Raw genomic sequence first — 185,325 nt, forward strand, 5'->3', positions numbered from 1 at the left:
CCGGGCCCTCCGGGCGCTTCCTTCGTTTCCGACTCTATCAGACTCTTTCGTGTCCGATTTCCCTGTCGGCGGGATTCGCTTTCCGGCCTTTCGGCTTTCCGGCGGTTCCGACTCTATCAGATCCTGTCGGGCCTGATTTCCGGTCTCCCGGGTCAAGTCGGTTTGTCTTCCCGGCTGTTGGGCCGTTCCGACGAGTGAGACTTTAGCGGAATCCCGGCCCCCGATGCCAATCGGCTGCGTCCTTATCGAACGCGGATTCCTCATTTCGCAAAAGTGCACGAAAAACGAAACGACGATGATCGTCGTTCGGATCAAGTGGTTGGTGCGGAATGGCTGTCCGGGGACCGACCGGAGTCGGCGCTCACGTCGGACAACTCGGAGAACACTACGTACGGGCCAAGTACGTGTCAACCCCGGCCCGGGGGCCGTACGAGTGGTCCTCGGCGGGGGCCCCGACGGCCCTCCGGGCGGGGGTGCGGGCAGCGGTCCGGGCAGGGGTTCGGACGGGGGTTCGGGCCGGGGCTCAGCCGTTGCCCGAGGCCAGTTCGCGACTGCGGTCGCGGGCAGCTTCCAGGGCGGCGATCAGGGCGGCCCGTACGCCGTGGTTCTCCAGTTCGCGGATCGCGCTGATCGTGGTGCCCGCCGGGGAGGTGACCGCCTCGCGCAGCTTGACGGGGTGTTCGCCGCTGTCGCGGAGCATCACGGCGGCGCCGATGGCGGCCTGCACGATGAGGTCGTGGGCCTGGGCGCGCGGCAGGCCGAGCAGGATGCCCGCGTCCGTCATCGCCTCGACCAGGTAGTAGAAGTACGCCGGGCCGGAGCCGGAGAGTGCCGTGGCGGCGTCCTGCTGGGACTCCGGGACGCGCAGGGTCTTGCCGACGCCGCCGAAGATCTCCTCCGTATGGGCGAGATGGGTCGGGGTCGCGTGGCTGCCCGCGCTGATGACGGACATGCCCTCGTCGACGAGGACGGGGGTGTTCGGCATGACGCGGACGACCGGGGTGTTCGGCGCGAGCCGTTCCTCGATGAACGCGGTGGGGATGCCGGCGGCGGCGCTGATGACCAGGCGGTCGGGGGCGACGTGCGGGGTGAGCTCGTCGAGGAGGCGGCCCATGTCCTGGGGCTTCACGGCGAGGATCAGGGTGTCGGCGCGCTTGGCGGCGTCCGCGTTGCTGACGGAGTCGACGCCGTAACGGGTGCGCAGCTCCTCGGCGCGTTCCGGGCGGCGGGCGGTGACCAGGAGGTTCGCGGGGTTCCAGCCGGCGCGGATCATCCCGCTCAGGAGGGCTTCACCGATCTTGCCGGTGCCGAGGACTGCGACGGTGTGGGTCATGCGGTCACCCTCCGGGTGGTGCGGGGTCGCTCCGTGGTGCGGGGTCTGGCTTCGTCATCCTCGCACCGTGCGGGCCGTGGGGGCGTGGGGTGTCCGAAGGGCGGTACGGGGTGGTTGCCGTGTTCCGTACGCGCTTCAGGAGGTGCGGCGGCGCAGGGTCGCGGCGCCCAGGGCCAGGACCAGCAGGGCGCAGGCGGCGACGATCAGGATGTCGCGGGCGAACGTGGTGGTCGGGTCGGGGTGGTGGACGATCTGGGTCATCGCGTCGACCGCGTACGACATGGGCAGGGCGTTCGAGACGGCGTGCAGGGCGGGCTGCATGGAGTCGCGCGGGGTGAGCAGGCCGCAGAGCAGCAGCTGGGGGAAGATCACGGCCGGCATGAATTGCACCGCCTGGTACTCGGAGGCCGCGAAGGCCGAGACGAAGAGGCCGAGGGCCGTGCCCAGGAGGGCGTCGAGCAGGGCCACCAGCAGGAGGAGCCACGGGGAGCCGAGGACGTCCAGGCCCAGGACCCAGAGGGAGACGCCGGTGGCCAGGGCCGACTGGACGACGGCGAGCAGGCCGAAGGCGAGGGCGTAGCCCGCGATGAGGTCGCCCTTGGCGAGCGGCATGGCGAGGAGGCGTTCGAGGGTGCCGGAGGTGCGTTCGCGCAGGGTGGCGATCGACGTCACCAGGAACATCGTGATCAGCGGGAAGATCCCGAGCAGGGACGCGCCGATGTCGTCGAAGGTGCGGGGCGAGGCGTCGAACACGTATCGCAGCAGCGTGACCATCGCGACGGGGACGAGGACCAGGAGCGCGATGGTGCGGGGGTCGTGGCGGAGCTGGCGGAGGACGCGGGCGGTGGTGGCGAGGGTGCGGGCGGGGGTGGGGGTGGTGCGGGCGGTGGTGGTGGGGGTGATCCGCCGGGTCGGGGTCGGGGTGGTCGTGGTCGTGGTCCGGGCCGTGGGGGTCGGGGTCGGGGTGGTCATCGTGCTGCCTCCTTCTCGGGGGGCGGGGTGCGGTCGTCGAGGTCCGCCTCGTCCACGAGGGCCAGGAAGGCCTCTTCCACGGTGGCCGTGCCGGTACGGGTGCGGAGGGCTTCGGGGGTGTCCTGGGCCAGGATCCGGCCGTCGCGCATCAGGAGCAGGCTGTGGCAGCGCTCGGCCTCGTCCATGACGTGCGAGGAGACCAGGATCGTGGTGCCCCGGTCGGCGGCGATGGCGTGGAAGAGGTTCCACAGGTCGCGGCGCAGGACGGGGTCGAGGCCGACGGTCGGTTCGTCGAGGACGAGCAGCTCAGGGGTGCCGAGCAGGGCGACCGCGAGGGACACGCGGCTGCGCTGGCCGCCGGAGAGGCGGCCCGCGAGGGTGTCGGCGTGGGTGGTGAGGGCGACGTCCGTGATGGCGCGGTCCACGGCGGTGGTGCGGGTTTTCCGGTGGGGGCGGCCGGGGTGGAGTACGGCGGCGAAGTACTCCAGGTTCTGACGTACCGTCAGGTCGTCGTATACGGAGGGTGATTGGGTGACGTACCCGATCAGGGGGCGCAGGGCCGGGGAGCCGGCGGGGCGGCCGAGGACGGTGAGTTCGCCGGTGACCTTGGCCTGGGTGCCGACAATGGACCGCATCAGGGTCGACTTTCCGCAGCCGGAGGGGCCGAGGAGGCCGGTGATGCGGGCTTGGGGGGCGGTGAAGTGGAGGTCTTTGAGGACGGGGTGGGGGCCTCGGGTGACGGTTAGGGATGTGGCGGTTAGGGCGGGGGGTGGGGGTGGGTCTGGGGTGGGGTTTGGAGTCGGGCTGGGGTCCGGGGTCGGGTCCGGGGTGTAATTCATCATGTGTTGAATATTGCGTGGGGTGGGGGTGGGCGTCAAGGTGGGTGGGAGGTGCGGGGGTGTTGGTTCTCCCCGCCCCGCCCCTTCCCGAAAGCCCTCGGCGGGCGGCCGGGGGCGGACTCATCTGCGGGCCGGTGGGGGCTGGTCGCGCAGTTCCCCGCGCCCCTGAAGGCACGGGGCCTGCGGCCCCTGTGCCCCTCAGAGGGGCGGTGCCGAGGGGCGCGGACAACGACGCGAACGGCGAGTAAAGGGGCAAAGGGGCAGATGACTGGCGGCGGCCGAAAGGCGGGGCCCTCCGCCCGAGGGACTGGAGGCGCCTGCCCAAGGGCGCGAGGAACCGCGCGCCCAGCCCAGCACAGCCCGCAGACGCCAACCGGTTACGCCCCACCCGGCCCATCAGCGGCACGGGGAACTCCGCGCCCAAGCGCCCACCGACCCACAGACAAACACCGGGCCCCAGGTGCACGGGGTCTGAGCGCCCAGCCCAGCTCGGCCCGCAGCCGGACACGGGTTAGGGGCGCGGGGAACTGCGCCACCAACCCACCACCACCCGCACACGGACACGGGCTGAGGGGCGCGGGGAACTGCGCGAGCAACCCTCCACTGCTCGCAGACGGACACCGACTCAGGGGCGCGGGCGATCCTCCGTCACCCGCACACGAACGCGGGTTAAGGGTGCGGGGAAGTGCGTGAGCGGGGCGTCGTAGGGGGCGGGTGGGCAGGTGGCGGCCGTGGGCTTGGGGAGGTGGCGATCAGGGCGCCACGTATGTCCGCGCACGGGCGAAGGTGCAGCGGGATCTGCCCGGCGTTGTCCACAGGTTGTGGATTGGTCGCTGCGGAACGGCCGGAGGGGGCTAGCCTCGCTTCGGCCGCTTCTTCCCCTTGCGGCGTTCGTGGCGCTTCAGGGCCTCCTCGTACTCCCTGCGGTGCAGGGTCTCGCCGGGGGCCTCGCGGAGGGCTCGGAAGGCGTACGCCACCAGGGAGCCGACGAAGCCGATCGCCTTCAGGCCCTGGAGGGAGCGTTCGCGTTCGGGGTCCGTGGGGCGGGCCGAGAAGCCCTCCCAGGTCTTGCGGAACGCCATCGCGCTGCACAGCGCGAACATCACCACGACCAGGACGGTCACGAAGGCGCCGGTGTCCGCGATCTGGAGGCCCTGGTAGGCGAAGCGCAGCACGAAGCACGCCGCCACCGCCGCCACCAGCGCGCCGACCGCCACGCCGGCGCGGCGCAGACCGTAGCCGCCGTCGTGGTCGACCCACGTCGTGCCGAAGAAGCGGATGGGCTCGGGCTCGGGGCCGCTCGCGCCCGTACCGCCGGCGTTCTGGTCGCTCATGGGGTCGATTATCCCTGCTGCCGGGGAACGGCTAGCCGCAGCGGACCGCCACGTACCCGTCGCTGCCCGTCCGTACGTACGCGTCGGACACGTACTGTCCATTGGCGATGTTGTCCCAGATGTTCGACGTGCCGTACGGGCCGGCGACCGTCGTACCGGGGCACTGGCAGTTGATCGGGACGCTCACCCCGGTGGGGAGCACCTTGACCACGGGGTAGCCCGTGCCGGGGCCGCTGCGGACGTTCAGCTGTACGCCCGGCGCCACCGGGTACCGCTTCGTCGTCGTCTCGCTCTGCACGCTCTCCACGCTCTGCACGCCCGCGAGCTCGTCCGTAGCCATGTCTGGCCTCCCCCGTCACCGTCACTCCGCGTACGCCACGCACGCGACCCGCAGGCTAGCAAGCCCCTCGGGTCTCGCACGCATCATCGACTAGGCTCCGAGCGTCGCGCTCGGGGACGAACACACGGGGGTGGGCGATGCCGCCGTTGCGCAGCACGGGGCCGGGTCCGGAAGCGGAACGTCCGGGGGTGCCGGAGTACGCCGGGCAGTATCGGCTGGAGTCGACGCTCGGCTCCGGCGGCATGGGTGTGGTCCGGCTGGCCGCGTCCGCCTCCGGCCTGCGTCTGGCCGTCAAGGTCGTCCACGCCGAGCATGCCAAGGACCCCGAGTTCAGGGCGCGGTTCCGGCAGGAGGTGTCGGCTGCGCGGCGGGTGAGCGGCGCGTTCACCGCGTCCGTCGTCGACGCCGATCCGACCGCCGCGCGGCCCTGGATGGCCACCCTCTACATCCCCGGGCCCACCCTCGCCGAGGAAGTGAAGCGGAACGGGCCGCTGGACGCCTCGCAGGTACGGCGGCTGGGGGCCGGGCTCGCCGAGGCGCTGCGGGACATCCACCGGGCCGGGGTCGTCCACCGCGACCTCAAGCCGAGCAACGTGCTGCTCGCCGCCGACGGGCCGAAGGTCATCGACTTCGGCATCTCGCGCCCGTACGACAGCGATCTGCGCACCGAGACCGGGAAGCTGATCGGTACGCCGCCGTTCATGGCGCCCGAGCAGTTCCAGGCGCCGCGCGAGGTGGGGCCCGCCGCCGACGTCTTCGCGATGGGCGCGGTGCTGGTGCACGCGGCGACGGGGAACGGGCCGTTCGACTCCGAGAGCCACTACATCGTGGCGTACCAGGTCGTCCACAACGAGCCCGATCTGAGCGGGGTTCCCGACGACCTCGTTCCGGTGCTGAGCGCTTGTCTCGCCAAGAAGCCCGAGGACCGGCCCACGCCGGACGAGCTGATGGCGGAGCTGCGCTCGGCGGCGTACGGGACCGAGGCCTTCATTCCGACCCAGCGTTTCAGCAACCCGGTGGAGAAGGTGCCGGGGCGGCCCTGGCCGGGCGGGGAGCAGGACGGCTCCGACGTGCCGACCCACCGGCGGGAGGCCGCGCCGCCCCCGGACGCTCCCCGGCGGGAGGCGCGTCGGCCGCTGCGGTGGGCCGCCGCCGCTGCCGCGCTGGTGGCGGTGGTCGCGGGCGCGGTGGTGGGCGTACGGATGGCCGGGGGCGGGGACGGCGGGGATGGCGGGGACGGGGGTGCTTCGCGGGGGGTGGAGGCGTCGGCGGGAGCGGGGCGGGCGTTCACGCCGTGGGTGGTGCCGCTCGCCGGACGCGGGAGCGGGAACCGTACGCCGGCCTGCTCCCTCGGCGGCGGGGCGCTGTACTGCGCCGCGCCCGGGGTCACCGCCGCCCGGCTCGATCCGGCGAGCGGGCGCGTCCTGTGGTCGGTGAGGGCCACGGGGGCGGCGGCGCGGGTGGCCGACGACGGGCAGCCCCGGATCTCCGGCGGGCTCGTCCTCGTGGCGCCGCCGGGCGCGGGCCGTATCGAGGCGCTCGACCCGGCGACGGGCGCCAGACGCTGGACCCGCCCGGTTCCGGCACACGGGGCCCTCGCCTTCGGGGACACGTCCGTCCTGTTCACCACCGGCGGCGGCGAGGTGCGCTGCCTCGACAGCGCGAGCGGCGAGGAGCGCTGGCGCGGGCGGCCCGCCGCCGCGAACGCGCAGTGGGTGGCGGCGCCCGGCGGCGGCGCGCTGTACGCCGTGTCGGTGGCCCCGGATGCGGCGACCTCGCTGGTCAGCGCTGTGGCGCCGGATACCGGGAAGGTGCTCTGGACCAAGCGGCTGCCGGGCTCGCTGGGGGCGGTGGGGGCGAGCGGGGGCGCGCTCACGCTGCTGGCGGTGGACGCGGACAGCTTCACTACGGCGGTGGTGCGCCTGGACACCGCGAGCGCGGCCCGGACCGTCCGCCGTGCCGCGCTGCCCGCTCCGGTCGACCAGGCGCAGGCGGCGGTCGACGGGGACACCGTGTACGTGTTCGGGGCGGGCGGGGCGTTGCTGGCGGTGGACACCCGGCGGGGTGCGCAGGTGTGGCGCCTGGAGACGGGGGCCGCGCGGGCGTCGCGGCCGGTGGTGGGGGGTGGCCGGGTGTATGTGACGGCTTCGGACGGGCGGTTGCTGGCGGTGGATGCGGGGCGGGGGGTGCTGGTGGGGCAGACCGGGCCGCGGATGGCGTCGGGGCGCGACACCTTTGCGGCGAGTCTGCCGGCGCCGGTGGTGGGGGTTGATTCGGGGGTGGGGGTTGGTGACGGTCCCGGTGCGGGGGTGCCTTCGGGCCGGGGTGCCGGTGCCGTGGTGTACGGGAGCGCGCCCGACGGGGTCGTGTTCGGGGTGCGGGCGGGGGCGCTGGGCGGGGGGTGAGGGGGGCCTGCCGGGCCGGGGTGCCGCTGTGCCCACCCGTGCCGCCCCTAGCGGCACGACTGCCCACAGCGGGGGGGTGTTGGGGCGTGGCGTTCGTCTGCGGGTCGTGGGTGGCTTAGCGCGCTGCCAGGGGTTCGTCTACCGGCCGGTGGTGGGCTGGTCGCGCAGTTCCCCGCGCCCCTTAGGGGGTTGGGCTCGGCGCGGAAGGCGCTTGCGGGCGGGCTGCAAAGTTCGTCTGCGGGTCGTGGGTGGCTCAGCGCGCAGCCAGGGGCTCGTCTACCGGCCGGTGGTGGGCTGCTCGCGCAGTTCCCCGCGCCCCTTAGGCGGTTGGGCTCGGCCCGGAAGGCGCCTGCGGGCGGGCTGCGGAGTTCGTCTGCGGGTCGTGGGTGGCTGAGCGCGCAGTTCCCCGCGCCCCCAGGTAGTTAGGGGCGCGGGGAACTGCGCGAGCAACCCAGCACGGTCCGCAGACGAAGGAAGCGGGGTGCAGGGGCCGCAGGCCCCGCGAAGGAGACCCGGGCGAAGCCCGCAGGGACCAGGGCGCAGCCCCGTACCGAAGCCCGGGCGCAGCCCGCCGGAAGAGGCCGGGGCAGCCCGCATGGAAGCCCGGAGCGCAGCCCCGCGGGGAATGGGGGCGCAGCCTCACGAGGGTGGGGGCGCAGCCCGCCGGAAGAGGCCGGAGGCAGCCCGTACGGGAGCCCGGGGCGTGGTCCCATGCGGGGGGGGGATGGGGCTCAGCCCCGCGCGGGGACGGGGTCAGGTCAGTTTGGAGACGTCTCGGACTGCTCCCCTGTCCGCGCTCGTCGCCATCGCCGCGTACGCCCGCAGCGCCGCCGACACCTTGCGCTCGCGCGACCTCGGCGCGTACACCCCGCCCAGCGCCGCCCGGCGTTCCGTCAGTTCGGCCTCGGGGACGAGGAGTTCGATCGTACGGCTGGGGATGTCGATGCGGATGCGGTCGCCGTCCTCGACCAGGGCGATCGTGCCGCCGGACGCCGCCTCGGGCGAGGCGTGGCCGATGGACAGGCCCGACGTGCCGCCGGAGAAACGGCCGTCGGTGACCAGCGCGCAGGACTTGCCCAGACCCCGGCCCTTGAGGAACGACGTCGGGTAGAGCATCTCCTGCATGCCCGGGCCGCCCTTGGGGCCCTCGTACCGGATGACGACGACGTCGCCCTCCTTGACCTCCTTACGGAGGATCTTGTCAACCGCCTCGTCCTGCGACTCGCAGACCACCGCCGGGCCCTCGAACGTCCAGATGGACTCGTCGACGCCGGCCGTCTTCACGACGCAGCCGTCCTCGGCCAGGTTGCCGCGCAGGACCGCGAGGCCGCCGTCCTTGGAGTACGCGTGGGCGGCGTCGCGGATGCAGCCGCCCGCCGCGTCGGTGTCGAGCGTTTCCCACCGCTTGGACTGGGAGAACGCGGTCGCCGAACGCTCGCAGCCGGGCGCCGCGTGCCACAGCTCGACGGCCTCCGGCGTCGCCGAGCCCCCGCGCACGTCCCACGCGTCCAGCCACTCCTTGATGGAGCGGGAGTGGACGGTGTGGACGTCCTCGTTCAGCAGGCCCGCGCGGTAGAGCTCGCCGAGGATGGCGGGGATGCCGCCGGCGCGGTGGACGTCCTCCATGTAGTACGTGGTCGTGGGCGCCAGGTTGGGCGCGACCTTGGCCAGGCACGGGACGCGGCGCGAGACGGCGTCGATGTCCTTGAGGTCGTACGTGAGGTCGGCCTCCTGCGCGGCGGCGAGCAGGTGCAGGATCGTGTTGGTGGAGCCGCCCATGGCGATGTCGAGGGCCATGGCGTTCTCGAACGCCGCGCGCGTGGCGATGGAGCGGGGCAGGACGGAGGCGTCGTCCTGCTCGTAGTACCGCTGGGTGATGTCGACGACCGTGCGGGCCGCGTTCTCGTACAGGGCGCGGCGGGCGGTGTGGGTGGCGAGGACGGAGCCGTTGCCGGGCAGGCTCAGGCCGATGGCCTCGGTGAGGCAGTTCATCGAGTTGGCGGTGAACATGCCGGAACAGCTGCCGCAGGTGGGGCAGGCGTTCTCCTCGATGCGCAGGACGTCCTCGTCGGAGATCTTCTCGTTGGCGGCGTCGACCATGGCGTCGATCAGGTCGAGCTTGCGGACGGTGCCGTCGACGAGGGTGGCCTGGCCGGCCTCCATGGGGCCGCCGGAGACGAAGACGGTGGGGATGTTGAGGCGCATGGCGGCCATCAGCATGCCGGGGGTGATCTTGTCGCAGTTGGAGATGCAGATGAGGGCGTCCGCGCAGTGCGCCTCGACCATGTACTCCACGCTGTCCGCGATCAGGTCGCGGGAGGGCAGGCTGTAGAGCATGCCGCCGTGACCCATCGCGATGCCGTCGTCGACCGCGATGGTGTTGAACTCGCGGGGGACGGCGCCCGCGGCCAGGATCGCGTCGGAGACGATGCGGCCGACGGGGGCGAGGTGGGTGTGCCCGGGCACGAACTCGGTGAAGCTGTTCGCCACGGCGATGATCGGCTTGCCGATGTCCGCGCCGGCTACGCCCGAGGCGCGCATCAGGGCGCGGGCGCCGGCCATGTTGCGGCCGTGGGTGACGGTGCGGGACCTCAGCTCGGGCATTGCGGTCGCTCCTCAGCATCCAGATAGCCGGATCGGGCTGCTTCGAGCGTACGCCTCGACTCCAGGATCCGGACAGCTCGTCCGGATGGCGGGACACCAGTTCGCCATACGGTCAGGTGCGGGCTCTTCGTCCCCCGCACCCCCAGCGGGCCCGCGCCCCTGCACCCCCTGCCCCCGTCCCCCTCACCCCGGATCCGTCAAATACCTCTGCAACGTCGGCGCCACCATCCGTACGATCTCCTCCGGGTCCGTCGACGCCAGTGGCTCCACCTTGATCACATAGCGCAGGACGGCGATCCCCACCATGTGCGAGGCCGCCAGTTCCGCGCGGAACCGGGGGGCGGGGACCTTCAGCTCGGCCGCGACGCGCTCCAGGACGCGGCGCAGGACGAGCGTGCGCAGGACCTTGGCCGCCGCCTCGTGGGTGAGGGCCGAGCGGAAGACCGCCAGGAGCTGCGCGCGCGTGGCGGGGTTCTCCCAGACCTCGATGAAGTAGCGGGCCATGCGCTCGCCGACGCCGTCGAGGGAGCCGTCGCCGACCACCGCGGGGGCCGGCTGGACCGGCTCCAGGGTCATCTCCACCGCCGCCTCGAACACCTCGTCCTTGGTGCCGAAGTAGTGGTGGACCAGCGCCGCGTCCACCCCGGCCGCCTTGGCGATGCCGCGGACCGAGGTCTTGTCGTAGCCGCGCTCGGCGAACTCGGCGCGGGCCGCCTCCAGGATGCGCTGGCGCGCGCCGGGGCCGCTGTCGGCCTGCGCGCGCGGGGGGCGGCCCCGGCGGCGCGGGGCGGGGGCGGACGCGGATCCGGTCACCGGCGCACCTTGGACGCCAGGTGCAGCCGGGTGAAGGCGAGCGCCTCCGCGAGGTCGGCCTCGCGTTCGGCCGCGGACATGGCCCGGCGGGTGTTGACCTCGATGACGACGTGGCCGCCGAAGCCGGTGCGGGCGAGCCCTTCGAGGAGCTCGGCGCACGGCTGGTTGCCCCGGCCCGGGACGAGGTGCTCGTCCTTGGCCGAGCCCTTGCCGTCGGCGAGGTGGACGTGGGCGAGCCGGTCGCCCATGCGGTCGACGAGCGCCATCGCGTCCGTGCGGGCGGTCGCGGCGTGCGAGAGATCGACCGTGAAGTGCCGGTAGTCGTCTTTGGTGACGTCCCAGTCGGGTGCGTAGGCGAGCATCTCGCGGTCGCGGTAGCGCCACGGGTACATGTTCTCGACGGCGAACCGTACGTCCGTCTCGTCGGCCATCCGCCAGATGCCGGTGACGAAGTCGCGGGCGTACTGGCGCTGCCAGCGGAACGGCGGGTGCACCACCACGGTGGAGGCGCCCAGCTTCTCGGCCGCGGCTCTCGCCCGCTGGAGCTTCACCCACGGGTCGGTCGACCAGACCCGCTGGGTGATCAGCAGACAGGGGGCGTGAACGGCCAGGATCGGCACCTGGTGGTAGTCCGAGAGCCGTCGCAGGGCCTCGATGTCCTGGCTGACCGGGTCGGTCCAGACCATGACCTCGACACCGTCGTACCCCAGGCGTGCGGCGATCTCGAAGGCCGTCGCCGTCGACTCCGGATAGACCGAAGCCGTCGACAGGGCGACCTTCGCATCCGGGATGCGCACTACTGGTTCTGCCACGGAGACAGCCTACGGGCACCCACCACAGGGGCCGCGAGGGGACCGTCCACCTGGCCGGAACCCGACGCCCGCGCCGCCCCCGGCGCCCCGGCCGCCCCGCCCGTCATCCCACCGGCAGCTGGTCGAGGTGGCGCAGGATCACGCCCTCGCGCAGCGCCCACGGACAGATCTCCAGCTCCTCCACGCCGAACAGGTCCATCGCCCCCTCGGCCACCAGCGCCCCCGCGAGCAGCTGGCGCGCCCGGCCCTCGGAGACGCCCGGCAGCGTGGCCCGCTGCTCGGTGGTCATCGCGGCGAGCTTGGGCACCCACTCCTCCAGCGCCTTGTGGCTCAGGGTGCGCTGGACGTACACGCCCTCGGTGGAGCGGGCGGCGCCGGCGATCCTGGCGAGCTGCTTGAAGGTCTTGGAGGTGGCGACCACGTGGTCGGGGGAGCCGGTGCGGGCGAACTCGCCGACCGTGCGGGCGATCTGCGCGCGCACGTGGCGGCGCAGGGCCCGGACGTCGGAGGGGTCGGGCGGGTCGCCGGGGAGCCAGGCCGCGGTGAGCCGGCCGGCGCCCAGCGGCAGCGACACGGCCGCGACCGGCTCCTCGTCGATCCCGTACGCGACTTCCAGGGAGCCGCCGCCGATGTCCAGGAGCAGCAGTTTCCCGGCCGACCAGCCGTACCAGCGGCGGGCCGCGAGGAAGGTGAGGCGGGCCTCCTCCTCGCCGGACAGGACGCCGAGGTCGACCCCGGTCTCCTCCTTGACCCGGCCGATCACCAGGTCGGCGTTGCTCGCCTCGCGCACCGCGGAGGTGGCGAACGGGAGCATCTCCTCGACGCCCTTGTCCTCGGCCGCGATCAGCGCGGTGCTGACCGTGGCCACCAGCCGGTCGACGCCCTCCGGTCCGATCGCACCGTCCTCGTCGAGGAGTTCGGCGAGCCTCAGCTCGGCCTTGTGCGAGTACGCGGGCAGCGGCGCGGCACCGGCGTGCGCGTCCACCACCAGCAGGTGAACCGTGTTCGACCCCACATCGAGGACTCCGAGTCTCATGAGCTGAACGCTACTGCGGTCGCGGACATACGCTTGTCCCGTGCCAAAGACGAAAAAGGCGAAGCCGGGCAAAGCCAAGCCCCCCAGGACTCCCGGACAGCGGGCGGACGAGCAGGGGGTCGACTTCCCGCGCGCGTGGGTGGAGTTCCCCGACCCCGCCGACGACGAACAGGTCTTCCGCTGCGACCTGACGTGGCTGACCTCGCGGTGGACGTGTGTGTTCGGCAGCGGCTGCCAGGGCATCCAGGCGGGCCGTGCCGACGACGGCTGCTGCACGCTCGGCGCGCACTTCTCGGACGAGGACGACGAGAAGCGCGTGGCGGCGCACGTGGCGCGGCTCACGCCGGAGCTGTGGCAGTTCCACGACGAGGGAACGCAGAGCGGCTGGGTCCAGCTCGATGACGACGGTGAGCGGCAGACCCGCAGGTGGGAAGGTTCCTGCATCTTCCAGAACCGGCCCGGGTTCGCGGGCGGCGCGGGCTGTTCGCTGCACATCCTGGCGCTGCGCGAGGGCAAGGAGCCGCTGGAGACCAAGCCGGACGTCTGCTGGCAGCTGCCGGTGCGGCGCACCTACGACTGGATCGACCGGCCGGACGAGACGCGGGTGCTCCAGATCTCCATCGGTGAGTACGACCGGCGCGGCTGGGGCCCTGGCGGCCACGACCTGCACTGGTGGTGCACCTCGGCGACCTCGGCGCACGGCGCGGGCGAGCCGGTCTACGTGACCTACCGGCCGGAGCTGACGGAGCTGATGGGCAAGGAGGCGTACGACGTGCTCGTGGGCCTGTGCGAGGCGCGGCTCGCCTCCGCGCTGCCGCTGGTGGCACCGCACCCGGCGGACCCGCCCCGCTGACGGCCGCGTGCCCGGCCCCGGCCCCGGCCTCATGAGGGCTGCGGCGGGGGCGCCGTGCCGCTGGGGCTGTCCGGCGGTGTGGTGGGCGCCGTCGGGGTCGGTGACGGCGGGGTCGGGGTGGGCGCGGGGCTGGTCGGCGTCGGGGAGTCGGGCGGCGTCGTCGGCGGCGTCGGGTCCGGCTCGGACGGGGTGTCCTGGTCGGGGTCGGGCGAGGCGGGCGGGATGGCCCGGGTGCCCGGCCCCACCCCGGTGATCCGGACGACCGCGCCCGAGGGCCGCACGCCGACCTGGGCCGACCAGTGGCCGCGCGGTTCGCGCGCGTGGTCGACCGACACGTACACCGTGACGCTGCCGCCCGCCTCCAGCGTCCCGCTCGTGCCGCTGAAGACGAGCCAGGGCGCGTTCGTCCACAGCGACCAGCTCACGGGGGCGTCGTCGCTCGCGGTGAGCGTGAGGACCGTGACACTCCCCTGCGAGCGGGCCGAGACGGTGAGCTCGCCCGGGCCGGTGGGACTGGGGGAGCCGGGGCTGACGACCTCCACGGAGACGTCGGCGGGGGGACGGCCGCCGGGGCTGACGCGGGGGTCGGGGTCGGTGCGGGCGTTGCCCGCGTTCTCGTAGCGCTCGTACGGCAGCCCGTCCAGGCCGCCGGAGCTGTCGGCCTCGCTGGCGGTGATCTTGGCGCCGTCGGGGGACTCGCCGGTCGCGGGGGCGCCCCGGTAGGCGGCCCAGAGCGCGAAGGCGGGCGCGGCCACGACCGTGGCCACCACCGTGGTCGTCACGGCACGCGCGCGCAGCCGGTCCCGGCGGGCCGCCCGGTCCTTGGGGTCCATCGGGAAGCCGGACCGGTCGAAGCGGGGGGCGCCGCCGCGGGTCCTGGGGACGTGGAGCATCGCCGTGTACGCCGCCGCGCGCGGCGCCTCGGCCAGCGGCAGCGCGGCCGGGGTGACCGAGGAGCCCGGCCAGGGTCCGGCGGCGCCCGCGCGCTCGGCGGCGCGGCGGCAGCGCGGACAGTCGTCGACGTGCCGGACCAGCTCGCGGCGCAGGGCCGCCGAGAGCAGCACCTGGTGGTCGCCGGTGAGGCGGGCGACCGTCGGGCAGCCGCCGGTCTCGACGACGGCGAGCGCGGCCCGGGTCCGCTCGACCTCGCAGGCACCGGCCGCGAGCAGTTCGCGGGCGGCCGGGTAGCTCATGCCGAGGACCGAGGCGACCTCGCGGGGGCCCAGCTGGTGGCGGACGGCGAGCTCCAGGGCCTCGCGCTGCTCGGGAGTGGTGCCGGCGGCCTCGGGCCAGGCGAGCAGCGCCAGTTCGCGGCGCCGGCGCTCGGCCTCCTCGGGCGCCACGGAGGCGGCCGAGGCCGGCTCGGCGGGCTGTGGGCGGCCGGTGTGGGCGCCCTTGCGGGCCCGTTTGCGCTCGGCGAGCTTGCGCAGACAGGACCAGCGCGCCAGCGCGTACAGCCACGCCTTGCGCTCGGCCTCGGTGTCGGGGCAGCGCGCGTGCTGCCGCTCGGAGACGGCGAGGACGTCACCGAGGACGTGGACGGCCTCGTCGTGGTCGCAGAGCACGGACAGGCAGTACGTGAACAGGCCGTCGAGATACGCCTCGTAGCGCGCGGGCGGGCGCTGGGTCAACGTCCGGGGCGAGCGGCGCTGCGCCCGGTGTGCGCCGGTGGTGTGCGTGGGGTGATCCAGACCGCTGCTCTTCACCCGGCGAAGGTAGGCGCAGGATCCCGCGTCCTTCGTGCCGCTTGAGCACATTTACTCCTTACGGGTGAAGGTATCCCTCAAAAGGGGACAGGAACCGTGTCCTCCATCGCGGAGGCTTGCCTTCCCCGGTGCGGAACGTTGCCTTCCCCCTTGTGGGGGAACGGCGTACGGCCTTGTGGGGTACCGGCCGGGGAACGGCCTCCGGCGGTGGACACGGGCCGCGCGGGGGCCGCCGCCCGGCGGGAGTGTCAGTGGGCGCCGCTACGGTGACGTCATGGCTACCCGTACGAAATCCGCCAAGGACCGGCCGTCCTACCGCTGCACCGAATGCGGCTGGACGACCGCCAAGTGGCTCGGCCGCTGCCCCGAGTGCCAGGCCTGGGGGACGGTCGAGGAGTACGGCGCGCCCGCCGTGCGGACCACGGCGGCGGGCCGGGTCTCCACCGCCGCGCTGCCGATCGGCCAGGTGGACGCCCGCCAGGCCACCGCCCGCTCGACCGGTGTCGCCGAGCTGGACCGCGTCCTGGGCGGCGGGCTCGTGCCGGGCGCGGTGGTGCTGCTGGCCGGGGAGCCGGGCGTCGGCAAGTCCACGCTGCTGCTCGACGTCGCCGCCAAGGCGGCCCGCGAGGAGCACCCCACGCTCTATGTGACGGGCGAGGAGTCCGCGAGCCAGGTCCGGCTGCGGGCCGACCGGATCAACGCCCTCAACGACCATCTGTACCTGGCGGCCGAGACGGACCTCTCCGCGGTCCTGGGCCATCTGGACGCGGTCAAGCCGTCCCTGCTCGTCCTCGACTCCGTGCAGACCGTGGCCTCTCCGGAGATCGACGGGGCGCCCGGCGGCATGGCGCAGGTGCGCGAGGTGGCGGGCGCGCTGATCCGGGCCTCCAAGGAGCGCGGGATGGCGACGCTGCTGGTCGGCCATGTGACCAAGGACGGGGCGATCGCGGGCCCCCGTCTGCTCGAACACCTCGTGGACGTGGTCCTCTCCTTCGAGGGCGACCGGCACGCGCGTCTGCGCCTGGTGCGCGGCGTGAAGAACCGGTACGGGGCGACGGACGAGGTGGGCTGCTTCGAGCTGCACGACGAGGGCATCACGGGCCTGACCGACCCCTCGGGCCTCTTCCTCACCCGCCGGGACGAGCCCGTGCCGGGCACGTGCCTGACCGTGACCCTGGAGGGCCGCAGGCCCCTGGTGGCCGAGGTCCAGGCGCTCACGGTGGACTCCCAGATCCCCTCCCCCCGGCGCACCACGTCCGGTCTGGAGACCTCCCGGGTCTCGATGATGCTGGCGGTCCTGGAGCAGCGCGGGCGGATCACGGCGCTGGGCAAGCGCGACATCTACAGCGCCACGGTCGGCGGCGTGAAGCTCTCCGAGCCCGCGGCGGACCTGGCGATCGCCCTCGCGCTGGCGTCGGCCGCGAGCGACACCCCGCTGCCGAAGAACCTGGTGGCGATCGGAGAGGTGGGGCTCGCGGGCGAGGTCAGAAGGGTCACGGGCGTCCAGCGCCGGCTGGCCGAGGCCCACCGCCTGGGCTTCACGCACGCGCTGGTGCCGTCCGACCCGGGGAAGGTCCCGGCCGGTATGAAGGTCACGGAAGTCGCCGACATGGGGGACGCCCTGCGGGTGCTGCCGCGCGGGCGTCGGGCCGAGGCCCCGCGGGCGGAGGAGGAGCGCCGGTAGACTTTGCCGTCGAACGTCTGCGACCGGAGGAGTGCAGTGGCAGCCAACGACCGGGCAGCGGGATCCGGAAAGTCCGGCACAGGCTCCGGCAACGAAGCGCTGATGCGTGCCGCGCTGAGCGCGGTCGCGCCCGGCACCGCACTCCGTGACGGCCTGGAGCGCATCCTGCGGGGCAACACGGGCGGCCTGATCGTGCTCGGCCTCGACAAGACCGTCGACTCGATGTGCACGGGCGGCTTCGTCCTGGACGTGGAGTTCGCCGCGACGCGGCTGCGCGAGCTGTGCAAGCTCGACGGCGCGCTCGTCCTCGACAAGGACATCACCAAGATCCACCGCGCCGGGGTCCAGCTGGTCCCCGACGCCGACATCCCCACCGAGGAGACGGGCACCCGCCACCGCACGGCGGACCGGGTCTCCAAGCAGTGCAACTTCCCGGTGGTCTCGGTCTCCCAGTCCATGCGCCTGATCGCGCTGTACGTGAACGGGGAGCGCCGGGTCCTGGAGGAGTCGGCGGCGATCCTGTCGCGGGCGAACCAGGCGCTGGCCACGCTGGAGCGCTACAAGCTGCGCCTGGACGAGGTGGCCGGCACGCTCTCCGCCCTGGAGATCGAGGACCTGGTGACGGTCCGGGACGTCACGGCGGTCGCCCAGCGCCTGGAGATGGTCCGCCGGATCGCCACGGAAATCGCCGAGTACGTGGTGGAGTTGGGCACCGACGGCCGGCTGCTCTCGCTCCAGCTGGACGAGCTGATCGCGGGCGTCGAGCCCGAGCGGGAGCTGGTGGTCCGGGACTACGTGCCCGAGCCGACGGCGAAGCGCTCGCGGACGGTGGCCGAGGCACTCACGGAACTGAACGACCTCACCCATGCGGAGCTGCTCGAACTGCCCATAGTAGCGAGGGCGTTGGGGTACAGCGGCTCGCCCGAGACGCTGGACTCCGCGGTCTCGCCCCGCGGGTACCGCCTCCTGGCCAAGGTGCCCCGGCTGCCCGGGGCGATCATCGAGCGCCTGGTGGAGCACTTCGGCGGGCTCCAGAAGCTGCTGGCGGCCTCGGTGGACGATCTCCAGACCGTCGACGGGGTCGGGGAGGCGCGGGCGCGGAGTGTGCGCGAAGGGCTTTCGCGGCTCGCGGAGTCGTCGATTCTGGAGCGGTACGTGTAGGTGCGTGTGGGTGGGGTGCACCTGGCGGGTGGGGTGCGGTGGTGCCCGGGGGCGCCTGTGGGCTGCGGCCTGTTGGTGCCCGGGGGGTGTTTTCCCCCACCCCGCCCCTTCCCGAAAGCCCTCTGGCGGGCGGCCGGGGCTTCGGCCGGGGGCCGGGACCTTCCCCGCGGGCCGGTGGGGGTTGCTCGCGCAGTTCCCCGCGCCCCTTCTGGGCCGGGACGTCGACTGCGGACCGTGGGTGGCTGAGCGCGCGGTTCCCCGCGCCCCTTCCAAGCCCGGACGCCGACTCCGGACCGTGGGGGTTGCTCGCGCGGTTCCCCGCGCCCCTTCCAAGCCCGGACGCCGTCTGCGGACCGTGGGTGGCTGAGCGCGCGGTTCCCCGCGCCCCTGGGCGCTCGGGGGCGCGGGGAACTGCGCGAGCAAGCCTCCACGGCCCGCAGACAAAGAAGGGCGCAGGGGCGCCGGCCCTCCGCGCCTGTTCTCAGTCCTTCGCCAGGGAGAACGGGGCCCGGGCCACCGGGAGGCCCGTCGCCTGGACCTCGAACAGGTACGTGCCGGGGGCGGGCGCGCCCGGCGCCGGCGTCGCGCACCGCGCCGCGCTGCGCGACCGGTCCCACGCCACCACCCGCGTCACCGTCGCCTTGCCCGGCACCTGGAACAGCTCGCTCGCCGCTCCGTTCACGCAGTCGTCCGACGCCCACACCTTGTCGTCGCCGGAGTCCGTCACCACCAGGACCGCCCCCTTGGGGCCGAGGTCCGCCTTGCAGGTGGAGTCGGCCATGTTCTCGACGGAGATGACGACCTGCGGCTTCTCCCCGGGCGCGTAGGTGTTCTTCAGGCTGTGGACCGTCAGCTTCAGCTGGCCCGGCGCGCAGACCGGCAGCGAGGACCCGGCGGGCACCTGGCGTGCCGTACCGCCGCCACCACCGCCGCCGCCCGAGGAGCCGCCGCCCACGGCGCCCGCGCCGCCCCCCGAGCCCGAACTCCCGCCGTCCACGCCCCCGTTGCCGCCGCCCCCGTCGGCCGACGAACCCGCCGTACCGCCGGAGGAAGCACCGGAGGAGGAACCACCGGAGGAGCCCGAGGACGAGGCGCCCGGGGTCTCGTCACGGCCGCCCGGCGCCGTACTGATCGCCGGGCCCGAGCTGCCGGGCCCCGGCGTGATCGAGGGGGCCGGGTGGGCGCCCTTGTCGTTGCCGCCGCCCTTGCCGCCGCCCCCGCCACCAGAACTGACGGCCCATAGGATCACCACCGCGAGCAGCGCGAGCAGGGACAGCGCGACTGCCCTCCGTCGCCAGTAGATGGAGGAGGGAAGCGGCCCGACCGGATTGCGCAGAGATCCCACGAGCGAAACTCTACGAGAGTTCCGCCCCAACTCCCGCCCCACCCGCCGCTCGGCGCCCGCAACTTTTCCGGATCATCATCCCGGAAGGCGATGTTCCATACTGTCCGTCACCATGGATAGCGATCTCTACCGCGACATCACCGACTTCGCCCACGACACGCCCTCGTGGATGCAGCACTTCGTCGAGCTCTGGACGGAGGTGGGACTGGTCCTGTTCGGCGTGCTCTTCGTCGCCTGCTGGTGGCGGGCGCGCCGGGCGGACCCGACGGCGATGGCGCTGGCGCTGCTCGCCCCGCTGGCGACCGCCGTCGCGTACATCTCCAGCGAGGTGATCAAGACACTGGTGGTCGAGGAGCGCCCCTGCCGCGCGGTCAAGGGCGCCGCCACTTCCCTCATCACCTGCCCGGTCAACGGCGACTGGTCCTTCCCGTCCAACCACGCCACCATCGCGGGCGGCGCGGCCGTCGCCCTCGCGCTGGCCTGGCCGCGCATCTGGGCGCTGACGGTGCCGATGGCGCTGGCGATGGCCTTCTCGCGGGTGTACGTCGGCGTGCACTACCCGCACGACGTGGCGGTCGGCCTGCTGCTCGGCACGGCCGTCGCGGTCGTCTTCGCCAAGGCCGGTACGCGCCCGGTGCGCTCCCTCGTCGAGTCGATGCGGGCGAGCGGCAACGGCGCCGCCCTGTGGCTGTCCGGACCGGGCGCGCCGCTGCACGCCCGCCGCTGAGCGGCCCGCCGTACCCGCCGCACCCCCGTTCCGTGCCAGGATCGGGGGTGCCATGACGACGATGCCGACGACCGACCCCGACACGGTCTCCCCCGACGCTCTCCACACCCCCGTTCTCGGGTGGTTCGACCAACACGCGCGCGACCTGCCCTGGCGCCGTCCCGAGGCCGGTGCCTGGGGGGTGATGGTCAGCGAGTTCATGCTCCAGCAGACGCCCGTGAGCCGGGTCCTGCCGGTGTACGAGCAGTGGCTGGCCCGCTGGCCGCGCCCCGCCGACCTGGCCGCCGACGCCCCGGGCGAGGCCGTCCGCGCCTGGGGCCGCCTGGGCTACCCGCGCCGCGCGCTGCGCCTGCACGGCGCCGCGGTGGCGATAACGGAACGGCACGGCGGTGACGTGCCGCGCGACCACGGGCAGCTGCTGGCGCTGCCCGGCATCGGCGAGTACACGGCCGCCGCGGTCGCCTCCTTCGCGTACGGGCAGCGCCACCCGGTCCTGGACACCAACGTCCGCCGGGTCTTCGCGCGTGCCGTCACGGGCGTGCAGTACCCGCCGACCGCCACCACCGCCGCCGAGCGGCGCCTGGCCCGCGCGCTGCTGCCCGACGACGAGGCGCGCGCGGCCCGCTGGGCGGCCGCCTCGATGGAGCTGGGCGCGCTGGTGTGCACGGCCCGCAACGAGGACTGCGGGCGCTGCCCGATCGCCGCGAGCTGCGCCTGGCGCCTGGCCGGCAAGCCCGCGCACGACGGCCCGCCGCGCCGCGGCCAGACGTACGCCGGGACCGACCGCCAGGTGCGCGGCAAGCTGCTGGCCGTGCTGCGCGAGGCGATGGATCCGGTACCGCAGGCGGCGCTGGACGCGGTGTGGCACGAACCGGTGCAGCGGGCCCGCGCGCTGGACGGGCTGGTCGCGGACGGGCTCGTGGAGCCGCTCGCGGACGGCGTGTACCGGCTGCCGCTGACCTGACCTGAACTGAACTGTCCGGGCCCGCGCCACGGGTTTGTGTAACGAGCCTGGGAACGGGTTCGTGTAACGGGCTTCTGTAACGGTCCCCGTCACGGGCTTCGCGACACACGCCGGCCCCGTTCCCGACGGAGTGTCACGACAGCGGAACTCCAGGTCAGGCAGGGCCTGTTGACCGGCGAGGACCCGGCGCGGGATCGCTCTCCGTCACCGCGGGAACACGCGCCTACCCCGCGAAAACACCGGCCAAACCTTCGTTGTTACACAACCGATGGCTCACCGTGCGCCCCCCGACGGCTGCTCCGCACAGGCCCGTGACAACGGCTCCGTAGGTTCAGTCGGGTAAGCGGGACCAGCAGGGAAAGTCACGGGGACGGAGGCGGTTGGGTATGGCGCACGGCGAGGTGCTCGAGTTCGAAGAGTACGTACGCACCCGGCAGGAGGCCCTGCTGCGCAGCGCCCGGCGGCTCGTTCCGGACCCGGTCGACGCGCAGGACCTGCTCCAGACCGCCCTGGCCCGCACCTACGGCCGCTGGGACGGCATCGCCGACAAGGCGCTCGCCGACGCGTACCTGCGCCGCGTGATGATCAATACGCGGACCGAGTGGTGGCGCGCCCGCAAGCTGGAGGAGGTGCCCACCGAGCAGCTGCCGGACGCGCGCATCGAGGACGGCTCCGAGCAGCGCGCCGACCGCGCCCTCCTCATGGACGTACTCAAAGTCCTGGCGCCCAAGCAGCGCAGTGTCGTGGTGCTGCGACACTGGGAGCAGATGAGCACGGAGGAGACCGCCGCGGCCCTCGGAATGTCGGCGGGTACCGTCAAGAGCACGCTGCACCGGGCGCTGGCCCGGCTCCGGCAGGAGCTGGAGAGCCGCGAGCTTGACTTCCACGCTCTGGGCAACGCTGATGGACGTGTCGGCCGGGTGGGCCGGCAGGCCGACCGCCGGGTCGGTCGCAACGGACGCGACGAAAAGGGGCGGGAGCGGTGCGCGGCCTAGGCACAGGCAGAGGGGGCGTACTGGCGGCGGGAACCACGGCGATGGCCGGGCTCGCCGCCTTCGGCCTGCTCACGGCGGGCTGCTCCACGGGGGGCACGGGCACGCGCGACGAGGGCGAGGCGCGCACCGACAAGGTCAGCCACGCCACCCCGACGCCGAAGGCCACGCCCGAGGCGCCCTTCAAGAAGGTCAACGCCGTACGGCTGCTCAAGGCCGACCCCAAGGTCAGCGAGCGCGTGAAGGCCGATCTGAAGCCCTGCGTGAAGGACGAGTACCCGATCGACGTCTCCTACGGGCACGTCACGGGCGCCGTCGGGCAGGACGTCGTCGTCAACGTGATGACCTGCGGGGACGCGGTGGGGCTCGGCTCCTATGTGTACCGCGAGGAGGGGTCCTCGTACGCCAATGTCTTCACCTCGGAGGAGGCGCCCGTCTACGCCGAGATCGACCGGGGCGATCTGGTGGTGACCCGGCAGATGTACGCCAAGGGCGACAAGCCGGCCTTCGCCTCCAGTGAGATCGTGACGACGTACCGCTGGGCGGGCACGAAGTTCGCCAAGCACGACCAGGTGGAGAACGACTTCAGCAAGGCCGTCGGCAACGACGAGGGGACCGAGGCGCCGGTGCCGGCCTCGCCCTGAGCCGGGCGGTCCGGTGTGGTTGGGTTGATCCGTTGGGGTTGGCCATCCGTATCCGTCCGTATCCGTCGGGGGTCGACCGTTCGTATCCGTTGGGTTTGACCGTTCGCGCCCCGAGGCACCCGCACCGGCGCAAGCGCAAGTCGAGGAACTGAGAGCAGCACGATGGCCGAGACCCATGTCCTGTTCGTCGAGGACGACGACGTCATCCGTGAAGCCACCCAGCTCGCGCTGGAGCGCGACGGCTTCACCGTGACCGCCATGCCCGACGGGCTCTCCGGCCTGGAGGCCTTCCGCGCCGACCAGCCCGACATCGCGCTGCTGGACGTGATGCTGCCGGGGCTGGACGGGGTGAGCCTGTGCCGCCGCATCCGCGACGAGTCGACCGTTCCGGTGATCATGCTGTCCGCGCGCGCGGACTCCATCGACGTGGTGCTCGGCCTGGAGGCCGGCGCCGACGACTACGTGACCAAGCCGTTCGACGGGGCCGTGCTCGTCGCCCGCATCCGTGCCGTCCTGCGGCGCTTCGGGCACGCGGGCGGCTCCGGCGCGGGCGCGGCCGAGACGGACGGGGCCGTCGACGGCGGGGTCCTCGCCTTCGGCGACCTGGAGGTCGACACCGAGGGCATGGAGGTCCGCAAGGGCGGTGAGACCGTCGCCCTGACCCCGACCGAGATGCGGCTGCTCCTGGAGTTCTCCTCGGCGCCCGGTACCGTGCTCTCCCGCGACAAGCTCCTGGAGCGGGTGTGGGACTACGGGTGGGGCGGGGACACCCGGGTCGTGGACGTCCATGTGCAGCGGCTGCGCACGAAGATCGGTCAGGACCGGATCGAGACCGTGCGTGGCTTCGGCTACAAACTGAAGGCGTGAGGGGCAGAAGGCGTGAGGGGCGAGTGAGGCGGCCCGCTCTGCGGACCGGTGTCCGCTGGAAGATCAGTATCGCCATCACCGCCGTCGGGGCGCTGACCGTGATGGCGCTCAGCCTCGTCGTGCACAACGCGGCGCGGGTCTCGATGCTCGACAACGCGCGCGACCTCCAGCTCGACCGGGTGCTGTTCGCGCAGCGCATCTACGAGACGAGCAAGCAGACCCGGTTCGGCGCCAAGCTCAACGACCCGGCGCTGCCCGCCGACCTCAAGGCCAAGACGGACCGGGGGCGCAAGGCCACGTCCGTGCAGGAGCCGAAGAGCGGGGTGCCGGACATCTGGGCGGCCGTGCCGGTCGGCAACGGTGACGTCCTGTCGCTGCACAGCACGTTCACCGACCGCAGCTCCAACGTCATCTCCGACCTCGACCGGGCGCTGGTCATCGGGTCGGTCGCGGTGGTGTTCGGGGGGTGTGCGCTCGGCATCCTGATCGGCGGGCAGATCTCGCGGCGGCTGCGGAAGGCCGCGGCGGCGGCGACGAAGGTGGCCGAGGGGCATACGGACGTACGCGTACGGGACGCCATCGGCGGGGTCGTCCGGGACGAGACCGATGAGCTGGCGCGGGCGGTGGACGCGCTCACCGACGCCCTCCAGGAGCGGCTGGAGGCGGAGCGGCGGGTCACCGCGGACATCGCGCACGAGCTGCGTACGCCGGTGACGGGGCTGCTGACGGCCGCCGAGCTGCTGCCGCCCGGGCGGCCGACCGAGCTCGTACGCAACCGGGCCCAGGCGATGCGGACGCTCGTGGAGGACGTGCTGGAGGTGGCGCGGCTGGACAGCGCGTCGGAGCGGGCGGAGCTCCAGGAGATCGCGCTGGGCGAGTTCGTGAGCCGGCGGGTCGCGCTGCTGGACCCCGATGTGACGGTCCGGGTGGTGCACGAGTCGTGGGTGAACACCGATCCCCGGCGGCTGGAGCGGATCCTGGGGAACCTGCTGGGGAACGCGGCGAAGCACGGGCGGGGGCCGGTGGAGGTCTCTGTGGAGGGCCGGGTGGTACGGGTCCGCGACCACGGGCCCGGGTTCCCGGAGGCCCTGCTGCGGGAGGGCCCGAGCCGCTTCCGTACGGGCAGCAGCGACCGGGCGGGGCACGGGCACGGCCTGGGCCTGACGATCGCGGCGGGCCAGGCGCGGGTACTGGGGGCACGCCTGACGTTCCGGAACGCGGCGCCGGAGGGGGCGGGGGCCGGGTCCGGGGTGGGCGGAGGGGCGATCGCGGTGCTGTGGCTGCCGGAGCATGCTCCGACGGGGACGGGGAGTTTTCCGGTGTTGCCGCCGCAGGGGTAGTGCCGGGTGGTTCCGCCCGCCCCCGCGCGGGGGCGGCTACGCGGATACGCCCCCGCGCGACCCGAAGGCCCCCGGAGCAGCACACGCTCCGGGGGCCTTCGGTACGTCAGGGGCGCGGGTCAGACCCGCTCGCGTACGGTCGGCGCCGCCGCCGCACCCGCCTCGGCCGAAGCCGGCCCGTCGGCCTCGGCCGGCGCCTGCGCGGGCTTGGCAGCCGCGTCCGGCCCCGCCCCCCGCAACGGCACCTCCTTCACGAACAGCGAAGCCACCACCGCCCCGAGCGCCACGACCGCGCCGAGGACGAACGCCCCGTGCGTCCCGGAGGACACCGCGTGCTGGTACGCCTCCCGCAGCGACGCCGGCAGCTTCGCCAGGCTCGCCGCGTCGAGCTGGGCGGACTGCTGGGTGACCCCGGCCCCGCCGCGCGCCGACATCTCGTCCTGCACCCGGCTGTTGAAGAGCGCGCCCATGATGGCCACGCCGAAGGAGGACCCGAGCGTACGGGCCAGCGTGCTCGTCGAGGAGCCGACGCCGATGTCCTTCATCTCGACGCTGTTCTGCGCCACCAGCATGGTGATCTGGAGCAGGCATCCCATGCCCGCGCCGAGCACCGCCATGTAGAGGCCGGAGGTGAGGCGGGTGGTGCCGGTGTCCATGGTGGACAGGAGGTAGAGGCCCGTCACCATCAGGATGCTGCCGACGATCGGGAACGCCTTGTAGCGGCCCGTCGACGTGGTGACGCGGCCCGCGAAGAGCGAGACGACCGTCATCGACAGGAGCATCGGGAGCAGCAGCAGACCCGAGTTGGTCGCGGACGCGCCCTGCACCGACTGCTGGTAGAGCGGGAGGAAGAGGACCGCGCCGAACATCACGAAGCCGGTGATGAAGGCGATCGTCGCCATCAGCGAGAAGTTGCGGCTGCGGAAGATGTGCAACGGCACGATCGGCTCGGCCGCCTTCGTCTCGACGAAGAAGAAGCCGACCAGGGACGCCACGCCGAGCGCGATCAGCTCCATGATCCGGGCCGAGCCCCAGGCGTACTCCGTCCCGCCCCAGGTGGTGACCAGCACGATCGCGGTGATGCCGACGGTCAGCAGGACCGTACCGAGGTAGTCGATCTTCGGCTTGGACTTCTTCTTGGGGAGGTGGAGGACGGCAGTCACCATCGCGAGGGCGACCGCGCCGAGCGGCAGGTTGATGTAGAAGGACCAGCGCCAGCCGAGGTGGTCGGTGATGGAGCCGCCGACCAGCGGGCCGCCGATCATGGCGATGCCCATGACCCCGGCCATCATGCCCTGGTACTTGCCCCGCTCCCGCGGCGGTATCAGCTCACCGATGATCGCCATGACCCCGACGATCAGCCCGCCGGCGCCGAGGCCCTGGATCGCCCGGAAGCCGATCAGCTGGCCCATCCCCTGGGCCATGCCGCTGAGCGCGGAGCCGACGAGGAAGACGACTATGGAGCTGAGGAAGGCGCCCTTGCGCCCGTACATGTCGCCGAGCTTGCCCCAGATGGGCGTCGAGGCCGCGGTGGCGAGGGTGTAGGCGGTGACCACCCAGGACAGATGCGCCATTCCGCCCAGGTCACCGACGATGGTGGGCATCGCGGTGCCGACGATCATGTTGTCGAGCATCGCGAGGAGCATCGCGATCATCAGGGCCAGCAGGACCACGCGGACGCTGCGCTGCTTGGGTCCCGTCCCTGGAGCCGCGGCCCCGGCGGCCTCCGGCTGAATCTGTTGTGCCATGTCTCCCACTCCCTGCCCCACACTTACTTGCCGCCCGGCTAGTTACTACACTGGGGAAAGTAGACCCCCTACTAGCCGGGCGTCAAGTAAGTTTTCAGGAGAGCTCGATGGCCAGAGGCAACACCCGCCAGCGCATCCAGGATGTGGCCCTGGAGCTCTTCGGCGAGCAGGGGTACGAGAAGACCTCGCTGCGTGAGATCGCGGAGCGGCTGGACGTCACCAAGGCGGCTCTCTACTACCACTTCAAAACCAAGGAAGACATCCTGGGGAGCCTCTTTCAGGATCTCACCAGGCCGATGGACGAGCTGCTGGAATGGGGCCGGACGCAGCCGCAGACCTTGGAATCGAAGATCGAGATTCTCCGGCGCTACAGCGACGCCCTGACCGGCGCCGCCCCGCTCTTCCGCTTCATGCAGGAGAACCAGGCCACCGTCCGCGAGCTCTCCATCGGGGAGAACTTCAAGGACCGCGTCCTGGCGATGGTCGAGCTGCTCAAGGACCCGGGCGCCCCGCTCCCCGACCAGATCCGCTGCTTCACCGCGCTCTTCTCCATGCACGTGGGCATGCACGCCCTCAAGGACATCGAAGGCGACCCCGAGGAGAAGCGCAAGGCCGTCCTCGAAGTCGCCATCGATCTGGTGACGCAGGCCCACGGCGGGGGCGGGTCCGTCAGACCTTGACGCCCGCCGTGCGCAGGAAGGCGACCGGGTTCACGGCCGAGCCGTAGTTCGGCGTCGTACGGATCTCGAAGTGCAGGTGCGGGCCGCTGGTGTTGCCGGTGTTGCCGGAGAGCGCGATCCGCTGGTCGGTGGAGATCGTCTGCCCGATACGGACGTCGATCCGCGACAGGTGCGCGTACTGCGAGTACGTGTGGTCGGCGTGCCGGACCACGACGGCGTTGCCGTACGCCGGGCCGTCGCCGCCGCCGTTGGGGCCCGCCTTGACCACGGTGCCCGCGTGCACGGCCTTGACCGGGGTGCCCACCGGCACGGCGAAGTCCTGGCCGGAGTGCTTGTGCGCCCACATCGAGCCGCCGGTGCCGAAGGTGGCGCTGAGCTTGTACGCGTCCACCGGGTCCACCCACGCTGCGGCCTTCTTCGCCGCCGCCCGCTCGGCCCGCGTGGCCGCCTTGGCCAGCGCGTCGGCCTGCGCGGCGACGGACGCGGCGGCGCCGGTCCTCGCCGGGGCCCCCGCCCTGTCGGCGGCGACGGCCGTCCCGGCGCCCAGCAGGGCCGTCACTCCCAGGCCCGCGCCCACGGCGGCGGCGCACAGGCGCAGGGCGGTCGGGCGAGGGGTGCGGGAAGCGGGGCGCTGGGACATGCGGGGACATCCTCCGGATGGACGACTGGGGGCAGGAACAGGCCCGGCACACGAGCGGCGCGCCGGGCTGCATCCCTTGGTAACCCGAACCCCCGTTCCAGCTCAAAACGCCCATCTACTAACGAATGCCGTATGGATCAGCGCGGGAATGCGGCCGGGGCATGGGGCATCGCCTGCTATCGGCCGTAGTAGCGCCCCGGGGGCCTGTGCGGCTTGTCACCGGGGAGCGCCTGTCGGCGGGACGTAAGTCCTTCCCTTTCGGGACCAAGGTCCCGTGTGCGCGGCTACGCTGGCGCGTCGTGGAACCCGGACTGCTCACCGCCAAGGTCGCCTCCGCCGCCGTCGCCCCGCTGATCCGCCGTCTGTTCACCGCCGAGCCGGCCGGGGCCGCGCTCGCCGACCGCCCGGTCCGGATCTCCTCGTACGTCTCCTTCCGGGGCGAACAGCGCACGCTCGGCCAGGCGGAACTGCGCACCCTCGCCGCCAAGCTGGTCAGGGCCGCCCTGCGGACCGGTGAGCGGCCCGTCGCGGCCGACGAGGAGCGGGCGGTGGCCGACGCGCTCGCCCGGACCCTGTACGCGCTCGGCGAGCTCACCCTCAGCGACGCCGAGGCCGTCGCCCTGGGCCACCGGGAGCTCGCGCGGGAGCTGCGCCGCGCGGGCGACCACCCCGAGCGCCACCTCTCCGCCGACGCCACCCACTTCTACGAGCGCCTGCTCGACACCAGCTGCCTGCACATCCTGAACTTCTTCACCCAGCGCTCCACCTTCGTCCCCGCCACCCTCGTCGAGCAGACCCGGCGGCAGAGCGAGCTCATCGCGCGCGTGGACGAGCTGATCGCCCGCACCCCGCGCGCGGACGCGCACGACGCCGGCTTCGAGGAGCGCTACCTCGCCCATCTGGCCAGGAAGCACGGCCGGCTGACCATCTACGGCATCGACCTCGCCAACTCGCCCCGCACCTGGCCGCTGGACACCGCGTACCTGCGGCTGGAGGCGGTCGGCCGGGCCGCCGGGCCGTGGCGTACGTTCGAGGGGCACCCGCCGGTGCCGGGCGCCGGGGAGGACTTCGCCCCCAGGCCCGCCGACCGCGTCCTCGCCGACCACGAGCGCGTCCTGCTGCGCGGCGAGGCGGGCTCCGGCAAGACCACCCTCGTCCAGTGGCTCGCCCTGTCCGCCGCGCGCGACGACCTCGACCACGCCACCGCGTACCTGTACGACCGCGTCCCCTACGTCCTGCCGCTGCGCACCCTCACCCGCCACGGCGCGCGGCTCCCCGCGCCCCGGGACTTCCTGGCCGCCGTCGGCTCGCCGCTGGCGGGTGAGCAGCCGCCCGGCTGGGAGGCCAGGGTCCTGGGGGACGGGCGCGGTCTGCTCCTGGTCGACGGGATCGACGAGATCCCGGACGCCGAGCGGGCCGCCACGCGCGCGTGGCTGAGCGAGCTGATCGAGACCTATCCCGGCAACCGCTGGCTGGTCACCTCGCGCCCCTCGGCGGTCGGCGAGGACTGGCTCGGCGAGGAGGGCTTCACCGAGCTCACGCTCTGCCCGATGAGCCCGGCGGACGTGGCCGCGTTCGTGCGGCGCTGGCACGCGGCGGCCCGGACCGGGGCCGACGACGAGGGCGAACTCGCCGCGTACGAGAGCCAGCTCCTCCAGGCCGTACGCACCAAGCCGGACCTGGCGCGTCTGGCCACCAACCCGCTGATGTGCGGCCTGATCTGCGCCCTCCACCGCGACCGGCGCGGCTTCCTGCCGTACGGCCGCAAGGACCTCTACGACGCGGCGCTCTCCATGCTGCTCATCCGCCGCGACCGCGAGCGCGACATGCGGATGCCCGAGCGCCGCCAGGAACCGCAGGTCCAACTGCTCCAGCAGCTCGCGTACTGGCTGATCCGCAACGGCCGCACCGAGATGGACCGCGCCCGCGCCGAGACGGTCATCGCCGATCTGCTCCCCTCCGTACCGGAGCTGGCCGAACTCGGCGACGCGCGGGCCGTCTTCGAGCACTTCCTGCACCGCTCCGGCCTGCTGCGCGAACCCGCCCCCGGCACCGTCGACTTCATCCACCGCACCTTCCAGGACTACCTGGGCGCCCGGGCCGCCGTGGAGGCCGGCGACCTGGGGCTGCTCGTCGCCCACTCCGCCGACGACCAGTGGCAGGACGTCATCCGCATGGCCGTCGCCCACGCGCGCCCGCGCGAGCGCGTGGAGCTGTTCGAGGAGCTGCTGGCGTACGGCGACACGCACCCCCACCCGGCCGCGCGCACCCGGGTGCATCTGCTCGCGGCGACCTGCCTGGAGCACGCGGCCGAGCTCGCCGCCGGGGTGCGGGCCGAGGTCGAGGCGCGTACGGCCGCGCTCATCCCGCCGCGCGACCTGGTGGCCGCACGGGCGCTCGCCTCGGCCGGACCGATGATCCTCGACCTGCTGCCCGGCCCCGAGGGGCTGGACAAGTACACGGCCGAGCTGGTGGTCGTCGCCGCCTCGCACGTGGAGTCGGAGCGCGCGATCCCGTTCCTGGCCCGCTTCGGCCGCCACCCCGCGCGACGGGTGAGGGCCCAGCTCGTCTGGTCCTGGGGGCGGTTCGACACACGGCAGTACGCCGACGAGGTCATCGCCGGGATCGACCCCGAGGACCTGCTCTTCACGGTCACCTCCGACGAGCAGTTGAACGCCCTGCGCACCCTCGGCACCCGCCCGCAGCTGGAGACGCGCGGCGACGTCTCCGCCGGGGCGCTGCGCGCGTACGCGGCCGAGGCCTCGCTCACACGGGTGCGGCTGAACCACAACCCGTCCCTCGCGGACCTGTCGTTCCTGGCGGGTCCGCACCCGCTCACGGACCTGAGCGTGGCCGAGTGCCCTCGGCTGACCGACCTTTCGGACCTGCGCGGCCGGCCGCTCACGGAGCTGTCGCTGAGCGGGACGGGCAACGCCGACCTGAGCCCGCTCGCCTCGCTGCGCCACCTCCGCTCGCTGGGTCTGTCGGGCGACCGCGTGAGCTGGTCACCGGCCGTGCTGCCGACGGCGGCCCCATTGGAGTCCCTGGAGGTCAGCGCGGTGGCCGCGGAGAGCCTGCGGGGCCTGGCCGACGCCGCACCCCAGCTGAGCGAGCTCTACCTCGGGCCGTGGAGCAGCCCGGAGGACGCCGAGGAGTGGGCGGAGGTGGCCCGTGTCCCGCGCTTGCGCAGCCTCCAGGTGACGGGCACGTCCCTGTCGGCCGCGCCCGCGGGGCTCGCCGTGCCGTCCGTGTTCCAGCTCTATCTGAGCGACCCCGTGCCGCCCACCGCGCTCACCGGGCTCGCGCGGCTCTTTCCGCGCCTGCACGTCCTGAACCTGTGGGCGTACCAGCAGGAGTACGACGTGAGCCTGCTCGACGCCCCGCCGACCCTGCTCCAGGTCCGGGTCCGCTCCGGCCAGCGGGTGAGGGGAGCGGACCGGCTGCCCAGGGGCGTGGACGTGGCCGCCGGCGAGGTGGTGGTGGTGCGGTGAGGACCGCACCCGCCAAGGTGGCCGCGCCCGCGGAAAAGGGGCTGCCCCGGCCCGTACGGACGACATCGCGTCCGTACAGCCGGGGCAGCCCCTCGGGACGAGCCCCTGGAGGCTACGCCTCCTTGCTCAGGTTCGGACCGGCGCCGCCGGCCGCCTGCTCGATCGGGGGGACGTCGGGCAGTGCCGACTTCTCCTCGCCGCGGAAGGTGAAGCTCTTCGCCTCGCCCTCGCCCTCGGTGTCGACGACCACGATGTGACCGGGGCGCAGCTCACCGAAGAGGATCTTCTCGGAGAGGATGTCCTCGATCTCGCGCTGGATCGTCCGGCGCAGCGGCCGGGCGCCCATGATCGGGTCGTAGCCCTTCTTCGCCAGGAGCGACTTCGCGTCCGCGCTGAGCTCGATGCCCATGTCGCGGTCCTTCAGACGCTCGTCCACCTTGGCGACCATGAGGTCGACGATCTGGATGATGTCTTCCTCGGTGAGCTGGTGGAAGACCACCGTGTCGTCGACACGGTTGAGGAACTCGGGGCGGAAGTGCTGCTTCAGCTCCTCGTTGACCTTGGCCTTCATCCGCTCGTAGCCGGTCTTCACATCGCCCTGGGCGGCGAAGCCCAGGTTGAAGCCCTTGGAGATGTCCCGGGTGCCGAGGTTCGTGGTCATGATGATGACCGTGTTCTTGAAGTCGACGACCCGGCCCTGGGAGTCGGTCAGACGACCGTCTTCCAGGATCTGGAGCAGGGAATTGAAGATGTCCGGGTGGGCCTTTTCGACCTCGTCGAAGAGGACGACGGAGAAGGGCTTGCGGCGGACCTTCTCGGTCAGCTGGCCGCCCTCTTCGTAACCCACGTATCCGGGCGGGGAGCCGAAGAGACGCGAGACCGTGTGCTTCTCGCTGAACTCCGACATGTCGAGGGAGATCAGCGCGTCCTCGTCGCCGAAGAGGAATTCGGCGAGCGTCTTGGAGAGCTCGGTCTTACCGACACCGGACGGACCGGCGAAGATGAACGAGCCACCGGGGCGCTTGGGGTCCTTCAGACCCGCACGGGTGCGCCGGATCGCCTGGGAGAGCGCCTTGATGGCGTCCTTCTGGCCGATGACGCGCTTGTGCAGCTCGTCCTCCATGCGCAGCAGACGGGAGGACTCCTCCTCCGTCAGCTTGAAGACGGGAATGCCGGTCGCGGTCGCGAGGACCTCGGCGATGAGCTCGCCGTCGACCTCGGCGACGACGTCCATGTCGCCGGCCTTCCACTCCTTCTCGCGCTTGGCCTTCGCGGCGAGCAGCTGCTTCTCCTTGTCGCGGAGAGAGGCCGCCTTCTCGAAGTCCTGGGAGTCGATGGCCGACTCCTTGTCGCGGCGCACGCCCGCGATCTTCTCGTCGAACTCGCGGAGGTCCGGCGGCGCGGTCATCCGGCGGATGCGCATCCGGGAGCCGGCCTCGTCGATCAGGTCGATCGCCTTGTCCGGCAGGAAGCGGTCCGAGATGTACCGGTCGGCCAGGGTGGCGGCCTGGACCAGCGCCTCGTCCGTGATGGACACGCGGTGGTGCGCCTCGTACCGGTCGCGCAGACCCTTGAGGATCTCGATGGTGTGCGGCAGCGACGGCTCGGCGACCTGGATGGGCTGGAAGCGGCGCTCCAGGGCGGCGTCCTTCTCCAGGTGCTTGCGGTACTCGTCGAGCGTGGTGGCACCGATGGTCTGGAGCTCACCGCGGGCCAGCATCGGCTTCAGGATCGACGCGGCGTCGATGGCACCCTCGGCGGCGCCCGCACCCACGAGGGTGTGGAGCTCGTCGATGAACAGGATGATGTCGCCGCGGGTGCGGATCTCCTTGAGGACCTTCTTCAGGCGCTCCTCGAAGTCACCGCGGTAGCGCGAGCCGGCGACCAGCGCGCCCAGGTCCAGGGTGTAGAGGTGCTTGTCCTTGAGGGTCTCGGGCACCTCGCCCTTGACGATGGCCTGCGCCAGGCCCTCGACGACGGCGGTCTTGCCGACGCCGGGCTCGCCGATGAGCACCGGGTTGTTCTTGGTACGGCGGGACAGCACCTGCATGACCCGCTCGATCTCCTTCTCGCGCCCGATGACCGGGTCGAGCTTGGACTCACGAGCGGCCTGGGTGAGGTTCCGGCCGAACTGGTCGAGGACGAGGGAGGTCGAAGGCGTGCCCTCGGCCGGGCCGCCCGCGGTGGCGGCTTCCTTGCCCTGGTAGCCGGAGAGCAGCTGGATGACCTGCTGCCGCACCCGGTTGAGATCGGCGCCCAGCTTCACGAGGACCTGGGCGGCGACGCCCTCGCCCTCGCGGATCAGGCCGAGCAGGATGTGCTCGGTGCCGATGTAGTTGTGGCCGAGCTGGAGGGCCTCGCGGAGCGACAGCTCCAGGACCTTCTTGGCACGCGGGGTGAAGGGGATGTGACCGGACGGGGCCTGCTGGCCCTGACCGATGATCTCCTCCACCTGCTGACGGACCGCCTCAAGAGAAATCCCGAGGCTCTCCAGGGCCTTAGCGGCGACACCCTCACCCTCGTGGATCAGGCCCAGGAGAATGTGCTCGGTGCCGATGTAGTTGTGGTTGAGCATCCGGGCTTCTTCCTGAGCCAGGACGACAACCCGCCGCGCGCGGTCGGTGAACCTCTCGAACATCGTTAATCGCTCCTCAGAGCGGTCGGGCAGTAAGGGGTCGGTCCCCTCCCTGTCCTTCCGCATGCTAGTCCCGTGGGACGGGACAGCTCATTCCAACTGCCGACATCCGACCCGATCACCCCCGCCCAGGCGGGGAAAGTTGCTGCCGAACAGCCGACAACTGCTCCAACTCGATGGTGCGAGACGATGTTCCCGCAGGCCAAGCAGATACCCATGTCTCCACTACGCCGATGGCGAACGCGAGACGGCCCTGCGGGCTCCACGCCCCTCCCCACTAGGAATGTCTTACCCGTAGGGACTGACAGTCCATGCGGCGCGCCCCGGTTCCCTCAGCTACGGGCGAACACACTTGCGCCGCCGCATGCCTCCGCGCGCCCCCGTACCGCCTACGGAACGCATTCGTCCGGAAACCGTGCGTAACCCTGGGCCGTTTCAGGAGTTCTCCGGTCATGGCCCTCACCGTGCCCTCCCCCGAGCTCTCGGCCCCGACCGGGCAGGTGCCCCCGCCGCGCGCCCCCCTGGGGCTCCCGGCCGCCCAGTGGTACGAGCGCGAGCTCGGCTGGGCCGTCGTGGCGGGACCGCCGGTGCGGCTCCTGACGGGGCTGCGCTTCGACGTGCTGGACGTCCCGGCGGCCGCGGGTGCCGCCCTGCTGGCGCGGTTCGCACGGACCGGCCCGGTCGCCCTGGCGGGGCGCCGGATGCGGTTCCTGGTGGCCGCGGGCAGCGCCGAGGAACTGCCGGGGCTGCTCGACTGGCTGGAGTGGGGCGGAGTCGGCCTCGACCTGTCGGCCGTCGGCGCCGGCGGCCGGATCACCGCTCCCCCACCGCCCGGCCGGAGCGTGCCGGCCGCCCGGGACGGCTCGCGGGAGACCGCCGTGTGGCTGCGGCCTCCCGAGCCGGGGTGCGAGGTCGAAGCGACCCTTCCGGCGTTCGCCGGACTCGCCGGACCGAGGGGCGGCGGGGGCGGTGCGGACACCCCCGACCTCGTCCGGCTGGTGGACGCGGCGGCGACGGCATGCCACCGGGCCCGCCTGTTCCCCGCGCACTCCGTGACCGGCTCCGCACCCGCCCCGTACCGGGCCGAGGCGAAGTGGCCGGGTGACGCGGGAACATCGGGTGACGCGGGAACTCAGCCGTTCGCCTTCTCGTAGGCCTCGCGAATGTCGGCCGGGACGCGTCCGCGGTCGTTCACGTTGTAGCCCTGCTCCTTGGCCCACTTGCGGATCTGGGCGGTGTCCTGACCCGCGGGAGCGGCACCGCGGGCCTTGCCCCGGCCGCCGGCGGCACGGCCACCGGTGCGCCGTCCGCTCTTGGTGTACGGGTCGAGCAGACCCCGGAGCTTGTCCGCGTTGGCGGTGGTGAGGTCGATCTCGTAGGTCTTGCCGTCGAGAGCGAACGTCACGGTCTCGTCCGCCTCGCCGCCGTCGAGGTCATCGACAAGAAGGACCTGAACCTTCTGTGCCACCGGATTTCCTTTCATCGAAAATGCAGTACGCGGAAAGGAAACCGCTTTTGCCTGGAAAACACAAACCCCCGGCAGAGGTTCAGGGGGCTTGCACAGCGGGAAACGTGCGCGATTCGGACATAGGGTTCTCCCGGCTTCCACCGGGTTCCCGCGATCACAGGTGCAGAAGCATCCGGCTGTTGCCCAAGGTGTTCGGCTTCACTCGTTCGAGACCGAGGAACTCGGCGACACCCTCGTCATACGAGCGCAACAGCTCGCTGTAGACATCTGTGTCGACCGGAGTCTCCCCGATCTCGGTGAAGCCGTGCTTCGCGAAGAACTCCACTTCGAAGGTGAGGCAGAAAACCCGGCGGACCCCGAGCCAGCGGGCGGTCTGGAGCAGCTTGTCGAGTACCAGATGCCCGACTCCGCCGCCCTTGAACTCGCGGTCGACCGCGAGAGTGCGCACTTCGGCCAGGTCTTCCCACATCACGTGCAGCGCGCCGCAGCCGACCACCCGGGCATCCGAGTCGCGTTCCGCGACCCAGAACTCCTGGATGTCCTCGTAAAGCGTCACGGTCGCTTTGTCGAGCAGGATGCCCGCGCCCACGTACGCGTCGAGAAGGCGGCGGACGGCCGCGACATCGCTGGTCCTGGCCCGGCGGACGGTCACGGCATTTGCGGGGGCATAAGACATGACCGGACGCTATCGCCCCGCGCCGCCCGCGGCCCCATCGGGTTCCGCGGCTCGCGGACCCTCTCGCGGACCCTGTTCCGGGCGGTCTTCCCGGCGGTCTTGGCGGCGGCCTTCCCGCGGGCCTTCGCGGCCGTCTTCCGGTGCCTCTTCGCTTCCGCCTTCCGGGTGCTCTTCCCGGGGCGCGGGCGGTTCGGCGGGAACGGCGGGATCGGCAGGATCGGCGGGATCCGAGTACTCCTCGGGCGGTCCGACCATCCGAACAGCATCACGCAGAGACTCGCGCTGCTCGGGGGACATCATGCCGAAGAAGGCGACCAGTGCGGCGGCGGGGTTGTCGCTCTGCGACCACGCTTCGTTCATCAGTGCGGCCGCGTAGGCGGCCCGGGTGGAGACCGCGGTATATCGATAGGCACGGCCGTCGACTTCGCGGCGCACCCAGCCCTTCTGATGGAGATTGTCCATTACGGTCATCACGGTCGTGTACGCGATGGACCGTTCCTGCTGAAGGTCTTCCAGGACTTCCCGGACGGTCACCGGACGGTTCCACTGCCAGACGCGCGTCATGACGGCGTCTTCCAGCTCTCCCAATTGGCGAGGCACATCTGCACCATAGTGGGAGATGTCACGAATGGCTGGTTATTTACGGTGGTGAACAGCAAAAAGGGCGCGCGCCCCCGATAGGGGGTCGCGCGCCCTTGACGTGTGAAGCGCGCCGTAGGTCGCGGGGCAGGGTGCCGCCTGGGGCGCCGTCAGACCTGGCCGGTGGTCGGGCGCTGGCGGGCTGCCTCGGCGCGGGCGATCGCGGCGTCCACGGCCGCGTCCTCCTTGCCCTTGTTGGGGCCGCCCTGGCTCTTGACGATCGTCACGATGAGCCCGATGAAGAAGACGGCCATCACCACGGGGGGAACGAGCGCGGAAACGTAGTCCATGGCGTCCAGGGTAGCTACCCGGCGGCGCGTGCGGCGGGCGGGGGCAGCGGCTTGCGGCGTGGCGGGAACACCTCACCGGGCGTGGGGATGGGCCGGTCCGGGCGCGGCGCCTTGGGCTGCGGCCGTGCGGGCTCCGACGCGGGGGCCGGCCGCGACTTCGGGTCCGGCCCGGCGGCGCGGCCGCCCGGCAGGGCGAGGAGCCGAGTGCGGGGTCCGGGGGTGACGGCGGCGAGCCGCGCCCGTACGGAGTGCTCGGCGAGCCGTCGGCACCGTTCGAGCAGCGCCGCCGCCACCGGCAGGGAGCGCAGCGCGCGCAGGGCGGCGAGGTCGTCCGGCGTGGGGTCGTAGCCGGCCGCCAGGGCGTCCTGGAGCAGCTCCAGATAGCCGGGGGCGGAGCCGGGCAGGGCGGTGCGGTAGCGGGCGAGGTCGGCCAGCAGAAAGGCGCGCAACCGGTTCGCCTCGCGTACGGCCTCGTCCACGGAGCCGGCCAGCCGCAGGCAGTCCAGGACGTCCGCGTCCGCTAGGGGGGCAGGGTGGAGGGCGACGGCGAGGGCGCGTCGGAGCACACGCAGCTCGTCTGCGCTGAACGCCATTCCGCCGCGGGATCCGTAAGGCGTGGGCATGAACCGACAATACTTCGGAAAGGGACAAAATCTGTTTAATGGGGGTTTGTGGGCGAGTTGCCTTTTCCCCACCCCACCCCTTCCCGAAAGCCCTCGGGCGGGCGGCCGGGGGTTCCCTGCGGGTGGGGCGGGGGCCGGGCTGCGCAGTTCCCCGCGCCCCTCGAAGGCGGGAACTTCGCCCGCGGGCCGGTGGCCGACTGGTCGCGCAGGTCCCCGCGCCCCTTCAGGGCCCGGACTCCGGCTGCCGGCCGGTGGCCGGTTGCTCGCGCAGGTCCCCGCGCCCCTTCAGGGCCCGGACTCCGGCTGCCGGCCGGTGGCCGGTTGCTCGCGCAGTTCCCCGCGCCCCTTCAGGGCCCGGACTCCGGCTGCCGGCCGGTGGCCGGTTGCTCGCGCAGTTCCCCGCGCCGCTTCAGGGCCCGGACTTCGGCTGCCGGCCGGTGGCCGGTTGCTCGCGCAGTTCCCCGCGCCCCTTTGTGCGCCCCTGCGGGGCGATCGGGTGGGTGGGCGCGTCCGCGCGGTGGAGTCGCGTCCTGTTACAGCCCCCACGGCCCTGAAAACCCGTGGCCGCGCTGGCTGTTCCGGGTTCGGCCGGACCCCTCAGGGGCGCGGGGAACTGCGCGACCAGCCCACCACCGGTCCGCGGACGGAAGACCGGGGCCCGGGGCGCTGGGGCGCAGCCCCGCGGTGTTCAGGGGCGCGGGGAACTGCGCGAGCAAGCCAGCACGGTCCGCGGTCGGAGTCCCGGCCGGCCTTCCGGGGGCCCGGGGCGCAGCCCCGGCCAGCCGGGGTGCAGGGGCGGTAGCCCCGCCAGGGGGGCCGGGGGCCGGAGCCCCGGGGGAAATGCTTGTCCTTCGCCCCCACCCGCCCCCGGAGGGTTTAGGGGAACGGGCGGGGTGGGGGATGGTCACATGCGGGAGATGTTGCGTTCGTACACCAGGCGTAGCCCGATCAGCGTCAGCCACGGCTCGTGTTCGTCGATCACGTGCGCCTCCCCCAGCACCATCGGCGCCAGCCCACCCGTCGCGATCACCGTGACGTCGGACGGGTCGCCCCCGGGACCCACCAGCTCGCGGGCCATCCGGGTCACGACCCCGTCGACCTGCCCGGCGAACCCGTACACGATCCCCGCCTGCATCGCCTCGACCGTGTTCTTGCCGATCACCGCACGCGGCCGGGCCAGTTCGATCTTGCGGAGCTGCGCGCCCTTGACGCCGAGCGCCTCCACGGAGATCTCGATGCCGGGGGCGATCACCCCGCCCGCGTACTCCCCGCGCGCGCTGACCGCGTCGAACGTCGTCGCCGTGCCGAAGTCGACGACGATCGCCGGGCCCCCGTACAGCTCGACCGCCGCGACCGCGTTGATGATGCGGTCCGCGCCGACCTCCTTGGGGTTGTCCATGAGGATCGGCACCCCGGTCTTGATGCCGGGCTCGACCAGGACCGCCGGGACGTCGCCGTAGTAGCGGCGGGTGACCTCACGCAGCTCGTGCAGCACCGACGGCACCGTCGAGCAGATCGCGATGCCCTCGATGTTGTCCCCGAGCTCCGCCCCCAGCAGCGGGTGCATGCCCATGAGGCCGTTGAGCAGGACCGCCATCTCGTCGGCGGTGCGCCGGGGATCGGTGGAGATGCGCCAGTGCTCGACGACCTCCTCGCCGTCGAACAGGCCGAGGACCGTGTGCGTGTTGCCTACGTCGATCGTCAGCAGCATCGGTTACTCCGCCTCGCGCAGATCGAGGCCGATGTCGAGGATCGGGGCGGAGTGGGTGAGCGCGCCGACCGCCAGGTAGTCGACGCCCGTCGCCGCGTACGCCGCCGCGTTCTCCAGGGTGAGGCGGCCGGAGGACTCCAGGAACGCGCGCCCGGCGACGAGTTCGACGGCGCGGGCGGTCTCCTCGGGGGTGAAGTTGTCCAGCAGGATCAGGTCCGCGCCCGCCTGAAGGACCTCCCCGACCTGGTCGAGCGTGTCGACCTCGACCTCGATCGGCACCTCCGGGAACATCTCCCGTACGGCCTTGAACGCCTGGGCGACGCCGCCCGCGGCCACCACGTGGTTGTCCTTGACCAGCGCCGCGTCGGACAGCGACATCCGGTGGTTGACGCCGCCGCCGCAGCGCACCGCGTACTTCTCCAGGGCGCGCAGCCCCGGCGTCGTCTTGCGGGTGTCGCGCACCTTCGCGCGCGTGCCGTCCAGGGCGTCCGCCCACGCGCGCGTGGCGGTGGCGATGCCGGACAGGCGGCACAGGATGTTCAGCGCGCTGCGCTCGCCGGTGAGCAGGTCGCGGGTGCACGTGGTGACGCTGAGCAGCTTCTGGCCCGCCTCGACCCGGTCGCCGTCCGCGACGTGCCGCTCGACCTCGAACTCCTCGGTGCACACGATCGACAGGATCGCCTCGGCGACCCGCAGACCGGCGACCGTACCGGCCTCGCGCGCGGTGAAGTCGCCGGTGGCGACGGCGTCCTCGGGGACGGTCGCCGCGGTCGTCACGTCCACGCCGCCGTCCAGGTCCTCCTCGATGGCGACGTGCGCGATGTCCTCGACCTGGACGGGGTCCAGGCCCGACTCGGCCAGCAGCGCGGCCAGCGTGGGGTCCAGGCCGCACTCGTACACGTCCTCGTCGCCGCAGCCGCAGTCGTCGCCGCAGCCGCCTCCGCTCGCGGGGACGCCGATCTGGATCAGCGGTACGTCCACCGGCTCGGGACGGTGTTCGTCGGGGGTGCTCACGGTTACGGCTCCCTGGGGGCGTCGAGGACGGTCGGGGGGAAGTCTGCGGAATCGGTACGGAGGACGTCGAGCGTACGGTCCGGGGTCACCCGGACGACGAGGTGGCGGCGCCAGTCCGCGTCGTCCCGGTCGGGCCGGTCCTCGCGCCAGTGGCAGCCGCGGGTCTCCTCGCGGGCGGCGGCCGCCGCGACCAGGACGCGCGCGACGAGCAGCAGGTTGGTGGTCTCCCACGCGTCCACGCCCGGCTCGGCGGCCTTGCGCGCGTCCGGCCCGTCGGCGTCGGACCGGATGGCCTCCAGGCGGGCGGCGGCCTCGGCGAGGCTGTCGGCGGAGCGCAGCACGCCCGCGCCGCGGGTCATGATCCGCTGGATCTGGATGCGGGCCTCGGGGGCGAGCAGCGGGCAGACGGGCGCGTCCTCGCCGGCTCCGGCGCCCCGGGCGGCGCTGTCCACGCGCGCGGGGCCGCCCGCGGCGATGTCGGCCGCGATGCGCTCGGCGAACACCAGGCCTTCGAGGAGGGAGTTGGAGGCGAGCCGGTTGGCGCCGTGGACGCCGGTGCAGGCGACCTCGCCGCACGCGTAGAGCCCCGGGACCGTGGTGCGGCCGTGCAGGTCGGTGCGGACGCCGCCGGAGGCGTAGTGGGCGGCCGGGGCGACCGGGATCGGCTCGGTGACCGGGTCGATGCCGTGGGCGCGGCAGGCGGCGAGGATGGTGGGGAAGCGCTGCTCCCACATCCGGGCGCCGAAGTGCCGCGCGTCCAGGTACATGTGCTCGGTGCCGTGGGCCTGCATCTGGCGGGTGATCGCCTTGGCGACGATGTCGCGCGGGGCGAGCTCGGCCAGTTCGTGCTGCCCCAGCATGAAGCGGGTGCCGGTGGCGTCGACGAGGTGGGCGCCCTCGCCCCGTACCGCCTCGGAGACGAGCGGCTGCTGGCCCTCGGAGTCGGCGCCGAGGAAGAGCACGGTGGGGTGGAACTGGACGAACTCCAGGTCGGAGATCTCGGCGCCGGCGCGCAGCGCCAGGGCGACCCCGTCGCCGGTGGAGACCGCCGGGTTGGTGGTGGCGGAGAAGACCTGGCCCATGCCGCCGGTGGCGAGCACCACGGCGGGGGCGTGGACGGCCCCCACGCCGTCGTGCTGGCCCTCGCCCATGACGTGCAGGGTGATGCCCGCGGTGCGGCCGTCCTCGTCGCGCAGGAGGTCCAGGACGAGCGCGTTCTCGATGGTGCGCACCGCGCGCTCGCGGACGGCCTCGACCAGCGCGCGCGAGATCTCCGCGCCCGTGGCGTCGCCGCCCGCGTGGGCGATGCGGCGGCGGTGGTGGCCGCCCTCGCGGGTCAGCGAGATGGCGCCGGAGTCGTCGGTGTCGAAGTGGGCGCCGGTGGCGATCAGCCGGCGCACCGCGTCCGGGCCCTCGGTGACCAGGGTGCGCACCGCGGCCTCGTCGCACAGGCCCGCGCCCGCCACCAGCGTGTCGTCCAGGTGCTGTTCGGGGGTGTCGCCCTCGCCGAGGGCCGCGGCGATGCCGCCCTGCGCCCAGCGCGTCGAGCCGTCGTCCAGCCGGGCCTTGGTCACCACCACGGTGGCGAGCCCGGCGGCGGTGCAGCGCAGGGCCGCGGTGAGGCCCGCCACGCCGGAGCCGACGACCACGACGTCCGCGTCGATGGCCCAGCCCGGCGCGGGCGCGTCCAGCCGTATGCCGGTCCGGGCCGGGTCGGCGGTGGTCCTGGTCATACGGGGGCTCCGAAGTTCAGCGGGATGTTGTCGATCAGGCGGGTGGTGCCGACGCGCGCGGCGACCGCGAGGACGGCCTCACCGGCGAAGCCGTCGCCGGCCTCGTCGAACGTCGACGGGTCGACCAGCGCCAGGTAGTCCAGGGCCAGCGGCGGATCGGCCTTGGCGGCGTCGTCCAGGACGCCCTGGGCGGCGGCGCGCACGACCGCCGGGGACGGACCCGCCGCCTCCACCGCGTACGCGTCGGCGGCCGCGCGGGCCTCGCCGATCCGGGACAGCGCCAGGGAGCGCCCGGAGGAGGCGTGGGTGGCGGCGGCGCGCGCGTGGAGCGCGTGCTCGGCCGTCAGCCGGTCGCGGGCCGCGAACAGCGCGCGCGAGAGGGCGAGCGCGGTGGTGCGCTCCCTCGGCGAGAGGTAGCGGTTGCGGCTGGAGAGGGCGAGCCCGTCCGCCTCGCGCACGGTGGGCACCCCGGCGATCTCCACGGGGAAGTTCAGGTCCCGGGCCATGCGGCGGATGAGCGCCAGCTGCTGGGCGTCCTTCTGTCCGAACAGCGCGAGGTCGGGGGCGGTGAGGTGGAGCAGCTTGGCGACGACGGTGAGCATGCCGTCGAAGTGGCCCGGGCGGGAGGCGCCTTCGAGGCGCTCGCCCATGGGGCCCGCGGTGACGCGCACCTGCGGCTCGCCGCCGGGATAGACCTCGTCCACGGAGGGCGCGAACACGGCGTCGGCGCCCGCCCGGTCGGCCACCTCGATGTCGGCGTCCAGGGTGCGCGGGTAGCGGTCGAGGTCCTCGCCCGCGCCGAACTGGAGCGGGTTGACGAAGACGGTGACGACGACCTGGCCGCCGGGGCCGACGCTCTCGCGCGCGGTGCGCACGAGCGTGGCGTGCCCCTCGTGCAGGGCGCCCATGGTCATGACGACGGCGCGGCGGCCGGTGCGCTCCAGGGCGGCCAGCTCCGCGGCGGTGCGGACCAGAAGGGTCATCGGTTCTCTCCGTCCGCGAGGACGCCCAGCAGGTCCTCGGCGAGCTCGGGCTTCAGCAGGCCGTGGGCGAGCGCCCGGTCGGCGGTCGTACGGGCCATGGCGAGGTATCCGGCGACGGCGCCGGGGGCGTGCTTGCGCAGCTCGGCGACGTGCGCCGCGACCGTGCCCGCGTCGCCGCGCGCGACGGGGCCGGTCAGGGCCGCGTCGCCGGAGCGCAGCGCGTTGTCGAGCGCGGCGCCCAGGAGCGGGCCGAGCATCCGGTCGGGGGCGGTGACCCCGGCCAGGCCCAGCAGCTCCATGGACTGGGCCACCAGGGTGACCAGGTGGTTGGCGCCGAGGGCGAGGGCCGCGTGGTAGAGCGGGCGGTTCTGCTCCTCGATCCACTCGGGCTCGCCGCCCATCTCGATGACCAGCGCCTCCGCGGCGAGGCGCAGCTCCTCGGGCGCGGTGACGCCGAAGGAGCAGCCGGCCAGGCGCTGGACGTCGACGCCGGTCCCGGTGAACGTCATCGCGGGGTGCAGGGCCAGCGGGAGCGCCCCCGCGCGCGTGGCGGGTGCCAGGACGGCCGTCCCGTACCGCCCGGAGGTGTGCACGAGGAGCTGGCCGGGGCGGACGGCGCCGGTCTCGGCGAGGCCCTCCACCAGGCCCGGCAGGGCGTCGTCGGGGACGGTGAGCAGCACCAGGTCGGCGGCGGCCAGCACCTCGGCGGGCGGCACCAGCGGCACGTCGGGGAGCAGGGCGGCGGCGCGGCGCACCGAGGCGTCGGACACGCCGGAGACGGCCACCGGGCGGTGCCCGGCGAGCTTCAGCGACGCGGCGAGTGCGGGTCCGACCCGGCCGGCACCGACGACGCCGACGGTGAGGCGGGCTGGGCGGGTCTCTGGTTGTGCGTTCACGCGGTGCGGGCCTTCCGTTCCAGTCCGCGAGGGGTACCGGACGATTTCCCCGTCATGCTACGCCCAGGTTTCGACCAACCCCCGTGACTGTCCACAGGCTGTGGGTGATGATCGGACCATGGAAGATCAGCACGGCGGGGAAGAGCGGCACGGCCGGATCGGGGACGGCCCCGGCGGGAACGGCCCGGAGGCCGCCCGCGCGGGCGACGGCGCGGAGCAGGACGCGCGCCCGCGCAGGATCGCCGCCTGGCGCGCCTCGGAGCGGACCCTGTGCCGGATGCCGGGCGAGTTCAGCATGGGCGAGCGGCTGACGGCCCTCGCCGCCGACGCGCGCGCGGTGTACGACACCGACGAGATGCCGGACTTCTACGGCGACGGCCCGGTGGCCGAGCTGGAGCGGCGCACCGCCGGACTGCTCGGCTTCCCTGCGGCGGCCTTCTTCCCGACCGGCACCATGGCCCAGCAGGCCGCGTTGCGCGCCTGGGCGGGCCGCACCGGCAACGCGACCGTGGCGCTGCACCCCCTGGCCCACCCCGAGGTGCACGAACGGCGCGCCTTCGGCACGGTCAGCGGGCTGCGCACGGTCCACCCCACGACCGCGCCCCGGCTGCCCACGGCCGAGGAGGTCCGGGACTTCGAGGAGCCGTTCGGCACGCTGATGCTGGAACTGCCGCTGCGGGACGCCGGGTTCGTCCTGCCCACCTGGCAGGAGCTGACCGACGTGGTCGAGGCGGCCCGGGAGCGCGATGCGGTGGTGCACTTCGACGGCGCGCGGCTGTGGGAGTGCGCCGTGCACTTCGACCGTCCGCTGGAGGAGATCGCCGGGCTCGCGGACAGCGTCTACGTGTCGTACTACAAGACGCTGGAGGGCCTGTCCGGGGCCGCGCTCGTCGGACCGGAACCGCTCGTCGACGAGGCCCGCGCCTGGCGCCACCGGTACGGGGGCCGGCTCTTCCAGCAGTATCCGGCGGCCCTGTCGGCGCTGGTCGGCCTCGACCGGGTGCTGCCGGAACTCCCCTCGTACGTCGCCCACGCGCGCGTGGTGGCCGAGGGGCTGGCGGACGGCTTCGCCAAGGCGGGCGTGCCGTGGTTCCGGATCAACCCCGGGGTGCCGCACACCCACCAGTTCCAGGTGTGGCTCCCGTACGAGGCGGACGCCCTGGACGAGGCCGGGCTCGGCCAGTCCGAACAGACGGGCGTGACGCTCTTCCGCCGCTGGTTCCCGGCGCCCGCCGGGCCGCCCGGTGTCGCCTACACCGAACTGACGGTGACGAAGCCGGGCCTCGCGTGGTCGGTGGAGGACATACGGGACGCGGCGGCCGAGTTCGTACGGAGGCTGGCTCCCGGGGCGGCCTAGGCACCCGGGGCCCGCTCTCAGCGGCAGGCGGGGGTGCGGGGGCGGGGCGAGGGCAGGAGGCGGCCGAGAGCGGCGCGCAGGCGGCCGTGGGCGAGGCGGCCGGAGAGGACCGCCTCGAAGCGCCGGTAGTCCCGCAGTTCGCGCAGGGTGCGTACGTCGTGCGTGCCCGGCGGCGGGGGCGGGGCCTGGTCGAGGCGGGCGGCGCGGTAGGTGTCGAGCATGTGCTGCTGAATGGCGTCCATGCATCCAGGCTGCGCCGCTCGCGGCCGTCCGTCGCGCCGATTGACCAGGGGCGTCAATTGACGGGGGGTCGGTGCGGGCGGGGTGGGGGGCTGGGCCGGGGTGCGGGTTGTGCTTCGGCTGCGGTCGTCTGTGGCTGGTCGCGCAGTTCCCCGCGGCCCCTGACTGGGTTGCCGCACCACGCACCCCCCGGCCCCGGGGTCACCCCACGCGCAGCAGGAGCTTCCCCGTGGACGTGCGGCTTTCCATCAGGCGGTGGGCCTGTGCCGCCTCGGACAGGGGGAACTCCGCCGTCACCGGGAGGCGCACCCGTCCGTCCGCCGCCAGGGCGAACGCGCGCGTGGCCAGATCGCGCAGGGCCTGCGGGGCGCCGGACGCCAGGCCCAGGATCGAGAAGCCGGCGACCGAGCGGGCGCCCGGGTAGAGCTCGGGCTGCCCGACCCGCCAGGGCTCCTCGCCGCCCGCGTTCCCGTACGAGACCAGGCGCCCGAACAGGGCCAGCGCCTCCAGGCCCCGGCGCAGCGTCTCGCCGCCGACCGGGTCGAGGACCAGGTCCACGCCCCGGCCGCCGGTCGCCCGGCGCACGTCCTCGGCGAAGGAGCCGGTGAGGAACACGTCGTCGTAGCCGTGCTCGCGCGCGTACGCGGCCTTGGCCTCGCTGGAGACCACGCCGTAGACGGCGCCCGCGCCCGCGAGGCGGGCGATCTGGCCGACCGCCGTGCCGACGCCGCCCGCCGCGCCCTGGACCAGGACGCTCTCGCCGGCCCGCAGCCGCCCCACCTCGTGGACCAGCGCGTGCGCGGTCGGCAGGACGGTGGGGAGCGTGGCGGCGGCGCGCAGCCCGACGCCCTCGGGCACGGGGAAGACGGTGGCGGCGGGGACGACGGCGACCTCCGCGTAGCCGCCGCCCCCGGACATCGCCGCGACCTCCTGCCCGACCGCGAACCCCTCGACGCCCTCGCCCAGCTCCCGTACGCGCCCGGAGACCTCCAGTCCCGGCACGAACGGCAGGGACGTGACCCGGTACCCCTCCGAACGGGCCTTCACCTCGGCGAAGTTGACCCCGGCCCAGACGACGTCGACGGCGACCTCACCGGGGCCGGGCCGGGGCGCCTCCGTCTCCACCGGCCGCAGCACTTCCGGACCACCCAGCTCGCTGACCTGAATCGCACGCATGACGCGGGTCCCCCTCGGCACCTAAAGTGTTCAATGAAAGTCGAACACTCAGGAGTGTACGACGATCGTCGAACACTGGGCAAGGGCGGACCGCCGACTCCGCCCCGGGAGGAAGGACACCGATGACCCATCGCGCGGCACCCGAACACACCCACCCCGACAAGGTCCCGCTGATCACGGCCCTGGACGCGCTCGGCGACCCGGTCCGCCTCCAGCTCGTGCGCGAGCTGGCCGGGTCGAAGGAGTGGACGCGCAGTTGCGGCTCCTTCGACGTGCCGGTGCGCAAGGCGGCGCTGAGCCACCACTTCTCGGTGCTGCGCGCGGCCGGGCTGGTCGAGCAGCGCGACGACGGGCCCAAGCGGGTCAACCGGCTGCGCCGCGAGGAGTTCGACCAGCGCTTCCCCGGACTGCTCGAACTGGTCCTGCACGTCGACTGAGGGCGGGCGGGCCAGCCGGCGGTTCAGAGCCCGCCGGCCCGCACCAGCCCCGACTCGTACGCGAGGACGACCACCTGGACCCGGTCCCGCAGCCCCAGCTTCGTCAGGATCCGGCCGACATGGGTCTTCACGGTGGCCTCCGAGAGGACCAGACGCGCCGCGATCTCGCCATTCGAGAGGCCCTGCGCGACCAGCAGCATGACCTCCCGCTCGCGCTCGGTCAGCTTGTCCATGGCGCCGCCGGGGCCCTTCTCCTTGCCGGTCGAGGGCAGCATCGGGGCGAACCGGTCGAGCAGCCGCCGGGTGGTGGAGGGCGCCACGACCGCGTCGCCGCTGTGCACCGAGCGGATGGCGCCGAGCAGTTCGGCCGGCGGCACATCCTTCAGCATGAAGCCGCTGGCGCCCGCCTTGAGACCGGAGAACGCGTACTCGTCCAGGTCGAAGGTGGTCAGGATCAGCACCTTGGGGGGCGTCTCGGCCGCGCAGATCCGGCGCGTCGCCTCCACCCCGTCCAGGCGTGGCATGCGCACGTCCATCAGCACCACGTCCACGGCGGTCGCGCGGAGGATCTCGATCGCCTCCGCGCCGTCGCCCGCCTCCGCGACGACCTCCATGTCCGGCTGGGCGGCGAGCACCATCCGGAAGCCGGTGCGCAGCAGCACCTGGTCGTCGACGAGCATGACTCGGATCGTCATCGGGTCCCTCTCCATCACGGCGTACGGGTCTTGGGCGTACGGGGTGTCGCGTACGGATCCTGCGTACCGGTCCTGCGTACCGGCTCTTCGGCGTACGGCACCCCTCGGGCGTACGCGGTACTACGTGGCGGGCTTCAGCGGCAGCAGGGCGCTGATGCGGAAGCCGCCGCCCGGCCGCGGTCCCGCGTCCAGGGTGCCTCCCACCATGCCGACGCGCTCGCGCATGCCGATCAGACCGTGCCCCTGGCCGTCGGCGCCGCCGTCCTCGTACATCTCGTGCGCCGCGCCGCGGCCGTCGTCCTCGACCAGCAGGCCGAGCCCGTCGTCGAAGTAGACCAGCCGGACGCTGGCGCCCGCCTCCGGGCCGCCGTGCTTGCGCGTGTTGGTGAGCGCCTCCTGCACGATCCGGTACGCCGTGAGCTCGACGCCGCTGGGCAGGGGGCGCGGGGTGCCCTCGATCTTGAAGTCCACGGTGAGCCCGGCGGTACGCACCTGCTCGACGAGCTCCTCGATCTGCTCGACGTCGGGCTGCGGCACGTACTCCCCCGCCTCCCGGTGCTCGCCGGTGCGCAGCACGCCGAGCAGGCGGCGCATCTCGGCGAGCGCCTGGCGGCCGGTCATCGAGATGGTCTCCAGGGCGATCTTCGCCTGGTCGGGCGCACTGTCCATGACATACGCGGCGCCGTCCGCCTGGACGACCATCACCGAGACGTTGTGGGCGACCACGTCGTGCAGCTCGCGGGCGATCCGGGCGCGCTCGGCGGCGACCGCGACCTTGGCCTGCGCCTCGCGCTCCTTCTCCAGGCGGGCGGCGCGCTCCTCCAGCTGGGCGAAGTACGCCCGGCGGGTGCGCATCGAGTCGCCCAGGACCCAGGCGAGGAGGAAGGGGACCGTCATCACGACGGCGAAGAACACGGTCTGGGCCGGGCTCGCCCCGCCGTCCGCGCCGTTGTCGCTGTAGTCGGGCCAGCGGACCATCGCGATCACGGCCGCGAGCAGCGAGCCCGCCAGGGCCAGCCGCGAGGCCCAGCGCTCGCCGATGGCGGCGGCGGTGTAGATGGAGACCAGCATGGCGAAGTCCGACACGTTCGGACCGACGTCCAGGGCCAGCTGGGCCACGCCCAGCACGGCCGCCAGCACCACCGTCTTCTCGGGCGCGCGCCGGCGCAGCGCCACGGCGGCGCTCAGGCCGACGGCGATGAGCAGGGCCGCCGAGGTCGAGCCGTGGCCGACCCCGCTGGAGACGAACGACATGCCGGAGATCCCGAGGAGGAAGACGGCCCAGAGGGTGTCCACCGCGGTCGGGTGCCTGCGGATGAAGTCGTAGAGGCGCTGCACGTAACCCAGCGTAGGGATGCCGGATCGGTGCAAGGGTCAACCGGAGGGTCGATCCGGGTCGCCGGGGCGTACTCCCCAAGGTGGAGGGCGCCTAGCCTTCTGCTGTGAATCATGAGGCGGGCGACGGCGGTGGCGGTGGCGGGCGGGACGGCGGAACGCCGGACGACCGGTCGGGCTGGACCGGCTGGTCCGGCTGGCGGGCGGCGACCGAGCGGGCCCTGTACGGCCCCGGCGGCTTCTATCTGCGCCCCGAGGGCCCCGCGGGTCACTTCCGTACCTCCGTTCACGCCTCACCGCTCTTCGCGGGGGCCGTGGCGCGCCTCCTGGAGGAGGTGGCCGGGGAGCTCGGGGGCGGTGAGGTGGCGTTCGTCGACATGGCGGCAGGGCGCGGGGAGCTCGTCACGGGCGTACTGGCGGCGCTGCCCGCCGGATTCCCCCTACGGGCGTACGCCGTGGAGCGAGCGGCGCGTCCGCCGGGGCTCGACGGGCGGATCACCTGGCTCGCGGAGCCGCCGTCCGGCGTCCGGGGCCTGCTGTTCGCCAACGAGTGGCTGGACAACGTGCCGGTGGACGTGGCCGAGGTCGACGCCGACGGCGTCGCGCGCGAGGTCCTGGTCCGCCCCGACGGCACCGAACGCCTCGGCGCGCCCGTCTCCGGCGCGGACGCGCGCTGGCTGGAGCGGTGGTGGCCGCTGCGGGAGCCCGGGGAGCGGGCGGAGGTGGGGCGCCCCCGGGACGAGGCGTGGGCGGCGGCGGTGTCGTCGCTGGCGGAGGGGCTGGCGGTGGCGGTGGACTACGGCCATGTGGCGTCCGCGCGGCCGCGGTACGGCTCCCTGACGGGGTTCCGGGGCGGCCGGGAGGTCGTCCCCGTGCCCGACGGCACGTGCGACATCACGTCCCATGTGGCGGTGGACGCCTGCGCGGGTCCCCGGGCGGACCTCGTCCCCCAGCGCGAGGCGCTCACGGCGCTCGGCGTCTCGGGCGCGCGCCCGCCCCTGTCCCTGGCGACGACGGATCCCGCGTCCTACGTACGGGCGCTGGCTCGGGCGGGGGAGGGGGCGGAGCTGGTGGGGAGGGGTGGGCTGGGGGACTTCTGGTGGGTGCGGGAGTGGGTGGGCGGCTCTTCGCGCAGTTCCCCGCGCCCCTGATTGGCCACTTTCGTCCCCGGACCGTGGGTGGCCGGTCGCGCAGTTCCCCGCGCCCCTCATCTGCCCGGGCCTCGTCTGCGGACCGTGGGCGGCTGGTCGCGCAGTTCCCCGCGCCCCTTTAGGGCCCGGATTTCGTCTGCGGGCCGGTGGGGGCTGGTCGCGCAGTTCCCCGCGCCCCTTGGGGGGTCGGCCGCAGCCGGGGAATTTGGAGCGGCCCCTAGTTCTTCAGGGGCGCGGGGAACTGCGCGAGCAACCCAAGACGACCCGCACACGAAGTCCCGGCCCGATAAGGGGCGCGGGGAACTGCGCGAGAAGCCCCACCGGCCCGCGGGTGACTGTCCGGCCCCCCGCCCGAGGGGTTTCGGGGAGGGGTGGGGTGGGGGGATTCCGCCCCGGGCGGGGATACTGTCGCCCATGACGGAGACCACGGTCGGCATCGGCGGCGCGGCGGAGAGCACCGACATGGTGCTCAACATCGGCCCCCAGCACCCCTCCACCCACGGCGTGCTCCGCCTCCGCCTCGTCCTCGACGGCGAACGCATCCAGCACGCCGAACCGGTCGTCGGCTATATGCACCGCGGCGCCGAGAAGCTCTTCGAGGCGCGCGACTACCGGCAGATCGTCATGCTCGCCAACCGCCACGACTGGCTCTCCGCGTTCTCCAACGAGCTCGGCGTCGTCATGGCCGTGGAGCGCATGCTCGGCATGGAGGTCCCGGAGCGCGCGGTCTGGACCCGCACCCTCCTCGCCGAGCTGAACCGCGCGCTCAACCACCTGATGTTCCTCGGCTCGTACCCCCTCGAACTGGGCGGTATCACCCCGATCTTCCACGCCTTCCGCGAGCGCGAGGAGCTCCAGCACGTGATGGAGGAGGTCTCCGGCGGGCGCATGCACTACATGTTCAACCGCGTCGGCGGCCTCAAGGAGGACCTCCCGCTCGGCTGGCTGGGCCGCGCCCGGGACGCCGTCGCCGCCGCGACCTCGCGGATGGACGTGTACGACCGGCTCGTCCTCGGCAACGAGATCTTCCGGGGCCGCACCCGCGGCGTCGGCGTGCTGTCCCAGGAGGCCGTGCACGCGTACGGCGTCAGCGGCCCCATCGCCCGCGGCTCCGGCGTCGACTTCGACCTGCGCCGCGACGAGCCGTACCTCGCGTACGGCGAACTCCAGGACACCCTGCGGGTCGTCACCCGTACCGAGGGCGACTGCCTGGCCCGCTTCGAGGTGCTGCTCGACCAGACCCACAACGCCCTGGAGCTGGCCGCCGCCTGTCTCGACCGGCTCGCCGAGCTGCCGCCCGGCCCGATCAACCAGCGCCTGCCGAAGGTCCTGAAGGCCCCCGAGGGCCACACCTACGCCTGGACCGAGAACCCGCTGGGCATCAACGGGTACTACCTCGTCAGCAAGGGCGAGAAGACCCCGTACCGGCTCAAGCTCCGCTCGGCCTCGTACAACAACATCCAGGCCCTCACCGAACTCCTCCCGGGCACCCTGGTCGCCGACATGGTCGCCATCCTCGGCTCGCTCTTCTTCGTCGTCGGCGACATCGACAAGTAGGCGCGCGGGAACGGGGGAACGGCGGAACGGGTAAGGGGCCCGGCGCTTCGGCGCCGGGCCCCTTATCTTCAGTCCGTCTGCCCCGCCCCTACGAGATCGCCGTCCGCAGCCCCACCACGTCCAGCTGCTCCGTCTCGTCGTGCGCGGTCAGGTCGATGACCTTGCCCACCACCCGCTCGGGGCCGGTGTGCGGCCGCTCGGCCAGGACCTCCTCGCCGACCACGTCGGCCAGGTCCTCCTCGGCGGCCGCCTCTATCGCGGCCTCCACGGCCTCCTTCTCCGCGGCCGTGCCGAAGAAGTCGAAGCTGCCCTCGGGCCGTACGGCGGGACGGGCGGCGTAGGGAACCACCGTCGCCGCGACCGGCTTCGGCGCGGCGGGCAGCGCGGTCAGGGCGGCGGCGGACGACGGGCGGACGTGCTCGCCCTTCCCCCCGGCCGCCGCGTGCTTCCCCTGCGGCTCCTGGGCCTCCCGCGGCTCGCGCGAGCCCTGTGCCTCCTGGTCCGCGGGCTGCCGGGCGGGCGGAAGCGCCGCCGCCCGCGCCTCCTGGGCGCGGCGCGCGTACGGCAGGTTCTCCAGCGCCTTGGAGGCCGCCGCGTAGGCCGCGGGCGTGGGCGTACTGGCCGCGGCGGGCAGCGCCTTGGGGGCGCCGGCCTCCAGGGCGAGCTTGCGGCGGCCCTCCAGGGCGCTGGCCCGCTCGGTCTCCGCCGTGGCGTACCGCCGCAGCAGGGCCGCGTGTTCGCCGCGCAGCCCGGCCAGCTCCATGCGCTTGGCGCGGAGCTTGGCGTCCAGCCGGCCGCGCAGCTCGCGCGACTCCTCCAGCTCCGCCTCCAGTTCGGCGATCCGCTCCTCGGTGCGCCACTGGTCGGCGGCGCGCGAGCGGGTCAGCTCGGCGACCCGGCGTCCGGCGGCCCGGTCCCAGCCGCGCATCAGCACGGAGCCGGTGACGGCGGCCACCGCGGCGGCCGCGGCCAGGACGCGCAGGGCCAGGGGCTGATCGAACAGCCAGGCGCCACCGGCGCAGAAGACCGCGGCGCCGGCGACGGCCGACGGAGGGAGGAGCCTGTGCAGCGGAGGGGAATGGCGGTGGCGTCCACGTGGCATGGCCTGAAATTTACCGTGCGTAGACGCCCAATGGAGCCCCAGCCCGCCAATCTTCCGAATCTTCTCCCAACCGTCTTCTCCGGGCCCCGGCTTTCGTTACTTCCGGATCAGTCCCTTCGACCGGAGATAGTCCTTGGCGACATCGGCCGGCTTGGCCCGCTCGGCGTCCACCTTGCGGTTCAGATCGACGAGATCACCGGTCGTCAGCGCCTTGGTGAGCTTCGCGAGCGCGTCGGCTATCTCCTGGCCTCCCGCGTCCTTGGCATTGACCACGGGAAGGACGTTGTCCGCGTTCTGGAGCTTCTTGTCGTCTTCGAGGAGCACCAGGCCGTACTGGTCCAGGGTGGCGTCGGTCGTGGTGGTGAGCACCAGTTGGTCGACGCCGTCCTTGACGGCCTGCTTGGACTGCGGGGTGCCGACGCCCTTGGGGTCGACGCCGCTGACGTCGATGCCGTACTTCGCCTTCAGGCCCGGGGCGCAGAAGGGGCGCACGGGGCACTCGGCACCCGCCGCGATCTTGACCTTGACCTTCGACTTTCCCAGATCGGAAAGCGTCTTGAGGTTGTTCTTGGCGGCGAATTCCTTGGTCACCGCGAACGCGTTCTGGTCGACCGCCGCGCCCGCCGGGAGCACCTTCAGACCGCGCGGGGTGGCGAGCTTGGTGAGCTCGGTGACCGTCGCCGCCGCGTCGCTGGAGGCGAGCGGCTTGTCCTTCGCCTTCGCGCCGTTCACCTTGGCGTTGAGGAATTCGGTAAGCGTAGCCGCGTATTCCGGAACGACGTCGATCTCGCCGTTCTCCAGAGCGGGTTCGTACAGCTCGCGGTTCTTCACCGTGGTGATCGAGGTGCCGTATCCGGCGTCGCGCAGGACCTGGGCGTAGAGCTCGGCGAGGACGGCGGACTCGGTGAAGCCGGCGGCGCCGACGGTGAGCGAGCCCTTCTTGCCGCCCCCGCCGCTACTCGCCCCTCCGCCGCTTCCCTTGTCCTTGTCCTTCTCCAGGCTGTCGCCGCCGCACGCGGCCAGCGAGCCGGCCAGCGCCAGCGTGCCCAGCACCGCACCGGCCGTGCGCAGGATCTTGCTCATGAACGTTCACCATCCGAGAGTTCGTAGGTCCGACGTGTTCCGGGTCCGGCGGGGGCCGGGGTCTCAGGGGAGCCGCGGTCTCAGGGAGCCGTGCTCCGCCCGCGCGTCGCGCGCAGCGGGCTGAACAGCCGGTCGGCCAGCACCAGCACGCCCTCGACCAGCAACGCGAGCAGCGCGGCGAGGATCGCCCCCGCGACCACCTGCGGTGTGTTGTACGTGGCGAACCCGGCCGTGATGATCCGGCCGAGGCCACCGAGGCCCACCATGGAGGCGATCGTCGCCGTGGCCACCACCTGCACCGCGGCCGACCGCACCCCGATCATGATCAGCGGGTACGCGAGGGGCAGCTCGACGCGGGCGAAGAGCTGGCCGCCCGACATCCCCATCCCGCGCGCGGCCTCCACCACCGACCGGTCCACCTCGCGCATGCCCACGTACGCGTTGGTCAGCAGCGGAGGCACCGCGAAGAGCACCAGCGCGATGATGGTCGGCGCGTACCCCTCCTTGCGGAGCGGGGTGAGCATCAGCAGGCCGAGCACCGCGAACACCGGTATCGCGCGGCCCACGTTGGAGATGTTGACCGCGAGCGCCCCGCCCCGCCCGATGTGCCCGAGCCACAGCGCGAGCGGCAGCGCGATCGCGCACGCCAGCAGCAGCGAGACCCCGCTCACATAGGCGTGCTCGGCCAGGCGGTGCCAGGCTCCGTCCTCGCCGGACCAGTTGGACCCCGTCGTCAGCCAGGTCCAGGCGTCGGCCATGACCCCCATCAGCGCGCCCCCGCCCTCGTCCGTATCCGCGTCCAGGGTGTGAGCAGGCGCTGGAGGCCGAGCAGCAGCACGTCCGCCACGAGCGCGAGCAGCACGCACAGCACCGACGCGGTGAGCACCTGCGCCTTGAACGTGGACTGCACGCCGTCGCCTATGAGGTTGCCGAGGCCGCCCTTGCCGACCACCGAGCCGACCGTGGTCAGCGCCACCGTCGACACCGTGGCGATGCGCACGCCGGCCAGCAGCGCGGGCAGCGCGAGCGGCAGCTCCACCTCGAACAGCAGCCGCGCCCTGCCGTATCCCATCCCCCGGGCCGCCTCGCGCACGTCGGACGGGACGGCTTCGAGGCCGGCCAGGATGTTCCGTACGAGGATCGTCAGCGAGTAGAGCACCAGGCCGGTGACGACCAGGGAGGCGGAGAGCCCGAACACCGGGAGCAGCAGCGAGAACATCGCCAGCGACGGGACCGTGTAGAGCACGGTCGTCAGGGTCAGGACCGCTCCGGCCACCGATCTGCGGCCGCGCGCGAGCAGCGCCAGCGGAAAGGCGATCAGCAGCCCGATCAGCACCGAGGCCACCGTGATCCAGATGTGCTGGACCGTGGCGTCGGTCAGCTCCTGGCTGCGGGAGCGCACGTACTCCCAGCAGATCCAGTCGTTGCGCACCAGGCAGTTCTGCGCGCCCACCGTCCCCCACCTCCCCCGCCGGATCCCCTGAGACCCCGACCGAACGTCTGTCTGGCGACCCTAACCCCCGCCACTGACAATCACCGAGAGCCGGTGGGCGGATCCGCGTATCGCACACAGGGCGGCAACATGGGATTCACACAGCCACGCTCACCACCGGCCACAATGGGGAACCATGATCCGATTCGAGCACGTCACCAAGCGGTACGCCGACGGCACCACCGCCGTCGACGACCTCTCCTTCGAGGTGGCCGAGGGGGAACTGGTCACGCTCGTCGGGCCGTCCGGGTGCGGCAAGACCACCACGATGAAGATGGTGAACCGGCTGATCGAGCCCACCGAGGGCCGGATACTCCTGGACGGCGAGGACATATCCACCGTCGATCCGGTCCGGCTGCGGCGCCGTATCGGCTATGTCATCCAGCAGGTCGGGCTCTTCCCGCACAAGACGGTCCTGGAGAACACCGCGACCGTCCCGCATCTGCTCGGCGTCAAGCGCGCCAAGGCCCGTGAGCGCGCGGCCGAACTGCTCGACCTGGTCGGCCTCGACCCCCGCGTCCACGGGGCGCGCTACCCCGAGCAGCTCTCCGGCGGGCAGCGCCAACGGGTCGGGGTGGCGCGGGCGTTGGCGGCCGACCCGCCGGTGCTGCTGATGGACGAGCCGTTCGGCGCGGTCGACCCGGTGGTGCGCGAGCGGTTGCAGAACGAGTTCCTCAAGCTCCAGTCGCAGGTCCGCAAGACGGTCCTCTTCGTCACCCACGACATCGAGGAGGCGGTCCGCCTCGGCGACCGCATCGCGGTGTACGGGCAGGGGCGCATCGAGCAGCTGGACGCCCCGGCGGCGGTGCTCGGCACCCCAGCGACGCCCTATGTCGCGGACTTCGTCGGCGCCGACCGGGGCCTGAAGCGGCTCTCGGTGACGCCCATCGAGGAGGGCGACCTGGAGCAGCCGCCGGTGGTCCGCCTCGACGACCCGCTCCCGCGCGACCTCGGCGCCCCCTGGGCGGTGGTCCTGGACGCCTCCGGCGACCTGCACGGCTGGATCTCCGCGGAGAGCGCCACGCGCGCGAAGAGCGGCACCGTACGCGAGCACGCCCGCCGGATGGAGGCCTGGCTGCCGCTGGGCGCCTCGCTCAAGCAGGCGTTCGCGACGATGCTCCAGCACGACGCGGGGTGGATCGCGGTCATCGACCACGAGGGGACGGGCCGCTTCCTGGGGGTGCTCACCCCGGCCCGGCTGCACGAGGCGCTGCGCCGCTCGATCGACGCGGACGCCCAGGCCGTCCCCCGGACGGAAGTGGAAGTGGAGTCGATCAGTTCGCGCTGAGGCGGCCGCTGATCCACTCCAGGACCGGCGGGATCTCCCGCCGCCAGGTGTTGAAGTTGTGCCCGCCGCTGTCGAGCGTGATCGACGAGACGCGCGCGGGCGCCTTCACCTTCTTGATGAACTTCAGCGTCGGCTTGAGGTTGTCCTCGCCCGACTTGGAGCTGGTCACCAGGAACGAGGACTTGGCCGGCGGCACGTGGTCGAGGGCCCACAGCAGGTTGGAACGATTCTTCGCGGCCTTGTCGCCGTGGAAGAGGTCACCGGTGGTCGGGTCGCTGGCGGCCTTGTAGTACGCGGAGAGGCCCGCGCTGGCGCCGAAGGTCTCCGGGTGGTGGATGCCGATCTTCAGGGCGCAGTAGCCGCCGGTCGAGTTCCCGATGAAGCCCCAGTTCCGCGGGCTGGTGCCGACCCGGTAGGTCTCGGAGACGGCCTTGGGGAGGTCCTTGGCGAAGAAGGTCTCGGTCTGCGGGCCGCCGGGGACGTCCACGCACTCGGTGTCACGCGGCGGCGCCACCGTCGGACGCATCATCACGAGGATCATGGGCTGCGCCTTCTTCTGCTTGACCTGCGCCCATGCCGTCTTCGGGTATCTCAGTCCCTTGATCAGGTTCTCCGCGGTGCCCGGGTAGCCGGTGAGCACCACGGCCGCCGGGAACTTCTGCTTCTCGTACTTCTTCTGGAAGTACTCCGGAGGCAGATAGACGTAGGCGGGGCTGGCTATTTTGGAGCGTTCGCCCTGGACGACCACCTTCTGGATCTCCCCGCCCGCGGCGGGGTTGCCGGCGCCGGGGGTGTCGGGCTTCTGCTTCCCGGTGACCTTGATGTCCTTGGTCCCGGCCGAGTGGTCGACGACCACGCCCATGCCGTTCTCCTGGCCGAACAGGTCCGCCCACGAGCCGTAGAAGAGGAAGGAGTTGTTGGCCGCGAGGCCCACCGAGGCGAAGAGCATCAGCTGAGTGCCGAGGAGCAGGCCGATCCGGCCCAGGACGGCTCGCCAGCCGCGGCCGGCCAGCTTCGGCCAGAGCCAGACGGTGAGCGCGAACAGCACCACCGCCAGAACGACGGCGAGCGCCAGAACCTTGTTGCTCGTGAGACCCATGAGTCGTCGAAACTTTCTGACTGAGATTTTCCTGGGACCGAGGGAACCCGCCCCCGGGATGTGCCGTCCTAGAGGGCGCAAATTGTCCGGAACACAGTGGCGAACTTGTCACGGTGCGGACAACAGAATCTCTCGCGGAGTCACGGGAAGCGATGTCTGTCAGGATAGATGGGGACAAAAAGGGTTCGGTTCCGGCCGGCGCGCGCAAAGTCCTCCGCGGACCGCGCCCCGATTCGGTTCCTTCACTGGTCGGCAAGGCCGCGGCCTTCGTCGGACTGCTCAACATCGCCGCCGGTATCTTCCCGCGCTTCCGCGCCAGCCGCATGCACGCCGTCACCGAGGTGCTGCCGGGCACGACGGGCCCCTTCGCGGCGGCCCTCGCCCTCAGCACCGGCGTCCTGCTGCTGCTCCTGGCGCACGGCCTGAAGCGGCGCAAGCGGCGGGCGTGGCGGGCCGCGGTCGCCCTGCTGCCGATCGGCGCGGTGGCCCAGTTCCTCTACCGGCACTCGGTCGTCGGCGTACTGATCTCGATCGCGCTGCTGGTGCTGCTGGTGCGGCACCGCGACGAGTTCACCGCGCTGCCCGACCCGCGCAGCCGCTGGAAGGCGCTGGCCAACTTCATCCTGCTCGGCTCCGGCTCGCTGGGCCTCGGCCTGGTGATCGTCTCGGTCCACCCGGGCCGGGTCGTCGGCAGCCCCTCGATCGCCGACCGCATCCAGCACGTGATGTACGGCCTGTTCGGCTTCGAGGGCCCCGTCGAGTACGCGGGCGACACCAGCTGGACCGTCGCCTACTCGCTGGGCGCGCTCGGCCTGCTGACCGCGATCACCACCATCTACCTGGCCTTCCGGCCTGAGCACCCGGCCGCCCGGCTCACCGAGGACGACGAGCGGCAGCTGCGCGACCTGCTCGCCAAGCACGGCGCCCGCGACTCGCTCGGCCACTTCGCGCTGCGGCGCGACAAGGCGGTCGTCTTCTCCCCCAGCGGCAAGGCGGCGGTCACCTACCGCGTCGTCTCCGGGGTGATGCTCGCCTCCGGCGACCCGATCGGCGACGTCGAGGCCTGGCCCGGCGCCATCGAGCGGTTCATGGACGAGGCCAAGGCCCACTCCTGGACCCCGGCCGTGGTCGGCTGCTCCGAGACGGGCGGCGAGGTGTGGACCCGCGAGACCGGGCTCGACGCGCTGGAACTGGGCGACGAGGCGGTGGTGGACGCCGCGGATTTCTCCCTGTCCGGGCGCGCCATGCGGAACGTACGCCAGATGGTCAAGCGCATCGAGCGCAATGGCTACGAAACCCGCGTACGGCGCGTCCGTGATCTCTCCGTAGGTGAGCTGGAACGGGTCCGGCGGGCCGCCGAGGACTGGCGCGGCACCGACACCGAGCGCGGCTTCTCGATGGCGCTGGGACGGATCGGCGACCCCGACGACGGCGACTGCGTGATCGCCACCGCCCACAAGGCCGACGACGGACCGGGCGAGCCGGGGCCGTACGGCGACCTGAAGGCCATGATTCACTTCGTCCCCTGGGGTTCCGACGGAATGTCGCTGGAGCTCATGCGCCGCGACCGCTCCGCCGACCCCGGTATGAACGAGCTGCTGATCGTCGCCGCGCTCCAGGCCGCTCCGAAGATCGGCATCGAGCACGTCTCGCTCAACTTCGCGATGTTCCGCTCGGCCCTCGCGCGCGGCGAGAAGATCGGCGCCGGGCCCGTCCTGCGGCTCTGGCGCGGACTGCTGGTCTTCCTCTCCCGCTGGTTCCAGATTGAATCGCTGTACAAGTTCAACGCAAAGTTCCAGCCACGCTGGGAGCCGCGCTTCATGGTCTACCGGGCCCACAGCGACCTGCCGCGCATCGGCTTCGCGGTGATGCAGGCCGAGGGCTTCGTGAACATGGGCCTGCCCCGCCCCTTCGCCCGCTTCAGCCGCGCCCGCCAGCGCCCTTGCGCGCACCTGGCGAACAGGGACGCGGAACGGACGGTACGGGCGGCTCTGTAGCCCCCGAGGGGCGCGGGCAGGAGAACGGGAAGAGGGGCCCGGGGACATGTCCCCGGGCCCCTCTTCGTCTTACGCGGAGGCGGTCTCCGGCTCGTCGGCCTTCTCCGGCTCGTCGGCCTTCTCCGTCACGGCGTCCGCCTCCGGCGCCTGCGGCGCCTTCGGCTTGCGGTCGGAGTGCAGCCCGACCAGCGCGACCAGGACCACCAGCAGGAACGCGGCCCCGGCGAGCGCGAAGCTCAGCGTGAACTGGCTCTCCTGCGGCAGCGGCGGAACCCCGGCCGGCAGGTGCTCGATCGTCTTGGAGGCGAGCAGCGACGTGATCACCGCACTGGCGATCGCGCTGCCGACCGACCGGGAGATCGAGTTGATGCCGTTGGCGATACCCGTCTGGTGGTGCGGGACGCTCGCCACGATCAGCGCGGGCATCGCCGCGTAACCGAAGCTGATCGCCACACCGATCACCATGCCGGCCATGATCACCGAGGCGCTGGAGTCGTGCGCGCCGGTCAGCCAGGCGAAACCGAGGACACCGAACGCGGCACCGGCCGTCAGCGTGAAGCGGGCACCGATGCGCCGCACCAGCATGCCGCCGGCCTGGGCGGCGACCAGGGACATGATCGTCGTGGGCAGCAGGTACTCGACCGAGGCGCGCAGCACCGAGGCGGTGAACCCGTAGCCCGTGACCTTCTCCGGCATCTGCACCAGGTACGAGACGCCGATGAACTGCGAGAACATCGCGAAGCCGAGCAGCAGGCCGGCCAGGTTGGTGAAGAGCACCGGGCGGTGGGCGAACATCTTCATGTCCACCATCGGCGCCTTGACCTTGCGCTCGACCAGGACCCAGACCGCGGCCATCACGACGGAGGCGACGAAGAGGCCCAGGGTGCGCACGGAGGTCCAGCCCCACTCGTGGCCCTGCGAGATCGGCAGGAGCAGCAGGACGAGCACCGCGGCGAGGGTCGCCGCGCCGATCCAGTCGGTGCGCCCGCCGGGCTTGTGGCGCGAGGCCGGGACGCCCGCGACGACGGCGACCAGGGCGACGACGGCGAGCACGGCGGCCAGCCAGAAGACGCGGTGGTAGTCGGGGTTGTCGCCCTGGGTCAGCAGGCCGGCGCCGACGAGGGCGAGGCCGCTGCCGAACGCCAGGGTGCCGCTGACCAGCGCCATCGCGCCGTGCAGCTTCTCCGGGCGGATCTCCTCGCGCAGCACCGAGAGGGCCAGCGGGAAGATCGCGGTGGCGGCGCCCTGCATGACGCGGCCGACGATCAGCCAGAGCAGCGAGCTGGTGGTGGCCGCGAGGACCGAGCCCGCGACCATCAGCACCAGGACGCCTATGAGCGTGGGCTTCTTGCCGTGCATGTCGCCGAAGCGGCCGAGCAGCGGGGTGAAGACGGCGGCGGAGAGCAGGGTCGCGGTGGTGACCCAGCTGACGTTGGCGGTGGAGGTGCCGAGGTCGTTCTGGATGATGCCGAGGATCGGCACGACCAGGGTCTGCATCATCGAGACGACCATGGCGGCCAGCCCGAGGACCAGGACGAGCGCGGGGCCGCCGGTGGGGCGCGTGGGCGCCGCGTGATGTGTGGGAGTCACGGTTTCTTCCGTAGGAGTCCGGAGGGAGGGATGTGCTGGAGGCCGCCGACGCTTCCGCGGACGCCTTCCGGCACCGCTTCGAAGCTTGACTACCTCAAGTGCTTGATTACCCCAAGCAACTAGAGTGACGGTAAACCTCAAAGGTTGAGATCGTCAAGTTTCTCGCGGTAAGGTGGCGTCATGTCTGGAACCAGCCGCCCGGCCGCCGTGACCGACGCCGTCACGAACGACGCGCTCATGGACGCCCTCTGGGACTCCCTGGCGGACTACTACGGCGACTTCACCACCGCCGCCGCCGAGGCCGGCCTCACCGCCAGCCAGGCCAAGGCCCTCACCGTGCTGCGCCGCGGCCCCGCCGCCATGCGCTCCCTCGCCACCACGCTCCACTGCGACGCCTCCAACGTCACCGGCATCGTGGACCGGCTGGAAACCCGCGGCCTGGTCCGCCGCGAACCCAGCCCCACCGACCGCCGGGTCAAGAACGTCCTCCTCACCGAGGAGGGCCTGCGGGCCGTCGAGACCGTCCGCGCCGGGATGCACGGCACCCACAGCGCCCTGGACGCCCTCGCCACCGCCGACCGCGACGCCCTGCACGCACTGCTGCGCCGCCTGTTCACCAGCCCCGCCGCCCGCCCCGGCCCGCGCCCCCGGACCGTCGGCTGACCTCTGGTCCGCGGACCACGGGCTGACGCCTACGCTGGACGTATGAGTACGTTGCGCCGACGGGGCACGGTGACCGGGCTGCCCGAGTGGGACCGCTGTGCGGTGATGGGCGTGGTCAACGTCACGCCCGACTCCTTCTCCGACGGCGGCCGCTGGTTCGACACCGCGGCCGCGGTCAAGCACGGCCTCGACCTCGTCGCCGAGGGCGCCGACCTGGTGGACGTCGGCGGCGAGTCGACCCGCCCCGGCGCCACCCGCGTCGACGAGGACGAGGAGCTGCGCCGGGTCGTCCCCGTGGTGCGCGGCCTCGCCGCCGAGGGCGTCACCGTCTCCGTCGACACCATGCGCGCCAGCGTCGCCGAACAGGCCGTCGCGGCGGGCGCGTTGCTCGTCAACGACGTCAGCGGCGGCCTCGCCGACCCGAACATGATCCCCGTGGTGGCCGCCACGGAGGCCCCCTTCGTCGTCATGCACTGGCGCGGTTTCAGCCAGGACATGAACAGCCGCGCGGTGTACGGGGACGTGGTCGCCGAAGTGCTCGCCGAGCTCCACGCGCGCGTGGAGGCGGTCGTCGCCGGCGGCATCGCGCCCGAGCGGATCGTCATCGACCCCGGTCTCGGCTTCGCCAAGCAGGCCGAGCACGACCTGGCGCTCGTCGCCCACCTGGCCGAGCTGCGGGCGCTGGGCCGCCCCCTGCTCGTCGCCGCCTCCCGCAAGCGCTTCCTGGGCCACGTCCTGGCCGGCGACGGATCCGGCCCGCCCCCCGCCCGCGAACGGGACGCCGCCACCGCCGCCGTCTCCGCCATCGCCGCCCACGAGGGCGCCTGGGCGGTCCGGGTCCACGAGGTCCGCGCCACGGCCGACGCCGTACGCGTCGCGCGCGCGGTCGAAGGGGCCTCGGGCGCGACGACCGGGGCGACGGGGATGACGGGGACGACCGGGCTGACCGGGACAGCAGGGCCCACGTCGACGACAGGGCCTACCGGAACGACCGGGACGACCGGGGCGACCGCGTGACGGCCCGCACCGACGTCGAGGCGGTCGAGCAGGCCAACACCGCCTTCTACGAGACGCTGGAGCGCGGCGACTTCGACGAACTCTCCGACCTGTGGCTCAGCGCCACCGACGCCGGGGACACCTCCATCTCCTGCGTCCACCCCGGCTGGCCGGTCCTGTCCGGACGCGGCGAGGTGCTCCGCTCGTACGCGCTGATCATGGCGAACACGGAGTACATCCAGTTCTTCCTCACCGATGTGAAGGTCGTCGTCCTCGCCGACACCGCCCTGGTCACCTGCACCGAGAACATCCTCAGCGGCGGACCCGCCCAGGAGAGCGGCGAGCTCGGGCCGCTGGTGGGCCAGCTCGTGGTCGCCACCAATGTGTTCCGCCGCACATCCGAGGGCTGGAAGCTCTGGTCCCACCACGGCTCGCCCGTCCTGACCGAAACGGACGAGGACGAGGGGCCCGAGGGCTGAAGCCCCGGATTCCGACGGCTGAACAGCCCGCTCCCGAGGGTTGAAACAGGAGGGCATGGGTAGGGGCGGGTACCAGTCCCGACGCCGTCTGTCCATAGCCCCCGTGGGCGAGCACTGTCAGTGCCCGCAGGTAGATTCGATGGTGGGTACGGAGCCGCCCGCACGCGGCGGGTGCCCGACCGACCAACGACAGCAGGAGTGATTCGCGTGGATCGTGTCGCGCTGCGCGGCCTCAAGGCCCGCGGGCACCATGGCGTCTTCCCCCGGGAGCGCGAAGAGGGCCAGACCTTCATCGTGGACCTGGTGCTCGGCCTCGACACCCGCCCCGCGGCGGCCGACGACGACCTGGCGAAGACCGTGCACTACGGCGTGGTGGCCGAGGAAGTCGTGGACGTCGTCCAGGGCGAGCCGGTCGACCTGATCGAGACGCTGGCCGAGCGCATCGCCCAGCAGTGTCTGAAGCATGCGGGGGTCCAGCAGGTGGAGGTGTGCGTCCACAAGCCCGACGCGCCGATCACCGTCCCCTTCGACGACGTGACCATCACCATCACCCGGAGCCGAGTATGACTGTGTCCTCCCACAAGAGCTCGCAGAGCGACCCGACCGTCCAGCCGGTGCCCACGTCCGTGGTCGAGCAGGTGGACGCGGCCGACGTCACCCTGTCCAACCCGCAACGAGCCGTGATCTCGCTCGGCTCCAACCTCGGCAACCGCCTGGAGACGCTCCAGGGCGCGATCGACGCGCTGGAGGACACGCCCGGCCTGCGCGTCAAGGCCGTCTCCCCGGTGTACGAGACGGAGCCGTGGGGCGTCGCCCCCGGCTCCCAGCCCTCGTACTTCAACGCGGTGGTCGTGGTGAAGACGACCCTGCCGCCCTCGTCCCTGCTGGAGCGCGGCCAGGCCATCGAGGAGGCCTTCGACCGGGTCCGCGAGGAGCGCTGGGGCCCGCGCACGATCGACGTCGACATCGTTGCCTACGCCGATCTCGTCCTGGACGACCCGGTCCTGACGCTCCCCCACCCGCGCGCCCACGAGCGGGCGTTCGTCCTCGCCCCCTGGCAGGACGTGGACCCCGAGGCCCAGGTCCCCGGCCGCGGCCCGGTCGCCACCCTGCTCGCCACGATCGGCCGCGAAGGTGTGCTGCCGCGCGCCGACCTGGAACTCCGCCTGCCCGAGTAATCGTTAGGCTGCTGACGGCGAGCAAGACCGGCGACATGAAGGGCACTCTTCGGTGAAACAACTGAGGCTGGGCGTACTGGCGGGACTCTTCGCCGTCGCCGGAGTGCTCTCCTGGGCAGGCGCCCGGCTGTGGGACTCCCTGGGCACCCTGCCGAGCGTCCCGCTGGCCGCGCCCATCGTCCTGGCCGTGATCGCGGTGATCCTCCTGGCCACCGCCCTCTCCATCCGCTCCCGCCTGCGCGGCCAGCGCGAACGGCGCCCCGGCGCGAAGGGCGTCGAGCCCCTGATGGCGGCCCGCGCGGTGGTCTTCGGCCAGTCCAGCGCCCTGGTGGCCGCCCTGGTCTCGGGGATGTACGGCGGGACGGGCGTCTTCCTCCTCGGCTCCCTGGACATCCCGGCCCGCCGCGACCAGGCGATCTACGCGGCCTTCTCGGTGGCGGCGGGCATCGCGGTGGTCGCGGCGGCCTTCTTCCTGGAACGGGTGTGCAAGCTGCCGGACGACGAGGACGAGGGAGAGGTCCCGGCGGCTTAGCCGGGCCTCCTGGGGCGCCCGGCGGCTTGGCCGGGCCTGCTGGGGTGCGGGCAAGCGCCCGACCGGCCTCCGCCGGCCCGAGCCGCGTGCCCCGTCAGCGGGCCATGATGAGGCTCATCGCCTCCGCGCGCGTGGCGGGGTCACGCAGCTGCCCGCGCACCGCGGACGTGATCGTCTTGGCGCCCGGCTTCCGTACCCCGCGCATGGTCATGCACATGTGCTCGCACTCCACGACGACGATGACGCCGCGCGGCTCCAGGATCTCCATCAGCGAGTCCGCGATCTGCGTGGTCAGCCGCTCCTGCACCTGCGGGCGCCGCGCGTACACGTCGACGAGACGGGCCAGCTTCGACAGCCCCGTGATCTTCCCGTCCGCCGACGGGATGTACCCGACGTGGGCCACGCCCACGAAGGGCACCAGATGATGTTCGCAGCTGCTCATGACCTCGATGTCCTTCACCAGGACCATCTCGTCGTGGCCGAGGTCGAACGTCGTGGTCAGCACGTCCTGCGGCTGCTGCCACAGACCCGCGAATATTTCCCGGTAAGCCCGGGCCACCCGCCCCGGCGTCTCCCGCAGGCCCTCGCGGTCCGGGTCCTCGCCGACCGCGATGAGGAGCTCGCGCACGGCGTTCTCGGCCCGCTTCTCGTCGAACTCGCCGATACGGCCCTGGCCGTCCAGCGTCACCGGGTCGGTCATCTGTGCCTCGTTCCTCGTGTCTCTGCACGGACGTACGAATGCGCCGCGCCCCCACAGGCTAAAACCTGGGGGGCGCGGCGTGCATTCCGGGTCCGGCGGGAGCCGAGGGTCAGCTCTCGGGGCGGTCCTCCGGGGCCGGGAGCTGCTCGGTCGGGACCGCGTCGGTCGGGGCCGAGCCGTTGGCGGTGGTGGCGCCGTTGGTCAGGGCCAGCTCCCTCGGCGACAGGACCGGCGGGCGCGTCGACGGCGTACGCCGCGAGGAGCCCGTCCAGGCCGGGCGCGCGGGGCGCCGGACGATGGGGGCGAAGATCTCGGCGATCTCCTCCTTGCCCAGCGTCTCCTTCTCAAGAAGCCGCAGGACCAGGTTGTCGAGGACGTCGCGGTTCTCGACGAGGATCTCCCACGCCTCGTTGTGCGCGGTCTCGATGAGCTTCTTGACCTCTTCGTCGACCAGCGCCGCGACCTCTTCCGAGTAGTCGCGCTGGTGCGCCATCTCACGGCCCAGGAACGGCTCCGTGTTGTCGCCGCCGAACTTGATCGCGCCGAGCCGCTCGGTCATGCCGTACTGCGTGACCATCGCGCGTGCGGTGGCCGTGGCCTTCTCGATGTCGTTCGCCGCGCCCGTGGTCGGGTCGTGGAAGACGAGCTCCTCGGCCGCGCGCCCGCCCAGCATGTAGGCGAGCTGGTCGAGCATCTCGTTGCGCGTGGTCGAGTACTTGTCCTCGTCCGGCAGGACCATCGTGTAGCCGAGGGCACGGCCGCGCGACAGGATCGTGATCTTGTGGACCGGGTCCGAGTTCGGGGAGGCCGCCGCGACCAGGGCGTGTCCGCCCTCGTGGTACGCGGTGATCTTCTTCTCCTTGTCGGACATGATCCGGGTCCGCTTCTGCGGGCCCGCCACGACGCGGTCGATCGCCTCGTCCAGCATGTGGTTGTCGATCAGCTTCTGGTTGCTGCGCGCCGTGAGGAGCGCCGCTTCGTTCAGCACGTTCGACAGGTCGGCGCCGGTGAAGCCGGGGGTGCGCCGGGCGACGGCCGCGAGGTCGACGTCCGGGGCGACCGGCTTGCCCTTCTGGTGGACCTTGAGGATCTCCAGACGGCCCTGCATGTCCGGGCGGTCGACCGCGATCTGGCGGTCGAAGCGGCCGGGGCGCAGGAGGGCCGGGTCGAGGATGTCGGGCCGGTTGGTGGCGGCGATCAGGATGACACCGCCCTTCACGTCGAAGCCGTCCATCTCGACGAGCAGCTGGTTGAGCGTCTGCTCGCGCTCGTCGTGGCCGCCGCCGAGGCCCGCGCCGCGGTGCCGGCCGACGGCGTCGATCTCGTCGACGAAGACGATCGCCGGGGCGTTCGCCTTGGCCTGCTCGAAGAGGTCGCGCACCCGGGAGGCGCCGACGCCGACGAACATCTCGACGAAGTCGGAGCCGGAGATCGAGTAGAAGGGGACGCCGGCCTCGCCCGCGACGGCGCGCGCGAGGAGGGTCTTGCCGGTGCCGGGCGGGCCGTACAGCAGCACGCCCTTGGGGATCTTGGCGCCGACGGCCTGGAACTTCGCCGGCTCCTGGAGGAACTCCTTGATCTCGTGGAGCTCCTCGACGGCCTCATCGGCCCCGGCGACGTCCGAGAACGTCGTCTTCGGGGTGTCCTTGGTGATGAGCTTCGCCTTGGACTTCCCGAAGTTCATGACCCGGGAGCCGCCGCCCTGCATCTGGTTCATCAGGAACAGGAAGACGACGACGATGAGGACGAAGGGGAGCAGCGAGAGCAGGATCCCCACGATCGGGTTCTGCTTCGAGGGGGAGACCGTGTAGCCCTTGGTCAGGTCTCCGCTGTCGAACTTGCCCTGGAGCTTGTTGGCCAGGCTGGTGCCCTGGGCGTCGCCGATGTAGCTCGCCTGGATCTTGTTGGCGCCCTTGACCTTCTGGCCGTCCTTGAGGTCGACCTTGATGACCGACTCGTCGCCGGTCGTGATCTTGGCTTCGTCTACCTGGTTCTTGTCGATCGCCTGGACGACCTCGGAGGTGTCCACCGTCTTGTAGCCGCCCGACGAGCCGACGACCTGCATCAACACGACCACGGCGAGGACGGCCAGCACGATCCACATGACCGGCCCACGGAAGTATCGCTTCACGTCCATCCATACGGAGCGAGAACGCCCCGTCCCTCCTGCCCGTAGGTAAATGCTGCTGTGAGTAAAGACTGTTCTTCGGACGGTACCCCAGCATTGTCACCCGAGACCGCAAGGGACGGCTGACAAACCCGCCTTCCCAAGCTCCAACGCGGGAGGGGGGCTCCGAGTTCCCGTCCGGGTACCCGGTTCAGCCGCCGTAGACGTGCGGGGCCAGCGTCCCGACAAAGGGGAGATTGCGGTACTTCTCGGCGTAGTCAAGGCCATATCCGACGACGAACTCATTCGGAATGTCGAATCCGATCCACTTCACGTCGATCGCGACCTTTGCGGCATCCGGCTTACGGAGCAGCGTGCAGACCTCCAGGGAGGCGGGCTCGCGGGATCCGAGGTTGGAGAGCAGCCAGGACAGCGTGAGGCCGGAGTCGATGATGTCCTCGACGATCAGGACGTGCTTGCCCTTGATGTCGGTGTCGAGGTCCTTGAGGATGCGGACGACGCCGGAGGACTGGGTGCCCGCTCCGTAGGAGGAGACGGCCATCCAGTCCATGGTCACCGGGGTGGACAGCGCGCGGGCCAGGTCCGCCATGACCATGACGGCACCCTTGAGGACGCCGACGATCAGGAGGTCCTTGCCCGCGTACTCCGCGTCGATCTTCGCGGCCAGCTCGACCAGCTTGGCGTCGATCTCTTCCTTGGTGATGAGCACCGACTGGAGGTCGGTGCCCATGTCCTTCTCGTTCACCCGGGCCGCTTTCTTGGTTCGTTGTACGTAACTGAGCTCAGCTCTGCCGGATGACCAGTCTGCCACCCTGCCGCCGTGCCTCGACGCGCCCGGGGAGGTTGATGGCCCGCTGGCCGCGCCAGCCCGTGATCAGGCGGTCGACCTCCTCGACATGGCGGGCGAAGAGCGAGCCGGCGGGGGAACCGGCGCGGATGAGGGCCTTGCGCAGCACCCGGCGGCGGACCGCGGCGGGCAGCGCGTAGAGCTTTCCGCACAGCAGCTCGCCGGCCTCGTCCCGGACCGAGGGGTCGGCCTCGGCGGCCCAGGCGTCCAGGGCGTCGGCGTCGTCGCGGGAGAGCTCGGCGGTACGCGCCAGGGCTTCCACGACGCCTTTGCCGAGCGCCTTCTCCAGGGCGGGCAGGCCTTCGTGGCGCAGCCGCGAGCGGGTGTAGGCGGGGTCGGCGTTGTGCGGGTCGTCCCAGACGGGCAGCGACTGGACCAGACAGGCCTTGCGGGCGGTGTGCCGGTCGAGCTGGAGGAAGGGGCGGCGGTAGCGGCCGTGGGCGCCGGAGACGGCGGCCATGCCGGACAGGGAGCGGGTGCCCGAGCCGCGGGCGAGGCCGAGCAGGACCGTCTCCGCCTGGTCGTCGCGGGTGTGGCCGAGCAGGACCGCGGCGGCGCCGTGGCGCTCGGCGGCGGCGTCCAGGGCGGCGTAGCGGGCGTCGCGGGCGGCGGCCTCGGGGCCGCCCTCGCGGCCCACCTTCACGGTGATGGCCTCGACCGGGTCGAGCCCCAGCGCGGTGAGCCGGGCGGCGACCTCGGCGGCGCGCTGGTCGGAGCCGGGCTGGAGGCCGTGGTCGACGGTGACGGCGCCGGCGCGGACGGAGAGCTTGCGGGATTCGAAGGCGAGGGCGGAGGCGAGCGCCATGGAGTCGGCGCCTCCGGAGCAGGCGACGAGGACCAGGGGTCCGTCGGCGCCGCCCTCGCGCGCGGTGGCGCGCGGGAGGTCGAGGGGGGTGTCGGGGGGCGGCGTGCGGCCGTCGTGGAGGACGAGCGCGTCGCGCAGGACGTCGTGGAGTACGCGGCGGACCGCCAGGCGTATCGCCGCGACCGCAGGATGGGGACCCATGTCCGGTGCCCTTCGGTGAAGTTGGGGGGTGCCTCGGGACGAGGGGAAAGATCGGTCACACAGAGTGCGTAGATGGTGACAGAACCGAGCCGATACCCGAGCATTGCACGCCTACCCATGCCCTACGGTCCCTCGGATGGGTGATCCTGCGCATTTCCGGGGGACAGCCGGGGCCTTCGGGTACGTGGGTGCGGTCGGCGCTCGCCCGCTCAGCCGTCCGTCCTGCTGTGCACCCGCGCGACCCAGTCCGCCGGTTTGGCGATCTCCGCCTTGGTCGGGAGCGTGTTGGGGGAGGTCCAGACCCGGTTGAAACCGTCCATACCGACCTGGTCGACGACGGCCCGGACGAACCGTTCGCCGTCGCGGTACTGGCGCAGCTTGGCGTCGAGGCCGAGGAGCTTGCGCAGGGCCTGGTCGAGGCGGGAGGCGCCCTTGGCGCGGCGCTGCTGGAACTTCTCGCGGATCTCCGCCACCGAGGGCACGACCTGCGGTCCCACGCCGTCCATCACGAAGTCGGCGTGGCCCTCCAGGAGTGACATCACGGCGGTGAGCCGGCCGAGGATCTCCCGCTGGGCGGGCGTCTGCACCAGCTCGACCAGGGAGCGCCCGCTTTCGCCCTCCTCGCCCTCGGGGCGGCTTCCGGCGAGCGACTGGGCGGCCTCGCGCAGCCGCTCCAGGACGGTCATCGGGTCGACGTCGGTCTCCCCGAGAAATGACTGGATTTCGCCCTCCAGGTGGTCGCGCAGCCAGGGCACGCCGGTGAACTGGGTGCGGTGCGTCTCCTCGTGCAGGCACACCCAGAGCCGGAAGTCGTGCGGGTCGACGTCGAGCTCGCGCTCCACGTGGACGATGTTGGGCGCGACCAGGAGCAGCCGTCCGCCGCCGTTCTCCCCGGCCGGGAGCTCGCGGGTGGCGGGCGCGAACGTCTCGTACTGCCCGAGCACGCGCGAGGACAGGAAGCTCAGCAGCATGCCCAGCTCGACGCCGGTGACCTTGCCGCCGACCGCGCCGAAGACGGCGCTGCCCGGGCCGCTCCCCCGGCGCTCCTGCATCTTGTCGAGCAGGGGCTTCAGAAGTTCCCGGAATCCGGCCACGTTGGCCTTGACCCAGCCCGCGCGGTCGACCACGAGGACGGGGGTGTCGGCGGGCCGCACACCCTCCGGGATCATCCGGGTGAACGCCCGTACGTGTTCCTCCGAGGCCTTCGCGTGCCCGCGGAGCTCCGCGACGACGGCCCGTGCCTCGTCGCGGCTCACTTCGGGCCCCGGCCTCACCAGGCGGGTCGCGGTCGCCACCGCGAGGTTCCAGTCGACCATCCCAGAGGAAGCGGCACCACCGATGCTCGTCATGCGTCAACCGTACGTTGTCCTCCCGCGCGGGGGAGGAGGGCCGACGCCGGGTGATTACGGGGCGGGGACCGGGGAGCCGGCCCGGCAGCCGCACCGGGCGAGCCGCTCGGCGAGGCGGTCGAGCGCGTGCTGGGCGGCGTCGGGGCCGGGGGTGCCGGAGGCGAGGAAGGCGAAGGTGAGCAGATGGCCGTCGGCGTCCACGACCGTGCCCGCGAGCGCGTTGACGCCCGAGAGGGTGCCGGTCTTGGCGCGGACGAGTCCGGTCCCGGCGGAGGCGGTCCCGTAGCGGGCGCGCAGGGTGCCGGTGAACCCGGCGACCGGCAGACCGGTGAGGACCGGCCGCAGCTCCGGGTGGGCGGGGTCGGCCGCGCGCGCGAGGAGCAGGGTCAGGAGCTGGGCGCTGACGCGGTTCTCGCGGCTGAGGCCGCTGCCGTCGGCGAACCGGGCTCCGGCGGCCTGCGGAAGGCCGAGCGCGGCGATCCGGTCGGCGACCGCTTTGGCGGCCCCGTCGAAGTCGGCGGGCCGTCCGGCGGCGACGGCGGTCTGGCGGGCGAGCGCCTCGGCGAGGTCGTTGTCGCTGTTGGTGAGCATCCGCTCGACCAGGTCGGACAGCGGCGCGGAGAGGGTGCGGGCGAGCTCTCCGGCGCCCTGCGGGGCCCGTCCCGGCCGGGGCGGGCCGGCGGTGATGCCGCGCTCGCGCAGGAGCGAGGCGAACGTACGGGCGGTGTCACCGGCCGGGTCCCAGCTGCGCGGCGCGGGGCCGCTGTCGCTTCCGTCCACGCGTGCCTCGTCGGTCATCAGGGCGACGACGGGCGCGATGTTCTCGTTCGGGCCGATGGGGTGGCGCTCGGGGCCGCTGTAGCGGGAGAGGTCGTAGGTGAGGGAGGCGGTGGTGGCTCCCCGGGCGCGCAGGGCGCGGGCGGTGGCGTCGGCGAGGGCGCGCAGGCCGTCCTTGCCGAGCGTGGGGTCGCCGCCGCCGACCAGGGTGAGCTCGGTGCCGGTGGCGGGGGCGACGACGGTGGTGGGGATGCGGTGGCCGGGGCCGAGCGCCGACAGGGCGGCGGTGGCAGTGGCGATCTTGACGGTGGAGGCGGGCGTCATGGCGGTGTCCGCGCGCTGCCCGTAGAGCTGTCTGCCGGTGACCGTGTCGTACACCGCCGCGGAGGGCTGCGGGCCGAGGCCGGGTGAGGCGAGGAGGGGGCCGAGGACCTGGTCGAGCGTGCTGTCCGCCGGCGCGTCCGCGGGGGCGCTCAGCGCGGCGAGCACGCCCCTGGCGCTGGGCGCGGGCGCCGGTGAGGGGGGCGCGCCCAGGTGATGTGCGCCACCTGTTGACCGGTGAGCCGCTGCGCGGTCGCGCTCGGCCGTACGCTGACCCGAGTCCCAGGGACCGGCCGTGGCCACCGCTCCGGCCGCCACTGCCATGCCTACCGCAGCCGCACCCGCGATGAGCTGCCATGTCTTGGGTCCCGGCACCGAGGACCAGCCCCTTTCGCGATCACACACCTGCGTGAGGGACACTTAATCACCAGAACTGCGTCTTGCCGCGAACATGGCACACCGGGTCAGCACCGGCGGCCCCATCCGGCTGAGTGTCCCGGGCCCGACCCGGGGGACGCGGGAACCGACCAATGCATGTGCTGATCATGGAGGAGAGCCACCCGTGGAGTTCGACGTCACCATCGAGATCCCGAAGGGTTCGCGGAACAAGTACGAGGTGGACCACGAGACCGGCAGGATCCGCCTGGACCGTCGCCTCTTCACCTCGACCAGCTACCCGGCGGACTACGGCTTCGTGGAGAACACCCTCGGCGAGGACGGTGACCCGCTGGACGCGCTGGTCATCCTGGACGAGCCGACCTTCCCGGGCTGCCTGATCCGCTGCCGTGCCATCGGCATGTTCCGCATGACCGACGAGGCGGGCGGCGACGACAAGCTGCTCTGCGTGCCGGCGTCCGACCCGCGTGTCGAGCACCTGCGCGACATCCACCACGTGTCGGAGTTCGACCGCCTGGAGATCCAGCACTTCTTCGAGGTCTACAAGGACCTGGAGCCCGGCAAGTCCGTCGAGGGCGCCAACTGGGTCGGCCGCGCCGAGGCCGAGGAAGAGATCAAGGCCTCCTACAAGCGCCTCGAGGCGCAGGGCGGCGCGCACTGACGCACCTGTGAACCGGTACGACGACGGGCGGTGCACCTTCCGGGGTGCGCCGCCCGTTGTCGTACGACTTGATGATCGCCCACATACTGGGCACACGCTTGCGTACGCAAGGGACCGGAGGGAGGCAAGGGGTGCCTGAGCAGCAGGAGCCGGAGGAGCGCAAGCCCTCTGACGAGGCGCGGAGCGCCTTCGCGGCTCCCGACGGGGTGGCGCAGCCCGGCCCTCCGGAGGAGGACGCGCCGACCTCCGAGTTCGCGCTGCCCGCCGGGGTCCCGGAGCCGGAGCCGGCGGCCGAACAGGCCCCCGCGTCGGCCTTCGCGCCGCCCAGCACCTACTCGGCCCGCGAGGCGCCGTCCGCCGTCGTCACCACGGCGGGACTGCCGCTGGTGCGCCTGTCCAAGGACGCGCCCTGGCAGGACCGGATGCGCACCATGCTGCGTATGCCGGTGGGTGAGCGGCCGGTGCCGGAGACGGCCCTGAAGACCGACGACGCCGGGCCCGCCGTGCCGCGCGTGCTCGACCTGACGCTGCGTATCGGCGAGCTGCTGCTCGCGGGCGGCGAGGGCGCCGAGGACGTCGAGGCGGCGATGTTCGCCATCTGCCGCAGCTACGGCCTGGACCGCTGCGAGCCGACGGTGACCTTCACCCTGCTCGCCGTCACCCACCAGCCGTCCCTGGTGGACGACCCGGTCACGGCGAACCGGACGGTACGCCGCCGGGGCACCGACTACACGCGCCTGGCGGCCGTCCACCGGCTCGTCACGGACATGACCAGCTCCGACCACGACGTCACCCTGGAAGAGGCCTACCGCCGCCTCGCGGAGATCCGCCGCAACCGGCACCCGTACCCCGGCTGGGTCCTCACCCTCGCCGCGGGCGTCCTCGCCGGGGCGGCCTCGGTGCTGGTCGGCGGCGGCGTGACGGTGTTCCTGGTGGCGGCGGCCGGCGCGATCCTGGGCGACCGGCTCGCCTGGCTCTGCGCGGCGCGCGGACTGCCGGAGTTCTACCAGTTCGTGGTGGCGGCGATGCCGCCCGCGGCGATGGGGGTGGCGCTCAGCCTGCTCGGCTGGGATCTGCGGCCCTCCGCGGTCATCACGGGTGGACTGTTCGCCCTGATCCCCGGACGGGCGCTGGTGGCCGCCGTGCAGGACGGCCTGACCGGCTTCTACATCACCGCCTCCGCCCGCCTGCTGGAGGTCACGTACTTCTTCGTGGCGATCGTGATCGGTGTGCTCACCGTGCTGTACGGGGGGCTCCAGGTCGACGCCAAGCTGAACCCGGAGGGCGCCCTGAGCCCCATCGAGCGGCCCGTCGTCCAGACGCTCGCCTCGATGGCGCTCTGCCTGACCTTCGCCGTGCTGCTCCAGCAGGAACGGTCCACCGTGTGGATCGCCACGCTGAACGGCGGAGTCGCGTGGGTGATCTACGCGTCGATCGCGGTCACCGCCCACGGATCGCCCATCATGGCGACGGCGGTGGCGGCGGGGCTCGTCGGCCTCTTCGGGCAGTTGGTCGCGCGCTACCGCAACACCTCGGCGCTGCCGTACGTGACGGCGGCGATCGGGCCGCTGCTGCCGGGCAGCGCCACGTACTTCGGCGTGCTGGCGATCGCCCAGAACCACCGGGACCAGGGACTCGCCAACATCCTCAAGGCGGCGGCGCTGGCGATGGCGATCGCGATCGGGGTGAACCTCGGGAGCGAGATGTCGCGGATGTTCCTCAAGGCGCCGGGGGCGGCCCGCAAGGCGGCGAAGCGGACGCGCGGATTCTGACGGGGGCGGGGCTTCTCACGGGCGGGGGGCTTCTGACGGGCGGGGGGTCTGACGGGCGCGGGGCTCTGACGGGCGCAGTGTGCCGCCGTTCGTTCGCCGTTCGCCCTCGTGGGCCGCTGTAGTCGGCCGTGGGCGGCCCACGCAGTCCCCGCGCCCCCGAAGGACGCCCCCCGTACGCGGGGTTCAGCGCTTCGCGTGCCGCCTGCGCTGGGGCGGGCGGGGCGAGCCGATGTCGGCGGGGCCCCGGTCCCCCGCTCCCGCCTTCTTCGCCTTGGAACGCGCCCGCAGGAACTCGATCGCGATCGGGACCACCGAGACCAGGACGATCGCGACCAGCATCAGCTCGATGTTCTTGTGCACGAACTCGACGTTGCCCAGCGCCGCGCCCAGCAGCGTCACGCCCGCGCCCCACAGCGCGCCGCCGATCACGTTGTACGTGATGAAGGAGCGGTAGTTCATCCGGCTGACGCCCGCGATGATCGGCGTGAAGGTCCGGACGATCGGCACGAACCGGGCCAGCACCAGCGACTTCGGGCCGTACTTCTCGAAGAAGTCGTGGGCCTTCTCCACGTTCTCCTGCTTGAAGAGCTTGGAGTCCGGCCGGTTGAAGAGCGAGGGGCCGACCTTGCGGCCGAAGAGGTAGCCCACCTGGTCGCCCACCACGGCCGCGGCCACCACCAGCAGGCACACCAGCCACAGCGGGGTGTCGATCTTGCCGCTGGTGACCAGCAGACCGGTGGTGAACAGGAGCGAGTCGCCCGGCAGGAAGAAGCCGATGAGCAGGCCGGACTCGGCGAAGACGATCACCAGCAGACCGGCCAGGCCGAACGACGACAGCAGCTGGTCGGGGTCCAGCCAGCTCGGACCGAGTGCGAGGGTGGTCACGGGTTCCGGCGCTCCTGGGTGAGGGTGGGGGCGGGGGGCGCGTAAGCGCGTGTTGACGGGCCAAAGCTATCAACGCCTCCGCCGGGCTCCAGGTTCCACCGGCCTCCTGGGGATGCGCTGTGCCCGGGCGGGTACGAAGCTGGGTCCCAGGATCCTCCAGGAAGGCGGCGCGATGAGCATCGAGGATTTCGGCGGCGGGCAGGGCCCGCAGTCCGACGTACTGGTCGTGACCACCAACGACGTGCCCGGCTACCAGGTCCAGCAGGTCATCGGTGAGGTCTTCGGTCTGACCGTGCGCTCGCGGCACCTCGGCAGCCAGATCGGCGCCGGCCTGAAGTCCATGATCGGCGGCGAGCTGAAGGGGCTGACCAAGACGCTCGTGCAGACCCGCAACCAGGCGATGGAACGGCTGGTCGAGCAGGCACGCGCGCGAGGGGCGAACGCCGTCCTCATGATGCGCTTCGACGTCACCGAGGCCGCCGACGTGGGGACGGAGGTCTGCGCGTACGGAACGGCGGTCGTGATCACGAAGCTCTGAGACGGGGGACCCCGACCATGGCACTGCACCCGGGTGGCGGCGAGAAGGCGCGGGAACACGAGGAGGACCACGGGCGGCTCGCCCTCAACCCGTTCTACGGGGAGGCCGACCCCGTCGGCTCCATGACCTCCGCGCCGCCCCGGCACCGGCTGCCGGACCGGCCGCTGGCCCCCTCCACGGCGTACCAGCTCGTCCACGACGAACTGATGCTGGACGGCAACTCCCGCCTCAACCTGGCCACGTTCGTCACCACCTGGATGGAGCCACAGGCGGCGGTGCTGATGGCGGAGTGCCGGGACAAGAACATGATCGACAAGGACGAGTACCCGCGCACCGCCGAGCTGGAGCGGCGCTGTGTGGCGATGCTCGCGGACCTGTGGCACGCGCCCGACCCGGCCGGGGCCGTGGGCTGCTCGACGACGGGGTCGAGCGAGGCCTGCATGCTCGCCGGGATGGCGCTCAAGCGGCGCTGGGCGAAGCGGAACGCGGACCGCTACCCCGGGCGGGACGCGGTGCCGAACCTGGTGATGGGCGTGAACGTCCAGGTCTGCTGGGAGAAGTTCTGCGCCTTCTGGGAGGTCGAGGCGCGCCAGGTCCCGATGGAGGGCGACCGCTTCCACCTCGACCCGCAGGCGGCGGCCGAGCTGTGCGACGAGAACACGATCGGCGTGGTGGGCATCCTCGGCTCGACCTTCGACGGATCGTACGAGCCGATCGCGGAACTCTGCGCGGCCCTCGACGCGTTGCAGGAGCGTACGGGTCTTGATGTGCCGGTCCACGTGGACGGCGCGTCGGGGGCGATGGTGGCGCCCTTCCTCGACGAGGACCTGGTGTGGGACTTCCGGCTGCCCAGGGTCTCCTCGATCAACACCTCCGGGCACAAGTACGGCCTGGTGTACCCGGGTGTGGGCTGGGCCCTGTGGCGCTCGGCGGAGGAGCTCCCGGAGGAGCTGGTCTTCCGGGTGAACTACCTGGGCGGCGACATGCCCACCTTCGCGCTGAACTTCTCCCGGCCGGGGGCGCAGGTGGTGGCGCAGTACTACACGTTCCTGCGGCTGGGCCGGGAAGGGTTCCGGGCGGTGCAGCGGACCACCCGGGACGTGGCGCGCTCGCTCGCCGACCGCATCGAGGCGCTGGGCGACTTCCGGCTGCTCACGCGCGGGACCGAGCTGCCGGTGTTCGCGTTCACCACGGCGCCGGAGGTGAAGCGGTTCGACGTGTTCGACGTGTCGCGGCGGCTGCGGGAGCGGGGCTGGCTGGTCCCGGCGTACACGTTCCCGCCGCACCGCGAAGACCTGTCGGTTCTGCGGGTGGTGTGCCGCAACGGGTTCTCGTCCGATCTGGCGGGGATGCTGGTGGAGGACCTGGGGCGGCTGCTGCCGGAGCTGCGGCGGCAGAGCGCTCCGCTGGGGCGGGAGGAGGCGGAGGCCACGGCCTTCCACCATTGAGGTGGGGTGGGGGAGGTGTGGGGCGCATTCGCGGGGTGCGGTGTCACGGGGTGCCGTGTCACGGGGTGCGGTGCGTGTTCGACTGCGGATCGTGCGTGGTTGCTCGCGCAGTTCCCCGCGCCCCTCAAGGCATCTCGCGCGCGGGCACCCGCAGCCGTAGCCCCCGGGGGCGCGGGGAGCTGCGCGGCCCGCCCACGCCGGCCCGCGGACAGACGCGCTCACGTCCCGGCGTACGGGTTGTCCTCGCCGTCCGCCAGGACCCCCACGAACGGCTCTCCCTCGCCCCTGAACGTGTACGCGCCCGACTCGATCCTGGCGATCAGGCCGCCCGTCCACGCCGCCTCCGCGTCCGCGGAGTGGACCCACATGTTCATGATCTCGCCGATGTGGCCGAGGGACTCGGGCCCCTCCTCGGGGGTGTAGTGCTCGGTCACCCGGCTCCGCCAGGCCGCCAGCCGCTCCAGCCGGTCGCGCAGCAGCGCCATCACCTCCGCGCGCGGCAGGTCGACCATGAAGCCGATGGCCGCCGAGAGCAGGTCCATCTTCTGGTCGTACGAGGTCAGCGCGGCCCGCAGCAGCTTCAGGTACTCCTCGCGGCCCGCCTCCGTCAGCTCGTACTCGGTACGCGGCGGACCGCCCGCCGTGCTCGGCGCGATCTCGTGGGCGAGCAGCACGCCCTCCTTCGCCATCTGTTTGAGGGCGTGGTAGATCGAGCCGGGCTTGGCGTTGGACCACTCGTGGGCGCCCCAGTACTCCAGGTCGTTGCGGACCTGGTAGCCGTGCGCCCGGCCGTGCCGGCGGATCGCGCCGAGGACGAGGAGTCGGATCGCTGACATGCGCGTCAGCCTATGACCTCGGCCGTTCGCGGGAGCAACCAGCTCCGTGCGCGCGAGGGGATCAGAACGGGAACAGGCTCCTCCCGTGCTGCACGGAGATCCACTTCTGGGTGGTGAACGCCTCGATCGTGGAGTCGCCGTTCAGCCGCCCGAGCCCGGAGTACTTCTCGCCGCCGAACGACACCAACGGCTCGTCCTGGATGGTCGAGTCGTTGACGTGGATCATCCCGGTGACGATCCGCTTGGCGAACCGCACGCCCCGCTCCACGTTGCCGGTGTGGACGGCGCCGCTCAGGCCGTACGGGCTGTCGTTGGCCATCCGTACCGCCTCCTCCTCGCCGTCGAAGGAGAGCAGCAGCACCACCGGGCCGAAGATCTCCTGCCGCAGCAGCGGGGAGTCCTCGGGCAGCCCGGTCAGCACGGTCGGCTCGACGAGGCTGCCGCGCGTACGTCCCCGTACGAGCGCGGTGGCGCCCTCGGCGAGGGCCTGGTCGACGAGCGCGGTGAGCGCGTCCGCCTGGAAGCTGTTGATGACCGGGCCGATGTCGGTCGCCGGGTCGGCCGGGTCGCCGGTCTTGAGGGCCGCGACCCGGGCGCAGAACTTCTCGGTGAACTTCTGCTCGATGCTCCGGTCCACCAGGACGCGGTTGGCGGCCATGCAGACCTGGCCCTGGTAGACGAAGCGGCTGAAGACCGCCGCCTCGACCGCGTAGTCGATGTCCGCGTCGTCCAGGACCACCAGCGCGCTGTTGCCGCTCAGTTCCAGGATGGCCCGTTTGAAGTGGCTGCCCGCGACGGCGGCCACATGGCGGCCGGTGCGGTCGGAGCCCGCGAAGGAGATCACCTTGGGCACCGGGTGCTCTATCAACGCGTCGCCTATCTCGGCGATATCGGTGACCAGCACGTTCAGCAGTCCGGCCGGCAGGCCCGCGTCCTCGAAGATCTTGGCGATGAGGCCGCCGCCGACCACCGGCGCGTTCTGGTTCGGCTTGATGACGACGGCGTTGCCGAGCGCCAGGGCGGGCGCGACCGACTTCAGCGTCACCAGGAAGGGGAAGTTGAAGGGGCTGATGACCCCGACCACGCCGACCGGCAGCCGGTAGACGCGGTTCTCCTTGCCGTCGACGGGCGACGGCAGGATCCGGCCCTCCGGTCGTATCGCCAGCTGTATCGCCTCGCGCAGGAACTCCTTGGCGAGGTGGACCTCGTACCCGGCCTTGAGGCGGGTGCCGCCCAGCTCGGTGACGATCGCCTCGATGATCTCCGGCTCGCGCTCCTCGGTGATCCGCAGCGCGCGCTCGAAGACCAGTCTTCGGCTGTAGGGGTTGGTCTCGCCCCAGCCGACCTGGGCGCGCTCGGCCGCGCGATAGGCCTCGTCGACCTCGTCCACCGTGGCGACCGTGATGGCGGCGAGCTTCTCCCCGTTGTACGGATCGAAGTCGATGATGTCCCACGACCCGCTGCCGGTACGCCACTCGCCGTCGATGTACTGGTGGGCCAGGTCGGTGAAGAAGGACATGCCATCCCTTACTGCTGCCACTGCGCCGCCACCGTGTCCGTCGTCGCGTCCACTGTGTCCCCCGCTTCCGCTGCACAACCCTGATGTGACGTCATCGTACTGACGTATCAGATGAGTTGGAGCAGTCCACGGAGAAGATCGCGGCTCTCCTCCGGTCCCGGACTGTCCTTCTGGAGCCGTTCCATCGCCCGCTCGTACTGGGCGACCTCCTCCGGCTTGTCCAGATAGAGCGAGCTGGTGAGCTGCTCCAGATAGACGATGTCGGAGAGGTCGGACTCGGGGAAGCGCAGCAGGGTGAACGCCCCGCTCTCGCCCGCGTGGCCGCCGAAGCTGAACGGCATCACCTGGAGCGTCACGTTCGGCTGCTCGGACACCTCGATGAGGTGCTTCAACTGGCCGCGCATCACATCCCGTTCGCCGTACGGGCGGCGCAGCGCCGCCTCGTCGAGGACGGCGTGGAACTTCGGGGCGCGCTCGGAGACCAGCGCCTTCTGGCGCTCCAGGCGCAGCGCCACCCGGCGGTCGATCTCGGCGCTGGAGCCGTTGGGCATCCCGCGCCGGACGACGGCGTTGGCGTACGCCTCGGTCTGCAACAGGCCGTGGACGAACTGCACTTCGTAGATCCGGATGAGCGAGGCCGCGCCCTCCAGGCCGATGTACGTCTGGAACCAGCCGGGCAGCACGTCGCCGTAACTGTGCCACCAGCCCGCGATGTTGGCCTCTTTCGCGAGCCCCAGGAGCGACGCGCGCTCGGCGTCGTCGGTGACCCCGTAGAGCGTCAGCAGGTCTTCGACATCCCTGGCCTTGAAGCTCACCCGCCCCAACTCCATACGACTGATCTTCGACTCGGACGCCCTGATCGAATACCCGGCGGCCTCACGGGTGATGCCCCGGGACTCGCGCAGGCGCCTGAGCTGTGATCCCAGCAGAATGCGCCGGACCACCGACCCGCTCGACTCTCCTGCGGTCACTTCGCTGTCCCTCCCCAACCGACGGTGCACGGCAGTCTGCCACCAAAACGCTTCACCCCGTACTCATTCGATTACGGAAATGGTCAAGCTCCGAAATCGGCCGCGGGAAGAAATGAGCAACAATCACCACGGGTTCGGACAGGCCTGGCACGTGCACGTGCATCTGCCCTTGCATCAGGAGCAGGCATTCGGAACCATGGTCCCCGCGCACCTGCGTGCTCGTCTTGTGTCCTGCTGTGCCTAGCGTTCTGTTCTGCTGTACGCCACGTTCGCCTGTACCGCCACGGCCGCGAATCCCGGGAGTGCCTCGCATGGGGACGAATGGATCGACCATGCTGGAGCCGTTGGAGCCTTTAAGGCAGGCCCTCCCGCCCATCGACCCCTCCGCGGTGGCCAGTTCCGCCTCCTGTGCGCTGCCCGCCCGCTTCGAGGCCGTCCGCGGGGCACGCCAGTTCACCAAGAAGACGCTCGGCCAGTGGGACCTGGCGGAGCGCTTCGACGAGGTGGCCCTGGTCGTCTCCGAGCTCGTCACCAACGCCCTGCGGCACGCGCTGCCCGCCGACACCGGCCGGGAGCCGGACGCTCCGCCGGTGCGGCTGCACCTGATGCGCTGGACCAGCCGGCTGGTGTGCGCGGTGCGCGACCCCAGCATGGACTGTCCGTCCTCGCCCGGCTCCGACGACTGCGACGCCGAGTCGGGGCGCGGCCTGTTCCTGGTGGACTCCTTCAGCGACTCCTGGGGCTGGCACCCGCTCACGGGCACGCTGAGCGGCAAGGTGGTCTGGGCGCTGTTCCGCCTCCAGCCGGCCGACTGAGCCCGGACAGGCGCGTCTTTCCGCACCCGTACGGCATGAGGGCCCCCGCGCGGGGGCCCGTTCGCGTTTGCGGGGTCTTCGCGTTTCCGGAGTCGCCGATCAGTCCGTGATCAGGTGGTCGAACTCGCCGTCCTTGACGCCCAGGAGCATGGCCTCGATCTCCGCGCGCGTGTAGACCAGCGCGGGGCCGTCCGGGAACGTCGAGTTGCGGACGGCGACCCTTCCGCCGGGCAGTCGCGCGAACTCCACGCACGTTCCCTGGGAGTTGCTGTGGCGGCTCTTCTGCCAGACGACACCCTGAAGCTCCGTTGCCGCCATGCCGTTGTACGCGTGGTGCAAGGTCGCTCCCGGGGGGATGTGCAGACGTACATCTGTGAAAGGTCAACTGCCCCGGATCATAGCCGTGTTCATGTGCGCCTGCATGAGCATATGCACGTGCACGGGCGGTACTCGGGTCGTTACAGGCAATTCCACCGGGTTGGACTACTCGTCCACTGGGTATAGACGCGTCCCACGCCCGGAAGGTTCACGCGCTGGTAGCTTGTCGCGTCCGGAAATCGTCGAGGCAAGGGGAAGACAACAGTGCGCAGGCATGTACGTGACGGGGCGGGCGCCGTGGCCCTCGCCGCCTGTCTCGCCCTGGCCGGGTGCTCCGGTTCGGACGGCGGCGACAAGGCCGGCAAGAGCCCGGACGGGGGCGGGAAGAGCGCGAGCCCCACCGCGACCGGCGGCGCCGGAAACGGCAGCAACGGTGGCGGCACAGTGGCAGCCAAGGACATCGCCGGAGCCTGGGCGGCCGTCCTCCAGGGCAAGCCGACCGCTCTGGTGATCAGTGGCACGAACGTGGCGCTGGGCGGCGAGCACACGTGCAGCGGCACGGTCAGCGACAACGGCATGGCGATGATCGAGCTCAAGTGCGCCGACGGCAACACCGACCGCGCCGCCGGCATGCCCTCGCTGAGCAAGGACGGCAAGACCCTCACGGTGAAGTGGGAGGGCGGCGCGACCGACACCTTCACCAAGTCCGAGCTGGACGGAAAGCTCCCCACCGGCATCCCGACGGCGGGCCTGCCGACCCCCTGACCCGGACGCCTCCCCTCACGGACTCCCCCGGCGGGACGACGGCTGCCCGGTGTCCTTGACGGCCATCGGCGGGGCGGGCGGGGCCAGCGCGTCCGACAGCTCCGCCAGGCGGTCGAGCAGCAGCCCGGCGCCCTTGCGCACCACCCGGTCGGACCGGTCGGGCCCCGCCTCCCGGTCCCACGCGGCCAGCGCCTCCTGCACCTCGTCCCACCGCGGCACCCGCCGCTCCCGCACCGCCCGCGCGCCCCGCTCGGTGGCGCGGCGCAGCGCCCCCGCGAACGCCCCGGCGGCCGGGACCGGGCGCGCGCCCCGCTCGGGTACGTGCGCCTCCATCAGCATCGCGATCCGGCCGAGCTGCTCGACCGCCCGCCCGGCCTCCTCGGCCGCCGACCTGGACAGTCCCCGGTGGCGCACCGGTTCGTGGGTGGCCCGCTCCAGCGCCTCCTGCCAGGCGAGCCGGGCCGCCCGGGTGTCGAGCAGCGTCCGGCGCACCGCGTCGGCGGGGGCAGCGGGGTCGGCGTACCGGTCGGTGACGGCCGCCGCGTACCGTCCGCAGGCCGCCAGCCAGTCGGCGAGCCGGGTACGCAGCCGGGGCGTCTCCCAGGCCGGGTAGAGCGCGTACGCGGCCATCGCGAGGACCCCGCCGAGCAACGTGAGCAGCACTCGGTCGGGGACGGTCTGGGTCCACTGCGAACCCCCGGTGCCGAGCAGGAAGACCACATACGCGGAGACGCACGCGCTGGCCGCCGCGTAGCCCGTACGCATCAGCAGGTACATCAGGAACGCGCAGAGCACCGCCAGCGTGACGGACAGGCCCGGGCCCGGGTGGGTGAGCTGGACGAGACCGGTGGCGAGGGCGACGCCGACGAGGGTGCCGCCGAAGCGGGCGACCGCGCGGGAGTACGTCTGGGAGAAGTCCGGGCGCATCACCATGACGGCGGCCATGGGCGCCCAGTAGCCGTGGCCCAGCGGCAGTACCTTGCCGAGGAGGTAGCCGGTGGCGGCGACCGCGCAGACACGGGCGGCGTGCCGGAAGACCGGGGAGTCGCGGCGGCCCAGCTCCTTGCGCATGGTGGCCAGGGCGAGCGGGACGAGCCGGGGCAGGGTGGGCCGCATCAGCGGTTCGGCCCCCTCGCCTCCGGTGCCCTCGGCCGTCTCCATGACGTCGCCGAGGAGCGCGGTCAGCCGGGTGGCGGCGCGCCGGGCGGGGCCGGTGAGGATGGCGCCGGTGTCGGGCGTGCGCAGCGCGGCCTCGGCGGGCGGGGGGACGCGCACGGCCTCGCCGTGCCGGATGGCCCGGGCGGCCGCGTCGAGCACGGAGGCGGCGGCGCCGAGCAGTTCGCGCACCCGGTCACGCTCGGGGCCCTCCTGCGGGACGCCGAGCGCGGGGTCGGCGAGGGAGGCGAGGACCGGGCGGATGCGCTCGGCCACGCCCCGGGACCCGCGCAGCTCCGCCGGGCGGCGGCGAGCCTCGCGGGGGGTGACGGCTGCGGCGAGCCGGGCCGTCATCAGGGGCTGCGGATCGAACGGGGCACGCGGGTCGTGCCGCAGCCGCCGCGCGTAGTCGGCCACGGCGGCGAGGGCGTCGGCGAGCGCGTCGCGCTGGGCGCCCCAGCGGCGGATCGGGACGAGCACGACGAGGGCCGCCTGGACGACCCCGCCCGCCGCGATCATCGCCGCGTGCCCGGCGGCGACCGCGATCGACGTGGGCAGGGTGACGGTGACCAGCATGATCGCCACGTTCGACGAGGCGATGATCCCGGCGGTGGGGCCGACCGCCCAGGCGAGACCGGCCGTGAACGTCCACAGGGCGAGCAGGGCCAGGAAGAACGGGGAGTGGGCGCCGACGAGGTAGCCCAGGAAGGTGGAGACGGCGAGGCTCGCGCCGGAGGCGAGCGCCAGCACCGGGCGGGGACGCCAGCTGCGCTGGAAGGTGGCGATGGCCGCCTGGAACGCGCCGAACGCCGAACTCACGGCGGCCGTGGGGCCGAGCGCGACCAGGCTGACACCGACGACGAGGGCGACGCCGGCCGCGCCGCGCAGCGCCACGGCGGGTTCGAGCCGCCGCCGCTCGACGCTCAGCCCCGACCGCCCGGCCTCCTTCAACGCGGCGACCCAGCCCATACCCCGAGCGTATCGGGGGGGGGTGGGGTGGGGGCGGGTGGGGCTGGCTGGTGGTGGGCGCTTGGGGGGAGCCGCCGGGGGCTGGCCCCGATGGGGAGCCGCCTTGGGGTGGGCTCGCCCGGAGGCGCCCGGTCGGGGGACCGGGCGCGCCCGGTGCGCAGGGGCCGGCCGTCTCGAAAGGGCGCTCAGGACCGGGGCAGTCCCGGGCGGTCCGCTCCTCGTCGGGCCCGGTCCGCCGCCGCCCTGCCGTCCCGCCACCCCGCCTCGTCCGTGACCCCCCGCACCCGCGTCCGTACCGTCCGGGGGAACATCTCCTCCGCCCGCCCCGCGACCGCCACTGCCCGCGTCGCCAGCACCGGCAGCAGGTCGGCGGAGGCCGTGGACTCCACCTGGCGGGCCGTCGCCGACAGCAGGTCACCCAGGCGGTTCGCGTACGCCAGCAGGAACGACTGGCGGAATGTCTTCGTCCGCTTGCGTCCGCCCGCCCGCTGCGCCGCCTCCGCCCGCGTCATCGCCACCGTCCCCTGCACCAGCAGCGAGGTGTAGAGCAGCTCCACCGCCTCCAGATCGGCCTCGAACCCCACGACCGTGGAGAAGCCGAACTCCCCGTTCCACACCGCCTGGCAGTGGTTGGCCGAGGCCACCGCGTCGAGCAGGATCGCCTTGGCCGTCTCGTACGGCGCGTCCACCCCGATCCGGCATGCCCCCGGCGCGTCCCCCCGGCGGCCCTCCGACAGGACCGCCTCGTCGATGCTGTGCAGCGCCATCAGCTCCTGCGCCTTGGCGCTCAGCGCCTCCGCCTCCTCCGGGAACTCCGTCGCCTCCGCCTTGGCCAGCAGCCCCCGGATCCGCGTCAGCGTCTTCGGCTCCCCGTGCGCCGGCGGCACGTACACGGACGCCCCCGGCACCGGCCCCACCGGCTCGATCGCGGGCAGCCGCAGCAGCAGCCGGTACAGCTCAAGCACCGTCGTCGCGCGCGTGAAGCGGTCCGGCTGCCGTTCCCCGCCCCCACGGCCGTCCTCCGCCAGCGCCTCCAGGGCCTCCATCTGCGCGCCCCACCGCGCCGGCAGCCGCTCGTACCGCTTCAGCTGTACGGAGATCAGCTCCACCGCCACCCGTACGTGCGGCTCCGCCAGCTCGCGCCGGACCATCCGTACGACATCCGCGGGCTGCCACCCCCGCTCCCACGCCCGCCCCACCAGCTCCCGCCCGCGCAGCGCGAGCTCGGCGTCGGCGGCCGGGTCGGCGGCGAGCAGGGACGCGCCCGTGTCCAGATCCGCGTCGCCCTCCGCGTACAACGCGGCGGCCAGCGCCCGCTCCACCGTGTGCCCCACCGCCATCGAAGTGCCTCCTTACGCGCGCGTGCCCGACCGCACAGATCGTCGCAGCTGCCGAACACATCCACGAACCGGTCCCCGGCCCGCCGCCGTGCCGCCGCGCCCCGAACGCCGATGTCAGTGGCCGGTGCCACACTCGCACTCGTGAACGACAAGTGGGCGCTGGACCCCACCGAGGACGGCGGCGCACGGCTCGTCGCCCTCGGGCACGACGGTCTGCCCGAGGGCCCCGTGGCGCACGAGCCCGACCTGGCCGAGGCCGTCCGGTCCCGCCCGGGCGTGGGCCGCTGGATCTGGCGCTCGACCCCCGACATCTACCCGCGCCTGCTCGCCGCCGGCGTCCGCGTAGACCGGTGCTACGACATCGAGGCCGCCGAACTGCTCCTCCTCGGCCACGAGGGCCGCCTCGGCGAACCCCGCTCCGCGGCCGCCGCCTGGGCCCGGCTGCACCACCTGCCCGTCCCCGCGGACCCACCCGCCCGTGCCGCCGAGCCGAGCCGCCAGTCCTCCCTGTTCGAGCCCCCAAGCGGCACCTCCCTTCCCCTCGAAGCCCTGGTCGAGGTGTACGCGGACCAGCAGCGGCGGCACGAGAAGGCCGAGCACCCCGGCCGGATGCGGCTGCTCACCGCCTCCGAGTCGGCCGGGACGCTGGTGGCCGCCGAGATGCACCGGGCGGGCGTGCCCTGGCGCGCCGACGTCCACCGCGCCCTGCTCCACGACCTGCTCGGCGAGCGGTACGCGGGCGGCGGCGAGCCCCGCCGCCTCGCCGAGCTCGCGGACGAGGTGTCGGCCGCCTTCGGCCGCCGGGTCCGGCCCGACCTGCCCGCCGACGTCATCAAGGCGTTCGCCGAGGCCGGCATCCGGCTCACCTCCACGCGCCGCTGGGCCCTGGAGGAGATCGACCATCCGGCCGTGGCCCCCCTGATCGCGTACAAGAAGCTGTACCGGATCTGGACCGCCCACGGCTGGAGCTGGCTGCACGACTGGGTGCGCGACGGCCGCTTCCGCCCCGAGTACACCCCGGGCGGCACCGTCAGTGGCCGCTGGACCACGAACGGCGGGGGTGCCCTCCAGATCCCGAAGGTCATCCGTCAGGCGGTCGTGGCCGACGAGGGGTGGCGCCTGGTCGTCGCCGACGCCGACCAGATGGAACCCCGCGTGCTCGCCGCGATCTCCCGCGACCCCGGGCTGATGGAGGTGGCCGGGCACGACGGCGACCTCTATACCGCCCTGTCCGACCGCGCCTTCTCCGGCGACCGCAACCACGCCAAGCTGGCACTGCTCGGCGCGATCTACGGTCAGACGTCCGGCGACGGCCTCAAGAACCTCGCCGCCCTGCGCCGCCGCTTCCCCCGGGCCGTGGCCTATGTGGACGACGCGGCGAAGGCGGGCGAGGAGGGACGTCTCGTACGGACCTGGCTCGGCCGCACCAGCCCGCCCGCCGCCGGAGCCGGCGACGACGGCGAGGCAGGACTGCCCCAGGAAGGCGGCGGCGACCTCCCCTCCCCCGACGGGGAGTTCACCCCCGGCTACGCGTCCACCAACGCCCGCGCCCGGGGCCGCTTCACCCGCAACTTCGTCGTCCAGGGCAGCGCCGCCGACTGGGCCCTGCTGCTCCTCGCCTCACTGCGCCAGCAGCTCACCACCGCCGGGATGCGGGCCGAGCTGGTCTTCTTCCAGCACGACGAGGTCATCGTGCACTGCCCGGAGGCCGAGGCCCCCCAGGTGGTCGAGGCGATCCGCACAGCCGGCGCGCTGGCCGGCCGGATCGCCTTCGGGGAGACCCCGGTGAGGTTCCCCTTCACGACGGCGGTTGTGGAGCGGTACTCGGAGGCGAAGTGAGGCGCGTGATGCCTGGTGCCTGATCCCGGGGCCTGGGGCCCGGTGACTGGGGCCCGGTGACTGGGGCCCGGTGACTGGGGCCCGGTGACTGGGGACAGGTGCCCGGTTCCCAGCGCCCGGTTCCCGGCGCTTGGTGCCCGGCGCCTGGGACCTGATGCCCGTGCCCGGTGCCCGGCACCAAGCCTGACGCAGCCCGTCTCAGCGCAGCGTGTCCCACTTCGGGTCCAGGGCTATCGCCTTCAGTTGGGACATCGTCAGCGCGGGCGTGGCGCGCGTCGCCATGTCGTGCTGGTTGCCCGTGTTGAACGCGCTGATCACCACGCGCAGGTCGTTCTTGCGGATCGTGTCGACCGTCCACCACACCACGCCCGCGCCCCCCTTCTCACCCGGGCGCTGCTCCTCGCCGACGCGAGTGCCGTCGGGGAGCGTCGACACCGATCCCTGAAGCGGCACGTCCCCCATGCCGGGCTGGACGTTGATGCCGACCAGGCTTCTGCCCTTGCCGTCGTCCACGACCGCGAACGCGTACCCACCCTGGTTGCCCTGGTCGACGACCTTGAGGGTCTTCGGCAGGGAGGCGATCAGTTCGCGCTGCATCGCGGCCCCGCTCGGCTCGCCCGGCGGCACCGGTTCCCGTCGCGGCACCTTCGCTCCCGCCATGGTCGTCTTCCACACCTCGGCTGTGACGACCGCCTTCATCTGTCCCCCGGTCAGCGGCGGGTCGACTCGGCTGGTCGCCGCACCCTTCTCAGCGGGCGCGTTGTACTCGCTCGCGTCTATCAGCACGCCCTTCGGGGTGACCAGGGTGGCCCGCCAATTCTTCGTCTCCTCCCGGTGGTCCGGGTACTCGTACCCCTGGAAGAACATGAACCGTGAACCGTCGGGAAGCACTTCGGCCGTGCAGTGGTCGTAGTCCGTGATCGCCTTCGACGGGCAGGTCACGTACTGGGCGGCGCTCTGGCCCGCCGGATCAACAGTGCTCAGCGCGATGCTGATCGACCCCTTGCCCCTGCCGTCGTCGAAGACGACCGAGGCGCTCGGCATCGGGCTCTTGCCGGCCGCGCCACCCGAACCCCGGCCCTGCTCGTCACTCGTCTCCCCGTGCGGGAGCAGGCCGATGAGGTTCTTGACCATCTGCTCCGCGCTGACAGAGACCCCATCCGGGAGCGTCGACTTGGGCGGCGCCGCAACCGACGCCGCCGCGCCACGACCGGAGCCACCGGAGCCGCCGCTGTCACCGGAGGATCCGCCGACCAGTCCGGTCGCCCAGGCGCCGCCGAGGCCCACCGCGGCCAGGGCCACCACACTGCCGGTCACCGTGGCGACCCGGCGCCGGGCCACCCTGCGGCGACCGCTGATCAGGGCGCCGTCGAGCAGCGCACGGCTGTCCTGCGGGACGAAGCCGTCGCCGGTGCTGCGCATCGCCTCACCGAGCTGGTCTTCAAAAGGCATGGTGGAACCCCACTCCTCGCTTCGTGGTCAGTGGCTCGTGGCTTGTGGATCGTGCTCCGCGATTCGCGATTCGCGATTGGCAGTCCGCGATTGGCGGTTCGCGCATCTGGATGCGTGCGTATCTCTTGGTGCCTGGGCCCTTTGGCGCCTGGGCCTCTTGGTGCCTGAGTCCCTTGGTTTCTTGGTGCCTGCGTAGTTGTGGGTGCGTGCTGTCAGAGCGCGGCGAGTTCCGCCAGGCTGCTGCCCAGGTGTTCACGCAGCTTGGCCAGCGCGCGCACCGAGCGGGTGCGGACCGCAGCCGAGCTGACCCGCATCGCCTCCGCCGTTTCCTCCACGCTGCGGTCCTCCCAGTACCTCAGGACCACCACCGCGCGGTCCTTGGGGCCCAGCTGGGCGAGCGCGTCGAGCAGGGCGAGCCGCAGGGCCGGATCGCCGTCCGTGGTCACGGCCCGGTCCGGCAGTTCTCCGAGGGGCCGTTCGTCGGCCGACCGCCTCCGCCGGTGGGTCAGGAAGGTGCGCACGAGGATCGTCTGCGCGTACCCCGCGGGGTTGTCGATCCGGGACATTCGGCCCCACAGCGCATATATCCGCCCGAGCGTCTCCTGCACCAGGTCCTCGGCGAGATGGGTATCTCCGCTGGTCAGCAGGCACGCGGCACGAAAAAGGTGGCTCGTGCGGCCGGACGCGAACTCAAGGAACTCATCCGTGCGTGCTTGGCGCGCCTGGCGCCCTTGTCTCGGCTGCTTCTGCAGCCCCGGCCTTCTCATGCTCTCCCCCGACCCTTTGCCCTCCCCTACACCTCATTGACGCGCCAGGGGCCCGGGAATGTTTCACCCGGCTTCCGTGCCGGTGGGAGCTGAGGGGACCGCAGGCGTTCCGAATTCTCGGTCCGCCTTCTCGGTCCGCCTTCTCAGACCTCCCCGAACTCTCCCATTCCTTCCGTCTCTTCCGTCTCTTCCGTTTCTTCCGTCTCCGCGTCGAGCAGCGCCGAGACGTACTCCTCCAGTCGCCCGGCCAGTAGCTCGGGCGTCAGATCCGTACGCCCCAGTTCCCGCCAGGGGCCCGCGACCTTCTCCGCGTCCGGCGCATAGGCGAGCGCGTCCAGGAGCTGCCAGTACAGCAAGCCGTCACCCAGCCGTCCGCCCTCGGCGGTGTACCTCGCCACGAACTTCCGCGCGGCCTTAACCCCGTGCAGCAGCGCCAGCGCCGTGGAGCAGTGCGCCACATCGAGCGCGGCCGGGCCCCACGACGTCTCCACCCAGTCCACGACCCCACTGACCCGCAGCTCCTCGCCGGCGCCGCTGAACAGCACGTTCCCCGGATGGAAGTCCCGGTGCAGGAAGCAGCCCTCGTACGGGGGCGGCGGCTGCCGGATGACGTCGGTCGCCCGGCGCCAGAGGTCGGGCCGCGCAGTGTTCTCGGGGACACGCACACGGTCGGCGGAGGTCCACGGCTCGTACTCCCTGGGCCGCAGTCCCTCCGACACCCGGATGCGGTGAATACGCAGCAACTGCCGTGCGAGCAAGGCAATCTGCTCCTCCAGACCCTCCCCGTCGAGCCGGACAGTGCCCTCCAAGCGGGTCATCAGCAACGAGGGGTGGTCGCAGTGCTCCCCCCGTGGGTCGGCCGCCACGAGTACGGGCGCGGGCACGTCCGTCCCCGCCAGCAGCCCGAGCACCGTGGCCTCGCGCACGAGGAGGCCTGCCGCGTGCCGCCGGTAGAAGGGCTTGGCGAAGGACCGCAGGACCAGCTCCCTCCAAACGCCGTCACCGCCCTCCGCACGGACGCCGGCGGCAAAGTCCTTACGTATACGGCCGTCGGCCTCCGCCTCCGCCCCCGTCCCCGTCCCCGTCCAAGTCCCCTCCGTACGCACCACTCGCATCTGCGACGTCCAGCCACCCCGCAGCGCCTCCGCTTCCCGTACGCGTTCGCCCTCGGGGAGGGACTTGTCCACCCAGCGGCGAGTCAGCTCCCAGCCGTCCGCGCCCAGGTCGTCCAGGACCGCGTCAACGAAGCGTCCGCGTTCGGCCGGGTGCTCCCGGAACCAGGCCCCGAGGCGATGGTGCGCGCCCTCGAACACGAGGCGGGTGACGCGGGACTCGTTTCCGGCGGCCAGCGCCTCGGTCACGGCCTCGGTGACGTCATACGGAATGATCTCGTCCACTTCGGGCACGGCCAGGACCACCCGGGTGCGCAGCGCCCGGAGGACGTCCAGGGCGCGTGAGCCGCGCCAGCTGTCGGGCGTACGGAGGATCTCCGTGAAGCGTGAGACGGGCGCGTCCGGCGGCGTACCCGGCGCTCCCGGCTCGGCCCCGAACGGTTCGGACCAGGCCGCGTCCGCGTACACGGCGGGCGCGCACAGGCCGATTCCCGCGACCCGGGAGCCGTAGTGCGCGGCCAGGTCGGCGACGGTCTGGCCGCTCATGCTGAAGCCGGTCAGAACGAGGCTCTGCCCGGGCGGGACGAACGCGTCGATCGCCGCCCGCGCCTGACGGAAGCGGCGCTCCAGGCTCAGTTCGGCGAGTTCACCGCTGGAGGCGCCGTGGCCGGAGAAGTCGAGGGCGAGGACGCGGTGGCCACGGACGCGGAAGTCCTCACCCAGCTCCGCGAGCCGCGCCTTGTCGCCGGTGCCGGCACCGTGCAGTAGGACGACCGTGACGGAAGGGATCACTCCGTCCGGCTCCGCCACCGCGCAGCTGATCCGCTCGCCGTCGAACTCCCCGACCAGATCGGCCACTTCCGTCAGGCCCGGCACAGCCTTCAGACCAGTCACGTCCGTCAGACCAGTCACGTCCGCCAGGGCCGTCCCATCCGCCGACTCGGTCCGGTCCGTCGATCCCGTCAGGTCCGTCATGCGCGTCGCTCCCCCGCTTCCCCGCCGATCTCCGTGGCCCCCAGCCTAAAGTCAGGGTCCGACACTGCCCGGTTCCAAGATCACGGTGCGGGTGGCAGCGCCCGGCACAGCGCGTCCAGCGCCGCCTGATAGCCGTGGTCGGGCGGGGTCGCGTAGCCGACCACCAGGCCGTCCTGGGCGGGCATCGTGGCGTCCGGGTGGCGGTAGCCGGCGAGCCCGTCGAGGGCGATCCCCTGTCGGGCGGCGGCCTTCAGGGCAGCCCTTTCGGTGCCCGGCGGGAGCCGCAGGACGGCGTGCAGCCCGGCCGCGATCCCGGCGGCCGTGATGTGCGGGGCGTGCTCGTCGAGGGCGGCGAGGAGCTGGTCGCGGCGGGCCCGGTAGCGCTGCCGCATCCGCCGCACATGCCGGTCGTACGCACCGCTGTCGATCAGGTCCGCGAGGGTCAGCTGGTCCGGGACGCTCGCCCACGCCTCCCGCAGGCCCTTCGCCGCGAGCACCGGCGCGACGAGCGGCTCGGGCAGCACCATCCAGCCCAGCCGCACCGCCGGGGACAGGCTCTTGCTGACCGAGCCGAGGTAGACGACCCGCTCGGGATCGAGTCCCTGCACCGCTCCGACGGGCTCGCGGTCGTAGCGGAACTCGCCGTCGTAGTCGTCCTCCAGGAGCACCCTGCCCCGCGCGCGTGCCCAGTCCACGGCGGCGGCCCGGCGCTCGGGGTGCAGCGGTCCGCCGGTCGGGAACTGGTGGGCGGGGGTGAGCAGCGCGGCCCGTACGCCCTTGCGCTCCGGGTGCCCGGTCAGATCCGCCACGCGCGCGCCCTGCTCGTCGAGCCCGATCGGCACGGTCCGTACGCCCGCCCCCGCCAGCAGGGAACGGTGGAAGGCGAGCCCGTACGACTCCACGGCGAGCGGGCCGCGCAGGACCCCGCCGCCGAAGAGGAGCCGCAGGGCGTGGGAGAAGCCCGAGCAGACCACGATGCGGTCGGCGGTGGTGCGCACTCCCCGTACGCGCGCGAGGTAGGCGGCGAGCGCCCGGCGCAGCTCGATACGGCCCTGCGGATCGCCCGGCCCGAAGGCGTCGTGGGGGGCGGCGTTGAGCGCGCGGCGGGCGGAGGACAGCCACGCGCCGCGCGGAAAAGATCTGGCGTCCGGCTGCCCCTGCATCAGGTTGTGGGCCGGGGCGGCGGCCCGGGGCGGCGTCTTCACGGCCGCGCGATCGGACCGTACGGGCTCGGCGCGGGGCGCGACGCGGGTCCCCGAGCCCTGGCGCGCGGTCAGCCAGCCCTCGGCGACGAGCTCGGCGTACGCCTGGGCGACGGTGTTGCGCGCGAGCCCGAGATCCGCGGCGAGCGAGCGGTACGGCGGCAGCCGCGTCCCCGGCGTGAGGCGTCCCTCCTGGACGGCCGAGCGCAACGCGCGCGTGAGGGCCGCCCGCCGACTGCCGGATCCGGCCAGTTCCACATGGAGGTCAGCGCCGATCCGCTCCGCGGAATTGACCCATGAGTCCGCCATGAAACACCCGTTCCGTACGTGGTCGCCGACGGCTCAGCCTAGGCGGAGCGTCCGTCTCCGTAGTCCACGTCCGGCTCCACACTTGAACGGCAAGACGCACAACACCGAGCATGAACATGCCCTGCTCCAGCGGGACTTGAGCGCGGGTCGAGGTCGCTCTGTACTGGCCAACTGCCCCACCCATGGCGTGGGATCCGTGGCAGGATGCCGATCCCTCGGACGCGGGGGATCACGGGGGGAGAGGTCCGCGGGGGATCGAAGGACCCCGGATGATCCCGGAGCGACCGCAGGATCAGGAGATCGATGAGGATCACAGGGGAGAGCAAGGCATGATCACACGCAGGTCGTTCATCGGGATGGCGGGCGCCGGGGCAGCGGCCCTGTCGCTGTCGGGCTTCACCACCGCCACCGCCACGACCGCCGGCCAGTGGGACCGGCTGCGCACGCATCTGACGGGCACGCTGGTGCTGCCGTCCGACGCCTCGTACACGGCGGCCAAGACCGTCGAGTACGGCCAGTACAGCCTCACCAATCCGCAGGCCATCGTGTACGCGGCGAACGCCGACGACGTGACGACCAGCCTGATCTTCGCCCAGTACCACGACATCCCGGTGACGGCCCGAAGCGGCGGCCACAGCGGTGGCGGCTACTCCACCACCACCGGCCTGGTCATCGACGTCTCCCGGCTGAACGCGGTGAACGCCGGCTCCGGCACGGCGACCATCGGCGGCGGTACGCAGCTGGTCGACGTCGTCAACGGGCTCGGCGCGAGCGGCCTGGCCATACCCGGCGGCATGTTCCCGACCGTGTCGGTCGGCGGCTTCCTCCAGGGCGGCGGCGTCGGCCTCCTCACCCGCAACTCCGGGCTCGGCGCCGACAAGGTGACCGCGGCCAAGGTCGTCCTCGCCAACGGCCGCCAGGTCACCGCGTCCCCGAGCTCCAACCCGGACCTGTACTGGGCGATCCGCGGTGGCGGTGGCGGCAACTTCGGCATCGTGACCCAGTACACGGTCACTCCGGCCGCCGTCCCGAACCTGAACGTGGCCGAGCTGCTGTTCAGCTACGACCACGCGGTCGGCGCGATGCACGGCCTCACACAGTGGCTGGAGACCGCGCCCACGACGTTCGGCAGCCGCTCCAACATCGACCTGTTCGACTCGGCGGCGGGCAACGCCCCTCTGGTGACGCTCCTGGTCACGTCGATCGGCACGCGCGCGGAGTTCGACACCGAGATCGCCCGGCTGATCGCGCTGACCGGCGCGGCCCCGATCCAGCAGAACGTCTACACGGACACCTACAAGTCCGCGATGATGAAGATCTTCGGCTGCGGCTCATACTCGCAGCAGCAGTGCCACAACAACACCTGGGACCCGGCGAACGGCAAGCTCGCCCCGTTCGGCCACGTCCTGGGCCGCGGCCGGCTGCTGAGCAGATCCCCCTCGGAGACCGAGTGGGCGCGGCTGGTCGGTGTCTTCGACACCGAGCGCACGGCGGGCCACTTCCACAAGTTCGAGATCATGGCGCTGGGCGGCGCCGCCAACAAGGTCTCGCGCAGCTCGACGGCGTACGTGCACCGCGACAGCACCCTGCTGATGTCGTACTACACGTTCGCCTTCGGCATCCTGTCGGGCGACCAGCTCGCCTCCGGCCAGCGCTTCGTCGACAACGGCTTCACCGCGGTCGACCCGATCTCGCGGGGCGAGTCCTACCAGAACTTCATCGACCCGGCGCTGACGGACTGGCGCAACGCGTACTACGGCGCGAACTACGACCGGCTGTCGTACATCAAGTCCAAGTACGACCCGTACGGGGTGTTCTCGTTCGCGCAGGGCATCGACTGACGGCCGACGTCTGACTGATCATCAAGTACCTGCACCAAAACGTCACCCGAACGAGTGAGGCCAGGTCGGAACGGTTCCGGCCTGGCCTTTCGTTACCCATCCACGACATGCGCTTTGCGATGCCTTGACCTGAGGCTCTTACGGTCGAGGGGTTGCACGCGCAGACGCAGGGGCGGGTGCGGATCGACGGGGGAAGGTGCCGGGTGGGCGACGACGGCAAGGTTCTGGACATCAAGACGGCTGATCTGAAGCTGTCGGCGCCGGTGTTCCACGAGCAGGCGAAGAATCTGAGTACGGCGCTGACGAATCTGGTGAAGGCGCTGGACGGTTTCGGCAAGCCCTGGGGCGATGACGAGCAGGGCAAGGCGTTCGGGGACGCCTACGAGCCGCAGCAGAAGGCGATCGAGCGCGGGGCCGGGATCTTGGTGCTCGGACTGACGAGCATCCACGAGGCGATGATCGACATGTCGGACGGGCATGTGGACAACGACGAGCTGATCGCCGGGATGTTCGCCAAGGTGAAGCCGCAGGAGCCGCAGGGGCCGCATCAGGACGGTGCGAAGTGAGCATCGAGGACGAGGCGAAGAAGGTCCTGCTCAAGCTGGGGATGTGGTGGCCGGACGCGAACTCGGGCACGCTGCGGCACGCGGCGCAGGCGTGGCGGACCTTCGCGGACGCGGTGGACGACGTGCGTACGCCCGTCAACAACACGGCGTCCTCGCTCATCCACAACAACAAGGGTGAGGCGATCGAGACCTTCACCACGTTCTGGGAGCGGTACGCCAAGGGCAAGGACGCGGGCTGGCTCAGCGATCTGTCGAAGTCCTCGCGGAAGATGGCGGAGGGGCTGGAGAAGTTCGCGGACGCGGTGGACGACGCGATCACCAAGCTGTGGACGCAGATCGGTATCGACGCGGCGGTGATCGCGGGCGGTATCGCGCTGGCGTTCTTCACCGCGGGCCTGGCGTCCGGGGCGGCGGTCGCGGCAGCCGATGTGATCATCGAGATGGGTGCCACGCTGGGTGTCGCGGTGTCCGCCACGGTCGCGGAGATCGCGGCGGGGACGCTGGTGGCGGCGGCGTTCGGCGGCGTCGAGTCGGTCACCGTGGACCTGGCCGTGGCCCAGCCGCTGAAGATCGCCACCGGTCTGCAGAGCGGCTTCAGCCTGGACGAGATCAACCAGGCCGCCAAGGACGGCATGATCTTCGGCGGGGCGCTGGGGGCCGGCAGCGGGGTGCTGAAGGCGGGCGTGGAGGGTGCGTTCACCAACCCCACCCCGTTCCTGCTGCGCCCGCCCTCGCTCCGCCCCGACCTGGTGGAGCTGGGCCCGGCGGCCCGTAACTGCGAGCGCACCCGGTGCGTGGGCGAGCCGATCGACGTGGCGACCGGCGCGATGCTGATGTCGCAGACCGACCTGAGCCTGCCCGCCTCCTTCCCGTTCGTCTTCGAGCGCACCCATCTGTCGTCCTACCGGGGCGGGGTGTGCTTCGGCCCCACCTGGATCTCCACCCTCGACGAATGCGTCCAGATCGACAGTGAGGGCGTCGTCTTCGCGGGCGCGGACGGCATGCGCCTGGTCTACCCGGTGCCCGTCCCGGGCGAGCCGGTGCTGCCGGTGAAGGGCCCGCGCTGGCCACTGGAGTGGGACGGCAAGCCGGACGGCGTCATGACGGTCACCGACCCGGCCACCGGAGTCGTCCGCTCCTTCAGCACCCCGCTGAACTCCGCGACCCCCGGCATCTTCCACCTGCCCATCGACGCCTGGCAGGACCGCGGCGGCGCCCGGATCGACATCGAGCGCAATGCCGGCGGCGTCCCCGAGGGCATCCGCCACTCCGGCGGCTACTACCTCGCCGTCGACTCCCACGGCCCCCGCATCACCGCCCTGCGCCTGCTGGAGCAGGCCCCCGACCGCTACACCGGCCAGCTCCCGCCGGACGCGGGCACCGTGGTGATGCGCTACGCCTACGACGACGCGGGCAATCTCAGCGAGGTCATCAACTCCAGCGGCGAGCCCCTGACGTTCGCCTACGACGACCAGGGCCGGATGACCCGCTGGACCGACCGCAACGGCACGTGGTTCTCCTACGTGTACGACGAGCGCGGCCGGGTCGTGCGCACCGAGGGCGTCGACGGCATCCTCTCCGGCACCCTCACCTACGACGACACTGCCCGCACCACCACCTACACCGACTCCCTCGGACACACCTCCAGCCACCGCTACAACACCGAGGGCCTGGTCATCGAGGAGACGAACGCCCTCGGCCACACCACCCGCACCCAGTGGGACGAGCGCGGCGACAACCCCCTCACCAGCACCGACCCCCTCGGCCGCACCACCCGGTACAGCTATGACGACCACGGCAACCTCACCGAACTCACCCTGCCCGACGGCTCGGTGGCCCGCGCCGCCTACAACCGGCTGGGCCAGGCCGTCGAAGTCGTCGAACCGGGCGGAGCCACCTGGCACCACACCTACGACGAACACGGCAACCTCCTCACCACCACCGACCCGCTCGGCGCGCGGACCAGCCATGTGTACAACGAGCTGGGTCACCTGACCTCGGTCACCGACCCCCTCGGCGGCGTGCGCAGGGTCACCCCGAACGCGGCGGGCATCCCCGTCGCGGTCACCGATGAACTCGGCCACACCACGACCATCCGCCGCGACGCCTTCGGCCGCCCGGTCGAGGTCACCGACCCCCTGGGCCACACCACGCGCACCACCTGGACCCCCGAGGGCAAACCGGCCCGCCGCGAACACCCCGACGGCACCACGGAGTCCTGGACCTGGGACGCCGAGGGCAACCCGCTCACCCACACCGACCAGGCCGGCCACACCACCCACCACACGGCAGGTCACTTCGACGTCCCGGCCACCCGCACCACTCCGGACGGCACCACCTACACCTTCACCCACGACACCGAGCGCAGGCTCACGGGCGTCACCAACGCCCAGGGCCTGACCTGGAGCTACACCTACGACGAGACCGGCCGCCCGACCGCCGAGACCGACTTCAACGGCCGCACCCTCACCTACAGCTACAACGCGGCGGGCGAGCTGGTCTCGCGCACCAACGGTGCGGGCGAGGCCCTGCACTTCACCCGGGACCCGCTCGGCCGCATCACCGAACAGCGCTCCGGCGCGGACGCTGTGACGACGTACGCCTATGACGCGGCAGGCCATCTGGTCCGCGCGGTCAACGCCGACGCGGAGCTCGTCCTCGCGCGCGACGCTCTCGGCCGGGTGACAGCCGAGACGGTGAACGGGCGTACCACGACGTACGAGTACGACGCGTGCGAGCGGCTCGTCGGCCGGACCACCCCGTCCGGCCTGGTCTCGCGCTGGTCGTACAGCCCGACCGGCCGCCCGGTCGAACTGTCCTCGGACGCGGGCACGCTGACCTTCGCGTACGACGCGGCGGGCCGCGAGACCTCGCGCCGCTTCGGCGACGGGGTCACCCTCCACCAGGACTGGGACGCCGGTGGCCGACTGGCCTCCCAGTCCCTCACCTCCCTGTCCTCCGCCGGCCGCTCCGACCAGGCGAACCGCCTCCTCCAGCACCGCACCTACGCCTACCGTGCGGACGGCTTCCTGACCGAGATCCGCGATCTGTCCTCGGGGACGAGGAAGTTCCTCACCAACCCGGTCGGCCGCGTCATGGAGGTCCGGGCGCACGGCTGGACCGAGACGTACGCGTATGACAGCTCCGGCAATCTGACCCGGGCCGCCGCGCCCGCCACCGGAGCGACGAGCACCACCGAGCCCGACGGGACGGCCGACGCGCGCGAGTTCGAGGGGACCCTGATCCGCCGGTCGGGGAACACCAGGTACCAGCACGACGCCCAGGGGCGGCTGGTCCGGCGCACACGCAAGCTCCTCAACGGCAAGCGCCAGAGCTGGACCTACAGCTGGAGCGCCGAGGACCGCCTCACCGAAGCGGTGACCCCCGAGGGCGAGCGCTGGCAGTACGCGTACGACCCGATGGGCCGCCGAATAGCCAAGTACCGGCTGCTCGACGACGGTACCGAGGCCGAGCGCACCGGCTTCACCTGGGACGACACCCGCCTCGCCGAGCAGACCGCCCCCGACGGCCGGGTCACCGCCTGGGACTACGCCCCGGGCACGCACACCCCGCTGACCCAGACCGGCCACCGCCCCCTCGTCCGTACCGGCGGCGTCTCCCTCCTGTCGTCGCTGGCCGAGGACACCACCGCCGACCGCACGGTCCGCTTCCACGCGGTCATCACCGACACGGCGGGCACTCCGACGGAACTGGTCGGTGCCGACGGCGAGCTGGCGTGGCAGCACCACCACGTGTTGTGGGGTGCCCGCCATGCCACGACGCCGGCCGAGGGTTCGGCCGACTGCCCCCTGCGCTTCCCCGGCCAGTACGCCGACCCCGAAACCGGCCTGCACTACAACTACTTCCGCTACTACGACCCGGAGACCGCCCGCTATCTGTCGGCGGACCCCCTCGGCCTCGACCCGGCGCCCAACCACCACGGGTACGTCGACACGCCGCTGTCGATGATCGACCCGCTGGGGCTGAAGACGTGTGACGAGCCGGTGCCGACGCAGAAGCCGCGGACCGGAGTGAAGGGGCTCATCAAGGAAGCCCAGCTGCCGACCTCCGGGCGCATCCGGTTCGTACCGTCGCAGGACGTCAACGTGAACTCGGGCCTGCCGCGGGGAACGCGGAAGGGCTACATCGACCGCTTCGGTAATGAATGGATCAAGGGACCGTCGCGCACGGCGGGCCAGCCGTTCGAGTGGGACGTGCAGCTGAGCAAGAAGGGCAAGGCCCAGCTCGGCTGGCTGAGCCGGGACGGCAGCCATCTGAACGTATCCCTCGACGGGGAGATCACACACAAATGAGACAGTGGACGGCGCAGGCGCCCGGACAGCAGGAACGGGCGCCCAGACAGCAGGAAACGGAATGACCGCCATGGAGCAGACCGCAGAAGACGCGTTCCACTTCTACGCCGAAGTGCGCATCACCGACTCCCCGCGCCGCCCGGAACTGGCGGGCCGCCTCGGCGCGATCCTCGGCATCACCGAGCCGAAGGACCCCGAGGTCCCGCCCGCCTACGCGGTCATGGTGGACGACTACGACTACACGGTGCAGTTCGAACGCCATGAACTGACCCCGACGGGACGGGACCGCAAGCACGAGGACTACTACTGACCCGGATCACCGAGTCGCGGCCAAGGGAACCTCGGCCCCGCCGGTGCCCGCGGGCTCGGGGCTCGCGGGCCGGGCGCTCGCGGGCTCGGCGCTCGCCACCACGCGGTGGCGGAGGCTCGGGAACATGTTGGTCGGGTGCGAGAGACCCCAGACCGTGCCCGCGACGATGAACTCCTTGATGAGGGCGCCGGCCCGGCCGGTGACGACGAAGGACGTCATCCGGTCCTCGTGGGTCACACGCTGGAAGATCGCGTCGCGGCGGCCGAGGCTGATGCACTGGGCGACATAGCCGACCGGAGCGTCGGGCACCTTGCGTCCCGTCAGCCGCGCGGCGAGGGCGTCGGCGGCCAGCCACGCCATCGGGTTCGCCGTGGCGCAGGCCATCCGCAGCGGCTGGCCGCCCGCGCCGATCGCGTGAGCGGCGTCACCGACGGCGTACACATCGGGGTGCGAGACCGAGCGCAGAGTGGAGTCGACGACGATACGCCCGGTCTCCGACACCTCCAGGGTGCTGGCCGCCGCTATCGGGTGGACGGTGAACCCGGCGGTCCACACCGTCACCTGCGCCGCGATCTCGCCGCCCGCGCCGGTGACCGCACGGTCCGCCTCGACGCGGGTGATGTCGGTCCGCTCGTGGACCGTGATGCCGAACCGGTCCAGCGCGGTGCGCAGATGGCGTTGGGCCTTGTCGCTGAGCCAGTCGCCGACGCCACCGCGCGCGGCGAGGGACACCTTGAGCTCCGGGTGCGCCTCGGCGATCTCGGTGGCCGCTTCGATGCTGGTCAGGCCGCCGCCGACGACCAGTACGTTCGCGCCGGGCGCCAACTCGCCCAGCCGCGCGCGCAGCCGCAGCGCGGCCTGCTTCCCGGCGAGGTGGTGGGCGTACTCGGTGACACCGGGGACGCCGTGGTCGGCGACGGTGCTGCCGAGGGCGTAGACGAGGGTGTCGTAGGCGAGGGTGTCATGGCCGCGCGCCTCGTGGGTGAGGGCGTCGTGGGGCAGCGTGCTGTGGGGGGCGAGGGTCCCCCGGCCGCCCTCCCCTTCGAGGTGGACGGTCTTGCGGTCGGCGTCGACGGAGGTGACGAACGCCGTGCGGACCCGTACCCCCGTGCCCGCGAAGAGCTCTCGCAGCGGGCGGCTCGGCAGGTCCTGTCCGCTCGCCAGCTGGTGCATCCGCACCCGCTCGACGAAGTCCGGGTCACCGTTGACCAGGGTGATCTCGACGTCGTCACGGTGGAGTCGCTTGGCGAGACGACCGGCGGTGACGACTCCGGCGTACCCGGCCCCGAGGACGACAATGCGGTGCTTCATGGCTGGCTCCTGTCCGGCCCGGCCGGCCTGTCGGCCCGGCCCCTCTGGCTGCGTGCACCTCCTGAACCGGACAGCCCGACGATCCCTGACAGATGACAGCTGTGACCTGCGTCACCACACCTTCACGACCGGCACATGGGCGCCCTCGGCCACCCACTGACGCGTGATGCGCTCCAGCTTCTCGGGGTTGACCTGGATGTGGAGTGCCTCGATACGGCCCGTGGCGGTGTCGAGGCACAGGACACCGGCGATCTTCCCGCCGACCTCGATGAGCACGGCAGGACCGCCGTTGACGACGGCGGAATGGAGGGCGACGGCGCCACCGACCTGCGCCCGCTTGGCCTCGGTCGGCCGGAAGAGCCCCCGCAGATACCGCGCGACGCCGAGCGCCCCGACGACCGGGCTGCGGCGGGCGCTGACCCGGCCGCCACCGTCGGCGACGCTGACCGCGTCATCGACGAGCAGCCGGATCAGCGGCTCGGTGTCACCGCTGAGGGCCGCCTCCAGGAACTCCTCGACGATCTTCCGCGCGGCGGCCGCGTCGACCTTGACCCGGGACCGGTCGGCGCTGACGTGCTGCTTGGCCCGCCGGTAGATCTGCTGGCAGTTGGCCTCGGTGAGATCGAGGATCTCCGCGATCTCCCGGTGCGAGTACGCGAAGGCCTCCCGCAGGACGTACACGACGCGCTCGTTGGGCGACAGCCGCTCCATGAGGGTCAGCACCGCGAGGGAGACCGACTCGCGCTGCTCGGCGGTGTCGGCCGGGCCGAGCATCCGGTCACCGGCCAGGACCGGTTCCGGAAGCCACTCCCCCACATAGGTCTCGCGCCTGGCCCGGGCCGAAGTGAGCTGGTTGAGGCAGAGGTTGGTGAGCACCTTGGTCAGCCACGCCTCGGGCACCTCGATCCGCGCCCGGTCGGCCGCGTGCCAGCGCAGGAACGTGTCCTGCACCGCGTCCTCGGCGTCACCGGCCGACCCGAGAAGCCGATAGGCGATGGCCTCCAACCGGCCCCGGAACCCCTCGAACTGAGCAGCCTCGTGCGTACTGAGCGGCGTGGACGACATCCGCCCATGATCGCCCAACCACACGGACGGGCGCCAGGAACTTGAGCCGGGCGGATACGCCACCGCGGGGCTTCTGGCGTGGCGCCTGTCCACGAGATGACGGGACACCGCCGACCGGCGACCAGGCGACGATCACCCCGCCGGGCCTGGCCGGAGCGTCGCAGTGCGCACACCGCGCCCATCAACGCGCGCGGGGCGTGGACCATGCTCCGGACATGAAAAAACCCCAGGTCACGGCGAGTGAGTCCTGGGGTTGATCCGAGCCGCCTTCGGGATTCGAACCCGAGACCTACGCATTACGAGTGCGTTGCTCTGGCCAACTGAGCTAAGGCGGCGCGCCGTGCGCACCATGGTGCGATCAGCAACGCGGCCAAGTCTACACAGTTCCACGGGGTGCTCCTGACCACCCCTGTTCGAGGGACTCGCGCAGCTCAGGTGCACTTCTTGTCGGCGGGCGGGGGCGTGCCCTCCAGGAGGTAGGTGTTGATCGCGGTGTCGACGCAGTCGCTGCCGCGGCCGTACGCCGTGTGGCCGTCGCCCTCGTAGGTGAGGAGCCTGCCGGAGGACAGCTGGGAGGCGAGGGACCGCGCCCACTTGTAGGGGGTGGCCGGGTCGCGGGTGGTGCCGACCACCACGATCGGCGCCGCGCCCTTCGCCTCCATGCGGTGCGGGGTGCCGGTGGCCTTGACCGGCCAGTACGCGCAGTTCAGGATCGCCCAGGCGAAGCCCTCGCCGAAGACCGGGGACGCCTTCTCGAAGGACGGGAGCGCGGCGGCCACCGCGTCGGGGCCGGAGAAGGCGGGGGGCAGGTCGAGACAGTTCACGGCCGCGTTGGCGTACATGAGGTTCGCGTACTTCCCCTCCGTGTCCCGCTCGTAGTACGAGTCCGCCAGGGCCAGCAGGCCGCCGCCGTCGCCGTTCATCGCGCGCGTGAGGCTGGAGCGCAGCTCGGGCCAGGTCGTCTCGTCGTACATCGCGGCGATCACGCCGGTCGTGGCGAGCGACTCGCCGAGCTTGCGGGACTCGCCGGTCTCGACCGGTTTGGCGTCGAGCTCCGCGAAGAACTTCTTCAGGCGCGCCGACGCGTCCGCCACCGAGGCCGTGCCCACCGGGCAGTCCTTGCGCGGGACGCAGTCCGCGGCGAACGACTGGAACGCCGTCTCGAAGCCCGCCGTCTGGTCGCGGTTCATCTCCAGCGCCGGCAGGGACGGGTCGATCGCCCCGTCGAGGACCAGGCGGCCGGTGCGGTCCGGGAACAGCTCGGCGTAGGTCGCGCCCAGGAACGTGCCGTAGGAGGCGCCCACGTAGTGCAGCTTCTCGTCGCCCAGGAGCTGCCGCAGGATGTCCATGTCGCGGGCCGCCTCGACGGTGGAGACATGCGGCAGGATCTTGCCCGAGCGCTTCTCGCAGCCCTGCGCGAAGTTCTTGAACGAGGTCGCCAGCGCGGTCTTCTCGGCGGCGTCGTCCGGGGTCTGGTCGACCTGGGTGTACGCGTCCATCTCGCGGCTGGTCAGGCATTCGACGGGTTCGCTGCGGGCCACGCCGCGCGGGTCGACGGCCACCATGTCGTACCGCGCCCGGACCGGGGCGGGGTAGCCGACGCCCGCGTACTGCTGGAGGTAGCCCACGGCCGTGCCGCCGGGGCCGCCCGGGTTGACCAGGAGCGAGCCGATCCGCTTGCCCGGGCCCGTGGCCTTCTTGCGGGCGACCGCGAGTTTGACGGCGGTGCCCGTCGGCTGGGCGTAGTCGAGCGGCGCCTTCATGGTGGAGCACTCGAAGCCCGGTACGCCGCACGCCCGCCACTGGAGCTTCTGCTGGTAGTACGCGCGCAGCCCGGCCGACGTCTGGGCGCCCGCCGCCGAGGTGGTGGAGGCCGTCGCGGTGGTGGACGAGCCGCCCGACGAGCATCCGGAGACGAGGAGCCCCGCGGTCGCGACGGCGAGGGCGGAGGAACGGAGCAGACGCCTGGAGTCCATCCCCGGAGCGTAACCGGGGAGTGACGGCATGTGCCCTGTCGGCGGCCGCACGACGGCTCGTACGAGTGAGCCGGTCAACCGGCGCGACCGCGTGTCGGGCCGGCGCGCGGCGCCCTTCCCGCGCGGCGCCGACGGCAGCGCGCGCCCGGGGGCCTCATCCCGCGCGCAGCGCCAGCGTCATCGCCTCCACCGCGAGCAGCGGTGCCACGTTGCGGTCCAGTGCCTCGCGGCAGGCGAGGACCGCCTCTATCCGGCGCAGGGTGCCCTCGGGCGTGGAGCCGCGCGCGACGCGGTCCACCCCGTCGCGCACCTCCTCGTTCGCCAGCGCGATGCGGGAGCCGAGCTGGAGCGCCAGGACGTCGCGGTAGAAGCCGGTGAGCTCGGTGAGCGCGAGGTCCAGGCTGTCCCGCTGCGTACGCGTCTTGCGGCGCTTCTGGCGGTCCTCCAGCTCCTTCATCGCCCCGGCGGTGCCCCGCGGCATACGGCCTCCGGCCTGGCCGCCGAGCGCCGCCTTGAGGTCGTCGGTCTCCTTGACGTCCACCTCCTCCGCGAGCTGCTTGGCGTCCTCGGCGGCGGTGTCGACCAGTTCCTGGGCGGCCTTGAGGCAGCCGCCCACGTCCTCGACCCTCAGCGGCACCTTCAGCACGGCGGCCCGGCGGGCCCGCGCGCGCTCGTCGGTGGCCAGACGGCGGGCCCGGCCGATGTGGCCCTGGGTGGCGCGGGCGGCGGCGAGGGCGGTCTCCGGCGGGATGCCGTCCCGGCGGATCAGCACCTCGGCGACGGCCTCCACCGGCGGCGTCCGCAGCGTCAGATGGCGGCAGCGGGAGCGGATCGTGGGCAGCACGTCCTCCAGCGAGGGAGCGCAGAGCATCCACACCGTGCGCGGAGCGGGCTCCTCCACGGCCTTCAGGAGCACGTTGCCCGCGCCCTCGGTCAGCCGGTCGGCGTCCTCCATGACGATGACCTGCCAGCGGCCGACGGCGGGCGAGAGCTGGGCGCGCCGGACGAGGTCGCGGGTCTCCTTGACGCCGATGGAGAGCAGGTCGGTGCGGATGATCTGCACGTCCGCGTGCGTGCCGATCAGCGCGGTGTGGCAGCCGTCGCAGAACCCGCAGCCGGGCTGTCCGCCCAGCGCCCGGTCGGGGCTGACGCACTGGAGCGCGGCGGCGAACGCCCGCGCGGCCGTGGAGCGGCCCGATCCCGGTGGGCCGGTGAACAGCCACGCGTGCGTCATCTTCGACGCGTCCGGGACGGGCTCACCGGCCGAGACCGCCGTCACCAGCGCGTCGGCGTCGCGCGCTGCGGCGGCCAGCTGCTCCTGCACCCGGTCCTGGCCGACCAGGTCGTCCCACACCGTCATGGGTCACCGCCTCCGCGCTCTGTTCCGCCCCGTACGTCCCCGCTACGACCCCATTGTGAGGGAGGGGTCGGACAATCCCGTCCGGGGCGGCCTTCCCGCAGGTCAGCGGCGGCGGCCCCGGCGGTCGTCATCGTCGTCGGGGTGCGGCCCGAGCAGCTCGTCGGCGAGCGTGGGCAGGTCGTCCAGCGGGGTCTCCTCGGCCCAGTCAGAACGCCGCTTGGGCCGCCTGCCCCCCTTCGACTGCGTCCCGGCCCCGGGCCCGGGCGCGGCTCCGGCCTGCGCCGACGCCCCGGGCTCCGTGCCGAGCCGCTCGGGGTCGACCTGCGGCAGCTCCCGCGTCCGCTCGTTCGGCCGCTCGGCCCGCTCCCGCTCGTCGCGGAAGATCCCCGGCGGGAACCGGTCGCCGTCCGCGGCCCCGGCCCCTTCCCGTACGGGCGGCAGCACGGCCGTCTCGTCCGCGTCCCGTACGGGCGGCAGCACCGTCGTCTCGTCGGCATCGGCCGGGACCTGCGGCAGGACCGTGGTCTCGGCGGCGTCCGGTGCGGGGGTGCCCGCGCCCGGGACGCGGACTTCCTGGGTGACCTCGTTGGGGCTCACCCCGGGGTCCGTCCCACGGGCCGCCGCCGGGTCCACGACGGGCGTCGGGACCGTCACCTCGGTGGCCGACTCGGCCGCGGGCCTGCGCTTCGCGCGCGTGGCCGCGGTGTCGTCCCCGCTCTTCGCCGTACCCGCGCCCGCGCCCGCACCCGCACGCGTGCCCGCGGGATTCGAAGCCGTGGCGGACGTGGCCGAAGTGGCAGACGTGGCGGCCGAAGCCGTCGCCGCCGCGGCGGTCGCCGCGGTCGCGGCCTCCGCGAGCCGTCGGGCCTCCTCCGCCCGCCGCAGCGCCTCCTCGGCCTTGCGCTGCTTCTCCAGGCGGCGCTCCTCGGCCTCGGCGCGCAGCCGGGCCTCCTCCTCGGCCTGCCTGCGCAGCCGTTCCTGCTCGGCCGCGGCGGCCTTGGCCTCCGCCTCGCGCCGGACGCGCTCCTCCTCGGCGAGCCGCCTGGCCTCCTCGGCCCGCAGCCGCGCCTCCTCGGCCTGGCGCTCCTCCTCGCGGCGGCGCGCCTCCTCCAGCTCGCGCCGCTTGCGCTCCTCCTCCTCGGCGCGCAGCTTGGCGAGCTGCGCCTGGCGCTCGCGCTCCAGGCGCTCCTCCTCGGCCTTGCGCGCGGCCTCTTCCTCGGCCTTGCGCCTGGCCTCCTCCTCGGCCGCCCGGCGCGCCTCCTCCTGGGCCTTCACCTCGGCCTCGGAGAGCGGCAGCATCTGGTCGAGCCGGTGGCGTACGACGGTGGTGACCGCCTCGGGCTCCTGGGCCGCGTCCACCACCAGGTAGCGGGACGGGTCGGCCGCCGCGAGGGTGAGGAACCCGGCACGTACGCGCGCGTGGAACTCGGGCGGCTCCGACTCCAGCCGGTCGGGCGCCTCGGTGAACCGCTCGCGCGCGGTCTCCGGCGCCACGTCGAGGAGCACGGTCAGGTGGGGTACGAGACCGCCGGTGGCCCAGCGGTTGATCCGGGCGACCTCGGTCGGCGACAGGTCGCGCCCGGCGCCCTGGTAGGCGACCGAGGAGTCGATGTAGCGGTCCGAGATGACGATCGCGCCGCGCTCCAGGGCGGGGCGGACCAGCGAGTCGACGTGCTCGGCGCGGTCCGCCGCGTACAGCAGGGCCTCCGCGCGGTTGGACAGGCCGGCGCTGGAGACGTCGAGCAGGATCGAGCGCAGCCGCTTGCCGACCGGGGTGGCGCCCGGCTCGCGGGTCACCACGACCTCGTGGCCCTTGGCCCTTATCCACTCGGCCAGCGCCTGCGCCTGGGTGGACTTGCCGGCGCCGTCACCGCCTTCGAGGGCGATGAAGAAACCGGTGGCGGCCGGTGCCTGCACCGGGTCGGCGCCGCGTACCGCGTCCCGCAGGTCGTGCCGCAGCGGCACGCCCTGCCGGTCGTCGGTCTTGGCCAGGACGACCGCGGCGACCGGCAGCAGCAGCGCGCCGGTCAGCATCAGCGTGAATCCGGCGCCGCCGTGCGCGAAGACGAACCCGTCGCCCGCGAGGCGGTGCGGGCCGATGGCGGCGGCGACCAGCGGGGCGAGGATGGCGCCGAGCCCGATCGCGACCCGGACGACCGCCTGGAGGTGGTCGGTGGTGCGGGGCCGGCGGTACTCCTCGGTCTCCTGGTCGACCAGCGTGTGGCCGCTGTGGGCGGCGACACCGGCCGCGACACCGGCGGCCAGCGCGATGAACAGCACGGTCGCGGTGTCCGGCACCAGGCCCATCGCGAGCAGCGCGACACCGGTGACGGCGATCGCGAGGGCCAGCAGCCGCCGCCGCGACAGCACGGGCAGCACCTTGGGCGCGACGCGGACACCGACGCCCGTGCCGCCGACCAGCGCGAGGACCAGCAGGGCGTACGAGGCCGGGCCGCCGTCGAGGTCGGCGGCGTGCAGTACGGCGACGGCCGCCGCCGCGGCGATCGCGCCCGCGACCGCGCCGCAGGCCAGGACGAGCAGCGGCACCGCGCCCGTGCGCCCCTTGTCGGGGCCGGCGCCGGTCGAGGGCCTGCGCAGCCCCTCCAGCGGCGAGCGGGCGCGCGGAGTCGGAGAGTCCGGGAGGGTGAGCATCGCCAGGACGGAGACGGACGCGGCGAAGAGGCCGGCCGCAAGATAGGAGCCGAGGGCCGCCTGGTGGAGCGAGAACCAGTCGACGCCCTTGCCGAAGGCCTTGCTGACCAGCGCGGCCACCAGCAGTGCGGCCGCGGCCACGGGCATGGACGCGAACGTCGTGCGCAGCGACAGGCGCCGCAGGGCGTCCAGATGGTCCGGCAGCGGGCGCACGGCGGCGCCCTCCAGCGGCGGCGCGGGCAGCAGCGCGGGCGCCGCGCTCTCCTTGCAGACCGTCCAGAACCGCTCGGCGACCCCGGCCACGAAGGCGGTGCCGAGCAGGAAGGAGAGCGCGTGGTCGGGGGTCCAGTCGATCCACAGCGGCGCGACGATCAGCAGCGCGGCCCGAACGCCGTCCGCGCCGATCATCGTCCAGCGCCGGTCCAGGGGGCCGCTGGGCGCGGTCAGCGCGGAGACGGGCCCGAGCAGCACCGCCCCGAAGAGGAACGTCGCGAAGGCGCGGGCGCCGAGCACCGCGGCCACGGCGAAGGCCGCGCCCCGGTAGCCCCCGCCGAGGGCGTCCTCCATGACCGCGGCCTGAAGTGCCAGCAGCAGGAGGACGAGGACGGACAGAGCGTCACCGGTCGCGCCCACGAACTGGGCGCTCCACAACCGCCGCAACGGCGGGATGCGCAACAGGGAACGTACGGCCCGCTCGCGTGAGTCGGCGGCAAGGGCGTCGGAGACGGGGCTCACGACCGTGGGGGTCGTCCCTGCGCCTTCGGAGCTCTGGGGATGCTCGGCTCGCGTCATCCGCCCAGCCTATCCGGAGCGCCCAGGTCCCCGAGGGGCCGCCCGAACATACGGGCGGGTTCCTCTCATGGGCGCGCGGCCGGGAGCGATGCCCCCGGCCGCGCACTCCGCGTCGTTCCGCGTCCGTTCCGCGTCTGTCCGGCGCCCGGGGCGCCGTCGCGGTGCCTACTCGGCCGCGGCCGTCTTCTTCGCGGCCGTCTTCTTGGCCGGGGCCTTCTTCGCCGTGGCCGCCGTCTTCTTGGCGGCCGTCTTCTTCGCCGCGGTCTTCTTGGCGGGCGCCTTCTTGGCCGCGGCCTTCTTCGCCGTCTTCTTGGCGGGCGCCTTGGCACGCTTCTCGGCGAGCAGCTCGTACCCGCGCTCCGGCGTGATGTCCTCCACGCTGTCCCCGGTCCGCAGGGTCGCGTTGGTCTCGCCGTCCGTGACGTACGGACCGAAGCGGCCGTCCTTCACGACGACCGGCTTCTCGCTGACCGGGTCGGTGCCGAGCTCCTTGAGCGGCGGCTTGGCGGCCGCGCGTCCCCGCGCCTTGGGCTGCGCGTAGATCGCCAGCGCCTCTTCCAGAGTGATGGAGAAGAGCTGGTCCTCCGTCTCCAGCGAACGCGAGTCGGTGCCCTTCTTCAGATACGGGCCGTACCGCCCGTTCTGCGCGGTGATCTCGACGCCCTCGGCGTCGGTGCCCACCACCCGCGGCAGCGACATCAGCTTCAGCGCGTCCTGGAGCGTGACCGTGTCCAGGGCCATCGACTTGAAGAGCGAGGCCGTCCGCGGCTTGACCGCGTTCTTGCCCGTCTTCGGCGTGCCCTCGGGAAGGATCTCGGTGACATACGGCCCGTACCGGCCGTCCTTCGCCACGATCTGGTTGCCGCTCACCGGGTCGGTGCCCAGCTCGAAGTCGCCGCTCGGCTTGGCGAGCAGCTCCTCCGCCAGCTCCACGGTCAGCTCGTCGGGTGCCAGGTCCTCCGGCACGTCGGCGCGCTGGTGGCCCTCGGCGTCCTTCTCCCCGCGCTCGATGTACGGCCCGTAGCGGCCGACCCGCAGCACGATCCCGCTGCCCACGGGGAAGGAGGAGATCTCGCGCGCGTCGATCGCGCCGAGGTCCGTGACCAGCTCCTTCAGACCGCCGAGGTGGTCGCCGTCGCCGTTTCCGGCGTCGGAGGCGGTGCCCGCGCCGGCCTCGCCCTCACCGAAGTAGAAGCGCTTGAGCCACGGCACCGACTTGGCCTCGCCGCGCGCGATGCGGTCGAGGTCGTCCTCCATGCGCGCGGTGAAGTCGTAGTCGACGAGCCGGCCGAAGTGCTTCTCCAGCAGGTTGACCACGGCGAAGCTCAGGAAGGACGGGACGAGCGCCGTGCCCTTCTTGAAGACGTAGCCGCGGTCGAGGATCGTGCCGATGATCGACGCGTACGTCGACGGACGGCCGATCTCGCGCTCTTCCAGCTCCTTGACCAGCGAGGCCTCGGTGTAGCGGGCCGGCGGCTTGGTCGCGTGGCCGTCCGCGGTGATCTCCTCGGCCGACAGCGCGTCACCCTCGGAGACCTGCGGCAGACGCCGCTCGCGGTCGTCCAGCTCCGCGTTCGGGTCGTCGGCGCCCTCGACGTAGGCCTTCATGAAGCCGTGGAAGGTGATCGTCTTGCCGGACGCGGTGAACTCCGCGTCCCGCCCGTCGCTCGCCCGGCCCGCGATCCTCACGGTGACCGAGTTGCCGACCGCGTCCTTCATCTGGGACGCGACGGTCCGCTTCCAGATCAGCTCGTAGAGCCGGAACTGGTCACCGGTCAGGCCCGTCTCGGCCGGAGTGCGGAAACGGTCCCCCGAGGGGCGGATCGCCTCGTGCGCCTCCTGCGCGTTCTTGACCTTGCCGGCGTACGTACGCGGCTTCTCCGGGAGGTAGTCCGCGCCGTACAACTGCGTGACCTGCGCACGGGCCGCCGACACCGCGGTGTCGGAGAGCGTGGTGGAGTCCGTACGCATATACGTGATGAAGCCGTTCTCGTACAGCTTCTGGGCGACCTGCATGGTGGCCTTGGCGCCGAAGCCGAGCTTGCGGGAGGCCTCCTGCTGGAGCGTCGTCGTACGGAACGGGGCGTACGGCGAGCGGCGGTACGGCTTGGACTCCACCGAGCGCACGGCGAAGGACGAGTCGGCGAGGGCGGCGGCCAGGGCCCGGGCGTTCGCCTCGTCGAGGTGCAGGACGTCGCTCTTGAGTTGTCCGTCGGGACCGAAGTCGCGGCCCTGCGCCACACGGCGGCCGTCGACCGCCGCGAGGCGTGCCACCAGCGAGGACGGGTCGGAGGCGTCGCCCGCCCGGCCGGTGGAGAACGTCCCGGTCAGGTCCCAGTACTCAGCGGAACGAAAAGCGATGCGCTCGCGTTCCCGCTCCACCACGAGCCGGGTGGCCACCGACTGGACGCGGCCCGCCGAGAGCCTCGGCATGACCTTCTTCCACAGCACCGGCGAGACCTCGTAGCCGTAGAGGCGGTCGAGGATGCGGCGGGTCTCCTGGGCGTCGACCATGCGCTGGTTGAGCTCGCGCGGGTTGGCGACGGCGTCCCGGATGGCGTCCTTGGTGATCTCGTGGAAGACCATCCGGTGGACGGGGACCTTGGGCTTCAGGACTTCCTGGAGGTGCCACGCGATGGCCTCGCCCTCGCGGTCCTCATCGGTGGCGAGGAAGAGTTCGTCGGACTCGGCAAGGAGCTCCTTGAGCTTCTTGACCTGCGCCTTCTTGTCGGCGTTGACGACATAGATGGGCTGGAAGTCGTGTTCGACGTCCACGCCCAGGCGGCGTACCTCGCCGGTGTACTTGTCGGGCACCTCGGCGGCGCCGTTCGGCAGGTCGCGGATGTGCCCGACGCTCGCCTCGACGACATAACCGGGGCCCAGGTAGCCCTTGATCGTCTTCGCCTTGGCAGGAGACTCGACGATGACGAGTCGGCGGCCGCCCTTTGCGGTCTCGCTGGTCGGGGACAACTTCGCTCTTCTCTCCGGTCGGCACTCGGGTGGCACGTACGAGCTGTACGGTCGCTGCGGAGTGTGACGGTACAACCCGCCCCCGTGTCAAACAGCAAAAGCCCGCAGCGGCCACTCGAACGGTAACCCGACTTACGGCGAGTGTGCCGCCTGGACCGTCCCGATGCGTTCCGAAAAGCGTTTCGTCCCAGCACAGGGCCGGGAACGTGTGCGGTCGGCCCGGCGCGGCGCCTGGGGCCCCCGGGGCTCACAGGCGTGTGAAGGACCACACCCCGGCCGCCAGGAAAAGCGCGCCGGCGAGGGCGGCCAGCGCCGCCGAGGCCACCAGGCCAGCGCCGTCCGCCACCGGCGCCCGGTGGCGCACCCGGACCCCCGTCCACAGCAGCAGCGCGCCCCCGAACAGCACGAAGACCGTTCCCGCGAACACGGCCGGACCGGCCTCCGCCCCACCCATCCCGTTCATGGCGCGGATCCTGGCACCCCCGTGAGGAGTCCCGGCGAACTCCGGGTGAACGGCCGCACCCCAGTCGCCCGGCCTGCGACGGGCGGACGCGGTGGTGCGGAAGGGACGGCAGTGGCCGCAGTGGGCGGGTGGGGCAGGTGGGGCGGTGCGCTACGGCGGGGCTCGGTGGGGTTGGCCGAATTCATCCCCTTCTCGCCCCTGCCCGCACCCGGCGCCTCCCATCGGGCCGCCCCCGCCGCATGCGGGAGCGCCCCTACCTCAGCTGTCGTACGCGGCCCTTCGCCCCCGGACGGCCCGGCGGGCGGCCCGGGGCGCGCGCGTCACTCGCCGACCGGCTCCAGGAAGCCCTGGCCGACCAGCATCCGGATCGACTCCGGGGTGCGGTCGCGCAGCTGGACCGGGTCCTCCCCGATCAGCTGGGCGATGGCGTCCAGGATGCGGCCCGCGTCCAACTGGCCGTCGCAGACGCCCGCGAAGCCCGCGCCGACGGTGTCCACCGTGGTGGCTCGGCGCATGCCCCGGTTCTGCCGGAGCACCACGTGCTCGGGGTCCTCGGCGCCCGGCAGCCCGACCTGCTCCTGCACCACCTCGTCGGCGAGGCGGAAACGGTCGGCGAGCAGCGCCGCGTCGTCGTGGGTGCGCAGGTACTCCTGCCGGTCGAAGTGGGCCCGGATGGTCTCGCCGAGCGGCTGCTCGACGGGGTGCGGCCACTCCTCGACGGTGATGGACGGCTCCTGCGAGCCGGACTTGTGCAGCGTGATCCAGCCGAAGCCGATCGCCCTGGTCCCGCTCGCCTCGAACTCGTCGAGCCACGCCCCGTACCGCTCGGCGTAGGCCTCGGGGCCGGCGCGGTGGTCCCCGGCGTCGCGCAGCCACAGCTCCGCGTACTGCGTGACGTCCTGGACCTCGCGCTGCACGATCCAGGCGTCGCAGCCGCGCGGCACCCACGACCGCAGCCGCTCCTGCCACTCCTCGCCGTCCACGTGCTGCCAGTTGGCGAGGAACTGCGCGTAACCCCCCTCGTTCAGCCGGGCGCCCGCCTGCTGGACGAGCGTGCGGCACAGGTCGTCGCCGCCCATGCCGCCGTCCCGGTACGTCAGCCGGGCGCCCGGCGAGATGACGAACGGCGGGTTGGACACGATCAGGTCGAACGTCTCGTCGCCCACCGGGTCGTAGAGCGAGCCCTCCCGCAGGTCGGCCGCGGGAGCGCCGGACAGGGCGAGGGTGAGCCGGGTGAAGGCCAGCGCGCGCGGATTGAGGTCGGTGGCGGTGACACGGGTCGCGTGCTGTGCGGCGTGCAGCGCCTGGATGCCGGAGCCGGTGCCGAGGTCGAGGGCGGAGGAGACCGGTGTGCGGACGGTGAGCCCGGCGAGCGTGGTGGACGCGCCGCCGACCCCGAGGACCATCGCGGCGTCCCCCCGGCCGCTCGCGCCGCCCGCGCCGCCGACGGCGCAGCCGAGGTCGGAGACGATGAACCAGTCCTGTCCCTCCGGGCCGCCGTACGGACGCACGTCAACGGCGGCACGCACTTCGTCACCCGTCCGGGTGAGCCAGCCGTCCTCCAGCGCCTCGTCACCCGGCAGGGCCGCTCCGACGCGCTCGTACGCCACGGGCTGCTGGAGCAGGAACAGCCGTACGAGCGTGTCGAGCGGCGTGTCGCCGCGCGTCGCGCGCAGGGCGGGCACCGTCTCGCTGCGGGCCAGCGCGGCGTAGGCGGGGGCGCCGAGCAGGTCGAGCAGGCCGTCGGCGGTGAAGTCGGCGGCGAGCAGGGCCTCGCGGAGCCGGGCCGCGCGGTCGGGCACGGGCAGGCCGGCGGGCGGGTTGGCGGGAACGCTGGTCGTACTCACCCCGCCATTGTGGCGGCTCCCACTGACAAACACCCACGGCCCGGCACCCACACGGGGTCCGGGCCGTACGAAGGGCGTCTGCGGCGTGCTGGAGCGCCGCCCGCGCGAGTGCTACTCGGCGCTCGCCGAGGACGACGGCTTGGCCGAGTCGGACGGCTTGGCCGACTCCGACGGCGTGGCGGACCCCGAGGGCTTCGCCGACTCCGAGGGCTTCGCCGACTGCGATGCCGAGCCCGAGGGGGCCGCCTGCTTGGAGGCGTCACCGCCGGCGGCGGGCGTGGCGGAGGAGGGCGCGGAGGCGGTCTGCTTCTGGCAGCCGGGCTGCTTCTGCATCGCCGTGCCGAGCTCGCCGGACTCCAGCTTCTTGAGGGCGTCGTCGCTGCTCTTGCTGATGGTGTTCAGCTGGTCGGCCACGCCCTTGAGCCCGTCGGCGAACTTCGCCTGATCCCCGGTGTCGAGCGCGTCGACCTTCTTCTTGAGATCGGCGTAGGAGGCGGAGGACGCCGTCAGCTCCTTGGCGGCCTCCTTCTGGGTCTTGTCGCCGTCCGTGACGGGCGGGACACCGGCCTTGTCGAGGCTGTCGGCCAGCGACTTGTACGCGTCGGAGATCTGCTGGAAGGCAGCCGAGTCCGTCTTCTGGACGTCGGCCGGCTTGCTCTCGTCGGCCGTCTGCTTCTCGATGGAGGCGTTGGCGTCAGTGATCTTCTTGATCTGCGGCTGGGCCTGGTCGCAGAAGGTCTTGGCCCAGTCGTTCACCTTCTTGTCCGAGTCGTCGCTGCTGCAACCCGACAGTGCGAGCACCAGTACCGCGCCGCCGGACAGTGCGGCCGCAAGCTTCTTGTTCACCGGATCGGTCCCTTCCAAGGCTCTCGGCCCCGGAACATACACGCCAAGTGGGCGACAACCGCGTGTCGTACGTCTGATCTGCTCGCTTTTGCAGCCATTTGCACCAAGGGAGACAAGGCTCACGACGCAAAAGCGACGGGCGGACGGTGCGTCAATCCGCACCGCCCGCCCGCCCTTGCCGTGCTCCCGCTAGGAAACGACCGCCGGGTCAGGTGACTTGGCGGTCATCTCGTGATTTCCCTCGTCCCCCACCGCCACTCCGCGGCGCTTGGAGACGTACACCGCACCGACGATGACGGCGGTGGCGAGCACCGCCACGACGGTGCGCACGGCCGGGCTGGCATCCGCTCCGTAGCTGAACTTGACGATCGCGGGCGCGATGAGCAGCGCCACCAGGTTCATCACCTTCAGCAGGGGGTTGATGGCCGGGCCCGCGGTGTCCTTGAACGGGTCGCCCACGGTGTCGCCGATGACGGTGGCGGCGTGGGCCTCACTGCCCTTGCCTCCGTAGTTGCCGTCCTCGACCAGCTTCTTGGCGTTGTCCCACGCGCCACCGGAGTTGGCGAGGAAGACGGCCATCAGCGTGCCGGTGCCGATCGCGCCAGCGAGGTAGGAGCCGAGCGCGCCGACGCCGAACGTGAAGCCGACCGCGATGGGCGCGAGCACCGCGAGCAGGCCGGGGGTGGCCAGCTCCCGGAGCGCGTCCTTCGTACAGATGTCGACGACCCGTCCGTACTCCGGCGTCTCGCTGTAGTCCATGATCCCCGGGTGCTCGCGGAACTGCCGGCGCACCTCGAAGACCACCGCGCCCGCCGACCGGGACACCGCGTTGATCGCGAGACCCGAGAACAGGAAGACGACGGCCGCGCCCAGCATCAGGCCCACCAGGTTGTTGGGCTGGGAGATGTCCATGCTCAGCGTCATCTCGCTGGACTTGGCGCCCACGTCGTTCACCGCGGTGGCGATGGCGTCGCGGTACGAGCCGTAGAGCGCCGCCGCCGCGAGGACCGCCGTGGCGATGGCGATGCCCTTGGTGATGGCCTTGGTGGTGTTGCCGACGGCGTCCAGGTCGGTGAGGACCTGCGCGCCGGCGCCCTCGACGTCACCGGACATCTCGGCGATGCCCTGCGCGTTGTCGGAGACCGGGCCGAAGGTGTCCATGGCGACGATCACGCCGACCGTGGTGAGCAGCCCGGTACCGGCCAGCGCCACCGCGAACAGGGCGAGCATGATCGAGGTGCCGCCCAGGAGGAAGGCTCCGTAGACGCTCAGACCGATCAGGAGGGCCGTGTAGACGGCGGACTCCAGGCCGATGGAGATACCGGCCAGGACGACCGTCGCGGGGCCCGTGAGCGACGACTTGCCGATGTCGCGGACAGGGCGCCGGGTGGTCTCGGTGAAGTACCCGGTCAGCTGCTGGATGACGGCCGCGAGCACGATGCCGATCGCCACCGCGACCAGCGCCAGGACCCGCGGGTCGCCGTCGTGCGCCTTGATGGCGGCGTCGGTGACCCCGTCCAACTCGGCGTACGTGGACGGCAGGTAGATGTAGACCGCCGCCGCCACCAGGGTGAGGGAGATCGCCGCGGAGATGAAGAAGCCGCGGTTGATGGCGGACATCCCGCTGCGGTCGGCGCGCCGCGGGGCGACCGCGAAGATGCCGATCATCGCGGTGACCACGCCGATCGCCGGGACGATCAACGGGAAGGCGAGCCCGGAGTCGCCGAAGGCCGCCTTGCCGAGGATCAGCGCGGCGACCAGGGTCACGGCGTACGACTCGAAGAGGTCCGCGGCCATGCCGGCGCAGTCGCCGACGTTGTCGCCCACGTTGTCGGCGATGGTGGCGGCGTTCCTCGGGTCATCCTCCGGAATGCCTTGCTCCACCTTGCCGACGAGGTCGGCACCGACGTCCGCCGCCTTGGTGAAGATGCCGCCACCGACACGCATGAACATGGCGATCAGCGCGGCACCGAGGCCGAAGCCCTCCAGCACCTTGGGGGCGTCCGCGGCGTAGACCAGGACGACGCAGGAGGCACCCAGCAGGCCGAGGCCCACCGTGAACATGCCGACCACGCCGCCCGTGCGGAAAGCGATCTTCATGGCTTTGTGCGAGACGGCCGTGAGATCTTTTTCGGGTTCGCCTTCCGCGGGGGTCGCCTCACGGGCGGCGGCCGCCACGCGCACATTCGCGCGTACGGCCAGTCGCATACCGACGTATCCGGTCGTCGCCGAGAAGAGCGCGCCGATCAGGAAGAAGGCGGACCGGCCCGCCCGCTGCGACCAGTTGTCGGCCGGCAGCAGGAAGAGCAGGAAGAACACCACGACGGCGAAGACGCCGAGGGTGCGCAGCTGCCGGGCCAGATAGGCATTCGCGCCTTCCTGGACGGCCGCCGCGATCTTCTTCATCGACTCGCTGCCCTCACCGGCCGCCAGCACCTGGCGGACCAGCAGTTGGGCCACGACCAGGGCCGCGAGGGCCACGGCCGCGATAACGATCACGATCAACCGGTTGTCGTCGGTCAGAACCGCGGCCGCGAGTGAAGTGGGGTGATCGAGTTCTTGTGGGTTGAAGAGCCCCGCCATTCGTCCTCCTTGACGTTCAGAGCCCAAGATGTGGACGGATTGTAGGGAGCGGAACACGATCAAAACAGGGCGCGGCCAGCGCAATTGACCTTTCGTCGCTCATCAGCAAATGATCGCGCCACGAAAAGGGCCCCGAAAGCAGTAATGGGGCAAAAGCATTGACGGCTGATCAACGATCTAGAGAATAATCCCTAAAAACGAAAAAGGCCCTGCTCAGCAGGGCCTGTTCGGCAGGGGTGCGGGGACTGGTCAGGGCTCGGCGGTCGCCCCGGTGATCGGCCAGGTCATGCGGATGACACCGCCGTACTCGTCCGAAGTGACCTCCACGTCGTCGACGAGGCCGCTGATGACCGCGAGGCCCATCCCGTCCTCCCCGCCGTCGTCGGGCTCCGGCTCGGCGGCGGCCCCGCGCCCGTTCGGCGCGGCGCCCCCGGAACCCGGGCCGGGCACCTCGTCACCGACCTCGATGGAGAACGACTTCTCCTCCTCGGTCAGCGCGACGCGCACCGGCGCCGTCAACCCGTACGCGCGGTGCAGCCCCACGGCACGGCTGCACGCCTCGCCGACGGCGAGCCTGACCTCGTCGAGGACCGCCTCGTCCACCCCTGCTCGGCGCGCCACGGCGGCCGCCACCAGGCGGGCCGTCCGGACGTGTTCGGGCTGGGCGCTGAAGCGGAGTTCAACGGTGGCCATGCGATCCCCCTCGGACGTACGGGCGTGCTTCTCAGGGGCCCCGGGCCTGGAAGGGCCCGGGGCCCCTGTTCTTCCTCCGGAGCCGTCAGTCAGTGGCGTTGACGGCTTCGTCGACCGAGCCGTGGATCGGGAACACCTTGGTGAGCCCGGTGATCCGGAAGATCTTCAGAATGCGCTCCTGGTTGCAGACGAGCCGCAGGGAGCCCTCATGGGCACGGACACGCTTGAGTCCGCCCACGAGCACGCCGAGGCCGGTGGAGTCGAGGAAGTCCACGCCCTCCATGTCGACAACCAGGTGGTAGCTGCCGTCGTTCACCAACTCGACCAACTGCTCGCGCAGCTTGGGCGCGGTATACACATCAATCTCGCCACCGACCTCGACGACCGTACGGTCGCCACCAGGGCCGGACACATTGCGAGTCGACAGGGACAGGTCCACGGATCCTCCAGCACCTTGCTATCGAGCGGCCGCTCCCTGAGTCTCCCCGGCGGAGCCAGAGAACGGATCGCCAGCCGCGATGGCATTCAATCACTTACCAGCAGCCATGCACGACGCCTTGGGACCATTGTCCGTCAAGCCAGTGACACACTCGGTGCCGATGGCCAGGAATCTCCGCCCCAGAACACCCGCCCAGGGCACGGGTGAACGACCCGACCCCGGCATGGTCCTGCACCGGCTCGCCTCGGGGGCGGACCGGGCTGCGCGCATCACTCATACGGAGCACTTGCCCCCACGTGAGGGCCGCCATGCAGTCTGGCCGCACCGCATCCGCCCGGAAGTGATCAACGCCATTCGGCGGGCCGGCGTGGAGCACCCCTGGGCCCACCAGGCGGCCGCCGCCGAGCACGCCCTGGACGGCGAGTCCGTGGTGATCGCCACCGGCACCGCCTCCGGGAAGTCCCTGGCCTACCTCGCCCCGGTCCTCAGCACGCTCCTGGACGGCTCCGAGGCCCCGAACGGACGCGGCGCCACCGCCCTGTACCTGGCCCCCACCAAGGCCCTCGCGGCCGACCAGCGGCGCTCGGTGAAGGCCCTCGCCCAGCCCCTGGGCAACGCGATCCGGCCCGCCGTCTACGACGGCGACACGCCGGTCGAAGAACGCGAATGGGTGCGTCAGTACGCCAACTACGTCCTCACCAACCCGGACATGCTGCACCGGGGCATACTCCCCGCCCACCCCAGGTGGTCCTCCTTCCTGCGCGCGCTGCGCTACGTCGTCATCGACGAGTGCCACACCTACCGGGGCGTCTTCGGCTCCCACGTCGCCCAGGTCCTGCGGCGCCTGCGCCGGCTCTGCGCCCGCTACGGCGCCGACCCCGTCTTCCTCCTCGCCTCCGCCACCGCCGCGCAGCCGTCCGTGGCCGCCCGCCGGCTGACCGGCCTGCCCGTCGTCGAGGTCGCCGACGACGCCTCCCCGCGCGGCGAGGTGGTCTTCGCCCTGTGGGAGCCGCCGCTCACCGACCTCCTCGGCGAGAAGGGCGCGCCCGTGCGCCGCACCGCCACCGCCGAGACCGCCGACCTCCTCACCGACCTCGCCGTCCAGGGAGTGCGCACGGTCGCCTTCGTCCGCTCCCGGCGCGGCGCCGAGCTCGTCGCCGTCATCGCCCAGGAACGGCTGTACGAGGTGGACCGCACCCTCGCCCGCCGCGTCGCCGCCTACCGGGGCGGCTACCTGCCCGAGGAGCGGCGGGCCCTGGAGCAGGCCCTGCACTCCGGCGAGCTGCTCGGCCTCGCCGCCACCTCCGCCCTGGAGCTGGGCATCGACGTGGCGGGCCTGGACGCCGTGATCATCTCCGGCTACCCCGGCACCCGGGCCTCGCTGTGGCAGCAGGCGGGGCGCGCCGGGCGTTCGGGCGAGGGCGCGCTGGCGATCCTGGTCGCCCGGGACGACCCGCTGGACACCTACCTCGTCCACCACCCCGAGGCGCTGTTCCAGCAGCCCGTCGAGTCGACCGTGCTCGATCCGGACAACCCCTACGTCCTCGCCCCGCACCTGTGCGCGGCCGCCGCCGAGCTGCCGCTCACCGAGTCCGACCTGGAACTCTTCGGACCGGCGAGCCCCGGCCTGATGCCGCAGCTGGAGGCCGCGAAACTGCTCCGGCGCCGCGCGTCGGGCTGGCACTGGACCCGCCGCGAGCGGGCCGCCGACCTCGCCGACATCCGGGGCGAGGGGGGCCGCCCGGTCCAGATCGTCGAGGCGTCGACGGGGCGGCTGCTCGGCACGGTCGACGCGTCCGCCGCCCACACCGCCGTCCACGACGGCGCCGTCCACCTCCACCAGGGCCGTACGTACCTGGTGGAGCGGCTGGACCTGGACGACCCCGCCGGCCCGGTCGCCCTCGTCGAGGAGGCCAGTCCGCCCTATTCGACCGTCGCCCGTGACACCACCTCCATCTCCGTGCTCGAAACCGACACCGCCGTTCCCTGGGGAGCCGGCCGCCTCTGCTACGGCTCCGTCGAGGTCACCAACCAGGTCGTCTCCTTCCTGCGCCGCAAACTCATCACCGGCGAGGTGCTCGGCGAGACCAAGCTGGACCTGCCGCCCCGCACCCTGCGCACCCGGGCCGTGTGGTGGACGGTCACCGAGGACCAGCTCGACTCCGCCCGGATCAACCCGGAGATCCTCGGGGGCGCCCTGCACGCCGCCGAGCACGCCTCGATCGGCATGCTGCCGCTCTTCGCCACCTGCGACCGCTGGGACATCGGCGGCGTCTCGGTCCCCCTGCACCCGGACACCCTGCTGCCGACGGTCTTCGTGTACGACGGCCAGCCGGGCGGCGCCGGGTTCGCGGAACGCGCCTTCCACACCGCGCGCGCGTGGCTGACGGCGACCCGCGAGGCCATCGCCTCCTGCGAGTGCGAGGCGGGCTGCCCGTCCTGCGTGCAGTCCCCCAAGTGCGGCAACGGCAACGAGCCGCTCCACAAGCGCGGCGCCGTCCGACTCCTCACGGAGCTGCTGCGGGGGGCGCCGGAGGGGCTGGAGATGCCAGAGGGACCGGAGGGGGCGGCGGGGGCGGCGGCGCCGGTATCGGCGGGGTCTGCGGCCCCCGGGGAACCGGGGCCTCCTGGCCCGCACCCCGAGGCAGGAAGCGATACGCGGGAGGCGCCGCCGGCCCCGCCCGGGACCTGACCGCCGGGGCGTACGGGTCAGGGGTGCGAGCCGTGGGCTCCTGACCCGCACCCCGAAGCAGGAAGCGGTACGCGGGAGGCGCCGCCGGCCCCGCCCGGGACCTGACCGCCGGGGCGTACGCGTCCCGGGGAGCCGGGACCTCCTGGCCCGCACCCCGAGGCAGGAAGCGGTACGCGGGAGGCGCCGCCGGCCCCGCCCGGGACCTGACCGCCGGGGCGTACGGGCCGAACTTCGCCCGTACGGTCACGTCGGCGATCTCCCCCGTCACCGTGCACCGCACCACCTCGCCGCCCTGCGCTCGGGCGACGCGGACCGCCCCGGCGCAGGCCTCGGCCGTCCCCCACAGCGCCCGGTCGGCCGCCGCCAGTGCGGCCAGGTCCGCCGCACCGCCCGCCCGGTGCCGGGCCGCCACGGCCTGCCCCAGGGCGAGCACGGCCGCGAACACCACGCAGAGCGCGGAGGCGGCCACCGCGACCCAGACGGACACCGAGCCCCGGTCCCCCGCACGGGCCGCACGAGCCGCACGGGAGCCCCCGGGAGCACCCCGCGCGCTCGGCCTCATCGCTCCTCCCCGATCAGGGGCTGCCCGACCGTGTCCTCCGCCAGCGCCACCGCGTCCCCGTTCAGCGTCAGGGCGAGCGCGTGGGGGCCCCGGGTCGGGGCTTCCACCCGTACCCGCCACAGGTCGCCGTCCCGCCGCAGCGCGACCTTCGCCCCGGGCGGGGCCGCCGAGCGGGCGGCGGCCAGCACCGCCGGCTCGGCCTCGGACCGCGCCGCCGCCCGAGCCCCGGCCCGGGCCGCGTCCAGGCACTGGATCTGCCCGGCGGCCGCCATCAGCCCCCACAGCAGCGCCAGGGCGAACGCGGCCAGCGCCGGGATCACCACCGCCGCCTCGGCCGTCACGAAGCCCCGGTCGGCCCGGAGCCCGTGCCCGTGCCCGACGGGCGGAGGGGCTTTCCCGAGCCGATGGCCGTCCGGCCCGGGAGCGCCGTCCTCAGAACTGCACATCGAGCGCCCTCCCCACCAACGACTGGAGCGCCGAGGAGACGGCCTCGCTCGTCACCACCTTGTAGAGCACCGCCGCGAAGCCGCACGCGGCGATGGTTCCCACCGCGTACTCGCTGGTCGTCATCCCGGAGTCCCCGCGCATCCGCCGCGCGACACACCGCATCCATGCCCTCATCCCAACCCCCATGCCGGTTCTGCTGGTCGTGTCTGTGGTCTCTTGCTTGATCTGTCTTGTGGTCTCTTGCCTGATCTGTTCTGTGACCTCTTGCTTGATCTGTCTTGATCGATCTCTCGGGGACGCGCTCCGCCCCCGTCCCCGCCCCCGCGCGTTCAGCGTTGGAGCAGTCCGCCCGCCAGCCCGATCACCACCGGCGCCACTCCGGCCGCCAGGAACGCGGGCAGGAAGCAGAGCCCCAGGGGCCCGGTGATCAGTACGCCCGCCCGCCGGACCCGGGCGGCCGTCGTCCTGGCCCGCTCGGCGCGGCAGCGCTCGGCCACCCGGCCGACCGGGCCGGCCGCCGGGGCCCCCGAGGAGGCGGCCCGCTCCAGGCACCGGGCCAGCCCGGCCGCGCCCGGTATCTCCCCCAACCTCCCCCACGCCTCGGCGGGCTCGCCCCCCAGTCGCAGCTCGGCGGCGATCTGCGCCAGCCGCCGCCCGACCGGGCCGTCCAGCGACTCGCCGACGGCCCCGGCCGCCTCGCGCGGGCCCGCCCCGGCCGACAGACAGGCGGCCAGCAGATCGGCCGCGAGCGGCAGCTCCGGGTCCACGGTTTTTTCGGCGTCGGAGCGCGCCCGCCGCGGTTCACGGCGGCGGACCCAGCGCCCGGCCCCGTACGCCGCCGCCAGCCCCACCCCGGCCCCCGGCACCCCGCCGATCAGTACGTAGGCGGCGGCCAGCACCCCCAAGGGGACGGCCCAAGCACCGGCCCGGCTCCGGGCAGGCGCCCCGAGCAGCGCGCCCCCGCCCAGCCACCGGACAGCCGATGACCGGAGGGTCGAGAGCCAAGTGGCCGAAGACCGGGTGGCCGACGGCTGCCCGGCCGACGACCGCCCGGCGGACGGCCACGTACCCGCCACGGCGAGGCCCGCGCCCCGCCGCCGTACCGCCCGCTCCCGGGCGCGCCGCGCCACCTCCAGCCCTGTCCACAGGACGAGGGCCGCGAGCGCCACCGTCACCCCCAGGCTGTGGAAAACCTCCGGGCGCACCCCCTCGCCCGCGTCCCCGGAGCCCAGGCCCAGTCCCGGCCCCGCCCCCAGGCCCGGCGCCGCCCCCGCACCACGCTTCAGCCCGAACTCCCCGTTCACCGCCGTTCCCCCGCCCGGGTGATCCGCGCCGTCCAGTACAGCCCGGCCGCCTCCAGCACCCCGGCCAGGGCCAGACAGCCGAAGCCTGCCGGGGTGTGGAGCAGAACCCGCAAGGGGTGCGCGCCCATCGCCGTGCCGAGCAGGAGGCCGAGGACGGGCAGCAGGGCCAGCAGCGCGGCCGTCGTGCGCGGCCCGGTCAGCTGGGCCCTCAGCTCCTCCCTCTGGTCCCGCTCGGCCCGCAGCGCCGCCTCCAGGCGCTCAAGGCCCGCCGCGAGGCCCGCGCCCCCGTCGACCGCCACCTGCCAGCACGCGGCCACTCCCGCGAGCCCCTCGGCGCCCGACTCTCGGGACGCCTCCCGCAGGGCTCCTGGCACGTCGCCGCCGAACCGTGCCGCCGCCAGCACCAGGGGTTCGGCGGCGCCGAGGGCCTCGGTGTCCCGGGTGGCCAGCGTCAGCGCCTGGCCGGGCTGGCGTCCGGCCCGCAGCTCCCCGGCGACCGCGCCGCACCAGGAGACGACCTCGTCGCCCCGGCGCCAGGTCGCCCGTTCGCGCTCCCGGGCCCGCAGCCGCCGCCCCACCAGCGGCACCGCCACCGCCCCCGCCGCCAGCGGCAGCGCCGAGTCCGCGAGGACCGCCACGACCACCGCCGCCGGCACGCACAGCCACTCCGGACGCGCCCTGGCCCGCAACCGCTCCCAGAGCCGCCCCCACGGCGGCTCGTCCGGTTCCACCGCCCCTCCCGCGACGATCAGCCGGGCCCTGCGCAGCGCCTGCTCCCGCCCCACCGAGAGCCAGGCTGCCGCGAAGGCGCACACGGCCGCCGCCGAGACCGGGGTGAGGCCGGGCGGTCCCGTCGCCGTCCAGGCGGTCACCACGCGCCTCCGAGCAGTACCCGCAGCCGCTCCCAGCCGCGCTCCTGGATGAAGCCGCCCACGCCCCAGCGCAGCGCCGGGACGGCCACCACCAGCCCCGCCGCGTCCCGTTCGAGGACCCGGACCTCGGCGACCCGGCGCCGCCCGGTCCTGTCCCGGACGAGATGGAGGACCACCGAGAGCGCCGCCGCGAGCTGGCTGTGCAGGGCCGCCCGGTCGAGTCCGGCAGCCGTGCCGAGCGCCTCCAGCCGGGCGGGGACGTCCGCGGCCGTGTTCGCGTGCACCGTGCCGCAGCCGCCCTCGTGGCCGGTGTTGAGCGCCGCCAGGAGGTCGGTGACCTCGGCGCCGCGCACCTCGCCCACGACCAGCCGGTCCGGCCGCATCCGCAGGGCCTGGCGGACCAGGTCCCGCAGGGTCACCCGGCCCGCGCCCTCCTGGTTGGCCGGACGTGACTCCAGCCGGACCACATGGGGGTGGGCGGGCCGCAACTCGGCCGAGTCCTCGGCCAGGACGATGCGCTCGCGCTCTCCCACGAGGCCGAGGAGCGTCGACAGGAGGGTCGTCTTGCCGGAGCCCGTGCCGCCGCTCACCAGGAACGAGACCCGGGCCGCGACGAGGGCCCGCAGCACCCCCTCCCCGCCCGGTGGCACCGTCCCCGCCGCGACCAGCTCGTCCAGGGAGAACGCCCTCGGCCGCACCACCCGCAGCGACAGGCAGTCCGCCCCGACCGCGACCGGCGCCAGCACCGCGTGCATCCGGGTGCCGTCGGGCAGGCGGGCGTCCACCCAGGGCCGGGCGTCGTCGAGGCGCCGCCCGGCGACCGCGGCAAGCCGCTGGGCCAGTCGGCGCACCGCGGCCGTGTCGCTGAAGCGGACCCCGGTGAGCTCGAGACCGGCGCCCCGGTCCACCCAGACCCGGTCCGGGGCCGACACCAGGACGTCGGTCACCTCGGGGTCGGCGAGCAACGGCTCCAGCGGACCCGTCCCGACCAGCTCGGAGCGCAACTCCTCGGCGCCGCCGAGCACTTCCGCGTCGCCCAGAAGGCGGCCCTGGGCCCGCAGCGCCGCCGCGACCCGGGCTGGGGTCGGCTCGGCCCCGCTCTCGGCGAGCTGTCGGCGCACCGCGTCGAGCAGCGGTCTCGGCGCGGCTGCGGCCTGACCCGGCGCCCCCGGAGACACTCCCGGTGGCGTCCCGCCGCCTCCGCCCGCCATCACGCGGCCCGTACGCGCGCGTCGCGTGCTCATGCGACCGCACCTCCCGTCAGGGCCTGCTCCCAGAAGGCGGTGCAGAAGCGGGAGAGCGGGCCGCGCACCTCGCTGCCCGGCGGCGCGCCCTTCTCCTGGGCCTCCAGCAGGCCGTACTCCACGGGGAGTTCACCGGCCAGGGGCAGCCCCAGGGCGGCCGCCACCCACTGCTCGTCGAGGCCCGCCGCGTACGGTCCGCGCACCACCGCCCGCAGGTCCCGCAGCACCATGCCGACCGAGGAGGCGACCCGGTTGGCCGCGGCCACCGCCCGCAGTTCGGCGGGGACGACGAGCAGCCCCAGGTCGAGCTGGGCCAGGGCCTCCGCCACCGCGTCGTCCACCCGCCTGGGCAGGTCGACGACCACCACGCCGCCGCGTCGGCGCGCGGCCGCGAGGACCGCCCGCATCGCCTCCGCGGGGATCGCCACCGCGTCGCCCCGGTCCCAGCTGAGGACGCGCAGCGCGTGCAGATGCGGCAGCGACTCCTCCAGGGCCCCTCCGGCGACCCGGCCGCGCGAAGCGGCGAAATCCGGCCACCGTCTGCCCTCGGCCTGTTCGCCCCCGAGCAGCACGTCGAGGCCGCCTCCCAAGGGGTCGCCGTCGATGAGCATGGTGCGCCTGCCGGCCCGGGCCGCGGTCACCGCCAGGGCGCACGCGAGCGTCGACGCACCGGCTCCGCCCCGCCCGCCGATGACTCCGACGGTGAGCGCCTGACGGCCCACGCCCTCCGCCGCGTCCGCGATCCGGTCGACGAGCCACTGCTCGGCGTCGGGCAGCCGCAGCACGTGGTCGGCGCCGATCTCCACCGCCCGCTGCCACACGCCGGGGTCGTCCTGGTCCCTGCCGACGAGCAGGACTCCGCGCCTTCGGGCGGCGCCGCGCACCCGGGCCGCCGCGTCGTCCCCGACGAGGACCAGCGGTGCGCTCTCCCAGCCGGACCGCCGCTCGGGCACCGAGTGATGGACTTCCGGTTCGGCTCCCGCGGCGGCGCACAGCCGCAGCAGATCATCGAGCAGTGCCTCGTCCTCGGTCACGATCAGCGGTCCCGGGCGCCGCCCCTGAACACCCGGTGACCGGTCGGACACGAAGGGTCCGTCCATGATCTCCGCCCCCTCTCCCTGCGATTCCCGTGTCCGCGGATCTCGCGAACTGGAATCACGGTGGAGCGGTTCCGGAAATCAAGTGGATCTTGGTCGAAAACTGTGGACAACTCGCCCGTTGTGAATATTCCGTTCACCTATACCGGTGACTTCCGGAGCGCACCGGAACCATCACGCACGGTGACGAGTCTGGACAGGTGTGAGGGAGGAGCCGACGCGGCCCGAGGGAGGGGAAGGATCGTGTGCGAGGTCCGAAAATGCATCCGGACATGCGACGACCCCCGCCGGGGGGGAGAGCGGGGGTCGTCTCTCCGGCCGACTCGGGGGGGGAGGAGCCGGACCGGGTTAGCACGGTCGCGAACGATCCGTGACTTCCATGGTGTACCCGAGAGCCTTCTCAGGCAAACCCACACGCCCCAGCGTACGCCGAATGGTGGGCGCCTATGCTCGCCTTCGTGGAAAACCACTCCTTGCCGCGGACCGCCGCCTTCTTCGACTTGGACAAGACAGTCATTGCCAAGTCGTCGACCCTCACGTTCAGCAAGTCCTTCTATCAAGGGGGACTCATCAACCGCCGGGCCGTGCTGCGTACGGCTTACGCCCAGTTCGTGTTCCTCGCCGGCGGCGCCGACCACGACCAGATGGAGCGGATGCGCCAGTACCTGTCGGCGCTCTGCAAGGGCTGGAACGTCCAGCAGGTGAAGGAGATCGTCGCCGAGACGCTCCACGATCTGATCGACCCGATCATCTACGACGAGGCGGCCTCCCTCATCGAGGAGCACCACACCGCCGGCCGTGACGTCGTGATCGTCTCGACCTCCGGCGCCGAGGTGGTCGAGCCGATCGGCGAACTGCTCGGGGCGGACCGCGTGGTGGCCACCCGGATGGTCGTGGGCCCCGACGGCTGCTTCACGGGCGACGTCGAGTACTACGCCTACGGCCCCACCAAGGCCGAGGCCGTCAAGGAGCTCGCCGCCTCCGAGGGCTACGACCTGTCCCGCTGCTACGCGTACAGCGACTCGGCGACCGACGTCCCCATGCTGGAGTCGGTCGGCCACCCCTTCGCGGTCAACCCGGATCGGGCACTCCGGCGCGAAGCGGCCATCCGAGATTGGCCGGTTCTCGTCTTCAACCGGCCGGTCCGGCTCAAGCAGCGGCTCCCCGGCCTCTCCATGCCGCCGCGCCCCGCCCTGGTCGCGGCGGCGGCGGTGGGCGCCGCCGCGGCCACCGCCGGGCTCGTCTGGTACGCGAGCCGCAGGCGCGCGGCCACGGCGGGCTGACCGAACACAACCGCGCCTGTGGAGCCGTAACCGGCACCGGCCGTTCTGCCCTGTTTGAACCTAAAAGTAAAGAAGTGCAGCCAGGGGTTCCGCTTCACCCCGGCCTGGAGTACAAATAAGGCAACGGCCCGCGAGACCTGGGACATCCGAGAGGATCACCTTCTACGCAACACGGCCCCACGGACCGAGCATGGACCATCGAGCACCCACGCGACGTCGACCCGTCGATTACGGGCCAGCCGCACCAGGTGACGGGCAGAAGTTCCCGACCTGATGGGCAACCTTCGAGGACGCTTGGTAACCCGGTGGACATGCCAGCGGCGGTACCGATCCGGTACCGCCGCAACCCTTTCCGCGAGTCTTTTCCGGCGCTGTTCCCCGCGCCGGGTGCCGGCTACGCCGCTCCGCGCTGAAGCGCCTCGCAGACCGCCGTCGACTCCCGTACACCGAGCTCGACCGAGCGCCCGCAGTGGGTGATCCAGGCGGCCACACCTTCCGGGGTCCCCGACGCGTAGCCGTCCAGCGCCGCCGCGTACGCCGCGCGCCCCTGCTCCGCGTGGCCCACCTCCGCCGGGCAGATCGCCTTCGGGTCGAGGCCGCTGCCGATCAGCACGATGCGCTCGGCGGCCCGCGCCACCAGCCCGTTGTACGAGCCGAACGGACGCAGGGCGAGCAGCTCACCGTGCACCACGGCCGCCGTGACCAGCGCCGGGGCCGAGGAGCCCGCGATGATCAGCTGGGAGAGGCCCTCCAGGCGGCCCGCCACCTCGTCCGCGTCCGGCAGCGGCAGCTCGATCAGCGGCTCGTCCACCGGCTCACCGTGCTGGCGGGGGCGGCCGACCGTGTCGGCGGAGTCGGCGGCGGCGACCAGGTGCAGCCGGGCGAGCACCCGCAGCGGCGACTGCCGCCAGATGGAGAGCAGTGGCCCGGCCTCGGCGGTCAGCCGCAGAGCGGCGCCGACCGCGCGCGCCTCGCTCTCCGAGCCGAAGTCGCTGCGCCGCCGCACCTCCTCCAGCGCCCAGTCCGCGCCGGAGAGCGCGGCGCTGCCACGCGCCCCCCGCAGCGCCGCCTCGGAGGTGATCTCGTTGCTGCGCCGGCGCATGACCCGGTGCCCGTAGACCCGGTCGACGGCTTTGCGCACGGAGTCCACGGCGTCCGGGACACCCGGCAGCGTGCCCAGGGCGACCAGCGGATCGGGGGCCGACGAGGCGTTCGTACTCATAAGTAGCGAGGCTACGCGTCCCGCGCCCACACCCCACCTTCGAGTGGTCTTCTTCACTCGCCTCCCCTACATAACGCTGTCGTACGATTACCGTTGGTGAACATGAAGATCGCTTTCGTGGGCAAGGGCGGCAGCGGCAAGACCACGCTGTCCTCGCTCTTCATCCGCCACCTCACCGCCAACGAGGCCGCCGTGCTGGCGGTCGACGCCGACATCAACCAGCACCTGGGGGCCGCGCTCGGGCTCGACGAGCCGGAGGCCGCCGCGCTGCCCGCGATGGGCGCGCACCTGCCGCTCATCAAGGACTACCTGCGCGGCACCAACCCCCGGATCGCCTCCGCCGAGACGATGATCAAGACGACTCCGCCGGGGCGCGGTTCCCGGCTGCTGCGGCTGCGCGAGTCGAATCCGGTCTACGAGGCGTGCGCGCGGCGGGTGGTGCTCGACGACGGGGACATCCGGCTGATGGCGACCGGCCCGTTCACCGAGTCCGATCTGGGGGTGGCCTGCTACCACTCGAAGGTCGGCGCGGTGGAGCTGTGCCTGAACCACCTGGTGGACGGGCCGGACGAGTACGTGGTCGTCGACATGACGGCCGGGTCGGACTCATTCGCCTCCGGGATGTTCACCCGCTTCGACATGACTTTCCTGGTGGCCGAGCCGACCCGCAAGGGCGTCTCGGTCTACCGCCAGTACAAGGAGTACGCGCGCGACTTCGGGGTCGCCCTGAAGGTCGTCGGCAACAAGGTGCAGGGCCAGGACGACCTGGACTTCCTGCGGGCCGAGGTCGGTGAGGACCTGCTGGTCACGGTCGGGCACTCCGACTGGGTGCGCGCGATGGAGAAGGGGCGCCCGCCGCGCTTCGAGCTCCTGGAGGCCGACAACCGGCTCGCCCTCCAGGCGTTGCAGAACGCGGCGGAGGACTCGTACGAGGCGCGCGACTGGGAGCGGTACACCCGCCAGATGGTCCACTTCCATCTGAAGAACGCCGAGAGCTGGGGCAACGCGAAGACGGGTGCCGACCTGGCGGCCCAGGTCGACCCCGACTTCGTCCTGCGGGAGGAGTTCGCCGTTCCGCAGCCGAGCTGACGAAAGCCCGGCGGCTCGCGGCGGGGTCAGCTCGCGGCGGCCTGCTTCAGTCCGGGCTGCGGGAGCGGCTTGGCGGACTGGACCGGCAGAGCGGGCTGGGCGGGCTGGGCGGCCAGGAAGGCCGTCCAGCCGCCCTTCGGGGCCTCTCCGACCTTCAGCTGACGGAACTTGTCGAGTGTCGACGGGTCCTGGGCGTCCAGCCAGTCGGCCAGCTGACGGAACGACACGCAGTGCACCTCGCGCTTGACGCAGACCGTCTTGATCGTATCCTCGATGGCCCGCATATAGGCGCCGCCGTTCCAGGACTCGAAGTGGTTTCCGATGATCAGCGGCGCGCGGTTGCCGTTGTACGAGCGGTCGAAGGCCTGGAGCAGGCCGTCGCGCATCTGGTTGCCCCAGTACTCGTGCTGGTCGGCCTCGCCGGTCACCGCGCCCGACTGGTTCATGTAGAAGTTGTAGTCCATGGACAGCGTCTGGAAGGCGCGGCCCGGGACCGGCACCAGCTGCATCGACAGGTCCCAGACGCCGTTGTCGTTCTTCTTCGGCCACACCTGGTCGTTGACGCCGCTGGTGTCATAGCGCCAGCCGAGCTGGCCGGCCGCCTGCACGAAGTTCTTGCGGCCCTCCAGGCAGGGGGTGCGGCCGCCGATGAGCTCCTTGTCGTAGTCGAACGGAAGTGGCGCCTCCGTCTTGAGTCCGGAGTTGGATTTCCAGTTCTTCACGAACGACTTGGCCTGTGCGATCTCGCTCTTCCACTCGTCCACCGACCAGGTGCCGACGCCGCCGTCGTTCCCGCAGAAGTGGCCGTTGAAGTGGGTGCCGATCTCGTTGCCGTCCTGCCACGCGGCGCGCAGCTGGGTGACCGTGTCCTTGATGCCCTTGACGTCGTTGAACCCGATGTCACTGCTGCCCGCCGAGTGCTTGGGCGCGGTGTACCGCTCGCGCTTGTCCTCCGGGAGCATGTACACGCCGCTGAGGAAGTACGTCATCGTCGCGTTGTACTTCTTGCCGACCTCGCGGAAGTGGGAGAACAGCCGCTGGCTGTCCTCGCCCGCGCCGTCCCAGGAGAACACCACGAACTGCGGCGGCTGCTGACCCGGCGCCAGCTTGCGCGGCTTCATCAGATGGGGCTGGGCCCCGGTGAACGCGGTGGAGCCGTCCCCGATCAGCCGGACGACGTTCTTGGGGGCGGCGGCGCCCGCTCCGGGTCCCGGCGCGGCCGCCTTGGTCCCGTTGCCCACCGAGCATCCCGCCGCGCCCGCGATCAGCGCCGCGACGACGGCGCCGGTGGCGATCCTCTTCGTGGCGGCCATCATCCGCCCACCCTCTTCCTCGCAGATCAGTAGATCCGAAGATCTCTCGTACTGAAGGTCATCAAATCGCCGCAAAAGTGACACGCAGGATGAAGGAAGGAGGCGCGACAGGCCGCACGAAAAGCTGCTTATTCACCGTTGAGAGTGAATCGCTGGACCATTTGACCGAAATGTCAAGCGCTGGCCTTTACTCTGCATTACGATTCGTTTACCGAGAGTTGAGAATCCCGCCGCTGTACGCCGTGACCCACGGCCGCGACCCCCCATCCGCGACCGCGCCGCCCCGGAGGAGACGGGAACATGTCTGCCTGCGTCCCCACCCGCACCCAGCCCCTCACTCACCCCGACAGCCACCCGCACCCGCCCGCCCCGCCCCCCGGAAGAGGAAGCCGCCGCTTCCGGATCGCCGGAGCCGATCTGGCCGCGTCCATCACCGTCTTCCTGCTGGCCGTCCCGATGTCGCTCGGCCTCGCCGTCGCCATCGACGCCCCGCTGGGAGCCAGCCTCGTCGCGGCCGGAGTCGGCGGCATCGTCGCCGGGCTGCTCGGCGGCACACCGCTCCTTGTCAGCGGCCCCTCCGCCGGACTCACGGTGGTGTCGGCCGAGTTGATCCAGAGCTACGGCTGGCGCACCACCTGCGCCATCACCGTCCTCGCGGGTCTGCTCCAGATCGCGCTCGGCTCCCTGAAGGCCGCGCGCTCCGCGCTCGCCATGAGCCCCGCCATCGTGCACGGCACCCTCGCCGGCATCGGCGCCGCCATCGCGCTCGCCCAGCTCCACATCGTCCTGGGCGGCTCCCCGCAGAGCTCGGCCGTCGACAACGCGCGGGCGCTGCCCGACCAGTTGGCCAGGGTCGGCCCCGCCGCGCCCCTCATCGGCGCGCTCACCATCGCCGTGCTCCTGACCTGGCCCCGCCTGCCCGGGCGGACGGGGAAGGTGCTGCGCCGCGTCCCCGCCGCGCTCGCCTGCGTGGTGATCGCCACCGGGGTGGCCGCCGTGGCCGCGCCGGACATCGCCCGGGTCGACCTGCCCTCCTGGGACGCGCACGTCCTGCCCGAGCTGCCGCACGGGCCGGCGGGCGGGCTGGTCGCCGCCGTGCTCACGGTGACCCTGGTCGCCAGCCTGGAGTCGCTGCTCTCCGCCGTCGCCGTGGACAAGCTGGCCGCCGAACGGCCGGGCGGCGCCCCACCCCACCGGGCCGACCTCGACCGGGAGCTGCGCGGCCAGGGCATCGCCAACGCCGTCTCCGGGCTGCTCGGCGGAATGCCGGTCTCCGGAGGCGCGGTGCGCGGCAGCGCCAACGTGCGGGCCGGAGCCACCGGCCGCGCCTCCACCGTGCTGCACGGAGTGTGGGTGCTGCTCGCGGCCGGGCTGCTGGTGACCCTCCTGGAGTGGATCCCCCTGGCGGCGCTGGCCGCGCTGGTGATGATGGTCGGCATCCAGATGGTGTCGTACGCCCATATCCGCAAGGTCCACCGGCACCGCGAGTTCCTGGTGTACGTGGCGACGGTGGGCGGGGTGCTGCTGTTCGGGGTGCTCCAGGGCGTCATCATCGGGATCGCCGTGGCCGTCGCGGTCGCGCTGCGCCGAGTGGCGCGCACCCGGATCACCGTGCACCACCAGGACGGCGCCTCGTATCTGGTGCGGGCGCGCGGGCAGTTGACGTTCCTGGCCGTACCGCGCCTGACCAGGGCGCTCGGCCAGGTGCCCCAAGGGGCGAGCGCGGTCGTGGAGTTGGACGGCTCGTTCATGGACCACGCGGCGTACGAGGCGCTCCAGGGCTGGCAGGCCACGCACACCGCGCGCGGTGGCGAGGTGCGGATCACCGGCCGGTCCGGCGGGCGCGTCTCCGAGCCCGCCTCCGGGGCGCAGAGCTGCTGCCGGCCGTGGACGCCCTGGCGCAACCACCACTGCCACGACAAGGCACCGGCGCCCCGGCGCCACGGGCATCAACTGGCCAGCGGGCTCAGCTCGTTCCAGCGCAACACCGCGCCGCTGGTGCGGGACGAGCTGGCGCGCCTCGCCCGCGAGGGGCAGCAGCCGTCCCAGCTCTTCCTCACCTGCGCGGACTCCCGGCTGGTCACCAGCATGATCACGTCGAGCGGCCCGGGCGACCTGTTCACCGTGCGCAACGTCGGCAATCTGGTGCCGCCGCCCGGGGCGGAGTGCGGCGACGACTCGGTGGCGGCGGCGATCGAGTACGCGGTGGAGGTGCTGCGCGTCGAGTCCATCACGGTCTGCGGCCACTCCGGCTGCGGCGCGATGCAGGCGCTCCTGGCCGCCGGGCCGGACGCCCCGCAGACGCCGTTGCGGCGCTGGCTGCGGCACGGGATGCCCAGCCTGGAGCGGATGGCGAGCCGCAAGCACGCCTGGGCGCGGATCGCCGGGCGGCTGCCCGCCGACGCCGTCGAGCAGCTCTGCCTCACCAACGTGGTGCAGCAGCTGGACCATCTGCGGCGCCACGAGTCGGTAGCACGTCGGCTGGCCGAGGGCACGCTGACCCTGCACGGCATGTACTTCCATGTCGGCGAGGCCCAGGCGTACTTGCTGGCGTCCGACGACTGCGAGGAGGTGTTCGAGGGCGTGGCGCCCACCCCCCTCGAAGCGGCGTTGGGCTGACGCGCCCCGCTCGAAGCGGCGCTGGGCTGACGCGCCCCGGCGGTACGCGTCGCGCCACTGCCTGAACCCAGGGCGGACCTGGTCCGTGAGACCGTCTGATGACACGCCGACGCCCCGGAAGCCCTACAGGTCTAAACCAACTTTCGGGAGACTCTTGTCACCCGGCGATTGGCCTGATGAGCTAGGGCCCGGGACACATAGGCACATAGGACGCCCTGGGAAAGGGAGATGTCGTGAGCAACGAAAGCCTGGCCAACCTCTTGAAGGAGGAGCGCCGGTTCGCTCCTCCTGCCGCGCTGGCCGCTGACGCCAACGTGACGGCAGAGGCGTACGAGCAGGCCGAGGCGGACAGGCTGGGCTTCTGGGCCGAGCAGGCCCGGCGCCTCACCTGGGCCACCGAGCCGACCGAGACGCTCGACTGGTCGAACCCCCCGTTCGCCAAGTGGTTCGCCGACGGCCGGCTCAACGTCGCGTACAACTGCGTCGACCGCCACGTCGAGGCCGGCAACGGCGACCGGGTCGCCATCCACTTCGAGGGCGAGCCCGGCGACAGCCGCGCGATCACCTACGCCGAGTTGAAGGACGAGGTCGCGCGCGCCGCCAACGCCCTGACGGAGCTGGGTGTCCGGGCCGGCGACCGGGTCGCGGTGTACATGCCGATGATTCCCGAGGCGGCCGTCGCGATGCTCGCCTGCGCGCGGATCGGCGCGGCGCACTCGGTGGTCTTCGGCGGCTTCTCGGCCGACGCGGTCGCCTCCCGTATCCAGGACGCCGACGCGAAGCTGGTCATCACGGCGGACGGCGGGTACCGGCGCGGCAAGCCGTCCGCGCTGAAGCCCGCGATCGACGACGCCGTGGCGAAGTGCCCGCAGGTCGAGCACGTCCTGGTGGTGCGGCGCACGGGGCAGGAGACCGCCTTCACCGAGGGCCGGGACGTCTGGTGGGACGACATCGTCGGGCGCCAGTCGGCCGAGCACACCCCGCAGGCGTTCGACGCCGAGCACCCGCTGTTCATCCTGTACACGTCCGGCACCACGGGGAAGCCGAAGGGCATCCTGCACACCTCGGGCGGCTATCTGACGCAGGCGGCGTACACGCACCACGCGGTCTTCGACCTCAAGCCCGAGACCGATGTGTACTGGTGCACCGCCGACATCGGCTGGGTGACCGGCCACTCGTACATCGTCTACGGGCCGCTGGCCAACGGGGCGACGCAGGTCATGTACGAGGGCACGCCGGACACCCCGCACCAGGGGCGGTTCTGGGAGATCGTCCAGAAGTACGGGGTGACGATCCTCTACACGGCGCCCACCGCGATCCGGACGTTCATGAAGTGGGGCGACGACATCCCCGCGAAGTTCGACCTGTCGTCGCTGCGGGTGCTGGGGTCGGTGGGCGAGCCCATCAACCCGGAGGCGTGGATCTGGTACCGCAAGCACATCGGCGCGGACACCTGCCCGATCGTGGACACCTGGTGGCAGACCGAGACCGGCGCGATGATGATCTCGCCGCTGCCGGGCGTGACCGAGACCAAGCCGGGGTCCGCGCAGCGGGCGCTGCCGGGCATCTCGGCGACCGTCGTGGACGACGAGGCGCGCGAGGTGCCGGACGGGGGCGGCGGGTACCTCGTCCTCACCGAGCCGTGGCCGTCGATGCTGCGCACGATCTGGGGTGACGACCAGCGGTTCATCGACACGTACTGGTCGCGGTTCGAGGGGAAGTACTTCGCCGGGGACGGGGCGAAGAAGGACGAGGACGGGGACATCTGGCTGCTCGGCCGGGTCGACGACGTGATGCTCGTGTCCGGGCACAACATCTCCACGACCGAGGTCGAGTCGGCGCTCGTCTCGCATCCCTCGGTCGCCGAGGCGGCTGTCGTCGGCGCGGCCGACGAGACGACCGGGCAGGCGATCGTGGCGTTCGTGATCCTGCGGGGGTCGGCTGCGCAGACCGAGGGGCTCGTGGAGGAGCTTCGGGCGCATGTGGGGGCCACGCTGGGGCCGATCGCCAAGCCGAAGCGGATTCTGCCGGTGGCGGAGCTGCCGAAGACGCGGTCGGGGAAGATCATGCGGCGGTTGCTGCGGGATGTGGCGGAGAACCGGGAGCTGGGGGATGTCACGACGCTGACGGATTCCTCGGTGATGGATCTGATTCAGACGCAGTTGCCGGGGGCGTCGAGCGAGGACTGAGGACTGAGGACTGAGGTGGCGTCGGGGGGGTTTCCCCCCACCCCGCCCCTTCCCTAAACCCTCCGGGGGTGGGGTGGGGGCGGGTTTGCCGTGGGCTGCGCCCTCCGAACCCCCTGTTCGTCTGCGGGTCGGTGGGGGCTGGTCGCGCAGTTCCCCGCGCCCCTTGAAAGCCGGCGGGCGGCCTGGTCCCTCGGGGGCGGGCCGGTGGGTAGGCGGGTTTGCCGGGGGCTGCGCCCCCCGGGCCCCCTGTTCGTCTGCGGGTCGGTGGGGGCTGGTCGCGCAGTTCCCCGCGCCCCTTAAAAGCCGGCGGGCGGCCTGGCCCCTCGGGTGCGGGCCCCCAGAACCCCGTCCCCCTTAGGGGCGCGGGGAACTGCGCGAGCAACCGACCACCGGCCCGCAGACGAGGTCCGGCCCGTTAAGGGGCGCGGGGAACTGCGCGAGCAGCCCACCACCGGCCCGCAGACGAACCCCAAGCCTGAAAGGGGCGCGGGGAACTGCGCGAGCAACCCGCCACCCGCCCGCAGACGAAACCCCGGCCCATCCGGGGTGCCCCTGATCTGGCGACGCCCGTTTCGTCGGGTTCGTTCTGGCGTGCCCGGGTAAAGGCTTAGGTAAAGTAAGGACCCAGGTGCGCCGGGAAGTCTGGTCGGCAACGTGGTTTGCCATGCCCGCCGAGCTCAGCCGAACCGAGTTCAGCCGTACCGGACCGGAGGTCACCCCCCGTGGTCGCGCCCGACACCCTCAAGGACAGCCGCCGAAAGTTCCTCGGGCGGCTCTCGCTGCCCGAGCGGAACTACGTCGCCGAGGCGCTGCGCGCCGAGACCGTCGGCGGAGTGCTGCTCCTCGTCGCCGCGATCGCCGCGTTGATCTGGGCCAATGTGTGGGGCGGCAGCTACGCCGACGTCCAGGGCTTCCATGTCGGCGTCGGCTCCCTCGGGCTCGACCTCTCCCTCCAGCACTGGGCCGCCGACGGCCTCCTCGCCGTCTTCTTCTTCGTCGCCGGCATCGAGCTCAAGCGCGAACTCGTCGCCGGTGAGCTGCGCGACCCCAAGGCCGCCGCGCTGCCCGTGATCGCCGCGCTCTGCGGAATGGCGGTGCCCGCACTCGTCTACGCGCTGGTCAACGCCGTGGGCGGCGGGGCGATGGACGGCTGGGCCGTGCCCACCGCCACCGACATCGCCTTCGCGCTCGCCGTGCTCGCGGTCATCGGCACCTCGCTGCCGAGCGCCCTGCGCGCGTTCCTGCTCACGCTCGCCGTCGTCGACGACCTCTTCGCGATCCTCATCATCACCGTCTTCTTCACCACGGAGATCGACTTCGTGGCGCTCGGCGGCGCGTTCGCGGGTCTCGCCCTGTTCTGGGTGCTGCTGCGCACGGGCGTGCGCGGCTGGTACGTGTACGTACCGCTGGCGCTGGTCGTCTGGGGCCTGATGTACAACAGCGGCGTCCACTCCACCATCGCGGGCGTCGCCATGGGCCTGATGCTGCGCTGCACCCGCCGCGAGGGCGAGGAGCACTCCCCCGGCGAGCACATCGAGCACCTGGTGCGCCCCCTCTCCGCCGGGCTCGCCGTGCCGCTCTTCGCCCTGATGTCGGCCGGGGTCGGGGTCAGCGGCGGGGCGCTCGCGGACGTCTTCACCCGGCCCGAGACGCTCGGCGTGGTGCTCGGTCTGGTGGTCGGCAAGGCGGTGGGCATCTTCGGCGGGACGTGGTGCGCCGCGCGGTTCACCAGGGCGGAGCTCAACGAGGACCTCGCCTGGGCGGACGTCTTCGCGGTGGCGGCACTCGCCGGGATCGGCTTCACCGTCTCGCTGCTCATCGGCGAGCTGGCCTTCGACGGCGAGGGCGCGCTCGCGGACGAGATCAAGGCGGCCGTCCTGACCGGCTCGCTGATCGCGGCCGTCTTCGCCACCGTCCTGCTGAAGCTGCGCGTACGCCGCTACCGCGCGCTCGTCGACGAGGAGGAGCGCGACGAGGACCACGACGGCATCCCGGATGTGTACGAACAGCACAATCCGGCCTACCACCTGCGGATGGCCGTCCTCTACGAGGCGAAGGCCGCCGAGCACCGCCGCCTCGCGCAAGTGGCGGGGGCGGGGAGCGACGAGGCCGACCGTCCGGCATGATCTGACATCTGGGCCGGAGAAGGACATCTGGGCCGGGAGATGACGGGACCGGAGAGAGAAGAGGGAGTCAGCGAATGAGCGACCCCAGCAACACCGCCGTCGGCGGCGCCGACCGCAGCCTCGGCCAGCTGGTCGCCTCGGCGACGGCCGAGATGTCCGCGCTGGTGCACGACGAGATCGCGCTCGCCAAGGCGGAGCTGCGCCAGGACGTCAAGCGCGGGGCGATCGGTGGCCTCGCCATCAGTACGGCGGGCGTGTTCGCCCTGTTCTCGCTGCCGGTGCTGAGCTTCGCGGCGGCGTACGGGATCCACAACCTGGGCCTCGGCCTCGCCTGGTCGTTCCTGATCGTGGGCGGGGCGTTCCTGCTGCTCGCGGGCCTGCTCGCGCTGCTGTCGGTGTCCAAGTTCAAGAAGGTCAAGCCGCCGGAGAAGTCCATCGCCTCGGCCAAGCAGACCGCCGCCGTGCTCGGGGGCGTCAAGCCGCATCCCCGCCCGGTCACGGAGCAGACCCCGGCTGTGGCACGCTCGTCTGCATGACCGCACCTGATACCGGTACCGGCGCCACGGGCAGCCCCGGCGGCACGGGCAGCCCTGTCCGCATCGATGGTCCCTGGACACACAGGGACGTAGCGGCCAATGGTGCGCGCTTCCACATCGCGGAGCTGGGTGACGGTCCGCTGGTGTTGCTCCTCCACGGCTTCCCGCAGTTCTGGTGGACGTGGCGGCACCAGCTGACCGCCCTCGCCGACGCCGGTTTCCGGGCGGTCGCGATGGACCTGCGGGGCGTCGGCGGCAGCGACCGCACCCCGCGGGGCTACGACCCGGCCAACCTCGCGCTGGACATCACCGGGGTCGTCCGGTCGCTGGGCGAGCCCGACGCGGCGCTGGTCGGCCACGACCTGGGCGGCTATCTGGCGTGGACGGCGGCCGTGATGCGGCCCAAGCTGGTGCGCCGCCTGGTGGTGTCCTCGATGCCGCACCCCCGGCGCTGGCGCTCCGCGATGCTCTCCGACTTCGCGCAGTCGCGGGCCGGTTCGTACATCTGGGGCTTCCAGCGGCCGTGGCTGCCGGAGCGTCGGCTCGTCGCGGACGACGCGGAGCTGGTGGGGCGGCTGGTGCGGGAGTGGTCGGGTCCGCTGGCGCCCGAGGACGAGGCCGTGGAGACGTACCGGAAGGCGATGACCATCCCCTCGACCGCGCACTGCTCGATCGAGCCGTACCGCTGGATGGTGCGCTCACTGGCCCGGCCCGACGGCATCCAGTTCAACCGCCGGATGAAGCGGCCGGTACGGGTACCGACGCTGCATCTGCACGGTTCGCTCGACCCGGTGATGCGCACCCGCAGCGCGGCGGGCTCCGGCGAGTACGTCGAAGCCCCCTACCGCTGGCGGCTGTTCGACGGCCTGGGCCACTTCCCCCACGAGGAGGACCCGGCCGCGTTCTCGTCCGAGCTGGTGAACTGGCTGAAGGATCCCGAGCCCGACCGCTAGCGCCGCCGGTCCGTCGCCCCGGCCGGCGGGGCTGCGGCGGGCTGCGGCGGGGCTGTCCGGGGAGCGGACGGGAACGTTTGTCTGACGAACAGCCAAATGCCCGGCGCATAGGCCAATTGGCCGCCCAAGTCGCGGTTACCGACCTTGGGCCCCGGGCAGACGTCGGGGTATGGGCTGGACGCACGACTACGGTGACGCAGCACGCAACCGCCGCTCGGCCACCGCGCCGATTTCGCACGAGAGGGGTGGCCCGCAGGCTCAGGGCCATGATCCCCAACTCGGTATTCCGCGTATCCTCCGTCGCCGGGCCCGCTGGGTCTCGGCCCGGCTGCGCCATTCGCGCACGTAGGACGCGCCCCGGACGCCCGGCGTCCGTACGGGATCACCGGCGCAGATACGCGAGCCCCGGGTGCGCGTCCCGGTAGCCGTCCAGGAGGCGGTGGGCCACCTGGACGGAGTCGACCAGCGGGTGCAGGGCGAAGGCCTTCACCGCCGCCCGCGCCGACCCGCCCTCGGCGGCCTCCAGGACACACCGCTCGACCGCCTTCACCGCGCTGACCAGGCCCGCCTCATGGCCCGTCAGCTGGGTGACGGGCAGCGCGCGCGGGCCCGACGCGTCGACGCGGCACGGGATCTCCACGACCGCCTCGGCGTCGAGGGCGTGCAGCGAGGAGCCGTTGGGGACGTTCAGGATCAGCGTCGCCGGTTCGTCGCGCGCGATCGCCCGCATCAGCGCCAGCGCGACGTTCTCGTACCCGCCTGACTCCAGGTCGTCCGGCGCACGCTCGCCCGCGCCCGAGACCTCCCGGTTCTCGGACATGTACGTGGCCTCGCGCTCGGCGCGGGTGCGGTCCCAGGCGTCCCACGCCCGCTCGCGGCCGTCCCGGGACTCGGCAAGGCCCGCGTAGAAGCGCTCCTGCTGGCCGAGGAGGAAGGCACCCCGGGTGAGCTCCGCCTGCCGGTACGCGGCGACGGCCTCGCGGTTGAAGTAGTAGTAGTGCAGGTACTCGTTGGGCACCGAGCCCAGCGAGCGCAGCCAGTCGGCGCCGAAGAGCCGGCCCTCCTCGAACGAGGTCAGCAGCGCGTCGTCCGCGAACAGCCGCGGCAGCACGTCCTGTTCGCCCTCGTAGAGGCCGTGCAGCCAGCCCAAATGGTTCAGGCCCGCGTAGTCCAGCCGCACGGCGTCCGGGTCGGCGCCGACCGTACGGGCCACGCGGCGGGCCAGGCCGACCGGTGAGTCGCAGATCCCGATGACCCGGTCGCCCAGGTGGCGGGCCATGGCCTCGGTGACGAGGCCGGCCGGGTTGGTGAAGTTGATGACCCAGGCGTCCGGCGCGAGCGCCTTGATCCGGCGGGCGAGGGCGTCCGCCACGGGCACGGTCCGCAGGCCGTACGCGATCCCGCCCGCGCCGACCGTCTCCTGGCCCAGGACGCCCTCGGCGAGCGCGATCCGCTCGTCCGCCGCCCGGCCCGCGAGGCCGCCGACGCGGATCGCGGAGAAGACGAAGTCGGCGCCGCGCAGCGCCTCGTCCAGATCGGTCACCGCCCGGACGGCCGGGGCGTCCGCGGCGCCGCGCGCCTGGTCCGCGAGGACCCGGGCGATGGCGGCGAGCCGGGCCGCGTCCACGTCGTACAGCGTGACCTCGGTGATCCGGCCGGGGGCGTGGTCGCGCAGCAGGGCACCGTACACGAGCGGCACGCGGAAACCGCCGCCGCCGAGGATCGTCAGTCGCATTCCGGCCTCTTCGGGGAGTCGGGGTCAGCGGGGAGTCGGGGCCGGCGGGACGCCGGGGTCAGGGGGCGGCGGCGGCAGGGGAACGCCGGGGTCAGGGGGGCGGCGCGGCGGCCGTCACAGGGCGCACTGCTGGCTGTCCACCTGCTGGTTGGCGGTGCGGCCCAGCTGGATGTCCTCGCGGATCTCGTTCGCCGTCAGCGCGTACCCGGTGTTGGGGTCATCGAGGGACTTGGCGAAGACCACTCCGTAGACCTTGCCGTCGGGGGTGAGGAGGGGGCCGCCGGAGTTGCCGGGGCGGACCGTGGTGAACAGCGAGTAGACCTCGCGGGTGACCGTGCCGCGGTGGTAGATGTCCGGGCCGGGCGGGGTGATCCGGCCGCGCACGCGGGCGGCGCGCACGTCGTACGGCTGGTCCTCGGGGAAGCCCGCGACGATCGCGCCGCTGCCGCTGTGCGCCTGCTGCGCGGCGAAGCGCAGCACCGGGGCCTTCAGGTCCGGCACGTCCAGGACCGCGATGTCGCGGCGCCAGTCGTAGACGACGACCCTCGCGTCGTACGTCCGCCCCTGACCGCCTATCTGGATCTTGGGGTCGGACACGCCGCCCACCACATGGGCGTTGGTCATCACCCGGCGCTCGGCGAAGACGAAACCGGTGCCCTCCAGGCGCTTGCCGCAGCTCGGCGCGGTGCCGGTGACCTTGACGATCGAGCGCTTGGCGGAGGCCGCGACCGGGCTGGAGGCCAGCGCCTGGTCCGGGGGCGGGACCTTGGTGATCGACTCGTTGGTGAACGGGGCGAAGACCTGCGGCAGCCCGTTCTGCGCGAGCATCGAGGAGAAGTCCGAGAACCAGGTGTACGCCTGCTGGGGCATCGCCTTGTCGACGCCGCGCAGGATGCGGGAGTCGTTGACCGCCCGGCCCAGCGCGTTCCCCCGGCCGGAGGAGTCCTGGGGGTCGGCGAGCGGGGCGAGCGCGGTGCCGATCAGCCAGGCGACCAGGAGCATCGCGACGACGTTGACCAGCGCGCCGCCGGTGGCGTCCAGGGCGCGCGCGGGCGACCAGGTGATGTGCTGGCGCAGCTTGTTGCCCAGGTGGGTGGTGAAGGCCTGGCCCACGGAGGCGCAGACGATCACGACGACGACCGCCACGATGGCGGCGGTGGTCGACACGTCCCGCTTGTCCGTCAGCTGGTCCCAGATGACCGGCAGCAGATACACGGCGATGAGACCACCGCCGAGGAAGCCGATCACCGACAGGATGCCGACGACGAAGCCCTGGCGGTAGCCGACGATCGCGAACCACACGGCGGCGACCAGCAACAGGATGTCCAGCACGTTCACGGGGTCAGCCTGTCACGCGTGCCAGTCGAGCGGGACCCGGCGGGTGCGATCCCAGGGGCGCTCCCAGCCCGCGAAGTGCAGCAGCCGGTCGATCACCCCGGCCGTGAAGCCCCACACGAGGGCGGATTCGACCAGAAAGGCCGGTCCTGCGTGGCCCCGGGGGTGGACCGCGGTGGCCCGGTTCGCCGGGTCCGTGAGATCCGCCACGGGGACGGTGAAGACCCGGGCGGTCTCCGCCGCGTCCACCGCGCGCACCTCGGTGCGCTCGCGCCACCAGCCCAGGACCGGAGTCACCACGAAACCGCTCACCGGGATGTAGAGCCGGGGCAGCACGCCGAAGATCTGCACCCCGTCGGGGTCCAGGCCGGTCTCCTCCTCGGCCTCGCGCAGGGCGGCGCGCAGCGGCCCGGTGGTCCGGGGGTCGCCGTCCTCGGGGTCCAGGGCGCCGCCCGGGAAGGAGGGCTGGCCGCCGTGCGAGCGCAGCTGGCTGGCGCGCTCCATGAGCAGCAGCTCGGGTCCGGCCGGGCCTTCCCCGAAGAGGACCAGCACGGCGGACTGGCGTCCCGCGCCGTCCTCCGGCGGCAGGAACCGGCTGAGCTGGAGCGGCTCGATGCGGTCGGCGGCGCTCGCGACCGGGCCGAGCCACTCGGGCAGCCCGTCACGGCTCACGGCGGGCCCGTGGGGGCCGCCGCCCCCGGAGGCGGCCGGGCCGCCCTGGCCGCTTCCGTACGCCCTGCTGGGGGCGCTGGGGCCGCCGGTTCTGCTGGGGCCACTGGTTCTGTTGGGGCCGCTGGGGCCACTGGTCCTGCTGGTGTCACTCGCGTGCGTCATGGGCACCCCCGTCGTCCACCGGTCACAACGTCCGGGCCGGTCGCGTTCGTTCCGGCATCCCTCGGCTCATGGGCGCCGCGTCATCCGGCCCCCAGCGGCGGGGCCGGGCGCCCCGGGTAGTCCGGGGGCGGGGAGAGCCGCTGGCCGGGGAAGCCGCCCTTCTCGTACTTCAGGAGCTTCCTGGCCTTCTCCGGGTCCGTCTCGCCCTCCCCGTACGCCGGGCAGAGCGGGGCGATGGGGCAGGCGCCGCAGGCGGGCTTGCGCGCGTGGCAGATGCGGCGGCCGTGGAAGATGACGCGGTGCGAGAGCATCGTCCACTCGCTCTTGGGGAAGATCCCCGCGACGGCGGCCTCGACCTTGACCGGGTCCTCCTCGTCGGTCCACTTCCAGCGCCGGACCAGCCGCCCGAAGTGCGTGTCGACGGTGAGACCGGGGACACCGAAGGCGTTGCCCAGCACCACGTTGGCCGTCTTGCGGCCGACTCCCGGGAGCTTCACCAGGTCTTCCAGGCGCCCGGGCACCTCACCCCCGAACTCGTCGCGCAGGGCGACCGCGAGACCCATGATCGACTTGGTCTTGGCGCGGAAGAACCCGGTCGGCCGGATCAGCTCCTCGACCGCCTCGGGATCGGCCGCAGCCAGCTCCTCCGGGGTCGGATACGCGGCGAACAGCGCGGGCGTGGTCTGGTTGACCCGCAGGTCGGTCGTCTGGGCCGACAGGACCGTGGCGACCAGCAGCTCGAAGGGGTTGCGGAAGTCGAGCTCCGGGTGGGCGTACGGATACACCTCCGCCAGCTCCCGGTTGATCCGGCGGGCTCGGCGGACCATGGAGACGCGGGACTCGGGCGGGGCGGGCTTCTTGGCGGGCGCCGCGGTGGCGGCCTTCTTGGGGGCGGTCTTCTTGGGGGCGGTCTTCTTCGCCGCCGGAGCCTCGTCAGGGGCCGAGGCCGTGGCCGCCTGTCCCGGAGCCGCCTTCTGGGCCGCGGCCTTCGTGGCGGCCTTCTTGGAGGCGGGCTTCTTGGCCGCGGCCTTCTTGGTGGCCGCGGCCGCCGACGCGCCCGGGAGCGGCTCGGATGGCGACGCGGCCCGATTGGCCGATTTTGATACTTTCGCGGCTTTTTTCGGTTTACTCGTAGGCTGTTCGCCCACAGCGGAATCCTTGCCTGCCGACACTCTTGTGGCCCCCCTGGCCTGCGCTCTCACCGGCGAATTGGACACCCGGCCAGCCTAAAGGCACGCACTGACATGTGCCCCGGTCACGGCCGATCACCACCCCAATCGGCCCCCTGCCGCACAGTCCGGCGTTCGGGTGCGTCATCCTTGTGATTACCCGTGTGATTGATCGCACTGTTTACACCGTCCGGCAAAATGGGCAACACGGTCCCCTGTACCGGTCGACAAGGAGAGAACTCGTGGACGACGTTCTGCGGCGCGCCCCGCTCTTCGCGGCGCTCGATGACGAGCAGGCCGCGGAGCTCCGCGCCTCGATGAGTGAGGTGACGCTCGCCCGTGGCGACGCCCTCTTCCACGAGGGCGACCCCGGCGACCGCCTCTACGTGGTCACCGAGGGCAAGGTCAAGCTCCACCGCACTTCCCCCGACGGCCGCGAGAACATGCTGGCGGTCCTCGGCCCCGGCGAGCTCATCGGCGAGCTGTCGCTCTTCGACCCGGGCCCGCGCACCGCCACCGCGACCGCGCTCACCGAGGTCAAGCTGCTGGGCCTGGGCCACGGCGACCTCCAGCCCTGGCTGAACGCCCGGCCCGAGGTGGCCACGGCCCTGCTGCGCGCGGTCGCCCGCCGCCTGCGCAAGACCAACGACCAGATGTCCGACCTGGTCTTCTCCGACGTTCCGGGCCGCGTCGCCCGCGCGCTCCTGGACCTGTCGCGCCGCTTCGGCGTGCAGTCGGAGGAGGGCATCCACGTCGTGCACGACCTGACGCAGGAGGAGCTGGCCCAGCTGGTCGGCGCCTCCCGCGAGACGGTCAACAAGGCCCTGGCGGACTTCGCGCAGCGCGGCTGGCTGCGGCTCGAGGCCCGTGCGGTGATCCTGCTGGACGTGGAGCGGCTCGCGAAGCGGTCGCGCTGACGCGCACGCGTGCAGGTGTACGTCTACGTGTACGGGCCCGTCTCCCCTCGGGGAGGCGGGCCCGTCCCGTAGGCGGAGGAACCGGCTGACGGACCGGCTGACGGACTGACTGCCGGACCGGTTGCCGGACCGGTCGCCGGACCGGCTAGATGAGGCCGTGCTCGCTCAGGTACTCCAGTTGGGCGCGCACGGAGAGTTCCGCCGCCGGCCACAGGGACGGGTCGACGTCCGCGTAGACGCGGGCGACCACCTCCTCCGCCGTGGTGTGGCCGTCCTCCACCGCCGTCTCCACCTGGGCGAGCCGGTGGGCGCGGTGGGCGAGGTAGTACTCGACGGCGCCCTGCGCGTCGTCGAGGACGGGGCCGTGGCCGGGCAGGACGGTGTGGACGCCGTCGTCGACCGCCAGCGAGCGCAGCCGCCGCAGGGAGTCGAGGTAGTCCCCGAGGCGGCCGTCGGGGTGCGCCACGAGGGTCGTGCCGCGCCCGAGGACCGTGTCCCCCGTCAGCACGGCCGAGTCGGCGGGGAGATGGAAGCAGAGGGAGTCGGCGGTGTGGCCGGGGGTGGGCACCACCCACATCTCCAGTCCGCCGGTGGTGATCACGTCACCGGTCGCCAGGCCCTCGTCACCGAGGCGCAGCGCCGGGTCCAGGGCGCGTACGTGCGTACGGGTCAGTTCGGCGAAGCGGGACGCGCCTTCGGCGTGGTCGGGGTGGCCGTGGGTGAGCAGGGTCAGGGCGACGCGTTTGCCCATCCGCTCGGCGGTGGCGACCACGTTCCGCAGATGGCCCTCGTCGAGGGGGCCCGGGTCGACGACGACCGCGAGGTCGGAGTCGGGCTCGGCGACGATCCAGGTGTTGGTGCCGTCGAGGGTCATCGCGGAGGGGTTGGGCGCGAGGACGTTGACGGTACGGGTGGTGGCGGGGCCCGAGAGCACCCCGCCGCGGGGCCGGCCGGGGAGGGCCGCGGCTTCGGTCACGCGAGGGAACCTTCCGTGGGGAGCGGGAGTGTGGGGGCGGGAAGCGGGGATGTGGGGGCGGGAGGGGTCACGGGGTGCCGTCCGTGGTGCGTACCCGCTTGGTGAATTCGTCGCGTACCCGCTTGGTGAATTCGTCGTGCCCGGGCCAGCTCAGCACGATCTCGCCGTCCTCGCCGAGACGGGCACGCGCCAGTACGGGCGTGAGGTCGCGGGCGGCCGCGGCCTCGACCGTCTCGGCGGGGGTGGCGTACGGGAGGAGGGCGCGCAGGGTCGAGACCGTCGGGGGCATCATCAGCAGCTCGCCCGCGTCGTATCCGGCGAGGGCGTCGGCGGGCCGGATCCACACGGTCCGGTCGGCTTCCGTGGAGGCGTTGCGGGTGCGCTGGCCCTCGGGGAGCGCGGCGACGAAGAACCACGTGTCGTACCGCTTCGGCTCGAACTCGGGGGTGATCCAGCGGGCCCAGGCGCCGAGCAGGTCCGAGCGCAGGACGAGGGCGCGGCGGTCGAGGAACTCGGCGAAGGAGAGGTCGCGGGCGACGAGGGCGCGGCGGTCGGCCTCCCAGTCGTCGCCGGTGGTGTCGCCGACGACGCTGCCGGCGTCCGGACCGGCGAGGAGGACCCCGGCCTCCTCGTACGTCTCGCGGACGGCGGCGCAGACGATGGCCTGGGCGTCGTCCGGGGCCACGCCGAGGCGGGCCGCCCAGGTCTCGCGGCTGGGGCCGGCCCAGCCGATCCGTCTGGCGTCGTCCCGGGGGTCCACTCCGCCGCCGGGGTACGCGTAGGCGCCGCCGGCGAAGGCCATGGTGGTGCGGCGGCGCAGCATGTGCACGGCCTGGCCGCCACCGGCGCCCCCGCTCCCGTCCCGGTTTCCGTCCCCGTCCCCGTCCCCGGCGCGCAGGAGCAGGACGGTGGCGGCGCGGCGGGGCTGTACGGGGGTGAGGGTGCCGTGGGCTAGGGCGCGGATGCGGTCGGGCCATTCCGGCGGGTACCACTGACCATTGGGCATGGGCGCGAGGCTATCTCTTGGGGTGCGGGTGTTCGAGGGGGCGCCTCTGTGGCCGGGCGTCGTCTGCGGGTGGGTGGTGGGCTGGTCGCGCCCCTTGTGGCCGGGCGTCCTCCGCAGGCCGGTGGTGGGTTGCTCGCGCAGTTCCCCGCGCCCCTGATCGGGTCCGGAATTCGTCTGCGGGTCGGTGGGGGCTTGTCGCGCAGTTCCCCGCGCCCCCTAACGGGCCGGACCTCGTCCGCAGGTCGGTGGGGGTTGCTCGCGCAGTTCCCCGCGCCCCTTATCGGCTCGGACGTCGTCTGCGGGTCGGTGGGAGTTCCTCGCGCAGTTCCCCGCGCCCCTGATCGGGTCCGGATTTCGTCTGCGGGCCGGTGGGGGCTAGTCGCGCAGTTCCCCGCGCCCCTTAAAGGCCGGACCTCATCCGCAGGTCGGTGGGAGTTCCCCGCACCCCCTAACGGGCCGGACCTCGTCCGCAGGTCGGTGGGTTCCTCGCGCCCCTTGTCGGCCCGGGTCTTGTCTGCGGGTCGTCTGTGGCTGAGCGCGCAGTTCCCCGCGCCCCTGGCCACCTAGGGGCGCGGGGAACTGCGCGAGCAACCCACCACCGGCCCGCAGACGAACCCCGGGCCGATCAGGGGCGCGGGGAACTGCGCGAGCAACCCACCACCCACCCGCAGACGAACCCCGGGCCGATCAGGGGCGCGGGGAACTGCGCGAGCAAGCCACCACCCAGCCGCAGACGAACCCCGGGCAGTGCAGCGGCGCGGGGAACTGCGTGAGCAACCCACCGCCCAGCCGCGCCCGGGCATGGCACCCTCTAGGGGCGCGGGGGACCCGCATCCGGGCGGCCCGGCCCGGGGGCTTTATTTCGGGCAAACGCCCTTCTGTCGGGCTTCTCACGCCGTCCTCAGACAGCTCTCATCCAGCACCGCGAAGGTAATGCACATGACCTTCCCCGAGCAGCAGCCGAAGCAGACGCAGCCGCAGCCGCCGCACCCCTCCGCGCAGGGGCTCGGGGGCTACCCCCCGCCGCCCCCGTACGAACCCGGGACCGCGGACGGCACCCCCGGCCCGGCCCCGCGCCGCGCCCGCCGGTCCGTCGGGCTGCTCGCCGCCGTGGCGATCGCCGCCGCGGCCGTGGGCGGGGGGACCGCCACCCTCGTGGAGCGGTGGGCCGGGGACGACACCAGCGCCAGTGCGCCGAGCGTCCCGGGCACGAACGCCTCCAGGAGCACCACCGGCACCGTCTCCGGTGTCGCCCAGGCCGTCTCGCCCAGCATCGTGGAGATCAGCGCGACCTCCACCTCCGGCGAGTCCACCGGATCGGGCGTGATCATCACCGCGGGCGGCGAGATCATCACGAACAACCACGTCATCGCGGGCGCCGACGAGGTCAAGGTGCGGACCAGCGACGGCAAGTCGTACTCCGCGAGCGTCGTCGGGACCGACCCCGACAAGGACCTCGCGCTCGTCAAGGTGCGCGGGGCCAGCGGTCTCAAGCCCGCGAGCCTCGGCAACTCGGACAACCTCCGGGTCGGGGACCAGGTCGTCGCCATCGGCTCCCCCGAGGGCCTGACCGGCACCGTCACCAGCGGCATCATCTCCGCCCTCAACCGTGACGTCACCGTCGCCAAGGAGCAGGGACAGGACCAGAGGCAGGACCAGGGGCAGGGGCGGCAGCGCGGCGGGTGGCCCTTCGAGTTCGGCGGGCAGCAGTTCAACGGCGACACCGGCTCGTCCAAGACCACGTACAAGGCCATCCAGACCGACGCCTCGCTCAACCCGGGCAACTCCGGCGGCGCCCTGATCGACATGAACGGCAACATCGTCGGCATCAACTCCGCGATGTACAGCCCTAGTTCCGCGGGCGCCCAGTCCTCGTCCGCCGCGGGCAGCGTCGGGCTCGGGTTCGCCATCCCCGTCAACACCGTCAAGGCCGACCTCGCCTCCCTCCGCGCCGGCAGCGGCAGCGGCGACAGCAGCAGCAACAGCTGACCTCGGCGCGGGCGCGGGTCCGGCATGCGACGCTGGACAGCACCCGGCCCGACCCGCCCCGACCCCGAACTCCGAGGAAGACCCCCGAGCGATGAGCCCCGCAGCCGCCGAGGACGACACCCAGCGCATCCTGATCGTCGACGACGAGCCCGCCGTCCGTGAGGCGCTTCAGCGCAGCCTCGCCTTCGAGGGGTACGGGACGGAGGTCGCCGTCGACGGACTGGACGCGCTGGCCAAGGCGGAGGCGTACCGGCCCGACCTGATCGTCCTCGACATCCAGATGCCCCGGATGGACGGGCTGACCGCCGCCCGGCGGCTGCGCGGCGCCGGGTCCACGACCCCGGTCCTGATGCTCACCGCGCGCGACACGGTCGGCGACCGCGTCACCGGGCTGGACGCGGGCGCGGACGACTACCTGGTCAAGCCGTTCGAGCTGGACGAGCTGTTCGCCCGTATCCGCGCCCTGCTGCGCCGCAGCTCGTACGCGGCGCAGGCGGGCGGCGAGCAGCCCGACGGCAACGTCCTGGCCTTCGGCGACCTGCGCATGGACCTGGCGACCCGGGAGGTGACCCGGGGCGAGCGGGTGGTGGAGCTGACCCGTACGGAGTTCACGCTCCTGGAGATGTTCCTGGCCCACCCCCGCCAGGTGCTCACCCGGGAGCAGATCCTCAAGGCGGTCTGGGGCTTCGACTTCGAGCCGTCGTCCAACTCCCTCGACGTGTACGTCATGTACCTGCGCCGCAAGACCGAGGCGGGCGGCGAGCCGCGCGTGGTCCACACCGTGCGCGGGGTGGGGTACGCCCTGCGCTCGGGCGGCGCGGAGTGAACGGAGTCGTCCGGCGGTACCGGGCGATGCCGCTGCGGTCGCGGCTCGCCCTGCTGGTGGCGACGGCCGTCGCGGTCGCGGTCGCGGCCGTGTCGGTGGCGTGCTGGCTGCTGACCCGGGCCCAGCTCGGCGAGGAGCTGGACAACACGCTGCGCAACACCAGCGCCCCGCCCACGCTGGTGCAGGCCGCGCTCGCCACCTGCGGGGTGCCGGGGACGGTGCCCGACGACCAGCGGTCGGGATTCGCCTACATCCAGGTCGTCCTGATCGACGGCACCCGCTGCGCGGCCCCCGAGTCGCCGCCGGTGCGGGTCACGGGCCAGGACGTGGCCGTGGCGCGGGGCCACCGGCTCGACGCCCTGCACACCAGCGTCACCGACGGCGGCGTGGACGTCCGTGTGCGCACCCAGCGCCAGGAGATCGCGGGCCGGGCGGTCACCGTGTCGCTCTCCCGGCCGCTCACCGAGATCGACTCCTCGCTCAACCGGCTGGCGCTGCTCCTGGCGGGGCTCGCCGGGGCCGGGGTCGTGGCGGGCGGCGCCGCCGGGCTCTGGGTCGCGCGGACGGGCCTGCGTCCGGTGGACCGGCTGACCGGGACCGTCGAGCACGTGGCCCGCACCGAGGACCTCACCGTCCGCATCCCGGTCGAGGGCGAGGACGAGATCGCCCGGCTGTCGCGGTCCTTCAACGCGATGACCGCCGCCCTCGCCTCCTCCCGCGACCGGCAGTCGCAGCTGATCGCGGACGCGGGGCACGAGCTGCGCACCCCGCTGACCTCGCTGCGGACCAACATCGAGCTGCTGGCCCGGAGCGAGGAGACCGGCCGGGCCATCCCCGCCGCCGACCGCAAGGCGCTGATGGCGTCCGTCAAGGCGCAGATGACCGAACTGGCCGCGCTGATCGGGGACCTGCAGGAGCTGTCCCGGCCGGACGCGGTCCGCGCGGGTCCGCTGGAGGTCGTCGCCTTCCACGACATCGTCCGCATCGCCCTGGAGCGCGCCCGGCTGCGCGGCCCCGAGCTGGAGATCAGGGCCGGGCTGGCGCCCTGGTACGTACGGGCGGAGCCGGCGGCCCTGGAGCGGGCGGTCGTCAACGTGCTGGACAACGCGGTGAAGTTCAGCCCGCCGCGCGGCACCGTCGAGGTCACGCTCGACCGGGGCGTCCTGACCGTGCGCGACCAGGGTCCCGGCATCCCCGCCGATGAACTCCCGCACGTCTTCGAGCGGTTCTGGCGTTCGCCCTCGGCCCGTTCGCTGCCGGGTTCGGGGCTCGGCCTGTCCATCGTGGCCCGGACGGTCCAGCACGCGGGCGGCACGGTGACCCTCGGCGCGGCGACGGACGGCGGCGGCACGGTGGCCACGATCCGCCTGCCGGGGGCGCCGACCCCGCCGCCCGACGCCCCGGGGGTGTGAGCGCTGCGCCGGACGCGCGGCGGGCGGCGGGCGGGTGCGGAATGGGGAAAGGGGCGCCGGGAAGAACCCGGCGCCCCTTTCCCGTACGACGGAAGGCGGCTTTCCTTTACGACGGGAGGCGACTTTCCCCTATGACGGAAGGCGGCTTTCCCGTACGGCGGAAGGCGACTACTCGCCCGCCAGCTTGCCCACGACCGTGATCCGGCCGCCGGCCGGGGGCGCGAGCGGCGCGGACGCCGAGGAGTTCGCCGCCAGGTAGGCGTTGAAGACGTCCAGGTCGGAGGCGCCGACCAGCTTGTTCTTGCCCTGGCCGAGGGCCGCGAAGCCGTCGCCGCCGCCCGCGAGGAACTCGTTCATGGCGACGCGGTAGGTCTTCGCCGGGTCGAGGGCGACCCCGTTCAGCTTGACCGTGTCCACCAGGACGCGGTCCGCGCCCGCCTTGGTCATGTCGAGCGTGTAGCTGAAGCCCTTCGACACCTGGAGGATCTTCGGCGAGGCCGCGTTGCCGCCGCTGACCTGCTGCTGCAGGCCCTGGATGATCTGGGCCCCGGTCAGGTCGACCACGTTCATCATGTTGGTGAACGGCTGGACGGTGAACGCCTCGCCGTAGGTGACCACCCCGTCGCCCTCGCCGCCGCTCGCCTTGTACACGAGGTCGGAGCGGATGCCGCCCGGGTTCATGAAGGCGAGCTGGGCGCCGCCCTTGTCGGCCGGGGAGAGCCCGGCGAGCTGGGCGTCCGCGATGAGGTCGCCGAGCGGCTTCTCGGGCGCCTCGGAGCCGCGGCCGTTGATGTCGGCGGAGATGTAGCCCTGCGGGCGGCCCGCGATCGGGGCGGCCAGCTTGTTCCAGCGGGCGATCAGGTCGGTGATGTCCTGCGCCTTGGCCTGGTCGCGGCGGACGACGCGGTTGACCGACTTCGGCGACTTCACGGCGGTCCGGACGATGTCCTTGGTCCGCTTGTCGTAGGTGAGCGTGGTCTCGGTGAAGAGCTTGCCGTAGGAGGCCGCCGAGGTGACCATGCGCGGGTTGCCCGCCGGGTCGGGGACCGTGCAGGTGTAGGCCTGGTGGGTGTGGCCGGTGACCAGCGCGTCCACCTTGGGCGTGACGCCCTTGGCGATGTCGACGATCGGGCCGGACAGACCGCTTCCGGGACCGGCCGAGTCGCAGTCGTAGTTGTACGCGTTGGTCGCCGGCATCCCGCCCTCGTGGACGAGCGCGACGATGGACTTCACGCCCTGCCGGTCGAGCTCCTTGGCGTACTTGTTGATCGTCTCGATCTCGTCGTGGAACTTCAGGCCCTTGACGCCGGAGGCGGTCACGACGTCCGGGGTGCCCTCCAGGGTCACACCGATGAAGCCGATCTTGACGCCGTTCTTCTTCCAGACCGTGTACGGCTTGAGGATCGGCCTGCCGGTCTTCTCGCTGGTCACGTTGGCGGCCAGATACGGGAAGTCGGCGCCCCGGAACTTCTTCCCCTTCTCGTAGCAGCCCTCGACCGGGTGGCAGCCGCCGTTCTGCATCCGGGCCAGCTCGACCGCGCCCTCGTCGAACTCGTGGTTGCCCACGGCCGTCACGTCGAGGTCGATCCTGTTCAGCGCCTCGATGGTCGGCTCGTCGTGGAAGAGACCGGAGAGCAGCGGGCTGGCGCCGATCATGTCGCCGCCGGCGGCGGTGATCGAGTACGGGTGGCCCTTGCGCGCGGTGCGCAGCGAGGACGCCAGGTACTCGACGCCGCCGGCCGGTATGGACTTCACGGTCCCGTCGGGCTGCTTCTCGTTCACGGCGCCGGCCGAGCCGGCCGGCGGCTCCAGGTTGCCGTGCAGGTCGTTGAAGGAGAGGAGCTGGACGTCCACCGTCCGCGCGGGCTTCGGGTGCCCGTGGCCGTGGCCCTTGTCGTGGGCGTCGGCGGCCGGCATCGCGGCAATGAGGGCGCCGAGCGTGGTGAGGCCGGCGGCGGTCGCCAGGACCCGGCGGCCCGCACGGCCGCCGTGGTGCTTGCGGGGTGTCGCTGTCATCTCTCCCCTAAATGATTCAGCTGGTGGTGGAGCGTGGTGTGCGCGGAGAACCGCGAGCTGGTCGGGCGGTGGCCGAAACCCGATGGTCATGCCGCCGCGAGCGGAAGCCTAGGGTCAACGCGCGTAGCGCGACAGGGGGGTGCGGTTACGGGATGGTTGCCGTTTGTCGGTACGTCAGGTTTTGCCCCCGGTCGCCGTAGGCTCGTACCCATGACGACCGACCCCGCCGTGCCCGGCCCCTCCGGACGTGAGATCCGGACCCTCGACGAGCTCACCCACCCCCAGGCCCAGGAGGTCCTCGCGCTGCTCGCCGAGGCCGCCGGGACCGACGGGCAGCAGGCCGTGTCCGAGCAGGGCCGGCTCCAGCTGCGGGGCGGCCGGCGGCCCGGGATCCGCCACTTCCTGCTCACGCTCGCCACCGCCGAGGGGTCCGAGCTGATCGGGTACGCGCAGCTGGAGGACACCGACCCGGTCGAGGCACCCGCCGCCGAGCTCGTCATCCACCCCGCCCACCGGGGCCGCGGCCACGGCCGGGCGCTCGGTTCGGCGCTGCTGGGCGCGTCCGGCAAGCGGCTGCGGGTGTGGGCGCACGGCGGGCACTCCGCCGCCCGCCACCTCGCCCAGGTCCTCGGCCTCACCCTGTTCCGCGAACTGCGCCAGATGCGGCGGCCGTTGGGCCCCGCCGACATCGCCGAGCCGGTCTACCCGCCCGGCGTGAGCGTACGGACCTTCGTGCCCGGCGAGGACGACACGGCGTGGCTGGCCGTGAACGCGGCGGCCTTCTCCCACCACCCCGAGCAGGGCGCGCTCACCCAGCGCGACCTCGACGACCGCAAGGCGGAGCCCTGGTTCGACCCGAAGGGCTTCTTCCTCGCCGAGCGCGAGGGCCGGATCGTGGGCTTCCACTGGACGAAGGTGCACGCGGCGGAGAGGATCGGGGAGGTGTACGTGGTCGGGATCCGCCCGGACGCGCAGGGCGGGGGCCTGGGCAAGGCCCTCACCGCGACGGGGCTGCGGCATCTCGCGGCGGAGGGGCTGCCGGCGGCGATGCTGTACGTGGACGCCGACAACACGGCGGCGGTCGCCGTGTACGAACGCCTGGGGTTCACCACGCACGAGGTGGACCTGATGTACCGGACGGAGTCGTAGGACCGACCGGGCCCTGGGCGGCCTGCGCCCGGCTTTCGCCGGCGGACCGGGGGTGGCCGGTCGCGCGAGGCGCTCGGCGGCCTGTGCCCGGCTCTCGTCCGCGGACCGGGGGTGGCCGGTCGCGCGGTTCCTCGCGCCCCTGTCCGTAACCCGGCGCCGCGAGGCGCCGGCAGGGCCGGGCGCGGGCACTGCCACGTGCGGGTGTTCCTGACATCTGCGTCAGGCCTCGGATTCCCTCATGTCATGTCCCCGTTACCGCGTATTCAGACACGCTTGCGACGCTCGCTCAATGCAGCCCGAGGTGCCACCCTCCCGGAACGGGACCGCCGCCCGCCCCAAGGCGCTCACGCCTGCCCGCTCCGACCTGCTCTCCGACGCGCCTGAGAACGGTGTGGCGCGGAAGAATGGGTTCATGAGCCAGCAGCCAAGCGCCGAGGTCCGCCTCCAGCCCACCTCCCAGCCGTCGGTCGGTTCCATAGCCGCGCACCGGCCGCACACCCTCGCCGCGGCCGTCTCCGATCTGGAACCGGACATCGACGCGGATCTCGACGGGTACGACGGCTACGAGCGCGACCGCGAGGACGCCCCCGGCGGCGACGAGCTGCCCTCGGGGCGCTTCCTCGACCGCGAGCGCAGCTGGCTGGCGTTCAACGAGCGCGTCCTGGAGCTCGCCGAGGACCCGGCGACGCCCCTGCTGGAGCGGGCGAACTTCCTGGCGATCTTCGCCTCCAACCTGGACGAGTTCTTCATGGTCCGGGTGGCCGGCCTGAAGCGCCGTATCGCCACCGGCGTGGCCACCCGGTCCGCCTCCGGGCTCCAGCCCCGCGAGGTCCTGGACCTGATCTGGACCCGCTCGCGCGAACTCATGGCCCGGCACGCCGCCTGCTACCAGCAGGACGTGGCCCCGGCCCTCGCCGACGAGAACATCCACCTCATCCGCTGGCCCGACCTCACCGAGAAGGAGCAGGCGCGCCTCTTCACCCTCTTCCGCCAGCAGATCTTCCCGGTCCTCACCCCGCTGGCGGTGGACCCCGCGCACCCCTTCCCGTACATCTCGGGGCTCTCGCTCAACCTCGCGGTCGTCGTGCGCAACCCGGTCAGCGGCCACCGCCACTTCGCCCGGGTCAAGGTGCCTCCGCTGCTCTCGCGGTTCCTGGAGGCCTCCCCGCAGCGGTACGTGCCGCTGGAGGACGTCATCGCGGCCCACCTCGAAGAGCTCTTCCCCGGCATGGAGGTCCTGGCCCACCACATGTTCCGGGTGACCCGGAACGAGGACCTGGAGGTGGAGGAGGACGACGCCGAGAACCTCCTCCAGGCGCTGGAGAAGGAGCTCATGCGGCGCCGCTTCGGGCCGCCGGTGCGCCTGGAGGTCGAGGAGTCCATCGACCCGTACGTCCTGGACCTGCTGGTGCGCGAGCTGAAGATCAGCGACGCCGAGGTGTACCCGCTGCCCGGCCCGCTCGACCTCACCGGGCTCTTCGGCATCGCGGCGCTCGACCGGCCGGAGCTGAAGTTCCCCAAGTTCGTGGCCGGCACCCACCGCGACCTCGCCGAGGTCGAGTCGGCGTCCGCGCCGGACATCTTCGCCGCGCTGCGCGAGCGGGACGTGCTGCTCCACCACCCGTACGACTCCTTCTCCACCTCCGTACAGGCGTTCCTGGAGCAGGCCGCCGCCGACCCGGACGTCCTCGCCATCAAGCAGACCCTCTACCGCACCTCCGGCGACTCGCCGATCGTGGACGCCCTGATAGACGCCGCCGAGTCCGGCAAGCAGGTCCTCGTCCTGGTCGAGATCAAGGCCCGCTTCGACGAGCAGGCCAACATCAAGTGGGCCCGCAAACTGGAGGAGTCGGGCTGCCACGTGGTGTACGGCCTGGTCGGGCTGAAGACGCACTGCAAGCTGTCGCTGGTGGTGCGCCAGGAGGGCGACACCCTGCGCCGCTACTCGCACGTCGGCACCGGCAACTACCACCCCAAGACGGCCCGCCTCTACGAGGACCTGGGGCTGCTCACCGCCGACCCGCAGGTCGGCGCCGACCTCTCGGACCTCTTCAACCGGCTGTCGGGCTACTCGCGCCGCGAGACCTACCGCCGGCTGCTGGTCGCGCCCAAGTCCCTGCGCGACGGCCTGGTCTCGCGCATCAACAAGGAGACGGCCCACCACCGCGCCGGGCGCCCCGCCTACGTCCGCATCAAGGTCAACTCGATGGTCGACGAGGCCGTGATCGACGCCTGCTACCGCGCCTCGCAGGCCGGTGTGCCGGTCGACATCTGGGTACGCGGCATCTGCGCGGCCCGGCCCGGCGTCGCCGGGCTCTCCGAGAACATCCGGGTGCGGTCGATACTGGGGCGCTTCCTCGAGCACTCGCGGCTCTTCGCGTTCGGCAACGGCGGCGAGCCCGAGGTGTGGCTGGGCAGCGCCGACATGATGCACCGCAACCTGGACCGCCGCATCGAGGCACTGGTACGGGTCACCGACCCGCACCACCGCATCGCCCTCACCCGGCTCCTGGAGACCGGGATGTCGGACACCACCACCTCCTGGCACCTGGGCCCGGACGGCGAGTGGACCCGGCACGCCGTCGACGCCGACGGGCAGCCGCTGCGCCATGTCCAGGAGATGCTGATAGACGCCCGGAGGCGCCGGCGTGCCACACCCTGAGAACATCCCCCGACCGCAGACCGCCGGGGACGTCCTGTCCCCCTATCTCCACGCGCAGGCGGGGGAGTTCCTGCGCGGCCTGCGTCTGCACCGCGAGGCGGGGCCCGACAACGAGGGCGCCGAGGAGGCCGCGCGGGCACTGCGGCGCGCCGCCCGCCGCATCGGCGCCACCCTGCACACCTTCCGCCCGCTGCTCGACCCGGTGTGGGCGGAGGCGCTGCGCACCGAACTGTCCTGGCTGCGCGCCACCCTGGCCGGGGAGCACGCCTGCGCGGCCCGGCTCGCCCGGCTGCTCGACGGCCTCCAGCGGCTCTCCGGCGGCCCGCAGGTGCCCGCGCCGCGCGGTGAGGCGGCGGCCTCGGCGGTGGGCGCGGCGCGGGCCGGGGCGCTGCTCGACCGCCGGCTCACCCTGGCCCGCACCCGGGCGCACTCGGCGGCCCTCCAGGCGCTGGGCTCCTCCCGCTTCCACGCGGTGGCCGACGCGGTGGCGCTGCTCGCCAGCGAGGTGCCGCTGTCCGGTTCGGCGGCGGCGTACGCGGTGGAGGTGCTGCCGCCCGCCGCCCGCCTCGCCGAGCAGCGGCTCGGCCAGGCGGTGGCCGCGCTGCCGCTGGCCCGCGCGGCCCATCCGTACAACGCGGAGGCGCTGGCGGGTCTGGGCGAGGCCCAGGACGCGCCCTGGCACCAGGTGCGGCGGCTGCTGCGGCTGCACCGGTACGCCCAGGAGGTGCTGCGCACCGGGCTGCCGTACGAGGACGACGAGCGGCTGCTGCGGGCCGGGCTCGCGCTCGACCGGCACCGCGACGCCTCCGAGGCCGCCGCCGACGCCGCGGCCGCCGCCCGCACCCCGAGGATCGCCCCGGCCACGGCCTACGCGCTGGGCGTGCTCCACGCCGACCAGCGGCACGAGGTGGAGGCTGCCCGGTTCGCCTTCCAGCAGGTCTGGCAGCCGAGGGCGGCGGTGGGCGCGCATCCGGGCGCCGAGGAGCCCGCGCCGGCCGGCGCGCGGGTGGCCGCGCCGTGAACCGGGACGGGACGGTGCGCGCGGCGGGCTGCGTGCTGTGGCGCCGGTCGCCGGAGGGAGCCGGGGGGCCGGAAGGAGCCGGGGGGCTGGAGATCTGCCTGGTGCACCGGCCGAAATACGACGACTGGTCGCACCCCAAGGGCAAGCTCAAGCCCGACGAGGAGCCGCTGGCGGGCGCGGTCCGGGAGGTTCGGGAGGAGACCGGCCACTCCTGCGTGCCCGGCGCGCGGCTGCCCTCCGCCCACTACATCGATCCCCAGGGCCGCCCCAAGACGGTCGACTACTGGTCCGCCGAGGCCGGCGGGGGCCGTTTCCAGCCGAACGACGAGATCGACCGGGTGCTGTGGCTGACCCCGGAGGCGGCCCGCGAACGGCTCACCCAGCCGCGCGACCGGACCCTGGTGGACGCCCTGCTGGACGCGCTGCGCCGGTCCTGAGAGGACGCCGGAGAGGACCCCCGGAGGACTCCTGAGAGGGCTTCCGTACGGGGTCCGCCGCCGCTCCCCCGCGCCCCCTCGGCGTCGGTTTCCGGCCGGGTGCCGTTCACCCCGGGAGGCGGCTCAACACGAACCGGTAACGGTCGGCACCGCACTGTCCGGCACGGTTCACCTCCCGTTCACTCTCCTCCGTCGGTGGCTTCACCTGTTCTGCCTAATTTCGGCCTTACACGGTGTGAGGCGACCCGCCCGACCGGACACCTCTTCGCACGCCGCCGTACAACGGACGCACCCCGGCGGCTCCTGGAAGGAACACCCGAAAGTGAAGCTTCAGCGCAAGAACCGGCTCCGCGCCACCGCCCTCGGCGTCATCGCCGTGTCCAGCGCCCTGGCCCTCACGGCGTGCGGCAGCGACGACAACGACAAGGGTTCGGGCTCCACCGGCGGGACCGGCGGCAAGACGAGCGCCGCGTCGAACATCAAGTGCGACGGCGCCAAGGGCCAGTTGCTGGCCTCCGGTTCCTCCGCGCAGAAGAACGCCATGGACCTCTGGGTCAAGAACTACATGGCGGCCTGCAAGGGTGTGGAGATCAACTACAAGGGCTCCTCGTCCGGCGAGGGCATCATCAACTTCAACCAGGGCACGGTCGCCTTCGCCGGCTCCGACTCCGCGCTCAAGCCGGAGGAGGTCGCCAACTCCAAGAAGATCTGCACCGGCGGCCAGGGCATCAGCCTCCCGATGGTCGGCGGCCCGATCGCGATCGGCTACCACCTGGAGGGTGTCGACAGCCTGGTCCTGGACGCCCCGACGCTCGCCAAGATCTTCAAGGGCGACATCAAGAAGTGGAACGACGAGGCCATCGCCAAGCTGAACTCGGGCGCCAAGCTCCCGGACAAGGCGATCCAGCCGTTCCACCGCTCCGAGGACTCCGGCACCACCCAGAACCTCGGCAAGTACCTCGGCGCCACCGCCAAGTCCGACTGGACCTACGCCCCGGAGAAGAAGTGGCCCGCCCCGGGCGGCCAGGCCGCGTCCGGCTCCGCCGGTGTCGCCGCGCAGGTCAAGCAGACGGACGGCGCGATCGGCTACTTCGAGCTCTCCTACGCCACCTCGCAGTCCATCAAGACCGTGGACATCAACACGGGCGCCGCCGCCCCGGTCAAGGCCACCCCGGAGAACGCCTCCAAGGCGATCGCCGCCGCCAAGATCAAGGGCACCGGCAAGGACCTCGCCCTGGGCCTGGACTACGCCACCAAGGCCGAGGGCGCCTACCCGATCGTCCTCGTCACGTACGAGATCGCCTGCGACAAGGGCAACAAGGCCGACACCCTCGGCACGGTGAAGTCCTTCCTGACCTACACCTCGGGCGACGAGGGCCAGAAGATCCTCTCCGACGCCGGCTACGCGCCGATCCCGGCGGAGATCAACGCCAAGGTCCGCGAGACCGTCGCCGGTCTCCAGTAACACCCGTCGGTCCGAGGGGCGCGCGCCGAACCGGCCGCCCCGAGGCCCCTGGGGCGGGGGCCCCGACCGGCCCCCGCCCCCACCATCCGGTGCACCGCCGCCAGGGGACCCACACCGTCCCCGCCCACAGACCGGAAAGATCGATGGCTTCCCTGACCACGAACACTCCGCCACCACCGGCTCCGGCCCCCGCCCCGCGCCGCGCGTCCACCGGCCGCGCGGGCGACAGGGTCTTCCTCGGCCTCTCCCGGGGCTCCGGCATCCTGCTGCTCGCCCTGATGGCGTCGATCGCCCTCTTCCTGAGCGTGCGCGCCGCGATAGCCCTGTCGAAGGACGAGGGCAACTTCCTCACCACCTTCGACTGGAACCCCGCCGCCGAGAAGCCGGTCTTCGGCATCGCCGTCCTGCTCTTCGGCACCGTCGTCAGCTCGGTCGTCGCGATGGCCATCGCGGTTCCGATCGCCGTCGGCATCGCCCTGTTCATCTCCCACTACGCGCCGCGCAAGCTGGCCGCGCCCCTGGGTTACGTCGTCGACCTGCTCGCCGCGATCCCCTCGATCGTCTACGGCATCTGGGGCGCCCTCTTCCTCGTGCCGTACCTGGAGGGCCTGAACTCCTGGCTCGACGAGTACCTGGGCTGGACGTACGTCTTCGAGAAGACCGAGGTCGGCGTCGCCCGCTCGCTCTTCACCGTCGGCATCCTGCTCGCGATCATGATCCTGCCGATCGTGACCAGCGTGAGCCGCGAGGTCTTCCTCCAGGTCCCGCGGATGAACGAGGAGGCCGCCCTGGCGCTGGGCGCCACCCGCTGGGAGGTCATCCGGATGTCGGTGCTGCCCTTCGGCCGCTCCGGCGTCATCTCCGCCTCGATGCTGGGCCTCGGGCGCGCGCTCGGCGAGACGATGGCCGTCGCCACGGTCCTCTCCCCCAGCTACCTGCTCTCCGCCCACATCCTCAACCCGGGTGGCGGCACCTTCGCCCAGAACATCGCGGCGAAGTTCGACGAGGCAAACGAGCTGGGCCGGGACGCCCTGATCGCCTCCGGCCTGGTGCTCTTCATCCTCACCCTGCTGGTCAACGGCGCGGCCCGCCTGATCATCGCGCGCCGCAAGGAGTACTCGGGGGCGAACGCCTGATGTCCAACGCAGTTGTCCAGGACACCCGCCCGGCCGCGTCCGCGCCCCGCAAGGGCGGCCTGAGCCGCCGGGGCCTGCCCCGCTGGGCCGGGGCCGCCTTCGGCGCCGCCGGCATCGCGCTCGGCTGCGGCATCGGCCTCGCCTTCGGCCTGGAGAGCAAGGTCCAGTGGGGCCTGATCTCCGCGGTCCTGTTCGTGCTCGTCTCGTACGCCGTCACCTCGGCCGTCGAGAACAAGCGCCAGGCCAAGGACCGCGTCGCCACCTCGCTCGTGTGGGTCTGCTTCATCCTCGCCCTGATCCCCCTGCTCTCCCTGCTGTGGACGACGGTCAGCCGGGGCACCAAGGTCCTCGACGGCGACTTCCTCACCCACTCCATGGCCGGCGTCCCCGGCTTCGAGAAGGGCGGCGGCGTCTACCACGCGCTGGTCGGCACCCTGGAGCAGGTCGGCATCGCCACCCTGATCTCCGCCCCGCTCGGCCTGCTGACCGCGGTCTACCTGGTGGAGTACGGCAAGGGCGCGCTCGCCAAGGCCGTGACGTTCTTCGTCGACGTGATGACCGGCATCCCCTCCATCGTGGCGGGCCTGTTCATCCTCACCCTGATGCTGATGTTCGAGCTGAAGCCGTCCGGCTTCATGGGCTCCCTGGCGCTGGCGATCCTGATGATGCCGGTCGTGGTCCGCTCCACCGAGGAGATGCTCAAGCTCGTCCCGAACGAGCTGCGCGAGGCCTCCCTCGCCCTCGGCGTGCCGAAGTGGCGCACGATCCTGAAGGTGGTCCTGCCGACCGCGATCGGCGGCATCACCACGGGCGTCATGCTCGCCATCGCCCGTATCGCCGGCGAGACCGCGCCGATCATGCTGCTCGTCTTCGGCAGCCAGCTGATCAACACCAACCCGTTCGACGGCGCCCAGTCCTCGCTCCCCTTCTACATCTGGGAGCAGTACCGGGTGGGCAGCGAGGCGTCGTACGACCGCGCCTGGGCCGCCGCCCTGGTCCTGATCGCCTTCGTCATGATCCTCAATCTGGTGGCCCGCGGCATCGCCCGCTGGAAGGCCCCGAAGACCGGCCGCTGACGCGACCAACGAAAGAAGCAGTGATTCTGATGGCCAAGCGAATCGACGTCAGCGGCCTGACCGCCTACTACGGCTCCCACAAGGCGATCGAGGACATCTCGATGACCGTGGAGCCCCGCTCGGTGACCGCCTTCATCGGCCCGTCCGGCTGCGGCAAGTCCACCTTCCTGCGCACCCTGAACCGGATGCACGAGGTCACCCCCGGCGGCCGCGTCGAGGGCAAGGTGCTCCTGGACGACGAGAACCTGTACGGCAGGGACGTCGACCCGGTCGCGGTGCGCCGTACGGTCGGCATGGTCTTCCAGCGCCCGAACCCGTTCCCCACCATGTCGATCTTCGACAACGTGGCGGCCGGGCTGCGCCTCAACGGTTCGTACAAGAAGAACCAGCTGGCGGACGTGGTCGAGAAGTCCCTCAAGGGCGCGAACCTCTGGAACGAGGTCAAGGACCGCCTCAACAAGCCCGGCTCGGGCCTGTCCGGCGGCCAGCAGCAGCGGCTGTGCATCGCCCGCGCGATCGCGGTCGAGCCGGACGTCCTGCTGATGGACGAGCCCTGCTCGGCCCTGGACCCGATCTCCACCCTCGCGATCGAGGACCTGATCGGCGAGCTGAAGGAGCGCTTCACGATCGTCATCGTGACGCACAACATGCAGCAGGCGGCGCGCGTCTCGGACCGTACGGCGTTCTTCAACCTGGCGGCCGTGGGCCAGCCCGGGCGCCTGGTGGAGCTCGACGAGACCGAGCGGATCTTCTCCAACCCGTCCGTCCAGGCGACCGAGGACTACATCTCGGGCCGCTTCGGATAACCCCGGACCGTCTGCGGTGCTGCATGGCGGTGCCACCGCAAGACGAAGGGCCCGCCCCCTGGTGCCAGGGGGCGGGCCCCTTTACGTAACCCCCGCCAAGCCCGGGAGACCGTTTGCGCCCGCGGGCCCTGAAGGGGCGCGGGGAACTGCGCGACCGGCCCCCACCGACCCGCGGGCAAAAGCAAAGGGGGCCCGGGGCAGAGCCCCGAGCCCCCCGTAACGCGGCTCAGCCGAAGAAGATCCGCACCACGTAGTAGCTCGCCGCCGCGACGATCGCCGCCGCGGGCATCGTGATGAACCACCCGAGGATGATGTTCTTCGCCACACCCCATCGCACCGCGTTGACGCGCTTGGTCGCCCCCACACCCATGATCGCGGACGTGATGACGTGCGTCGTCGAGATCGGCGCGTGGAACAGGAACGCCGACCCGAACATGATCGAGGCCCCCGTGGTCTCCGCGGCGAACCCCTGCGGCGGATCAAGCTCGATGATCTTCCGCCCGAGGGTCCGCATGATGCGCCACCCACCGGCGTACGTCCCCAGCGACAGCATCGCCGCGCAGGCGATCTTCACCCAGATCGGGATCTCGTCGCCCGCGGACTGCACGTCCGCGATGACCAGGGCCATCACCACGATGCCCATGGTCTTCTGCGCGTCCTGGAGGCCGTGGCCAAGCGCCATGCCCGCCGCCGAGACGGTCTGCGCGATACGGAAGCCCCGCTTGGCCTTGTGCGGGTTGGACTTGCGGAACATCCACAGGATCGCGCACATCACCAGGTAACCGGCGACGAGCCCGATCACCGGCGAGACGAACATCGGTACGACGACCTTGTCGAGCACCCCGTCCCAGTGGACGGTCGTCCCGCCCGCGAGCGCCGCGCCGACCATGCCGCCGAACAGGGCGTGCGAGGACGAGGACGGCAGCCCGAAGTACCAGGTCACCAGGTTCCAGATGATCGCCCCGACCAGCGCGGCGAACAGGATCCCCATCCCCTTGTTGCCCTCGGGGGTGGCGATCAGGCCCTCGCTGACGGTCTTGGCGACCCCGCTGCCGAGGAAGGCACCGGCGAGGTTCATCACGGCGGCCATGGCCAGCGCCGCACGCGGGGTCAGCGCCCGCGTCGAGACGGAGGTCGCGATGGCGTTCGCCGAGTCGTGGAACCCGTTCGTGTACGTGAATCCGAGCGCGACCGCGATGGTCACGATCAGTGCGAAGGTGTCCACGAAGCTCAGGACTCCTTGACGGCGATGGTCTCCACCGTGTTCGCCACGTGCTCGAAGGCGTCGGCGGCCTCTTCGAGCACGTCCACGATCTGCTTGAGCTTGAGCACCTCAATGGCGTCGTACTTGCCGTTGAAGAGATGGGCGAGCAGCTTGCGGTGGATCTGGTCGGCCTGGTTCTCCAGACGGTTGACCTCGATCCAGTACTCGGTGAGGTTGGACATCGTCCGCAGGTTCGGCATGGCCTCGGCGGTCAGCTCGGCCGCCCGCGCCAGGACCTCGATCTGCTGCTCGACGCCCTTGGGCAGCTCCTCGACGTTGTAGAGGACGACGAGGTCGACGGCCTCCTCCATGAAGTCCATGATGTCGTCGAGGCACGACGCGAGGTTGTAGATGTCCTCGCGGTCGAACGGCGTGATGAACGAGGAGTTCAGCTGGTGGAAGATCGCGTGGGTCGCGTCGTCACCCGCGTGCTCCGCTGCCCGCATCCGCTCCGCGATCTCGGCCCGGGACGCGGAATCCGCTCCGAGCAGTTCCATCAGGAGCTTCGAGCCCGTGACGATGTTGTCCGCGGACGCGGAGAACATGTCGTAGAAGCTCGTCTCCCTGGGGGTCAGACGAAAGCGCACGTGGGGTCCTCGGGGTGCTCTGGATTCGGTCAGGCTGATGCTAGGCGCATCATCCGGCCACGGCTAACCGGCGTACTTCAGTGTCGCCCATCAGGCACAGTGATCAGCACGGGCCCCCGGCCCGTATCCGTACCCCCTTCCACGGGGTTCGTTACCCTATACCCACGAGGGGTATCCACCCCCTCTTCTGACCACGGGAGGACGCGATGACGACCACCGAGCCCGCCGAGCCGGACACCGTCCTCACGGACCAGCCGCACGCGGTACACGGCTACCACAAGCAGAAGGAAGAACACCTCAAGCGGCTGCGCAGGATCGAGGGGCAGATCCGCGGGCTCCAGCGCCTGGTGGACGAGGACGTCTACTGCATCGACATACTCACCCAGGTCTCCGCGTCCACCAAGGCCCTCCAGTCCTTCGCCCTCCAGCTCCTGGAGGAGCACCTGCGGCACTGCGTGGCGGACGCCGCGGTGAAGGGCGGCGGGGAGATCGACGCGAAGGTGGAAGAGGCCACGAAGGCGATCGCCCGCCTGCTGCGCACCTGAGCGACCGGCCCCCGACGGCCCGGCCCAGTGGCTCGCCTGTGTTGCCCGCCTCTGTGGCCGCCTGGCCGGAAAGCGGCGGTCGGGCCCCGGTCACGTGCACCGGGAGCCGCGGGCCTGGCCGAAATCAGCCCCCGGCGCCGGCGGGGGTCTCGGGCTCGACCTTGAGCACCTCGTCGATCAGGTCGGGACTGAGCCGCTCCCCGTCGGCGGCCGAGGCGGCGATCATCAGCTCACCGCACAGCTCGATCTCGACGAGGGCCACGTGGTCCTGGACGGTTGTGCTGCGGAGCCCGGCCACGCACCTCACCCCTCCACCCCTCTTTCTGCCGTCGTCGGCTTCCTAGCGTAGGGAGGAGCACACACACCGCGCATGGCACGGACGGACCATTTCCGCCACCGCCCATGACTGAATTCCCGAACGCCCCCCGGACCCCTATGACTCGATCTTCCCGGCGTAGATGTCCCGCTCCGCCGGGAGCTGCACGGCGGCGGGCACCCCGAATCCGTACAGCAGCGTGGTCGAGGCGACCGCGACCGTACGCCCCTGGTTGACGTAGCTGAAGTGCTGGCGCAGCTTGCGGAGCAGGCCCTGGGCGTCGAAGTACGCGTCGAAGGGCACCGCGCCCTTGGACCGGCCGAAGCCCTTCGCCGCCGCCGTCAGCGAGCCGCGCGCGTGCGGCCCGGCCGCGCCCGCCGCGCGGGGGATGTCGGCGGTGCCCCGGTAGTGCCGGACCCGGACGCCCGCCAGGTCCTCCTCGCCCACGAACCTCACCGCGCCCGAGCCGCGCAGCAGTTCGGCCGCCACCATCGGGTCGGTGACCCCGCCGGTGACCAGGTTGCCGTCGGGGAGCGTCGCCGTGTCGACGCGGACCCACTTGTCGGCGGGGACGCCCGCGCCCCGGTTCTTCATGTAGAGCGCGCCTGGCGCCAGCAGTTCGGTGATCGGGCGGTGCTCCTCGGCGCCCGCCGCGTCCCGGGGCAGGACGACCTTCAGCCGGCCCATGCGGCGCGTGAAGTCGTACACCCCCTCGCCGCGGATCGTCACGCGCGTGCCGCCCGCGGCCATCTCCATCGAGGTGCTGGTCTTGGAGCTGCGGGCGGCCACCAGCGCGTCCGCCGCGCGGGCCACCACCTGGCCGGGCTCGGCCGCACGCCCCTGCGGCCCGTCGGCGCCCGCGGAGGCGTCGGCCCCGCAGCCGGCGACGAGCACGCCCGTGACGGCCACCGCGGCGGCCGTCACGCCGGTCACGACGGCACCGGCGAAGCCCGCGCCCCCAAGCCCCTGCCGCCGCACCGCCATCGCCGTCAACCCCCAAGCGCCTTCCACGATCCGCCGCACCACCCGCCCCGTCTAACGACCGCGTCCCCACCCCGGTCACGCCCGCGCCCGACGCTGGGTACCGTGACAGCGTGCCCCACCAAGCCTCAGCTCCTGAGCACCGCACCACGACGACGGAACGCGGCAGCTTCGCCCACGCCCACTGCACCTGCGGCTGGACCGGTCCCGCCCGCCGCTCCCGCGACAAGGCGCGAGGGGACGCGCGGCAGCACGAGTCGGCGGACTAGGCCCGCCCTGGGGCCGCGAAAACGTCCGGATGGCCGAGCAAGGACCCGTACGCCACCGGACGGTTCGTAGTCCGGCCCTGCGGGAACACGTCCCCGCGTGGACCGGCGCTCCCTCCTCGCCGCCGGGGCCGCGGGGGCCGCCCTCGCCGCCGCGTCCGCCTGCACGTCCGGCGCGGCCCGGGGCGAGGCATCCGCGTCCCCCCGGTCACCCGCGCCCACCGCCGCCACCTCCGGCACCGCTCCGGCCGCCTGGACCGCCCTCGCGTGCTCGCTCGCCGGTTCCCTGGTGCGGCCCGAGGACGCCGCGTACCCGACCGCCCGTCAGCTCTACAACACCCGCTTCGACGGCCTGCGTCCGGCGGCCGTCGCGTATGTGGCGAACGACGACGACGTACGGGAGTGCCTGGCCTTCGCCCGCGCCCACCGCACCCCGGTCGCACTGCGCGGCGGCGGCCACTCGTACGCGGGATGGTCCTCCGGCACCGGCCGCCTCGTCCTGGACCTGTCGAGGCTCAACGGCGTCCGGGCCGACGGCGACACCGCCACGGTCGGCGCGGGCGCCCGGCTGCTGGACGTCTATCTCGCCCTGGGCAGGGGCGGCCGGACGATCCCCGGCGGATCCTGCCCCACCGTCGGCGTCACCGGGCTCACCCTCGGCGGCGGCCACGGCGTCGCCACGCGCGCGTACGGCGCGACCTGTGACAGCCTCACCTCCGCGACCCTGATCACCGCCGACGGCAGACGGCTCACCGCCGACGCCGACCACGAGAGCGAGCTCTTCTGGGCCCTGCGCGGCGCGGGCAACGGCAACTTCGGCGTCGTCACCGGCCTCACCTTCCGTACGCACGACGCCCCGCGGACCGTCACCGCCCATCTGACCTGGCCCTGGGCCAAAGCGCGTGCGGTGATCGGGGCCTGGCAGGAGTGGGGCCCCGACCAGCCCGACGAGATCTGGTCCGCCGCCCATCTCGCGGCGGCCGCGGGCGGCGTGAAGGCGGGGGCCGCGCCGACCGTCGACGTCTCCGTGTTCTCCCTGGGCACCTACGGCGATCTCCAGAACGCCGTGGACCGCCTCGCCGACCGCGTCGGCGCCCCCGCCGCCTCCGTCTCGCTGCGCCGCCACGGCTACACCGAGGCGATGCTCGCGTACGCCGGCTGCGCCGGGCTCTCCGAGGACCGGTGCCGGCTGCCCGGCGCCACGCCCGGCCGCTCCCCGCGGGGCGCGCTCCAGCGCGAGACGTACGCGGCCCGTTCCGCGTTCTTCGACCGGGCGCTCCCCGCCGACGGCGTACGGGCCCTGCTCGCCCGGACCGAGGCGTTCGGGCACGTGGCGGTGGGGCAGGGCGGCGGGGAGGGCAGCGTGGCGCTCACGGCGCTCGGCGGGGCGCTGAACCGGGTCGCCCCGACGGCGACGGCGTTCGTGCACCGGCGCTCGCGGGTGCTCGCGCAGTACATCGCCTCCTGGCGCCCGGACACCCCGGGAACGGCCCAGCGGGCATGGCTGAATACCACCCATGACGCGCTGAGCCGGTACGCGAACGGGGCCGCCTACCAGAACTACACCGACCCGCAGCTGAGGGACTGGCGCCGGGCGTACTACGGACCCGCCGCGCCCCGCCTGGCCGAACTGAAGCGCCGGTACGACCCGACGCGCCTGTTCGACTTCCCGCAGGCGCTGTAGATCCCGCAGGGGGTGCAGTCCCACAGGGATGCAGTCCTGCGGCGATGCAGTCCCGAGTCCCGCGACCGGTGCGCGACCGCCGAACCGGCCTACGCCGCCAGGTCGTTCTCGCCCGGTCCGGCTCCCGTCCCGGTCTCCGCGCCCGACCGGGAGCCGCGGGGCTCCGGCAGGTCGGCGGCGAGCCGCAGCGAGGACTGGCCGGCGCGCCGCGACCGTACGAGACGGCCGAGCCGGGGCGAGCGGGCCACGGTCGACACCAACGGGGTCAGCAGCATCAGCGCGAGCGGCGCGAGCAGCAGGGTGACGGCGGTGCCCAGCGCGAAGCCGCCGACCACGTCCGTAGGGTAGTGCACGCCCATGTAGACCCGGCTGAAGCCCTCGGCGAGCGCGAGCCCGATGGCGAGCAGCCCGAACCTGCGGTGCGCGACGAAGAGTCCGGCCCCGATCGCCATGGCCAGCGTGGCGTGGTCGCTCACGAACGAGTAGTCCGTCTTGCCGTCCACCAGGACGTCGAGTCCCTTGTGGGCGACGAACGGCCGCGGCCGTTCCACGAACCCCCTGATGGGGATGTTGACGAGCAGCGCGATCCCGGCGGCGAGCGGCGCCCAGACGAGGGCGGCGAGGGACGCGAGCGCGCTCTCGCGGTCGTCCGCGCGCCGCAGGCTCCACCAGCACCGGAGCACGACGAGGACGAGGGCGAGGAGGATGCCGTACTCCCCGACGAACTCCATCACGCGGTCGAGCCAGGTGGGAGCGGAAGCGGCGAGTCCGTTGATGTCGTAGAGCAGGCTGACGTCCAGGTTCGACCCGTCGAGCGCGAGTCCAGCCATGCCGAGGCCCCTTGCCTGTGCGTGTAGCTACCAACCCCCGTGGTCAGTACTGCTGCGGTCACTGTCCACTGAACGGCCTGAACGGCCCTCGCGTTCCACTCTCCACGGAATGATCACGACGACGTTACCGAAGAGAGACTCATCGTCGCAGCTCAGGGCCATGACTTGACGGAGAGTGCCGACGAGTTCCGGCCACTTCCCGCCGGGGGTCACGTACCCGGTTTGAAGGTCGGCAACGCGGCGGCGCCGTCCTTGGTCACCCGGGTCGCGCCGAAGTAGTCCGGCGCGTCGATCTTGTCGAAGCGGATGACCGCGCCGGTGTACGGGGCGTTGATCATGTATCCGCCGCCGACGTACAGCCCGACGTGGTGGATGGCGCGGGAGTTGGTCAGGTCGTCCGAGAAGAAGACGAGGTCGCCGGGGAGGAGCTCGTTGCGGGCGGGGTGCGGACCGGCGTTGTACTGGTCGTTGGCAACCCGCGGCAGCTCGATCCCGACGCTGGCGTAGGCGGCCTGGGTAAGCCCCGAACAGTCGAACCGCCCGCCCTGGGCGGCGGTCCCCTCCCCACCCCAGAGGTAGGGGGTCCCGAGCTTCTGCTGCGCGTAGTAGATGGCCCCGGCGGCCTGCTGGGAGGGGGCCACTCGGGTGGTGGGGCGGGCGAAGCTCTTTTCCAGGGTGCGGATGATCTTCACGTAGTTCTGGGTCTCGGGGTACGGCGGCACCCCGCCGTACTTGATCACCGCGTACGCGCCCGCGTTGTAGGCGGCCAGCATGTTGGCGCCCTGGTCCCCCGGCACGTTCTTGACGTACTTGGCGAGTTCGCAGTCGTACGAGGCGGCGGAGGGGATGGCGTCCTGCGGGTCCCACACGTCCCGCTTGCCGTCCCCGTTGCCGTCGATGCCGTGGGACTCCCAGGTGCCGGGGATGAACTGGGCGATGCCCTGGGCCTTCGCGGGGCTGACGATCGTCGGGTTCCAGCCGCTCTCCTGGTAGAGCTGGGCCGCGAGCAGCGCCGGGTTCAGCGCGGGGCAGAGCGTGCCCCACTTCTGCACCAGCGGCTGGTACTTGGCCGGGACCGCTCCCTTCGCCAGCCCGACCGCGCTGCCCCCGCCGCCCAGGCCGCCGGCCAGCCCGGCCGCGGCCGAGTACGTTCCGACGACGAGCAGCGCGAGGAAGCTCAGGCACAGCCCGAACCCGATCCCGCCTGCCACCCAGAATTTGCGCACCCGTCAACCCTCCCCCATCCCCGCCGGGTTCACCGCCACTTTCCCGCCAGCCGTGTCGGCCACGCGTCTCATTCCACGACGAAGCCCGCGCAGACGACGCTCCGGTACTCCCTCACCCCCTTCACATGCTGGTAGACGACGGTCCATTCGGTCGACTTGTCCCGCTCCACCGCCAGGGCGGGCAGCACCTTGCCCTGGGAGCGGAGGACGAAGTCGTCCGGGTACGTCACGTACTTCCACTCCGTCTGGGCTCCCGCGTACAGGTCGGACACCTTGCTGACGAAGCCGAGCTGCCGGTTGGGCGTCCGGGCGGTCGGGTTCCCATTCGCATCGACCTCGTGCGGCGGCTTCACGGTGATCGCGAGGTAGTACGGGGGCGCGCCCGGCTCCTCGTACTTGAGCCGGTATCCGATCTGCACCTTGCCCGGCGGCACCTCGTCCGTGGCGGAGAGCCCCCCGGGGGTCACCGCGAACTGGAACTGGGTGTCCAGCTGTTCCTGTGCCGGCTGCCGGCAGCTGTCCGACAGCCCCGAGTAGCCGTCGAGGGACGGCGCGGTCTGCTCGATGTACTGCGGCGGCCCCAGCGGTGCCTTCTTGCCGGAGTCGGCGGGGCTCGCGCTCCGCGACGGGCCGGGCGTCCCCGACGCCTTGGCGTCCGCGCCCCCTCCCTTCCCACCCGGCCACCCCTGCACCACCACAGCCCCCACCACCCCCAGCACCGCCGCCACCGCGACCGTCACCAGCCAGGTGGTGCGACGGGAGCGGGACGGGGCGGGGGGCGGGGTGGGGTGGTTCGGGGGGAGGGCCGTCGCCGTGGGGAGGTCGTGCGGGGGCGGTTCCGTCAGGCCCGCCGAGAGCGCCTGGTAGTACGGGTCCTCGACCAGCGCCGACGTCACCCCGCACCGCACGATCACCTCCGCCGGAGTCGGCCGGTGCGCCGGATCCTTGGCCGCGCAGGCCGCGATCAGCGCGGCCAGCCCGGGCTCCACTCCGGCCACGTCGATGGGCTCGTGGACGGCCCGGTACGACACGCCCTCCACCGACCCCGCCCCGAACGGCGCCCTCCCCGTGGCCGCGAACGCCATCGTCGCCCCCAGCGCGAACACGTCCGCCGCGTCACCCACCTCGTTGCGCACCAGCACCTCGGGAGCCGTGTAGCCGGGGGTGCCGGGCGCGGCGCCCGTGCGGGTGAGGGCCGTGTCCGCCGCCGCCCGCGCGATGCCGAAGTCGATGAGCTGCGGGCCCTGCGGTGCCAGGATGACGTTCTGGGGCTTGAGGTCCCGGTGCGTCACCCCGTACGCGTGCACGCTCGCCAGCCCCTCCGCCAGCGCGGCGAACAGCCTGCGGCAGGTGTCGGGCGGGAACGGGCCCCGGTCGGCGACGGCCCGGCTCAGGGTCGGGCCGGAGACGTACTCCGTGGCGAGCCAGTACGGCGGCGCCGCCAGCGACGCGTCGATCAGGTTCGCGGTGTACGCGCTGCGCACCGCCCGTACCGTCTCCGCCTCCCGCCGGAAGCGGGCCAGCGCCTCCGGGTGGTCGGTGATCTCGTCCTTGATCACCTTGAGCGCGACCAGCCGGCCGCCGGGCGAGCGCCCGAGGTAGACCATGCCCATCCCGCCCGCGCCCAGCCGGGCGAGCAGGGCGTACGTACCGATGTGTGCCGGATCCCGGGGCCTGAGCGCGTCCACCGCACGACTCTGTCACGCAACTGGCGCGCTTCTCGCGCCCGTTGACCTACTTGTGATCACTTGCGACGCCGGGCGACCGATTCGCGTACGGACCGACCCCTGCCCGAGGGTCGCACGGCTACCGCGTGAAGCACGGCTGATGGTCTACGGCCCCTCCCGCGAAGTCCTCTCCGCCGCACTGCGGCGCCTGCGCGAGGAGCTGCCCAAGCACGACTGGAAGGCCCCCGACGGCCCCCTCAACACCCCTCCCCGCCCGCCAGCCGGAACAGCTCCGCCGTACTCGGCCCGAAGACGATGCTGTACGACACGTCCGGGTCGTCCCCGCCCTCCTCGTAGCCGCCTATGACCCCCACCACCGACCCGTCCGCCGCCTCCCACGGGCTGCCGCTGGTGCCGCCGGAGTAGCCGGGGCACTCGATGCGCTGCTGGGTGGCGCCGTACCGTGTCGTGCGGTTCGTGCAGGTCAGGGGGGAGTCGGAGTCGCTGGGGTAGCCGGTGACCGTGACGGTGTCCGCGGCGCCGGCCGTGGCTGTGGTGTCGGGCGTGGCCGTGGTGCCGGCCGTGGCATCGGACGGCGGCGTCGTCGCCAGCCGCGCCGCGCCCACCGCGTCCTCCACCCGCGCCCCCGTCAGCGAGCCGGCGCCCAGGACCGCGAAGGCCACGTCGTCGTCCACGCTGCCGTCCTCCTGCCACGCGTCATCCGTATAGGTGTCCTCCACCGGCCAGGTGCCGTACGGCGCCCGGCCGTCCCGGTAGCCCGGCACGAAGACCGCGTCGTCCTGGCCGTCCAGACAGTGCGCCGCCGTGACGATCAGGTTCCGGTCCGCGCTGTGCACCACGGACGCCGTGCAGAAGTGGTCTCCGTCCAGGCCGCCCTCAAACAGCGCGCCCACGCGCGCGGAGGCGGGCGTGGCCTGCGCCACGACGGTCCGGCCGCCCGTCCCGGGGTCCCGGTCCCCGTACGCGGGGATCACCAGGAGCACGGCCACCGCCGACAGCGCACGCAGCTGGGAGACGTGTCTCATGACCCGGACTGTGCCGTTCCGACCTGAGAACAGCCCTGGAACTTTTCTGAGAAGAGTCTGTGAAGTGAGCCGGCGGGGCGTTCGCGCGGGGGCCCGTACGAGCACCCTGACAGGGGGCCGGACGCGCCCGCGCGAGTTCCGCTCGAGCCAACGGGCCCAGAGTGCACCAACGACAGTCATTGCCCGGAGTCACTGTGCGTGATACACAGAGTGACCATACGCGAATCCGTAGAGAACCGGTCCACCGCAGGTCAGGGCGGTGTGACCGGCACAGCTGTGCGGTTTCGGGAAAAGAGAGCCGCCAAGTCGACATACCGGGGCGGTTTCATCAGCGAAGATAGAGCCTGACCCATGCCATGGGGCAGGGGCATCGAACTACCCGACAGGGGCGGTGAGTTACGTGTACCTGGCAGCAGAAAAGGGCGACATCACCACGATCATCGGCGGGATCGCGCCCAACTGGGGGCCGTTCGGAAGCCTGGGCAACGAGGCCCGGGTGATGGTCGAAGTCGTGATGGCCGTGGCCATCCTCCTGTGCCTCGGCATCGCCGTCTGGGGCGCGGCCAAGCAGCGGATCGGCGCGACCGCGCTGCGCGACACGTTCAGCGCGGAGCAGGGCAAGGGTCTGATCGTGGCCGGACTGACCGGAGTCTTCATCATCGGTTCGCTCGGCACCCTGTTCACCATCGTGTACGGGATGGCCGTCTGACCCGACCCGACCCGACCCGACCCGATCCGATCTGACCGGTCTGACCTGACCTGTCGTCAAGCCGGGCGCCATCCCGTCCCCTTCGTCCCCACGGGTCCGCCCAGGCCCTCCCCCACCATCCGTCCGTCGTGCCCACCGGCTGAGGTTGCGTCTCCCTGATGTCGAGTCACCACACCGCGCCCGCGCGGGAACCAGCACGGCTACCGTCGTACTACAACACGACGGACCAGCGAAGGGTTGAGGGGGCGTACGCGGCATGAGCCTCGGCGACGAGCACGACTCCAGGCGCACGGAGGACGCGTACAGCACCGTCGGCGGTACGCGCCAGACGCGCACCCGGCTGCCGGAGGGCGAGGGCGCCGACGTGTACGGCGGCGCCCGCCGCCCCGTCCGCGCCTCCCGCTCCATGATCATGATCGTGGGCGTGGTGGCGCTCCTCGTCGCCGCGATCGCCTTCGCCAACCGGGGCGACAGCGGCGGCGGCACCTCGGACGACCCCAAGCACACGGGATCGAACCCGACGGCGGCGAGCGGGGCGAAGCCGGTCGAGGGCAAGACGGGCGGAATCGCCTCGGGCTTCGCTCAGACGGAGCAGGGGGCACAGTCGGCGGCGGCGAACTATGTCGTGGCGCTCGGTTCGGACGGCATGTACAACCAGGCACGCCGCCACGAGATCGTGAGCACCGTGTACGCGCCGGACGTGGCGGCGGCCCGCCAAGGCGATCTCGACCGGGCCTACTCGGGCCCGGAGTTCCTCTCCAGGATCGGCCTCAAGCCGGACGGCACCGCGCCCAACGGGCTGATCTTCATCTCCCGGTTCAACCCGGTCGGCTCCAAGGTGGAGGCGTACGGCAACGGCACCGCGAGCGTGTCCGTCTGGTACTCGGCCCTGTTCGGTCTCGCCGGTGAGGGCTCGAAGAACCCGGTCTCCGAGGGCTGGTACACCAACACCTTCCAGCTGAAGTGGGTCGGCAACGACTGGAAGGTCACCGACTTCACCCAGAAGGACGGTCCGGCACCCGTCGGGCGCGACCAGGCCGCCGCGACCGCCAAGGACATGGCCGACGCCGTCGAGCAGTACGGAGGGTTCACCTATGCCCGGTAAGCGGCCCCGCCGCGCCCTCCCCCTCGCCACGGTGCTGGCGGCCGTGCAGACGACGGCCGTCCTCGCCGCCACGTTCGCGTACGCGGCACCGAGCCCCGCCCCCAGTCCCACGCCGAGTCCCACGCCGAGTCCGGCGGCGAGCACCAGCGGGCCCTGTGACCTCATCCGCGGCCCCGCCAAGGACTACTGCGACTCGGGCAACGGCAAGCCCGGCACCTCGCCCTCGAACGTGGCCCCCGGCGACCCCGCCGACCCCCTCACCTCCCTCGCCAAAGGCTGCGCCGACGCCGCCGTGTGGGTCGTCGACACGCTCTCCAAGTTCGTGAAGACCGCCGCCAAGGTGGACTTCACCGACCCCGCCTTCCTCGGCCGCTACGCCGTCGTCTTCGCCGCCGCCACCATCCTCACCCTCGTCCTGTGGCTGCTCGCCGTCACCAAGCGGGCGATCCGGGGGGTGCCGCTGACCACGGCGATCTCCGAGGCCGTCGGGTTCCTCTGGCTGACCGTGCTGGCGTCCGCCTTCACCCCGCTGATCCTCTACACCGTCGTCAACGCCACCGACGCCGTCACCGACGTCATCGCCGCCGGCACCGGCGACCAGACCGACGTCTTCTTCGGCTCGTTCTCGGCCGCGCTGAAGAAGGGAACGGACATCGGCGGCGGACCGATCATGCTGATCGTCGTCTCGCTGGTCACCATCCTCGCCGCCGGCATCCTCTTCCTGGAGCTCTACATCCGCGCCCTCCTGCTGTACGTGGGAGCGCTGCTCGGCGTCGTCGTGTACTCGGGACTCGTCGACAAGAACATGTGGGGCCACGTCCGCCGCTGGGCCGGGATCATGATCGCGGTCATCCTGGTGAAACCGATCATCGTGATCGTCCTCAGCCTCGCGGGCGCGCTGTCGGCCGGGAAGGGGCCGGACTCCTTCCAGGCCGTCGTCTCCGGCCTCGCCATCATCCTGCTGGCCATCTTCGCCTCCGCGATGATCTACCGCTTCGTCCCGGGCTTCGGCGACGAGATCGCCGCCGCCCGCACCAACCGCAAGCAGGCCACCGACGGCTCCCAGGCCGCCGCCGTGATCTCCTCCCCGGCCGCCCTCGTCTCCCAGGGCATCAAGACCCACAGCAGCCGGGGCAACCAGGGGGGCGGCGGCGCCCAGGCCCGCCCCGCCAACCCGATGTCCGGCGGCGTCGCCGCCCACAGCAGCCGGGGCTCATCCGGCGGCGGTGGCGGCGGCGGACCTGTCCCCTCCGCCGCACCCCCGCCCCGTAGCGGCTCCGGACCCACCAGCGGCACCCCGCACAGCAGCCGCAACACCGGCACCAAAGGCAACAACAGCACAGGAGGTGGAGGGCGTTGACGACCCAGTCCCAACCGGTCTCGCCCCGCCGCACGTATCTGATCGGCCGTGCCAGGCCGTCGGCGATCGTCGGCAAGAACCGCGAGACCGGCGAGATCGCGCTGATCATCGGCGGCGCGTTCCTCGGCATGATGTGCGGACTGCTGGTCCCCGTCCTGTCCCTGCGGATCCTGCTCCTCATGGGCTTCCCCATGCTGGCGCTGGCCGCCGTGTACCTCCCGTACAAACACCGCACGTTCTACAAGTGGTTCGAGATCAACCGCAGCTACAAACGCTCCCTGCGGCGCGGCACCACCTACCGCTCCGGCGCCATGGAGGCGGGCGTGCGCGGTGACGGGCGCGAGGTCGAGGTCGGGCCGCCGCCCGGCATCGGCCGGATCAACTGGCTCGCCGCGCCCTTCGGGCCCGACGAGATCGCCGTGCTCCTGCACGCCGACCGCCGGACCGTCACCGCCGCCATCGAGATCGAAGGTCCGGGCGTCGGCCTGCGCGACTCCGAGGACCAGGAGGCGCTCGTCGACCGGTTCGGCACCCTGCTCAAGCACGTGGCCAACGGCGACGGGTTCGTCACCCGCCTCCAGATGCTCGCCCGCACCCTGCCCGCCGACCCGGACGCGCACGCCAAGGACGTCGCCCAGCGCGGCGACCACGGCGCCCCCGACTGGCTCCAGGAGTCCTACCAGCAGCTCCAGTCCATGGTGTCGACCTCCAGCGAGCAGCACCGCGCGTACCTCGTCGCCTGTATGCAGTACTCGCGCGAGCTCGCCGCCGAGGCGAACGCCATGGCCCGCGCCGCCCGCCCCCAGACCGGCCGCAAGCTGGACCGGGACGCGGGGCTCGCCGTCGTCATGGCCCGCGAGCTCACCGACATCTGCGCCCGGCTCGCCGAGGCCGACATCCGGGTGCGCCAGCCGCTCGGCCAGGGCCGGCTCGCCTCGCTCGTGCACTCCATGTACGACCCCGACCACCCCATCGACCACATCCAGGCCATGACCAAGCGCAACGCCTGGCCCGCCGAGCTGGACGCGGTCGAGCCCACCTACCTCCAGGCCAAGACCCGCGAGTCCTCCACGCGCGCGCCCTGGTGCCACGCCACGGCGTGGGTGAAGGAGTGGCCGATGACCCCCGTGGGCGTCAACTTCCTGGCCCCCCTGCTCGTCCACACCCCGGACGTGATCCGTACCGTCGCGGTCTGCATGGACCTCGAACCCACCGAGGTCGCCATCGAACGCATGCTCACCGAGAAGACCAACGACGAGGCCGAGGCCTCGCGCGCGGCCAAGATGAACCGCACCGTCGACCCACGCGACATCGCCGCCCACGGCCGCCTCGACCAACGGGGTGAAGATCTCGCCAGCGGCGCGGCAGGCGTCAACCTCGTCGGGTACATCACGGTGTCGGCGCGCTCCCCCGAGGCCCTGGCGAGGGACAAGCGCACCATCCGCGCCTCGGCCGGCAAGTCGTACCTGAAACTGGAGTGGTGCGACCGCGAGCACCACCGGGCCTTCGTCAACACCTTGCCGTTCGCGACCGGCATCCGCCGCTAGCCGAGAGCTGATAGGGGCCCTGCTCATGCGAGATCCGCTCTCCGCGCTCACCAACGCCTTCACCTCCTTCCTCTTCGGCAAGGTCGAGACCACCCGGCTGCCGGTGCGCACCTCCACGGGCCAGGCGCAGGCCGTCTATCTGCCGACGGCGGCGCCGGGCCTGGGCGACTCGGGCGTGATCATCGGCCGCGAGGTCTACAGCGGCAAGGGATACATCTACGACCCCTTCCAGCTGTACGGCCAGCAGCTGCCCGCGCCGCACTGGCTGGTCCTCGGCGAGTCCGGCAACGGCAAGTCGGCGCTGGAGAAGACCTATGTGCTGCGCCAGCTGCGCTTCCGCGACCGGCAGGTCGTCGTCCTCGACGCCCAGGGCGAGGACGGCGTCGGCGAATGGAACCTCATCGCGCGCGAGCTGGGGATAACCCCCATCCGGCTCGACCCGATGGCCGCCCTCGACGGCGGTATCAAGCTCAACCCGCTGGACCCGGCGATCACCACCACCGGCCAGCTGGCGCTCCTGCGCACCATCATCGAGGTGGCGATGGGGCACGGGCTCGACGAGCGCTCGGGCTTCGCCCTGAAGGTCGCGCACGCCTACGTCAACGAGACCATCACCGACCGCCAGCCGGTCCTGATGGACATCGTGGAGCAGCTGCGCCACCCGGAGGCCGCCTCGGCGGTCGCCATGAACGTCGACATAGACGACGTCCGGGCCTGGGGCCTGGACGTGGCGCTCGTCCTGGACCGGCTGGTCGACGGCGACCTGCGGGGCATGTTCGACGGACCGACGAGCGTCGGCATCGACCTGGACGCCCCGCTGATCGTCTTCGACCTCTCGCACATCGACCGCAACTCGATCGCGATGCCGATCCTGATGGCCATCGTCGGCGTCTGGCTTGAGCACACCTGGATCCGGCCCGACCGCAAGAAGCGCATCTTCCTGGTGGAGGAGGCCTGGCACATCATCAACTCGCCGTTCGTGGCCCAGCTCTTCCAGCGGCTGCTCAAGTTCGGCCGGCGGCTCGGTCTGTCCTTCGTGGCGGTGGTGCACCACCTGTCGGACGTCGTGGACGGGGCGGCGGCGCGCGAGGCGGCGGCGATCCTGAAGATGGCGTCGACCAGGACGATCTACGCCCAGAAGGCGGACGAGGCGAGGGCGACGGGCCGGGTCCTCGGCCTGCCCCGCTGGGCGGTCGAGATCATCCCGACGCTCACGCCCGGTATCGCCGTCTGGGACGTCAACGGCAATGTCCAGGTCGTCAAACACCTGGTCACCGAGCGGGAACGGCCCCTGGTCTTCACCGACCGGGCCATGACCGAGTCGGCGGCGACCGACGACGTGCTCGCGCACGAACTGGAGAGCCGTCTGGAATCGGAGAGCGAGCGCAGGGCAGCGATGATGGAACAGCAAATGTCAGGCACCTCCTCCCCCGAGTCGACCGTGGCCTGACGGTCGGTGGGCCCCTCCCCCCGAGGGGCCCGCCCGATCAACGGCCGCCCGCAGCACCAAAGTTCCCCGACACGCGCAAGTCGGCCCGACACGCCGGAGGTTGCCTGCAATGCCGGAGTCCCGCTCCCGCGGCGAGGAGCGCGGCATCCCCGACTCCCTACTGGTCGGGCTGCTCGCGTTCCTGCTCGGTCTGACGGTCCTGGTCTGGATGGCGACGGGTCTCGCCGGCCTGTTCAGCCACGGCGCCTGGCCGGACGCAGTGACGTTCACCCGCACCCCGCTCGCCCTGCGCCAACTGGTCCAGGCCCCCCACGACCTCCCGGCGGCCTGGCCTGACACCCCCGCCGCCCAGCTCTCCGGCTACGGCCTCTTCTGGGGCCTGCTCATCAGCGAACTGCTCATCCTGCTCGTGCTGTTCATCTTCGCCCTCGGCACGTGGTCCCGTTGGAAGGCGGTCCGCGCGAGAGCCAGAGAGGCGGCCGCGACGCAGGCCGCGCAGACGCCCGGCGAGCCGACGAGACACACGGACACGCGCGCGTGGAGCACGGCGACGGACACGGATAGGGCTACGAGTACGGGGACGGGACCGGGTACGGGTGTGGGTGCCGCTGTTGGTGCCGGTGCCGGTGTGGATATGAGCAAGGGTCCGGGTCCGGCCCCGGGTACGGACCCGGATACGGCTCGTACCGTACGTACGGAGGAGGGCGCGGGGAGCGAGACCGAGGCCGCCCCCGGCCTCGCCGCCGCACTCACCCCGGGCCTCGCCCCCACACCCGCCGCCCCGCCTGTCACCGCCTCCGTCACCCCGCCCACCCCCACGGCCTGGGCGCCCGACGACCCAGCCGGACGTCTTCCCGCACCGCGCGCGGCCCGTCCGGCCCGACTCGTCTACGGCGGCCCCGACACCCGTCGCCCCACCGCCGTCCAGGCCATCCAGGACGCCGAGGGTGCCGCGCTCGTCATCACCTCGGACCCGAGCCTCTGGGCGGAGACGAAGGACGCGCGCGCGAAGCTCGGCCCTGTGCACGTGTACGACCCGGGGCACCTCTGCGACACCCCGGCCCGGCTGCACTGGTCGCCCACGAGCGGCTGCGAGGACGCGGAGGTGGCGGCGGCGCGCGCGACGGCTCTGCTCGCGCCGGTACGCCCGCAGGCCCGGATCGACGCCGCCATGGCCGACACCGCCGAGACCCTGCTGCGGTGCTGGCTGCACGCGGCCGCGCTGGACAGCCGGGACGGCAAGGCGGTCAAGCAGATGCACCGCTGGGCCCAGGGCACCGGCGCCCACGAGGCCGTACGGATACTCCGCACCCACCCCAAGGCCATGAGCGGCGCGGCGGGCCTGCTGGAGTCGGCGCTGACCGCGCACCCCGAACGCCGGGAGATCGCCCAGGAGCTGACGGCCCGTGCGCTCGACGCGCTCTCCTCGATCCACATCCGCGAGGCCTGCACACCCAACCGAGCGGATTCGCTCGCGCTGGCATCATTCGCCGCCGAAGGGGGCACGCTTTACGTGGTGGGTGAAGCCATCGAGGATCCGCGGTCCCGTCCCGCCGCGATGCCCCTCCTGACCGCCCTCGCCTCAGACGTGGTCGAGCGCGGCCGCCGCATGGCCGAACGGTCACCCGACGGTCGGCTCGACCCACCAATGACGCTGGTCCTGGACGACGTGGCGGCGGTCGCCCCGCTGCCCCGGCTGCCCGAACTCCTGTCGACCGGGCAGGACATGGGCCTGCCGACCCTGGTCCTGCTCCGCTCGGCCGAACAGGCCCGGGCCCGCTGGACCGAGACACTGACGCCCTAGCCCGGCCCCTGCGAGCACCAGACGGGCGTTACAGACACGCCGGACCTACGGACGCGGGAACTCCATCTCTACCTCGTACGCGGCGGCCGGCTGCCCGGCGCCGGCGGGGACGGTCTTGCCCGTCCGTACGAACCCGAACTTCCGGTAGAAACCCTCGGCCCGCTCGTTCTGATTGTGCACATAGAGCCGTACGCGCTCCAGGCGCGGCCGCTCCAGGGCCCAGGCCCACTCCAGCGCGGCCTCGAAGAGCCGCTCGGTGAGCCCGACGCCCCGGAACTCGGGACGCACGAAGACAGCGACGAGATGCCCCTGGGCGGCCTCGATGTCCAGCCCGAAGAAGTCCACGTTCCCGGCCTGTTCGACCAGGACGACGACCGAGCCGGCCCAGGTTCCGTCCGGGCCCTCGGCCACGAACTGCCGCCCACCGGGAGCATCGCCGGAGACGCCGGCCGTCCGCTCCTCCCAGAAGGAGTCGGGGCGTACTGCTGCCTCTTCGGCGGTCTCAAGGAACGCGACGGGGGCGGCGGGGTCGGCGAGCCCGGCCATCCGGAGTTCCTTGGCCTTGCGCCATTCATCGGCCCGTACGGGGCGTATCACGTGGTCCATGGCGTGATCCTGCCACGGAACGCAGAAAAGCCCCGCACCATTAATCCTTGCGGATCATGGTGCGGGGCTTCCCGCAATATTTGTTCGGCGGCGTCCTACTCTCCCACAGGGTCCCCCCTGCAGTACCATCGGCGCTGAAAGGCTTAGCTTCCGGGTTCGGAATGTAACCGGGC

General features: G+C 72.5%; 153 protein-coding genes, 1 tRNA gene, 1 rRNA gene and 1 pseudogene. 66 read left to right on the forward strand and 90 right to left on the reverse strand.

The genetic code is table 11. The annotated features are described in order from the left end of the window. Positions 1 to 523 precede the first annotated feature (523 nt). The 5 genes from proC to AC069K_RS29270 form a co-directional block, all read right to left on the reverse strand. The gene (gene proC, locus AC069K_RS29250) at positions 524 to 1,333 is read right to left on the reverse strand and encodes a pyrroline-5-carboxylate reductase (protein WP_358837815.1); all 810 of its coding nucleotides are present in this window, start codon (positions 1,331 to 1,333) and stop codon (positions 524 to 526) included. Between the two features lie 135 nt (positions 1,334 to 1,468). Next, the gene (locus AC069K_RS29255) at positions 1,469 to 2,305 is read right to left on the reverse strand and encodes an ABC transporter permease (RefSeq protein ID WP_478621400.1); all 837 of its coding nucleotides are present in this window, start codon (positions 2,303 to 2,305) and stop codon (positions 1,469 to 1,471) included. Beyond that, positions 2,302 to 3,147, reverse strand: a complete 846-nt coding sequence (locus tag AC069K_RS29260; protein WP_478621402.1) for an ABC transporter ATP-binding protein — start codon at positions 3,145 to 3,147, stop codon at positions 2,302 to 2,304. The genes AC069K_RS29255 and AC069K_RS29260 overlap by 4 nt, the downstream gene beginning before the upstream one ends. Positions 3,148 to 3,998: 851 nt before the next feature. Next, positions 3,999 to 4,478: a hypothetical protein gene (locus AC069K_RS29265; RefSeq protein ID WP_478621404.1), complete on the reverse strand. Its 480-nt coding sequence runs from the start codon at positions 4,476 to 4,478 to the stop codon at positions 3,999 to 4,001. A gap of 31 nt (positions 4,479 to 4,509) precedes the next feature. Next, complete coding sequence (locus AC069K_RS29270; RefSeq protein WP_365114538.1) at positions 4,510 to 4,818, reverse strand: peptidase; 309 nt, start codon at positions 4,816 to 4,818, stop codon at positions 4,510 to 4,512. A gap of 188 nt (positions 4,819 to 5,006) precedes the next feature. On the opposite strand from AC069K_RS29270, the gene AC069K_RS29275 reads away from it, so the two are divergent. After that, positions 5,007 to 7,223: a serine/threonine-protein kinase gene (locus tag AC069K_RS29275; protein WP_478621406.1), complete on the forward strand. Its 2,217-nt coding sequence runs from the start codon at positions 5,007 to 5,009 to the stop codon at positions 7,221 to 7,223. 753 nt (positions 7,224 to 7,976) lie between these two features. Here AC069K_RS29275 and ilvD read toward each other — a convergent pair. The 4 genes from ilvD to AC069K_RS29295 form a co-directional block, all read right to left on the reverse strand. Beyond that, complete coding sequence (gene ilvD / locus AC069K_RS29280) at positions 7,977 to 9,827, reverse strand: dihydroxy-acid dehydratase (RefSeq protein ID WP_478621408.1); 1,851 nt, start codon at positions 9,825 to 9,827, stop codon at positions 7,977 to 7,979. A gap of 183 nt (positions 9,828 to 10,010) precedes the next feature. Further along, positions 10,011 to 10,640 carry a TetR/AcrR family transcriptional regulator gene (locus tag AC069K_RS29285; protein ID WP_365100184.1) on the reverse strand — a complete coding sequence of 210 codons (630 nt, stop codon included), beginning with the start codon at positions 10,638 to 10,640 and terminating at the stop codon, positions 10,011 to 10,013. Next, positions 10,637 to 11,452 (reverse strand): sugar phosphate isomerase/epimerase family protein, encoded by an 816-nt coding sequence (locus AC069K_RS29290; protein WP_358836341.1) that lies wholly within the window; start codon positions 11,450 to 11,452, stop codon positions 10,637 to 10,639. The genes AC069K_RS29285 and AC069K_RS29290 overlap by 4 nt, the downstream gene beginning before the upstream one ends. A gap of 103 nt (positions 11,453 to 11,555) precedes the next feature. Continuing rightward, the gene (locus tag AC069K_RS29295) at positions 11,556 to 12,488 is read right to left on the reverse strand and encodes a Ppx/GppA family phosphatase (RefSeq protein WP_358836340.1); all 933 of its coding nucleotides are present in this window, start codon (positions 12,486 to 12,488) and stop codon (positions 11,556 to 11,558) included. A 40-nt stretch (positions 12,489 to 12,528) separates the two neighbouring features. Between AC069K_RS29295 and AC069K_RS29300 the strand changes: the two genes are divergently transcribed. Next, positions 12,529 to 13,341: a DUF3109 family protein gene (locus tag AC069K_RS29300; RefSeq protein WP_365100182.1), complete on the forward strand. Its 813-nt coding sequence runs from the start codon at positions 12,529 to 12,531 to the stop codon at positions 13,339 to 13,341. 29 nt (positions 13,342 to 13,370) lie between these two features. Here the strand turns inward: AC069K_RS29300 and AC069K_RS29305 are convergent, their stop codons facing one another. Further along, positions 13,371 to 15,047: a hypothetical protein gene (locus AC069K_RS29305; protein ID WP_478621412.1), complete on the reverse strand. Its 1,677-nt coding sequence runs from the start codon at positions 15,045 to 15,047 to the stop codon at positions 13,371 to 13,373. A 274-nt stretch (positions 15,048 to 15,321) separates the two neighbouring features. Between AC069K_RS29305 and radA the strand changes: the two genes are divergently transcribed. Both radA and disA read left to right on the forward strand, forming a co-directional pair. Next, a complete protein-coding gene (gene radA / locus AC069K_RS29310; protein ID WP_358836337.1) occupies positions 15,322 to 16,731 on the forward strand; it encodes a DNA repair protein RadA in 1,410 nt (469 codons plus the stop codon). 36 nt (positions 16,732 to 16,767) lie between these two features. Then, positions 16,768 to 17,892, forward strand: coding sequence for a DNA integrity scanning diadenylate cyclase DisA (disA, locus tag AC069K_RS29315; protein WP_188272952.1), 1,125 nt, complete (start codon positions 16,768 to 16,770; stop codon positions 17,890 to 17,892). A gap of 481 nt (positions 17,893 to 18,373) precedes the next feature. On the opposite strand, the gene AC069K_RS29320 is transcribed toward disA, so the two are convergent. After that, positions 18,374 to 19,237, reverse strand: coding sequence for a hypothetical protein (locus tag AC069K_RS29320; RefSeq protein WP_478621415.1), 864 nt, complete (start codon positions 19,235 to 19,237; stop codon positions 18,374 to 18,376). Positions 19,238 to 19,349: 112 nt separating this feature from the next. Here AC069K_RS29320 and AC069K_RS29325 point away from each other — a divergent pair, with 112 nt between their 5' ends. The 6 genes from AC069K_RS29325 to cseC all read left to right on the forward strand — a co-directional run bounded on the left by AC069K_RS29325 (position 19,350) and on the right by cseC (position 24,771). Further along, on the forward strand, positions 19,350 to 19,964 hold the full coding sequence (locus AC069K_RS29325) for a phosphatase PAP2 family protein (protein WP_358832520.1): 615 nt from the start codon (positions 19,350 to 19,352) through the stop codon (positions 19,962 to 19,964). A 52-nt stretch (positions 19,965 to 20,016) separates the two neighbouring features. Then, positions 20,017 to 20,928 carry an HhH-GPD family protein gene (locus AC069K_RS29330; protein ID WP_478621418.1) on the forward strand — a complete coding sequence of 304 codons (912 nt, stop codon included), beginning with the start codon at positions 20,017 to 20,019 and terminating at the stop codon, positions 20,926 to 20,928. A 386-nt stretch (positions 20,929 to 21,314) separates the two neighbouring features. Then, positions 21,315 to 21,923: a SigE family RNA polymerase sigma factor gene (locus AC069K_RS29335; RefSeq protein ID WP_358832519.1), complete on the forward strand. Its 609-nt coding sequence runs from the start codon at positions 21,315 to 21,317 to the stop codon at positions 21,921 to 21,923. A gap of 41 nt (positions 21,924 to 21,964) precedes the next feature. Further along, a complete protein-coding gene (locus AC069K_RS29340) occupies positions 21,965 to 22,564 on the forward strand; it encodes a hypothetical protein (RefSeq protein WP_365100174.1) in 600 nt (199 codons plus the stop codon). 162 nt (positions 22,565 to 22,726) lie between these two features. Continuing rightward, complete coding sequence (cseB, locus tag AC069K_RS29345) at positions 22,727 to 23,431, forward strand: two-component system response regulator CseB (RefSeq protein WP_365100172.1); 705 nt, start codon at positions 22,727 to 22,729, stop codon at positions 23,429 to 23,431. 23 nt (positions 23,432 to 23,454) lie between these two features. Beyond that, positions 23,455 to 24,771 carry a two-component system sensor histidine kinase CseC gene (gene cseC / locus AC069K_RS29350; protein WP_478621421.1) on the forward strand — a complete coding sequence of 439 codons (1,317 nt, stop codon included), beginning with the start codon at positions 23,455 to 23,457 and terminating at the stop codon, positions 24,769 to 24,771. Between the two features lie 119 nt (positions 24,772 to 24,890). On the opposite strand, the gene AC069K_RS29355 is transcribed toward cseC, so the two are convergent. Further along, positions 24,891 to 26,519: an MDR family MFS transporter gene (locus AC069K_RS29355; RefSeq protein WP_365100168.1), complete on the reverse strand. Its 1,629-nt coding sequence runs from the start codon at positions 26,517 to 26,519 to the stop codon at positions 24,891 to 24,893. Between the two features lie 107 nt (positions 26,520 to 26,626). Between AC069K_RS29355 and AC069K_RS29360 the strand changes: the two genes are divergently transcribed. Next, complete coding sequence (locus AC069K_RS29360; RefSeq protein ID WP_478621423.1) at positions 26,627 to 27,199, forward strand: TetR/AcrR family transcriptional regulator; 573 nt, start codon at positions 26,627 to 26,629, stop codon at positions 27,197 to 27,199. Here the strand turns inward: AC069K_RS29360 and AC069K_RS29365 are convergent. Further along, the gene (locus tag AC069K_RS29365; protein ID WP_478621425.1) at positions 27,189 to 27,839 is read right to left on the reverse strand and encodes a M23 family metallopeptidase; all 651 of its coding nucleotides are present in this window, start codon (positions 27,837 to 27,839) and stop codon (positions 27,189 to 27,191) included. The genes AC069K_RS29360 and AC069K_RS29365 overlap by 11 nt on opposite strands. A 299-nt stretch (positions 27,840 to 28,138) precedes the next feature. On the opposite strand from AC069K_RS29365, the gene AC069K_RS29370 reads away from it, so the two are divergent. Then, positions 28,139 to 31,330 carry an NACHT domain-containing protein gene (locus AC069K_RS29370; RefSeq protein WP_478621427.1) on the forward strand — a complete coding sequence of 1,064 codons (3,192 nt, stop codon included), beginning with the start codon at positions 28,139 to 28,141 and terminating at the stop codon, positions 31,328 to 31,330. A gap of 112 nt (positions 31,331 to 31,442) precedes the next feature. On the opposite strand, the gene AC069K_RS29375 is transcribed toward AC069K_RS29370, so the two are convergent. Beyond that, positions 31,443 to 33,968 (reverse strand): ATP-dependent Clp protease ATP-binding subunit, encoded by a 2,526-nt coding sequence (locus AC069K_RS29375; protein WP_358832511.1) that lies wholly within the window; start codon positions 33,966 to 33,968, stop codon positions 31,443 to 31,445. A gap of 449 nt (positions 33,969 to 34,417) precedes the next feature. Between AC069K_RS29375 and AC069K_RS29380 the strand changes: the two genes are divergently transcribed. Beyond that, entirely contained in the window at positions 34,418 to 35,119 is a 702-nt protein-coding gene (locus tag AC069K_RS29380; RefSeq protein WP_478621429.1) for an SCO3374 family protein, read from the forward strand. Here AC069K_RS29380 and AC069K_RS29385 read toward each other — a convergent pair. The 10 genes from AC069K_RS29385 to AC069K_RS29430 form a co-directional block, all read right to left on the reverse strand. Further along, positions 35,098 to 35,433, reverse strand: a complete 336-nt coding sequence (locus AC069K_RS29385; RefSeq protein WP_358832509.1) for a histone-like nucleoid-structuring protein Lsr2 — start codon at positions 35,431 to 35,433, stop codon at positions 35,098 to 35,100. The two genes, AC069K_RS29380 and AC069K_RS29385, sit on opposite strands and share 22 nt — an antisense overlap. Before the next feature lie 154 nt (positions 35,434 to 35,587). Further along, positions 35,588 to 36,109: an amino-acid N-acetyltransferase gene (locus AC069K_RS29390; protein ID WP_358832508.1), complete on the reverse strand. Its 522-nt coding sequence runs from the start codon at positions 36,107 to 36,109 to the stop codon at positions 35,588 to 35,590. A 9-nt stretch (positions 36,110 to 36,118) separates the two neighbouring features. Then, a complete protein-coding gene (locus AC069K_RS29395) occupies positions 36,119 to 36,673 on the reverse strand; it encodes a BlaI/MecI/CopY family transcriptional regulator (protein WP_478621567.1) in 555 nt (184 codons plus the stop codon). A 185-nt stretch (positions 36,674 to 36,858) separates the two neighbouring features. Beyond that, positions 36,859 to 37,038 (reverse strand): hypothetical protein, encoded by a 180-nt coding sequence (locus tag AC069K_RS29400; protein ID WP_358832506.1) that lies wholly within the window; start codon positions 37,036 to 37,038, stop codon positions 36,859 to 36,861. Positions 37,039 to 37,052: 14 nt separating this feature from the next. Then, positions 37,053 to 37,631, reverse strand: coding sequence for a hypothetical protein (locus AC069K_RS29405; protein ID WP_365100158.1), 579 nt, complete (start codon positions 37,629 to 37,631; stop codon positions 37,053 to 37,055). 934 nt (positions 37,632 to 38,565) lie between these two features. Next, positions 38,566 to 39,372: a type III pantothenate kinase gene (locus tag AC069K_RS29410; RefSeq protein WP_365100157.1), complete on the reverse strand. Its 807-nt coding sequence runs from the start codon at positions 39,370 to 39,372 to the stop codon at positions 38,566 to 38,568. A gap of 3 nt (positions 39,373 to 39,375) precedes the next feature. Continuing rightward, positions 39,376 to 40,386, reverse strand: a complete 1,011-nt coding sequence (gene nadC / locus AC069K_RS29415) for a carboxylating nicotinate-nucleotide diphosphorylase (protein WP_478621433.1) — start codon at positions 40,384 to 40,386, stop codon at positions 39,376 to 39,378. Positions 40,387 to 40,388: 2 nt separating this feature from the next. Continuing rightward, positions 40,389 to 42,119: an L-aspartate oxidase gene (locus AC069K_RS29420; protein WP_365100154.1), complete on the reverse strand. Its 1,731-nt coding sequence runs from the start codon at positions 42,117 to 42,119 to the stop codon at positions 40,389 to 40,391. Beyond that, positions 42,116 to 43,102, reverse strand: a complete 987-nt coding sequence (panC, locus tag AC069K_RS29425) for a pantoate--beta-alanine ligase (RefSeq protein ID WP_365100153.1) — start codon at positions 43,100 to 43,102, stop codon at positions 42,116 to 42,118. The genes AC069K_RS29420 and panC overlap by 4 nt, the downstream gene beginning before the upstream one ends. Then, on the reverse strand, positions 43,099 to 43,998 hold the full coding sequence (locus AC069K_RS29430) for a Rossmann-like and DUF2520 domain-containing protein (protein WP_365100151.1): 900 nt from the start codon (positions 43,996 to 43,998) through the stop codon (positions 43,099 to 43,101). Before AC069K_RS29430 ends, panC begins: the two co-directional genes overlap by 4 nt. A 118-nt stretch (positions 43,999 to 44,116) precedes the next feature. Here AC069K_RS29430 and AC069K_RS29435 point away from each other — a divergent pair, with 118 nt between their 5' ends. Beyond that, positions 44,117 to 45,355 (forward strand): threonine aldolase family protein, encoded by a 1,239-nt coding sequence (locus AC069K_RS29435; RefSeq protein ID WP_478621436.1) that lies wholly within the window; start codon positions 44,117 to 44,119, stop codon positions 45,353 to 45,355. 17 nt (positions 45,356 to 45,372) lie between these two features. On the opposite strand, the gene AC069K_RS29440 is transcribed toward AC069K_RS29435, so the two are convergent. Both AC069K_RS29440 and AC069K_RS29445 read right to left on the reverse strand, forming a co-directional pair. Next, the gene (locus tag AC069K_RS29440) at positions 45,373 to 45,597 is read right to left on the reverse strand and encodes a hypothetical protein (protein ID WP_365100148.1); all 225 of its coding nucleotides are present in this window, start codon (positions 45,595 to 45,597) and stop codon (positions 45,373 to 45,375) included. Between the two features lie 199 nt (positions 45,598 to 45,796). Then, positions 45,797 to 46,771, reverse strand: coding sequence for a quinone oxidoreductase family protein (locus AC069K_RS29445; protein ID WP_478621439.1), 975 nt, complete (start codon positions 46,769 to 46,771; stop codon positions 45,797 to 45,799). Between the two features lie 122 nt (positions 46,772 to 46,893). Between AC069K_RS29445 and AC069K_RS29450 the strand changes: the two genes are divergently transcribed. Then, complete coding sequence (locus AC069K_RS29450) at positions 46,894 to 47,208, forward strand: ArsR/SmtB family transcription factor (RefSeq protein WP_358832496.1); 315 nt, start codon at positions 46,894 to 46,896, stop codon at positions 47,206 to 47,208. Positions 47,209 to 47,231: 23 nt separating this feature from the next. Here the strand turns inward: AC069K_RS29450 and AC069K_RS29455 are convergent, their stop codons facing one another. Both AC069K_RS29455 and AC069K_RS29460 read right to left on the reverse strand, forming a co-directional pair. Then, on the reverse strand, positions 47,232 to 47,903 hold the full coding sequence (locus AC069K_RS29455; RefSeq protein ID WP_358832523.1) for a response regulator transcription factor: 672 nt from the start codon (positions 47,901 to 47,903) through the stop codon (positions 47,232 to 47,234). 120 nt (positions 47,904 to 48,023) lie between these two features. Beyond that, positions 48,024 to 49,241, reverse strand: a complete 1,218-nt coding sequence (locus AC069K_RS29460) for a sensor histidine kinase (protein ID WP_478621442.1) — start codon at positions 49,239 to 49,241, stop codon at positions 48,024 to 48,026. Between the two features lie 218 nt (positions 49,242 to 49,459). On the opposite strand from AC069K_RS29460, the gene AC069K_RS29465 reads away from it, so the two are divergent. Both AC069K_RS29465 and AC069K_RS29470 read left to right on the forward strand, forming a co-directional pair. Continuing rightward, a complete protein-coding gene (locus tag AC069K_RS29465) occupies positions 49,460 to 50,389 on the forward strand; it encodes an SAM-dependent methyltransferase (RefSeq protein ID WP_365100305.1) in 930 nt (309 codons plus the stop codon). A 414-nt stretch (positions 50,390 to 50,803) separates the two neighbouring features. Beyond that, positions 50,804 to 51,946: an NADH-quinone oxidoreductase subunit D gene (locus AC069K_RS29470; RefSeq protein ID WP_358832494.1), complete on the forward strand. Its 1,143-nt coding sequence runs from the start codon at positions 50,804 to 50,806 to the stop codon at positions 51,944 to 51,946. An 88-nt stretch (positions 51,947 to 52,034) separates the two neighbouring features. On the opposite strand, the gene AC069K_RS29475 is transcribed toward AC069K_RS29470, so the two are convergent. The 4 genes from AC069K_RS29475 to AC069K_RS29490 all read right to left on the reverse strand — a co-directional run bounded on the left by AC069K_RS29475 (position 52,035) and on the right by AC069K_RS29490 (position 55,584). Continuing rightward, entirely contained in the window at positions 52,035 to 53,048 is a 1,014-nt protein-coding gene (locus tag AC069K_RS29475; protein ID WP_478621445.1) for a hypothetical protein, read from the reverse strand. A 96-nt stretch (positions 53,049 to 53,144) separates the two neighbouring features. Beyond that, a complete protein-coding gene (locus tag AC069K_RS29480) occupies positions 53,145 to 54,131 on the reverse strand; it encodes an ABC transporter substrate-binding protein (protein ID WP_478621447.1) in 987 nt (328 codons plus the stop codon). A gap of 80 nt (positions 54,132 to 54,211) precedes the next feature. Continuing rightward, positions 54,212 to 54,898 carry an ABC transporter permease gene (locus AC069K_RS29485; RefSeq protein WP_358832491.1) on the reverse strand — a complete coding sequence of 229 codons (687 nt, stop codon included), beginning with the start codon at positions 54,896 to 54,898 and terminating at the stop codon, positions 54,212 to 54,214. Then, a complete protein-coding gene (locus AC069K_RS29490) occupies positions 54,898 to 55,584 on the reverse strand; it encodes an ABC transporter permease (protein WP_365100137.1) in 687 nt (228 codons plus the stop codon). Before AC069K_RS29490 ends, AC069K_RS29485 begins: the two co-directional genes overlap by 1 nt. 175 nt (positions 55,585 to 55,759) lie before the next feature. Between AC069K_RS29490 and AC069K_RS29495 the strand changes: the two genes are divergently transcribed. Then, positions 55,760 to 56,911: an ABC transporter ATP-binding protein gene (locus tag AC069K_RS29495; protein WP_365100135.1), complete on the forward strand. Its 1,152-nt coding sequence runs from the start codon at positions 55,760 to 55,762 to the stop codon at positions 56,909 to 56,911. On the opposite strand, the gene AC069K_RS29500 is transcribed toward AC069K_RS29495, so the two are convergent. Beyond that, positions 56,898 to 58,010, reverse strand: a complete 1,113-nt coding sequence (locus AC069K_RS29500) for an alpha/beta hydrolase (RefSeq protein ID WP_365100133.1) — start codon at positions 58,008 to 58,010, stop codon at positions 56,898 to 56,900. The two genes, AC069K_RS29495 and AC069K_RS29500, sit on opposite strands and share 14 nt — an antisense overlap. Positions 58,011 to 58,162: 152 nt before the next feature. On the opposite strand from AC069K_RS29500, the gene AC069K_RS29505 reads away from it, so the two are divergent. Beyond that, positions 58,163 to 60,007, forward strand: coding sequence for a phosphatidylglycerol lysyltransferase domain-containing protein (locus AC069K_RS29505; RefSeq protein WP_358832487.1), 1,845 nt, complete (start codon positions 58,163 to 58,165; stop codon positions 60,005 to 60,007). A 69-nt stretch (positions 60,008 to 60,076) separates the two neighbouring features. Here the strand turns inward: AC069K_RS29505 and AC069K_RS29510 are convergent, their stop codons facing one another. Then, a complete protein-coding gene (locus AC069K_RS29510; RefSeq protein ID WP_478621452.1) occupies positions 60,077 to 61,597 on the reverse strand; it encodes an MFS transporter in 1,521 nt (506 codons plus the stop codon). A gap of 180 nt (positions 61,598 to 61,777) precedes the next feature. Here AC069K_RS29510 and AC069K_RS29515 point away from each other — a divergent pair, with 180 nt between their 5' ends. The 6 genes from AC069K_RS29515 to AC069K_RS29540 all read left to right on the forward strand — a co-directional run bounded on the left by AC069K_RS29515 (position 61,778) and on the right by AC069K_RS29540 (position 65,445). Continuing rightward, a complete protein-coding gene (locus tag AC069K_RS29515; RefSeq protein ID WP_365100129.1) occupies positions 61,778 to 62,260 on the forward strand; it encodes a MarR family winged helix-turn-helix transcriptional regulator in 483 nt (160 codons plus the stop codon). 42 nt (positions 62,261 to 62,302) lie between these two features. Next, entirely contained in the window at positions 62,303 to 63,277 is a 975-nt protein-coding gene (gene folP, locus AC069K_RS29520; RefSeq protein WP_478621454.1) for a dihydropteroate synthase, read from the forward strand. Further along, positions 63,274 to 63,735 (forward strand): nuclear transport factor 2 family protein, encoded by a 462-nt coding sequence (locus AC069K_RS29525; protein ID WP_365100127.1) that lies wholly within the window; start codon positions 63,274 to 63,276, stop codon positions 63,733 to 63,735. The genes folP and AC069K_RS29525 overlap by 4 nt, the downstream gene beginning before the upstream one ends. Before the next feature lie 207 nt (positions 63,736 to 63,942). Further along, complete coding sequence (folB, locus tag AC069K_RS29530) at positions 63,943 to 64,302, forward strand: dihydroneopterin aldolase (protein ID WP_101389407.1); 360 nt, start codon at positions 63,943 to 63,945, stop codon at positions 64,300 to 64,302. After that, entirely contained in the window at positions 64,299 to 64,913 is a 615-nt protein-coding gene (gene folK / locus AC069K_RS29535; protein ID WP_358831924.1) for a 2-amino-4-hydroxy-6-hydroxymethyldihydropteridine diphosphokinase, read from the forward strand. The genes folB and folK overlap by 4 nt, the downstream gene beginning before the upstream one ends. Positions 64,914 to 64,965: 52 nt before the next feature. After that, positions 64,966 to 65,445: a DUF3180 domain-containing protein gene (locus AC069K_RS29540; RefSeq protein ID WP_478621458.1), complete on the forward strand. Its 480-nt coding sequence runs from the start codon at positions 64,966 to 64,968 to the stop codon at positions 65,443 to 65,445. Positions 65,446 to 65,539: 94 nt separating this feature from the next. Here the strand turns inward: AC069K_RS29540 and folE are convergent, their stop codons facing one another. The 6 genes from folE to dacB all read right to left on the reverse strand — a co-directional run bounded on the left by folE (position 65,540) and on the right by dacB (position 72,897). Continuing rightward, positions 65,540 to 66,145 carry a GTP cyclohydrolase I FolE gene (gene folE / locus AC069K_RS29545; protein ID WP_358831926.1) on the reverse strand — a complete coding sequence of 202 codons (606 nt, stop codon included), beginning with the start codon at positions 66,143 to 66,145 and terminating at the stop codon, positions 65,540 to 65,542. A gap of 109 nt (positions 66,146 to 66,254) precedes the next feature. Next, positions 66,255 to 68,282: an ATP-dependent zinc metalloprotease FtsH gene (gene ftsH, locus AC069K_RS29550; protein ID WP_358831927.1), complete on the reverse strand. Its 2,028-nt coding sequence runs from the start codon at positions 68,280 to 68,282 to the stop codon at positions 66,255 to 66,257. A gap of 181 nt (positions 68,283 to 68,463) precedes the next feature. After that, positions 68,464 to 69,003: a hypoxanthine phosphoribosyltransferase gene (hpt, locus tag AC069K_RS29555; RefSeq protein ID WP_159689106.1), complete on the reverse strand. Its 540-nt coding sequence runs from the start codon at positions 69,001 to 69,003 to the stop codon at positions 68,464 to 68,466. Positions 69,004 to 69,055: 52 nt separating this feature from the next. Beyond that, positions 69,056 to 70,126, reverse strand: coding sequence for a tRNA lysidine(34) synthetase TilS (gene tilS, locus AC069K_RS29560; RefSeq protein WP_478621460.1), 1,071 nt, complete (start codon positions 70,124 to 70,126; stop codon positions 69,056 to 69,058). Between the two features lie 209 nt (positions 70,127 to 70,335). Beyond that, the gene (locus AC069K_RS29565; protein WP_478621462.1) at positions 70,336 to 71,475 is read right to left on the reverse strand and encodes a zinc-dependent metalloprotease; all 1,140 of its coding nucleotides are present in this window, start codon (positions 71,473 to 71,475) and stop codon (positions 70,336 to 70,338) included. A 54-nt stretch (positions 71,476 to 71,529) separates the two neighbouring features. Then, positions 71,530 to 72,897: a D-alanyl-D-alanine carboxypeptidase/D-alanyl-D-alanine endopeptidase gene (gene dacB / locus AC069K_RS29570; RefSeq protein ID WP_365100302.1), complete on the reverse strand. Its 1,368-nt coding sequence runs from the start codon at positions 72,895 to 72,897 to the stop codon at positions 71,530 to 71,532. A gap of 238 nt (positions 72,898 to 73,135) precedes the next feature. Between dacB and AC069K_RS29575 the strand changes: the two genes are divergently transcribed. Both AC069K_RS29575 and AC069K_RS29580 read left to right on the forward strand, forming a co-directional pair. Beyond that, positions 73,136 to 73,630 (forward strand): inorganic diphosphatase, encoded by a 495-nt coding sequence (locus tag AC069K_RS29575; protein ID WP_101389400.1) that lies wholly within the window; start codon positions 73,136 to 73,138, stop codon positions 73,628 to 73,630. 71 nt (positions 73,631 to 73,701) lie between these two features. After that, positions 73,702 to 75,402 (forward strand): threonine/serine exporter family protein, encoded by a 1,701-nt coding sequence (locus tag AC069K_RS29580; RefSeq protein WP_478621465.1) that lies wholly within the window; start codon positions 73,702 to 73,704, stop codon positions 75,400 to 75,402. Positions 75,403 to 75,585: 183 nt separating this feature from the next. On the opposite strand, the gene AC069K_RS29585 is transcribed toward AC069K_RS29580, so the two are convergent. Beyond that, entirely contained in the window at positions 75,586 to 76,287 is a 702-nt protein-coding gene (locus AC069K_RS29585) for a DedA family protein (RefSeq protein WP_478621467.1), read from the reverse strand. 172 nt (positions 76,288 to 76,459) lie between these two features. Between AC069K_RS29585 and AC069K_RS29590 the strand changes: the two genes are divergently transcribed. Next, entirely contained in the window at positions 76,460 to 76,825 is a 366-nt protein-coding gene (locus tag AC069K_RS29590) for a YbjQ family protein (RefSeq protein WP_358831932.1), read from the forward strand. A 17-nt stretch (positions 76,826 to 76,842) separates the two neighbouring features. Next, positions 76,843 to 78,273: a glutamate decarboxylase gene (gene gad / locus AC069K_RS29595; protein ID WP_365100113.1), complete on the forward strand. Its 1,431-nt coding sequence runs from the start codon at positions 76,843 to 76,845 to the stop codon at positions 78,271 to 78,273. A gap of 218 nt (positions 78,274 to 78,491) precedes the next feature. Here the strand turns inward: gad and AC069K_RS29600 are convergent, their stop codons facing one another. The 3 genes from AC069K_RS29600 to AC069K_RS29610 all read right to left on the reverse strand — a co-directional run bounded on the left by AC069K_RS29600 (position 78,492) and on the right by AC069K_RS29610 (position 81,599). Next, positions 78,492 to 79,109 (reverse strand): PadR family transcriptional regulator, encoded by a 618-nt coding sequence (locus tag AC069K_RS29600; RefSeq protein ID WP_478621470.1) that lies wholly within the window; start codon positions 79,107 to 79,109, stop codon positions 78,492 to 78,494. Positions 79,110 to 79,170: 61 nt separating this feature from the next. Beyond that, positions 79,171 to 80,628, reverse strand: a complete 1,458-nt coding sequence (locus tag AC069K_RS29605; RefSeq protein WP_358831935.1) for an aldehyde dehydrogenase family protein — start codon at positions 80,626 to 80,628, stop codon at positions 79,171 to 79,173. Positions 80,629 to 80,735: 107 nt separating this feature from the next. Further along, the gene (locus AC069K_RS29610) at positions 80,736 to 81,599 is read right to left on the reverse strand and encodes a helix-turn-helix domain-containing protein (RefSeq protein WP_358831936.1); all 864 of its coding nucleotides are present in this window, start codon (positions 81,597 to 81,599) and stop codon (positions 80,736 to 80,738) included. A 311-nt stretch (positions 81,600 to 81,910) separates the two neighbouring features. Between AC069K_RS29610 and AC069K_RS29615 the strand changes: the two genes are divergently transcribed. Then, positions 81,911 to 82,414, forward strand: a complete 504-nt coding sequence (locus tag AC069K_RS29615; RefSeq protein ID WP_365100109.1) for an ATP-binding protein — start codon at positions 81,911 to 81,913, stop codon at positions 82,412 to 82,414. 99 nt (positions 82,415 to 82,513) lie between these two features. Here AC069K_RS29615 and AC069K_RS29620 read toward each other — a convergent pair whose 3' ends face one another. Next, positions 82,514 to 82,753, reverse strand: a complete 240-nt coding sequence (locus AC069K_RS29620) for a DUF397 domain-containing protein (RefSeq protein ID WP_180357232.1) — start codon at positions 82,751 to 82,753, stop codon at positions 82,514 to 82,516. A gap of 243 nt (positions 82,754 to 82,996) precedes the next feature. On the opposite strand from AC069K_RS29620, the gene AC069K_RS29625 reads away from it, so the two are divergent. Further along, on the forward strand, positions 82,997 to 83,497 hold the full coding sequence (locus AC069K_RS29625; protein ID WP_365100107.1) for a hypothetical protein: 501 nt from the start codon (positions 82,997 to 82,999) through the stop codon (positions 83,495 to 83,497). Between the two features lie 15 nt (positions 83,498 to 83,512). Here the strand turns inward: AC069K_RS29625 and AC069K_RS29630 are convergent, their stop codons facing one another. Both AC069K_RS29630 and AC069K_RS29635 read right to left on the reverse strand, forming a co-directional pair. Next, positions 83,513 to 85,621, reverse strand: coding sequence for an FUSC family protein (locus AC069K_RS29630; RefSeq protein WP_478621475.1), 2,109 nt, complete (start codon positions 85,619 to 85,621; stop codon positions 83,513 to 83,515). A 185-nt stretch (positions 85,622 to 85,806) separates the two neighbouring features. Then, positions 85,807 to 86,961, reverse strand: coding sequence for a DUF2786 domain-containing protein (locus tag AC069K_RS29635; RefSeq protein ID WP_478621477.1), 1,155 nt, complete (start codon positions 86,959 to 86,961; stop codon positions 85,807 to 85,809). A 141-nt stretch (positions 86,962 to 87,102) separates the two neighbouring features. Here AC069K_RS29635 and AC069K_RS29640 point away from each other — a divergent pair, with 141 nt between their 5' ends. After that, complete coding sequence (locus AC069K_RS29640) at positions 87,103 to 88,800, forward strand: bifunctional 3'-5' exonuclease/DNA polymerase (protein ID WP_478621479.1); 1,698 nt, start codon at positions 87,103 to 87,105, stop codon at positions 88,798 to 88,800. 198 nt (positions 88,801 to 88,998) lie between these two features. On the opposite strand, the gene AC069K_RS29645 is transcribed toward AC069K_RS29640, so the two are convergent. The 4 genes from AC069K_RS29645 to pdxR all read right to left on the reverse strand — a co-directional run bounded on the left by AC069K_RS29645 (position 88,999) and on the right by pdxR (position 94,617). Then, complete coding sequence (locus AC069K_RS29645) at positions 88,999 to 90,252, reverse strand: hypothetical protein (RefSeq protein ID WP_478621481.1); 1,254 nt, start codon at positions 90,250 to 90,252, stop codon at positions 88,999 to 89,001. Between the two features lie 212 nt (positions 90,253 to 90,464). Then, positions 90,465 to 91,019, reverse strand: coding sequence for a SigE family RNA polymerase sigma factor (locus tag AC069K_RS29650; protein WP_365100100.1), 555 nt, complete (start codon positions 91,017 to 91,019; stop codon positions 90,465 to 90,467). 143 nt (positions 91,020 to 91,162) lie between these two features. Then, entirely contained in the window at positions 91,163 to 93,106 is a 1,944-nt protein-coding gene (locus AC069K_RS29655; RefSeq protein ID WP_478621483.1) for an alpha/beta fold hydrolase, read from the reverse strand. Positions 93,107 to 93,186: 80 nt separating this feature from the next. Beyond that, positions 93,187 to 94,617, reverse strand: coding sequence for a MocR-like pyridoxine biosynthesis transcription factor PdxR (gene pdxR, locus AC069K_RS29660; RefSeq protein ID WP_478621485.1), 1,431 nt, complete (start codon positions 94,615 to 94,617; stop codon positions 93,187 to 93,189). A 329-nt stretch (positions 94,618 to 94,946) separates the two neighbouring features. Between pdxR and AC069K_RS29665 the strand changes: the two genes are divergently transcribed. From AC069K_RS29665 to AC069K_RS29680, 4 genes are all read left to right on the forward strand, one after another. After that, complete coding sequence (locus AC069K_RS29665) at positions 94,947 to 96,458, forward strand: FAD-binding oxidoreductase (RefSeq protein WP_365100095.1); 1,512 nt, start codon at positions 94,947 to 94,949, stop codon at positions 96,456 to 96,458. Positions 96,459 to 96,610: 152 nt separating this feature from the next. After that, a complete protein-coding gene (locus AC069K_RS29670; RefSeq protein WP_467881534.1) occupies positions 96,611 to 97,024 on the forward strand; it encodes a hypothetical protein in 414 nt (137 codons plus the stop codon). Then, complete coding sequence (locus AC069K_RS29675) at positions 97,021 to 101,337, forward strand: polymorphic toxin type 17 domain-containing protein (protein ID WP_478621488.1); 4,317 nt, start codon at positions 97,021 to 97,023, stop codon at positions 101,335 to 101,337. The genes AC069K_RS29670 and AC069K_RS29675 overlap by 4 nt, the downstream gene beginning before the upstream one ends. A gap of 61 nt (positions 101,338 to 101,398) precedes the next feature. Then, positions 101,399 to 101,647 carry a hypothetical protein gene (locus AC069K_RS29680; RefSeq protein ID WP_358831949.1) on the forward strand — a complete coding sequence of 83 codons (249 nt, stop codon included), beginning with the start codon at positions 101,399 to 101,401 and terminating at the stop codon, positions 101,645 to 101,647. 6 nt (positions 101,648 to 101,653) lie between these two features. Here the strand turns inward: AC069K_RS29680 and AC069K_RS29685 are convergent, their stop codons facing one another. From AC069K_RS29685 to AC069K_RS29745, 13 genes are all read right to left on the reverse strand, one after another. Next, a complete protein-coding gene (locus AC069K_RS29685) occupies positions 101,654 to 102,958 on the reverse strand; it encodes an NAD(P)/FAD-dependent oxidoreductase (RefSeq protein WP_478621490.1) in 1,305 nt (434 codons plus the stop codon). Between the two features lie 111 nt (positions 102,959 to 103,069). After that, positions 103,070 to 104,023: an RNA polymerase sigma-70 factor gene (locus AC069K_RS29690; protein ID WP_478621492.1), complete on the reverse strand. Its 954-nt coding sequence runs from the start codon at positions 104,021 to 104,023 to the stop codon at positions 103,070 to 103,072. Between the two features lie 261 nt (positions 104,024 to 104,284). Continuing rightward, positions 104,285 to 104,358 (reverse strand) — tRNA-Thr (locus tag AC069K_RS29695). Positions 104,359 to 104,454: 96 nt separating this feature from the next. Then, positions 104,455 to 105,999, reverse strand: coding sequence for an alpha/beta hydrolase (locus AC069K_RS29700; RefSeq protein ID WP_478621494.1), 1,545 nt, complete (start codon positions 105,997 to 105,999; stop codon positions 104,455 to 104,457). Positions 106,000 to 106,153: 154 nt separating this feature from the next. Next, positions 106,154 to 107,359 (reverse strand): DNA polymerase III subunit delta', encoded by a 1,206-nt coding sequence (locus AC069K_RS29705; protein ID WP_478621495.1) that lies wholly within the window; start codon positions 107,357 to 107,359, stop codon positions 106,154 to 106,156. Between the two features lie 102 nt (positions 107,360 to 107,461). Next, the gene (gene tmk / locus AC069K_RS29710) at positions 107,462 to 110,803 is read right to left on the reverse strand and encodes a dTMP kinase (RefSeq protein ID WP_478621497.1); all 3,342 of its coding nucleotides are present in this window, start codon (positions 110,801 to 110,803) and stop codon (positions 107,462 to 107,464) included. Positions 110,804 to 110,968: 165 nt separating this feature from the next. Continuing rightward, positions 110,969 to 113,773 (reverse strand): type I DNA topoisomerase, encoded by a 2,805-nt coding sequence (topA, locus tag AC069K_RS29715; RefSeq protein WP_365100083.1) that lies wholly within the window; start codon positions 113,771 to 113,773, stop codon positions 110,969 to 110,971. Positions 113,774 to 114,020: 247 nt separating this feature from the next. Continuing rightward, positions 114,021 to 114,236 (reverse strand): hypothetical protein, encoded by a 216-nt coding sequence (locus tag AC069K_RS29720; protein WP_365100081.1) that lies wholly within the window; start codon positions 114,234 to 114,236, stop codon positions 114,021 to 114,023. A gap of 320 nt (positions 114,237 to 114,556) precedes the next feature. Further along, positions 114,557 to 116,083, reverse strand: a complete 1,527-nt coding sequence (locus AC069K_RS29725; protein WP_478621499.1) for a DUF7059 domain-containing protein — start codon at positions 116,081 to 116,083, stop codon at positions 114,557 to 114,559. A 111-nt stretch (positions 116,084 to 116,194) separates the two neighbouring features. Beyond that, positions 116,195 to 116,929 (reverse strand): small secreted protein, encoded by a 735-nt coding sequence (locus tag AC069K_RS29730; RefSeq protein WP_478621501.1) that lies wholly within the window; start codon positions 116,927 to 116,929, stop codon positions 116,195 to 116,197. 189 nt (positions 116,930 to 117,118) lie between these two features. Further along, on the reverse strand, positions 117,119 to 119,512 hold the full coding sequence (locus tag AC069K_RS29735; protein ID WP_365100076.1) for a sodium-translocating pyrophosphatase: 2,394 nt from the start codon (positions 119,510 to 119,512) through the stop codon (positions 117,119 to 117,121). A 249-nt stretch (positions 119,513 to 119,761) separates the two neighbouring features. Continuing rightward, positions 119,762 to 120,205, reverse strand: coding sequence for an ATP-binding protein (locus AC069K_RS29740; protein ID WP_365100074.1), 444 nt, complete (start codon positions 120,203 to 120,205; stop codon positions 119,762 to 119,764). A gap of 85 nt (positions 120,206 to 120,290) precedes the next feature. Further along, positions 120,291 to 120,644, reverse strand: coding sequence for an STAS domain-containing protein (locus AC069K_RS29745; protein ID WP_053728100.1), 354 nt, complete (start codon positions 120,642 to 120,644; stop codon positions 120,291 to 120,293). Between the two features lie 79 nt (positions 120,645 to 120,723). Here AC069K_RS29745 and AC069K_RS29750 point away from each other — a divergent pair, with 79 nt between their 5' ends. Continuing rightward, positions 120,724 to 123,336 (forward strand): DEAD/DEAH box helicase, encoded by a 2,613-nt coding sequence (locus AC069K_RS29750; protein ID WP_478621504.1) that lies wholly within the window; start codon positions 120,724 to 120,726, stop codon positions 123,334 to 123,336. A 250-nt stretch (positions 123,337 to 123,586) separates the two neighbouring features. Here the strand turns inward: AC069K_RS29750 and AC069K_RS29755 are convergent. The 7 genes and pseudogenes from AC069K_RS29755 to ssd all read right to left on the reverse strand — a co-directional run. Next, a pseudogene (locus AC069K_RS29755) lies at positions 123,587 to 123,898 on the reverse strand (Rv3654c family TadE-like protein); the annotation flags it as partial. Next, entirely contained in the window at positions 123,895 to 124,344 is a 450-nt protein-coding gene (locus tag AC069K_RS29760) for a TadE family type IV pilus minor pilin (RefSeq protein ID WP_478621506.1), read from the reverse strand. The pseudogene AC069K_RS29755 and the gene AC069K_RS29760, both read right to left, overlap by 4 nt. Further along, the gene (locus tag AC069K_RS29765; protein ID WP_365100070.1) at positions 124,331 to 124,531 is read right to left on the reverse strand and encodes a DUF4244 domain-containing protein; all 201 of its coding nucleotides are present in this window, start codon (positions 124,529 to 124,531) and stop codon (positions 124,331 to 124,333) included. Before AC069K_RS29765 ends, AC069K_RS29760 begins: the two co-directional genes overlap by 14 nt. Positions 124,532 to 124,674: 143 nt before the next feature. After that, complete coding sequence (locus AC069K_RS29770) at positions 124,675 to 125,550, reverse strand: type II secretion system F family protein (RefSeq protein ID WP_478621570.1); 876 nt, start codon at positions 125,548 to 125,550, stop codon at positions 124,675 to 124,677. 95 nt (positions 125,551 to 125,645) lie between these two features. Next, positions 125,646 to 126,521, reverse strand: coding sequence for a type II secretion system F family protein (locus tag AC069K_RS29775; protein WP_478621508.1), 876 nt, complete (start codon positions 126,519 to 126,521; stop codon positions 125,646 to 125,648). Continuing rightward, positions 126,518 to 127,765 carry a TadA family conjugal transfer-associated ATPase gene (locus tag AC069K_RS29780; RefSeq protein ID WP_478621510.1) on the reverse strand — a complete coding sequence of 416 codons (1,248 nt, stop codon included), beginning with the start codon at positions 127,763 to 127,765 and terminating at the stop codon, positions 126,518 to 126,520. The genes AC069K_RS29775 and AC069K_RS29780 overlap by 4 nt, the downstream gene beginning before the upstream one ends. Continuing rightward, on the reverse strand, positions 127,762 to 128,865 hold the full coding sequence (gene ssd, locus AC069K_RS29785) for a septum site-determining protein Ssd (protein WP_358832024.1): 1,104 nt from the start codon (positions 128,863 to 128,865) through the stop codon (positions 127,762 to 127,764). Before ssd ends, AC069K_RS29780 begins: the two co-directional genes overlap by 4 nt. Before the next feature lie 443 nt (positions 128,866 to 129,308). Between ssd and AC069K_RS29790 the strand changes: the two genes are divergently transcribed. Continuing rightward, positions 129,309 to 130,145, forward strand: a complete 837-nt coding sequence (locus tag AC069K_RS29790; RefSeq protein WP_365100060.1) for an HAD family hydrolase — start codon at positions 129,309 to 129,311, stop codon at positions 130,143 to 130,145. 394 nt (positions 130,146 to 130,539) lie between these two features. Here the strand turns inward: AC069K_RS29790 and AC069K_RS29795 are convergent, their stop codons facing one another. Beyond that, the gene (locus tag AC069K_RS29795) at positions 130,540 to 131,367 is read right to left on the reverse strand and encodes a Fic family protein (protein WP_478621513.1); all 828 of its coding nucleotides are present in this window, start codon (positions 131,365 to 131,367) and stop codon (positions 130,540 to 130,542) included. Positions 131,368 to 131,469: 102 nt separating this feature from the next. Here AC069K_RS29795 and AC069K_RS29800 point away from each other — a divergent pair, with 102 nt between their 5' ends. Beyond that, a complete protein-coding gene (locus AC069K_RS29800) occupies positions 131,470 to 132,456 on the forward strand; it encodes an ATP-binding protein (protein ID WP_365100056.1) in 987 nt (328 codons plus the stop codon). Between the two features lie 26 nt (positions 132,457 to 132,482). Here AC069K_RS29800 and AC069K_RS29805 read toward each other — a convergent pair whose 3' ends face one another. After that, positions 132,483 to 133,772 (reverse strand): polysaccharide deacetylase family protein, encoded by a 1,290-nt coding sequence (locus AC069K_RS29805; RefSeq protein WP_365100054.1) that lies wholly within the window; start codon positions 133,770 to 133,772, stop codon positions 132,483 to 132,485. A gap of 297 nt (positions 133,773 to 134,069) precedes the next feature. On the opposite strand from AC069K_RS29805, the gene AC069K_RS29810 reads away from it, so the two are divergent. The 6 genes from AC069K_RS29810 to AC069K_RS29835 all read left to right on the forward strand — a co-directional run bounded on the left by AC069K_RS29810 (position 134,070) and on the right by AC069K_RS29835 (position 142,541). Beyond that, positions 134,070 to 136,388: a bifunctional SulP family inorganic anion transporter/carbonic anhydrase gene (locus tag AC069K_RS29810; RefSeq protein ID WP_478621516.1), complete on the forward strand. Its 2,319-nt coding sequence runs from the start codon at positions 134,070 to 134,072 to the stop codon at positions 136,386 to 136,388. 233 nt (positions 136,389 to 136,621) lie between these two features. After that, the gene (gene acs / locus AC069K_RS29815; protein WP_478621518.1) at positions 136,622 to 138,577 is read left to right on the forward strand and encodes an acetate--CoA ligase; all 1,956 of its coding nucleotides are present in this window, start codon (positions 136,622 to 136,624) and stop codon (positions 138,575 to 138,577) included. Between the two features lie 722 nt (positions 138,578 to 139,299). Then, positions 139,300 to 140,703 (forward strand): Na+/H+ antiporter NhaA, encoded by a 1,404-nt coding sequence (nhaA, locus tag AC069K_RS29820; protein WP_478621520.1) that lies wholly within the window; start codon positions 139,300 to 139,302, stop codon positions 140,701 to 140,703. A gap of 74 nt (positions 140,704 to 140,777) precedes the next feature. Next, the gene (locus tag AC069K_RS29825) at positions 140,778 to 141,239 is read left to right on the forward strand and encodes a phage holin family protein (RefSeq protein WP_358832016.1); all 462 of its coding nucleotides are present in this window, start codon (positions 140,778 to 140,780) and stop codon (positions 141,237 to 141,239) included. Continuing rightward, positions 141,236 to 142,192, forward strand: coding sequence for an alpha/beta fold hydrolase (locus AC069K_RS29830; RefSeq protein WP_365100046.1), 957 nt, complete (start codon positions 141,236 to 141,238; stop codon positions 142,190 to 142,192). Before AC069K_RS29825 ends, AC069K_RS29830 begins: the two co-directional genes overlap by 4 nt. A 169-nt stretch (positions 142,193 to 142,361) precedes the next feature. Beyond that, the gene (locus tag AC069K_RS29835; RefSeq protein WP_358832014.1) at positions 142,362 to 142,541 is read left to right on the forward strand and encodes a hypothetical protein; all 180 of its coding nucleotides are present in this window, start codon (positions 142,362 to 142,364) and stop codon (positions 142,539 to 142,541) included. A 33-nt stretch (positions 142,542 to 142,574) separates the two neighbouring features. Here AC069K_RS29835 and AC069K_RS29840 read toward each other — a convergent pair whose 3' ends face one another. From AC069K_RS29840 to nth, 4 genes are all read right to left on the reverse strand, one after another. Next, positions 142,575 to 143,927 (reverse strand): 6-phospho-beta-glucosidase, encoded by a 1,353-nt coding sequence (locus AC069K_RS29840; protein ID WP_478621523.1) that lies wholly within the window; start codon positions 143,925 to 143,927, stop codon positions 142,575 to 142,577. A gap of 114 nt (positions 143,928 to 144,041) precedes the next feature. Further along, complete coding sequence (locus tag AC069K_RS29845; RefSeq protein ID WP_365100042.1) at positions 144,042 to 145,265, reverse strand: MarP family serine protease; 1,224 nt, start codon at positions 145,263 to 145,265, stop codon at positions 144,042 to 144,044. A gap of 12 nt (positions 145,266 to 145,277) precedes the next feature. Then, positions 145,278 to 146,096: an NUDIX hydrolase gene (locus tag AC069K_RS29850; RefSeq protein ID WP_478621526.1), complete on the reverse strand. Its 819-nt coding sequence runs from the start codon at positions 146,094 to 146,096 to the stop codon at positions 145,278 to 145,280. 80 nt (positions 146,097 to 146,176) lie between these two features. Beyond that, complete coding sequence (nth, locus tag AC069K_RS29855; protein ID WP_478621528.1) at positions 146,177 to 147,244, reverse strand: endonuclease III; 1,068 nt, start codon at positions 147,242 to 147,244, stop codon at positions 146,177 to 146,179. Between the two features lie 263 nt (positions 147,245 to 147,507). Between nth and AC069K_RS29860 the strand changes: the two genes are divergently transcribed. Continuing rightward, positions 147,508 to 148,182, forward strand: a complete 675-nt coding sequence (locus AC069K_RS29860) for a Crp/Fnr family transcriptional regulator (protein WP_017947815.1) — start codon at positions 147,508 to 147,510, stop codon at positions 148,180 to 148,182. Positions 148,183 to 148,327: 145 nt separating this feature from the next. On the opposite strand, the gene AC069K_RS29865 is transcribed toward AC069K_RS29860, so the two are convergent. After that, complete coding sequence (locus AC069K_RS29865) at positions 148,328 to 149,158, reverse strand: MBL fold metallo-hydrolase (RefSeq protein ID WP_365100038.1); 831 nt, start codon at positions 149,156 to 149,158, stop codon at positions 148,328 to 148,330. Positions 149,159 to 149,225: 67 nt separating this feature from the next. Beyond that, entirely contained in the window at positions 149,226 to 150,164 is a 939-nt protein-coding gene (locus AC069K_RS29870; RefSeq protein ID WP_478621531.1) for an NUDIX hydrolase, read from the reverse strand. A gap of 933 nt (positions 150,165 to 151,097) precedes the next feature. Here AC069K_RS29870 and AC069K_RS29875 point away from each other — a divergent pair. The 3 genes from AC069K_RS29875 to AC069K_RS29885 all read left to right on the forward strand — a co-directional run bounded on the left by AC069K_RS29875 (position 151,098) and on the right by AC069K_RS29885 (position 154,391). After that, complete coding sequence (locus AC069K_RS29875) at positions 151,098 to 152,153, forward strand: S1C family serine protease (RefSeq protein WP_478621533.1); 1,056 nt, start codon at positions 151,098 to 151,100, stop codon at positions 152,151 to 152,153. A gap of 91 nt (positions 152,154 to 152,244) precedes the next feature. Continuing rightward, positions 152,245 to 152,979: a response regulator transcription factor gene (locus AC069K_RS29880; RefSeq protein ID WP_358832006.1), complete on the forward strand. Its 735-nt coding sequence runs from the start codon at positions 152,245 to 152,247 to the stop codon at positions 152,977 to 152,979. Continuing rightward, positions 152,976 to 154,391, forward strand: coding sequence for a sensor histidine kinase (locus tag AC069K_RS29885; protein ID WP_478621535.1), 1,416 nt, complete (start codon positions 152,976 to 152,978; stop codon positions 154,389 to 154,391). The genes AC069K_RS29880 and AC069K_RS29885 overlap by 4 nt, the downstream gene beginning before the upstream one ends. Positions 154,392 to 154,559: 168 nt before the next feature. Here the strand turns inward: AC069K_RS29885 and AC069K_RS29890 are convergent, their stop codons facing one another. Then, the gene (locus AC069K_RS29890; protein ID WP_478621537.1) at positions 154,560 to 156,407 is read right to left on the reverse strand and encodes a bifunctional metallophosphatase/5'-nucleotidase; all 1,848 of its coding nucleotides are present in this window, start codon (positions 156,405 to 156,407) and stop codon (positions 154,560 to 154,562) included. Between the two features lie 210 nt (positions 156,408 to 156,617). On the opposite strand from AC069K_RS29890, the gene mshD reads away from it, so the two are divergent. The 8 genes from mshD (at position 156,618) to pstB (ending at position 166,159) form a co-directional block, all read left to right on the forward strand. Further along, complete coding sequence (mshD, locus tag AC069K_RS29895; protein WP_358832003.1) at positions 156,618 to 157,556, forward strand: mycothiol synthase; 939 nt, start codon at positions 156,618 to 156,620, stop codon at positions 157,554 to 157,556. A gap of 412 nt (positions 157,557 to 157,968) precedes the next feature. Next, a complete protein-coding gene (locus tag AC069K_RS29900) occupies positions 157,969 to 160,218 on the forward strand; it encodes an RNA degradosome polyphosphate kinase (RefSeq protein WP_358832002.1) in 2,250 nt (749 codons plus the stop codon). Continuing rightward, positions 160,205 to 161,239, forward strand: coding sequence for a CHAD domain-containing protein (locus AC069K_RS29905; protein WP_478621540.1), 1,035 nt, complete (start codon positions 160,205 to 160,207; stop codon positions 161,237 to 161,239). Before AC069K_RS29900 ends, AC069K_RS29905 begins: the two co-directional genes overlap by 14 nt. Continuing rightward, the gene (locus AC069K_RS29910) at positions 161,236 to 161,676 is read left to right on the forward strand and encodes an NUDIX hydrolase (RefSeq protein WP_478621542.1); all 441 of its coding nucleotides are present in this window, start codon (positions 161,236 to 161,238) and stop codon (positions 161,674 to 161,676) included. The genes AC069K_RS29905 and AC069K_RS29910 overlap by 4 nt, the downstream gene beginning before the upstream one ends. Positions 161,677 to 161,998: 322 nt before the next feature. Then, positions 161,999 to 163,141: a phosphate ABC transporter substrate-binding protein PstS gene (pstS, locus tag AC069K_RS29915; RefSeq protein WP_365100015.1), complete on the forward strand. Its 1,143-nt coding sequence runs from the start codon at positions 161,999 to 162,001 to the stop codon at positions 163,139 to 163,141. Between the two features lie 143 nt (positions 163,142 to 163,284). Further along, positions 163,285 to 164,277 carry a phosphate ABC transporter permease subunit PstC gene (gene pstC, locus AC069K_RS29920; protein ID WP_365100013.1) on the forward strand — a complete coding sequence of 331 codons (993 nt, stop codon included), beginning with the start codon at positions 163,285 to 163,287 and terminating at the stop codon, positions 164,275 to 164,277. Then, positions 164,277 to 165,353 (forward strand): phosphate ABC transporter permease PstA, encoded by a 1,077-nt coding sequence (gene pstA, locus AC069K_RS29925; protein WP_478621545.1) that lies wholly within the window; start codon positions 164,277 to 164,279, stop codon positions 165,351 to 165,353. Before pstC ends, pstA begins: the two co-directional genes overlap by 1 nt. A gap of 29 nt (positions 165,354 to 165,382) precedes the next feature. Next, complete coding sequence (gene pstB / locus AC069K_RS29930) at positions 165,383 to 166,159, forward strand: phosphate ABC transporter ATP-binding protein PstB (RefSeq protein WP_358833702.1); 777 nt, start codon at positions 165,383 to 165,385, stop codon at positions 166,157 to 166,159. 226 nt (positions 166,160 to 166,385) lie between these two features. On the opposite strand, the gene AC069K_RS29935 is transcribed toward pstB, so the two are convergent. After that, on the reverse strand, positions 166,386 to 167,384 hold the full coding sequence (locus AC069K_RS29935; RefSeq protein ID WP_358833703.1) for an inorganic phosphate transporter: 999 nt from the start codon (positions 167,382 to 167,384) through the stop codon (positions 166,386 to 166,388). A 5-nt stretch (positions 167,385 to 167,389) separates the two neighbouring features. Beyond that, positions 167,390 to 168,010 (reverse strand): DUF47 domain-containing protein, encoded by a 621-nt coding sequence (locus tag AC069K_RS29940; RefSeq protein ID WP_067155188.1) that lies wholly within the window; start codon positions 168,008 to 168,010, stop codon positions 167,390 to 167,392. Positions 168,011 to 168,216: 206 nt separating this feature from the next. Between AC069K_RS29940 and AC069K_RS29945 the strand changes: the two genes are divergently transcribed. Then, positions 168,217 to 168,555 (forward strand): metal-sensitive transcriptional regulator, encoded by a 339-nt coding sequence (locus AC069K_RS29945; RefSeq protein WP_358833704.1) that lies wholly within the window; start codon positions 168,217 to 168,219, stop codon positions 168,553 to 168,555. A gap of 124 nt (positions 168,556 to 168,679) precedes the next feature. On the opposite strand, the gene AC069K_RS29950 is transcribed toward AC069K_RS29945, so the two are convergent. Continuing rightward, the gene (locus tag AC069K_RS29950) at positions 168,680 to 168,853 is read right to left on the reverse strand and encodes a hypothetical protein (RefSeq protein WP_358833705.1); all 174 of its coding nucleotides are present in this window, start codon (positions 168,851 to 168,853) and stop codon (positions 168,680 to 168,682) included. Positions 168,854 to 168,988: 135 nt separating this feature from the next. Next, positions 168,989 to 169,855, reverse strand: a complete 867-nt coding sequence (locus tag AC069K_RS29955) for an SCO4651 family lipoprotein (protein WP_365100297.1) — start codon at positions 169,853 to 169,855, stop codon at positions 168,989 to 168,991. 110 nt (positions 169,856 to 169,965) lie between these two features. Here AC069K_RS29955 and AC069K_RS29960 point away from each other — a divergent pair, with 110 nt between their 5' ends. Both AC069K_RS29960 and AC069K_RS29965 read left to right on the forward strand, forming a co-directional pair. Then, complete coding sequence (locus AC069K_RS29960) at positions 169,966 to 170,121, forward strand: hypothetical protein (RefSeq protein WP_358833706.1); 156 nt, start codon at positions 169,966 to 169,968, stop codon at positions 170,119 to 170,121. A gap of 97 nt (positions 170,122 to 170,218) precedes the next feature. Then, a complete protein-coding gene (locus AC069K_RS29965) occupies positions 170,219 to 171,802 on the forward strand; it encodes an FAD-binding oxidoreductase (RefSeq protein ID WP_478621550.1) in 1,584 nt (527 codons plus the stop codon). An 89-nt stretch (positions 171,803 to 171,891) separates the two neighbouring features. Here AC069K_RS29965 and AC069K_RS29970 read toward each other — a convergent pair whose 3' ends face one another. From AC069K_RS29970 to AC069K_RS29985, 4 genes are all read right to left on the reverse strand, one after another. Beyond that, the gene (locus AC069K_RS29970; RefSeq protein WP_365099995.1) at positions 171,892 to 172,632 is read right to left on the reverse strand and encodes a phosphatase PAP2 family protein; all 741 of its coding nucleotides are present in this window, start codon (positions 172,630 to 172,632) and stop codon (positions 171,892 to 171,894) included. Between the two features lie 209 nt (positions 172,633 to 172,841). Beyond that, complete coding sequence (locus AC069K_RS29975) at positions 172,842 to 173,858, reverse strand: C40 family peptidase (protein WP_478621552.1); 1,017 nt, start codon at positions 173,856 to 173,858, stop codon at positions 172,842 to 172,844. Positions 173,859 to 173,926: 68 nt separating this feature from the next. Beyond that, complete coding sequence (locus tag AC069K_RS29980) at positions 173,927 to 175,546, reverse strand: serine/threonine-protein kinase (RefSeq protein ID WP_478621554.1); 1,620 nt, start codon at positions 175,544 to 175,546, stop codon at positions 173,927 to 173,929. A 236-nt stretch (positions 175,547 to 175,782) separates the two neighbouring features. Next, positions 175,783 to 176,571, reverse strand: coding sequence for a trypsin-like serine peptidase (locus AC069K_RS29985; RefSeq protein WP_478621556.1), 789 nt, complete (start codon positions 176,569 to 176,571; stop codon positions 175,783 to 175,785). Between the two features lie 400 nt (positions 176,572 to 176,971). Between AC069K_RS29985 and AC069K_RS29990 the strand changes: the two genes are divergently transcribed. From AC069K_RS29990 to AC069K_RS30015, 6 genes are all read left to right on the forward strand, one after another. Continuing rightward, positions 176,972 to 177,280, forward strand: a complete 309-nt coding sequence (locus AC069K_RS29990) for a hypothetical protein (protein ID WP_101389324.1) — start codon at positions 176,972 to 176,974, stop codon at positions 177,278 to 177,280. 256 nt (positions 177,281 to 177,536) lie between these two features. Continuing rightward, positions 177,537 to 178,385, forward strand: coding sequence for a DUF8175 domain-containg protein (locus tag AC069K_RS29995; protein WP_478621558.1), 849 nt, complete (start codon positions 177,537 to 177,539; stop codon positions 178,383 to 178,385). Then, entirely contained in the window at positions 178,375 to 179,745 is a 1,371-nt protein-coding gene (locus AC069K_RS30000; protein ID WP_478621560.1) for a hypothetical protein, read from the forward strand. The genes AC069K_RS29995 and AC069K_RS30000 overlap by 11 nt, the downstream gene beginning before the upstream one ends. Next, positions 179,742 to 181,292, forward strand: coding sequence for an SCO6880 family protein (locus AC069K_RS30005; RefSeq protein ID WP_365099978.1), 1,551 nt, complete (start codon positions 179,742 to 179,744; stop codon positions 181,290 to 181,292). The genes AC069K_RS30000 and AC069K_RS30005 overlap by 4 nt, the downstream gene beginning before the upstream one ends. 25 nt (positions 181,293 to 181,317) lie before the next feature. Continuing rightward, on the forward strand, positions 181,318 to 182,742 hold the full coding sequence (locus AC069K_RS30010) for an ATP-binding protein (protein ID WP_365099976.1): 1,425 nt from the start codon (positions 181,318 to 181,320) through the stop codon (positions 182,740 to 182,742). Between the two features lie 109 nt (positions 182,743 to 182,851). Further along, the gene (locus AC069K_RS30015; protein WP_478621563.1) at positions 182,852 to 184,546 is read left to right on the forward strand and encodes a type IV secretory system conjugative DNA transfer family protein; all 1,695 of its coding nucleotides are present in this window, start codon (positions 182,852 to 182,854) and stop codon (positions 184,544 to 184,546) included. A 45-nt stretch (positions 184,547 to 184,591) separates the two neighbouring features. Here AC069K_RS30015 and AC069K_RS30020 read toward each other — a convergent pair whose 3' ends face one another. Continuing rightward, a complete protein-coding gene (locus AC069K_RS30020) occupies positions 184,592 to 185,152 on the reverse strand; it encodes a GNAT family N-acetyltransferase (protein ID WP_478621565.1) in 561 nt (186 codons plus the stop codon). Between the two features lie 82 nt (positions 185,153 to 185,234). Next, positions 185,235 to 185,325: ribosomal RNA gene (rrf, locus tag AC069K_RS30025) — 5S ribosomal RNA — on the reverse strand; the annotation flags it as partial.

The sequence above is a fragment of the Streptomyces sp. NPDC043908 genome, from assembly GCF_056435525.1.

Bases quoted from the DNA above. Each gene is read 5' to 3' on its own strand.
- AC069K_RS30020 (WP_478621565.1), bottom strand. From the start codon at position 185,152: ATGGACCACGTGATACGCCCCGTACGGGCCGATGAATGGCGCAAGGCC.
- AC069K_RS29265 (WP_478621404.1), bottom strand. From the start codon at position 4,478: ATGAGCGACCAGAACGCCGGCGGTACGGGCGCGAGCGGCCCCGAGCCC.
- AC069K_RS29505 (WP_358832487.1), top strand. From the start codon at position 58,163: ATGTCTGTCAGGATAGATGGGGACAAAAAGGGTTCGGTTCCGGCCGGC.
- folE (WP_358831926.1), bottom strand. From the start codon at position 66,145: ATGACCGACCCGGTGACGCTGGACGGCCAGGGCCGTATCGGCGAGTTC.
- AC069K_RS29685 (WP_478621490.1), bottom strand. From the start codon at position 102,958: ATGAAGCACCGCATTGTCGTCCTCGGGGCCGGGTACGCCGGAGTCGTC.
- AC069K_RS29605 (WP_358831935.1), bottom strand. From the start codon at position 80,628: ATGTCCTTCTTCACCGACCTGGCCCACCAGTACATCGACGGCGAGTGG.
- mshD (WP_358832003.1), top strand. From the start codon at position 156,618: ATGACGACCGACCCCGCCGTGCCCGGCCCCTCCGGACGTGAGATCCGG.
- AC069K_RS29970 (WP_365099995.1), bottom strand. From the start codon at position 172,632: ATGGCTGGACTCGCGCTCGACGGGTCGAACCTGGACGTCAGCCTGCTC.
- AC069K_RS29590 (WP_358831932.1), top strand. From the start codon at position 76,460: ATGAGCATCGAGGATTTCGGCGGCGGGCAGGGCCCGCAGTCCGACGTA.
- AC069K_RS29840 (WP_478621523.1), bottom strand. From the start codon at position 143,927: ATGCGACTGACGATCCTCGGCGGCGGCGGTTTCCGCGTGCCGCTCGTG.
- tmk (WP_478621497.1), bottom strand. From the start codon at position 110,803: ATGACGCGAGCCGAGCATCCCCAGAGCTCCGAAGGCGCAGGGACGACC.
- AC069K_RS29420 (WP_365100154.1), bottom strand. From the start codon at position 42,119: ATGACCAGGACCACCGCCGACCCGGCCCGGACCGGCATACGGCTGGAC.
- AC069K_RS29680 (WP_358831949.1), top strand. From the start codon at position 101,399: ATGACCGCCATGGAGCAGACCGCAGAAGACGCGTTCCACTTCTACGCC.
- AC069K_RS29330 (WP_478621418.1), top strand. From the start codon at position 20,017: ATGACGACGATGCCGACGACCGACCCCGACACGGTCTCCCCCGACGCT.
- AC069K_RS29835 (WP_358832014.1), top strand. From the start codon at position 142,362: ATGGGCTGGACGCACGACTACGGTGACGCAGCACGCAACCGCCGCTCG.
- ssd (WP_358832024.1), bottom strand. From the start codon at position 128,865: ATGGACGGACCCTTCGTGTCCGACCGGTCACCGGGTGTTCAGGGGCGG.
- AC069K_RS29945 (WP_358833704.1), top strand. From the start codon at position 168,217: ATGACGACCACCGAGCCCGCCGAGCCGGACACCGTCCTCACGGACCAG.
- AC069K_RS29800 (WP_365100056.1), top strand. From the start codon at position 131,470: ATGAAGATCGCTTTCGTGGGCAAGGGCGGCAGCGGCAAGACCACGCTG.
- AC069K_RS29810 (WP_478621516.1), top strand. From the start codon at position 134,070: ATGTCTGCCTGCGTCCCCACCCGCACCCAGCCCCTCACTCACCCCGAC.
- AC069K_RS29470 (WP_358832494.1), top strand. From the start codon at position 50,804: ATGACGGAGACCACGGTCGGCATCGGCGGCGCGGCGGAGAGCACCGAC.
- AC069K_RS29450 (WP_358832496.1), top strand. From the start codon at position 46,894: ATGACCCATCGCGCGGCACCCGAACACACCCACCCCGACAAGGTCCCG.
- AC069K_RS29760 (WP_478621506.1), bottom strand. From the start codon at position 124,344: ATGTGCAGTTCTGAGGACGGCGCTCCCGGGCCGGACGGCCATCGGCTC.
- AC069K_RS29750 (WP_478621504.1), top strand. From the start codon at position 120,724: ATGGCATTCAATCACTTACCAGCAGCCATGCACGACGCCTTGGGACCA.
- dacB (WP_365100302.1), bottom strand. From the start codon at position 72,897: ATGGCAGTGGCGGCCGGAGCGGTGGCCACGGCCGGTCCCTGGGACTCG.
- AC069K_RS29645 (WP_478621481.1), bottom strand. From the start codon at position 90,252: ATGCCTTTTGAAGACCAGCTCGGTGAGGCGATGCGCAGCACCGGCGAC.
- AC069K_RS29955 (WP_365100297.1), bottom strand. From the start codon at position 169,855: ATGGCGGTGCGGCGGCAGGGGCTTGGGGGCGCGGGCTTCGCCGGTGCC.
- AC069K_RS29655 (WP_478621483.1), bottom strand. From the start codon at position 93,106: ATGACGGACCTGACGGGATCGACGGACCGGACCGAGTCGGCGGATGGG.
- folP (WP_478621454.1), top strand. From the start codon at position 62,303: ATGAGTACGTTGCGCCGACGGGGCACGGTGACCGGGCTGCCCGAGTGG.
- tilS (WP_478621460.1), bottom strand. From the start codon at position 70,126: ATGGGTCCCCATCCTGCGGTCGCGGCGATACGCCTGGCGGTCCGCCGC.
- pstB (WP_358833702.1), top strand. From the start codon at position 165,383: ATGGCCAAGCGAATCGACGTCAGCGGCCTGACCGCCTACTACGGCTCC.
- AC069K_RS29295 (WP_358836340.1), bottom strand. From the start codon at position 12,488: ATGAGACTCGGAGTCCTCGATGTGGGGTCGAACACGGTTCACCTGCTG.
- folK (WP_358831924.1), top strand. From the start codon at position 64,299: ATGACTGTGTCCTCCCACAAGAGCTCGCAGAGCGACCCGACCGTCCAG.
- AC069K_RS29565 (WP_478621462.1), bottom strand. From the start codon at position 71,475: ATGACGAGCATCGGTGGTGCCGCTTCCTCTGGGATGGTCGACTGGAAC.
- AC069K_RS29445 (WP_478621439.1), bottom strand. From the start codon at position 46,771: ATGCGTGCGATTCAGGTCAGCGAGCTGGGTGGTCCGGAAGTGCTGCGG.
- AC069K_RS29365 (WP_478621425.1), bottom strand. From the start codon at position 27,839: ATGTCCCAGCGCCCCGCTTCCCGCACCCCTCGCCCGACCGCCCTGCGC.
- proC (WP_358837815.1), bottom strand. From the start codon at position 1,333: ATGACCCACACCGTCGCAGTCCTCGGCACCGGCAAGATCGGTGAAGCC.
- gad (WP_365100113.1), top strand. From the start codon at position 76,843: ATGGCACTGCACCCGGGTGGCGGCGAGAAGGCGCGGGAACACGAGGAG.
- AC069K_RS29580 (WP_478621465.1), top strand. From the start codon at position 73,702: ATGATCGCCCACATACTGGGCACACGCTTGCGTACGCAAGGGACCGGA.
- hpt (WP_159689106.1), bottom strand. From the start codon at position 69,003: ATGGGCACCGACCTCCAGTCGGTGCTCATCACCAAGGAAGAGATCGAC.
- AC069K_RS29700 (WP_478621494.1), bottom strand. From the start codon at position 105,999: ATGGACTCCAGGCGTCTGCTCCGTTCCTCCGCCCTCGCCGTCGCGACC.
- ilvD (WP_478621408.1), bottom strand. From the start codon at position 9,827: ATGCCCGAGCTGAGGTCCCGCACCGTCACCCACGGCCGCAACATGGCC.
- AC069K_RS29900 (WP_358832002.1), top strand. From the start codon at position 157,969: ATGAGCCAGCAGCCAAGCGCCGAGGTCCGCCTCCAGCCCACCTCCCAG.
- AC069K_RS29740 (WP_365100074.1), bottom strand. From the start codon at position 120,205: ATGGCCACCGTTGAACTCCGCTTCAGCGCCCAGCCCGAACACGTCCGG.
- AC069K_RS29355 (WP_365100168.1), bottom strand. From the start codon at position 26,519: ATGGCACAACAGATTCAGCCGGAGGCCGCCGGGGCCGCGGCTCCAGGG.
- AC069K_RS29435 (WP_478621436.1), top strand. From the start codon at position 44,117: ATGGAAGATCAGCACGGCGGGGAAGAGCGGCACGGCCGGATCGGGGAC.
- AC069K_RS29405 (WP_365100158.1), bottom strand. From the start codon at position 37,631: ATGGCGTTCAGCGCAGACGAGCTGCGTGTGCTCCGACGCGCCCTCGCC.
- AC069K_RS29485 (WP_358832491.1), bottom strand. From the start codon at position 54,898: ATGGGGGTCATGGCCGACGCCTGGACCTGGCTGACGACGGGGTCCAAC.
- AC069K_RS29400 (WP_358832506.1), bottom strand. From the start codon at position 37,038: ATGGACTACGTTTCCGCGCTCGTTCCCCCCGTGGTGATGGCCGTCTTC.
- AC069K_RS29340 (WP_365100174.1), top strand. From the start codon at position 21,965: ATGGCCGGGCTCGCCGCCTTCGGCCTGCTCACGGCGGGCTGCTCCACG.
- AC069K_RS29825 (WP_358832016.1), top strand. From the start codon at position 140,778: ATGAGCGACCCCAGCAACACCGCCGTCGGCGGCGCCGACCGCAGCCTC.
- AC069K_RS29795 (WP_478621513.1), bottom strand. From the start codon at position 131,367: ATGAGTACGAACGCCTCGTCGGCCCCCGATCCGCTGGTCGCCCTGGGC.
- AC069K_RS29455 (WP_358832523.1), bottom strand. From the start codon at position 47,903: ATGACGATCCGAGTCATGCTCGTCGACGACCAGGTGCTGCTGCGCACC.
- panC (WP_365100153.1), bottom strand. From the start codon at position 43,102: ATGACCCTTCTGGTCCGCACCGCCGCGGAGCTGGCCGCCCTGGAGCGC.
- AC069K_RS29440 (WP_365100148.1), bottom strand. From the start codon at position 45,597: ATGGACGCCATTCAGCAGCACATGCTCGACACCTACCGCGCCGCCCGC.
- AC069K_RS29985 (WP_478621556.1), bottom strand. From the start codon at position 176,571: ATGAGACACGTCTCCCAGCTGCGTGCGCTGTCGGCGGTGGCCGTGCTC.
- radA (WP_358836337.1), top strand. From the start codon at position 15,322: ATGGCTACCCGTACGAAATCCGCCAAGGACCGGCCGTCCTACCGCTGC.
- ftsH (WP_358831927.1), bottom strand. From the start codon at position 68,282: ATGGACGTGAAGCGATACTTCCGTGGGCCGGTCATGTGGATCGTGCTG.
- AC069K_RS29480 (WP_478621447.1), bottom strand. From the start codon at position 54,131: ATGAGCAAGATCCTGCGCACGGCCGGTGCGGTGCTGGGCACGCTGGCG.
- AC069K_RS29630 (WP_478621475.1), bottom strand. From the start codon at position 85,621: ATGGGCTGGGTCGCCGCGTTGAAGGAGGCCGGGCGGTCGGGGCTGAGC.
- AC069K_RS29690 (WP_478621492.1), bottom strand. From the start codon at position 104,023: ATGTCGTCCACGCCGCTCAGTACGCACGAGGCTGCTCAGTTCGAGGGG.
- AC069K_RS29890 (WP_478621537.1), bottom strand. From the start codon at position 156,407: ATGACAGCGACACCCCGCAAGCACCACGGCGGCCGTGCGGGCCGCCGG.
- AC069K_RS29255 (WP_478621400.1), bottom strand. From the start codon at position 2,305: ATGACCACCCCGACCCCGACCCCCACGGCCCGGACCACGACCACGACC.
- AC069K_RS29360 (WP_478621423.1), top strand. From the start codon at position 26,627: ATGGCCAGAGGCAACACCCGCCAGCGCATCCAGGATGTGGCCCTGGAG.
- AC069K_RS29375 (WP_358832511.1), bottom strand. From the start codon at position 33,968: ATGTTCGAGAGGTTCACCGACCGCGCGCGGCGGGTTGTCGTCCTGGCT.
- AC069K_RS29765 (WP_365100070.1), bottom strand. From the start codon at position 124,531: ATGGGGGTTGGGATGAGGGCATGGATGCGGTGTGTCGCGCGGCGGATG.
- AC069K_RS29850 (WP_478621526.1), bottom strand. From the start codon at position 146,096: ATGACGCACGCGAGTGACACCAGCAGGACCAGTGGCCCCAGCGGCCCC.
- AC069K_RS29650 (WP_365100100.1), bottom strand. From the start codon at position 91,019: ATGAGAAGGCCGGGGCTGCAGAAGCAGCCGAGACAAGGGCGCCAGGCG.
- AC069K_RS30010 (WP_365099976.1), top strand. From the start codon at position 181,318: ATGCGAGATCCGCTCTCCGCGCTCACCAACGCCTTCACCTCCTTCCTC.
- AC069K_RS29635 (WP_478621477.1), bottom strand. From the start codon at position 86,961: ATGGCGGTGGGGCACACGGTGGAGCGGGCGCTGGCCGCCGCGTTGTAC.
- AC069K_RS29270 (WP_365114538.1), bottom strand. From the start codon at position 4,818: ATGGCTACGGACGAGCTCGCGGGCGTGCAGAGCGTGGAGAGCGTGCAG.
- AC069K_RS29830 (WP_365100046.1), top strand. From the start codon at position 141,236: ATGACCGCACCTGATACCGGTACCGGCGCCACGGGCAGCCCCGGCGGC.
- AC069K_RS29335 (WP_358832519.1), top strand. From the start codon at position 21,315: ATGGCGCACGGCGAGGTGCTCGAGTTCGAAGAGTACGTACGCACCCGG.
- AC069K_RS29995 (WP_478621558.1), top strand. From the start codon at position 177,537: ATGAGCCTCGGCGACGAGCACGACTCCAGGCGCACGGAGGACGCGTAC.
- pstA (WP_478621545.1), top strand. From the start codon at position 164,277: ATGTCCAACGCAGTTGTCCAGGACACCCGCCCGGCCGCGTCCGCGCCC.
- AC069K_RS29790 (WP_365100060.1), top strand. From the start codon at position 129,309: ATGCTCGCCTTCGTGGAAAACCACTCCTTGCCGCGGACCGCCGCCTTC.
- AC069K_RS29780 (WP_478621510.1), bottom strand. From the start codon at position 127,765: ATGAGCACGCGACGCGCGCGTACGGGCCGCGTGATGGCGGGCGGAGGC.
- AC069K_RS29735 (WP_365100076.1), bottom strand. From the start codon at position 119,512: ATGGCGGGGCTCTTCAACCCACAAGAACTCGATCACCCCACTTCACTC.
- pstC (WP_365100013.1), top strand. From the start codon at position 163,285: ATGGCTTCCCTGACCACGAACACTCCGCCACCACCGGCTCCGGCCCCC.
- AC069K_RS29805 (WP_365100054.1), bottom strand. From the start codon at position 133,772: ATGATGGCCGCCACGAAGAGGATCGCCACCGGCGCCGTCGTCGCGGCG.
- AC069K_RS29395 (WP_478621567.1), bottom strand. From the start codon at position 36,673: ATGACGCGCGTCTGGCAGTGGAACCGTCCGGTGACCGTCCGGGAAGTC.
- AC069K_RS29515 (WP_365100129.1), top strand. From the start codon at position 61,778: ATGTCTGGAACCAGCCGCCCGGCCGCCGTGACCGACGCCGTCACGAAC.
- AC069K_RS30000 (WP_478621560.1), top strand. From the start codon at position 178,375: ATGCCCGGTAAGCGGCCCCGCCGCGCCCTCCCCCTCGCCACGGTGCTG.
- AC069K_RS29325 (WP_358832520.1), top strand. From the start codon at position 19,350: ATGGATAGCGATCTCTACCGCGACATCACCGACTTCGCCCACGACACG.
- AC069K_RS29380 (WP_478621429.1), top strand. From the start codon at position 34,418: ATGGCCCTCACCGTGCCCTCCCCCGAGCTCTCGGCCCCGACCGGGCAG.
- AC069K_RS30015 (WP_478621563.1), top strand. From the start codon at position 182,852: ATGCCGGAGTCCCGCTCCCGCGGCGAGGAGCGCGGCATCCCCGACTCC.
- cseB (WP_365100172.1), top strand. From the start codon at position 22,727: ATGGCCGAGACCCATGTCCTGTTCGTCGAGGACGACGACGTCATCCGT.
- AC069K_RS29720 (WP_365100081.1), bottom strand. From the start codon at position 114,236: ATGAACGGGATGGGTGGGGCGGAGGCCGGTCCGGCCGTGTTCGCGGGA.
- AC069K_RS29475 (WP_478621445.1), bottom strand. From the start codon at position 53,048: ATGCCACGTGGACGCCACCGCCATTCCCCTCCGCTGCACAGGCTCCTC.
- AC069K_RS29665 (WP_365100095.1), top strand. From the start codon at position 94,947: ATGATCACACGCAGGTCGTTCATCGGGATGGCGGGCGCCGGGGCAGCG.
- AC069K_RS29880 (WP_358832006.1), top strand. From the start codon at position 152,245: ATGAGCCCCGCAGCCGCCGAGGACGACACCCAGCGCATCCTGATCGTC.
- pdxR (WP_478621485.1), bottom strand. From the start codon at position 94,617: ATGGCGGACTCATGGGTCAATTCCGCGGAGCGGATCGGCGCTGACCTC.
- AC069K_RS29600 (WP_478621470.1), bottom strand. From the start codon at position 79,109: ATGTCAGCGATCCGACTCCTCGTCCTCGGCGCGATCCGCCGGCACGGC.
- AC069K_RS29705 (WP_478621495.1), bottom strand. From the start codon at position 107,359: ATGACGGTGTGGGACGACCTGGTCGGCCAGGACCGGGTGCAGGAGCAG.
- AC069K_RS29500 (WP_365100133.1), bottom strand. From the start codon at position 58,010: ATGGGTCTCACGAGCAACAAGGTTCTGGCGCTCGCCGTCGTTCTGGCG.
- AC069K_RS29390 (WP_358832508.1), bottom strand. From the start codon at position 36,109: ATGTCTTATGCCCCCGCAAATGCCGTGACCGTCCGCCGGGCCAGGACC.
- AC069K_RS29410 (WP_365100157.1), bottom strand. From the start codon at position 39,372: ATGCTGCTGACGATCGACGTAGGCAACACGCACACGGTCCTCGGCCTG.
- AC069K_RS29260 (WP_478621402.1), bottom strand. From the start codon at position 3,147: ATGATGAATTACACCCCGGACCCGACCCCGGACCCCAGCCCGACTCCA.
- AC069K_RS29870 (WP_478621531.1), bottom strand. From the start codon at position 150,164: ATGCCCAATGGTCAGTGGTACCCGCCGGAATGGCCCGACCGCATCCGC.
- AC069K_RS29495 (WP_365100135.1), top strand. From the start codon at position 55,760: ATGATCCGATTCGAGCACGTCACCAAGCGGTACGCCGACGGCACCACC.
- AC069K_RS29875 (WP_478621533.1), top strand. From the start codon at position 151,098: ATGCACATGACCTTCCCCGAGCAGCAGCCGAAGCAGACGCAGCCGCAG.
- AC069K_RS29615 (WP_365100109.1), top strand. From the start codon at position 81,911: ATGGGGACGAATGGATCGACCATGCTGGAGCCGTTGGAGCCTTTAAGG.